Consider the following 166,049-nt stretch of genomic DNA (forward strand, 5'->3'; position numbering starts at 1 on the left):
ACCTGACCGCCTTTGCGCTTGACGTTGGTGCGATGACCCCGCTGCTGTGGGGCTTCGAGGAACGTGAAAAGCTCATGGAATTCTATGAGCGTGCGTGCGGTGCCCGTCTTCATGCCAACTATTTCCGTCCGGGCGGCGTTGCTGCCGATCTTCCGGCCGGGTTGCTGGCCGATATTGATGCCTGGTGCGATCAGTTCCCGAAATTCGTCAAGGATTTCGACCGTATCCTGACCGGCAACCGTATCTTCAAGCAGCGTACGGTTGATATCGGGATCGTTTCGCCCGAGGAGGCCCTTGACTGGGGCTTTACCGGGCCGAACATCCGCGCATCGGGGATGGCGTGGGATCTGCGGAAATCGCAGCCCTATGACTCGTACGAAGATTTCGATTTCGATATTCCCATCGGCAAAAACGGCGACTGCTATGATCGCTTCCTGGTGCGCTTCGAAGAAATGAACCAGTCGCTTCGGATCATGAAGCAGGCCATTAAAGAAATGCCTGATGGTGCTGTTATCGTTGAAAATAATAAAGTGGCGCCGCCGTCGCGTTCAGAAATGAAACGCTCGATGGAAGCCCTGATCCATCACTTCAAACTCTTTACCGAGGGGTTCCACGTTCCGGCTGGCGAATGCTATGCCGCGGTCGAGGCCCCGAAGGGCGAGTTTGGCGTGTATCTCATTTCGGATGGCTCGAACCGTCCGTATCGCTGCAAAATTCGCGCACCCGGGTTCCCGCACCTTCAGGGCATCGACTTCATGTCCAAAGGCCACATGCTGGCCGACGTCGTTGCCAATATCGGGTCGCTTGATATCGTGTTCGGTGAGATTGACCGATGAGCCATTTGAGAAGACCAGCTCCGAGAGAGCTTCAGCCTGTCAGCTTTGCGTTTTCCCCGGAAAACATGGAGCGGGCAAAAAAGATTATCGCCAAGTATCCGGAAGGCCGCCAGCAGAGCGCGGTCATGCCGCTGCTTGATCTGGCACAGCGTCAGACCGAGGGGAACTGGGTTCCGACTGTTGCAATGGATTACATTGCCGACATGCTCGAAATGCCGGCCATTCGCGTCTATGAGGTGGCGACCTTCTATACGATGTATAACCTTGCCCCGGTGGGTAAGAATTTCATCCAGGTCTGCACCACGACGCCGTGCTGGTTGCGCGGTTCGGCCGATGTTGTCGATACCTGCAAGAAAGAACTGGGCATCGGAATCGGTGAAACCACCGAAGACGGCCAGTTTACCCTGATCGAGGTTGAATGCCTCGGTGCGTGCGTTAACGCACCGATGATGCAGATTAACGACGATTATTACGAAGACCTGACTGCCGATAGCACCAAGTCGATCCTTGATGCCCTGAAAAAGGGTGAAAAGCCGAAAGCCGGTCCGCAGATCGGTCGTCGCGGCTGCGAGCCGATTGGTGGACCCAAGGTTCTGAAGGCATTCTGTGGCTGCGGCGCTGCCGATCAGTCTGCTGATGCAAGCGAAGGGGAGGCCTGAGATGTTGCAGGATAAGGATCGTATCTTTACCAACCTGTACGGTTTTCAGGACTTCGGTCTTAAGGCGGCACAGGCACGTGGCAACTGGGACGGCACCAAGGCCCTGATTGAAAAAGGGCGCGACTGGATCATCAACGAGATGAAGGCATCCGGTCTGCGTGGTCGCGGGGGCGCAGGCTTCCCGACCGGCCTGAAATGGTCGTTCATGCCCAAGGAATCTGATGGTCGCCCGAGCTATCTTGTGGTCAATGCCGACGAGGGCGAGCCTGGCACCTGCAAAGACCGCGAGATCATGCGCAATGATCCGCATACCCTGATTGAAGGCTGCCTTCTGGCAAGCTTCGCGATGAATGCCCATGCCGGATATATCTATATCCGTGGGGAATTCTATCACGAGGCATCGAACCTTCAGCGTGCAATCGATGAAGCCTATGAAGCGGGTCTGCTTGGCAAGAATGCATGCGGTTCCGGCTGGGATTACGACCTTTATCTGCATCTTGGTGCAGGGGCGTATATCTGTGGCGAGGAAACCGCGCTGATCGAAAGCCTTGAGGGCAAGAAAGGCCAGCCGCGTCTGAAGCCGCCATTCCCGGCCAATGCCGGTCTGTATGGCTGCCCGACGACGGTGAACAATGTCGAATCGATTGCCGTGGTGCCGGAAATCCTGCGCCGTGGCGGTTCATGGTTCACCAGCTTTGGCCGTGAAAACAACCACGGTACCAAGCTGTTTGCGATTTCCGGCCATGTCGAAAAGCCGTGCACGGTCGAAGAAGCCATGAGCATCCCGCTGCGTGAGCTGATCGAAAAGCATTGCGGCGGCGTTCGTGGCGGCTGGGACAATCTTTTGGCGGTCATTCCGGGCGGTTCGTCCGTTCCGCTGATGACCAAAGACATTTGCGACGATGTGCTGATGGATTTCGATGCCCTGCGTGAAGTGGGATCGGGCCTTGGTACGGCAGCGGTGATCGTGATGGATAAGTCCACCGACATCGTTTACGCCATCGCGCGTCTGTCGGAATTCTACCAGCATGAAAGCTGTGGCCAGTGCACGCCGTGCCGTGAAGGTACGGGCTGGATGGCGCGCATCATGGCGCGCATGGTCCGGGGACAGGCCACGCTTGATGAAATTGATCTGTTGTGGGATGTGACCAAACAGGTCGAAGGCCACACCATTTGTGCGCTTGGCGATGCAGCTGCATGGCCGATCCAGGGTCTGATCCGTCGCTTCCGTCCCGAAATGGAACGGCGGATCAAGGAATATCGCGCACGGATCGCGGCCTGAGAGGGGCCTGTTGAGAGGGATTGAGACATGCCGAAACTGACAGTTGACGGTATTGAAGTTGAAGTAGAAGCCGGGGCGACAGTCCTTCAGGCCTGTGAAGAGGCCGGGAAGGAGATTCCGCGTTTCTGCTATCACGAGCGCCTGTCAATCGCCGGCAACTGCCGTATGTGTCTGGTTGAAATGGAGCGCGCACCCAAGCCGGTCGCGTCCTGTGCCATGCCTGCGGCAGATGGAATGGTGATCAAGACGGATTCCGATCTGGTCAAGAAAGCCCGCAATGGCGTGATGGAATTCCTGCTGATCAACCATCCGCTGGATTGCCCGATCTGTGACCAGGGCGGTGAATGTGACCTTCAGGATCAGGCGATGGCCTATGGTTTTGACGCGTCGCGCTATGCCGAGAAAAAGCGTGCGGTGAAGGACAAGGAACTGGGTCCGATTGTCAAAACGATCATGACCCGTTGCATTCATTGCACCCGTTGCGTCCGTTTTTCCGAGGAAGTCGCCGGTGTCGGCACCATGGGTGCGGTTTACCGCGGCGAGGATACCGAGGTCGGGCCGTATATCGAAGCATCGATCAATTCCGAACTTTCGGGGAACCTGGTCGATCTTTGCCCGGTTGGTGCACTGACATCCAAACCCTATGCGTTTACCGCGCGTCCGTGGGAATTGAAAAAAACCGACAGCATCGACGTGATGGATGCGGTCGGATCGAACATCCGTATCGATTCCCGCAGTGCCGAAGTCATGCGCGTTCTGCCGCGTACCAATGACGATGTGAACGAAGAATGGATATCGGACAAAACCCGTTATGCGATTGACGGTCTGAAACGCCAGCGTCTGGATCGTCCGTATGTGCGTGTTGATGGCAAGCTCAAAGCCGCCAGCTGGGACGAGGCGTTTGCCGCGATCAAGGCAAAGGTTTCCGGGCTTGATGGCAAGAAGATTGCCGCAATCGCCGGTGATACGGTCGATTGTGAATCGATGACTGCGTTAAAGGATCTGATGGGGACCCTTGGGTCGCCGAACCTTGATTGCCGTCAGGACGGATCGAAAATTGGCGGTCCGCGTGCGTCCTATATCTTTAACACCACGATTTCGGGCATTGATGATGCCGATGCCTGCCTGATCGTTGGTGCCAATATCCGTGCCGAAGCGCCGATCATCAATTCGCGTCTGCGCAAGCGCTGGCGTGCTACGGCCGGTGATTTCAAGGTTGGCATCATCGGCGAAAGCTGGGACCCGACCTATAAGCACGACTATCTTGGCGCCGGTGCAGAAACGCTTTCGGCGGTGCTGGATGGCAAAAGCGATTTCGCCAAGGTGCTGAAAGCCGCCGAAAAGCCGATGATCATCGTTGGCATGGGCGCGCTTAACCGTGAGGACAGCGATGCGGTTCTGGCGACCGTCCGGGCGATTGCCGAAAAATACGGCATGGTTTCGGGCGACTGGAACGGTTTCAACGTTCTGCACACCGCCGCATCGCGCGTCGGTGGCCTTGACCTGGGCTTTGTTCCGGGCGAGGGCGGTCTTGCGACCAATGACATCCTTGATGCCGCGGCAAAAGGCGATGTCGAGGTTGTTTACCTTCTGGGTGCCGATGAAATCGACATGTCGAAACTTGAGAAGGCCTTTGTGGTCTATCAGGGGGCGATGGGCGATGCCGGTGCGCAGGCTGCCGACGTGATCCTGCCCGGTGCTGCCTATACCGAAAAGAACGGTACCTACGTCAATACCGAAGGCCGCGCCCAGCAGGGCTGGCGCGCTGTTTTCCCGGTTGGCGAGGCCAAGGAAGACTGGGCGATTGTCCGTGCGCTTTCGGGCGCACTTGGTCAGGCCCTGCCGTATGACAACATTGATGCCGTGCGTTCGCGCATGGTTGAACTCAGCGCGACTTTCGCCTCGCTGAATGCTGTCACCAAGGCAGAGTGGACCGATTTCGGCAAGGCAGGCGATATGAAGTCTGATGGCTTTACCTCGCCGGTTCGCAATTTCTATATGACCGACCCGATCAGCCGTGCATCGGTGACGATGGCCAAATGTACAGAGGCCTTTGTCAAGGATGCGGCTGCCGAGAAGGTTGCCTGAGTTTGGGGGGCGGCGATGACATCGTCGCCCGTCCCGCAAGGGGGTGTCCCAATTCAGGGACGAAACGCAAAAGATACGGTTTGACCGATGGAACTTCTTTGGGACGGATATATTGAACCGCTGGTCTGGATCGTCGCCAAGATTTTGGCGATTGTTGTCCCGCTGCTGGTTGCTGTCGCCTATCTGACCTATGCCGAGCGCAAGGTCATCGGTGCGATGCAGTTGCGCAAAGGCCCGAACGTTGTGGGGCCGTTTGGTCTTCTGCAACCGCTGGCCGATGGTCTGAAACTGTTTCTGAAAGAAACGATTGTTCCGACCAGTGCCAACAAGGGCGTGTTTATCATTGCCCCGATGCTGACCTTCATTCTGGCGATCATTGCCTGGGCGGTTATCCCGTTCGACGAGGGCATGGTTCTGGCCGATCTGAATGTCGGCATTCTGTACCTGTTCGCGATTTCATCGCTGGGTGTTTACGGTATCGTGATGGCCGGTTGGGCGTCGAACTCGAAATACGCCTTCCTTGGTGCGCTGCGTTCCGGCGCACAGATGGTGTCCTACGAGATTTCGATTGGCCTGATCATCATTTCGGTTCTGCTGACCACCGGGTCGCTTAACCTTAGCGATATCGTTCGCGGTCAGGTTGGCGGCATCTGGGAATGGAACTTCATCTATCACCTGCCGATGTTTGTGGTCTTCATCGTGTCGATCCTGGCCGAAACGAACCGTGCGCCGTTTGACCTTCCGGAAGCGGAAGCCGAACTGGTGTCGGGTTATAACGTCGATTATTCGGCAATGACCTTTGCGCTGTTCTTCCTGGGTGAATACGCGAACATGATCCTGATGAGCGGTCTTTGCGCCGTTCTGTTCCTGGGCGGCTGGACCGCGCCGCTGCCGGTGCTGGAATTCATCCCGGGTGCGATCTGGTTCATTCTGAAGATCTGCTTCGTTCTGTTCATTTTCCTCTGGGTGCGTGCGACATTCCCGCGTTACCGCTATGACCAGCTGATGCGTCTGGGTTGGAAAGTCTTCCTGCCGCTGTCATTTGCCTGGGTCATGCTGGTCGCCACGTTCCTGGTTGCTTTTGACAAGGTCCCGGCCTGATCGCCGCGCATCGGAGAGAGAGAGGTAAACGATGTCATTTATTGATCGGACGGCCCGGAGCTTCCTGCTGGTGGAACTCGTTTCCGGTATGGCGCTCACCCTGAAATACATGTTCAAGCCGAAGGTGACGCTGAACTATCCGTATGAAAAGGGTCCGCTGAGCCCGCGTTTCCGTGGCGAACATGCGCTGCGCCGTTATCCCAACGGGGAAGAGCGTTGCATTGCGTGCAAACTTTGCGAGGCGATCTGTCCCGCGCAGGCCATCACCATTGAGGTTGAGCCGCGCGATGACGGTTCGCGTCGTACGACGCGCTACGATATCGATATGACGAAATGCATCTATTGCGGTTTCTGCGAGGAAGCCTGTCCGGTGGATGCAATCGTTGAAGGTCCGAACTTCGAGTTCGCAACCGAAAACCGCGAGGAGCTTCTCTATGACAAGGATAAGCTTCTGGCAAATGGCGAGCGTTGGGAAGCCGAGCTTGCTGCACGATTGGAGGCAGACGCACCTTATCGGTAAGTGTCGCGTCTGATCGTATAAAGAGAGTTCATGGGCCGCTTTCTGCTGTTGGGGCAGGGCGGCTCGCCAAGGGGGTACCTTATGGTCGTACAGGCTTTGGCTTTTTACCTGTTTGCTACTGTCGCGGTTCTGTCCGCGACTGCGGTTGTGACCGTTCGCAACCCGGTGCATTCGGTACTGCTGCTGATTTTGACATTTTTTAACGCAGCCGGGCTTTTCGTCCTGCTGGGTGCTGAGTTTCTCGCCATGCTGCTCGTCGTCGTCTATGTCGGCGCGGTCGCGGTTCTGTTCCTGTTCGTCGTCATGATGCTCGACATCAACTTTGTCGAGATGCGCGAAGGTTTCCTCAACTATCTGCCGATCGGGGTTCTGATCGCGCTGGTGCTGTTTGTGGAACTGGCCTTTGTCGGCGCGGGCTGGGCTTTGTCAGATGACAAGATCGCCGTTCTGGCGCATCCGACGCCCGCCGGACTGACCAATGTCGAGGCGCTTGGCCAACTGATCTACACCGATTACGCATACATCTTCCAGGCTGCCGGTCTGGTGCTGCTTGTTGCGATGATTGGCGCAATTGTCCTGACGCTGCGTACCCGCGAGGGTGTCCGCCGTCAGAAAATCTCCGAGCAGGTCAAACGCGATCGCGCTGACACGCTTGAAGTCAAAAAAGTTCCGGTCGGTAGGGGGATCTGATGGAAATCGGTCTTGCACATTATTTGACCGTCGCGGCGATCCTTTTCACACTCGGGATCTTTGGCATCTTCATGAACCGCAAGAACGTCATCATCATCATGATGTCGATCGAGCTGATGCTGCTGGCAGTCAATATCAACCTTGTCGCGTTCTCGTCGTTCCTTGGCGACCTCGTCGGACAGGTCTTCACCATCTTCGTCCTGACCGTTGCCGCCGCCGAGGCAGCGATCGGTCTTGCGATCCTGGTGGTCTATTTCCGTAACCGCGGCACGATTGCGGTTGAAGACATCAACATGATGAAGGGGTAAGGCAGATATGTATCCTCTGATTGTATTCCTGCCCCTGATCGCTGCCACGATTGCCGGCATCATTACGCTGGCCGGTGCCATGTCGTCCGCGTCCGGTGCCGAGCATGACAGCAGCCATCATCATGGTGTTTCGACGTCTGATCGCATTTCCCAGCTGATTACGGTGGGTGGTGTCGTTACGGCCTTCATCATTTCGATTTTCGCCTTTGTCGATGTTGCGCTTGGCGGCAACCCGGTGACGGTTCAGCTGTTTACCTGGATTTCTTCGGGTAACTTCACAGCCGAATGGGCGCTTCGTTTTGATACGCTGACCTGTGTCATGCTGATTGTTGTGACCGGTGTGTCGTCGATGGTGCATATCTATTCCATCGGTTACATGTCGCACGATCCCGACAAGCCGCGTTTCATGGCGTATCTGTCGCTGTTTACCTTTGCCATGCTGATGCTGGTGACTGCCGACAACCTGATCCAGTTGTTCTTTGGCTGGGAAGGGGTGGGGCTTGCGTCCTATCTTCTTATCGGTTTCTGGTATTCCAAGCCGTCGGCATCGGCAGCTGCGATCAAGGCGTTTGTCGTTAACCGTGTCGGTGACTTTGGCTTTGCGCTGGGTATCTTTGCGGTTTATGTCCTGTTCGATAGCGTTCAGTTCGACGTGATCTTTGGCAATGCCGAGGAAGTTGCCGGAACGACGCTTTTGTTCCTTGGTCATGAATTCTCGGCCCTTGAGATCACCTGTTTCCTTCTGTTCATCGGTGCGATGGGCAAATCGGCACAGCTTGGCCTGCATACGTGGTTGCCTGATGCGATGGAAGGCCCGACACCGGTTTCAGCCCTTATTCACGCGGCAACCATGGTGACGGCGGGTGTGTTCATGGTCGCGCGTCTGTCGCCGATCTTTGAATATGCCGAAACCACGCTTGCGATCATTACCGTTGTCGGTGCATCGACTGCGTTCTTTGCAGCGACCATTGGTTGCGTTCAGAACGACATCAAGCGCGTGATCGCCTATTCGACCTGTTCGCAGCTTGGTTACATGTTCTTTGCGTGTGGCGTGTCGGCCTATTCGGCGGGCGTGTTCCACCTGATGACGCACGGTTTCTTCAAGGCGCTTTTGTTCCTTGGTGCCGGTTCGGTGATCCATGCGATGTCCGACGAGCAGGACATGCGCAAGATGGGCGGCATCTATAAGATGGTTCCGCTGACCTTTGCGGTGATGATGGTTGGCACGCTTGCGATTACCGGTTTCCCCGGTCTTGCGGGCTTCTATTCCAAGGACCTTGTCATCGAAAGCGCGTTTGCGGCTCATACCGCAGTCGGGACCTATGCCTTCTGGGCCGGTATCCTGGCGGCACTGATGACGTCGTTCTATAGCTGGCGTCTGATCTTCATGACCTTCTTTGGCACTCCGCGTGCGGACGAGCGGACCATGGCCCATGTCCATGAAAGCCCGGCCGTCATGACGCTGCCGCTTCTGTTCCTGACCATCGGTGCGATCTTTGCCGGCTGGTACGCCAAGGACTGGTTCGGTGGTGGTGACTATGAAGAGATGCTGGCATTCTGGAACGGCGCGATCTTCATGGCCGAAGGTCATCAGGCTCTTGAACATGCACACCATGTTCCGGGCTGGGTCAAACTGGCACCGTTTGTTGCCATGGTATCGGGCTTTGTCATCGCACTTGTGATGTACAAGCTGGTTCCGTCGCTGCCGCGTCAGTTGGCGAATACCTTCAATGGTCTGTATCGCTTCGCGCTGAACAAATGGTACTTCGACGAGCTTTACGACAAGATTTTCGTCAAGCCGGCCTTCTATCTTGGCTATGGCTTCTGGAAATCGGGCGATGGCGCGCTGATCGACGGTGTCGGTCCGGACGGTGTCGCCGCAGCATGCCGTAACATTGCACGTCGCGTCAGCGCCCTTCAGAGCGGTTTCGTCTATCACTATGCGTTTGCGATGCTGATCGGTATTGCCGCCTTGGTGTCTTACACAATTTGGAAGATGGGTTAACGGGCGATGAGCGATTATCCAATTCTTTCGATCGTCACCTTTTTACCGCTGATCGGCGCACTGTTCGTGCTGCTGATCCGCGGGGAAGAGGCGAATGTCGCCCGCAACTCCCGATGGGTTGCTTTGTGGACGTCGGGTTTCACCTTCCTCGCATCGTTGATGCTATGGGTGAATTTCGATAGCACCACGGCCGATTTCCAGTTCGTTGAAAAAGCCGACTGGATGCCGGGCCTGAACATTTCCTATCACATGGGCGTGGATGGCATTTCGATGCTGTTCGTGCTTCTGGCGACCTTCCTGACGCCGATCTGCATTCTGTCGGCATGGGAAGCAATCCAGAAACGTGTCAAGGAATACATGATCGCGTTCCTGATCCTGGAAACGATGATGGTCGGTATGTTCAGCGCGCTTGACGGTCTGCTGTTCTATCTGTTCTTCGAAGGCGTTCTGATCCCGATGTTCATCATCATCGGTGTCTGGGGCGGTCAGCGTCGTGTTTATGCAGCCTTCAAGCTGTTCCTTTACACGCTGCTGGGTTCCGTTCTGATGCTGGTGGCGCTGCTTGCGATGTATTTCGAAGCAGGCACCACCGACATCCCGACACTGATGGCGCACGGGTTCAGCTATAATATGCAGCTTTGGCTGTGGCTGGCGTTCTTTGCATCCTTTGCCGTCAAGGTGCCGATGTGGCCGGTTCACACATGGCTTCCGGATGCCCACGTTGAGGCACCGACGGCAGGTTCGGTGATCCTTGCCGGTGTGCTTCTGAAAATGGGGGGGTACGGGTTCCTGCGGTTCTCGTTGCCGATGATGCCGCTGGCGTCGGAAACCTTTGCCCCGCTGGTGTTTACGCTGTCGATTGTGGCGATCATCTATACGTCGCTGGTCGCATTGGCACAGCAGGACATGAAAAAGCTGATTGCCTATTCGTCGGTGGCCCATATGGGGATTGTGACGATTGGTGCCTTCACCTTTAACCAGCATGGTATCGAAGGTTCGATCTTCCAGATGCTGAGCCATGGTGTGGTATCGGGCGCGTTGTTCCTGTGTGTTGGTGTGGTTTATGACCGCATGCATACCCGCGAGATCGATGCGTATGGCGGTCTTGTGCACCGTATGCCGGGTTATGCCGTTATCTTCATGTTCTTTACGATGGCGTCTGTCGGTCTTCCGGGGACGGGCGGTTTCGTTGGCGAAATCCTGGCATTGCTGGGCGCGTTCGAAGCCAATACCTGGGTGGCATTCTTTGCCGCAACCGGTCTGATCCTTGGTGCGGCTTATGCGCTGTATCTCTATCGCCGCATCGTGTTCGGGGCCCTTACCAAGGAAAACCTTAAATCGATCCTTGATATGAGCCCGCGTGAATGGCTGATCTTTGCACCGCTTGTGATCATCGTTCTGTGGATGGGGGTCTATCCGGTCTCCTTCCTCGACATCATGCATGTTTCGGTTGAACACCTCGTCAACCAGGTCGAAACGGCGCAGGCTGCCGCAGCTCAGGCTGCGCAGCTGGCGGCGAATTGAGGGGAATGAACATGGGAGTTTCTATGCTCAACCTCGGGGCGGCATTGCCCGAAATCTTTATGGCCGTTTCGGCCCTGGCCCTTCTGATGCTTGGCGTGTTTGCCGGCAAGGACAAGGCTTTCCGCACCGTTTCATGGCTTGCGGTTGCAGCCCAGATCATCGCCCTTGTGCTGGTGGTTCTGGGTGACGGCGGGGTGGCGTTCTATGGCCAGTTCACGGCAGATGCCTTTGCCAAATTCACCAAGGTGATGATCCTGATCGGTTCGTCGATTGGTATCGTGATGGCGATGAATTACGCCGAACGCGAAAACATGTCGCGGTTCGAATTCCCGATCCTGATCCTGCTTGCCACGCTTGGCATGATGGCGATGGTATCGGCGACCGACATGCTGTCGCTGTATCTTGGTCTTGAGCTTCAGTCGCTGGCACTTTACGTGATTGCGGCGATCCGCCGCGACACCGTTCGCGCCACGGAATCGGGCCTGAAATACTTCGTTCTGGGGTCGATTGCATCGGGTATGCTGCTGTATGGCATGTCGATGGTCTATGGCTTTACCGGTTCGACCAACTTCGCCGTTCTGGGCGATGTGATCAGCAATGGCGGCCTTTCGGTCGGAACGCTGGTGGGGCTGGCCTTCATGTTTGCCGGTCTGTGCTTCAAGGTTTCTGCGGTTCCGTTCCATATGTGGACCCCGGACGTCTATGAAGGAGCACCGACCCCGGTGACGGCGTTCTTTGCGGTTGCGCCGAAGATTGCCGGTCTGGCGCTGTTTGTGCGTGTTGCGGTTGGCCCGTTTGCCGGTGTTGTCGAAGACTGGCAGCAGATCATCGTTCTGGTGTCGATCCTGTCGATGGCATGGGGTTCGTTCGCGGCGCTTCGTCAGGACAATATCAAACGTCTGATGGCCTATTCATCCATCGGTCACGTTGGTTTCGCACTGGTTGGCCTTGCGGCCGGTACGGCAGAGGGCGTGCAGGGTATTCTGGTTTATCTTGGGATTTACCTTGTGATGAACCTTGGAACCTTTGCCGTGATCCTGTCGATGCGTCGCAATGACCGCATGGTCGAGGAAATCACCGATCTTGCCGGTCTGGCCAAGACCAAGCCGCTGATGGCGGCGGTGACCGCGATCCTGATGTTCTCGATGGCCGGTATTCCGCCGCTTGCAGGGTTCTTTGGCAAGTTTTACGTGTTCAAGGCAGCGGTTGAAGCCGGTCTTGTGACGCTGGCGGTGATCGGTCTGGTGACCTCGGTCGTCAGTGCTTATTACTATCTGCGGATCATCAAGGTGATGTATTTCGACGAGCCGGTCGAAGCGTTCGACAAGAACGGCACCGAGATGAATGTGATCATGGCGGTTGCGACGGTCATTCTTCTGGCTTTCGTTTTCTTCCCGAACCCGTTGATGGATAGTGCCGGCGTTGCCGCGACGGCCTTGCTCGGGCAGTAAGGATGACCAAGCCGACGATCCGGCTTCCTGAAGGTTTTTATCTTCATGAACTGGAAGTGATCGACAGCACCAATGAAGAGGCGAAACGCCTTGCTGATAAGGGCGCCCCAAGTGGCGCCCTTATTTGGGCCCGCCAACAGACATCGGGCAGGGGACGGCGCGGGCGCGCATGGACATCCCCGGTTGGCAATCTTTATTCTTCCCTTTTGCTGCGTCCGGATTGCCCGCTTTTTGAAGCGGCAAAACTGACATTCCTGATTGCGGTTGCCCTGGCCGAGGCGATAGAGCTGATCACAGGCAATCGGGTCAGACCGGATTGCAAATGGCCCAATGACCTGATGGTCAATGGCCGCAAGATTTCGGGTATTCTTCTGGAAAGTGCATCGAACAACGGTTCGGAAACCGATTATCTGGTGATCGGGGTCGGGGTGAATGTTGCGTTTTATCCCGATGATGCCGAACGCCCGGCGACGTCGCTTTCAGCGCTTGGCGCGCCGGTTTCGGTGGGGGAACTGATTTCAGCCTATGTCGGGCGGGTGGCAGACTGGTTGCCCGTATGGGAAGCGCAGGGCTTTGCCCCGGTGCGTGACGCCTGGCTTCGGCGGGCATACGGGATTGGTGCGCCGGTGATTGCGCGCCTGACCGAAAGGACGCTTGAGGGCATGTTTGTCGGGCTTGATGACGACGGATCGCTTGTTTTAAGAGAAACGGGCGGGATGGAACATCGCATCGGTGCTGGCGAAGTGTTTTTTAAAGCATAAATAACACGGGACGATAACGGGGAGACGAAACATCATGCTGCTGGCGATTGATGCCGGGAATACCAACATCGTTTTCGCGGTGTTTGACGGCGATACGATCAAGGGGCAGTGGCGCTGTTCGACGACGGTTGAACGCACGGCTGATGAACTTGGCGTGTGGCTGCATCATCTGTTTACCCTGTCGGATGTGCCGAAAGATGCAATTACGGGCGCAATCATCGCAACCGTGGTTCCGGCGGCGGAATTCAGCCTTAAAACCCTGTGCCGACGTTATTTCAATGTCGAGCCGATGGTGGTGGGCGACCCGGCGGTTGATCTGGATATGAAGATCATCATGGACCGGCCAAGCGAGGTTGGTGCCGACCGGCTTGTCAATGCGGTTGCCGCGCACAAGCTTTTTGGCGGGCCGCTTGTGGTTCTGGATTTCGGGACGGCGACCACGTTTGACGTGATTGATGAAGAAGGCAATTATCTTGGCGGTGTGATTGCGCCAGGTGTTAACCTTTCAATCAAGGCGCTGCATATGGCAGCAGCCCAGTTGCCGATGGTCGCCATCGAGGCCCCGCGCAATGTGATCGGCAAGAACACGATCGAGGCGATGCAGTCCGGGGTTTACTGGGGCTATGTTGCGATGATCGAGGGGCTTCTGGCGCGCATTCGCATGCAGCAGGGCGTTGATAACATGAAAGTTGTCGCGACCGGTGGTCTGGCACCGTTATTTACCAAGGCGGTTGACGAGATCGAACATCTGCATGGCGATCTGACGATGCTGGGGCTTTTGATGATTTATCGTCGCAACAGCGCAAAATCGAATTAGACTGTTAAACGACATCGTGACGCGGGTGCGCCCCGTGATCGTATTTCTCACCGCTGAAAGACAAGGGTGATCATCCGTGGATTTGTATTTGCCGAAAGACGAATTGCTGTTTGTGCCGCTGGGGGGATCTGGCGAAATTGGCATGAACCTCAATTTGTACGGATATGACGATCAGTGGCTGATGGTCGATATGGGCGTTTCCTTTGGCGAGGAAGGTTTGCCCGGTGTCGATGTTGTCATGCCCGATCCGACCTTTATCGAGGAACGCAAAGACAAACTTCTTGGCCTTGTCCTGACCCATGCGCATGAGGATCACCTTGGCGCGGTGCCGTATCTTTGGCCGCGGCTGAAATGCCCGATCTATGCCACCCCGTTTGCCGCCGAATTCCTGAAGGCCAAACTGGCGGAAACCGATTTTGCCGATCAGGTGCCGATCCATGTGATCGAGCTTGGCGGGCGGTTCAAAAAGGGGCCGTTTGACATCGAATTCGTCACCATGACCCATTCGATCCTTGAACCCAATGCGCTTGCGATCCGCACCCCCAAGGGGCTTGTGGTGCATACCGGCGACTGGAAATTTGACCCCGAACCACAGATTGGCGAGGCATCCGACGTCAAGAAGCTTGAGGCGCTTGGCGATGAAGGGGTCATGGCGCTGATTTGTGATTCCACCAACGTCTTTTCCGAAGGCAAAGCCGGATCGGAAGGCGATGTAGCCAAGAACCTGTCAAAACTGTTTGCCGAAACGCCGCAGGGCCGCATTGCGGTTGCGTGCTTTGCGACCAACGTTGCGCGGTTGCAGTCGATTGTTGAAGCGGCACATGAAAACAACCGCTGTGTCGGGTTGGCCGGGCGGTCATTGAACCGTGTGACCGAAGCCGCACGGGCGGTTGGCTATCTGACATCCTATCCGAACCTTTTGACCGATGAAGACGCGATGGAGGTGCCCAAGGATCAGGTATTGCTGATCTGTACAGGGTCGCAGGGCGAACCGCGCGCGGCGATGTCGCGTATTGCCAAGGGCGATCATCCGACCGTGCAGCTTGATCCGGGTGATACGGTTGTATTTTCCGCACGCGAAATTCCGGGCAATGAAAAATCCATCGGTTATATCCAGAACCTTTTGATTAGGCGCGGTATCCGCGTGATTACCGCACGTGATGAGCCGATCCATGTTTCGGGCCATCCGGGGCGGCAGGATCTGGCGCGGATGTATCAGCTTACACGTCCGAAAATCCTTGTGCCGGTGCATGGCGAAACCCGCCATCTGTGCGAACAGGCAGCGCTTGGCGCGGAATGCCAGATTCCTGAGCAGGTTATCCCGCATGACGGGACGGTCATTCGCCTGTCGCCGGGCAGCGCGCATGTGATTGGCGTTGCCGAAAGCGGCGTGCTTTGCCTTGATGGCGGGCGGTTGCTGAAACGGGATTCCGAAACCATCCGCAACCGCAATCGCATCGTGTGGAACGGTGTGATGTTTGTGACCGTAGTGCTCAACCAGTTTGGCGAGATGGTCGGTGAGCCGATGATCACGGCACCGAGCCTGTTTGACGAGGTCGGCGATGATGTCCGCCTTGATCATTTTGCAGCCGAGATCGGCAACCGGGTTGATCAGTTGAATGATGACGAGGTGCTTGACGATGCGGCGGTGATCCTTGCGATCCGGCAATCCCTGCGTCGTCCGGTGCGTCAGCGGCTTGGCAAGCGGCCAATGATCGAGGTGCATCTTGTGCGGGTGAACGAGCAGGGCTAGGCAGTTTGGGAAGGCGGCATGCGACCAAATGGGCGGTTGTCTTTGTCGTGATGTGCATCCTAGATTGTCGGTGATCGGGCAGATCACATTGCAGGAGTAGAACATGATTGGACGGCTGAACCATGTGGCGATTGCGGTGCCGGACCTTGCGGAAGGTATCCGGCTTTATCGTGATGTGCTGGGTGCGAAGGTTTCAGAACCGCAGGACGAGCCAGATCACGGTGTGACTGTGGTCTTTGTCGAACTGCCCAACACCAAAATCGAATTGCTCTATCCGCTGGGTGAGGGATCGCCGATACAGGGGTTCCTTGATAAAAACACATCGGGCGGCATTCATCATGTCTGCTATGAGGTTGAGGATATTCTGGCGGCGCGTGATCAGCTTCTGAAAAACGGTGCGCGCGTGCTGGGCACGGGGGAGCCGAAGATCGGGGCGCATGGCAAGCCGGTTCTGTTCCTGCATCCCAAGGATTTTAACGGGACGCTTGTTGAGCTTGAACAGGTTTAAGTTTCTTTCCCGCCGTATCGGCCCTTCTTCCCGCAACCAAGAAAAGAGTGCAGCATGAACTGGTTTTCCGCGATCCTTGTTTACATCGTGATCTGGTGGCTGGTGCTGTTCATGGTGTTGCCGTTCGGCGTGAAGCGCGAAGAGAATGTTCAGCCCGGCCATGATAGTGGCGCGCCGCAAAAGCCGCATATGTGGAAGAAGGTTCTGGCAACCAGCCTGATCTCGGCGATTTTGTGGTTGGTGGCGTATTTCGTGATTACCAGTGGCATGATCGAAGTCCGCCCGCCGCAATGATCGGGCGACGGCATTCAGAAACAAACCCCGCACAATTTGTTGCGGGGTTTTTGTTTGGCCGGACTGCACAAAATGTCGGGGAAGGGGGGGGGCGGAAAAGGCATCAATCGGGAAAAGCCAAAAAAAAAGCAAGATCACAAGGATCTTGCTAAGATGCTATTTTTATAGCTGTTTTCCCGTAATCTTTTTTTGCTTCCTCCTAAGACCTGGGCACTTGGCACAGGTTTTATTTCGACGTCGCGCCTGCTTCTTGTATGCTTATTGGCAACAAAGCCTCCCGCAATTTTATGAGCGGCTGCGATACGTCTTCCGCAACGATCTTGCGCCGTTAGCGGAGGATCAAAAAGCCACATATTTCACTTTTGTGCAAGATGTTTTGACCAAAATTCACAGATGAATCGATGTTGCACCGCACATAAATAGGATGGACCGGCGATATGAAGAGTTTTGTAATGACCCGCCCTATGAAAATCGGGAATTATCCTGTGAATCTCATGGTTTCGATGCTTGTTGCTGGCGTGATCATGACCGGTGCGGGGGGCGTTTTGGCACAAAGCGACTCCCCCTTGCCGGGGCCGGCGGCAGGGGAAAATGCCGCGCCGGATGGGGAAGGTGCTGCGGGTGCTGAGAAGGCGAAGCCCACCATCACGGTCACGCGGTCGGCCTGTCAGCAACTGGTCAGCCATGTGCCCGATGACGATGTGGCCTATAAGCCTGGTGTGGATGTTTATGGGCGCAAGGTCGCCCCGGCCGATCTGGATGGCGGCAGCCCGATCCTGGATGCGCTGCCCAAGGAAATAGAATTTCCGGTGACGATTGATTTCTTTGAATATGCCGGTATTTCCGTGCCGGACTGGATCAGCGGCGAGTCCAATATCGGCAGGATCACCTACCGCAACGGGCGGGTGTATTTCAATGATATCCCGCTTGGCAACGAGGCGGGGCAGGATGAATTGGCCGCGGCGTGCCGGGCGGCAGGGTTCCGTTAAGGTTGTACCTGAAAAAGCCCGTGTGTCTTCGCAAACCTGCCACGATTGGCCGCTAGATCACCCGTTACCGATATAAAGCAAGTTCCGGCTTGCGTTTCGGGCTGTGCTGTCGCATTTTCCGGGCAAGGTCTTTTGTATACCTGATATTTTTCAGCTTTGATCATCACGAGGCATTGATGCGTCTTTCCCAGTTCTTTCTGCCGACCCTCAAGGAAACGCCGGCAGAAGCACAGATCGCTTCCCATCGACTGATGCTGCGTGCCGGTATGGTGCGCCAGCTTTCAGCAGGGATTTATTCCTGGCTGCCGCTTGGCTATCGCGTGCTTAAAAAGATTGAGCAGATCGTGCGCGAAGAGCAGGACGCGATTGGCTGCAACGAATTGCTGATGCCGACCATCCAGCCAGCCGAACTTTGGCAGGAAAGCGGACGGTACGAGGATTACGGCCTTGAGATGCTGCGCATTACCGACCGTCATGATCGTAACATGCTGTTCGGGCCGACCAACGAGGAAGCGATCACCGATATCTTCCGCAAGGATGTCCGGTCCTATAAGCAGCTTCCGCAGATGCTGTATCATATTCAGTGGAAATTCCGCGACGAGATCCGCCCGCGCTTTGGCGTGATGCGTGGTCGCGAATTCCTGATGAAGGATGCGTATTCGTTCGATGTCGATTACGAAAGTTCACGGCACGCCTATAACAAGATTTTCCTGGCTTATTGCCGGACCTTTACGCGCCTTGGCGTCAAGGCGATCCCGATGGTGGCCGATACCGGCCCGATTGGCGGCGACCTTAGCCATGAGTTCATCATTCTGGCCGAAACCGGCGAAAGCGAAGTGTTCTGCGACAAGAAGTGGCTGGACAAGGACCTGACGGGCAAGGGTGTTGATCTGAATGATCGTACCGGGCTTGAAAACTGGGTCCAGACGACGCTTGAAGATTATGCCGCGACCGAAGACAAGCATGATCCGGCCAATAGCCCGATTTCCGGTGACGACATGATTGCGACGCGCGGGATCGAAGTCGGCCATATCTTCCATTTCGGGACCAAATATTCCGAACCGATGGGTGCGACCGTGCTTGGCCCGGATGGCAAGGAAGTACCGGTACAGATGGGGTCCTACGGCATTGGCGTTTCGCGCCTTGTTGGTGCGCTGATCGAGGCATCGCACGACGAGAACGGCATCATCTGGCCGGAATCGGTTGCGCCCTACAAGGTTGGCCTGATCAACCTTCGGACCGGGGATGATGAATGCGATGCGGCCTGCGAAGATGTTTACGCCAAGCTGCATAATGCCGGGATCGAAGTGCTTTATGATGACCGCGACATCCGCGCGGGCGGCAAGTTTGCCGATATGGACCTGATCGGTCTGCCTTGGCAGATCGTGATTGGCCCGAAAGGCATCAAGGCCGGTGTGGTCGAGCTTAAAAACCGCAAATCGGGCGAGCGGACGGAAGTCACGCTTGAGGCGGCACTTAACCAGATCAGCGCCTGATTACGACTTTGCAAACGGGGCAGCCTTGGCTGCCCCGTCCTGATTTCCGGAATTCTTTCCGACACGCTTCCACGAGGATCTTTTGCGCATGTTCAGTCCGTTCGAACGTCTGGTGGCTTTCCGCTACCTGCGTCCCCGTCGGCAAGAGGGCTTTGTTTCCGTCATCGCCATCTTTTCGCTGCTTGGCATGATGCTGGGCGTTGCGACCCTGATTATCGTCATGTCGGTCATGAACGGGTTCCGGGCCGAATTACTTGGACGTATTCTGGGGCTGAACGGACATATATCGGTTTACGCGCAAAGTCCCGATGGCCTGCCCAATTATGATGCGATTGAAAAGAAGATCGCGGAAACCGGCAATGTGACCCTTGTGACCCCGGTGGTCGAGGGGCAGGTGCTGGCATCGAATAACGGCCGGTCAACCGGGGCCATCGTGCGCGGGGTCCGTGCCGAAGATATCGCCAAGCGCAAGACGATTGCCGATAACATCGTTTTCGGATCGCTTGATGATTTCAAGGGGGACGATAGCGTGATCATGGGCGCGCGTCTTGCCATGAAACTTGGCGTCGGGGTGGGGGATAATGTCAATCTGATCTCGCCCAAGGGCAATGTGACGGCGTTCGGGTCCGTGCCGCGCGTGCGGGCCTATAAGGTGGTCGGGCTGTTTGATATCGGCATGTATGAATATGACAGCGGCTTTATCTTCATGCCGCTTCAGGCCGCACAGATTTATTTCCGCCTGCCGGAAAAAATCAGCCATTTTGAAGTGATGCTTGAAGACCCGTCGCGTCTGTCGTCCAGCATGAATGATCTGCTATCGAACCTGTCGGGGGAACATCTGCGGCTGGTGAATTGGCAGCAGTCAAATTCCAGCTTCTTCAATGCGTTACAGGTTGAACGTAATGTGATGTTCCTGATCCTGACGCTGATTATTCTGGTGGCGGCATTCAATATCATTTCGGGCATGGTGATGCTGGTGAAGGACAAGGGGCGAGATATCGCGATCCTGCGCACGATGGGGGCGACCCGGTCATCGGTGATGCGCATCTTCTTCCTGGCCGGGGCATCCATCGGGGTTGTCGGTACGTTAAGCGGGCTGATCCTTGGCGTTCTGTTCTGCCTGAATATCGAAAATATCCGCCAGTTCATCCAGAGCCTGACGGGGACCGATCTGTTTAATGCGGAAATCTATTTCCTGTCGCAGCTTCCGGCTGACATGGACGTCAGCGAGGTGGTTCTGGTCTGTGTGATGTCCCTGACCCTGTCGTTCCTGGCGACGGTTTATCCGGCATGGCGTGCATCGCGCCTCGATCCGGTGGAGGCGCTGCGTTATGAGTGATATGATCAAGACAACCGCCAAGGAGCGGGCGCAGAAAGTCGTGTTGCGGCTTGAAAAGATTGATCGCGTCTTCAATCAGGGCCCCGATCAGCTTGAAATCCTGAAATCCGTTGATCTTGAAATCCATCAGGGCGAGATCGTCGCCCTTGTCGGGCCGTCGGGGGCGGGTAAATCGACCCTGCTTCAGATTGCCGGCCTGCTTGAAAAGCCTGATCGAGGCATGGTTTCGATTGGTGGGAAACGCAGCACGGACCTTTCCGATCTGGCGCGCACCGAAATGCGCCGCAAGCATATCGGGTTCGTGTATCAGTATCATCATCTGCTGCCGGAATTTTCAGCGATTGAAAACGTCGTGATCCCGCAGATGATCAATGGCCTGAAACGGCCGGATGCGACCGAACGCGGGCTTGAACTGCTGCGCTGTCTTGGACTTGAAAAACGGGCCGAACATCGCCCGGCGCGGCTTTCGGGCGGGGAACAGCAGCGGGTGGCAATTGCGCGTGCGCTTGCCAATGTACCCGATGTGCTGTTTGCCGACGAGCCGACCGGCAACCTTGACCCGCATACCGCCGAAACCGTGTTCGGGATGTTGATGACGCTGGTGCGTGAAACCGGTCTGGCGTCGCTGATTGCGACCCATAACCCGGAACTGGCGCGCCAGATGGACCGGGTTGTGACCCTGCGTGACGGGCATCTGGTCGAACTTGATCCCGATACCCTTTCGTAATCCGTCGAAATTCTTTAAGTTAGCAGAGCACCGCGCCCCGGAGTGATCCGGGGTGGCGGTTTTCCTGCCTTTGCCATTCTTGTTCCGGGGTTTTCTGAAATGGAAAACGGTTTCGTCCATCTTCGTGTTCACACCAACTATTCGCTTGCCGAAGGTGCCATCACGACGAAGGAACTGGCAAAGATGTGCGAGGCGGATGGCCAGCCCGCGGTTGCGATGACCGATAGCGATAATATGTTCGGCGCGCTTGATTTTTCCGGTGTGATGAGCGGGGCGGGCGTGCAGCCGATCCTTGGCGTACAGATCGGTGTTGAACGGTTTGGCGACCAGCCGGTTGTTGGCAGGATTTCGCGTGAACCCAACCCGGACAAGCTGGTTCTGATCGCAAAGAATGAGCGGGGGTATTTTAACCTTCTGAAAATCGTTTCGCGGGCACACATGACCAGCGAAGCAGGCAGCGAGCCCAAGGCGCTTTATGATCATATCGAACAATACAGTTCCGACATCATCTGCCTGACTGGCGGGCCGACCGGGCCGCTGGCACGGTTGATTGCCGAGGGGCAGCTTGAGGCGGCGAACGAATGCCTGAACAAGCTTTCAGGGATATTTGGCAACCGGCTTTATATCGAATTGCAGCGCCACGGCGAGCCGGTCGAGGAAAAAGTCGAGCCGGGTCTGATCAAGCTGGCCTATGATCACAATATCCCGCTGGTCGCGACCAATGACTGCTTTTTCCCCAAGGCGGAAATGTATGAAGCCCACGATGTGTTTATCTGCATCGGGCAGGGCGCGGTTGTGGGGCAGGAAGACCGTTGGCGCCTGACACCCGAGCACCGGTTCAAGACTGCCGCCGAGATGCGCGAGCTTTTTGCCGACATTCCCGAGGCCTGTGACAACACGTTGACGATTGCCAAGCGGTGTTCATGGCATGTCGAGAAAATTGATCCGATCCTGCCGCCGTTTGATTGTGGTGAAGGCCGTACCGAGGTCGACGAACTGCGTCATATGTCCGAGGAGGGTCTTAAGGGCCGCCTTGCGAAATATGTCTTTACCGAAGATATGACGGATGCGCAGAAGGAAGAAATCGCCAAACCCTATTGGGAGCGCCTTGAATACGAGCTTGGCATCATCAATCAGATGGGGTTTCCGGGTTACTTCCTGATCGTTGCGGACTTTATCCAGTGGGCCAAGGATCATGAAATCCCGGTTGGACCGGGCCGTGGTTCGGGTGCGGGGTCGCTTGTTGCCTATGCCCTGCTGATTACCGATCTTGATCCGCTGCATTTTTCGTTGCTGTTTGAACGCTTCCTGAACCCGGAACGCGTATCCATGCCTGACTTCGACGTCGATTTCTGTCAGGACCGGCGCGGCGAGGTGATTGAATATGTGCAGCAGAAATACGGCCATGACCGTGTGGCGCAGATCATCACATTCGGTAAATTGCAGGCCAAGGCTGCGGTGCGTGACGTTGGCCGTGTTCTGAGCATCCCGTATGGCTATGTCGACAAAATCTGCAAGATGATTCCGGGGGACCCGGCCAAACCGATCCCGCTTAAGGAAGCCATCGACATGGAGCCGGACCTGCGCCGGATTGCGCGCGAAGATCCGGATATTGACCGGTTGCTGTCCATCGCAATGCAGATCGAGGGACTTTATCGCAACTCGTCGACCCACGCCGCCGGGGTGGTGATCGGCGACCGTGACCTTGATGAGCTTGTGCCGCTTTATCGTGATCCGCGATCCGATATGCCGGTGACCCAGTTCAACATGAAATATGTTGAAAATGCCGGTCTGGTGAAGTTCGACTTCCTTGGTTTGAAAACCCTGACGGTGATTATCGAGGCCGTCAATCTGATGCGGCTTCGTAAAGATGTCCCGCAAGACTTTGATATCAGTGCCATTCCCCTTGATGACCGGGTGGCGTTCAAGCTGCTTTCGGCGGCCGAGACGGTCGGTGTGTTCCAGCTTGAATCGCAGGGCATGCAGGACGTTCTGCGCGGGCTGAAGCCCGATACGATCGAAGATATTATCGCTGTGGTGGCGCTGTATCGTCCGGGCCCGATGGATAATATCCCGCATTACATAGCGCGTAAGCATGGTCAGGAAGAACCTGATTACATGCACCCAATGTTGCAGCCGATCCTCGAAGAAACCTATGGCATCATGATCTATCAGGAACAGGTCATGCAGCTTGCCCAGACGATGTCGGGCTATTCGCTTGGCGGTGCGGACCTTCTGCGGCGCGCGATGGGTAAAAAGATCGCCGAGGAAATGGAAAAGCAGAGGTCGCTGTTTGTTGACGGGGCGGAAAAGAACGGGGTGCCGCGCGGGCAGGCGTCCGACATCTTTGATCAGGTCGCCAAGTTCGCATCCTATGGCTTTAACAAATCGCACGCGGCGGCCTATGCGCTGGTGGCGTATCAGACAGCGTATCTCAAGGCGAATTATCCGGTCGAATTCATGGCCGCGCTGATGACGCTTGATATGCACAACACCGAAAAACTTGCGATTTTCAAGCAGGAGGTCGAACGCCTTGGCATCGAAATCCTGCCGCCCTGCATCAATAATTCGCAAGTGGCGTTTTCGGTCGAAAATCATGATGGGGTGCGCAAAATCCGTTATGCACTGGCGGCCGTGCGCAACGTTGGTGATGCGGCAATGGAAAGCCTTGTGGCGGAGCGCGAGGCCAATGGCCCGTTCCGGGACCTGACCGATTTTGCATCGCGCATCGATAGCCGTGCGGTCAATAAACGGTTGCTTGAAAACCTTGTGCGGGCAGGCGCGCTTGATTGCCTGACGACAAACCGCAAGGTCATGTTCGAGCATGTCGACCGGGTGATGGCGGTTGCCCAGCGCGAAATGCAGGCGCGCAACAATGACCAGATTTCGATGTTTGGCGAGGATACCGGATTTGGCAAGGATGCCATACGGTTACCTGATGAACGCGACTGGGTGCCGATGGAAAAACTGACCGAGGAATTTTCGGCGATTGGTTTTTACCTGTCGGCGCATCCGCTTGATACCTTTGGCAAAAGTCTTCAGCGGATCGGTATTGCGCCGATCAAGGAGCTTCCGGCCCGTATGCGCGCCCAGAACAAGGGATCGATCAAGCTTGCCGGGACGCTGATCAATGCGCGTGAAATGATTTCGAAGAAAAACGGATCGAAATTCGCCTTCGTGATGTTTTCCGATCCGACGGGCAGTTTCGAGGTCGCCTTCTGGGCCGAGGCATGGGCGGCCTATAAGGAAATCATCAATGCCGGGCGGCCAGTATTGCTGGTGGTGGCGGCCGAAATGCGCGAAGGGCAGCTTCGCATTCAGGGGCAGAAGGTCGAAGACCTTGAGCATGCCGTTTCCGGGGCAGCCGAGGGCATTCGCATTCGCCTGAACCGGCCTGATCCGGTGGTGGAAATCCGAGAACTGCTTGAAAAAGCGGGGAAAGGGCGCGGTCTGGTCAGTCTTTCGACGGTCTGTGCCGATGGCCGTATTGCCGAGGTCGAGCTTGAAGATACCTATAAGGTCGGACCGTCGCTTATCGGGGCGGTCGGGGCCATTCCGGGTGTCGAACTGGCCGAGGAAATCTGATTGGCGCGGGCAGGCGGAAATTGTGATCGGGCTTCGGGTTCACTTTCCGGCGGTTTGAGCGTACTTTAAGGCTTGCATTCTTTGCAGGAGGGGGCTAAAAGCCGCCCCGAACATCGCACGCGGGAGCGTGGCGAATAATGCTTTATGCAGAAATTCGTCCATCCGGTGTTTCACGCAAGCTGGCGTGAAATTCCCTTCCGCGGAGGTATTAACCGGAAAAAGGTAGGAATTTATCATGGCTTTGCCAACCTTTACCATGCGTCAGCTGATGGAAGCTGGCGTCCACTTTGGTCACCACACCCGCCGTTGGAACCCGAAGATGAAGCAGTTCATCTTTGGCGCACGCAACGACATTCACATCCTGAACCTTCAGGAAACCGTTCCGATGCTGCATCGTGCGATGCAGGCGGTTCGTGACGTCACCGCTGGTGGTGGTCGCGTTCTGTTCGTCGGTACCAAGCGTCAGGCTTCGCCGGTCATCGCAGAAGCTGCAAAGCGTTGCGGTCAGTACTATGTGAACCATCGCTGGCTCGGCGGTATGCTGACCAACTGGAACACCGTTTCCAACTCGATCAAACGCCTGAAAGAACAGGAAGAAATCCTGTCTGCCGGTGCAGAAGGTCTGACCAAAAAAGAAATCCTGAACCTGACCCGTTCGCGCGACAAGCTTGAACGCGCGCTTGGCGGGATCAAGGATATGGGCGGTCTTCCCGACATCATCGTCGTGGTCGACACCAACAAGGAAGCGCTTGCTGTTCACGAAGCCAAGAACCTGAACATTCCGGTTGTTGCTATTCTGGATACCAACTCGGATCCGGCAAACGTTGCATACCCGATCCCGGGTAACGACGATGCGATCCGTGCGATCCAGCTGTATTGCGACCTGTTCGTTGGTGCCGTTCTGGACGGCATCCAGCAGGAAATGACTGCTTCTGGCGCGGACCTCGGTGAATCCGAAGAAGTTCCGGCTGAAGCCGCTGCTGTTGAAGAAGCCGCACAGGAAGCAGCTTCCGCATAATTTTCACTTTGTACCTGATGAAACGGCGGCTAGCATGCCGCCGTTTCTTTAGGTGTTCACTGATCGCGTAATAGGGGCTTTAAAAATGGCTATTACCGCTGCTCTGGTTAAAGAGCTTCGCGAAACCACCGGCGCTGGCATGATGGATTGCAAAAAGGCGCTGTCCGAAACCGAAGGTAATCTTGAAGCTGCTGTTGACTGGCTTCGTACCAAAGGTCTTGCTGCTGCTGCCAAGAAAGCAGGCCGTGTTGCTGCTGAAGGTCTGGTGGGTGTTGCTGTTAACGGTACTTCCGGTGCCGTTGTCGAACTCAACTCCGAAACCGACTTCGTTTCGCGTAACGAAGACTTCCAGAAATTCGTCGCAGAAATCGCAAACCAGGCCGTTTCGGCCAATGGTGATATCGATGCGCTGAAAGCAACCCCGTTCCCGGGTACGTCGCGCAACGTCGAAGAACAGGTTACCCACATGATCGCCACCATCGGCGAAAACATGAACCTGCGTCGTTCGGCTGGTATCTCGGTCGAGAAGGGCGCTGTTGCGTCCTACATCCATTCCGCGATTGCACCGAACCTCGGCAAAATCGGCGTTCTGGTTGCGCTTGAATCCGAAGCTGATGCGAGCGTTCTTGAAGGCCTTGGCAAACAGATCGCAATGCATATTGCAGCAACCAACCCGGCTTCGGCCACGGTTGACGATCTGGATCCGGAACTGGTCGAGCGCGAGAAATCCGTTCTGACCGAACAGGCCAAAGAATCGGGCCGCCCGATTGAAATCATCGAAAAGATGATCGAAGGTCGTATCCGTAAATATTACGAGCAGGTCGTTCTGGTTGAACAGACCTTCGTGATTGACGGCGAAAGCAAAGTCAAAGACGTGATTGCAAATGCTGCTAAAGACGCGGGCAAGCCGATCACCCTTAAGGGCTTTGTGCGCTTCGAACTCGGTGAAGGCATCGAGCGCGAAGAAAAAGACTTTGCTGCAGAAGTTGCTGAGCAGCTTAAGAAATAAACATCTGATCGAAATGGTGCGTCGCGTGCCATTTCGTGTATGATCCCAGACCGGCGAGGTCGGCAGCGCATAATCGCCCTGTTACTCGCCGGTCTTTTTATATCTGAATTTTGCTGAACCGGGTTTCGGGACAGTTTGAAATATCGGCAGTAAGAGGCAATCCAACATGGCAGAAAACGGCCAACTGAAATTTCGTCGTGTCCTTCTGAAACTTTCGGGTGAGGGGCTTCTGGGAAAACAGCAATACGGGATTGATCCCGAGACGGTTGACCGGATCGCAAGCGAAATCAAAGCCGTTCATGACATGGGTGCCGAGGTTTGCATGGTGATTGGCGGGGGGAACATCTTCCGCGGGGTCAAGGGTGCCTCCCAGGGCATGGAACGTGCCACGGCCGACTATATGGGCATGTTGGCCACCATCATGAACGCACTGGCCGTTCAGAACGCGCTTGAGCGGCACGGGGTCCAGACCCGTGTGCAGTCGGCCATTCCGATGTCATCGGTTTGTGAGCCCTATATCCGCCGTCGTGCGGTGCGCCACATGGAAAAGGGCCGGGTGGTGATTTTTGCGGCCGGGACCGGCAACCCGTTCTTTACCACCGATACGGCAGCAGCACTTCGCGCGGTCGAAATGGGCTGTGACGCGTTGCTTAAGGGGACGCAGGTTGACGGCGTTTACACCGCCGATCCGAAGATCGACCCGACCGCGGAACGCTATGATTCCCTGACCTATATGGACGTTCTCGCCAAAGATTTGCGTGTCATGGATGCATCGGCTATTTCATTGGCACGCGAAAATGATATTCCGGTTATTGTATTTTCTTTGCATAATCCCGGCGCCTTTGCCGATGTGGTTTGTGCAAAAGGTAAGTTTACGATTATTTCGAATGGAGACTAAAGGTGTCTGACGTTGCTGGCCTAAAAAAGGACCTTGCCCGCCGTATGGAAGGGGCTGTTGAAGTTTTGCACAAGGAATTTACCGGACTTCGGACCGGGCGTGCCAGTGCAAGCCTTCTAGAACCGGTCATGGTTGAAGCCTACGGCGTGCCGACCCCGCTTAACCAGGTTGCTTCTGTAAGTGTTCCGGAATCGCGGATGCTTTCGGTACAGGTCTGGGACAAGAGCATGGTTAAATCGGTCGAAAAAGCGATCCGTGACTCGGGCCTTGGCCTGAACCCGGCGGCCGACGGGACGCTTGTTCGGGTGCCGATCCCGGCATTGAACGAGGAACGTCGTGCGGAGCTGTCCAAGGTTGCCGGCAAATATGCCGAGCAGGCCAAGATTTCGGTTCGTAACGTCCGCCGTGACGGTATTGACCAGATCAAAAAATGGGAAAAAGACAGCGTGATCTCGAAAGATGACCTCCATAACGAGGAAAAAGAGATCCAGAAGCTGACCGACAAGGTTATCAGCGAGATCGACGAAGTGCTTGCCCATAAAGAACAGGAAATTATGCAAGTCTGATCATGACGGTGCTGGCATCTCAACCCAACCCTTCAGATCTGCGAGCTGTGCCGCGTCATGTTGCCATCATTATGGATGGCAACGGGCGCTGGGCAAAGTTGCGCGGAAAGCCCCGTACGATGGGTCATCGGGCGGGGGTAGAGGCCGTGCGTCGCACCGTCGAAGCCGCAGCCGAAATCGGTATCGAGTATCTGACACTTTACGGATTTTCGACCGAGAACTGGAAACGGCCGGAAAGTGAAGTCAGCGACCTGATGGGGTTGCTTCGCCTGTTCATCAAGCGTGAACTGGCGACCCTGCACAAAAACGGGGTCCGTATCCGTATCATCGGTGACCGGACCCGTTTTGACGATGATATTCGCGTGCTTCTGGCCAATGCCGAGGAACGCACGCAGGGCAATACCCGTTTGAACCTGACCATTGCGCTAAGCTATGGTGCGCGGGCCGAGATTGCCGATGCCATGCGCCAGATCGCGCAAAAAGTCGCCGCTGGAGAAATTCAGCCCGATGCCATCGATGAAAGCGTGGTTGAAGCGCATTTGATGACGTTCGGGATGCCCGATCCGGATCTGCTGATCCGGACCAGTGGCGAGCAGCGCATCAGCAATTTCCTGCTTTGGCAGTCGGCCTATACCGAGTTTGTGTTCGATGACGTCCTTTGGCCGGATTTCGGACGCGAACATCTTGAAAAAGCGATAGAAAACTTTGCCGGACGGGAGCGGCGTTTTGGTGCAGTCATCTGAAGCCCGACGCCAGGAAGATACAAATTCAGGATTGAAGCCACGGGTTGTTTCCGCGCTGGTGATGACACCGGTCGCGGTTGCGGCGGTATGGTTTGGGTCCCCGTATTTCGAGATTCTCGTTTTTCTGTTTTCGGTTGGCATGATGTGGGAATGGACGCGGATGTGCGTTCCGGGGCATGTCAATTCGGTTTCGGTTGTTGCTGCGGTATCCCTTGCCGTTTCGATGCTGTTTATGACGACCGGGGAATATCTTCTTATCATTCCGGCGGTGTTGGTCGGGGCGGCAACCGCGGCATTGCGGCCGGGCAAGGATCGGTTTCTCGCGGCATTTGGCATTATCTATATCTCGCTTGCGGCACTGGCGGCGCACTGGCTGCGCAGCATGCATGGGGATGGTCTGCTGTTGATCATGTGGCTGTTCTTTCTTGTGTGGGCGACCGATACGGGGGCCTATGCCTTTGGCAAGGCGATTGGCGGCCCGAAACTGGCGCCGCGTTTCAGCCCCAAGAAAACCTGGGCGGGGCTTATTGGCGGCATGTTGTGTGCGATGCTGATCGGCGGGCTGATCACCTATTTCAGCGGCAATGCCATTCAGGTTTCCATCGTGCTGGCAAGCGGGGTTCTGGCGATTGTGGCGCAGATCGGGGATCTTGGAGAATCAGCGCTTAAGCGCCATTTCAAGGTCAAGGACAGCAGCCACCTGATCCCGGGGCATGGTGGGGTGCTTGACCGTGCTGATGGGATGTTGTCGGTTTTTCCTGTCGCGTTTGTTATTGTGTATTTCATTGGATTGTCGTTGCGCTAGGGCAGGGCCCCTGGTTGCAGAAATCCGCTAAGCTGGTGTTTGATGACAATTAAGAAATCAGTCTGCGTGCTTGGCGTGACCGGATCGGTCGGCAGCAGCACCGTAGACATCCTGAAAGCACATTCAGACAAATATGCCGTGGATGCCGTTACGGCCCATCGAAATGTTCAAGGGTTGGCCAAGGCCGCCATTGAACTTGGTGCTGCGATGGCGGTTATCGCCGATGAAAGCCTTTATGAAGACTTGAAATCCGCCCTGTCTGGCACGGACATTCTGGTTGCGGCCGGTGATGAAGCATTGGTCGAGGCGGCATCGCGCCCGTCTGATATCGTCATTGCCGCGATCATTGGTGCAGCAGGCCTTAAGGCGACGCTGGCGGCCATTCGCCGTGGGGCGCGGGTTGGCCTTGCCAACAAGGAAACGCTGGTTTGTGCCGGTGATCTGATGATGGCGGAAGTCGCGAAATACAAGGCGACGCTGATCCCGGTTGATTCCGAACATAGTGCGATTTTCCAGGTGCTTGAACAGAAGTCGGTCGACAAGGTTGACCGTATTCTTCTGACGGCATCTGGCGGGCCATTCCGGGAATGGTCGCTTGACGATATGAAATCGGTGTCTCCAAAGCAGGCGCTGGCCCATCCCAACTGGGATATGGGGGCCAAGATTTCCATTGATTCGGCAACCATGATGAACAAGGGCCTTGAATTGATCGAGGCCTGTCGTCTGTTTCCGGTGCCTGAAGAACGCATCGAGGTTGTCGTGCATCCGCAATCTGTCGTGCATAGCATGGTGGAATATTCCGACGGATCGGTACTGGCGCAATTGGGATCGCCCGATATGCGGACCCCGATTGCCTATGCGCTTTCATGGCCGGAAAGAATACGTGTCGATGTAGCGCGTCTTGATTTTGCCACTATCGGACAGTTGAACTTTACCGCGCCGGATATGAAACGGTTCCCGGCTCTTCGTCTGGCGCGCGAAGCGCTGCGTGCGGGCGGGACGGTGCCGACGGTATTGAATGCAGCAAACGAGATTGCCGTGGGGGCGTTTCTGGGCGGAAAGCTTACCTTCCTGCAAATTGCCGAAACGGTCGAGCGCATGATGAACAGGATTGCGGCATCACCGTTACGAGATCTCGACCAGATGTTTGATCTTGATGATATGATCCGTCGTGAAACGCTGGGCCTGATCAAAACCGGTCTTTGAATACCAAAAATGCGGGGTTCGCCCCGAAAAAGGAACGTCTTTCATGGAAACCCTTCTTGCTTTTCTGTTTGTTCTTTCGGTCCTGGTGTTTGTTCATGAATATGGGCATTACTGGGTTGCGATCCGCAATGGTGTAAAGGTTGAAGCGTTTTCAATCGGATTCGGTCCGGAGCTTTTTGGCTGGTACGACAAAAAGGGCACGCGCTGGAAAGTCAGCCTTTTGCCGCTTGGCGGGTATGTCAAAATGTTTGGCGACATGAACCCGGCAAGTGCGGGGCAGCGGGACGACCTTAATGAAGAAGAACGCCAGCATGCGTTTCATCACAAAGGCCTGATGGCGCGTGCGGCCATCGTTTTTGCCGGTCCGTTGGCCAATTTCCTGTTTGCGATTGTGGTTTTCACCGTTCTGTTTGCCGCCGTTGGCCAGCAGCGCGCCCTGCCGGTGGTGGGCGAGGCGGTTGACGGCAGCCCGGCGGCGGTTGCCGGATTGCAGCCCCAGGACCGGATCAATGCGATCAATGGGCAGCCGATTGCTTGGTTCAGCGAGCTTTCGGACGTGATCCGGGGCAATGCCGGTGCGCCGGTTTCGCTTTCGGTGATGCGTGACGGGCAGGAAATCGACATTCAGGTGACGCCGGAAGCCGTAACGACCGGTGAAGGTGACGACGTTCAGACATTCGGTCGTCTGGGCGTGACCGCCGGTGCGTTTGAAACCCAGCGCGATGGAATTATCGATGCGACCGGCAAGGCGTTTTCATCGACCTGGAACCTGATTTCGCAGACATTGTCGGCATTGGGTGAAATGATATCGGGTGAACGTGACAGTTCCGAACTTGGCGGTCCGATCCGCATCGCCCAGATGTCGGGCGAGGTTGCCGAGGGGGGCATTGGACCGCTTCTGTTCTTTATGGCGTATCTTTCGATCAGCCTTGGGTTGATTAACCTGATGCCTGTTCCGGTTCTGGATGGTGGTCATCTGGTGTTTTATGCGATTGAGGCCATTCGCGGTAAGCCCTTGGGCGCAAAAGCACAAGAATATGGTTTCCGTCTTGGGGCAGGTTTGGTATTCAGCTTAATCATCTTTGCAACTTGGAACGACCTGACGCAGTTGGGCGTCTGGAATTTCTTCAAAGGCCTGGTAGGCTGATGATATACGGCATCAGGGGGTTGAATTTGCTGCGTAATGTAAAAGCGGCTGCGTTAGCAGCAGTCTTGCTTGGTGGAACCGCGCCAACCATAATTCCGATGGTGGCCTATGCGCAGGGATCAAGCGTTATTCGCGAGATCCGTGTTGACGGCAATAACCGTATCGAAAGCGAGACGGTTAACGCATACCTGTCGGTAAAAGAGGGCGATCCCTACGATCCGCAGAAAATCAACGAATCGCTGAAGTCGCTGTTTTCAACCGGCCTGTTTGCCGACGTGTCGATCGGATTTGATCAGGGCGTTCTGAAAATCAATGTGGTTGAAAACCCGATCATCAACCGGATCGCCTTTGAGGGCAACACGCGCCTGAAGGACGACGTGCTTGGTACGGAACTTCAGTTGCGCCCTCGTGTCGTTTACACCCGCACCAAGGTTCAGGCTGATGTGCAGCGTATTCTTGAGCTGTACCGTCGCTCCGGCCGGTTTGCCGCGACCGTTGAGCCCAAAGTCATTCAGCTTGAACAGAATCGTGTCGACCTTGTCTTTGAAATTGACGAAGGCGAGGCCACCGGGGTGCGCAAGGTCAACTTCGTTGGCAACAAGGCATTTGATGATGGTGAATTGTCCGAAGTTATCCGGACAACCGAAAGCGCCTGGTGGAAAATCCTGACTTCTGACGATAACTATGACCCGGATCGCGTCACGTTCGACCGCGAACTTCTGCGTCGTTACTATCTTTCGGCCGGTTATGCCGATTTCCAGGTTCTGTCGTCGGTGGCCGAACTGACGCCTGATCGGTCTGATTTCTTTATCACCTACACGGTCAGCGAAGGTCAGCGTTACAAGTTCGGTGATATCAATATCGTATCGCAGATCGACAAGATCGATCCGGCGACATTGACGCCCCTGATCGAGATTGAAAAAGGTGACTGGTACAATGCCGACCTTGTTGATGACGCGATTGATGCCCTGACCACCAGCATCGGTGACCAGGGTTATGCATTCATCGATATTCGCCCGAATATCCAGCGTGACCGCGAGACCGGTGTTATTAACATCACCTTCACCATTGCCGAAGGTCCGAAGGTTTATGTCGAACGCATCGACGTGGTTGGCAACGTCCGCACGCTTGACGAAGTTGTTCGTCGTGAATTCCGCCTTGTTGAAGGTGACGCGTTCAGCAGTTCGAAACTCAAACGTTCGCGCCAGCGTGTTGAAAACCTGAACTTCTTTAAATCGGTTGACGTCAAGACCCTGCCGGGCAGTTCGCCCGACCAGACGGTTCTTGAGGTTGATGTCGAAGAAAAGTCGACCGGCGAGTTTTCGATTGGTGCCGGGTACGGCACGGATGATGGTGCCTTCGGTCAAGCCGGTATCCGCGAACGCAACCTGCTTGGCAAAGGGCAGGACCTTCGTCTTGGCTTTACGATTGGGTCATCCAGCCAGCAGGTCGATCTGTCCTTTACCGAGCCGTACTTCCTTGATCGGGATGTCAGTGCGGGCTTTGATATCTATCGCCGCGAAGAAGACAATCAGGACGAAAGTTCATATGACGAAAAGCAGACCGGTATCGGTTTGCGGTCCGGTTTCCGTTATTCCGAAGCATTGTCGCAGTCGGTGCGTTACGGGTATGAGGTTAACGAGTATTCGGACATTGCCAGTGATGCGTCGCGTCTACTTCGCGAAGAGGACCCCGAGTTTTCCGAGTCAACGATTGGTCAGACGCTTACCTATGATCAGCGCGACAGCACGATTACGCCGAAAGAAGGCTATTTCGTTCAGGTTTCCAACGATTTTGCCGGGCTTGGCGGTTCGGAAACCTATCTTCGTACGCGCGTGAATGGCGGGTACTACTATCCGCTTGATCGCGAAAAGACGTGGGTGCTGTCAACCAAGGCGTCGACCGGTTACATCTTTGGTATTGGCGACGATACGCGTATTTCGCAGCGCTTCTTTACCGGTGGTGCAAACCTTCGCGGTTTTGAATCGGCCGGTGTCGGGCCGCGCGATGTTGCAACAAGCGATGCGGTTGGCGGCAAATTCTTCTATACCGGTACCGTACAGATGGACTTCCCGTTAGGGTTGCCGTCCGAATTTGCACTTACCGGTCGTGTATTCAGTGATTTCGGTGCTTCCGAGGGGGTTGATGGTGCACGGCCTGGTGAAATCTATGACGAAGGTTCACTCAGGGCGTCTGTTGGTTTTGGGGTAGGCTGGGAATCTCCGTTTGGCCCGATTGGTGTTGACCTTTCGCAGGCTGTTCTCAAAGAAGACTTCGACAAAGAGGAAGTGTTCCGACTGAGTTTCGGAACCAGATTCTGATGAAAATGATGAAATCTATCCAGACCGCCTTACTTGCGATTGTTCTGGCATTCGCATCAGTGACAATGGCTGCGGCGCAGGAAAATGCTGCCGGAAATACAGAGGCCGTTGTGATGATTGTCGATTTTGAAGGCATTATGCGTGAAGCATCTGCCATGCAGGATATGACAAAGCAGATCAAAACGCGTCAGGAAGCCTATCAGCAGGAAATCGAAAAGCGCCAGCAGGGCCTGCGGAAGGAAGAGCAGGAAATCGCCCAGCAGCGAACCCTTCTGTCTGCCGATGTCATTCAGCAGAAACAGAAAGAATTTCAGCAGAAAGTTGCCGATTTTCAGAAGTTTGCACAGGGGCGCAACCGTATTCTGGATCAGGCGCTTAATGAATCGCGCGTGAAATTCCAGAAAACGCTGATTGAAGTAATTGCCGATGTTGCCGAGCAGCGCAAGGCAACGCTGGTACTGCACAAAAGTCAGGTGATCCTGCATGCCAACGCCATGGATGCGTCCAAGGAAGTATTTGACCTTGTGAACAAGGCCATGCCGACCCTTACCGTCGAGTTCAAGGAAGCCTCCTGATGGCTGATTCCCGGTTTTTCAAACGCAAGGGACCGTTCAGCGTTCAGGAAATTGCCGAACTGACCGGAGCGGAACTGGTGAATGCACCTGATCCGTCACGCCGCTTTGATGATGTGTCACCGCTTCAGAATGCGGATGCATCGATCCTGAGCTTCTTTGACAATCGCAAATATCTTGATGCCTTTGTCAGCAGTTCTGCCGGCGGGTGTTTTGTCCGGCCAGAGTTCGTTGATCGTGCGCCTGCCGATATGGTGCTGTTCACGACCAGCGATCCGTACCGGGCATATGCCAAGGCGGCAACGGCATATTATCCGTTTGACGCCGCCAATGGTGTTGTTTCACCGCACGCGATTGTCGCCGATACCGCCATGATCGGCAAAGGTGTTCAGATCGATGCCGGGGCGGTGATTGGCGAGCATTGCGAGATTGGCGATGGTTGCGTCATTTCCAGCAATGCGGTGATCGGTGAAGGTGTCGTGATCGGGGCCGGAAGCAGGATCGGTGCCGGGGCGACAATCAGCCATTGCCTGATTGGCAATCTGTGCCTGATTTATCCGGGGGCTCGCATTGGTCAGGATGGTTTCGGATTTGCCATGGGCGCACAGGGGCACCTTAAAGTGCCACAGCTTGGCCGTGTCGTGATTGGCAATGATGTCGAAGTCGGGGCCAATTCGACAATCGACCGGGGGGCGGGGCCTGATACGGTGATTGGCAATGGTTGCCGTATCGACAACCTTGTTCAGATCGGCCATAACGTCGAACTTGGCATGGGATGTGTTATCGTTTCCCAGGTCGGGATTTCAGGATCGACCAAACTTGGCAATTTTGTTGTTGCCGCGGGTCAGGCCGGGATTACCGGACATCTTGAAATTGGTGATGGCGCGAAAATTGCCGCGCAATCCGGTGTCATGAAAAATATCGGCGCGGGCGAAACCGTTGGCGGCAGCCCCGCTGTGCCGGTAATGGAATATCATAAACAGACCGTGGCCTTATCGCGGCTGATACGGAAAAAGAAGTAAGGGCAATACCTATGACCGAATTGGTAAGTGTTGATATTCAGCGCATTCTGGAAATGATTCCGCATCGTTATCCGTTCCTGCTGATCGACAAGGTTGTTGATATTGCTGTCGACGATTCCGCCGTTGGCATCAAAAACGTGACGATGAATGAACCGCAATTTACCGGCCATTTCCCGGAACAGCCGATCATGCCTGGCGTTCTGATCATCGAAAGCATGGCGCAGACGGCGGCCATTCTTGTGGTTCAGACCCTTGGTGAGGATGCCGAAGGCAAGCTGGTTTATTTCATGAGCATTGATAATGCACGGTTCCGTAAGCCGGTTGTGCCGGGTGACGTCATGCATATTCATGTGAAGAAAAAACAGAGCCGTGGCCCGGTCTGGAAGTTTGAAAGTGAAGTCCGCGTTAACGATCAGGTCGTTGCAGAAGCCACCATCGCCGCGATGATCCGGGGCAACTGATAATGTCAAAAGTGCATCCAACCGCCATTGTCGAAGACGGCGCCCAGATTGGCCAGGATGTAGAAATCGGTCCGTACTGTGTTGTCGGACCGCAGGCGGTTCTGGGTGATCGCGTCAAGCTGCACAGCCATGTCGTGGTCGCCGGAATTACGTCAATCGGTGAAGACAGTACGATCTTTCCGTTTGCGTCAGTTGGTCATGCGCCGCAGGATTTGAAATTCAAGAACGAGCCATCGCGTCTGATCATTGGCAAACGCAACAAGATCCGCGAAGGGGCGACCCTTAATCCCGGCACAGAAGGCGGCGGGATGGAGACCACGATTGGCGATGACTGCCTGTTTATGGCAGGCGCGCATGTCGGGCATGACTGCCATATTGGCAATCATTGCATTCTGGTCAATAACGGGACCCTTGCTGGCCATGTCATGGTCGACGATTTTGCGATTGTCGGCGGTCTTTCGGCGGTGCATCAGTTTGTCCGCATTGGCAAACATGCGATGATCGGCGGCATGACCGGTGTTGAAAGCGATATCATTCCTTATGGTTCGGTGATTGGTAACCGTGCTTATCTTTCGGGGCTTAACCTTGTCGGGTTGAAGCGCCGCGGATTTGATCGCGAGACCATTCATGCGCTTCGCAAGGCGTATCGTCTTTTGTTTGCGCAGGAAGGTACGCTTGCCGAGCGGGTTGAGGAAGTCTCGAAAGATTTCGAGGATGTCGGGCCGGTCATGGAAATCATCACCTTCCTGAAAGCGGAAAGCATGCGTTCCGTATGTACGCCGAAATATGACAGCTCCGCAGGATAACCCCGCAGCAAAGCTTGGTATCATTGCCGGGGGTGGTGCGCTTCCCGCCCGTTTGGCGGCTGCGGCGACGGCTGCCGGGCGGGATGTTTTTATCGTGAAGCTTGATGCCCATGCCGATGATCCGGCATTGGATGCATATCCCCATACGTCGCTTCGCATCGGGGCGGCGGCGAAAATCCTTGATCGTCTGAAATCCGAAGAATGCCGTGATGTTGTCCTTGCGGGCAAGGTTGCGCGTCCATCATTTGCATCGATCCGGCCCGATTGGCGGGCGGCGAAATTGCTGATGAAAGTCGGGATGAAGTCGCTTGGCGATGATGGTTTGCTGCGTCTGGTTGCCGGTGAGCTTGAACGTGACGGTTTCCGTCTGGTCGGCGCACACGAGATTTTGAGCGACCTCGCGGTTGAGGAAGGTGTTCTGGGCAAGGTGAAGCCCGATGCACAGGCGATGGCCGATGCACAGCACGGTCTGAAGGTTGCCCGGGTTTTGGGTGCCGCCGATGTCGGACAGGGCTGTGTCGTGCAGCAGGGGCTTGTTCTGGCACTTGAAGCCATCGAAGGCACGGATGAAATGATCCGGCGGTCAGCCGGCTATCGCCGCGAAGGTGTTGGCGGTGTTCTGGTGAAGTCGGCAAAGCCGCAGCAGGACAGGCGTCTTGACCTTCCGGCGATTGGTGTTTCGACCGTGGAAAATGCGCATGATGCCGGATTGCGCGGCATTGCGTTGCTTGCGGGTGGCACGATGATCATTGATCGCAAGAAAACCGTCAAACGTGCCGATGAACTTGGATTGTTCATTGTCGGGATTTCGGTGCAGGAACCGGCACAGGATGAATAAACCAAAAATCCAGACCGCGAAAATCATGCTGGTGGCCGGCGAGGCATCCGGGGATCAGTTGGGTGGTCGGTTGATGTCGGCCATAAAGGCGCGTCATCCCGAAATCCGTTTCATCGGTGTTGGTGGCCCGCGCATGACGGGTGAGGGGCTTGAGAGCCTGTTTCCTATGGATGAGATGTCGGTTATGGGCCTTGCCGAGGTTCTGCCGCATATTCCGCATTTGTTAAAACGTATCCGCCAGACGGCGGAATATGCCCTTGAGCAGCAGCCTGATGTGGTCATCACCATTGATGCCCCGGATTTCAGTTTTCGCGTTGGCAAGAAGCTGAAAGGCAGGGGGATTCCGCTGGTGCATTATGTTGCGCCGTCGGTCTGGGCATGGCGGCCGGGGCGGGCAAAGAAGATTGCGGGTTTCCTCGATCATTTGTTGGCGTTGCTGCCGTTCGAGCCGCCCTATTTCGAGCGGGTCGGGCTTCCGACCAGCTTTATCGGGCATTCCGCGGTCGAGGAACGGCATGGCGGCGATGCGGATCGATTCCGTGAACAGCACGGTATCGCACCAGACTGCAAAATCCTGACGGTTCTGCCCGGCAGTCGCAATTCGGAAGTCACCCGTCTGTTGCCGGTTTTCCGTGACGTGTGCGAACGGTTGGCTGGGGATTTCCCCGATGCCCGAATTGTTGTGCCGACGGTGAGCAAGGTTGCACAGGTTGTCGGTGATGTGGTTGCCGACTGGCCGCTGCGCCCGATTGTCGTGACCGGGGATCAGGACAGGCGCGATGCGTTTGCCGCGTCCCATGCGGCCCTTGCGGCATCCGGGACCGTGTCGCTTGAACTGGCGATAACGGGGGTGCCGCATGTGATCGGCTATAAATTAAGCCCGATTACGGCATGGATTGCGCGGCGATTGTTGCGGATTGATACGGTGACCATCGTCAATCTGGTGCTTGGCAAAAAGCTTGTGCCGGAATTCCTGCAACAGGATTGCACGCCGAACCGTATCGTGCCGGTTCTGAAATCGCTTATGGCCGACGGCGAAGGTCGGGCGGCGCAACTGGACGGGTTCGACGCGGCCACAACCATGCTTGGCTTTGGCGACCGGCCGCCGAGCGAGAAGGCCGCGGACGTCATCCTTGAAATCATAGAGAAAAATTCATCTGCCAAGACTGGCATTAGCGGGCAATAACGCATAGTTTGGCGTCATTGACCAATCAATGACGGAGGCATTTCCAATGCGTTATTTGCACACCATGGTGCGTGTCGAGGATGTGGATGCATCCATGCGTTTCTACTGCGAACTGCTTGGCATGAAAGAAACCCGGCGCATTGAAAGCGAGAAGGGGCGTTTCACCCTGATTTATCTTGCGCCGCCTGCCGATGAAGCCAGTGCCAAGGCCAACAAGGCCCCGGAACTTGAACTGACTTATAACTGGGACCCGGAAAGCTATTCCGGCGGGCGCAATTTCGGCCATCTTGCCTATGAGGTCGACGATATTTATGCGCTTTGCCAGAAGCTGATGGATGCGGGTGTCACCATTAACCGTCCGCCGCGCGATGGCCATATGGCGTTTGTCCGTTCGCCGGACGGGATTTCGATTGAATTCCTGCAAAAGGGCGAAAGCCTTTCCCCGGCCGAGCCATGGGCCAGCATGGAAAACACCGGCTCCTGGTAACGCAGCACCCAATTGATCAAAACGCAAAAAGGCCCGGAATGATCCGGGCCTTTTCTGTATCAATCGTGGCGCAGATTAACGCTTGTTGACCGGAACGAACGGACGTTCGGAAACACCGGTGAACAACTGGCGCGGACGGCCGATTTTCTGCGACGGATCTTCGATCATTTCTTTCCACTGGGCGATCCAGCCGACGGTACGGGCAACTGCGAACAGCACGGTGAACATGCTTTCCGGAATGCCCATCGCCTTGAAGATGATGCCCGAATAGAAATCGACGTTCGGATAGAGTTTCTTCTCTATGAAGTACTCGTCTTCGCGTGCGATGCGTTCGAGTTCCTGTGCAACGTCAAGCAGCGGGTCCTGTACATTGAGTTCTTTAAGAACTTCGTGGCAGGTTTCCTGCATGACCTTGGCGCGCGGGTCGTAGTTTTTGTAAACCCGGTGACCAAAGCCCATCAGACGGAACGGATCGTTCTTGTCTTTTGCCTTGTTGACGAATTCCGGAATGTTTTTCACATCGCCGATTTCGTTCAGCATTTTAAGAACGGCTTCGTTCGCACCGCCATGTGCCGGACCCCAGAGGGAGGCAATACCGGCAGCGATACATGCAAAGGGATTTGCCCCAGAAGAACCGGCCAGACGGACGGTCGAGGTCGATGCGTTCTGTTCGTGGTCGGCATGAAGGATCAGGATACGATCCATTGCGCGCGCAAGGACCGGGTTGACTTCATAGTCTTCGCACGGGTTGCCGAACATCATTTGCAGGAAGTTTTCTGCATAGCCGAGTTTGTTGTTCGGATAACGGAACGGCTGACCGATCGAGTATTTATACGCCATCGCAGCGATGGTCGGCATTTTCGCGATCAGGCGATAGGCCGAGATCAGACGCTGGTTCGGATCGTTGATGTCGGTGCTGTCATGATAGAAAGCAGACATCGCGCCAACCACACCGCACATAATGGCCATCGGGTGGGCGTCGCGGCGGAAACCGTTATAGAAATTGCGCATCTGCTCATGCACCATGGTGTGCATGGTGATGTCATTTTCAAATTGCGCCTTGTCTTTTGCATTCGGCAGATCGCCGTAAATCAGCAAATAGCAAACTTCGAGGAAATCGGATTGTTCGGCAAGCTCATCAATGGCATAGCCGCGGTGACGCAGGATGCCAACGTCACCATCAATATAGGTCAGCTCGGACTGGCAGGAGCCGGTCGAGGTGAAGCCCGGGTCATAGGTGAAATATCCGGTTTCGGAGTAGAGTTTCCGAATGTCGATTACAGACGGACCAACGCTACCCTCGATCACCGGCAATTCGATCGACTTGCCAGTGGCATTGTCGGTCAGTGTCACGGTGTGGGAAGTCTTGGAATTCTGAGCCATGACTATTTTTCCTTCCCTGTTTGAACGAACACGGTTTTCAAGTTGTGTGCAGCATAGTGCTGCGGCGCACAAAGCGCAAATTCAGTGTTTAAGTTTTTTATTTTACGCTGTTATTGGGCATCGAATTTGCGGATGCGTTTCAGCGTTTGGGATTTGCCAAGCACGATCATTACTTCGAAGATGCCAGGCGATGAGTTGGAACCGGTGAGCACGGCCCGCAAGGGCTGCGCGACTTTGCCGAGCTTCTGATCGAGTTTTTCGGCAATGTTGCGAACGCTTGCGTCAACGTTCTCTTCGGTCCAGCTTTCAAGCGCGTCGAGTTCCTTTGCCAGTTCGGCAAACAGGCCTTCGGGGGCGCTATCAATCAGGGACTGAGCTTTCTCGTTAAACGACATGACGCCGTCCGTAACATAGAAGGCCGAAGAGTCGGCGAGCTCGATGAGTGTCTTGGCTCTTTCTTTAAGCCCTGACATGCCTTTGATCAAGATTTCTTTTTGCGCTGCGTCAATTGCATCGACGCCAATCTGTTTTGCGATCAGCGGTGCAATGTCGTTTGCAAGGCGGGTATCATCCGCTTGGCGCAGATAAACGCCATTGAGGTTGGTCAATTTGGCGAAGTCGAAACGCGCCGCACCCTTGCCAACATCTTTGATGTCAAACCATTCAATGGCCTGTTCCTGGGAAATGATTTCCTCGTCCCCGTGACCCCAGCCAAGACGCAGCAGGTAGTTGTTTACCGCTTCGGGCAGGAAACCCATTTCATCGCGATAGGCATCAACACCCAGCGCACCATGACGTTTGGACAGCTTGGCGCCGTCCGGGCCGTGGATCAGCGGAATATGGGCAAAGGTCGGGACATCCCATCCCATCGCGTCGTAAAGCGCCTTCTGGCGAAACGCATTGGTCAGATGGTCATCGCCACGGATCACGTGAGTAATGCCCATATCGTGGTCATCGACAACGACCGACAGCATATAGGTCGGGGTGCCATCGCCACGCAGAATAACGTAATCGTCAAGCTGTTCATTGGCAACGCGGACATCGCCCTGTACCTGATCGGAAATCACGGCATCGCCGTCCTGCGGTGCCTTCAGACGCACGACAGGCTTGACGCCAGCCGGGGCGTCGGATGCATCGCGGTCGCGCCAGGTGCCGTCATATTTCATCGGGCGGCCTTCGGCGCGGGCCTTTTCGCGCATTTCCTGAAGTTCTTGCTGCGAGCAATAGCAATAATAGGCTTTCCCGGCCTTGATCAGTTCATGGGCGACTTCGGCGTGGCGGTCGCGACGGGCGAACTGGAAGGTCGGTTCTTCGTCTGCGGTCAGGCCAAGCCAGCTTAGCCCATCGAAAATGGCTTCGACGGCTTCGGGGGTTGAACGTTCCCGGTCGGTGTCTTCGATGCGCAGCAGGAATTTGCCGCCGGTGTGTTTGGCATAAAGCCAGTTATAAAGGGCGGTGCGTGCGCCGCCGATATGCAGAAACCCGGTCGGAGACGGGGCAAAACGGGTAACAACCGTCATTCACTCTATCCGTTGGCTGGATGTTGTTGCTTGTCGTAATGACTTTTGGCGTGCACGCTATAACACATATGCGGCGGTGTTGCACCACAGCCGATGATAGATAGAAACTGTGCGTCGGGCAGGCTATTGTACATTCGTCGAATAAGTCGTGATGGAATTAATAAAAATCAATATGTTGCGAGAATATTTTCGCAAACAGGATTGTTGTTGGCCGCGCGCAGAAATTCCTGGATCCTGTGCACGGTTATATTCTTCGGGTTGGGATGTGCGGCGTATTTTTCTCTCCCTGCGCGCCTGACGGTACAGCAAAGCGGCCTTGCGGTGATTCTTTTGCTGTCCGGATTGTGGATTTCGCGACGCTGGGTTTTGCCATTCTTTGGCATTCTGCTGCTGGCGGGTTTTTGTGGCGGGTTGCTGATTGCATCCATCCATCTTGAAAGGGCGCCATCCGGGCTTCTGACCAAGACGCTTTACATGACAGAGATCGAGGGCGACATCACGCTTCTGGAACCACGGGGCGGGCGGATGCGCATGACCGTGGCACCAATGCGGATCGCGGGGCTTGAGGACCGGGCATTTGACTGGAAGGTGCGATTGAGCCTTCCAGGTGGCGATGAGCTTTCCGTCGGGGATCATATCGTGGCAACGGCACGGCTGTTTCCGTTGCGCGCGGCGTCCGTGCCGGGCGACCCGGATTTTTCACGCGGATTATATCTGGACGGGATCGGGGCGACCGGGTTTGTTTTCGGCCATAAATATAGTGTGACCAAGAAGGCCGAAACAGGAATGATGCAGCCGGTTTCGGACCGGATCGAAAGTCTGCGCCTGACGATCATGACGGCAATCGATCAGGTCCTTACCGGCGCAGAGGCCGGGATTGCCAAGGCATTGATTGTCGGCGAACGCGGCGATGTCAGTGCGGAAATTGCCGATGATCTTCGCAAATCGGGATTGGCGCATCTTCTGGCGATTTCCGGGCTGCATATGGGGCTTTTAAGCGGGACGGTTTTCTTTTTCCTGCGGTTTGGCATGGCGGCCATTCCCGCCCTTGCGCTGCGGTTTCCGATCAAGAAATGGGCGGCTATCGGGGCGATGTGCGCAGCCGTGATCTATCTTGGCCTGTCAGGGGCCAGTGTGCCGACGCAGCGTGCCTTTGTGACGTTGACGATTGTCTGGATTGCGTTGCTGCTGGATCGGCGGGCGATATCGTTGCGGTTGGTGGCGTTTGCGGCGCTGGTTGTTCTGATCCTGCGGCCCGATGCGGTATTGGGGCCAAGCTTTCAGCTTTCCTTTGCGGCGGTGTCGGTTCTGGTGGCGTTTTATGATGGTCCGGGCAGGCGATGGTTTGACAAGTCGGGGGATCGGTCATGGCTATTCCGGCTTTGGCTGTTTTTTGCCGGGCTGGTGATGACCGGGTTGCTGGTTACGGCGGTGACCGCGCCGATCATCGGGTTTCATTTCGGGCGGATTTCGATGATCGGGATCGTGTCCAACCTGATTGCCATTCCGGTGATGGCGTTCTGGGTGATGCCGCTGATTGTGGCGACGCTTGTTCTGATGCCGTTCGGAGCCGGGGGACTGGCATTGTGGTTGATGAAGCCGGGACTGACATTGTTGATTGAAACCGCAAGCCTTGCCGCCGATCAGGCCTGGGGGCTTTGGCATGTCGAGCAGTTTAGTGCCGTATTTGCCATCGGCATCATGATGGCGATGGCCTGGTGGCTGGTCTGGCGGGGGAACGCGATTGCCCGGTTGGCTGTCATTCCGCTATGCGTGGCGATTGCGGCGCAAATCCTGTATCGCCCGGCGGATATTCTGGTTTCGGGGGATCAGGAAAGCTGGGCAATTCGCGACAGGGTGCGCGACAAACTTGTCCTGCCCGAAGGCATTTCGGATTTTCAGCAGTCGGTCTGGATGGCGCGATTTGGTATCGCCGATCATGATGCCGGCAATGTCATCGAAAAATGCGACGCAACGGTTTGTTCCGTCAGGATCGCCGGACGGCAGGTGATCATTGCCAATGATCTTGCCAATCCGTTCTATGCATGCCGCCATGGCGATATGATCATCAGCCTGAAACGCGATATGCCGCGTGATATCTGTGCGCCGGATGTGACTGTCATCGATGATGACCTGTTGTGGTGGCAGGGGGGCGTCTCGGTTGCGTTGCGGCCCGATGCCGCCCCGGTGATCGAAACCGTGCGTGAAACGTCCGGCATCTGGCCGTGGATTATCATCGGGGGCAGGGTGGTCAAATAAAAAACGCCGCCGGGCAAGGCCGACGGCGTTTCTTTCGGTTTCTTTCGGTTTGTTCGGTTTATTCGGTATTCTATCAGTATTGGCGGAGCAAACCGATCAGACGTCCCTGAATGCGGACACGATCAGGCGACAGCGCGCGCGTTTCATAACGCGCATTGGCCGGTTCCAGCAGAACTTCGCCACGGCCACGTTTCAGGCGTTTCAGAGTGGCTTCGGCGTCGTCGACCAGTGCGACAACGATGGAGCCATCATTGGCCTGTTCGCAACGCTGGATCAGGACGGTGTCGCCATCGAGAATACCGGCATCGATCATCGAATCACCGGAAACTTCAAGCGCATAGTGATCGCCGGTTCCCAGAAGCGCTGCCGGGACCTGCACCATTGTGGTCTGATCGCGAAGGGCCTCGATCGGGGTACCCGCCGCAATCCGGCCAAACAGCGGCAGGGAAACGGATTCACCCGATTCCGAAAAGGCCGAAGGCACGGTTGCCGGTCGATGCGCAGCCTTTCGCGCGGAGGCGATAGAGGTAACATTGTTGGGCGTTTCCGCAGCGTCGTCATCATTATTATCCGGAAGACGCAGGACTTCGAGCGCGCGGGCCCGATGGGCGAGACGGCGAATAAAGCCGCGTTCCTCAAGCCCGGTGATCAGGCGATGAATGCCCGATTTGGATTTCAGGCTCAGGGCTTCTTTCATCTCGTCAAAAGAGGGCGAGATGCCATGATCGCGAAGGTAATTATCGATATAGACCAGCAATTCGTATTGCTTGCGCGTCAGCATGATTTTTTCCGAACCAGTAATAAGAACAAACCGAATACATAAATGTTCTACTTTGGTTCTGCTTGTTCGTCAAGCACCACAACCCGAAAAATCGCCGTTTAAGGGCATTCTTTCGGTCAAGAAACGAAATTTGGGTACTTTCAGGGATCAGTCGGCGGTGAAAGTACCCGACTTTCCGCCTTCCTTGTGGACAACGCGAATATCGGTAATCCGCATGGCTTTATCGACCGCCTTGCACATATCGAACACGGTAAGTGCGGTAACGGTAACGGCGGTCAGGGCTTCCATTTCCACCCCGGTTTTGCCGGTGGTTTTGCAGGTCGCGACAATATCTACCGCATCGGTGGCAGTTGCGAGTTCCAGCGTGACTTCGACCGAGGTCAGGGGCAGGGGGTGGCAAAGCGGGATCAGGTCGGCGGTTTTCTTGGCGCCCATAATCCCGGCAAGCTGGGCGATACCAAGAACGTCGCCCTTTTTATGGCCGCGTTCGGCAATCAGCCGGGCCGTTTCCGCCGACATCAGGACACGGCCCTTTGCGATGGCGACGCGCGCGGTATCGTTCTTGGCCGAAATATCGACCATGACGGCGTTACCAGCGGCGTCGATATGCGAAAGTTTGTCTGCCATGCCTGTGTCTTGTTCCGTTATCAGGCCGCGAGGCCAAGAATATTGCGGGTGGCGGCGGTGACGTCGTCCTGACGCATCAGGCTTTCGCCGATCAGGAAGCATTGCGCGCCGACCTTTGCCATGCGGGCGAGGTCATCGTGCGTGAACAGGCCGCTTTCGGCGACCAGCATCCGGCTGTCATCAACCATGCCAGCGAGTTCTTCGGTCGTGGTCAGGGAGACTTCGAGCGTTTTCAGATTGCGGTTATTGACCCCGAGAAGCTTTGATTTAAGTTTCAGGGCGCGTTCGAGTTCCGGTGCGTTGTGGACTTCTATCAGGACATCCATGCCAAGGCTGTGTGCGGCGTCTTCAAGCTCGGCCGCTTGGGCATCCTCGAGGGCGGCCATGATAAGAAGGATGCAATCGGCACCCAACGCCCGGGCTTCGGTCACCTGATAGGGATCAAGCATGAAATCCTTGCGCAGGACCGGCAGGTCAACCGCGGCACGTGCCGCGATCAGATAGCTGTCATCGCCCTGGAAATAGGGGATATCGGTCAGGACCGACAGGCAGCTTGCCCCACCGGCCTTATAGGCCTGTGCCAGAACGGGCGGATTGAAATCCGGTCGGATCAGGCCCTTGGACGGGGAGGCCTTTTTAATTTCGGCAATCAGGCCGTAACGACCGTCCGCAACCGATGTTTCAAGCGCCCTGATGAAGCCGCGCGGTGCGGATTGTGATCTGGCTGCGGTTTCGAGGTCGGCAAGTGACTTTCGCGCCTTGCAGGCGGCGATGTGGTCGCGTTTGTCGTTACAGATACGTTCGAGTACGTCGCTCACGCTGCGGTCCCCTGATTGGAAATGCGGACTAGTGCCTGCAGGGTTTCTGCGGCTTTGCCGGAATCGATTGCGGTGCGGGCCTTTGCGATGCCATCGGCAAGATCGGTTGCGATGTCGGTCACCACAAGGGCGGCTGCGGCATTCAGCAGAACGATATCGCGATAGGCGCTTTTTTTACCGGCAAGAAGATCGAGAATGGCCTGCGCGTTTGTCTGGGCGTCGCCGCCTTTAAGCGCATCAAGGGTGACGATTTCAAGGCCGTAATCTTCGGGGTTGATTTCAAAGGTCGTGACTGCGCCGTTTTTGACTTCGGCGACAAAGGTCGGGCCGGTTGTTGAAATTTCATCAAGGCCGCTATGACCATAGACAACCCACGCATGTTCCGAACCCAGGCGGTTCAGCACATGGGCAATCGGTTCGACCCATTCACGGGCAAAAACGCCCATGACCTGGCGTTTGGTTTTGGCCGGGTTGGCCAGCGGTCCCAGAAGGTTAAAGATCGTGCGCGTACCCATTTCAACGCGGGTCGGCATCACGTGACGCACCGCCGAGTGATGGCGCGTTGCCATCATGAAGCACAGATTGATTTCCTTTAGCGCCTTTTCGAGAAGCGCCATATCGGCATCAAGATTGACGCCAAGCGCCAGTAGGACATCAGCCGATCCAGATTTTGACGACGCCGCGCGGTTGCCGTGCTTGGCAACGATGGCGCCGCAGGCCGCCGCAACGATTGCCGCCCCGGTCGAGATATTGAAGGTGCCGCTGCCATCGCCACCGGTACCACAGGTATCAACCGCATTGGGCGGGGCGATAATGCCGGTCGCCTTGGAGCGCATGACACGCGCCGCCCCGGTGATTTCATCGACCGTTTCACCGCGCAGCCGCAGCGCCATCAGGAAAGCCCCCATCTGAGACGGCGTTGCCTGACCGGACATCAGAACGTCGAAGGCCTGCTCGGCCTGTTCTTCGTTCAGTTTTTCGCCATTTGCGACTTTGGCCAGGATCGGCTTCAGGTCATATTCAGTCGACATGCGGGTTTCCTCGGTTAGCGGTCCGGTGCGGTTTCATGCGCCGGGGAAGTCTATAAAATTCTTCAAAAGGGCATGGCCATGTTCGGATGCGATGCTTTCGGGATGGAACTGGACACCATGAATCTGATGCTGTTTGTGACGCAGCCCCATGATCAGACCATCCCCGTTTTCCGCCGTGATTTCAAGGCAATCGGGCAGGGTTGCGCGATCAACAACCAATGAATGGTAACGGGTCGCTTCAAACGGGCTGGGCAGGCCGTTAAACACGCTTTTGCCTTCGTGCACCATCGCATCGGTTTTGCCATGCATGCATTCGGGCGCGCGCACGACATTGCCGCCAAAGGCCTGACCGATGCCCTGATGACCAAGGCAGACGCCAAGCAGCTTGACCTTGCCCGCCGATGCCCTGATCAGATCAAGACAGATACCCGCGCGATCCGGATCGCAGGGACCGGGCGAGATCACGATGCCTTCGGGCTTTAAAGCCAGCGCATCAACAACCGAGATTTCATCATTGCGGCGGACGTCGACCTCGGGACCGAGTTCGCGCAGATAGTGCCACAGATTGAATGTGAAGCTGTCGTAATTATCGATGAGGAGATACATCGTGGCGCCGGGCTGTGAATATCAGATCGGGCAGAGAATAAACGGCATTGCCGCTACGTCAAGCGATTGCAAAAACCATTTTCCTGCCATTGTTTGCGGTCTTTGTTTGCGGCTTTAACAGGGTGCTAACCTGATCGGGTTTAAAAGCTTCCAAACACAAGCCGGGATAATTGGCGTATAATCACCATATGGGTAACACGACCCAGCAAACGAGACTGGAGACCAGAGCGTGGCACGCCGGGCACAACCCGCCAAAAAGAAAAAAGCGGCACCGCGAAAAACAGGCCGTAGCAAGGCTGCACCGAAAAGAAAATCGGGCGGCATTGGCCGTTTCATGCTGGGCGGTGCGATTGTTGCGGGGGCCATTTCGGCATTCATTGCAGCAGGCAGTATGCTTGAGCTGGATCGCGCATCGCGTGATCTTGGCGAACGGGCCGCAAATTCCGAACCGGAATATACGCCGACACCGGCCCAGGTACCGGAAAGCCGCAATTATGATTTCAGCGAAAGCAACGGCAATCGCGACCGGACCGGATATATGGTCGGTGAACGTGTGCCGGGTGAAAAAACTGCGCCCGAAACCAGACAACCGCAGAAGGCACCGGTCACAAAGTCGCCTGAACCTGCCGTGTCGCCCGATACCGGCGGGATCAGCGGGGGCGCGCATAGTGATGGTCCGCCGCCATGGCAGAAATTCGCAGCCCTTACCCCCGATACGGGAACCGCACCGGTTATCGCGATTGTGATTGATGATGCGGGCCTTGATCAGCCGCGCACGGCGCGCACTATAGGGCTGCCCGGGCCGGTGACGATTTCCTATCTGCCCTATGCGCGCGACCTTCAGCGTCAGGTGAATGATGCGCGCGGGCGTGGGCATGAAGTGATGCTTCATATGCCGATGGAGCCGTCGTCGGCATTGGTCGATCCAGGTCCGCATGCGTTGCGCACCGGATTTGACCGCGACAAGATATTGGGCGAGATGACCTGGATGCTGGACCGGTTTGATGGCTATGTCGGTGTGAATAATCACATGGGCAGCAAATTCACATCCGATCCGGAACGCATGCAGGTGGTGATGGAGGTGATGAAATCACGCGGGCTTCTGTTCCTTGATTCCAAAACCAGTGCCAAGTCGGTCGGATTTTCGATGGCACGCCAATATGATGTCCCGGCGCTTGAGCGCGACGTGTTCATTGATGACGCCGATGATGCCACCAAAATTGCCGAAATGCTGGCCCGGACTGAAAAAGTTGCCACCAATCAGGGATTTGCGATTGCGATTGGCCATCCGCGCGACCTTACGCTGGAAGCCCTGCAAAAATGGATTCCCGCCATTCAGGCCAAGGGATTTGTTCTGGTGCCGGTGACCGATATCCTGCGGCGAACAAGTCCGAGTGCGACAGGTTGATAAAGAACAAGGCCCGCAAATGAAGCGGGCCTTGTTCTTTCAATCCGAAATGCAGGAAATCAGGCAAACCGATGGGCTTCGCGGGCGGCGGCCATCAATGCGCCTGCCTTGTTCTGGCATTCCTTGTGTTCGAGTTCCGGTTTGCTGTCTACGACGATCCCGGCACCGGCCTGAATATGGATCTGTTCGTCCTTGATGACAGCGGTCCGAAGCGCGATGCAGGTATCCATGGAGCCATCGGCGGAGATATAGCCGATACAACCTGCATAAATGCCGCGCCGGACCGATTCCAGTTCATCGATGATTTCCATGGCGCGGACCTTTGGCGCGCCCGATACCGTTCCAGCAGGGAAACCGGCCTTGAGCGCGTCCATCGCATCATATTTGTCGTCGATCTGACCGACGACGTTCGAGACGATATGCATGACATGGGAATAGTATTCGATCTGTTCGCGGTCGGTGACGCGCACCGTACCGGGCTTGGACACACGGCCGACATCATTGCGCCCAAGGTCAAGCAGCATCAGATGTTCCGAACGTTCCTTGGGATCATCAAGCAGGTCCTGGGCCATGACCTTGTCGTCATCGGGTGTCTTGCCGCGCCGACGCGTTCCGGCAATCGGGCGAATGGTGACTTCGCCGTCGCGCAGGCGGACAAGGATTTCCGGGCTGGCGCCGACAACCTGAAACCCGCCGATATCAAGATAAAACATAAAAGGTGACGGATTGATCCGGCGAAGGGCGCGGTAAAAGGCGAAGGGCGGCAATTGATAGGGCAGCGTGTAGCGTTGCGAGAGCACGACCTGAAAGATATCGCCCGCGCGGATATATTCCTTGGCCTGATCGACCATTTTATGAAAACCGGCCTCGTCGACGCTGACCTTTGGGTCGGGCAGGGTGTCGGGGGCGGATTTGGACCGGCGATCAAGGAACAGGTTGCGCTGGAACTGCTGCACGACATCATTGAGGCGCGCACAGGCCAGATCATAGGCCGCATCGGCATCTATTCCGCTTTCGGGGCGGACCGGGGTTACGACGGTGACGGTATCGGCGATGGTATCGAAGCTTGCGGTGACCGTCGGGCGGATAAAGATGCCGTCAGGGACGCCGAGTTCATCCGGGTTGCTATCGGGCAGCTTTTCCATAAGGCGCACGGTGTCATAACCCATATAGCCGACAAGACCGGCGCTCATGGGTGGCAGATTGTCGGGCAGGGCGATGTGGCTTTCGGCGATCAGCTTTTTGAGGCTTTCAAGCGGTGCATCGGGTTCATCTTCGAACGCATCGGCATCGGCAAGGGCGCGACGGTTCAGTTCTGCCTTTTGGCCAAAGCAGCGCCATATCAGATCGGGGCGCAGGCCAAGGAATGAATAGCGTCCGCGCACGGCACCGCCTTCGACAGATTCAAGCAGATAGGTGTTGGGCATGCCTTCGGCGATCTTGAGAAATGCCGAGACAGGCGTATCAAGATCAGCGGTCAGCGAGGTCCAGAGAACCTGTGAAATGCCGTTATTGTAGTTCTGCTTGAAACTGTTGAAATCCGGTTTGATTTCCATGGTCTGTCCAATTTTGGTCGATTAGGGGTGGGCGGTCTGAGGCAGCGCGGAGTTTAACGAAAAAGGGCGGCCCGATGAAAGGCCGCCCCATTTCTGATCGGGATCAGTTGGCCGCGGTTTGCGGATAAAGACCGTTGATCACGCTGTTATTGACGCTGACCGAAATCTCGTCCTGCAGGTACTCAAGATATTCTGCAAGGATGTCTTCGTTCAGGCCCTGTTTGAGTTCGGTCACGACCGGGTCGTCAGCGCCTTCGGCAATGGTGCCAGCTTTGATCTGATCAAGTTTCAGAACCAGAACATTGTCGCCGGACTGAACGGCCTTTGCCTTGCCTTCTTCAAGGGTGAAGAGGGCTGCGGCAACCGCCGGGCTGACATTGCCTTCGAGGCCCTGACCGGTACGTTTGGTCAGGCCGCTTTGTTCGAGTTCGGCATTGTCGCTGTTAGCGAGCGTTGCGATATCGGCATTCTGGTCATTGATCGACGCGGCAAGCTGATCGGCTTTTTCAAGCATCAGACGGTTGCGTTCATCGGTTTTCCATGCGGTAACAACGTCATCACGCACGTCTTCAAACGGACGCAGTGCCGACGGGGTGACGTCATCAACGCGTGCGACATAACGAACACCGGTCGAGGTTTCTTCGAGGAAGCTTTCCTCGCCCTTGCCGAGTTCGAAAATCTTGGCATTGATCTCACCGCTGTCGGTGATTTCAGTACCCAGACCTTCGCCACGCACAACGTCGTTCAGTTTATAGGTTTTTGCGCCAACCGCGTTTGCTGCTTCTTCAAGCGGGGTCCCGGCACCAAGTTCATCATCAAGCTTGGCGGCAAGATCATAGATCGCGTCTTCGGCCTTGAACTGCCGGACACCGGCTTCGACATCGTCGCGAACCTGATCAAGGGTTTCGGTCTGTTCCGGCGTAATGCGGGTCACGCGAATGATATGCCAGCCAAGGGCTGTTTCGACCGGTTCGGAAAACGCGCCTTCTTCAAGGCCAAACGTCGCATCACGCAGATCGGGAAGGATGTTGTCGGCGGTGAATTCACCAAGTTTGACAATCGACGGATCCATACCGGCATCGTCGGTTGCGACCTGCATGAAATCGGCACCACCCTGAAGCGCCTTATAGGCCTCCTGGGCACTTTCCTTTTCATTGGGGGCAAACAGGATCTGTTCGACAACGCGTTTTTCCGGAGTCTGGAATTCCGGCAGGCGATGGTTATATGCCTCGAGAATTTCTTCTTCGGTGACATCCATATTTGCTGCCAGATCCTTCGCCGAAAGGGTGACCAGGGTCACATTGCGGCTTTCGGGGGCGGTGAATTGCGGTGCGTTGTCTTCGTGATATTTACGAAGGGTCGCGTCATCGGGCGTTTCGATCGTGTCGAATTCCGAAGCATTCAGGGCAAAGAAACTGCCGCTGCGCTGTTCGTTGCGGTAAGCGGCAATCTGTTGTGCCATGACGTCAGGGACGCTGACGGCACCGGCGAGGCTGCCAACAACCTGCTGGCCCATCATGTCGCCACGAACACCTTCGATGAATTCCGGTTCGGTATATCCGCTGGAATACAGCGCCTGAAGGAAACGTTCGCGGTCGAACTGGCCGGTGGTTTCATTCTGGAAGCCCGGAGAGGCGAAAATCGTCTCGCGCACTTTTTCGTTGCTGATGCCGATGCCCATTTCCTTGGCGTTTTCACGCAGGATTTTCTGGGAAACCAGATTTTGAACCGTATTGTTCAAAAGGCCCATCTGGATGGCTTGCTGACGGTCGAAATTCGGACCGAAAACGCTGCGCATGTTCTGGATGCTGCGCTGGAAGGCGCGATCCAGTTCGGCGGGGCTGATATTTTGGCTGCCGATTTCAGCAACCTGACGCGATGTTCCAAGATCGAGCATCGACGCATTCAGGCCCCATCCGACGAAGCTGATTGCAATCACGCCGAGGATGATCTTGGCAAAGATTGATTTCGAAAAAGAGCGAATGCCAGCAAGCATATGATAAGCCTAACAATTCGTGGTTGGTGCCGATGACAATGCAGATGACAATGTACCGGCAGCGTTTCTTTTATCTGCCGGAACATAACGAAAATCCCGGCGCAATTGCCGCGCATCTTAATGGCGAGAGGTAAGGGCGGCAACATCCGATTGCATTGACCGTGCCCGAAGTTCGGTTGACAGTGTTTTCCGGGGCTTGGCCGGGGCCTGAGCGCGTGCTAAAACCCGCATCGAACCGTGTTTGTAACAATACTTGTCGGATCGGTTCCCACATGGCCCAGCCATTGCCTGATCCAAAACCCGTCGCAGCAAGAGGTAGATATACATATGTCACAGCGCCGTCCCCTGATCGCCGGAAACTGGAAAATGAATTGCCTGCGCACCGACGGGCTTGCACTTGCGCGCGGACTGTCTGACCGCGCAAAGGCAAAAGGTGATCTGGCATGTGATATTCTGGTCTGTCCGCCGGCAACCCTGATTTCCGATGTTGCCGGTGTTACGGCCAAGAGTGCCGTCAAGGTTGGCGGTCAGGATTGCCATATTGCCGTTTCGGGCGCGCATACCGGGGATATTGCGGCCCCGATGCTGGCCGATATCGGCGCGACCCATGTTCTTGTCGGACATTCCGAACGTCGGGCCGACCACGGTGAAAGTTCGACCGTTATTCGCCAGAAAACAATGGCAGCCCATGATGCCGGTCTGATTGCGGTGGTCTGTGTTGGCGAGACCGAGCAGGAACGCGATCTTGGTGCGACGCTTGCGGTGGTCAATGGCCAGATTGCGGTTTCGGTTCCTGATGAGGCGACGGCGGAAAATACCGTCATTGCCTATGAGCCGGTCTGGGCGATTGGCACGGGGCGCACGGCAAGCGTTGATGAAGTTGCCGAAGTTCATGCTGCAATTCGTGCAGGGCTGACGGCACGATTTGATGATGGTGACAAATTCAGAATTCTGTATGGTGGTTCGGTAAAGCCGTCCAATGCGGCTGAATTGCTGTCTGTGCCCGATGTTGACGGTGCACTGGTTGGCGGGGCGAGCCTCAAGGTTGACGATTTTTGGAAAATTATTGAAAGTTGCGCCTAGCCAACTGTCATAAAACACGTTAAATACGCATCAAATTTTTGCCCGATCCGGCCATAATAATGTTCGGATCGGAAGTTTTAGGACAAGAGTTTCGAGACCATGCAAACTGTTATTCTGGTAATTCACCTTCTTCTTGCGCTTGGCATGATTGCCGTCATTCTCGTACAGCGCAGCGAGGGCGGTGGGCTTGGTATCGGCGGAAGCGGCGGCGGTGGCGGCGGCGGTAATTTCGGCGTCATGAGCTCGCGCAGCGCAGCAAACCTTCTGACACGTACGACCGCTATTCTTGCCGGGGCATTCATGATTACAAGCCTTGCCCTGGCATTGTTGTCCAACACTCATACCCAGCCGACATCCATACTGGATCAGGCTCCGGCCCCGGCAGCTGAACAACAGCCCGCCGAGGACACCGGACCGGCGGCTCCGACCCGCTAAAAAACAAACCGACGACCAGAGGCGGCAAAATTGCCGCCTCAATTTTTGATTGTTGTATTCCCCGGTTCGTGATGCACTGAGCGGCATCGAACTGCGGCGTTTTGCTTTGAGATGAGGCAAAGACATGACCCGTTATATCTTTATCACCGGTGGCGTTGTTTCTTCGCTGGGCAAGGGCCTGGCATCTGCTGCTTTGGGGGCCTCGCTTCAGGCACGTGGTTTCACTGTTCGCCTGCGCAAGCTTGATCCGTATATCAACGTTGATCCGGGCACCATGAGCCCGTATCAGCATGGCGAATGTTATGTGACCGAAGACGGGGCGGAGACCGACCTTGATCTTGGTCACTATGAACGTTTCACAGGTGTTTCGTCGCGTCGTTCCGACAACGTGACCACCGGTCGCATCTATTCCAACGTGATTGCGCGCGAACGTCGCGGCGATTATCTGGGCGGGACCGTTCAGGTGATCCCGCACATTACCGATGCGATCAAGGAATTCGTTCAGTCCGATGCGACCGAGGATTTTGTCCTTGTCGAGATCGGCGGTACGGTTGGCGATATCGAAAGTCTGCCGTTCCTTGAAGCGATCCGCCAGATGGGCAACGAGCTTGGCGATGGCCGCACGCTGTTCATGCATCTGACGCTGGTGCCTTATATTTCGTCGGCGGGCGAGCTTAAAACCAAACCGACCCAGCATTCCGTCAAGGAACTGCAAAGCGTTGGTATTCAGCCCGATATCCTGCTGTGCCGTTGTGACCGTGAAATTCCGGTCAATGAGCGCCGCAAGATCGCACGTTTCTGTAACGTGCGCGAAGCCGCTGTTATTCCGGCCTATGACGTCGACAATATCTATCAGGTGCCGATCAGCTATCACCAGTATGGTCTTGATAACGAAGTGCTTCATCACTTCGGCTTGCAGGCACAGGACCCGGATCTGGGGCCGTGGGAAGAAATCTGCAACATCATCCGTAATCCTGAAGGTGAGGTCACCATCGGGATCGTTGGCAAATACATTCAGCTGCCCGATGCCTATAAGTCGCTCACCGAAGCACTGACCCATGGCGGTATCGCCAACAAGGTCCGTGTCAAACTGGAATGGATTGCGTCTGACGCGCTTGAAAAAGAAGGCGATGTTAGCGAAATCCTGTCCAAACTGGACGCGATCATGGTGCCGGGCGGATTTGGCGAGCGTGGGACAGAGGGCAAGATTGCCGCTGCGCGCTATGCCCGTGAAAACAAGGTGCCGTATTTCGGTATCTGCTTTGGCATGCAGATGGCGGTTCTTGAAGCGGCCCGCAATCTTGCGGGGCTTAAGGATGCGTCTTCATCGGAATTCGGTCCGACGAAAACCCCGCTTGTGGGCCTGATGACCGAATGGGCCAAAGATGGTGGCTCGGTTGAGCGTCGTAGCGGCGAAGATGATCTTGGTGGCACCATGCGCCTTGGCAACTACGAGTGCAAACTGGTCGACGGTACGCGTGCGCGTGATATCTATGGCAGTGAGACCGTTCTTGAGCGCCATCGCCATCGTTACGAAGTTAACGTAAACTTCATGGCGCAGCTTGAGGAAAAAGGGCTTAAATTCTCGGGTCTGTCGCCGGACGGGCGTTTGCCGGAAATCGTCGAATACCCGGATCACCCGTGGTTCATCGGCGTTCAGTTCCACCCGGAACTGCGTTCGCGTCCGCTTGATCCGCATCCGCTGTTTGTGTCCTATATCAAGGCCGCCAAAGAGCGCAGCCGTCTGGTTTGATCAATCAGCCTGAATGAAAGACTTCGAAATGACGGAAATCAAAACTGTCAAAGTCGGCAATATCGAATTCGCCAATGACAGGCCCTTTGCGCTTCTGGCGGGGCCATGCGCGATCGAAAGCCGTCAGCACGCACTGGAAATGTCCGCAGCGCTTAAGGAATTGTCCGAGGGGCTCGGGATCGGGCTTGTTTACAAAAGCTCGTTTGACAAGGCAAACCGCACCAGCAGCACGTCGAGGCGTGGGGTTGGTCTGGTCGAAGGTCTCGACATTCTGGCCGAGGTCAAGGAAAAGACCGGCCTTCCGATTGTCACCGACGTTCATCTGCCCGATCAGTGTGCGGCGGTCGCGGAAGTTGCCGATATTCTGCAAATTCCGGCGTTCCTGTGCCGTCAGGCCGATCTTTTGCAGGCCGCGGGTAAAACCGGGCGCGCGGTGAATGTCAAAAAGGGCCAGTTCCTGGCACCCTGGGACATGGCGAATGTTGCGAACAACATAGCGTCAACCGGCAATGAAAACATCATGCTTTGTGATCGCGGGACCAGCTTTGGCTATAACACGCTGGTAACCGATTTCCGTGGACTTCCCACCATGGCCCGTCAGGGCTATCCCGTCGTATTTGATGCGACCCATTCTGTTCAGCAGCCGGGTGGGCAGGGGGCAACGTCGGGTGGACAGCGCGAATTTGCGCCGGTATTGGCACGTGCGGCTGTATCTGTCGGCATTGCCGCCCTGTTTATCGAAACCCACGATAACCCGGATGCGGCCATCAGCGATGGTCCGAACCAGATTCCCTTGAACAAGCTTCCGGAAGTTTTGTCGGTTCTGATGGAACTGGACAAAGTGGCAAAAGCCAATCCGGTTCGTCTGGACATGTTCAAGGATTGATATGCAAATGCCGCCATCAGACATGATGGCGGCATTTCTTTTATGCTGTAACCAAAGCACCCGATTGGGGTGCAGATAATCTCAGTGAGGAGAATGTTTCCGTCATGACCGCTATTATCGATATCCGCGGCCGCGAAATCCTCGATAGCCGTGGCAACCCGACTGTCGAAGTTGATGTAACTCTGGAAAGTGGCGCCTTTGGTCGTGCAGCCGTTCCGTCGGGTGCATCCACCGGTGCGCATGAAGCCGTCGAGCTGCGTGACAAGGAAGACCGTTATCTTGGCAAGGGCGTGACCAAAGCGGTTGCCGCCGTCAATGGCGAGATTTTCGAAGCCCTGGCCGGTATGGATGCCGAAGACCAGGTAGAGGTCGATGGCATCATGATCGATCTTGACGGGACGCCGAACAAGAGCCGTCTTGGTGCGAACGCCATTCTGGGTGTTTCGCTGGCGGTTGCCAAGGCTGCGGCTGAAGAAGCAGGCCTTCCGCTTTATCGTTATGTTGGTGGGGCTTTCGCCCGCACCCTGCCGGTGCCGATGATGAACATCATCAATGGCGGTGAACATGCCGACAACGCGATTGACGTTCAGGAATTCATGGTGATGCCGGTTTCGGCAGAAACCGGATCGGACGCAATCCGCATGGGTGCGGAAATCTTCCATAACCTGAAAAAGGCCCTGTCGGCAGATGGTCTGAGCACTTCTGTTGGTGACGAAGGTGGTTTTGCCCCGAATATCGGGTCGAGCGAAGAAGCCATCAGCTACATCATGAAGTCGATCGAAGCCGCCGGTTATCGCCCGGAAGAAGACGTTGTCCTTGCCCTTGATGCGGCATCGACCGAATTCTACAAAGGTGGTAAATACGTTCTGGCGGGCGAGAACAAGACCCTTGATGCAGACGGCATGGTCAAATACTGGGCCGATCTGGTCAGCAAGTATCCGATTTTCTCGATCGAAGACGGCATGTCTGAAGATGACTGGGACGGTTGGGCAGCATTGACGTCGGAAATCGGTAAAAAGGTTCAGCTGGTTGGGGATGATCTGTTCGTAACCAATCCGAAGCGCCTTGCCGATGGCATCAAGAAGGGCGTTGCCAACTCGATCCTCGTGAAGGTCAACCAGATCGGTTCGCTGACCGAAACGCTTGAGGCCGTCGAAATGGCCCATCGTGCGGGCTATACTGCGGTTATGTCACACCGTTCGGGCGAAACCGAAGATTCGACCATCGCCGATCTTGCGGTTGCCACCAATTGCGGGCAGATCAAAACCGGTTCGCTGTCACGTTCTGACCGTCTGGCGAAATACAACCAGCTGATCCGCATCGAAGAGATGCTGGGGGCCGGTGCCTATTATCCGGGGCGTTCGATCCTGAAATAAGGTTCGATTGCAGGACTGAACCTGAAAAACCGTCCCGTCATTCCGGGGCGGTTTTTTGTTGTTCAGGATCAGCTAATTGAGCGTAACTGCCCTGTATTAGCATTGCTGTTTTAAGCTTATTTTTACCCTGTTGTGATTAGCTGTGAGAGTATTTTTGCGAGAGTTCTGTCTGCTGCGAGATTTATACCTTTGCGTTCAAAGGGAAATAACGCACGCAGTTTTTCCGTTCCGGTTTCGGAATGGTGTTTTTTCTGTTGTTCGTCTCGTATCCGCAAAGGGCAGGGGTAAATGTCTTCAACGTCACCGGTTATTCGCCGACTAGGTCAGGCTATTGCACCGGTCATTGCATTTACCATTATGGTCTATTTTATTTTCCACAGTGTCGAAGGTAATCGTGGTTTGCTGGCTTATTGGTCGATGCAGGACCGCGTGGCCGATATCGCAAAAGTGCGCGATGAAATCATCGACAAGCGCAAGCATCTGGAGCAGCGCGTGATTGCGATGCGCCCGAAGCATCTTGATCCTGATCTGCTCGATGAACGTGCGCGCGCGATGCTGAATGCCGCGCACCCGGATGATCTGATTATCTTCCATCACAATGGCTACCCGGCCGACGAAACGGTTGCTGCCAGCCAGTAATCGGTCGCGGCAGATTTGTGCTTAGAATCCGGCTGGGTTTTTATGCGCGCGATCAACTTCCAAAATTGAAAATGCGCGCGTCCGGGGCTGTATTTCCCATGATTTTACAGCCCGGGCTGCTTGGCGGGAATTTGACATCCTCTCATACAGCGTTGTTTCAACTGTCTTTTGGTTGATTTGTGACCTGCAATAGTTTGTGATCAGGGCAACGCAACCTTTTGTTTCTTCTGGCAGTTGCGAAATAAACGTGTCGGATCTGTGATATTCTTTTCAGGAAAGCATAGCATTTGTGACCTGATGGAATGAACGGGAATGAAGCCGGTTCCTCAAGTCACTGGAAACGCTTGAATTATGTATATATGCAAAAAAACATGAATTAACCATTATTTGGTTTATTTGTGATTGTGCGTTGCAAAACAACAGTTTACGGGTGGTTAGATTGCTTGCTTCGACACGTAGTTTTGGGTAGTCATTTCGGTGGTCCAGTACCGAATTAAGCGCTCATACATGATGCTTAAGCGACAGCCATCCACCGGGAGGAAACATGGCGACCACAAAACGCAAACGCGCCACGACGCGCGCCGACAATCAGGCGAGCAGTGACGATCTCCTCAAATATTACCGTGAAATGCTGCTGATCCGTCGCTTTGAAGAAAAAGCCGGTCAGCTTTATGGCATGGGGCTTATTGGTGGCTTCTGCCATCTTTACATCGGGCAGGAAGCTGTCGTTGTCGGCATGCAGGCTGCCATTACCGGCGATGATGGTGTGATTACCAGTTACCGCGACCACGGCCACATGCTGGCCTGTGGTATGGACCCAGCAGGGGTCATGGCAGAGCTGACCGGCCGTGAAGGCGGTTATTCGCACGGCAAGGGCGGCTCGATGCACATGTTCTCCAAGGAAAAGAACTTCTATGGCGGGCATGGTATCGTCGGCGGGCAGGTTTCGCTCGGCACCGGTATTGCCTTCAATTACAAATATCGCGGTCAGGACCGTGTCTGCCTGACCTATCTTGGGGACGGTGCCGTCAACCAGGGGCAGGTATACGAATCCTTCAACATGGCAGCGCTCTGGAAGCTTCCGGTGATCTATTGCATCGAGAACAACCAGTATGCCATGGGAACGTCGGCACAGCGCCATTCGGCCAGCCCGGACCTTTACGAGCGTGGTTCTGCCTATGGTATACCGGGTGAACAGGTTGATGGCATGGACGTTCTGGCGGTCAAGGATGCCGGTGAACGTGCCGTTGCGCATTGCCGCGAAGGCAAAGGGCCCTATATTCTTGAGCTCAAGACCTATCGCTATCGCGGGCATTCCATGTCCGACCCGGCGAAATATCGTACCAAGGACGAGCTCGACAAAATGCGTAAAGAGCACGATCCGATCGATATGGTCAAAAAGCTGCTGATCGATGGTGATATCATCGACGAGGCTGGCCTCAAGGACATCGACAAGGATGTGAAAGCGGAAGTCGCCAAAGCGGCCGAGTTTGCGCAAAACAGCCCGGAACCGGATGTTTCCGAACTGTTCACAGATATTCTGATCGACGCGTGATCGCGACACCCGCGAACCGCTTTTGACCGATATTTCCCGGGAGAGAGGGAACAATGCCGATTGAAGTTTTGATGCCGGCGCTGTCGCCGACCATGACAGAAGGCACTCTTGCCAAATGGACCGTCAAGGAAGGCGACACTGTTGCCTCCGGTGACGTGATTGCAGAAATTGAAACCGACAAGGCCACGATGGAAGTCGAGGCCGTTGACGAAGGGACCATCGGCAAGATCGTGATTGCCGAAGGCACTGAAAACGTCGCGGTGAATGCTGTGATCGCCTATATCCTCGAAGAAGACGAGGATGCTTCTGCTCTTGATAATGTTTCGGCGTCTTCTGCACCGAAAGCCGACGCCGCACCGGCCGAAGCCAAGGAAGAAGAAAAGGCACCGGCCAGTTCGTCCAATGCAGCACCTGTTTCTGCAAGCGGTGCGATTGACCGCGCCGAACAGGACCCGCGTGCCATGAGCGTCATGAACGCGACCAAGGACGAGAAAACCTATACCTCGTTCAAGACCCAGACCGTTCGTGAAGCCCTGCGCGATGCCATGGCCGAAGAAATGCGGGCCGATGAGAACGTTTATGTCATGGGGGAAGAAGTCGCGCAGTATCAGGGGGCTTATAAAGTCACCCAGGGCTTGCTTGATGAATTCGGTGACAAGCGTGTTGTTGATACCCCGATTACCGAGCATGGCTTTACCGGCCTTGCAACCGGTTCGGCATTCATGGGCCTGAAACCGGTTCTTGAGTTCATGACCTTTAACTTCGCCATGCAGGCGATTGACCAGATCATCAACTCTGCTGCGAAAACCCTGTATATGTCCGGTGGCCAGCTTGGTTGCCCGATCGTGTTCCGTGGCCCGAACGGTGCTGCGTCGCGTGTGGGCGCACAGCATTCGCAGTGCTATGCATCCTGGTATGCACATTGCCCGGGGCTCAAGGTTGTCGCACCTTGGTCGGCGGCCGATGCGAAGGGTCTGCTCAAGGCTGCTATTCGTGATCCGAACCCGATTGTCTTCCTTGAAAACGAAATCCTTTACGGACAGAGCTTCGAAGTGCCGGACGACGAAGATTTCGTTCTTCCGATTGGTCAGGCAAAGATCGAACGCGAAGGGACGGACGTTACCATCGTTGCGTTTTCAATCATGGTCGGCAAGGCGCTGAAAGCGGCAGAACAGCTTGCTGAGCAGGGCATTTCCGCCGAAGTCATCAACCTTCGGACCATCCGTCCGCTTGATGTGAACACCATCGTTCGCTCGGTCATGAAAACCAACCGTCTCGTGACCTGCGAAGAAGGCTGGCACTTTGCCGGTATCGGTGCCGAGATCGCATCGGTCATCATGGAAAATGCGTTTGATTACCTTGATGCGCCGGTTGCGCGCGTTACCGGTGAAGATGTTCCGATGCCATATGCTGCCAACCTCGAAGTGCTTGCACTTCCGCAGGAGCAACACATCGTCGATGCGGCTAAGGCCGTTTGCTATCGCTAAGTAAAACGGACAGGGGCAGGGCGCGGCAAACCCGCGCCGCCCCGTTACCGGGAGATTGCGTTCATGCCTGTTAAGATATTGATGCCGGCCCTGTCGCCGACCATGACCGAAGGCACCTTGGCGAAATGGCTTGTCAAGGAAGGCGACACCGTTGAGTCAGGTGACGTCATTGCCGAAATCGAAACCGATAAAGCCACGATGGAAGTTGAAGCCGTCGACGAAGGCAAAATCGGTAAAATCCTTGTTTCCGAAGGCAGCGAAGGCGTTGCCGTGAACGAGGTTATCGCACTTCTTCTGGAAGAAGGCGAAGATGCCAGCGCCCTTGACGGGGCGGATACGTCTTCGGCGTCTGTTGGCGGCGGCGATGCCGAACCAGCAGCCGAGGCACCGAAACAGGAAGCGTCCAAGTCAGAAGCCGTCCCGGCAAAAGGCCTGGCACCTGCGGCACCTGTTTCCGGTGGGGATCGTATCAAGGCAAGCCCATTGGCGCGTCGTATTGCAGCCAATGAAGGCGTTGATCTTGGCAAGGTCGAAGGTTCGGGCCCGCGTGGTCGTGTTGTGAAACGCGATGTCGAGGCTGCACTGTCGTCCAAACCGGCCGATAAAGCTGCTTCTGCTGCTGCTTCTTCGGCTCCTGCTGGCGAGAAACCGGCGGCAGCCCCGCAGGCACCGGCGGCGTCTGGCTGGAACCCGGATCTGACCGGTTTGCCGGAATATGAAGAAATCCCGAACAGCTCGATGCGCAAGGTTATTGCCCGTCGTCTGACCCAGTCCAAACAGCAGGTTCCGCATTTCTACCTGACGGTCGATTGCGAACTCGACAATCTGCTTGCCACCCGCAAGCAGCTTAACGAGAAGGCCGGCGAGGGCGTGAAGGTATCGGTCAATGATTTCGTCATTCGTGCCGCATCCATCGCGCTTAAACGCGTACCGGCGGCCAATGCGGTCTGGACCGATGCGGCCATCCTGCAGTGCAAGCAGCAGGACATTTCGGTGGCTGTTGCCATCGAGGGCGGCCTGATCACCCCGGTTATCCGCAATGCGGGTGGCAAGGGGCTTGCCGAAATCTCGACCGAGATGAAGGCACTGGCTGGCAAGGCACGCGAAGGCAAGCTGAAACCGGAAGAATTCCAAGGCGGGACTTTCTCTGTCTCTAACCTTGGCATGTTTGGCATCAAGGAATTCTCTGCCATCATCAACCCGCCGCAGGGCTGCATTCTGGCCGTTGGTGCCGGTGAACAGCGCGCGGTTGTCAAGGACGGCGCCTTGGCTATTGCCACCGTCATGAGCTGCACGCTTTCGGTCGACCATCGTGTGGTCGATGGTGCGATCGGTGCTGAATTCATGGCTGAATTCAAAAAGCTGATCGAAGATCCGCTGAGCATGTTGCTCTGAGGTTCGGAAATTGCGCGGGGACTTTAAATAGTCCCCGCAAGCATTTGAATTTCAAGACCTGTGACCGGTGACGGGCAGGCGAAGGAGATCTTACGATGGCGGATAACAATTTCGACTTAATCGTTGTTGGCGCGGGCCCTGGTGGCTATGTCACGGCCATTCGTGCCGCACAGCTTGGCCTGAAAACCGCGGTTGTTGAACGCGAACATCTTGGCGGCATCTGCCTGAACTGGGGCTGTATTCCGACCAAGGCCCTGCTGCGTTCGGCAGAAGTCTATCGCAACATGCAGCATGCCAAGTCATTCGGCCTGTCATGTGAAAAGCCTTCCTTTGATCTGGATGCAGTCATTCAGCGTTCGCGCGGTGTTTCCAAGCAGCTTTCGGGCGGTGTTGGCCATCTTCTGAAGAAGAACAAGGTCACCGTGATCAACGGCGAAGCCAAATTCGACGGTCCGAAAAAGATCAAGGTCGAAGGCAAGGATGCCGGTACCTATACCGCAAAGAATTACATTATCGCGACCGGTGCACGGGCGCGCTCCCTGCCGGGGCTGGAAGCCGATGGCAAGGTGGTCTGGGATTATAAAAAGGCGATGACGCCTGACAAGATGCCCAAAAGCCTTGTGGTTGTCGGTTCAGGCGCGATTGGTATCGAATTTGCCAGCTTCTATCACACCATGGGTGCGGAAGTGACGGTGGTCGAAATCATGTCGCAGATCATGCCGGTCGAAGACAAGGAAGTGGCCGCCCTTGCGCAGAAGATGATGACCAAGGACGGGATGAAAATCCTGACGGAAGCCAAGGTCGCGAACCTTAAGCGCAACGCCGACAATGTTGTCGTCACGATTGAAACCAAGGACGGCAAGAAACAGGAATTGACTGTTGATCGCGTGATTTCCGCGGTTGGTGTGATCGGCAATACCGAAAATCTCGGTCTGGAAACCACCAAGGTCAAGGTTGATCGCAACGTCATTGATACGAACGAGTATTCGGCAACGGCAGAGCCGGGCATTTATGCCATTGGTGACGTCGCAGGCCCGCCGATGCTAGCGCACAAGGCTGAGCATGAAGGCGTCATCTGCGTTGAAAAGATTGCCGGTGTCAAAGGGGGGCACCCGCTTGATCCGCGCAAGATTCCGGGTTGCACCTATTGCCATCCGCAGGTGGCAAGTGTCGGTCTGACCGAAGCCAAAGCCAAGGAAGCCGGTTACGACGTCAAGGTCGGCAAATTCCCGTTCATCGGCAATGGCAAGGCGGTTGCACTGGGCGAGGCCGAAGGTCTGGTCAAAACGGTGTTTGATGCCAAGACCGGTGAATTGCTTGGTGCGCACATGGTTGGTGCCGAAGTGACCGAGCTGATCCAGGGCTTTGTCGTGGCCATGGGCCTCGAAACGACCGAAGAAGATCTGATGCATACGGTCTTCCCGCATCCGACCCTTTCGGAAATGATGCATGAGTCGGTCCTTGACGCCTATGGGCGTGCGATCCACTTCTAGAATACGGCGTTGTACCGGGCAAACATGCCCGGTATGACCGTTTTGGACGATTGTCGGTTTGACAAATGCGTGACGTGGCGGCACATTGCCGCCCGTCCAATCCTTCGGAGGTAACTCTATGTCGACGGCGCGCAACGAAGCACAGGCACTTCGTCACCCGGAAAAGCAGAAACGCCCGGATCGTCCGTCCGGACGCAAACCGGAATGGATTCGTGTCAAGGCGCCAACCTCGAAGGGGTATCAGGAAACGCGCGAACTTGCGCGCGGCCTGAATTTGCATACCGTCTGCGAAGAAGCGGCGTGCCCGAACATTGGTGAATGCTGGCAGAAGAAACACGCATCCTTCATGATCATGGGGGATACCTGCACGCGTGCCTGTTCGTTCTGTAACGTCAAGACCGGCATGCCCGGTGCGCTTGACCCGTTCGAGCCGGAAAACCTTGCGATGGCGGTTGCCGACATGGCGCTTAAACATGTCGTGATCACCTCGGTCGACCGTGATGATCTGGCCGATGGTGGGGCCGCACATTTTGCTCGCGTGATCGAGGCGATCCGCCATAAATCGCCGGAAACCACGATTGAAATTCTGACCCCCGATTTTCGCGATAAGCCAGGTGCCGTTGAAATCGTTGCCCGTGCACGTCCGGACGTTTTCAACCATAACCTTGAAACCGTTCCCAGACTCTATACCTCGATCCGGCCGGGCGCGCGCTATTACCAGTCGCTGCGCATTCTTGATCGCGTCAAACAGATTGATCCGACGATCTTTACCAAATCGGGCCTGATGGTCGGGTTTGGTGAAGAACGCCATGAACTGGCACAGGTCATGGACGATCTGCGGGTTGCGGATGTCGACTTCCTGACGATTGGCCAGTATTTGCAGCCGACGCTCAAGCACGAACCGGTTAACCGGTTCGTGACGCCGGACGAGTTCAAGGATTACGCCTCGATGGCGCGCGGCAAGGGCTTCCTGATGGTGTCGGCAACGCCGCTGACGCGTTCAAGCTATCATGCAGACCGTGATTTCGAGGAACTGCGCAAGGCACGCGAAAGAAAGCTTGCGGCTGCTGACGAAGCCAAAGCCAGAATGCAGGCAACAACAGCGGCGCAGTAAGTGCGCCGCATTTCAAACCGATAAACGCGACGACAAAGGAGATCAGGGTGCCGACGCATGCGGAGCGCAGGAAACTGCCCTATACGCCGGAACAGCTGTTTGACCTCGTCGCGGATATCGATTCCTATTCGGAATTTCTGCCATGGTGTGTGGCATCCCGTGTGCGCAAGCGTGATGGCGATGTTTTGCATGCCGATCTGGTGATCGGTTTCAAAATGTTTCGCGAAAAATACACATCAAAAGTCACGCTACAGCGCCCGGATCGGGTCGATGTCGAATATCTGCAGGGGCCGTTCAAGTACCTTAACAATCACTGGGTGTTTGAACCGGCGGAAGACGGTGGAACGTGGCTCGACTTCTTTGTCGATTTCGAATTCCGTTCTGCCCTGTTGCAGAAGATGATCGGGGTCGTTTTCAACGAGGCCGTCAAATTGATGGTTGGTGCATTTGAAACCCGCGCCCATCAGGTTTATGGCGAGCCGGACAAGGCCCTGTCAGATCGGTGAGTGCATGTTGCATTCACGCTGCAGGGGCGATGACGCGCCAACCTGATTAACCGGTTTTGCCGACCATTTCCGAAAGCATGTCATAGGCGTCGATGATGGTTGCCTTGCGTACCGCGTGGCGATCACCGTCATAGACCCGGCGACGGTGCAGGGTAGGCCGACCTTTTCCGGCGCACGCAAGATGGACAAGTCCAACCGGTTTTTCATCTGATCCGCCGCCCGGTCCGGCGATGCCGGTAACCGCGACAGCCAGTGTTGCCAGTGGTGCGCGGATCAGTGCGCCTTCGGCCATTGCGCGCGCGACCGGTTCTGAGACGGCACCATAGGTATCAAGCAATTCCTGCGGTACGCCGATCAGGCCGTGTTTTGCTTCGTTGGAATAAGTCACAAAGCCGCAATCGACAACGGACGAACTGCCATCAACGGCCGTCAGCCCGCCAGCTATAAGCCCGCCGGTACAGGATTCTGCGGTTGCGATCATTTCGCCTTTGGATTTGCATAGGGCAATCAGGTTTTCTGCGCGCGCAAGAATATCCGGTTCGATGTTCATGGGCGGTCAAACTCCTGCAAAGTAGCGGGCGGCGATCAATACAAACATGCCAAATATGCCCGCAAGGATGTCATCAAGCATGATGCCAAAACCGCCGCTGATCCGGCGGTCGATCCAGCGGATCGGCCAGGGTTTCAGAATATCGAAAAACCGGAACATGACAAATGCCGCCGCCAGCCAGCCGAGATCGACAAGCCCGTTGCCCAGCGGAACGACAAGTATGCAAAGCCATTGCCCTGCAACTTCGTCGATGACGATTTCACCGGGATCGTGAACCCCGATCATCTCACTGTATTTATGGGAAATCGGAATTCCGACAAGGAACACGATGACAATTCCGGCCAACAGAGCCGGGTATCCCAGCAAAACGGCGATTGCCCAGCCCACAGGAACAGCGGCCAGCGATCCCATCGTGCCAGGTGCCTTGGTGGTTCGTCCGCTGTAAAACCATGTTGCAGCACAGGTCAGCATGAATTGGGATAAACGCATGTTTTGAACGCTGTTGAATTCATCGGGAGATCATTGAGTAACATATTGAAGTGCAAAGCAGATGATTTTTTTACCCTTAAGGATGTGTTAACGTGCTTGCCTGTCTTCGCGCTAACAGGTAGCGTAAAGAAAATAGATATTCAGCCGGGGTCTGAAAAAAAACGGTTGTGCGTCGATTTCGTATCGAACGGGCAATGTTGGGTAAATAGGGGTTAGACACTGAGTATGTCGGCGTTCGAACGTGGCCGTCGCCTGATTGAAAAATGGTTTCCGGACCGGCACATCCTTGTGCGGTCCAATGATTCCGTTTCTCAAGTGCGGATTGGCAAATACGCTCAACTGACATTGGCATCGGTCGGGGTCCTTGCGATCACCTGGACGGTCGGGGTATCGGGTTATTCCTGGTATCTTGATCAACGGCTTGCCGCGCGTGAAGAACAGCTGTTTCGCAGCGAGCTTTCCTACAATCAGTTGATCGCACGTGTCACCGAAAGCCAGCGCCGTTTTGGTGAAATCACCTCACAGATGGAAGATACCCACCGTAATCTTCTGTCGATGGCTGAAAAGAATTTGATGCTGCAGGCCCGGGTTCAGGATTACACCTCGAAACTGGCGGTCAGTGAAAAGGAAAAAGTCCAGATTTCCGCCTTGCGGACATCCATGGATAATCAGATGAACGCGCTACAGACCCAGATTGACGGTATTACCAACCGCAATCTTGCCTTGCGCGACGAACTGGAAACTGTCGAAACCGTCATGTCGCGGGTTATGCGTGAACGTGATCAGGCAATGCAGCGTTCGAAAAAACTGCAATCGGAACTTGGTGAAGCACGTCAGCGGATTGCCGATCTGCATACCATCCAGAAGCAGGCGATGCAGCGCGTGGCGGAAACCGCCAACAGCACCATTCTGGAGCTGGAATCGGTGCTGGAAATGACCGGTCTTACGATGGACGAGGTTATTACGCCGCCCATGAAGCCGCAGGCGTCTGGAAGCGGCGAAGTTGCCGGTGGTGTGGGGGGGCCGTTTGTGGCGTTCGAGCCCGAGAACCCCGAGGACGAACAGTTTGTAAATGTGGCACTTGCCGTTGGTGATCGTATGGATCAGCTGGTAAGTTTGCATGAAAGAATAAAAAGAACCCCGTTGGGGGAGCCTGCGGATTCCTATTACCTGTCCAGTTCTTTCGGGAAGCGCAAGGATCCTATCAACGGCAAGTGGGCTTTTCATTCCGGCGTTGATCTTGCCGGGCCCATGAAAACACCAATCTATGCGACGGCCCCCGGAAAGGTGGTGTTCGCCGGATGGAGCGGAAAATACGGGAAGATGGTTGAAATTGACCATGGTAACGGCCTTCGAACCCGTTTCGGACATCTATACAAGGTCCTCGTCAAGAAGGGCGACGAAGTGAATTTAAAGGGCAAAATCGCATTGATGGGAAGTACCGGCCGTAGTACCGGCAGCCACGTGCACTATGAAGTTCTGGTTCACGACAAGCAGGTAGACCCCATCAAGTTTATTGAGGCGGGACATTATGTTTTCAAAAACGAGCAAGAGACAGCAGACAACGACTAATTCCCATAATTCGGCGACCGAAAAAAGAGGCGGTCTGTCGATTATCAATTCCGATCTTCGGGTTACCGGTGATCTGATCTCTGAGTCAGATGTTCAGGTGGACGGTTTTGTGAATGGCGACATTCGCACGCGTACCCTGACAATTGGTCAGAACGGCGAAGTCCGCGGCGAGATTGTCGCCGAAAAGGTTCGCATTTGTGGTTCTGTCACCGGTCAGGTTCGCGCCAGGGACGTTTCACTGGCGGAAACGGCCCGTATGCTGGGCGATATCCTTCATGAAAGCCTGTCGATCGAACCGGGTGCCCATATCGAAGGCCATTGCCGTCGCATTGAAGGTGCCGTCGAAGAGGGTGGCCTTACCGTCATTCAGGCCGGTCAGATCGTTGCCGCGAACGTGAAGAAAGAGCACAAACAATAAAAGGTTTGTGTTGGCAATCTTTCCCGCAGGCGAGCAAAGAATATAAAACCCGGAAAAGCTGCAAATCGCTTTTCCGGGTTTTCTTTATTCTGTCTGATCGGAATTGGCGTGCTTCGCGGGCCCGGTTTTCAGGCTTTTTCCGGCTGCGCGACCAGCGGCAGAAGCTCGTCCAGACCTTTTAAAACCACGTCTGCGCTATGAGACAGGCGTTCTGTTGGCTGCTGTGTCCGGTTGATCCAGGCCGTGCGGAACCCGAAATGCCCGGCACCGGCAATATCCCATCCGTTAGACGACTGGAATGATATTTCGGCGGGCGTCAATTCGAGCTGGTCAACCGCAAGCTGATAGACATCGGGGTGCGGTTTATACGTTTTGATATCATCCACACAGATGATCTGGTCAAACAGTGACAGAATCCCGGATGCCTTTGCGGCTGAAATCAGCATATGTTTGGCGCCGTTCGACAGGATCGCCAGCCTGTGCCCTTGGGATTTAAGTGTTTTCAGGGTTTCAACAACTTCGGGGAAAGTATCAAGCGACAGATAGGTTTCCATCAGTTTTGCGCGAAGGGCGGGGTCTTTTTTTCCGGTTGCTGCCATGGCGTAATCAAGAGCGTCACCGGTGACATTCCAGAAATCAGTGAAGTCGCCCATCAGACTGCGCAGCCATGTATATTCAAGCTGCTTTTGGCGCCAGATACTTGAAAGCCGGTCTGCTTCATCCCCGATGGTTTCCTTGAACCGGTCAACGGCCGATCCAACGTCGAACAGGGTACCATAGGCATCGAAAACGAATGCGCGGCAGGAAGTAAGTGCATTTTCTGACATTTGCTCTGGCCTCATCTGTCGGACTTGGTTTGATCGAATATGGTGTTCGCTTTGGCAAACCGCAAACGGTTCAACTGTCTCTAACGGATCGCTGTTGGTGGATCAAATCACTGGGAATTTGAGGGTGTTTCATCCTGCTGACCCATTGCGATTTCGTCGCGTGCGAAGCGTCGGCGATAGACATAGGTGCCTTCCATAACCCGCTGGACGTAATTGCGTGTCTCGCTATAGGGGATCATTTCGATCCAGTCGACCGGGTCAACATCGGCGTCTCGTGGATCACCATATTCTGCAATCCACTGTCTTACGCGGCTTGGACCGGCGTTATAGCTGGCGATGGTCAGTATTTCTTCACCATCCCAGCGATCCAGAAGTTTCGAAAGATATTCGCGCCCCAGCGAGATATTGAAGCCCGGATCGGCCGTCAGACGCGCGGTTTCGTATTCAAGATCAAGGTCCTTGGCCATGCGTTCGGCGGTTGCTGGCATCAACTGCATCAGGCCGCGTGCACCGGCCGACGAAACGGCTTCGGGGTTAAACAGGCTTTCCTGGCGCATGATTGCGTGGACCAGTGCGGGGTCGGGATTGTGACCAAGCGGTACCTGTTCATGAATGGGATAGGCGGCATCCAGATATCCGCTACCGGTCCGGATGCTGCGTTTGGCGGCAATGATTGCAAGGTCGGCACGGCCATATTCGCGCGCAAGATCGGTTGCCATGGCGAGATATTCCGGCTCGTCATGCGCATAAACAAGCGCCATGACAAACGGACGAATGATGTTGCCAAGGCCCATCTCGCCAAGTTTGCGGGTAACCTGTGTCAGTTCCTGCGATTCGAAATCGGCGCGTTGCTGTTCCGTCGGGACGGGTTGTTCAACAGAGTAGGTGGGCTTGGCACCCAGCGCGTCAATGGCAAGCTGGCCATAGAAGGTATGGGCGTGATCGGCTGCCAGCCTGTACCATTCGCGCGCCTTTTCCTTGTCCCCAATCGCATCGTTGGCCCGGCCGGCCCAATAGGCCCCGCGTGCACGGCTGATCGGGTATTGCACGACGTCATACTGGTTCTGGAAATGGGTCAGCGCGATGCGGGCATCGCCCAGGAATTCAAGGGCGATCCATCCGGCAAACCATTCTGCCTCGGCGATATCGCCTGCATCACTTTGGCCATGATTGGCAACCAGACGATAGGCATCGGTAATATGCCCCTTCTGAAGGGCGCGGCGCGCAAGAATCGCCTTTTCAATCCACCAGTATTGCGGCCGGATTGAAATATAGGCGAGATCATTGGCCTGCGAGAGCAGCAGGTCACGCGCTTCCTGATCGCGGTCCTTTATCCGGCGCCAGCGAACGCGTTCATAGATAAGGCCCGGATCGTTCTGGTATTTTTTGGGGACACGGTTGATTGCGCCGTCAACACCGGGGTCGAGCGACCGCAAGGCTGCGCGTGCCTTGGCCAGCAAAAGATAATCGTTGCTGACATATTTTTCAGTGCGGCTTGCCGGTCCAAGACGCCCCTCCCACAGAAGGCGGTCAAGGCGCTGTTGATGGGTTTCCTGATCGATATATTTGCCGTATCGATCCAGAAAACGCTTCTCCTGACCGGTGCCGAAGTTTTCATTCACCCAGCTGTTGCGTATGAGGGTGGTTGCGGCTTCAATTTCGCCGGTCACCAGAAGCGCCTTTATCTGGCGGGTGGCACCGTCTGCCGTAACCGGTGCGGACCGCTTGAACCATGCCAGAACGACATCGTCAGGAACGGCATCAGTCATGGCTTCTTCGGCGCGCTGACGCAGCAGTGACTGACTGGGCCATTTCGGATTGGCATCAATGAAATTTGTGATTTCTTCGAAACTGCGACCGGAATTCGGGCTGATCAGCCACATCCACTCGCTGGCTTTCTGAAGCAGCGGGTCGTCAAAGTTGGGAAGAAGTTTTTCGAATGTTTTTGTGCGGCCGTCTTCCAGCGCATCAAGAAAAACATTCAGCCGCGCACGGCTAACCGACGAAAACGCCGGTGATGGCGGCAGTTCGGTCAGGATATTTTTATCCTGACTTGCGGCCAATGCCTTATCGCCAATCGGCGTCAGCAAAGTGAACATACCAAGTGCCAATGCGCAGATCGAAACACCGCGGAAAGACGCATGCGCCATTTAAAATTCCCCTTTTGCCTTACGGCAGGTAATGCGCTCCAGACAACCTTATTATGGCAGTGAAACAGCCAATTGCCAATCGGTCGTAAGACGAAAGAGTAACCTTGATCAAACAAGGCGCGCTTTAATGTATACAGACGCTTGCCGGATGCCTTAACAGCCGCTATTTTCGCGTCGCTTTCAATCCACGATAAGATTTGGAGATATCGATGTTTAAGGGTTCGATTACCGCTTTGATTACACCGTTCACACAGGATGGTGCAATCGATGAGAAAGCGTTCCAGTCGTTTGTGGATTGGCAGCTTAAACAGGGCACGACCGGTGTTGTGCCGGTCGGAACCACGGGTGAATCGCCGACTTTGAGCCATGCGGAACACCACCGCGTTGTCGAACTGGCACTTGAAGTTGCCAAGGGCCGCGGCCCGGTTATTGCCGGAACGGGTTCAAATTCGACCGCCGAAGCGATTTCGCTGACCCGTCATGCCCAGAATGCCGGTGCGGATGCGGCACTTGTTGTAACACCGTATTACAATAAACCCGGTCAGCGTGGCCTGTATGCGCATTACAAGGCTATTCATGACGCGACCGATATTCCGATCGTGATCTACAACATTCCGGGCCGGTCGGTCGTGGACATGTCGGTTGATACGATGGCACAGCTTTCGAAACTGCCGCGTATCGTCGGTGTGAAGGACGCGACCAGCGATCTGGAACGTCCGGCATTGACGCGTTTGGCGGCAGGGGCGGATTTCTGCCAGTTGTCGGGCGAAGACGGCACCATTGTTCCGTTCCTGGCGCAGGGCGGGCATGGCTGCATTTCGGTCACGTCCAACATCGCGCCGAAGCTTTGCGCGGAATTGCACGCTGCATGGGCGGCCGGGAACATTGCCAAGGTTCAGGAGTTGAATTATCGACTTCTGCCGGTTCACAAGGCGATGTTCTGCGAAACCAGCCCGGGACCGGTCAAATATGCAGCCGAGCTTCTTGGCCTTTGCGGCAGCCACATGCGTCTGCCGATGGTCGAGATTACCGAAGAATCCAAGCAGCGCGTTGAATCCGCGCTGCGCACTGCCGGAATTTTGTCCTAAGGGATTAATTTCGGCCTACAAGTTGTTGTAATGGCACCGAAAAAAGAAGACAGCAATAATAAGGTCGTCGCGCAAAACAGGCGGGCCCGGTTTGATTTTTTCCTGACGGAAACTTTTGAAGCCGGGGTCGCCCTGCGCGGGACCGAGGTCAAGTCGCTTCGTGACGGCAAGGGGAACATTCAGGAATCCTATGCCGAAGAAAAGAACGGCGAGATCTGGCTGATTAATGCCTATATTCCGGAATATCAAAGCAAGATGCCGTTCGGCCATGAAGAACGCCGTCCGCGCAAGTTGCTTCTGCATAAACGTGAAATCACGAAAATGAGCGACGCCCTGAACAAAAAGGGGTTCACCCTTGTTCCGGTGAAGCTTTATTTCAATGACCGCGGCATCGCCAAGCTTGAACTGGCGATAGCGGAAGGCAAGAAAAAGGCTGATAAGCGCGAGGCGGTCAAGGAACGTGACTGGCAGCGTGACAAGGCCCGGATCATGCGGGATTTCGGATAATAGTCCTGCCTCGCAAGCATGTGTATTGCTTGCCAATGGCGATAGAATGCATAAATGGAGCAGACATGGTGAACATGACTGCGCCATTTTTCGTATGATGTGGTCAGGGAGGATGATGAATGGCTGATGGTTTCAGTGGCAAGATCAAGGAAAAGCTGATCGAAGCGAAACAGAAATGGGCAGAAAACGGCCGTCTTTTGACGGGGCAGGCCGATCATGCACATGAAAATCGCCTGCCACCCGGCCAGCGCGAGGTCAAGGACTGGCCGGTGCTTGATCTTGGCATTACGCCGCATGTCGGAACGGATGACTTTCGCCTGACGATTGATGGTGCGGTTGAAAACCCCGTCACGCTTGATTTCGGACAATTGCTTGATCTGCCGCCCTTTATGGCCAAAAACGATATTCATTGCGTGACCAGCTGGTCGCGCTACGACAATCACTGGCAGGGTGTGTCAGCCTTATCGCTTGCCGATCTGGTAAAGCCGACATCAGATGCCCGCCACGTGCTTTTCACCGCCCATGACGGCTATACGACCAATGTTCGGATTGATCAGTTTCTTGATGATGACGTGTTGCTGGCCCATCATTGGGAAGACGCACCATTGACCGAGGAACATGGCGGCCCGGTTCGGGTGATCATCCCCAAGCTGTATTTCTGGAAAAGTGCAAAATGGGTGAAGCAGATAACATTTTCCAAAACCGACAAACCCGGATTTTGGGAAGTACGTGGCTATCACAATAATGCCGATCCATGGACGGAAGAGCGATATGGCTAGGAAAACCAGAACTTTCGGAAACGGAATGCGGAATCTGTTGAATACCGGTTTGTGCGGCTTCATTTGCCTGATGATTGGAAATTCTGCCATGGCCAGCGATAAAGCGACCAACGCCTATGATTTTTCATTCCCGTCGATTGACGGGGGCGAAATCGACCTTGCGGATTATCGCGGCAAGGCGGTTCTGGTCGTCAATACGGCGTCGATGTGTGGTTACACCCCGCAATATACCGGGCTTCAGGCGCTATGGTCGGACTATCGGGCCGACGGACTGGTTGTTCTGGGGGTTCCTTCGGGCGATTTCGGCGGGCAGGAATACGCCGATGACAGCGAAATCAAGGATTTCTGTACCGTCAATTTTGATGTCGATTTCCCGATGACCACCAAACAGTCGGTTCGCGGAGAAGATGCGCATCCGTTCTTTAAATGGGCGGAGGCCGAACTTGGCAGCGATCAGGCCCCGAAATGGAATTTCCACAAATATCTGGTCGATCCGAACGGCAATCTGGTTGCCAGTTTTGCCACCCGGATCAAGCCGGAAGATGATGTGGTTGTGAGTGCAATCAAGGAAGCACTGTCAGGGTCTTGATGCCGGTCCCGATCAGCGCCGACCATCCATGACATCAAGGAAAACAAGACCGTACTGGTCGAGTTTCTTGACGCCAACCCCGTTGATTGATGCCATATCCTGCAATGTCCGTGGTTTGAAGCGGACCATTTCCCAAAGGGTTCTGTCACTGAAAATGACATAAGGCGGAACATTCTGGCTGGTGGCAAGCTCGCGGCGCAGGGTGCGTAGGCGCTCCCACAGATCACGATCTTCCTCGTTCTCGAACTCGGTATCGAAATCACGCAGCCGCTTGGTCATGGTGCGTTTGCTTTCGCCGGGGTCCTTGCGCATTTCAACGACTTTTTCGCCGCGCAGGACGGGGCGGGATTCTTCGGTCAGGTAAACGCCACCGTGCCCCTCGACATCGACCTGAAGATATCCCATGGCAAGCAACTGGCGGAAGACCGACCGCCATTGCGGCTGTGACACATCCTTGCCAATACCGTAAACCGAAAGGTCATCATGGCTGTTCTGACGGATTTTTTCGGTCTTGCGTCCCATCAGAACTTCGATGATGTGGGCCGGACCGAACCGCTGTCCGGTACGATAAACCGCCGAAAGTGCCTTACGCGATGCCTCGGTCGCATCCCAGGTATCGACCGGTTCAAGGCAGGTATCGCAATTGCCACAGGGTTTTGTGTCTTCTTCGCCGAAATAGGACAAAATCACCTGTCGGCGGCATCTGGTGGTTTCGGCAAGGCCAACCAGCGCATCGAGCTTGCGGCTTTCGATGCGTTTCTGACTGTCGGGCGCATCGGATGATGCCAGCATGGAACGAATGGAAACGATATCGGATAGATCGTAATTCATCCATGCATTGGCTGGCAGACCATCGCGGCCCGCACGGCCGGTTTCCTGATAATAGGCTTCCATGCTCTTGGGCAGGTTCAGATGGGCGACAAAACGGACATTCGGCTTGTCGATCCCCATGCCAAAGGCGACCGTGGCGCAAATGATCAGACCGTCTTCGCGCAGGAACCTGTCCTGATGAAGCTGTCTTGTTTCCTGTGTCAGACCTGCGTGATAAGGCAAGGCCGGGCGACCGTTATCGGTAAGCCATTGCGCGACATCCTCGGTCTTGCGACGCGACAGGCAATAGACAATCCCGGCATCTTCGGGATGCTCACGGTTCAGAAACGAAAGAAGGCGCTGCTTTGAATTGCCCTTTGTCTCGATCCGATAGGTAATGTTCGGGCGGTCAAAGCCGGTCAGGAAGCATTGCGCATTTGTCAGATGCAGGTTTTCGGCAATGTCCTTGCGGGTTGGCGTGTCCGCGGTTGCGGTCAAGGCAACCCGCGGTACATGCGGGAAACGCGTTGGCAGAAGGTCAAGCCGACGGTATTCCGGGCGGAAATCATGCCCCCATTGCGAAACACAGTGTGCTTCGTCAATGGCAAATAGCGATATGCTGATCCGGTCAAGCAGGTTCAGAAAACGATCCGTCGCAAACCGTTCCGGGGCGACATAAAGCAGATCGATATCGCCATCAATCGCGCGGGTTTCGATTTCGCGCGCCGCTTCGGGTGTAAGTGTCGAATTGATAAAGGCCGCCTTGACGCCAAGCTGGCTTAGCGCATCGACCTGATCCTTCATCAAGGCAATCAGGGGCGATACAACAATTGCCGTTCCCGAACGACAAAGGGCAGGGATCTGATAACATAAAGATTTGCCGCCACCGGTCGGCATCAGGACCAGTGCATCGTTTCCGGCAATCACATGATCGATGATTTCGGCCTGCTGACCGCGGAAGCTATCATAGCCGAAAACGTCCCGCAGGACGTCAATCGGCAGACGTTGCGCAGGTCGGTCGAGCAAGCCGGTTAGGGGTACTGTATCGGGCAATTTAACGGTCCAGATGTGCGCGGATATCGACAAAGACGTTTTCAAACATCTCTGGCGTCAGGCGATAGGTCTGGGTGTTGTAACGCGAACAGTGATAGCTATCAAACAGTGTAATCCCGTTTTCCATTTGATGGGATGCCCCATGACCGAATTTCAGGGATGAAAGTTTTAGGCCAAAGGTGCGCAGCATTGCCTGATGGGCCACCTGTCCAAGGCACAGAATGGCCGAAAGGTTTTTCATCGCGGCAAATTCACTGATCAGGAAGGGGCGGCAGGTATTGGCTTCGGGGCCTGTCGGCTTGTTTTCAGGCGGTACGCATTTGACGGCATTGGTGATCCGGCAATCAACCAGTTCAAGCCCGTCGTCGGGGCGCTTTGCATAGGTGCCCGTGGCGAAGCCGAATTTCTTGAGCGTGCCGTAAAGCAGATCACCGGCATAATCACCGGTGAAAGGACGGCCGGTTGCATTCGCCCCCTTTAACCCCGGGGCAAGACCGACGACAAGCAGACGTGCGTCAAGGGGGCCGAACGGGCGGACGGGGCCGTTATGAAAATCGGGAAACTTTGCCTGATTGGCACGGCGGAACTCAACAAGGCGCGGGCAAAGTAGGCAGTCCCTGTCGGGTTGCAGATAGGTGGTCATGACGTGTCCGACAGTTTGCCGGGCGCAATGCGTGCTGCGCCCGGTCGTTTGGTTGAAAAAGGTGATTAATCGAAATCAATTTCATTCAGATCAGGATGTTCCGGGTGATCATCAAAATCCGGATGATCGTCTTCGCGACGCTGCTGAATCTTGCGGGCGATTGTCCCTTCCAGTTCCGTCAGCTCGATAAAGTTGTCGGCCTGACGACGCAATTCATCGGCAACCATTGGCGGATTTGATTTCACGGTCGACACAACAGTGACACGAACGCCTTTGCGCTGAACAGCGTCAACAAGGCGGCGGAAATCGCCATCGCCGGAGAAAATGACAACATGATCAAGATGTTGTGCCATTTCCATCACGTCGATTGCCAGCTCGATATCCATGTTGCCTTTGATCTTGCGGCGACCTGCGGCATCGGTGAATTCCTTGGTCGGTTTGGTGACCATGGTATAGCCGTTATAGTCAAGCCAGTCGACGAGCGGACGGATGGGGGAATATTCCTGATCTTCGATCAGTGCGGTGTAATAAAAGGCCCGGATCAGTTGACCTTTTTGTGCAAAAAGATCAAGTAAGCGTTTGTAATCTATGTCGAAACCAAGGGCCCTGGCCGCGGCATAGAGGTTCGAGCCGTCAATGAACAGCCCGATGCGTTCCTGCGGGTAAAAAATCATCTGAAAATTCCTCAAACATAGCTTTTTAATAATGCCGTTTCCAAAATTCGGGAAACACCGACTTTTTTACCGTGCAACTGCACACAAAGAAAGGGCGAAAATATCGTGGACACAACGGGATCGCTTCCGTAGTTATGCGCCAGCATCCCCGCAAATGATGTGCAACAGCCAGTTTCGTGAGCAAGTCGACCATGAACAACGATACTGCCCGTAATGACAGGGTGATTCTGATCGCCTTTGGAGCCAATCTTCCTACGGAGGAATATGGGGCACCAGCCGATACATTGAAAGCAGCCCTTAGACGATTGACCGAGGATGGCGACATTTCTGTGGCAAACGTATCCCCGTTCTACGAGACGGCACCGGTTCCGGTTTCGGATCAGCCTTGGTATGTCAACGGCGTTGCGCGGCTTGAAACCGCTTTGGGTGCGCATGATCTCCTGGCACGTCTTCACCATGTCGAGGCGGAATTTGGCCGCGTTCGGCGCGAAAGAAACGAAGCACGGGTGATTGATCTTGATCTGATTGCCTACGGGGATGATCTGCTGATCGAGGAGGGCGGCATTCAGGTGCCCCATCCCCGCATGCACCAACGGGCGTTCGTTCTGCTGCCGCTGCGCGATATCGTGCCCGAATGGCATCATCCGCAACTTCATCGGTCGATTAACGATCTGATATCGGACCTTCCGACGGATCAGGAAATCCGAAAACAATCCTGATATGCAAAAAATCCGCTAAAAACCTGTTCATCCCGATGGCTTCGCTGTTGCAACAAAGCAAATGCGACGCTATAAAGTCCGGTCTGGACACCCCAAAAGTATTTCTGGAGACATTTATGGCGCGCGTTACCGTCGAAGATTGCGTTGAAAAGATTCCGAACCGCTTCGAGCTCGTGATGCTGGCAGCTCAGCGTGCACGCAACATCTCGGCCGGTGCCGAACTGACCATTGATCGTGACAACGACAAGAACCCGGTTGTCGCTTTGCGTGAAATCGCAGAACAGACCGTTGATTATGACGATCTGCGCAATGGCATGGTTTCCGGCCTGCAGCGGCATGTTGAAGTCGATGAACCCGAAGAATCCGAAGACGATTTTGGTCCGAAACTGATGGCAGAAGCAATTCAGGATGCCTCGGTCGGTGTGACCATTCCGTCTGCTGACGAAGACGAATAAGGCCAAAGAAATCTTGTTCTGAGGCAAAGTTCAAAAGAAAAGCCACGGTGATTATCTTCCGTGGCTTTTTTTTATCCAAATCGTACTATCTTATGAAAGGGCCGGATTTCGGCCTTTGGATGAATACGGAGAAGCCACTGAATGATGCGCCAATACGAACTTGTGGAACGGGTTAAGGCCTATGATCCGGATGCATGCGAAACATCGCTGAACCGGGCATATGTCTATGCGACCCAGAAACATGGTTCGCAAAAGCGTGCCAATGGCGACCCGTACTTTTCCCATCCGATCGAAGTTGCAGGTATCCTGACGAACTACAAGCTGGATTGCGACACGATCATCACGGCGCTGCTGCACGACACCATCGAAGACACCGACGCAACGCCGCAGGAAATTACCAAGCTGTTTGGCAGCAACATCATGAAGCTGGTCGATGGTGTGACCAAGCTGACGCAGATTGAACTGAAATCTGCCGATTCAAAGCAGGCGGAGAATTTCCGCAAGCTGTTGCTTGCGATGTCCGAGGACATCCGTGTTCTTCTGGTGAAGCTTGCGGACCGTTTGCATAACATGCGCACGCTGCATTACATCCCGAAGCCGGAAAAACGGGTGCGGATTGCGGCAGAAACGCTTGAGATTTATGCACCGCTTGCCGAACGCATCGGTATGCATGACATCAAGGAAGAACTTGAAGATCTTGCCTTTCAGCATATCAATCCCGAAGCACGTGATTCGATCCGCGCCCGGCTGGAATTCCTGCGCGAGAAGGACGACAATGTCGTCAACCGCATCGTTACCGAGCTAAAAGACGTCATCAGCCGCCAGGGGCTGTCGGTCGATATTTACGGACGTGAAAAACGGCCATATTCGATCTGGCAGAAGATGCAGCGCAAGAACATCACGTTTGGCGAGCTGTCAGACATCATGGCGTTCCGCGTTCTGGTCGATGACATGCCGCAATGCTATGAGGTTCTTGGCTATCTGCATGCCAATTACAAGGTCATTCCGGGCCGGTTCAAGGATTACATATCAACGCCCAAACCCAACGGTTACCGGTCGATACATACCACCGTCCTTGGCCCTGAAAATCATCGCATCGAAGTGCAAATCCGCACGCGACAGATGCACGAGGTCAACGAGAACGGTGTTGCCGCGCACTGGGCCTACAAGCAGGGCAGTGGGGATGAAAACAAGGAAGGTGTTCAGTATCGCTGGCTGCGCGATCTGCTTGATATCCTTGAACACGCATCCGAGCCCGAAGAGTTTCTGGAACATACCAAGCTGGCGATGTTCCAGGATCAGGTATTCTGTTTCAGCCCCAAGGGTGATGTGATTGCCCTGCCTGCTGGCGCGACGCCGGTCGATTTCGCATACATGATCCACACCCATATCGGCGACACCTGTGTCGGGGCGAAGGTCAACGGCGCGATGGTGCCGTTGCGCACGACGCTGAACAATGGCGATCAGATCGAAATTGTCACCTCGAAGGCGCAGACCCCGAATCCGACATGGGAGCGCTTCGTTGTTACAGGCAAGGCGCGCGCGCGTATTCGCCGCTTTATCCGGCAACAACAGGATGAACAATACAAGGACCTTGGGAAAGCCATCCTGCAGAAGGCATTCCGCCAGGAAGGGTATGACTATTCCGACAAGGCCATTGATGGCGTATTGAAAATCTTCAAAATGCCGAGTGTTGATACGCTTCTGGCATCTGTTGGTGCGGGACATCATACCGGTCGGGAAGTCGTGCATGCGGTGTTCCCTGGCTCAAAGGACGTCGAAACCGCCCGGAAAGTGATCCCGCATGAGCGTGCGCGAAACCGCAAGCATGATCACGCCATACCGCTTAAGGGGCTGATACCGGGAATGGCCGTGCATTATGCCGGTTGCTGCCATCCGCTGCCGGGGGACCGCATTGTCGGGATCGTCACGACAGGCAAGGGCGTTACCATTCACACGATTGATTGCGATACGCTTGAAACCTTTACCGAACAGCCGGAACGCTGGCTTGATGTCGGCTGGGATAATGACGGTGAACCAGAACATTTCATCGGCCGCCTTGGCCTTACGGTTGGCCATGAACAGGGGGCATTAAGTTCCATTACCAGTGTGATTGCCAAGAACCACGGCAACATCACCAACCTTCGCTTCACCAACCGCACGCAGGATTTCTTTGAAATGCTGATCGATATTGATGTGGTTGACGTCAAACATCTGACCAACATTATCGCGGCACTGCGCGCGACACCTGTGGTCAACACCGTCGAGCGTGCACGCGGATGAAACAGGATTTTGAAGGAGTTCGCCTTTTGGTCAAATCGGGCGCAAAACCCTTGCCATTCGGGCGGCTAACACTTACGCATATGCCACACCTGTTTTATGCCTGTCCCGTTTGGCCTATGAATTGATCCTGCATGTTCCGGCGCCGTATCAAACCGACATCTTTTCAACGCATAAGAAATGTGCTTTGGCCGCGCGGCGGCTGGCGTAGGTCTTCGCGATATTTCGCCCATCGGGTCGCGCGACTTCCGGGGACGCCCTATAGCATTGCTTCGGGCTTTGCCATTGGGGCGGCAATATCCTTTACCCCGTTTATCGGCTTCCATTTTGTCCTTTCGGCATTGTTCAGCATGCTGACGCGCAGCAATCTGGTGGCGTCATTGCTTGGCACCATTGTCGGCAATCCCTGGACATTCCCCTTCATATGGCTGTGGTTATATACGTGCGGGAACTGGATCCTTGGCGTTGATCGTGCCGCGGATACCGTGCATTTCAACATGGCGGTCCTTTGGGATTTTGTGGTCATGGGATTAAGCTATATCGGTGGTGGCCTGATTTTCGGTCACTGGGATACGGTCGATCAGGCCCGGCTTGGCCAGTTGTGGGACAGTATCGTCGATATTATCTGGCCGATGATGGTCGGGTGTGTTCCCACTTCACTTGTCGTCTGGATGCTGTTTTACTTCCCGGTACGTCGGGCAGTGGTCATCTATCGTCACAATCGCATTCTGCGCCGGATGAAAACATCCGAACGCCACGGTCTTGGACCGATGCTTGAAAGTGCCAAAAAGAAAATCGGTTCGGCAGCGGCCAGTGCCACCAAAAAGCAGGACGAAACGCAATGAGTGCGAAATTAAGACTGGGTGTGAATATCGATCACGTTGCCACGATCCGTAACGCACGGGGTGGGGCGCATCCCGATCCGGTCCGGGCTGCCAAACTGGCCGCAAAGGCCGGCGCTGACGGTATTACGGCCCATTTGCGCGAAGATCGTCGCCATATTTCCGATAATGATATCAAGCGGTTGCGTGCGGAAATTGATCTTCCGCTGAATTTTGAAATGGCGGCAACCGATGAAATGCTGGCCATTGCGATTGCGGCAAAACCCCATGCCGCCTGCATTGTTCCGGAGAAGCGTGAAGAACGCACGACGGAAGGCGGGCTGGATGCGGCGGGCGGTCACAATCACCTGAAAAGATATGTTGCCGAACTGGGGGCTGCCGGTATTCGGGTATCGCTGTTTATCGAAGCATCGAAGGCGCAGCTCGATGCGGCCAGACATCTTGGCGCGCCTGTTGTCGAAATCCATACGGGTGCCTATTGCGAAGCAACCGGTGCCGCACAGGCGCGCGAACTGGACCGCATTAGGGATGCCGTGCGTTATGGTGCAAGTATCGGCCTTGAAGTTCATGCCGGGCATGGGCTTGGCTTTGATACCGTTTCGCCAATTGCGGCGATGCCCGAGATTGCCGAACTCAATATCGGGCATTTTCTGATCGGCGAGGCCGTCTTCACCGGGCTTGAAAACAGTATCGCGGAAATGCGCCGGTTGATGGACGAGGCACGTCAGGAAAGTGGCGACCAATAATGATTATTGGCATTGGCACCGATCTGTGTGATATCCGGCGGATTGAAACCGCGCTGGAACGCCATGGCGAGCGTTTCATGAACCGTGTTTTCACCGACGTCGAGATCGCGCGTGCCAAACGTCGCCCGCACCGCACGGCGTCGTCACTGGCGATGTCCTTTGCGGCAAAGGAAGCCTGTTCCAAGGCGCTGGGTACGGGGTTTCGTCGTGGCGTGTATCACAGCACGATGGGTGTTGTGCACCAGCCGAGCGGCAAACCCGACATGGTCCTGATTGACGGGGCGCTGAAAAGACTTGAAGAATTGACGCCAGAGGGAAAAGTTGCATCAGTTTATGTAACGCTGACAGACGAATACCCGCTGGCGAATGCGGTCGTTGTAATTTCGGCCGATTGATTGGCAAAAAGTGATTGGTTTAAATACTGAATGGAAAAGCTAGTGCAAAAGAAGAAAACGGGTGGACTTCTGGACACCTTCAAAACCGTTTTCTGGGCCATTGTGATCGCGCTTCTGGTTCGGACATTCGCCTTCGAACCGTTTAATATTCCATCCGGTTCGATGATCCCGACCTTGCTGGTTGGTGACTATTTGTTTGTGTCGAAATTTTCCTATGGATATTCAAAGCACAGCCTGCCGTTCAGCGTGCCGCTGATTCCCGGTCGCATCATGTCGTCCGAACCGGAACGCGGCGATGTGGTGGTTTTCAAACTGCCTGCTGATCCGTCGCAGGATTATATCAAACGCGTGATCGGCCTGCCGGGCGATACGGTTCAGGTCACCAATGGCCGTTTGCTGATTAATGGCCAGACGGTAGAACGTGACCGGATCGAAGACTATATCCTGACCGATGGCAGCGGGCAGGCGATTGCCGTTCCGCAATATATCGAAACACTTCCGAATGGTAAGGTTCATCGTATCCTCGAGATCTTTGGCGATCAGGGGCCAAGCGATAACACCGAACCGTTTACCGTCCCCGAAGGGCATTTCTTCATGATGGGCGATAACCGCGACAATTCGGCCGATAGCCGGGCCTTCCCGTCGCGCTTCCGGTTTGTCCCGATCGAAAACCTCGTGGGACGTGCTGAATTCCTGTTCTATTCCAAAGACAGTTCACAGCCGATCTATGACTTGGGCAGCATCCGGTTTGACCGGCTGTTCCAGGGGGTCAACTGATGGCCGAAACGGTGCCATTGATTGCCGAGATTGATCACGAGTTTGCGCAACCCGATCTGCTTCGGGTTGCGTTGACGCATCGCAGTGCCGCAAAAGGCAAGGATGCGTTAAGCGGCGGCAATGAACGGCTGGAGTTTCTGGGCGACAGGGTTCTGGGGCTGGTTGTTGCCGAAATGCTTTATACGCGTTTCGGGCGCGAGCGCGAAGGTGCGATGGCCAAGCGTTTTGTCGCGCTGGTCCGTCGTGAAACGCTTGCCAGACTGGCACAGCAGATCGGCCTTGGCAGCCATATCCAGATGGCAAAAGGCGAACGTGCCGCCGGTGCGGATACCAATCCCGCCATTTTATCTGATTGCATGGAGGCGGTGATTGCCGCACTCTATCTTGACGGTGGTCTGGAACCGGCAAGAGAATTTATCGAACGGCTTTGGCTGCCGCTTCTCGATGAAGCGCCCAAGCCGCCGCAAGATGCAAAAACCCGATTGCAGGAACTTTTGCAGGGACGTGGCAAGCCATTGCCGAAATATGAAATGGTCGGTCGTCAGGGCCCCGCGCATGCACCTGTCTTTACCATTGAACTGAGCACCGGAGACGGTGAAAGTGTAAAGGCCGATGGCAAATCGAAACGCGAGGCAGAACAACTGGCTGCTCAATTGATGTTGGATACACTGAACCATGAATGAGGTTCCCACTCCGGTGAACGAAGACAGATTACCTTATCAGCAGCGTTGCGGCTTTGTCGCACTTGTCGGGGCGCCAAACGCCGGAAAATCGACATTGCTCAATCAGCTTGTTGGCACAAAAGTATCCATCGTTTCGCCCAAGGTGCAGACAACACGCACGCGCGTGCGCGGCATTGTCATGACCGATGACGCGCAGCTGGTGTTTATCGACACGCCGGGCATCTTTGCGCCGAAGCGCCGTCTGGACCGTGCAATGGTCAAAGCCGCCTGGAACGGTGCGGACGATGCCGATCTTGTTGTTCTGGTGATTGATGCCGGGGCAGGCATCACCGACGAGGTGCGCGCGATCATTGATCAGCTCAAATCCCAGAATCGCAAAGCCATTCTGGCGATGAACAAAGTCGACAAGGTGGCCGACAAGGAAAAGCTGCTGCGTCTGTCGCAGGAATTCTTTGCCGAGGAAGTTTTCACCGATGTCTTCATGATTTCGGCCAAAAAGGGTTCTGGTACGCAGGATCTGGTGAATTTCCTTGCGGCCAAGATGCCCGATGGTCCGTGGATGTTCCCCGAAGACGACGTTTCGGATATGCCGTTGCGGTTGCTGGCGGCAGAAATAACGCGCGAAAAACTTTACTATCAGCTGCAGCAGGAATTGCCTTATTCCGCAACGGTCGAAACCGAATTGTGGGAAGAACGCAAGGATGGTTCCGTCAAGCTGGAGCAGACGATTTTCGTCGAGCGAGAAGGCCAGAAAGCCATCATCCTTGGCAAGGGTGGTAAGCGTATCAAGGCCCTTGGCAGTGATGCCAGAAAGGAACTTGAAGCGATTTTCGAACGTCGGGTTCATCTGTTCCTGTTCGTCAAGGTGCGCGAAAACTGGGGCGATGATCCCAATCGCTTTGCGATGTGGGGACTTGATCCCAACGCTTGATACATGGCGCGTAAGTTTCGCGCACATTTGCCCTGCCTGCAGGTTTGGATATGGAAAACGGATCTTTATGGGGAATAGTGTTGATCGTCGTTGGCGCCGTTGCCGCGATGATCGTTGCACGTGTCGCCCGGCGACCGTTTCGTTACCGGCATGATGGTAAAAATATCGAGCGCGACAAATCATTCCTTTCGCGCCCGGTTAATCTGCTGGCTTTGTTGGCGGCTATTGCCACCTTCGTTCTTGGGTTGCTTTGGCGTTTGAATGGAAATGGACAGTCGTAATGACCAGGCACGAAAATGACCCGATTGATGATGCAATTGATCACGTTGCAAGCAGCAACACATTGAAACGTATTGTTTTTATTGTTGCGTTCATCTGTCTTGCATCCAGCCTTGTCGGGCTTTTCTTCCTTGTTACCCGTCTGATCGTGCCGCGCGGTTTTTTCTAGAGGTGCAGGATGGACTGGCGTGATGATGCGATCGTCCTTTCCACGCGCAAGCTCGGTGAGAACTCGGTCCGTTTGTCGGTGCTGACGCGCGACTATGGTCGATATGCAGGCATGGTGCGTGGTGCCACCAGCAAATCAATGCGCGGTACGCTGGAGCCGGGGAATGAAGTTCGTGTCGGATGGTCTGCCAGATTATCAGAACATCTGGGGCAGTTCCGTTGCGAACTGACGGGCGCGCATGTTGCCGATTTGCTGCTATCCCCCGGGCCCTTGATGGCGTTGAGTTCGGCCTGTGCGATGCTGGAAGTCACATTGCCCGAACGCGAAGCGCACACCACATTGTATCAGGGGACGGTTGCACTGCTTTCCGCCCTTAAGACGGAGCAATGGCTGGCGTCTTACATCCGATGGGAAGTCGGGTTGCTTGACGAGCTTGGCTATGGGCTCAGCCTTGATCGTTGTGCAGCAACAGATGTTGCCGATGACCTCTGCTTTGTATCCCCCAAAAGCGGCCGGGCCGTTTCCGAGGCCGCAGGAACGGCATATCGTGATCGCCTGTTGCCGTTACCGGCATTCCTTGCCGCAGGCAGGGCCGCACAAAGCAGCCGCGATCAGGGATTGAATGAACAGTTTCGCCAAGGGATCAAACTGACCGGATTTTTCATTCATCGCGATATTTTTGAAGCAAAGGGTGTGAAGCCCGTTGCCGCCCGCGACCGGCTGGTGAGCCATATCTGGCGCGCAGTAGACGCCGATGAAAAATAAATACCGTACTTTGATGCGGACTTGTGTTGACCATAACCGTACCCACCGTAGTATGTTGCCAAAATGGTGATTGAGCGCCGGACACCGGACTGAATTGCCGAATTGATTGCAACCTGCCAAACAACAAGAAAAATCGTTCATGAGCACCAAGACTTCCGATCCGGCCAATGCCGGCCAAATCAGGGAAACGCGCCTTGCCGACGCGTTGAGCGAACGTTATCTCGCTTATGCCATGTCGACGATCATGTCGCGTTCTCTTCCCGATGTGCGCGATGGTCTGAAACCCGTGCATCGGCGTCTGCTGTATGCCATGCGCCAGCTAAAACTTGATCCGGCGCAGGGGTTCAAGAAATGCGCCCGTGTTGTCGGTGACGTGATCGGTAAGTATCACCCGCATGGTGATCAGTCTGTCTATGACGCGCTTGTGCGTTTGGCACAGGATTTTGCCGTCCGTTATCCGTTGGTCGACGGGCAGGGGAACTTTGGCAACATTGACGGCGATAACGCAGCGGCAATGCGTTATACCGAGGCCCGCATGACAGCCGTTGCCGCGGCACTGATGAATGGCCTTGACGAAGATGCGGTTGATTTCCGCCCGACATATGACGGCGAGGATCACGAACCGATTGTCATGCCGGCAGCGTTTCCGAACCTGCTGGCCAATGGTGCGGCCGGTATTGCGGTTGGTATGGCAACCAACATTCCGCCGCACAATGCTGGCGAACTATGTGCCGGCCTGATCAAGCTGATCGATAATCCTGATACCTCGATTGCGGAACTCGTGCGCTGTGTGCCGGGTCCGGACTTCCCGACCGGTGGGGTTCTGGTTGAGCCGCGCGAAAACATTCTTGAGGCCTATGCCACCGGGCGCGGTTCATTCCGTCTGCGCGCCAGATGGGAAGTCGAGAAGCTCAGTCATGGACTGTTCCAGGTCGTTGTGACCGAAATTCCCTATCAGGTTCAGAAAGCCAAACTGGTCGAGCGTATTGCCGATCTGATGGTTCTGAAAAAGCTTCCGCTTCTGGCTGATGTGCGCGATGAGTCGACCGACCTGATCCGTCTGGTGTTTGAGCCGCGGACCCGTGCGGTCGAGCCGGAACATTTGATGGAGATGCTGTTCAAGAATACCGAACTGGAAATCCGGTTTGGTCTGAACATGAACGTTCTGGACGGGGACAATACGCCGCGCGTCATGAATCTGCGCGAAGTACTGCGTGCGTTCCTGGCCCATCGTCAGGACGTTCTGATCCGTCGTTCCAACCATCGACTGGCCAAGATCAATCATCGCCTTGAAGTGCTTGATGGTTATCTTGTTGCCTATCTGAACCTTGACGAGGTCATCCGGATCATTCGTTTCGAGGATGAGCCGAAGGTGTCGTTGATGTCGACTTTCGACCTGACGGAAGTTCAGGCGGATGCGATCCTCAACATGCGTCTGCGGTCCTTGCGCAAGCTCGAAGAAATGGAAATCAAGAACGAGCATGCGAAACTGACCGAAGAAAAAGAAGGTCTCGAAGCGCTTCTTGCCAGTGAAAGCTTGCGCTGGGAGAAAATCCGCGACGAAGTCGAGGAAATGCGCGAGAAATTCGGCAAGAAGACAGCCCTTGGCAAGCGCCGTACCGAAATCGGTGATGCACCGGAAGAAATCGAAGTTCCGCTGGAAGCCCTGATTGAACGTGAACCTATTATGGTGATCTGTTCGAAAATGGGTTGGATCAGGGCCCTTAAGGGGCATACGTCAGACATCAGCGACCTGAAATTCAAGGATGGTGACGAAGGGCGTTTTGCGCTGAAGGCGTTCACGACGGACAAGCTTCTGATCATGAGCACCGAAGGCCGCTGTTACACGATGTCGTGCGACAAGCTGCCGGGCGGACGTGGTCATGGTGAGCCGATCCGTTTGACGATTGATCTGCCCCAGGAACATGACATCGTTGCGATGGTCATCCATAAGCCGGGCCGGAACCTGCTTGTTGCAAGTTCTGCCGGTCGCGGTTTCCAGGTGGCCGAAGCCGATGTGGTGGCCCAGACCAAGAACGGCAAACAGATTTTGAACCTTGGCAAGGATGAAGAGGCAAAAATCTGCCTTCCGGTCGACAAGGATCATGTCGCTGTTCTGGGCGAAAACCGTAAACTTCTGATCTATCCGGTTTCCGAAGTCCCTGAAATGACCCGCGGGCGCGGTGTTATCCTGCAGAAATACCGTCAGGGTGGCATGGCTGATTTGGTCCTGTTCAATCTTGAAGAAGGACTGAGCTGGACCATGGGCGGCAGCGAGGGCCGTACACGTACCGTTACCGAGCTTGCAGAATGGATTGGCAAGCGTGCCGGTGCCGGGCGCATGCCGCCAACCGGGTTCCCGCGGTCAAACAGGTTCGAATAACGCATCCTTCGCAGGATGGATGAGATTCCAAAGGGATAAGGGCAGGGATGTTCTTATCCCTTTTCTCGTTTCCGGGCGAAATTTGTCAATCACGGGTGAAAACGCGGTTTGATTTTATTCAGGATGCTGAACAAGGCGGGAAACGGGCAAAATATATAGCGTTTTAAGGCGTAAATATGTAACTTCGCATCCTGATTGGCAGGGAGCCCGCAATTTCCCTGTGAGTTCCAAAAGGGCGTGGGAGTGAAAACGTGAATTTTCTAGGGAGTTTCGTCCGTTTCGTTGACGGTCTGAATGACTGGATCGGACGTGGCGTGGCCTGGCTGGTAATCCCGATGGTCGTGATCACATTCCTGGTCGCGACATTACGGTACGGTTTTTCCATTGGCTGGGTTTCGATGCAGGAAAGCTATATGTGGCTGCATGGTATCGTCTTTATGGTCGGTGCCGGTTACACGCTGCTACATGGCGGTCATGTGCGAGTGGACGTCTTCTATCGTCCGGCTTCGGCGCGCTACAAGGCATGGGTTGATCTTTTTGGTTCCCTGCTGCTGCTGCTGCCGGTGATCATTATGGTCTATATCTATAGTTACCCCTATGTGATGACCAGCTGGCTTCGTCTTGAAGGGTCACATGAAACCGGCGGCTTGCCGGGGCTGTTCCTTTATAAATCGGTTATTCTCGTTTTCTGCGTGTTGATTGCTTTGCAGGGGCTGTCACTCGCCGCGCGTAGCATTCTCGTGCTGACCGGGCATAAAGAATTTGAAATCAAAGAAGAAGAGCACGAGGGCGTCTGATGTCGGGGGAAATTCTTAGCCTTGTAATGTTCGCAGTAGCCTGCGGCGTTCTTCTTCTCGGTTTCCCGGTTGCGTTTTCCCTGGCAGGAACGGGGCTTGTCTTTGCGCTGATCGGTAATTCGATGGGCGTGTTTGACATGCCGCTTCTGGGGTCGTTGCCGTCACGCTATTTCGGTGTGATGACCAACGAGCTTTATGTCGCGATCCCGCTTTTCGTCTTTATGGGCGTCATGCTTGAACGTGCCCGGATTGCCGAAAAGCTGCTGACGACCATGGGGCTTCTGTTTGGCACCATGCGGGCGGGGCTTGGCATTTCGGTTGTGCTGGTCGGGATGCTGCTGGCGGCTTCGACCGGTATCGTTGGGGCAACCGTTGTAACCATGGGGCTTCTCAGCCTTCCGGCGATGCAAAAGGCCGGATACAGTCCGCGTCTTTCGACCGGGGTAATCTGTGCATCCGGCACATTGGGGCAGATCATACCGCCGTCGATCGTGCTGGTTTTGCTCGGTGATATCCTGCAAGGCGCTTACGCCGAAGCACAACGTTCGCTGGGCAATTGGGCCCCGGAGCCGGTTTCGGTTATCGACCTGTTTGCCGGTGCATTCATTCCCGGCATGCTTCTGGTCGGGCTTTATATCTGCTGGATCATCATTCAGGCCTTTATTGACCCCAAATCGGCACCGCCGCTGGTGACCGACAAACGGCCGGATGGCCTTTGGGGGGAAGTTCTGCGTGCGCTGATGCCTCCGGGGTTGCTCATCGTTGCCGTGCTGGGCTCGATCCTTACAGGTATCGCAACACCGACTGAGTCCGCGGCATTTGGCGGTGTTGGTGCGGTCATTCTGGCGGCGTTCTATAAACGCCTGTCATGGGACGTGTTGCGCCATGTGACACGCCAGACGGTTCAGATCAGTGCCATGGTCTTCGTGATCCTGCTGGGCGCATCGGTGTTCTCGCTGGTCTTCCGTGGCCTTGGCGGGGATCATCTGGTCGAAGAACTGCTGCATAACCTTCCTGGCGGTGTTTTCAGCGCCATGCTGGTCGTCATGCTGCTGATGTTTGTCATGGGCTTCTTCCTTGATTTCATTGAAATCGTGTTTGTGGTTGTGCCAATCGTTGGCCCGATCCTGCTCAAGATGGATATCGATCCGGTCTGGCTTGGCGTGATGATTGCCATCAACCTGCAGACCAGCTTCCTGACACCGCCGTTCGGCTTTGCGCTGTTCTATCTGCGCGGGGTGGCTCCGGCGGCAATAAAGACCTGGGACATTTATCGCGGGATTGTCCCGTTTGTCCTGATCCAGGTCCTGGGCTTGGGGCTTGTGGCGGCGTTCCCGGCACTGGCGACATGGCTTCCGGATTTGCTGTTCAAGTAACCGCAGGCCCGCCAAAACCTGTCATGCAAAAAGGGTCGGCATTTGCCGACCCTTTTCGGTTTCTATATCTGAAAACTTAGTATTTGAACGGCAGGATACGTGCCTGGGCAAAAGCCGATTCCGAGAATTTCGACCAGCCAATCGACTGGGTACGGAACGCGATCAGGCTTTCGAAAACTTCCTGCGACAGCGGATTTGAAGCAACAAGGTCACGCAGAACCGTGCCCGACAATGCGCCAAGATTGGTCAGAATGTCGTCCGAGAACGGGCGAACATCGACATTGTGCTTGTCGCGCAGGGTCTGGAGCGCCTGATTGTTCCGTGCGGTGAATTCCGACAGAACCATCTGGTTCACAGCACGGTTGGCCTGCTCGACGATTGCCTTGAGGTCGTCGGGAAGGGCATTCCAGGCATCAAGGTTGATGAAGTTGTCAAGAACGGTCGCCGGTTCATGCCAGCCCGGATAGTAATAAAACTTGGCTGATTTATAGAGACCAAACGCCAGGTCGTTATACGGGCCAACCCATTCGGTCGCGTCAATCGCACCGGACTGAAGGGCAGGCGGAATTTCGCCACCCGGAAGGTTCACAACGTTGCCACCCGCAGCTTTGACGACTTCGCCGCCAAGGCCCGGAATACGCATTTTCAGACCTTTATAGTCATCAATCGTATTCATTTCCTTGTTGAACCAGCCGCCCATCTGGGTGCCGGTGTTGCCGGACGGGAAGAATTTGCAGTTCAGTTCGGAATAGACTTTGTCAGCAAGTTCCTGACCGCCGCCCCACTGGAACCATGCGTTCTGTTCCTGGGCGTTCAGTCCGAATGGCATCGCTGCGATATACTGGGTGGCATCGACTTTACCCTTCCAGTAATAAGGCGCGCCATGGCCCATTTCGACGGTACCATTACCGACAGCATCAATGGCTTCAAAGGCGGGAACGATTTCGCCCGCGCCAAAAACGGTCACCTTCATGCGGCCGTCTGATGCCTTGTTTATATATTCAGCCAAAAGGTTCGCCCCGGTCCCCAAACCCGGGAAGTTTTTTGGCCAGGTCGTGACCATGCGCCACTCACGGACTTCCTGTGCGATTGCCGGTTTGGCAAAGGTAGACGCGACCGCCGCGGTCGCACCGGCTACCGCAGCGCCGGAAAGAAATTGGCGACGTTTCATAGATTACAGCCTCCCAAAGATGCAAGCTCATGATTTATTGCCTCAAAGCCGTCATGCGGCTTTGGAGCAAAGCTTATATGCGTCTGTAGAATGTGGCAACCGGGGATCGATGGGGGAGCTACTACTTTGGTCTAGTAGTTGCGGCGGGGTGTCGCGAGCCAAAGATCAACCGTCAATACCGTCACTGGCCGGAAGGCTAACCCAGTTTCCGCCCCGAAAACCTTCCAGAGGCTGAAAGCGCATCTTGTAGGACATCTTTCGGCACTCTCCGATCCAGTAACCAAGATAAACATGGGGTAAACCAAGGGTTTGGGACTCTTTTATCAGATCAAGAATGATAAAGGTTCCAAGTCCGCGGCGCTGTTCGGAGGGATCAAAGAAGCTGTATACGGCAGACAGGCCATCAGAGAGGTTATCGACCAGTGCAACCGCGATCAGGCTGCCATTCTGGCGCCGATATTCAAAAATGGAGGTGTCGACAGTGCTGTCTTCGATCATGGCCCGATAGTCGCGGGCATCCATCCGGGCCATATCGCCATTGCCGTGACGGGCGTCCTGATACTGACTGAAAAGCTGAAACTGTTCCTGTGTGGCGACGGATGGCGAGACGGCCCGGATCAGATCATTGTTTTTTGCCGCGATACGACGAAACGATCTGGTCGTGCGGAAATCTTCGGAACGTACCCGGACGGGAACACACGCGTCACATTCGCTGCAGGCAGGCAAATAGGCAATAGAATGGCTGCGGCGGAAACCGGCGCGAGACAGCAGATCATGAACGTTATTTGCTTCGGGACCGCGCAGTTCTGTCACCAGCTTACGCTCGAACCTGCCAGGCAGATAGGGGCATGGCATGGGAGCGGTCATGAAGTAATGCTGTGTCAGTCGCCTTTGATTGACTGTCATTTACCGTTTTGCCCCGGCTTCAGAGGTTCTTCTGATAATATGAGATTAGGTATGAATCATGACGGTTTAAAGGGCGAACCCGACGATTGTCTGAGCTCGCCATAAAATTCCCTAGCGGTTTGAAGGGACAGAGAAGCTGGGGCGCCGGTTTGAAGGCGCTGAATTGCCCGATTCTTGTCCTGATCCCTGTTCGGTGGATGGGGTGCCAGACTGCGCAGGGGCGGAGGTTTCGCCATCAACGGCCGGGCGTTCACCGGTTCCGCGCAGAAGCGTGATGCTGATGCGTCTGTTGCGTTCGTTTTCCGGCGTTTCGGGAAGCAGCGGGTCCGTATCGGCAAGGCCAGCAACTTTGGCGAAGCGGCCGGATGCAAGGCCCTGCGTTTCAAGTTCCCGGCGGGTTGCCAGGGCGCGGTCCGAGGACAGTTCCCAGTTGCTGTAACCAGTGACTGTCGAGAAGGGCACGGCATCGGTATGGCCTTCAATCGAAATATCCTGCGGCATACCCTGGATAGCTTCGACAACCTTTGACAGCAGAAGTTTGGTGTGGTCGGCCATGACGGCACTACCGCTTGGGAACATTGCGGTGCCGTCTTCATCCAAAATCTGAATGCGAAGACCTTCGTCGGTTTCTTCGATCCGGATATTCTTGGCAAGTTCCTGCAAATCAGGGGAACTTTCAAGCGCCTTGCGAAGTTCTTCTTCCGCTTCCTTGAATTCCTTGTCTTCCTGTTCGGCAAGACGTTGCTCGGCCATTTCTTCCGGTGTTTTCACCGGGGGAATATCAATGCTGACCGTCGGCGCGCCCGTTTCAGAGCGTAAGGCACCTTGTTCTGCAAGGCTTTGGCCACCCAGAATGCCGCCGGAACCGGACTCGCTTTGAGAAATCGTTTCCGGGGTGAAATAGTTCGACACGCCCTGTAGCTGTTCTTCAGTGGCACTGCTAAGCAGCCAAAGCAGCAGGAAGAACGCCATCATTGCTGTCACAAAGTCGGCATACGCAACCTTCCATGCACCACCATGGTGGCCGTGACCGCCTTTCTTGATTTTCTTTATAACGATATCAGGCATGCGTCGCGTTTTTCTCTAAACCGGAAATGGATTATTCAAAAATCAAGCGGTTGGTGCATTTTGCAAAGCTTCGTCAAGTTCCTTGAAGCTTGGCCGAAGATCATGTGGCAGGGTTTTTCGTGCAAATTCTACCGAAACCTGCGGCGCATAACCCTGCATGTGTCCGATAAGTGCCGCCTTTATACAGCTGTAGTATTTCGCGTCGGCATCAACGGTTTTCTTGATGATGGATGCCGTCGGCGCGACAAAACCATAAGCGCCAAGAATACCAAGGAATGTCCCGACCAGTGCTGCCGCAATCAGGCCGCCCAGAATTTCAGGCGGTTCCGTCACGGAGCTCATGGTGACAATAACCCCCAGAACGGCCGCGACAATACCCAGCGCGGGAAGACCGTCGCCAACTGTTTGAACCGCATCGGAAACCGCGTGTTCTTCCTCGTGATGGGTTTCCAGTTCCTGATCTATCACGGCTTCGAGTTCGTACGCATTGGTGGTGCCAAGGGTCAGCAACCGAAGATAATCACACATGAACTCAAGGGCGTGATGGTCTTTGGTGACGCCCGGAAAGTTTGCGAAAAGGCTTGAGCTTTCGGGGTTTTCCACATGGCTTTCGAGCGCCAGATCGCCCTTTGATTTGGCGAGACGAAAAACCGCATAAAGGCAGGTCAAAAGCTCAAGATAGGAAGCTTTCTTCTTGGGGCCTTTCATGGCACGCAGGGTATAGCTGAAGGACCGTTTGACAACGCTTAGCGGATTGGCAGTCAGAAAGGCACCAAACGCAGCCCCGAAAATAATCAGAACTTCAAGAGGTTGAACGAGAATGCTAAATGACCCGTGAGGCAAATACCCGCCAAGTACCGAGCCGAGTACTATGACGTAACCGATAATCAGAAACATTATGCAGTCCCCACTAACCCCAAAATACGCCGCAACCGTAAATTCCTCATTATGGACAGCCTTCCGGGAAGCCGGAGTGTTAGGGTCGCAGCGCTTGTATTTATATGATTCATATTAACTTTTAATCTTATTAATATAGCGTTTAAAACGCTGACGCGTGGGGTTTGACAGCACAAGTTTTTCCCGCCATTTTCCCTGATCCTGTACGCAGGGCATGTCCAATAGGTTTTATCAGCAAGAGCATTCTTCAATATGTCATTTTCATCGCGCGATTTTCGGGACTGTCTGGGACAATTTGCAACCGGTGTTGCTGTTGTTACGGCACGGTCGAATAATGGCGCAAAAGCAGGCATTACGATCAATTCGTTTGCGTCGGTGTCGCTCGATCCGGCTCTGGTCCTTTTTTCAGTAGACCAGCGCGCGGCCACACATTCATTGTTTGCAGGTGAGTGTGACCGTTTTTGCATCAATATCCTTAATCGGGATCAACGCGACCTGTCTGACCTGTTTTCATCACCGGTTCACGACCGTTGGGAAGACCTTGTTTTCGAAGATGATTGTCATGGTGTGCCAAAGCTGATCGGTAATCTTGCGACATTTTCCTGCAAACGACATGCAATTCACGATGGCGGAGATCACAGCATCATTGTGGGGCATGTACAGGATATCTCGCTGGGGAATACCGGTGATCCTCTGCTTTATTATGGTGGCCGTTATCGCTCCCTTGTCAAATGAGCAAAGGGCCAACGGCATTGTCGCTGGCCCTTGTAATTTCAGTCGAGCGATGTGTTGCCCAGAAGGCGGCTGCCAAATCCGGCACCGGTCAGTTTTGTAATCACCTGTTCTGCGTGCGAGGTGTCTCTGACTTCCAGCACCATGTCGACGTCGGTCTGCTTTGCCGGCACATCATAGAAGTGACGCTGGTGATACACTTCAATGATGTTGGCTTCGGCGTCGCCGATCAGCGCGCTGATGGTTGCAAGTGCGCCCGGAACATCGGGAATTTCGATACGCACACGCACAAGGCGGCCTTCGCGCGCCATACCGCGCATCAGAACCTGTGCGAGAAGACGGGTATCGATGTTGCCGCCACTGACAATCATGCAGACCTTCTTGCCTTTGAAACGGTCATGGTGATCAAGAAGGGCGGCAAGCGGTGCCGCACCAGCGCCTTCGACAACGGTTTTTTCGATCTCGATCAGCATCTGTATGGCGCGCTCGATCGAGCTTTCCTCGACCAGCAGCACATCATCAAGCTTTTCCTTGCAGATTTCGAGGGTCAGGCCACCCGGTTGCTTGACCGCAATGCCTTCGGCAATCGTCACACCACCGCCCGAAAGCGGCAGGCCCTTGATGCCTTCATACATCGAAGGATAAAGCTTGGTTTCGACACCAATCACCTCGATATCCGGGCGTCGGGCCTTGATGGCCGTAACAATACCGGCCGCAAGACCGCCGCCGCCAATGGGGACGATAATGGTGTCGATGTCCGCCCCATCATTAAGGATTTCAAGCCCGACAGTCCCCTGACCGGCAATGATATGCGGATCATCAAACGGATGCACAAAGGTCAGGCCGCGTTCTTCCTGAATTTTCGATGCGGCTTCAAGGCTTTCGGCGAAAACACTGCCTTCAAGGACAACTTCCGCCCCGTGTGAACGGGTGTGACGGACTTTGGTAAAGGGCGTGTTTTTCGGCATGACAATGGTTGCCGGAATGCCAAGTCGTTTGGCGTTATAGGCAACACCTTGCGCATGGTTTCCGGCCGATACGGCAATGACACCCTTCGCGCGTTCTTCAGGCGTCAGGCTGGCGAGTTTGATATAAGCGCCGCGTTCCTTGAAGGAGGCCGTATATTGCAGGTTTTCAAGTTTCAGGTGAACTTCGGCCTCGCAAATATTTGAAAGTGTTTGCGATTTTACCAATGGCGTTTTGCTGACGATGCCTTCAAGCAAGCCGGATGCGCGAACGATGTCGTGATAGGAAACGGTCATTTCCATACTCCTGCGGCCAGCCGCACCTTACGTGATGTGCTGGCATTTTATCATGTGTGGGCAAAATTCGGATGTTTAACCAAGCCTGTCATCCGCGGATGACAGGGATCACATTCGCAGGGCGGAAATCCCGATAATCATGGCCATCGCACCGGCACGAAGCGTCGGACGGGGATGCGATGCGAGGATGTCAAGGCAAGCAGACATAGCCATGTTCTTTCCGGGTTATGGGTCGGTAATCGTGATGCAGCTTTGCGGATTAGGCGCGCAAGGTCAAGTTTGCAAACAAAAAAGCCGGGTTGCAACATTTGCAACCCGGCCGGTTTGGGAACGCAGGCAGGGTTATTCCATATTCATGATGATGGTTTTCTTGTGCGTGAAATGTTCAAGCATGCTCTCAAGCGATGCCTCCTTGCCAAGACCCGAAAGCTTGACGCCGCCATATGACAGGTTTGGCTGCACGACAAGGTTCTGATTGACCTGAACAAAGCCCGCTTCAAGCCGTTTGGTGGCTGTCAGTGCGGTTTTAAGGTCCTTGGTCCAGACAGTTGCGGCAAGGCCAAAGTCGCTGTCATTGGCAAGCTCAATCGCCTCGTCAAAGGTTTTGAACCTGAACACACACGCAACAGGGCCAAAGATTTCTTCGCGGGCAATCCGCGCATCAGGCTTGACGTTGGTAAAGACGACCGGACGGACAAACATGCCGTCCGCAAGTGCCGGATCGGTTGGAAGGGCGCTGAGTTCATTTTTGGTCGCACCTTCTTCCTCGCCGATCTCGATATAACCGCACACCTTGTCGCGCTGTTTGCGATTGATGATCGTGCCGATATCGGTTTCCTCGTCCAGCGGATCACCCATTTTAAGGGTGTTGACCTTGGCCAGAAGGCGGTTAACAAACTCGTCATGCAGGCTTTCATGTACCAGAATGCGCGACGATGCCGTGCAGCTTTGGCCCTGACGGGTAAAGCGCATGCCGCCAATTGCCCCGGCAATGGCCTTGTCCAGATCGGCGTCACCCATCACGATCATCGGCGATTTGCCACCCAGTTCCAGCGTGACCGGGATCAGTTTTTCCGCCGCTGCGCGGTAAACCGTACGACCGGTTTCGACCGATCCGGTAAAGGATACCTTTTTGACATCCTTGTGCGCCACCAGCGGGCCGCCGCATCCCGGACCAAAACCGGAAAGGATGTTCAAAACACCCTTTGGCAAGACCTGCTGCATGATCTGGCAGACACGAAGGACGGTAAAGGGGGTGTCTTCGGCGGATTTAACGACAACGGTATTGCCCGCGACCAAGGCCGGGGCGACCTTGATCGCCATCAGAAGCAGCGGCACGTTCCACGGAATGATCGCACCGACAACGCCAACCGGTTCACGCGTTGTCAGGGTCATCATGTTCGGGTTGAACGGAATGGTTTCACCCTTCAGTTCCGAAGCAAGGCCGCCAAAGAAGGTGAACATGTCGGCCAGGACCGATGCCTCGACCCGGCTTTCCGTCCGCAACGCCTTGCCGGACTCAAGGGCCACCATCCGGCCGAGTTCCTCGACATGCTGGGTCAGGATACGCCCGCATTCCGCCACCAGCTTGCCGCGTTCGCGGGCAGGGCGGTTTGCCCAATCCTTTTGGGCCTTCTTTGCCACCGAAACCGCGAAATCGACGTCATCGGCGTCACCTTCGGCAGCCTGCGCAATAACCTTGCCGGTTGCCGGGTTCAGCACGTCAAAATTTCTGCCATTTCTGGCCGGTACAAGTTCCCCGTCGATCAGGTGACGGCCATCAAGTTCCTTGACCAGTTTGTGGGGATCAAGCACGGGTTCGATAGACATTTCAGGCTCCCTGTCATATAGCTGCGCGCCCGTTTTCCGGCTGCGTCGCAAAATAAACGGTTATTCGGTATTGGTTTACCAATTTATCGATCCGATACCGGAAAGGCAAGGTCCTTTCACCATGTTAGGCATGACAGTCAGGGACAGGGTTGATAGGGTTACTTAAACGCGGGCTGCATTTCGAATTGTGAATGCGCCACAGATACAATTCCGTAAGGACAAGGGGATACCCATGCCGCGCCATTTCGATACGACGTTTGATGTTGTTCGTGAACTTAAGCCTTCTTACCCGGTTTATTGCCTGCGCCCTGACATCCTGCGTGAATCGGCCAAACGGTTTGTCGACATGTTTCCCGGCAATGTCCTTTATGCGGTCAAATGCAATCCGCATCCGGAAATCATGCGCTACCTTCATGAAGGCGGTGTTCGTCATTTCGATACCGCATCGCCCGAGGAAATTGCCCTTGTCCGCCGCCAGTTTCCCGGCATGAACGTCTATTTCATGCATCCTGTCAAAAGCCGGGATGCCATTCGCAGCGCGCACCGTGTTTTCGGCGTAAAGCATTACGTGATCGATACCGAGGATGAACTTGAAAAAGTCCGCGCCGAAACCGACGGCGAGACCGATCTGGTCATTCATGTCCGCCTGGCAACCCCGCCGGCAGGCGCGGCCTATAACCTTTCGGCAAAGTTCGGTGCCCGTCCGATGACGGCATCGGAACTTTTGAAGAAAGTTGATGGCTATGGCTATACCGCCGGGCTTTGCTTCCATGTCGGGTCGCAATGCACAACGCCGAACGGGTATCGCATTGCTGTTGAACTGATCCGGCAGGTTGTCGATTTTTCAGGGGTCAAAGTCCGTTATATTGATGTTGGCGGCGGGTTCCCCGGCCAATATATGAACCAGCGCGCACCGGGACTTGAGGTCTTCATGGAGGAAATCAAGGACTGCATTCGCTGGCTTGGCCTGCCTGATACCACCTTTATGTGCGAGCCGGGCCGGGCACTGGTGTCGAGTGGCGTGTCGCTGATCACGCAGGTGCATCTGCGTAAAGAGGACCAGCTCTTCATCAATGACGGTGTCTATGGCAGCCTTTCCGAGGCGGTCACGGGGCAGTTGCGTTTCCCGGTACGACCGATGCGGATCGGCGGTGATTTCAACGACACCGATACCCTCGACTTCACGATCTATGGCCCGACCTGCGACAATATGGATGTGCTTCCGGCAACGGTAACCTTGCCCGCCGACATCCGCGAAGGGGACTGGATCGAGTTTGGTCATATCGGTGCCTACAGCAACGCGCTGGCCACCCATTTCAACGGTTTTTACCCGGAGCTTCTGGTGACGGTTGGCGAAACATTTCCGTTTATTGATGGCGAATTTCCGCAGGTCGGCTGATCACAACCGGCCATAACGGTAAAACAGTACTTGTTTGCGGATATCCTTGTGTGCACTATGCTGCCCGGTATGACACCGGGCAGCATGAATGCCCGGCACAAGATCTGAAACAGGGAAGATACGCCGTGACCAACAGCCTTTTCATGCGCATACGAAGCCGATTTCCATCCGACCTGTCCAAGGTCCTGATCGAAACGGCAGAGGGCACAACATACAGTTACGGTGATGCCGATGCGGCATCCGCACGTATTGCCGGGCTTTTGACAGCCCTTGGTGCCAAAAAAGGTGATCGCGTCGCTGTTCAGGTCGATAAATCCCCCGAAGCCCTGTTCCTTTATCTGGGCTGTATCCGCGCAGGTCTGGTCTATCTGCCGCTGAATACCGCGTATCAGGCAGGTGAACTTGCCTATTTCATGGGGAACGCGGCACCTATTGTTTTTGTCTGCCAGCCACACCGCGAAGATGAAGTAACGGCAATTGCCGACGCACAGCGCGTTGAAAAGGTTTTGACACTTGGCACGTCGGGCGAGGGAACGCTGATCCATCAGGCGGCGGATTTCCCCGCCGAATTTACCCCGGTTGCCTGTGCAGATGATGAACTTGCGGCCATTCTTTATACATCCGGCACGACGGGCAAGCCAAAGGGCGCCATGATGACCCAGACCAATTTGTGGTCAAATGCCGCGACCCTGGAAAAGCTTTGGGGCTTTGGCCCGGACGACGTTCTTTTACATGCGCTTCCGATTTTCCATACGCACGGGCTTTTCATTGCGTGTCATTGCGTGATGCTGTCGGGATCGAAAATGTTCTTCCTGCCGAAGTTTGATCGCGATCAGGTCATGACGCTGTTGCCGCGCAGTACCGTCATGATGGGCGTGCCGACATTTTATGTCCGCCTGCTGTCTGGTGATGATTTCAATGCCGATGTGACATCGGGCATGCGGCTGTTCATTTCAGGATCGGCACCCTTGCTGCCCGAAACATTTGTCGCCTTCAGGGAACGGACCGGCAAGGCGTTGCTGGAACGTTACGGCATGACTGAAATGGGGATGGCAACGTCCAACCCGCTCAATGGCGAGCGGATCGTCCATACGGTCGGCCCGGCCCTGCCAGATGTGGAAGTCCGGATCTGTGACGATAAAGGGAATGTGCTTGGAACCGACGAGATCGGCGTTCTGGAAGCACGCGGGCCGAACGTTTTCGCCGGATACTGGCAAATGCCGGAAAAGACGGCCGAGGAATTCCGCGAAGACGGGTTCTTCATTACCGGGGACATCGCCAAAATCGATGCCAAGGGGTATGTCCATATCGTTGGTCGCGCCAAGGATCTTGTGATTTCCGGCGGGTTTAACGTTTATCCCAAAGAAATCGAAACGGTCATCGACAAGATGGATGGTGTTGTCGAAAGTGCCGTGATCGGCGTTGCGCATCCGGATTTTGGAGAGGCCGTTGTGGCCGTGATCGTCCGCAGCAGCGATAAACTGTCCGAAGATGACGTGGTCAATGCGATCAAGGGGCAGCTTGCCAATTTCAAAGTGCCCAAGCGCGTTTTCTTCGTGTCCGAACTTCCGCGTAATGCGATGGGAAAAGTACAGAAGAATATCCTGCGAGAGGATTATAGCGCGGTATTTGCCAACTAGAACGGGGTGCTACAACGGGGCGAGGGACAGCTTGCCCCGTCAGCACATTATCCCGAAAACAAGAAAAGCCCCGGCAATCAATGCTGGGGCTTTTCTTTTGGACGGCTACGGTCTGGCTTAGCGACCGAAAGCAACGCGATGTGCGACATCGTCAATCATGTCACGGTTCAGGCCGATATCTGCCAGCTCACGTGCATCAAGTTTACGGAGCGCAGTCTGGGTCTGGTACTGAACACGAAGGGCGCGCAGGAAAGCAAAAATCTTGGTTACGATCATTTCATCACCTATTTCAAACCGGCCAATTTCATATTGGCGCTGTCATTCAGATAACCGGCATGTGCTCACCGAAGATATTCCATGAAGGAATAGTTAACTGGTTTGACGTGTCGGTCTGCTTGATATGTACCGAATGATCATCTGCATTTTTTCGCATCAGCCAGTCGATACATCGTTTTTATTTCGTGAGTGCAAACTACGCCCGGTTGATTGTGAAATCCAATGCGTTTTTTGCATGGCTGGAGGCTGGAAAGCGCAGAAAGTCATGTTTTTGCAACGAAAACGCTTAAATAACGTCATAATACAGATTTGCTTCGTTGTTTATTGCTATGTTTTCAGTGCATAGCTAATTAAATTACCAATCGCTTTCCAATTGAAAGCGGAACCGCTACAACAGCAATCGCGATTTTCATACGAACATATCCGGATTGATGCCTTCAGGCGAATTCACGGATGGCTTTCTATCGGACAGGAGACACGGACAGATGAGTATCAACCGCCCGAAGCTCAGCTTTGAGCAGGCAATCGCCGCTTATCTGCAATATGCCCCGCGTTTGCCGCAGGTTGATCCGGCATCTGTTCCTGCGAAAACACAGTATGTTGGAAACCTTCTGGAAATCGCGGACCAATTTGATCTGATCGTGTTTGATGCTTTCGGTGTGCTCAATAGCGGCGCGCAAGCCATTCCCGGCGCGGTCGAAACCGTGGCCGCCCTTCAGAAATCGGGAAAGAAACTTGCCGTTGTCACCAATGATGCATCGAGTTCGGCCGAGGCAATCCTCGCACGGCATCGTGGGCGCGGGTTCGATTTCAACACGACAAACCTGATCAGTAGCCAGCAATTCGTCGCCCCGATGATGGAAACCTACAGGGATCTGTCCCATTGGGGGGCAATGGCACCGGTTCACTGGCCATTTGATATCCTGCCGGGCAGGGTGGAACCGCTTGGCGCGGATCGCGCGCTTTATGATGCGGTTGACGGTTTTGTTCTTATTGATTCTGAAAACTGGTCCGATATCCAGCAGAATCATCTGGAAGAAAGCCTTGCAGCCAATCCGCGCCCCATTCTGGTCGGCAATCCCGATATCTGTGCGCCGATGGGGGCATTCCTATCCGTTGAGTCCGGATATTTCGCCCATAAGGCAGCGGATCGTTGCAACGTAATACCGGATTGCGTTGGCAAGCCCTATGGTCACGTGTTTGATGAAGTCCTGCGTCGTCACCCGGATATCAGCCGGGATCGGGTCCTGATGGTAGGCGATACAATCCATACCGATGTGCTTGGAGGACTGGCGGCAGGCATCAAGACACTTCTGGTGCATCAGGGGGGATTCCTCGATGGTCAGGACGATATCGAAAGCCTGTTTGAAAAGTCGGGTCTGCGTCCGCATTTTTGTGCGCGTGCGATTGGTCATGGCATTGACGTGTCAGGTGCCAAAAGCGAAGCCTGCTGTGCCTGATAACGGATAAAACGACCCGGTAAGAACAGCCCGCCAAACGGACCTCGGACCGCTGGCAAGGCGCTCCCGACCTGATCGTCATTCCCGCAACGGCGGGAATCCAGCCTCTTTCAACAGGGCATGGATTCCGGGTCGGCGCTGCGCCCGGAATGACGATTTTGATCAACCGACAAACCAATCCAGCCAAGCCAACACCGCTGCCCTTTGCATCGCCAAACGCCACCGACCGGAAGACCGGACAAACGCCCGTCGCTCTCGGTTGCACCAAAACGCACCTCACTCCACGGGCAACAGCGTTGTCGCACGGCAGGCACACCTCCCGCCATCGATGACCAGCCTTTCGGCATCTTCGAACGCTCCTTCGGCCCACTGGCAATCGATCCCGCTACCCCTCGGCATAGCCAAACGCTACCGACCGGGTAGGCTGGACAGAACTGGATTGCACCAGACCGACCACGCCCAGTCCCTGCTGCCCCGAACAAACGCCTCGGGCTTTCGATGGACACTACAAGCGCACCTCGCCCCAAGGACGAAGGCGTTGTCGCAGGGCAGGCACAAATCCCGCCATTGATGACCAGCCGATCCAATGCAGACGCAATTCGGGCCTGCTGATCCTCGGCATTGCCAGACTTCATCGACCGGTTGGGTAGCGGCGGGATGGGCTGACATCTGCCCGGCTCTCGCCGTCCCGAACAAACACCCTTGCCCCAAGGGCACATCTCTCCCGTCATGATAAACACAGTTTTCGTAAATTTCCCCCGGCCTCACGGCCCAAACGCACCACCGCCGTAATGACTTTTCCATGCGCCAGTGATGCCCATTTGGCGATACCGCCGTCGTCCTTTCAGACGATCAGATAGCTGCTTCATCATCATCCCATTCCCATTTTTGCCGCCTGAAACGCAAAAACCCGCAAAAGCGAATCACGCTTTGCGGGTTTTGTCTCCGGACCCATTTGTCCTGTTGACTTTATCTTTATGCCACAACGAAAAGAACAAATCAAGAACTTTTTCCAAAAGGCCGGAAAAAAGTTTCCTTGTTAAATGGCCTCGGCAACGTCAATTGCACTGTATGTCAGGATTCCTGACGCGCCGGCACGTTTGAAACAGGACAGCGTTTCAATGGCACAGCCAAGGTAATCAAGCCAGCCATTCTGGGCCGCAGCACGCAACATGGCGTATTCACCCGATACCTGATAGGCGAAAACAGGGACGCCAAATTCTTCACGCACCCGATACAGAACGTCGAGATATGGCAAGCCCGGTTTCACAATGACGGAGTCGGCACCTTCCTCAAGATCATAGGCAACTTCTCGCATCGCTTCGCTGCTATTGGCGGGGTCAAGCTGGTAGGTTTTCTTGTCCGCCTTGCCTAGGGCAGAAGCCGATCCGATTGCATCGCGGAACGGGCCATAGAAGGATGAGGCGTATTTTGCCGCATAGGCCATGATCTGGACCTTTTTAAGTCCTTCGGATTCAAGGATGTCACGGATGGCACCGATACGGCCATCCATCATGTCGGACGGGGCGACAACATCGCATCCGGCCTGCGCCTGGACCAGTGCCTGGCGCACAAGGGCCTCGGTCGTTTCGTCATTCAGGATTTCACCGTCAATCACGATCCCGTCCTGACCATCCGCATTGAACGGATCAAGGGCAACGTCGGTGATGACACCAAGATTGGGGCAGGCGTCTTTGATCGCCTTTGTCGCACGGCAAACCACATTGTCGGGATTATATGCTTCGCGCGCATCCTTGGTTTTGAGGCTGGCATCAATATACGGGAAAAGCGCAAGGGCAGGGATGCCAAGCTTTTCGGCATGTTTTGCCGTTTCAACAAGCACGTCAACGCTTTGGCGTTCGACACCGGGCATTGACGGGATCGGTGTCCGTTCATTTTTGCCGTCAATCACAAATACCGGCAGGATCAGATCATGTGCGGTCAATCGGGTTTCCGCCACCATGCGACGCGACCAGTCGCTCATGCGGGTCCGGCGAAGGCGGGTGCGTGGGAAAGTGCCATAGGTGACTGTTTTGGCCATGATCTGTTCTCTTGTCAGTGGGGCGGCATTCTGAATTCAGAAATGAGGTGCCCAATTTATGGGACAGAATTGGCGGCGGATCAACTGTTGCTGGTGCGATAAAGGCGTTTACGCATGGTCAGCAGATAGACCGGTATGATCAAAGCCAGAAAACTTGCTGTCAGGACAAAAGCCGTAACCAGTCCAAGCTGTTGACCAATCGCCCCAATAACCGGTGGCCCGGCCATCAAGGCGGTGTAACCGGTTGCCGCAATGGTTGAGACGACGGCACCGCCGCTTCTGCCACTTGCCTCCGCCGCCGCAGAAATCAGAAGCGGTAGGATGACGGCCAACCCAATTCCGGCGATGGCACACCCGATCCAGGCAACGAAGTAATGCGGTGCAAGCGCCAGAACAAACAGGCCAAAAGACGCACATGCTGAACTGGACAGCAGGATTTGCGGGCGGCCAAATTTCGTGACCAGCCAGTCGCCCGAAAGGCGCGTGATTGCCATGGCCGCCGAATAGCAGGCAAAACCCACGGCCGCCATTGTCGGGCCGGAATTGAGTTCGGTATTCATCAGAACCGTTGCCCAGTCGGTAATCACGCCCTCGCCAAACTGGCCGATGAAGGCGCAGGCCCCAAATGGCAGCAGGGTCAGGAACATCGCGCGCTGTTTGGCCGACGAGCCTTCATGCGTTTGGGCGGGATGGGGAACGGCGGCATCTGGCATCAACTGGCGTTGAAGGATCAGATGCAAAATCAGAAATAGGGTCAGCATGACGGGAAGGTGCCATTCAACCGGCAAGGGCAGGGCAAACCATGCCGCTGTCGTGCCCGCACCGGCAAAGCCCCCGAGGCTCCAGAAACCGTGCAGGCCGGACATGACGCTGCGTTTCTTCGCACGTTCAACATTCAGGCCATTGGCATTCATCGATATATCAAGGAACGCGCCAAAAAAGCCAAGTGCGAACATGGCAATCGCAATCGACATGAAGCTTGGCATGAAGACCGGAATGCCAACGGAAATGAAATAAGCCACCCCGGAATAGCGTGCGACACGTTCGCTGCCGAATTTATCCGATAGACGACCGGCAACCGGCATAACAGCAAGCACGCCAACCGCGGCCGCCAGCAATATGGCGCCAAGGTCATCGTGACCAAAACCAAGGCGTTCCTGCACCAGCGGAATATGCGGGACCCAGCTTGAAAAGGCGGCACCATGCAAAAAGAAAATGGTGCGGATCCGGTTGTGGGCAATCTGGTTGGAGATAGGCATGTGGGGCTCCGCCTCCGTCAGGCAAGGATCACATTGATCCCGCGTTCGGTGTAATTGTTCAGATAACCGCTCGACAGCTTCCGTCCGGTTACAAGATGTGAAATCGCATCAAGGTCACAGACCCTGAATGGCAAGCTGGTTTCGAGTTTGTCGGCAGTCGTGACGGCAATCGCTTCTGCAGACTGCGCCAGCATGGCCGCCTTGGTGGCGCGTTCTTCGGCTGTGCTGGTGGTCAAACCCAGTTCAGGATGAAGGGCGCAGGTGCCCAGCAGCACAAGATCGGCATTATAGTTGCGTATTTCATCAATGGCCGTCGGTCCGCAGATCGCCATATCACGTTTCAGAACCATCCCGCCAATCATGATGATGTTCGCATTCGGATGATTGGCCAGTTCCACGGCAATCAGGGGATTGACCGTGATCACGGTGCCGGAAAATGTCGGTTTCAGGTTCCTGGCGACTTCATAGATGGTTGTGCCACTGTCGAAAAAGATCACACCATGATCCGGAACAAGGTCATGGGCGACCTTGCGGGCGATTTCGGATCGTTCCGGCTTTAAATCCTGTGCGCGGTCATGGAATCCTTCGCGGGCAGTGCTTGGTAATGTGGCACCCCCATGAATACGCCGCAGGACCCCGGCATCCTCCATCTGACGCAGGTCGCGTCGAATGGTATCAAGGGACGCATGAAAAAGTGCAGACAGGTCATGAATATGAACTGTGCCCTGGCTGTGAAGCAGTTTTTCGATTTCACGCTGGCGCGAATTGACACTCGACATCTGATTGCCTGTTTTGCATGTTTTGCCGATAATGCGCGTTTACCTTTGATCGGAAAAATGGTCAATAAAAAACCGGCCCCGTAAAAACAGGGCCGGTTTCATATTCAACGATATGATGGATCAGGCTTTATCGAGTGCCTGTTTCAAATCGGCAAGGATATCATCGATATGTTCGATGCCGATCGACAGACGGACATAACCGTCCGTCACGCCAGATGAAATACGATCCTGTTCGGAAAGCTGGCTGTGCGTGGTTGTGGCCGGATGGATGGCGAGTGATCTTGTGTCACCGATATTGGCGACATGATAAAACAGGCCAAGGCTGTTGATGAATTTCTCGCCGGCTTCTTTGCCACCTGCAAGCTCAAACCCCATCAGCGATCCATATCCGCCCTTAAGGTAAGTATCGGCACGACGGCGGCTTTCGCCATCCTGTTTGCCCGGATAGATCACCTTGGAAACCTTGGGATGGGACGACAGGAAGTCGGCAACTTTGGCGCTGTTTTCGCAATGGCGTTCCATGCGCAGCGGCAGCGTTTCCATGCCCTGAATGGTCTGGAACGAGTTGAAAGGCGAGGCGGCCGCGCCAACGTCGCGCAGCAATGTGCAGCGCAGTTTGATCGCATAAGCAACCGGGCCGATGGGTTTGACGGCCTGCGTCCAGACCGCACCGTGATAGCTGGGATCCGGTTCGTTCAGTAACGGGAAGCGTTTGACATGCTTTTCCCAGTCAAACTTGCCGGAATCGACGACAATCCCGCCAACAGACGTACCGTGGCCAGCGATAAACTTGGTGGTCGAATACATGACAATCGTCGCGCCATGATCAATGGGGCGGCACAGCACCGGTGCGGCGGTGTTGTCCATAATCAGTGGGATGCCAAGCTCGTCACCAATATTGGCGACTTCCCTGATCGGAAAGACCTGAAGTTTAGGGTTTGGCAGGGTTTCGGCGTAATAGGCGCGCGTTTTGTCATCCGTCAGACGTCGGAAGTTTTCCGGGTCAGATGGATCGGCAAAGCGAACTTCGATACCCATCTGTTTGAATGTATTGGCAAAAAGGTTCCAAGTGCCGCCGTAAAGGTCTGTGGAACTTACAATATTGTCACCCGCTTGGGCGATATTGAGAACGGAAAAGGTTGATGCAGCCTGACCAGAGCCGACGGCAACGGCTGCTGCGCCACCCTCAAGTGCAGCAATTCGCTGTTCCAGCACATCGTTGGTCGGGTTCATCAGGCGGGTATAGATGTTACCTAGTTCTTTCAGCGCGAAAAGATCGGCCGCGTGTTGGGTATCGCGGAACTGGTAGCTCGTTGTCTGATAAAGCGGCACGGCAACCGATCCGGTTGCCGGGTCTGCGCGGTATCCGGCGTGTAGAACAATAGTTTCCGGTTTCGTGGAACCTGACATGTCGTTTCCCCTGATTTTTAAGTTGCATTGGTTTCACCGGAGTAATGCATATTCGCTGCGAGCCGACAAGAAATTGGAACAAAAATTCGCAAATTCGCCCCTGAAACTGTCGGAGGCGAAATTATTCACATAATTCGGTACTGTTATACCGAATGAATTGACAAAGATCCGAATTCACGTTTACGTAAAGGGAAAATACCAAAACATTCAGAGGCGGCGATCCAATGGAATTCAACCTGTCTGAAGACCAGCAGGCATTTGCACAGGCAGCCCGCGATTTCGCACAAAACGAAATGGCACCGCATGCGGGCGAGTGGGATGCAAAACACATTTTTCCCGAAGAAACTTTGCGCAAGGCGGCCGAACTTGGCTTTGCCGCCATATACACACGCGAAGATGTCGGGGGATCGGGCCTTGGTCGCTTGGATGCCGCGGTGATTTTCGAAGAACTGGCAAGCGCGTGCCCGTCAACGGCGGCATATATCTCGATCCACAATATGGCATGCTGGATGATTGACCGTTTCGGCAATGAAGACCAGCGGCAAAAATATCTTCCAAAACTCGTTAACATGGAACATTTCGCCAGCTATTGCCTGACGGAACCGGGAGCGGGATCAGATGCAGGTTCGTTGCGTACGCGTGCGGTGCGCGACGGTGCGCATTACATCCTTAATGGCGAAAAGGCTTTTATTTCCGGGGGATCGCGCAGTGATGTTTACATTGTCATGGCGAGAACCGGCGATGACAGCCCGAAGGGAATATCGACCTTTATCGTTCCAAAAGATGCCGAAGGCCTGTCATTTGGCAAGCTGGAAGAAAAGATGGGATGGAACAGTCAGCCGACATCAGCCGTCATTTTCAGCAATTGCAAAATTCCGGTGGAAAACCGGTTGGGAGAAGAGGGCGAAGGTTTCAAGTTTGCCATGATGGGTCTTGATGGCGGCAGACTTAATATCTCGGCATGCTCCATCGGTGGTGCGCGGGCCGCAATGGAGCATGCGCGCGACCATATCAAGGTTCGCAAGCAATTTGGCAAAACCCTTGATCAGTTTCAGGCATTGCAGTTCAAATATGCCGACATGGTGACAGAGCTCGAAGCGGCACGGCTGATGCTGCACAAAGCGGCCTGGAAACTGGATCACAAGACACCGGACGCCACACAGTTTTGTGCAATGGCGAAACGTTTCGGCACGGATATCGGGTTCAGGGTATGTAATGAAGCGCTACAGCTTCATGGTGGATATGGTTATATCCGCGAATATCCGGTCGAAAGGCTTCTGCGCGACCTTCGGGTTCACCAGATTCTAGAAGGTACCAACGAAATCATGCGCCTGATCATCTCTCGTGCCGCGCTAAAGGATTGATTTATGAGCAGTGAGAACGTGACCAGTTCACCGCATGACAATGAAGCATCCGTCGTTTTCTCGAAGGACGGGGCCATCGGTCATATCTTGTTAAACCGGCCCAAGGCATTGAATGCTCTTGATCTGCCGATGGTTGATGCGATTACAGCCAAACTTCGCGCGTGGGAGACGGACCCGACGGTTGCTGTCGTTCTAATTGAGGGCGCTGGCGAAAAGGCATTCTGTGCCGGGGGCGATATACGGGGGCTTTATGACGCGCGGCAGCGCGACGACGAAGAACTTCTTGATGCCTTTTATCGGCGGGAATATCGCCTTAACCATTACATTGCAAATTATCCCAAGCCGTATGTTGCCTTGATGGACGGCATTACAATGGGGGGAGGTGTCGGCGTTTCCGTGCACGGACGTTTCCGCGTAGTGACCGAGCGCACCCTGTTTGCTATGCCTGAGACTGGGATCGGGTTCTTTCCCGATGTTGGCGGCGGGTACTTCCTTTCGCGCTGTCCCGGCGAGGTCGGAATGTATCTTGGCCTGACGGGCGCGCGGATCAAAGCGGCAGATTGCATTTATGCGGGTTTGGCTACGCATCGAACGCAAAGTGAAAATATCGCGTCCTTGAAAGGTGAACTGGCAAAGATTTCGGAAGGCGGCGATGGCTTCGTGGCCGTTCAACGGATTCTGGATGAACATCATTCTGATGATGGTGTCGGCATTCTTGGATCGGTTCGGAGTGAAGTCGATGACTTGTTTGGCAGCGAGACGGTTAGCGACGTTTTTGCCCGACTTGATACATCTCCGTCAGACTTTGCCCGAGAAACGGCCAAGATATTGCGCACCAAATCACCAATAGCAGTTGCTGTTGCCTTTGATCAAATCCGTCAAGCGCGCGATATGACACTTGCGCAGGACCTGATGATGGAGTTCCGTCTGTCGCAACGGACCGTTCGCAAACCAGATTTGTTTGAAGGGGTTCGTGCCGTGATCGTCGACAAGGATCACAGTCCAAGATGGCAACATGCAGATATCGGGCAAGTCGATCCTCGCGAGGTCGCCGCATATTTTGACCTTTTACCCGAAGACAAAGAGCTAAAACTGCAGTTCTGAACAGTTCTGTAACATCAACAAATCAAAAGATAATCTCGTAATCGAGAGATCAGAGGAGACTCCAAATGGCGAAAATCGGTTTCATTGGTCTGGGTAACATGGGCGGGCCGATGGCGGCCAACCTGATTAAGGCTGGGCATGCACTCAAGGTCTTTGATTTGTCCAAAGCCGCGGTCAGCAAGGCGGTTGCAGAGGGTGCCACCAAGGCATCGACGGTTGCCGATGCGGCAAAGGATGTCGAGTTCGTTGTCACGGTTCTTCCTGCTGGAAAGCACGTGCTGTCGGTTTATGACGGACCAGACGGCGTGATTGCCAATGCCAGGGCGGGCACACTTTTGATTGATAGCTCCACCATCGAAGTTGATGCCGCACGCAAAGCTGCCGATCTGGCGAAGGCCAAAGGTCTTGGCTCTGTTGACGCGCCGATCTCTGGCGGGGTTGCGGGGGCTACTGCCGGAACACTGACCTTTATGGTTGGTGGCGATGATGGTGATTTTGATCGTGCGAAACCGGTTCTTGAGGGAATGGGTAGCAATATCATTCACGCAGGCACAAGCGGGGCCGGGCAGGCGGCAAAGATTTGCAACAATATGGTGCTTGGCGTCAGTATGATTGCCGTATCCGAGGCCTTCATGCTTGCAAAGCGTTTGGGGCTGGATGCGCAGAAGCTGTTTGATATTTCATCGAAGGCGTCCGGCCAGTGCTGGTCGCTTACAAGTTATTGTCCCGTGCCGGGACCGGTTCCGACGTCTCCGGCAAATCGTGACTATCAACCGGGATTTGCGGTGGACATGATGCTGAAAGACTTGAAACTGGCGCAACAGGCGGCGGCATCCGCCGGGGCAACAACGCCAATGGGGGCATTGGCTGAAAGCCTGTATGCGCTTTATTCAAATAGCGGAAATGGCGGGATGGATTTCTCGGCTATTGTCAAAATGCTGGATGGCGACAAGTAACGCTACGGCATTATGAGGTGTATCATTCAGGCCCGGCAAATACCGGGCCTGTTTTTTTATGAATACCGTGGCCTGCATTAATGTTAGATTTGTGCTGTCTAACGGGCAAAGTGCCGAACAGAATTTTCCGGATTGATGAATGACAACCAGAAGCAATGCGCCGCGCGAGGTTTATTTCGAATTGCGACAGATTGGCAGCTATCTGCGCTGCACGGCAATTGATGGCAAAACGGGAATCGAGGTGACCGTGGCAGGGCCGGTTTCAAGGAATCCGGAGCAACTAAAGCGCGTCGCGGTACAAAAACTTGAATACGTCCTTAATAAGGGATAAAATATACAATATAAGGGCCGGTGCATTCGGTGGCGTTGGTGTTTTATTCTAAGAATGAAATACGATTTGGTGTTTTTGACCAATTTATCAAAGCCGCTTGCAGCCTTCGACCTCATGTGTCTAAGGTTTGTGCTCTAATCGCGCTTTTGGATAAAGAACCACAATAAGAATGGTCGTGTCCAAAGGCTAGAACCGGGGAAAACCCGATAACAAAAAGACGGAGGCTTCGGAGGTTTGCTAGGGGGCAATGGGGAGACTTGGTCTCATCCAATCAATACAACTGTATCTTGTTTTGCACCTTCAGCCAGTCGGTCGAAGACCTCGTTTGTCTGTGCCAAATCTAAGGTTGTGCAATGGATTGGGCTTATTTTTTACAACAATTGATCAACGGTCTGACGCTGGGAGCCATCTACGGTTTGATCGCCATCGGCTACACGATGGTTTACGGCATCATCGGTATGATCAACTTTGCGCACGGCGAAATCTATATGCTGGGCGCGTTTCATTCCCTGATCACCTTCCTGATCTGTCAGGCAGCAGGGATTAGCGGTATCCTTCCGCTTACACTTCTTTTGATGCTGTTTGTGTCAATGGTGCTCACTTCGATCTACGGGTGGGGCGTTGAACGGATTGCATACAGGCCGCTGCGCGGGTCATTCCGGCTCGCAGCGCTGATTTCGGCCATCGGCATGTCGATCTTCCTGCAGAACTTTGTTCAGATTTCGCAGGGTGCGCGCGTGAAACCGATGCAGCCATTGATCGAGGGCGGCATCATCCTGATGGAAAGCCCGAATTTCAATGTTCAGCTCAGCTACATGCAGATCGTCATTATCCTTTTGACGTTTGTTCTGATGGCTGTGTTTTCGACACTGATTGCGAAAACGTCGCTTGGTCGTGCTCAGCGCGCCTGTGAGCAGGACCGTACCATGGCTGGCCTGCTTGGCGTTAACGTTGACCGCACCATCTCCACGACCTTTGTCATGGGGGCAGCTCTTGCCGCAGTCGCGGGGATGATGGTGACCCTGTATTACGGTGTGATCGACTTCTATATCGGCTTCCTTGCCGGTGTTAAGGCGTTCACCGCTGCCGTTCTGGGAGGCATCGGATCGCTTCCGGGTGCAATGCTTGGTGGTCTTCTGATTGGTCTGATCGAAGCATTCTGGTCGGGTTATCTCACGATCGAATACAAGGACGTCGCAACGTTCAGTATTCTGGTTCTCGTGCTGATTTTCCGTCCGTGGGGTCTGCTTGGTAAGCCGGAGGTCGAGAAAGTCTGATGTCCGCTCTTATCACTTCTTCACGGATTTCCGGTGCGGAAATTGTCAAGGAACTCGCGTTCTTTGCTGTTATTGCACTGTTGATGTCGGTCATGATCCTTGGTGTCGAGACGGTTGACCGTCCGACCGGGCTTGAACTGGCTGTTCGTTGGGATCTGGTGGTTACCGCCATCATCTCGACAATCATTGGCCGATTGGCATTGATCCTTCGCCGCGAACACATTTCGCGTGTGGGACAGGCTTTGCTGATTACCGCCGCCGCAGTGGCGGTATTCGAGATGTTCGTCCGCTTCCGCGACATGGATGATCGCTGGGCTTCGCCAGTCTTCCTTGATATGGCGTTTGGCAGTGCAACGAGCGTGATTGTGGCTGTTGCGTTCGTCACGATCGTTTTTGCAATTGCCTATTTCAGCATGAAAAAGCCAGGTGCCGAAGAGGAAGAAAGCGGCTCCAGGCTTTCGTCAAAAATCCAGATGGCATATCGGACCAACACCAAGAAGATCGGGGCATTGGGGATTGTATTCTTCATTATCTTCCCGTTTCTGTTTGGTGAAAACCGCTCCGCTATCGACCTCGCGACCCTGGTCATGATCTACATCATGCTGGGTTGGGGGCTGAATATCGTGGTCGGTCTGGCCGGTTTGCTTGATCTGGGTTACGTCGCATTTTATGCGGTCGGCGCCTATTCCTATGCACTGTTGTCCCAGCATTTCGATCTGAGCTTCTGGTTGTGCCTGCCGCTGGCCGGTATTTTTGCTGCAAGTTTCGGTATTGTGCTTGGTTTCCCGGTATTGCGACTGCGTGGCGATTATCTGGCGATTGTGACGCTTGGTTTCGGTGAAATCATCCGTGTTGTCCTGATCAACTGGTATGATCTGACCCGTGGACCAGACGGTATTTCGTCGATTGCCCGGCCCAGCTTCTTTGGCTTTGCCGAGTTTGATCGACGCTTGCCGGAAGGGGTGATGGGATTCAATGAATTGTTCGGTCTGGACTATTCGACGATGCATCGCCTGATCTTCCTGTATTACCTGATCCTTGTGCTGGCACTGGTAACCGCATTTGTTACCGTACGCCTTCGCAAACTGCCGATTGGTCGTGCATGGGAAGCGTTGCGTGAAGACGAAATCGCCTGCCGCTCGCTGGGGATCAACCCGACGAATACCAAACTTTCGGCATTTGCGATTGGTGCAATGTTCGGTGGTTTTGCTGGCGCGTTCTTTGCGACACGTCAGGGCTTCATCAGCCCGGAAAGCTTTACCTTCCTTGAATCTGCCGTGATCCTGGCCATCGTTGTTCTGGGTGGTATGGGCAGTCAGATCGGGGTGGTTCTTGCCGCGATTGTCATGATCGGTTTCCCGGAAATGTTCCGCGAACTGGCCGAATATCGCATGCTGATTTTCGGAGCTGGTATGGTTGCCATCATGTTGTGGCGTCCGCGCGGTCTTCTGTCTTTCCGTGACCCGACCATTCTGCTGAATATGAGCAAGAAAGAAAAAGTTGCCGGAGAAGTCAAATGACCGACAACGTACAGCTTGAAGTCGAACATCTAACCATGCGCTTTGGCGGTCTGGTCGCGATTGATAATCTTTCGTTCACCGCAAGAAAGCGTGAGATCACGGCAATTATCGGCCCGAACGGGGCAGGGAAGACCACGGTCTTCAACTGTCTTACCGGGTTCTATGTGCCGACCGAGGGACGTCTAACGCTTTATGCCAATGACGGACCGCGTTTGCTGGAGCGTATGGAAGGTTTCCGTATTCCACGCAACAACGGTGTGGCACGTACTTTCCAGAATATCCGCCTGTTCACGGGCATGACCGTTCTGGAAAACCTGGTTGTCGCCCAGCATAACCAGCTTATGGAGGCATCCGCCTTTTCGCTGGCAGGGCTTTTCAATCTTGGTCGCTATACCAGTGCCGAGAAAGAAGCGCTTGAAACCGCCAAGTTCTGGCTTAACAAGGTTGGCCTGTATGAACAGGCTGACTGGAATGCCGGGAACCTGCCTTATGGCTCCCAGCGTCGCCTCGAGATTGCGCGTGCAATGTGCGTCAATCCTTCCTTGCTGTGTCTTGACGAGCCGGCAGCAGGCCTTAACCCTCGTGAGTCCGCGGAGCTTAACGTTCTGTTACAGAGCATCCGCGATGATCAGGGAATCGGCCTTCTGTTGATCGAACACGATATGAGCGTCGTCATGAAGATTTCCGATCATGTGATCGTCCTTGATTACGGAAAGAAGATTGCTGATGGCAATCCGGAAGCCGTCAAGAATGATCCGGCTGTTATTCGTGCTTACCTCGGTGAGGATGAAGACGATGAACTGCCGCCGGAAGTCGCCGCCGACCTTCATCTAGATCCGAATGCGTAGCGAGGGAGCAGATCGATATGTCCATGCTGAAGATTGAAGGTGTTCACACCTTCTATGGCAATATCGAAGCCCTCAAGGGCATTGATATGGAAGTCAACGAGGGCGAGATTGTCACCTTGATCGGGGCCAATGGTGCCGGCAAGACGACCTTGCTGATGACATGCTGCGGATCACCGCAGGCGTCAAAGGGGCGCATTTTGTTTGAAGGTCAGGATATCAGTCGCATGCCAACGCATGAGATTTGTCGTCTTGGTATTCAGCAATCCCCTGAAGGGCGTCGGATTTTCCCGCGCATGTCTGTCTATGAAAACCTGCAGATGGGGGCAAGCACCCAGGATCCGAAATATTTCGAAGAGGATCTTGAGATGGTGTTTGATCTGTTCCCGCGTCTGAAAGAACGCATCAACCAGCGTGCGGGAACAATGTCCGGGGGCGAGCAGCAGATGCTGGCAATCGGTCGTGCCCTTATGGGGCGTCCCCGTTTGCTGTTGCTTGATGAGCCTTCTCTCGGGATTGCGCCACTTGTCGTCAAGCAGATTTTCGAGACGATCAAGAAGATCAACCGCGAGAAGAAGGTCACGGTCTTCCTGGTCGAGCAGAACGCGTTCCACGCACTCAAGCTTGCCCATCGCGGTTATGTGATGGTCAATGGCAATATTACTCTCTCGGGTACGGGGGCTGAACTTCTGGCAAATCCGGAAGTTCGTGCCGCCTATCTCGAGGGTGGCCACTAGGAGGACGGATATGGAAGCGATTACAGGTACCAGCATTGGTGTCACAATCGGAATTACCGTCATCCTGATGGGGTTCTGTGCATTTATGACAGGGCAGGCGATCGCCAATACATGGCGGCCGTTCTACCAGCTTTATCCGTATGCCTTGTTACTGGGGGCGACGGACCGTTTCATGACGTTTGCGCTGTTCGAGGGTGAGCTTCTTTCGCTTACAGGATATATTTTCGATACGGTTATCCTGTTTGTGATTATGGCGGCCGCCTTCCGCGTAACGCGGGTCAACAAGATGCTGTCGCAATATCCGTGGCTTTATGAACGTGTCGGACCCTTCGGATTTCGCGCACGTGACGGGGCGGACGTCTGATCTTTTCGGGGGTGATGGGCAACTGTCACCACCACATTGCTAAATTGTTGGCAATGCAATGTTTAGTACTATTGCACACCAATTCTGGGGTGTTAAAGTACAGGGAGCCAAAACCGGTAATCGAAAAAAAAGCGAGCCGGTTTAGGGTCCGAAAAAGATGGTTCTGTCATGGTGACGGAACCAACCTTTGGAACAGGGAGACTTCTCTTATGTCGAAAACCAAGCTCGGCCTTCTGGCAACTGCTTCCGCGCTTGTCCTCTCGATGGGTGCAGCAAAAGCAGACATCGTTATCGCGACCGTCGGTCCGATGACCGGCCCTTACGCCGCCTTTGGCGAACAGATGACCCAGGGCGCCCAGAAAGCGGTTGCAGACCTCAATGCTGCTGGTGGCGTTAACGGCGAAAAAGTCGTTCTCGAAATCGGTGATGATGCTTGCGATCCGAAACAGGCTGTTGCTGTTGCAAACCAGCTCGTTAGCAAGGGTGTTGCTCTTGTCGCTGGTCACTTCTGCTCGGGTTCCTCGATCCCGGCTTCGGAAGTTTACTTCGAAGAGGGCATCGTGCAGATTTCCCCGGCTTCGACCAACCCGCAGCTGACCGAACGTGACATGGACAACGTTTTCCGTGTTTGCGGTCGTGATGACCAGCAGGGCGAAGTTGCCGGCAAGTATCTTGCTGAAAACTATGGCGACAAGAAAATCGCCATTGTTCATGACAAACAGGCTTATTCCAAAGGTCTTGCAGACGAGACCAAGAAAAACCTGAACGCTGCTGGCGTTGAAGAAGTCATGTACGAAGCCATCACCCCGGGCGAGAAAGATTACTCGGCTCTGGTAACCAAACTGAAATCCGAAGGCGTTGACGTCCTTTATTATGGCGGTTATCACACCGAGCTGGGCCTGATCGTTCGTCAGATGCGCAGCCAGGGTCTTGAGACCGTTGCGATTTCTGGTGATGCGCTCAACTCACTCGAATACTGGTCGATCACGGGTGATGCCGGTGCAGGAACACTTTTCACCGCCGGTCCGGCGCTTGAAAAAGACCCGCGCAACGCTGAACTCGTAAAATACTTCGAAGGTCAGGGCTACAAGCCGGAAGGTTACACCCTTTACACCTATGGTGCGGTTCAGGCTTGGGCACAGGCAGTTGAAAAGGCCGGTACCACCGACTCTGAAGCTGTCATCGAAGCACTGCATAGCGGTGATACATTCGACACCGTTCTTGGTTCGATTGCGTTCGATGCCAAGGGTGACGTCGCAGCTCCGGGTTACGTCTTCTATGAATGGAAAGACGGCGGCTACGATTACGCAAACTAATCAGATATTCTGATCAGCAGAAAGCCCGGCAGAAATGCCGGGCTTTTTTGTTGCCGACCACATAAAAGAAAAGCGCCTTCAGAAATTGCTGAAAACGCTTTTTCTTTTAGGTCAAAGGGCAGGCGATTACTTCGCCTTGCGACCCAGGCCGATTTTCTTGGCAAACTGCGAACGCTGTTTTGCATAGTTCGGCGCGACCATCGGGTAATCTGACGGCAGGCCCCATTTCGCCCGGTATTCTTCCGGGGTCAAATTGTATGTTGTGCGAAGGTGGCGTTTGAGCATTTTGAGCTTCTTGCCGTCTTCAAGGCAGATGATGTAATCATCACCAATTGATTTGCGGATCGGAACAGCCGGTTTCAGCGGTTCTTCTTCTTCAATGGTTTCGTCTTCACGCAGAACGTCAAGCGAATTGAAAATTGTCGAAATCAATTCCGGAATCTGTGCAGATGCAATTGCATTGTTACTGACATAAGCAGAAACGATATCAACAGTCATCTGTAGCAGTTCGTCGCGGTCCAGAACGCTGTTTTCAGCATCGGTCATCTTAAAATATTTCCTTCGCTATTATGAATAGGCAATGCTTTTTGCATTATTTTACGAATATAGTCAAACAAGACTGTTATTCAATATATCGATTCTACTTAAATTTTCAAAACAAGGAAAACCCATGCGAGATGAGAAACAAATAAAATCTGCAAAGGCATGACTGCTAATGCGGTTTAGTTGATAAAGATTCCACACCTTTTGTTTCGTCAATTTTGTTCGACAGCGTATGGTGGGGTTTATATCAATGTATATGTGTCGTTGTTTTTCTTTAGTTGATGATTTTCTAACGCAATGGGGGTGAATGTCTTTTTTAAGTGTAGTCAAGTGTTGTTCTGTACGCTTAAAAGTTGCTGACTTAAAACTTTGGCAACATAGGCCGCTGTGCGTTGGCAGTTGCGAAGCTATGTGCTAAAAGGCGCTCCAAATTACTGTTTGGCGTATTTACCAAGGGCTCGCATATGACAGCCAAGACCATTGCCATCGCTGCCGATCACGGTGGTGTTGAACTTAAATCCCAAATCATCAAGTCGCTTGCCGGAAATGGCTGGGAGGTTCTCGACCTTGGAACCGACGGTTCTACGTCAGTTGATTACCCGGATTATGCGAAATCCGTTGCCAAATCGATTATCGATGGCAAGGCTGAACGCGGTATTCTTGTATGCGGTTCCGGGATCGGTATGAGCATCGCTGCCAACCGATATCCTCAAATTCGTGCTGCCTTAGTACATGATCGCCTGTCAGCCGAACTTTGCCGTCAGCACAACAACGCCAATGTTCTGTGCCTCGGCGCACGCCTTTTGGGTGATGCGACGGCGCTTGATTGCGTTAACGCGTTTATGATGACTGAATTCGAAGGCGGTCGTCACGAACGGCGTGTTGAAAAGCTTTCTTCACTTACCGACTGATTTTTCGCCACCTGGCAATAACCCGGTACGGGTTTCGAACTTTGCTGCGTTCGGCCCCGCCACATTGTATCGAGAGGCCCCATAATGTCATTCAAAGGCTTTTTCTCTACCAGCTTGTCAGAAGCAGATCCGGCACTGTTCAAATCGATTACCGATGAACTGGATCGCCAGCAGAACCAGATCGAAATGATTGCTTCGGAAAACATTGTTTCCAAGGCTGTGATCGAGGCACAGGGAACGGTTCTGACCAACAAATACGCCGAAGGCTATCCTTCGCGCCGGTATTATGGTGGCTGCGAGTTTGTCGACGTTGCAGAAGAACTTGCGATCAATCGTGCAAAAGAACTGTTTGGGTGTGAATTTGTCAACGTGCAGCCGCATTCTGGCGCGCAGGCAAATGGTGCGGTCATGCTTGCCCTTTGCAAGCCGGGGGATACCATCCTTGGCATGTCGCTTGACGCTGGCGGGCATCTTACCCACGGAGCACGCCCGGCACTTTCTGGCAAATGGTTCAATGCCATCCAGTATGGTGTGCGTGAAGACGATCTGACGCTTGATTACGATCAGGTCGAAGCTCTTGCTGTGGAACACAAGCCGACACTGATCATTGCAGGTGGTTCAGCCATTCCGCGCCAGATCGATTTCAAACGCTTCCGTGAAATCGCCGACAAGGTCGGTGCGTTGTTGATGGTTGATATGGCGCATTTCGCCGGTCTTGTCGCCGGTGGCGTTCATCCGAGCCCAATTCCCTACGCCGATGTCGTGACAACCACGACGCATAAAACCCTTCGCGGTCCGCGTGGCGGTATGATCCTGTCGAATAATGTTGAAATCGGCAAAAAGATCAATTCGGCAGTCTTCCCTGGCTTGCAGGGCGGCCCATTGATGCATGTTATCGCTGCCAAGGCGGTTGCCTTTGGCGAAGCATTGCGCCCCGAATTCAAGGAATATGCGCAGCAGGTTGTCGATAACGCGAAGGCATTGGCCGAAGTTCTGGTCAAGCGTGGTTTCGATATCGTGACCGGAGGCACCGATACGCATCTGATGCTGGTTGACCTGCGTCCGAAAGGCCTCAAAGGCAACAATGCAGAAGTTGCGCTTGAGCGTGCAGGAATCACTTGCAACAAAAACGGCATTCCGTTCGATACCGAGAAACCGACCATCACGTCCGGCGTTCGTTTGGGGACACCGGCAGGCACCACGCGCGGTTTTGGTGTCGAGGAATTCAGGCAGATCGGTGAACTGATTGGCGATGTGCTTGATGCTCTTGTTGATAATCCTGATGGCAATGCCCAGGTCGAAACGGCAGTTCGCACCAAGGTCGAAGACCTTTGCAAACGCTTCCCGATTTATGCCTGATTATATCGGGAGAGAGTAAAAACAATGCGTTGTCCGTTCTGCGGCCATACAGACACCCAGGTCAAGGACTCCCGTCCGACCGAGGAACATCACGCAATTCGCAGACGCCGGTTTTGTCCGGCCTGCGGGTCCCGATTCACGACATTTGAACGTGTTCAGCTGCGTGAATTGATGGTGGTGAAAAAGGACGGGCAACGCGAATTGTTTGATCGTGACAAACTGGCGCGATCAATCTTTCTTGCCTGCCGGAAGCGCCCGATTGAGGACGAACGTGTCGAAAAGGCGTTAAACGGCATTCAACGACGCCTTGAAAGCAGTGGTGAAAGCGACATTTCTACCGACACAATCGGAGAAATGGTCATGGGAGCTTTGATCGCTCTCGATCAGGTTGCTTATGTCCGTTATGCTTCGGTGTATAAAAATTTCCGAGAAGCCCGCGACTTTGAGCAGTTCGTGGAAAACATGCATGATGGGGAAGAAGAGGCGGACACAGAGTAATGACAGCCACCGCGTTTTCAGATGACGACCGGCATTTCATGCGGGTTGCGCTAAGCCTGTCAAAACGTGGTCTGGGAAATGTCTGGCCCAACCCGTCAGTTGGGTGTGTTCTGGTTTCTTCTGAAGGGGCAATCGTCGGTCGTGGTTTTACCAAGCCGGGCGGTCGCCCACATGCAGAGCGTGTCGCACTTGATGAGGCAGGCGATAAAGCACGCAACTCTACTGCCTATGTAACGCTCGAACCCTGTAGTCATTTTGGTAAATCGCCGCCTTGTGCGTTGGGACTGATCGAATCCGGTGTAAAGCGTGTCGTCAGCGCCCTCGAAGATCCTGATCGTCGTGTTTCAGGAAAAGGGTACAAAATGTTGCGTGATGCGGGCATCACGGTTGAAACAGGGCTTTATGGCGACGAAGCCCATCGCATCAATGCTGGGTTCCTATCGCGCATTGTTTCTGGTCGGCCGATCATTACATTAAAACTGGCATCCACCATCGATGCCCGATCCGCGACGCGCTCTGGTCAGAGCCAGTGGATAACGGGGGATATTGCGCGTGAGTGTGGTCACCTGTTGAGAGCCAATCACGATGCAATCCTTGTTGGTGCCAAGACTGTCATTGTTGATAACCCCACTCTCACATGCCGTATCCCCGGACGAGAAGCCCAATCACCTGTTCGTGTTGTCCTTGATCGCAATGGCGATGTACCTGTATCGGCGGAATTGGTCCGTGGTGCCCAAAAAGTCCCTACCTGGATCATTACATCCCAAGACAAACTTGACGAAGTTTTTGAAAAATTTGGAAAATCCGGGGTCAAAGTACTTACTGCCGGGTGCAAGAATGATCATTTCGACCTAAATGACGTGATGAAACGTTTGGGCGAGCAGGGTCTGACGCGTGTTTTGGTTGAAAGTGGCGGCAATCTGGCTGCCGACTTGGTGCATCGAGATTTGATTGATCGGGTGGTTCATTTCATTGCACCATCCCTGATCGGGGCAGAAGGCAAGGCGATGATCGCTGAGCTCGGGCTTGATCACCTTTCAGACATGCCACGTTTTCAGCGCAAATCTGTTCGTCCAGTTGGCAAAGATATTGCGATAACTTACGAAAAAATAACGGAATAGATAAATGTTCACTGGCATCATTACGGATATAGGATCTGTTCGGAAGATCGAAAAACGCGGCGACACCCGTTTCGAATTCTCGACCGCTTTTGATACCTCTAAAATCGCTCTTGGGGCGTCGATTGCCTGTAATGGTGCGTGCATGACCGTGATCGAAACTGGTTCGGACTGGTTTGCCATCGAGGCATCTGCCGAAAGTCTTGATAAGACGACTTTGGGCGATCTTGAGGTCGGATCGCGCATAAATCTGGAACAGGCCACACGGATCGGGGACGAGTTGGGCGGGCATATCGTATCCGGTCATGTGGACGGTGTTGCGACGCTGACAAAACGCATTCCCGAAGGTGATTCCCTTCGTTTGACATTCGAGGTTCCTGAAGCTTTTGCGAAATACATTGCGTCAAAAGGCTCGGTAACGCTTGAAGGTGTTTCATTGACTGTCAATGAGGTTGACGGAAACACTTTTGGTATCAATCTGATATCCCATACCCAGACTCACACGACGCTGGGATCGAAACAACCAGGTGACCGGATCAATTTCGAGATTGATATGCTGGCGCGTTATGTCGCGCGCATGCTGGGTAAGGATTGAACGACCATGCCGCATCGTTATCTGTCACCAATTGAAGATGTTATTGAAGAAGCCCGAAATGGCCGGATGTTTATTCTTGTCGATGACGAGGACCGGGAAAACGAGGGTGATCTGGTTATTCCGGCCCAAATGGCAACACCGGATGCCGTAAACTTTATGGCAACTCATGGCCGTGGGCTTATTTGTCTGACGCTGGAATCCGAACGTTGCGATCATCTTGGGCTGCCTTTGATGAGCGCGCGAAATGGTACGCGGCATGAAACGGCGTTTACAGTTTCGATCGAAGCGGCGACAGGTGTGACAACCGGTATTTCCGCCCCGGACAGGGCGCGAACAATTTCCGTCGCGATTGATACAAAATCAACTTCCGACGATATAGTGACCCCGGGGCATGTCTTTCCTTTGCGCGCGCGTCCAGGTGGTGTTCTTGTGCGGGCGGGGCATACCGAAGCATCGGTTGATATTTCGCGCCTTGCGGGCCTCAATCCATCTGGCGTTATTTGCGAGATCATGAGCGAAAGCGGCGAAATGGCGCGTTTGCCGGAGCTTGTCGAGTTCGCCAAAAAGCATAATCTCAAAATCGCCCAGATTGCCGATTTGATCCGCTATCGCCGGAAGCATGAAAGAGTTGTTCAGCGTAAGGCGACAACAAAAATCAATTCGGTGCATGGCGGCGAGTTTGAGCTCAATCTGTATGTCAACAATGTCACATATGCCGAACATATTGCTTTGGTGAAGGGCGACATTTCTGATGCAGAGCCGGTTCTGACGCGTGTCCACGCATTGAATGTGCTTGAAGATGTGCTTGGCGACCGGCAAGGAGCGCATGGCGGCGAGTTGCAGGCCGCAATGCGGCAGATTGGCGAGGAGGGGCGTGGCGTTATTGTTCTCATCCGTGAACCGCGCCCCAATACGCTTTCATCGTCTATTGCAAAGCTTATCGAGCTCAATGGCGGGGACGGAGATGCTCTGCGTCAGGAAATCGCAAAATCTGCTGACGACTCTGATTTGCGTGACTATGGTGTTGGCGCACAGATCCTGCTTGATCTTGGCGTTCGCGATATGATTTTGCTTTCAAATACCAAAAGACACATCGTAGGACTTGACGGGTTCGGTCTAAATCTGGTTGATCAGCGTCCGCTTGTTGTCTCGGAGGAATAAACATGAGTAACGGTCCGCACATTCTGATCGTTGATGCGCCTTATTACACCCATATCGTCGAAGATCTGGTCAAAGGGGCTGCGTCGACGCTCGAAGCTGGCGGTGCAACCTGGGACCGGATTTCTGTTTCAGGTGCCTTCGAGGTTCCGATAGCAATCCGCTACGCTGTTCAGTCCATGGCTGATCTTGCGACTGGTCCGCGCTATGATGGCTACTTGGCACTTGGCTGCGTTATTCGCGGTGAAACAACGCATTACGACCATATCTGTGAAGAAGCAAATCGCGCATTGATGCAGCTTTGCCTTGATTACCGTCTGGCGATCGGCAATGGCATCCTGACCGTTGAAAATGAAGCCCAGGCACTTGCACGCGCCAAGGCAGATCAGAAGAATAAAGGTGGCGAGGCCGCCCGTGCTGTTCTTCGTATGATTGAAGTTCAAAACCATTTTGGAATACATCACAAGTAATGACTGATAAACCCAAGGCATCAGCCGCCCAACGACGCAGTGCTGCGCGTTTTGCCGCCATTCAGGCGCTATACCAGGCAGAGCTTTCCCAGCTTTCGGCCGGTGACGTCGTGCGCGAATATTCGGATTTCCGTCTTGATGGCGAAGGTATTCGCGACCTTGATGAGCCCAATGACAATCTGATTGATCCGGATCGCGGATTTTTTGCCGACCTGGTTCAGGGGGTTACTGCGCGCACGGTCGATCTTGACGGGCTGATCGACTCAGCTCTGGAAAAGGGTTGGACAACCAAACGTCTTGAAACTGTTTTGCGCTGTATTCTGCGTGCAGGAACCTATGAGTTGATGATGCGCGAAGATGTACCGATGCGCGTTGTCATCACTGAATATGTGGACGCTGCCCATTCGTTCTTTGACGAAACCGAGCCGAAGCTTGTAAACGCTGTCCTTGACCGGATCGGCAAAACGCTTCGTGCGGGTGAAGCTGGTAAGAATTGATATGGTTGCGCGATCAGGAGAATTCGATCTGATCGCACGTCATTTTGCGCCCATCGCGCAAAAGTCAAAAGCCGCATTGTCCCTTCTGGACGATGCGGCTCTTTTGTCTCCACCTGATGGGCACGAAATTGTTGTTACGGTCGACGCACTTGTGGCCGATGTACATTTTCGCAGTCAGGATGATCCGGCCGACATCGCGCGCAAGGTTATGCGTGTCAATCTGTCTGACCTTGCAGCTATGGGGGCTTATCCTTTGGGGGTGCTGCTAACGGCTGGTTATAATCGCGACCTTTCCGAAGACTGGATCGCTTCCTTTGCGAACGGTTTGGGGCAGGATTGTGCTACCTATGATACCCCGCTTCTGGGGGGCGATACTGTTGGAACACCGGGTCCCACATTTTTCAGCCTGACGGCGTTCGGTGCCGTGCCAATTGGGCGCGCCATGCGGCGGGATGCGGCCAAACCGGGTGATTTGATTGCGGTTACCGGTACAATGGGCGATGGCGCACTCGGCTTAAAGGTCTTACAGGGCAACCTTATGGGGCTGGACGCCGCCGATAGTGCCTATCTTTCGTCGCGATACCTGTTACCGCAACCACGCCTGACGATTGGCAGAAAATGCGCTGATGCTTATGGCCGCTATGCTGCGATGGATATTTCGGACGGATTGGCCGGGGATTGTCGCAAGATTTGTTTGGCGTCTGGTGTCGGCATGGTTTTTGACAAGGATCTTATTCCATTATCAAAGGCAGCGATGAATGCGGTAAATACCGATCCCGCCCTATGGGCGTCTGTGCTGGGGGGCGGGGATGATTACGAACTTCTGATTTGCGCCGATCAAGCAGATATCAAAACGTTGGGTAACGATGTCACGGTCATTGGCAAGGTGACGGACCAGCCTGGACAGGTCGACCTCATCGGAGCCGACAAAAAAATAGTCGAACTCGCCGATGACGGGTTCGACCATTTCAAAGCCTGAAAACGAATTTGGAATTTATTTGGTTTCGCTGAAGCGACCAAGATTGCCAAACAGCTGCTGCAGAACTGTAATTTCCTTGCCTGCGGTTGGCGTGATCCGATCCGTCGGAATGACTGGTTTACCGTCTTCAAGGTCATATTCGCTTAGGATATCGACCCGGTTTGCCGCATCAAAACTGACGAGAATGACCTTTTGCTCAACGACATCCGGTGCCAGAAACGCAATTGTTTCGGTTCTGCGCGAAATATAAAGCCAGACATTTTCGTCAAAGGCGGCAACGCTTGATGGCGATCCCAAAAGATCGGTCACATCGCCCTTTGTGGATTGCCCGACGATGATTTGTTCGAGAACTTCGGGTTCAGGAGCATTACCGCGCGTTGCGATACGCGGGCTGCAGGCAGCAACAAATGCCACTGCCAATCCGGCCAGCATCATAAGGGAAAGGCGTGTTGTTCTTGTATGCATGGAACTCACCAAAGCGATCAGCCAGTTAAAGTCATTAAGGAATTGCCTTGAGTTTCAGCGCTGGGCGCATGATATTGCCGGGCAATGTTGGGGCGATGCCGCCCCGGGAAATTTACGGCATTCTGCGTGCCATGGCTGGAATGTCAACGAAGGAGTGTTACTGTTGTTCGGCTGGTTGAAGAAAAAAGACCGCAAACAAAGTGCTGCCTTTGCGCTTTACACCGGAATGGTGGGGCAGGCGCGCAAGCCAGAATTCTATACACGCCTTGGCGTCGCAGATACCATGGAAGGGCGATTTGACCTAATTCTGGTGCATGCCTTTGTTCTGTTTCGGCGTCTGAAAAAAGACAATGAAAGTCGTGAACTGGCGCAAGAAATCTTTGACGTGATGTTTTCCGATCTTGACCAGAATATGCGTGAGATGGGAATTGGTGATGTCGGAATCCTTAAGCGCATCCGGAAAATGTCGGAGTCCTATCACGGTCGCATTGTCGCCTACGAAGAGGGTGTTCAATCCGGTGCAATAGAACTTGCCGCCGCACTCAACCGCAATCTATATGCCGACAACGAGGCTAGTGATACGCAATTGATGGCCATGGTCGGTTATATCAATGATGCCCTTGCACACCTTGACCGTCAGAAAACCGAAGAATTACACAATGGCGTTATCCATTTTCCGGCTGTGCCGGAAGTCGCCGTTGCACCAACCGAATAGAAAGAGGCCCCAATGCCTGAACAGATTACACCCGAATTTTCCCGCATCGTTAATACGGACGAACAGGTCGGGAAAAAAAGCAAGATCGAGATCGAAGCAAATGAAAAGGAGCGCAAGGCGCTTGCTGAACGTTTCGAACTGATTGCTATTAATAGTTTAAAAGCAACCCTGACGATTACGACGGCAGGCAATGGCGAAGTCACCCTTCGTGGTCCCATGCATGCCGATATTGTTCAGCGTTGTGTTGCGACACTCGAGCCGGTCCCCGAAACCATCGAAGACGAGGTGGAGGTTCTGTTTTCTCCGCACGTATCCGAAGATGACCTTCCTTCGAATCCCGATGATCTGGATGATCTTTCCGAAGAAGAGCTTATGGCGCTTCTGGATCAGCCAGAGCCATTGGTAGATGGCAAAATTGATGTTGGTGAAGTCGTCGCACAGTTTCTTGCTGTAGCCATGAACCCTTATCCGCGCAAGGACGGCGCGAAAGTTGCGGAAGTGGTCAAATCGGAAGACGAAGAAGAACGTCCCAACCCGTTTGCAAAACTCGCAGGTCTTAAGGACAAGCTAGAGAAGAAAAACTAAATTACCATTCTGGTTGCGTTTTTCGTCACGTAAAATGTCAGAAAAATGCCGGTAACGACCGGCATTTTACGCTTTTAACCGAAAAGACGAAGAGCAAGCCGGATACTGGTCGCTTTTGATTGCCTATCGGCTTTACCTTGTATCTGGCTGAGAATTCCGGTAATTACGGGCTTTCCGGCATGCCGAAGACAAGTTTAGCCGATAGGCAAGCCTGCCGGTAAATTCCGGTTCAGATGTTTTAGAACAACCATAAGAGAATACATTGCCTGAACAGGTCTGCATATCACTTGACGCGATGGGAGGAGACCACGCGCCTGAGATGGTCGTGGCGGGTGCAGAAATTGCCCTGAAACGGTTGCCTCATCTTAAATTTTTGATGTTTGGGGATGAAGCGCGGCTTAAACCGCTGCTCGCCAAATATCCGGGGCTCGAAACCGTCAGTCAAATTCGTCATGCCTCTCAAGAAGTGACGATGGATGACAAACCGTCTGTTGCCTTGCGGCAGCGTCGGGATTCCAGCATGCGACTGGCCATCAATGCTGTTAAAGAGGGGGACGCACAAGGCGTCGTATCTGCCGGAAATACCGGTGCTCTGATGGCTATGGCCAAATTCGTCCTTAAAACCGTACGTGGTATCGACCGGCCTGCAATTGCGACCTATATGCCAACCCAGCGCGGCGAGACTGTCATGCTCGATCTTGGCGCCAACATTGAATGTGATGAGAACAACCTGGTGCAGTTCGCGCTTATGGGCGAGGTTTTCGCACGCATTCTGTTTGGTATTGAAAGGCCTTCTGTGGGCTTGCTCAATGTCGGGATTGAAGAACTAAAAGGCAATGAGTCGGTCAAGAAAGCCGCAGCGATACTTCGTGAAATCGACCTTCCGATCCGCTTCGAAGGATTTGTTGAAGGCGATGACCTTGCCAAGGGTACCGTGGACGTGATTGTGACCGACGGCTTTACCGGTAACGTTGCACTTAAAACCGCCGAAGGAACGGCGCGACTGCTGGTGCACTTTCTGCGTGAAACTTTCAAAAGTTCATTCTGGGCGAAGGTCGGCTATCTGTTGGCCCGTCGTTCATTGCAGCGTTTTCGGGAACGTATGGACCCGCGTCGTTACAATGGTGCGATGCTGCTGGGGCTGAACGGGATTGCCGTCAAAAGCCACGGTGGCACCGATGCGCTGGGGTTCTCGAATGCCATTGGCGTTTGTCACGACCTTATTGCGAACCGGCTGAACGAAACGATCAAGGGTGAACTTGCCGCCTTCGAAGAAGCGATTTCCAAAGCTCCGATCGATGAGGAAACCATCGCCCTCGCAGCTGGCCAGGTCGACTGATACTGTCCCAACTATTCCCACTAAAACTGGCGGTTCTTAAATCATGACTGTTCGTTCTCGCATTATTGGTTGCGGTTCTTATCTTCCTTCGAATGTTGTAACCAATGATGAACTGGCAAAGCGCGTCGATACATCTGATGAATGGATCGTTGCGCGGACGGGAATACGACAGCGTCATATCGCTGCCGAAGGGGAAACCACCAGTGATCTTGCGGTTGCTGCTGCAACACGTGCAATGGAACATGCCGGTGTAACTGCCGCGGACATTGACATGATTATCGTTGCGACCGCGACACCCGATAATACCTTTCCGGCAACGGCAACAAAGGTTCAGCATCGACTGGGCGTTGTCGGTTTTGCCTTCGACGTTCAGGCGGTTTGCTCGGGCTTCGTCTACGCCCTTACCACTGCGGACATGTATATCCGAAACGGTCAGGCAAAAACGGTTCTCGTGATCGGGGCAGAAACATTTTCGCGTATTCTGGATTGGGAAGACCGCCGGACATGCGTTTTGTTCGGGGACGGAGCAGGGGCGGTTGTCGTTCAGGCCGTTGAAGGCAAGGGCACCGTCGAGGATCAAGGTATTCTCGCAAGTCGATTGCATTCGGATGGTGGTAAATACGAACTGCTGTATGTCAATGGCGGTCCATCAACGACCCAGACTGTTGGTTTTCTTCAGATGGAAGGCAAGGAAGTTTTCCGCCATGCAGTGACCAACCTTGCAGGCGTTATTCGCGAAGTCCTTGCCGATACCGGGCTTGAAGCCGCGGATATTGATTGGCTCGTGCCACATCAGGCCAATCGTCGCATTCTTGACAGCACTGCCAGAAAGTTTGGCATTTCTGAAGACAAGGTGGTCATTACGGTTGATCGTCACGCGAACACGTCCGCGGCGTCGATTCCCCTGGCACTTGCCGAAGCCGTTCATGATGGCCGGATCAAGCGTGGTGATATTGTAATTCTGGAAGCGATGGGCGGCGGTTTCACTTGGGGCGCAACACTGGTTCGCTGGTAAGCTCTGGATTCTGTGGGATATCTGACAAAAACAAAGCATTTGCTTAAAAAACACAACATTCTGCCGCAAAGCGATGTATCCTGTTGATATTGACTGATTTCGCCACCAGATATAGCCTTGTGTATAAAGTCCCGTTTTAAGGAGGCGGCCTGTTATGTCGGAAGCTACGATTACCCGCGCTGATCTTGCCGAAGCCGTTTATCAGGAAGTCGGTTTGTCGCGTAACGAGTCCGCCCAGTTGCTGGAAACGGTTCTCGACGAAATTTCATCTGCCTTGATCAAGGATGAAGTCGTAAAGATTTCCTCGTTTGGCAGTTTTTCCGTTCGCCAGAAGGGACAGCGCATTGGTCGCAATCCCAAGACAGGTGAAGAAGTGCCAATCCTGCCGCGCAAAGTGCTTGTGTTCCGGCCGTCGCAGGTGTTGAAAGCACGCATTAACGCTTAAGAACTGAACTCATGAAAAATAACTTGGGGGCTGAGGCGGAAAACCGCCGCACAGCAAAGTCTGACTCTGCGTTTCGTACAATTAGCGAAGCAGCAAAAGAGCTGGGGCTGCAGCAGCATGTCCTGCGTTTTTGGGAATCCAAGTTTCCTCAGATCAAACCAATGAAACGTGCTGGCGGGCGACGTTATTATCGCCCGGAAGATCTGGTGTTGCTGGCTGATATTCGTTCACTGCTCCATGATCAGGGCTACACCATCAAGGGTGTGCAAAAGTTGCTTGATCAGAACAAGGGGCAGTTGCCTTCGGAAGTCGCGGTGGCGTCGCTGGCTGAAACCGTCGATGGTCCATCGGATGAAGCATCAGATATGGCTTATTCGACAAGCACAGCAGGAACACCAAATAAGACTGTTCTTGCAAACCTGTTAGGTGAATTGGAAGAGCTTCAAGGCATCCTCAGGTCGGCCCTGCAACAGTCGGAAAAAAATACGTAAAAACCATTTGCGTCTTTGGGCTTGCGCGGCTATTTATCGAGCCGCGTCAAATGACGCATTCTTTGCGGTCGGAGCGTGGCGCAGCCTGGTAGCGCACCTGCATGGGGTGCAGGGGGTCGGAGGTTCGAATCCTCTCGCTCCGACCAATTTATTCTCCATCAAAATCTGATATGCGATCATTGGTACTGGTGAGGCTACGGCATCAGTCGGGCAAGCATTTCCACGGTGTTATTTTCGTCAACACGGATCAAAATGATTTCGCCTGATCTCGGATAGATGCCGGTTAATGCGGTGATATTCACCTGATGGGTAATCAACAGGACCTTGCTTCCTTCAGGAAGTGCACCAAGTCGGTCAATGATTTGGTCTGTTTGAGTTTTCTTGGTACCGCTATCACGGAAAAACGAATTAAGTGCCGGTTCTTCTGTCACGGGGCCAAGGTCAAGCAAGCTGGCGGTTTCCAAACAGCGACACCACTGACTGCTGAGAATTACATCCAACTCAATGCCCGCTTCACGGACGCGTTCGCCGATGGCGCGCGCCTGATTGCGGCCGGTCTCGTCAAGATTTCGTTGGGTGCTACAATCGCCAATGGTGAAGTTTTCCGGATCGCCAGTACCCGGTGCAATGGCATGGCGCATTAGCGCGTGCACACCTGGCTGATGCCATATATCCCACGCGTGCTCGGTATCTGACGCTTTGGCGCTGTGTGCGACAAAGGAGCATGCGAGGGTGAGAACAGCAACCGTATTTCTGATAAATGAACACATGATTGGGCACAGTCATTGGCAAAAGGTAATTAACCTTGATACCCGTGGATATGCTGATTAGATCAGTGGAGCGGTTCGGGATCGCGACCGGATGTCCTTATGCGTTTTTATCAGCAACAGAGGTCGCAACCCTACGACCTTCATCGGTCAGTTTGCAAATCAGCCAGTCCGGTTTGATCGGGTTGTCAAACCATGGGGCAGCCCATCCATGATCAATGCAGCTTTTGACTGTTTTTTCACTGATTTGCTTGCCATTGGTGTCAAAGAGCGGCAACTTTCCACCCGGCTGGCTAAGGCCACGGCGCAACCAATCGAGTTGTGTTTGTGTCGGTTTCACCTGCTTTTTCCCCGTCATGGCATCCCTGAATTGATAGAATAGGTTTGTGTGTGGCGCGATGTGATGATGAAGCTATATATTGCAGGTAAGTGTGACGGATAATGAACCGAGGGGCAATCACCATGACATCGAAGTCCTTTGATCGTAGTGACATGGTCTTTCTTTATGTGACCGCGCCGGACATGGAAGTCGCCCGCTTGATTGCGGGCGGTGCCGTTCGAGAAAGATTGGCGGCCTGCGCGAATATCATACCCCAAATGACGGCAATCTATGAATGGGATGGCGATATCGAAGAAGAAAACGAGATAGTTATCATTCTGAAATCGACCAGCACAGCGGCAACGGCGCTTTCGGAATGGATCACAGATCATCACCCCTATGATGTTCCCTGTATTCTGGAAATTCCATTAGGCAGGGGAAATGGACCATATGTCGATTGGTTGCGCGGTCAGGTCGCAGGGGCAACAATCCCGAATTGATTGCATCAATGGCCTTTGGCCCCTAGGATGGCCGAAATTTTACATTTAACGAAGTGACCAATGAACCAGCTTACAAAACTTGCCCTTGAAATGGGGCCGCTGATCCTGTTTTTCGCAGTCAATGCGACAACCAATCTTATGACTGCAACAGCGGTTTTTGTAACGGCAACAGTGGTTGCGCTGGCAGTATCGTATGCTATTGCCCGAACCATTCCGGTGATGCCGTTGATTGGCGGCGCTTTCGTGATCGTGTTTGGCGGCTTAACGCTTTATCTCGACAATGATCTGTTCATTAAAATCAAGCCGACGATTGTCAATCTGCTGTTTGCAGCGATCCTGTTTGGCGGTTTGATTGCTGGAAAGCTGTTTTTGAAATTGGTTTTGGAAAGTGCATTTAAGGCGACGGACGAAGGATGGCGCATCCTGACCTGGCGCTGGAGCATTTTCTTCGTCGTTCTTGCCGTGATCAATGAAATTGTCTGGCGCAATTTTTCGACCGATACATGGGTTGCGTTCAAGGTATGGGGGATTATGCCGCTGACCATGGTGTTTGGCATGGCCCAGGTTCCAGTCCTGATGAAACATCAATTGCCAGAAAAAGAGAACGGTTCATCTCCGGCATAAGGTCTGAACGAAAATAAGAAAGGAGGGATTTTCATCCTGCCTTTCTTATTGAATGGAAGAACACGCTATTTGACGGGTAGGGCGACGCTGACCGCAGCCTGAGCCGCGATACCTTCCTCGCGTCCGGTGAAGCCCAGGCGCTCTGTCGTCGTCGCCTTCACATTGACGCGATCAACTTCAACACCAAGAATTTCAGCAACCTTTTCGCGCATGGCCGGTGTATGCGGTCCTATTTTGGGCCGCTCACAGATCAGGGTGATATCCGCATTGACGATGCGTCCGCCGCGTTCGCGGATCAGATTGACTGCGTGAAGAACAAACTGATCCGATGCTGCCCCCTTCCATTTCATGTCAGAAGGCGGGAAATGTTGGCCGATATCGCCGGCACCAATGGCACCCAACAATGCGTCTGTTAACGTATGCAGGCCGACATCCGCATCGGAATGGCCTTCAAGGCGTGCGGAATGGGGGACTTTGACACCGCAAAGGATACAATGGTCACCTGGGGCAAATCGATGAACGTCAAAACCGGTACCAGCCCGGAACTCTTCGTGGGTCATATCGCTGTCTTTCTCTGAGGCTGGAACAGGGGTAATCCAGTCACGGGCGCGCCCAATATCGTCGGGGCGCGTAATTTTGTCGTTTGAAACAGCCCCCTCTACGCAGACCACATCCAGGCCAAGTTGTTCCAGCAGGGCGGCATCATCAGTGAATTCGTGCCCCTCAAACTGTTGGTGAGCATCAAGGATCGTTTTGAAATGAAATCCCTGAGGTGTCTGGGCGCGATGAAGCTGTTCTCGTGGAATGGTTCGTCTAATTATCCCGGTGGATTCCGTCTGCTTGATGGTGTCGAGAACGGGAAGGGTGGGAATGGCACCCTGATATGTCGCCAGAGCTGAGATGACGCGGTCGATAACATCGTCTGAAATGCCCGGCCTTGCCGCATCATGAATAAGCACGTGGTCAGGGTTTTCATTTTCCAGTGAACGTAATCCGTTCAGGACAGATTGTTGTCTTGTCACTCCGCCGGGCACTGGGGCGTCCAAGGATAGGCCTTTAACCGAATTATCGTACAAATCCTGATGGTCAGGATTATAAATGACCCTAATCAGTTCGGACGGCACATGCTTAGCGAAGCTCTCAATGCAGTGACGCAGCAATGTCTTTGCGCCAAGCAGATGATATTGTTTTGGTATCGGATCACCAAATCTGCTACCGCTGCCTGCTGCAACGATGACAACTGCGATTTTTTTGGTCATAAACGTGATGCCGTGACTTGTCTGAATTGCGCCGCAGGCTATCTTTCTGCGATGACTTTGCCAAGTCGCCATTTGCCTGATGTTATGATGTAAACGCCTTTAGGCCGGATCCGAACATGATTGCTGCCGCCTTACATATCTTATGTTTGCTACCGCTAACCACGCAAATCATGCGGCGCGACCCGCAGCGCGACATATGGCTGTTTTTGTCCATATTTGTTGCCGCGGCTGGTACGGTGATCGTGCTTGGCCTGACGGGCGAGGAAGTGCAATCGCGCGGATTTACAGCGGCTTTGCATTGGTCGGAACTTTCCGTGATCCTGATCTTTGGCGGGCTTGTCATATGCAACGGGCCGAAACAAATCTGGCGTCTTGCCGGTTATATCGGTGGATATCTTTTGGCATTCGGTGGAGTTGCAGCTGTTTTTAACGTCTTTGAACCGGTTGCTGACCCGTCGGTTGCAGAACCGGTTCTTTATTCTGGCTGGCTTTGGGTTCATATCGGAACGTCACTTGTAACCTATGCGCTTGTGACACTGTCTGCAATTGCGGCCATGGGCTATGTTATTCAGGAAGATGCACTTAAAAATCGCCGTCCAAACCGCTGGACCCGTCGCCTGCCGCCGTTGCGCGACAGCGAACACATGCTTGTGAGTTTTCTGAAATGGTCGGCATGGGTCCTTGTGATCGGAATTATTACCGGTTTTGCATTGCGCCAGGTCGAGGGACAATCGCTGCTCTATCTTGATCACAAGATGCTTCTTACCCTGCTTGGTTTTGCCGTGATTTGCGGCCTGATATTCATTCATGAAAAATCCACTCTGCGCGGGCGTATGGCTGTTCGGTTTGTGCTGGGGGCATGGCTGCTGCTTACCCTGGCATTCCCGGGCGTTCGATTTGTTTCGGGATATCTGATCGGATGAATATTCCGGGCCTTGTTTAAAGGTGGTGGCCGTGTTGGTTGGCTTATATTCGCCAATTCGCTTAGAGTTGTTGCAACGCCGAGCCAGTTTCATTAATCTGCCCAAGTTTTAGGCAATCGGATTTCCTTCATGTCTTTGCAGATCGGTTCTGTAAATGTGCCAGAGAATGTCATCTTGGCACCAATGTCAGGTGTGACTGACCTTCCTTTTCGGCAACAGGTGCGCCAGTTTGGCGGGCATCTGGTTGTCTCGGAAATGATTGCGTCTGATGCCATGACACGTATCCAGCGCCATCAAAAAGAAGTGCGCAAAATGCACGGCGATTGTGCAGCCGAAAGCCCGCTTTCCATTCAGCTTGCCGGAACTGAACCCGATGAGATGGCGCTTGCCGCAAAGATGAACGAAGATCGCGGTGCTATGATCATTGACATCAATATGGGCTGTCCTGCCAAAAAGGTCACAAAGGGCTATGCCGGATCGGCCCTGATGCGTGATGAGAATCTTGCTGCCGATATCATTGAGGCAACTGTCAATGCCGTTTCCGTACCCGTGACGCTTAAGATGCGTTTGGGATGGGACGATGACAATCGTAATGCGCCGCGTCTGGCAAAAATCGCCGAGGATCTGGGAATTGCGATGTTGACCATCCATGGTCGGACACGCTGCCAGTTTTATAAAGGCGATGCGGACTGGGACGCAATTGCACTGGTCAAACAGGCTGTATCGATCCCGGTTATCGGCAATGGGGACGTCAATAGCGAGGAAGATGCGGCAGAGCTTCTGAAACGTTCCGGTGCTGATGGTGTAATGGTGGGGCGTGGCGCGCAGGGACGACCGTGGTTTCTGGCACAGGTATCACATTATTTGAAAACCGGTCAGAAACTGTCAGCGCCGTCGCTTGCTGTGCAACTGCAAACGATCCTTAGTCATTATGATGCGATGATTGATCATCACGGTCAGCAAGGTGTTCGTATCGCAAGAAAACATTTGGCGTGGTATTGCAACAGTTTGCGTAATGCGACTGAATTCCGTCGTATTGTGAATGAGTTAAGTGACCCATTTGAAGTCAAGTATCAGATCCAGGCATTCTACGAGCCATTGATCGAAAATGCAGATAAACAGGCCGCGGCCTGAGAAAAACAAGAATTAAATAGCGATATTATCGGGGAAAATTTGAATGAGACTTGGATTTGGCAAAGGAAACGGGGTAGACCCGACTGGCGTGCTTAATGCAATTGCCAGTGCGGTCGTCGTTTCTGATCGGGATGGCAAAATCCGCTTCGTCAATCAGGCGACGGAACAGCTGTTCAATACCAGCGCCGCCGTTTTGTGCCGCAGCAACCTCAAGGACTTCATTCCCGGTGATAGCCCGGTTTTCTCGTTGATCAGTCAGGCCATCGACGAAGCAACCTTGGTGGCGGATCATAATCTTCTGATCGAAAGCCCGAAGATTGGCAAACATACCGTCAATCTGACAGTGGGCTCGATGCCAGATGAACCTGATTGCGCTGTTCTGACGTTCGAGCCGCGCTCTATCGCTCAGAAGATTGATAATCAGTTGTTAAGCCGGAATTCGGCACGTTCGGTAAGTGCGATGGCAGCAATCCTTGCGCACGAGATTAAAAATCCGCTATCGGGTATCCGTGGTGCGGCACAGTTGCTTGAACAAACATCGAATGAAGACGACCGGGTACTAACGCGGTTGATATGTGATGAGGCCGACCGGATCGTTGACCTTGTTGACCGCATGGAAATCTTTTCCGACAAGCCGATGGAACGCGGTGCGGTTAACATTCATACCGTGCTTGAACATGTCCGCAGGCTTGCTGAAAACGGTTTTGGCAAACACCTTGCATTCGAAGAAATCTATGACCCGTCGTTGCCACCGGTATTTGGCAACCGCGATCAGCTGATTCAGGTATTTCTGAACCTTCTTAAAAATGCAGGCGAGGCTGTCGACCATGACAGCGGTCATATTGTGATTTCAACGCGTTACCAGCATGGTATCCGTCTGGCTGTGGCTGGCGGAGATGCACGTGTGCATTTGCCACTGGTTGTTTCGGTGCGCGACAATGGACCGGGCATTGCGCCCGATATGCGCGAAAGCCTGTTTGATCCGTTTGTGACCACCAAACCAACCGGTTCCGGACTGGGATTGGCGTTGGTGGCAAAAATTATCAATGACCATGGTGGTGTTATAGAAGTGAAAGACGCACCGGGGGGCGGTGCCGAATTTCAGATCATGCTGCCGATCTATAACCGCACGTTGGCCGAAGACGTCAGTGCGGATAATATAATGAAAAACAAGGAAGAAACCGTATGAGCCCGAGCCCGGCCAGAATTCTTGTTGCTGATGATGACCGTGCGATCCGTACTGTTCTGACGCAGGCTCTGTCGCGTCAGGGGCACGAGGTCCGCAGTACAGGTCACGGACGTACCTTGTGGGACTGGATTGCCGATGGGGACGGCGATCTGGTGATTACGGATGTTATGATGCCAGATGAAAACGGGCTTGATATGGTGCCGCGTATCCGCAAGCTTCGACCGGATTTACGCGTTATCGTCATGAGCGCGCAGAACACCCTGATGACAGCCGTAAAAGCAGCACAGCGCGGTGCATTTGAATATCTTCCAAAACCTTTTGATTTAAACGAGTTGATCAGCATTGTTGATCGTGCGCTTGAAACACCACAAGCCGCCGACAATGCCAAATCATCAGATGATGAAGGTGATGACCGTCTGCCATTGATCGGTCGTTCCGCGGCAATGCAGGAAATCTATCGTGCGCTGGCCCGGTTGATGAACACCGACCTGACAGTGATGGTGACTGGTGAAAGTGGTACCGGCAAGGAGCTGGTAGCGCGTGCACTTCATGAATATGGCGGTCGTCGTCATGGGCCGTTCGTTGCCATTAACATGGCAGCAATCCCGCGTGAACTGATCGAAAGCGAGTTGTTCGGTCATGAAAAGGGTGCTTTCACCGGTGCCAACGAACGCAAGGTTGGCCGCTTTGAGCAGGCCGAGGGCGGTACGCTGTTTCTCGATGAAATCGGTGATATGCCGCTTGAAGCCCAAACCCGTTTGCTTCGTGTCCTTCAGGAAGGCGAATATACCCGTGTTGGCGGGCGCACGCCAATCCGCGTTAATGTTCGTATTGTTGCGGCAACACATCGCGATCTGCGCAAACTGATCCGCGAAGGAACTTTCCGCGAGGATTTATTCTATCGCCTGAATGTCGTGCCGATCCGTTTGCCATCCCTTCGGGAGCGGCTTGAAGATATCCCGGAACTGGTCAATCACTTCCTGATGCAGGCAAGCGAAGAGGGACTTCCTCGCAAGACGCTTTCTTCCGATGCGATGGCGCGTTTGAAGGTGCATCGCTGGCCGGGCAACATCCGCGAACTGGAAAACATGGTTCGCCGTCTGACGGCTCTATATTCGCATGATGTGATTGGTGTCGATGTTATCGAAACCGAGTTTTCCGAAAATAACATCAGCGAGTCAGCCCCAGTCGGAGAGCCTCAGTCACTTGCGGAATCGATCGAACGTCATGTTCGCGAGTATTACGATGCCCATGACGAGGATTTGCCATCAAGTGGTCTCTATGATCGTATTCTGCGTGAAATGGAACGCCCGCTTTTGACCGTTACACTGGAAGCGACCAGGGGCAATCAGGTGAAGGCAGCCGAGGTTCTTGGGCTTAATCGCAATACCCTGCGCAAGAAAATTCGTGATCTCGGACTGGAAGTTGTTAGGGGCGCAAAATGACCGAAGCCGGACGACCCGTCACCAGTCGTCTGATGCAGTCGTGGTTTGTCAGGTTTCTGGGGCGACTTAGCCAATCGCGAAAGTTTGCGATAGGTTTGGTCTGTGCCGCGCTTGTATCTGTTCTTGCGACCTATCTCGCGATGACCGGTACCGCACCGCTACGGCCAGAACCTCGTCTGATCATCCTTTTGCTGAATATTGACCTTGTTCTTGTTCTTGCTCTTGCCACGCTGGTTGCCCGCAAGCTCGTCCAGATATGGGCAGAGCGACGTCGTGGTACGGCCGGCGCCAAACTGCATACAAGAATGGTTCTGCTGTTTTCACTGGTCGCGGTAACGCCAGCGATTATCGTTGCCGTATTTTCCGCGTTGTTCCTGCATTTCGGTATTCAGGGATGGTTCAGTGATCGCATCCGAACCGCCGTCGAAGAAAGTATGGTGATTGCCGAAGCATATCTGAAAGAACATCAGGAACTGATCCGGGCCGATGTTCTGGCAACGGCCAATGACCTTCAACGTCTTGGCGTCAACTTTGCGACTGATCGGGAGCGGATCAACAGAATTCTGACGGCGCAGGCAGATGCACGTGGTTTGCCCGAAGCCGTCATTATTGATGGAAGCGGAGCCGTTCTGGCGCAATCCGATTACAGTTTCTCATACGATCCGGTTTTGTCGCCAATCCCGCAGGAAGTATATGATCGCGCTCGAAATAATGATGTGGTTCTGATTTTGGGCAATAGCGATAATCGCATCCGCGCAATGACACATCTTGATAGCTTCATCGACGGGTATCTTCTTGTTGGCCGGTTCGTCGATCCCAATGTGCTGGAACGTATCGATAAGGCCCGCAAAGCGGTTACCGCATACGAAAACCTTGAAGGCGAACGATCAGGGATCGTGATCACCTTTGTCATGATCTTTGTTCTGATCGCGGTTGTTCTGCTTTTGGCGGCGGTTACGCTAGGGCTGATGGTCGCAACGCGATTGGTTGAACCGATTTCTCAGTTGATCATCGGTGCCGAAAAAGTCAGCGATGGCGATTTAACCTTCCGCGTTCCGCTTGCGGGGCAGGAGGACGAGCTTGAGGCATTAACCCGTGCCTTCAATCGCATGACGTCCCAGCTTGACACGCAGCGAACGGAACTGGTGGCGGCCAACCGCCTGAATGATGAACGTCGGCGCTTTACAGAAGCCATTTTGGGTGGTGTGACGGCAGGCGTTATCGGACTGGATGAAGAGTGTCACATCAATCTTCCAAACCGCAGTGCGTCGGACCTGATGGGAATTGATCTGGATGGGGCTATCGGGAAGTCGATCTGCGAGGTTATCCCGGAATTTTCCGTGTTGTTCGAAGATCTCAGCAAGGAAGGGGATCGCAGTAAATCACGGCAGATCGAAATACGGCGCGATGGTTTGAACCTTATGCTTTTAGCGCGCGTCACGATCGAGCGTGCGGAAGACCGGTCTATTTTCGGATATGTCGTAACTTTTGACGATGTCACTGAACTTCAAACCGCGCAACGGATGGCCGCATGGGCCGATGTTGCCCGCCGTATCGCCCACGAGATCAAGAACCCGCTAACTCCGATACAGCTCTCAGCAGAACGTCTTAAACGTCGATATCTGAAGGAAATTCAAAGCGATACCGAGGTATTTAAAACCTGTACCGACACGATTATTCGTCAGGTTGGAGATATTGGACGCATGGTTGACGAATTTTCAAGCTTTGCCCGAATGCCATCGCCAAAGATGAAATCGGAAAAGATTGTTGATCTGGTGAAAGGTGCCGTGTTCCTGCAAAAACAGGCTTACACCAAAATCATCTATGACTTCGACGCAAAGGCAGGACGTGAAATTGAGGTATCCTGTGATGCGCGTCAGGTTAACCAATGTCTTACCAACACCCTTAAAAACGCCGCAGAGGCGATCGAGGGGCGGGAAGGTGATGTTACCGAGCTTCCGCAAGGACGTATCGAAATTTCTGTAACACGTTCTGATGAAAATCAACGTATCTATGTGACAGTTTCGGATAATGGCAAAGGTCTGCCGGTTGAAAACCGTGAAAGGCTGACCGAACCCTACGTCACCACACGATCAAAAGGTACTGGTCTTGGTCTTGCAATCGTCAAGAAAATCATGGAAGACCATGGCGGAGAGCTTATACTTGCCGACGGTGTCGAGAGCGGTGCAACCGTTACGCTGGCGTTTCCGACCGCAGGCAAACACATAACTGCAGAAGATACTGCGGACAGCAATTCTTTGAACAACTGATCTGGTTGTTTCATCAGCAATAATTTAAATACGGGCATATTGGTCAAGACATGGCGCACGATATTCTGATCGTCGATGATGAAGAAGATATCCGGGCTCTGATTGCCGGAATTCTGGAAGACGAAGGACACAAGACCCGTCAGGCAGGCTCCAGCCAGGAAGCGCTTTCCGAGGTTGCTGCTCGCCGTCCGAGCCTTGTTATCCTCGATATCTGGATGGATGAAAGCGATCACGACGGTATCGAGACTCTGAAGCTGATCAAACGTGAGCATAGCGAAGTCCCAGTAGTCATGATTTCCGGCCACGGAAATATTGAAACCGCGCTTGAAGCTTCACGCAACGGGGCATATGATTTCATCGAAAAACCGTTCAATACGGATCGGCTTTTGCTGGTGGTTGAACGTGCCATTGATGATGCGCGCCTGCGCCGCGAAAACCGCGAACTAACCATGCGGGCAGGGGGCGATACCGAACTTGTCGGCAGTTCAAGTGCCATCAACGGATTGCGCCAGGCCATTGATCGGGTTGCCCGCACAGGAAGCCGTATCCTGATTTCAGGCCCTGCTGGTTCGGGAAAAGAGGTTGTCGCGCGCCTGATCCACAAAAATTCCGCCCGTTCAGATGCACCATTCGTTGTGCTGAACTGCGCAAATATTTCGCCGGAAACGATGGAGGAATCCCTGTTTGGTGCGGTTGCGGCTGCAAATCGGGAAGCCCGCACCGGGGTGCTCGAACTCGCACATGGCGGTACGCTTTTGCTTGATGAAGTGGCTGATATGCCACTGGAAACGCAAGGAAAAATCGTTCGTGTGCTGCAAGAACAAACCTTTGAACGTGTTGGTGGTTCTGTTCCGGTCAGTGTTGATGTTCGTGTCGTTGCGACGACTGCGCGCGACCTGGAAGAGCGTATTGCTGAACAGCGTTTCCGTCAGGATTTATACTACCGTCTGAATGTTGTACCCTTGCAGGTGCCGTCATTGCAGCAACGTCGCGATGATATCCCGGATCTTGCCGAATGGTTCCTTGTGCGTTACGCCGAAGCGACCGGCCTGCCAAAGCGTAAACTGTCGGGGGAAGCATTGGCTGCGTTGCATTCCTATGACTGGCCGGGAAACGTTCGTCAACTGCGAAATGTGATTGAACGATTGATGATCATGGCGCCGGATGACAGTACGGATATTATCAGCGGTAAAATGCTGCCAGCCGAGCTGTTTGAAGATGTTCCTGTATCTTTGAATTTTGATAAAACCAGTGAAATCATGGCATTGCCACTGCGTGAAGCCCGCGAGATGTTCGAAAAGGAATATCTTCAGACACAGGTAGAGCGCTTTGGCGGGAATATTTCCAAAACCGCAAGTTTTGTAGGAATGGAACGTTCGGCCTTGCATCGAAAACTCAAAAGTCTGGGCGTGAATGGAGAACGTGCTGAATAAGCCGCCTCATACGATCCGGAACTTTTGAACGGGAGACGAAACAATGAAGGTCATCATTTGCGGCGCCGGGCAGGTGGGCTTCCACATCGCCAAATACCTTGCTGCCGAAAACAATGATGTGACGGTTATCGACCAATCGGAAGAATTGGTTCGCAAGATTTCCGATACACTGGAAGTCAAGGGGATCATTGGCTTTGGATCACATCCTGATGTCTTGCAGCAGGCAGGTGCCGATGAAGCAGATATGCTGATCGCGGTGACCTTTGCCGACGAAGTCAACATGACGGCCTGTCAGGTTGCGCATTCGCTGTTTAATGTGCCGACGAAAATCGCCCGTATTCGCAGCCAGACCTATCTGCAGCCAGAATGGGCAAGCCTGTTTGGCCGTGAAAAGTTGCCGATCGACGTTGTGATTTCCCCTGAAATGGAAGTTGCCCGCGCCGTCGCACGGCGTTTGCGGGCACCCGGTGCATTCGACATGATCCCGTTTGCGGATGACAAGGTCAAAATCCTTGGTCTTCGCTGCAACGAAGATTGTCCGGTGATCAATACACCGCTTCGTCAATTGCATCAGCTTTTTCCGGATCTGAATATTTCGATCCTTGGCATGATCCGTAATGATAAACCGGTTTATCCCAAGGGCGATGATCAGATGCTGGCTGGTGATCTGGTCTATCTGGCGGTGTCCAGTGACCAGGTGGATCGTGCCATGTCGGCCTTTGGTCACGAAGACCCGGAAGCACGACGCATTGTTATTTTCGGGGGTGGGAACATTGCACTTTTCCTGGCCGAGGAAATCAATCAGAACTTCCCAGGTGTCACTACCCGCCTGATCGAGGCTGATCCGGAACGTGCCCGTTTCGTAGCTCAGAAACTGCCCAAGAAAAGCGTGGTTCTGCGCGGGGATGTGCTTGATCCCGAACTGCTTGAAGAGGCCAATGTCGGCAATGCCGAGGCGGTTGTCGCGCTGACTAACGATGATGAAACCAACATTCTGTCATCGCTTCTGGCGAAACGGTATGGCTGCCCGCGCGCGCTGACCCTGATTAACAAAAGCACCTATACATCTTTGGTTTCCGAGCTTGGGATTGACGTTGTCATCAGCCCGCGCATGACGACGGTGTCGACCATTCTGCACCATGTTCGCCGTGGGCGAATTCGTGCGGTGCACAGTCTTTCCGAAGGATTTGGCGAAGTTCTGGAAGCCGAAGCACTTGAGACAGCACCAATTGTCGGCAAGGCGATCAAGGATATCGCCATGCCGGCAGGCGTTGTGTTTGGTGCAATCCTGCGCGATGGCGAAGTCGTGATGCCACGCGCCAATACGGTAATCGAAGCCAATGACCGGATTGTGGTCTTTGCGGGCTCCGAGCAAATAAAAAAGGTCGAAAAGATGTTTGCCGTACGGCTGGAATATTTCTAAAAATTCAAAGGCTTGCAGCATTATTATTGTAAATCAGATTAACGTGCGTTCCGGATATATTCATGTCAGAAAAAATGCTATTGCCGCCCAAAGCCGTTATTTTCGACTGGGACAACACGCTGGTCGATAGCTGGGAAACCATTCAGGCGGCTCTTAATCTGACATTTGATGATTTTGGCAAGGATCGGTGGGACCTTGCCGAGACAAAAACACGGGTCGCGCGTTCATTGCGGGACAGTTTCCCAACCCTTTTTGGCGACGACCGCTGGGAAGAAGCCAAAGATCGTTTCTATGCCCATTTCAAGGCGATACACTTGGAAACCCTTACGCCACTCGCTGGCGCGCATAATCTTTTGGGTGCGCTTCGTGATACTGGTGCCTATATGGGGGTGGTCAGCAACAAGAACGGTGATTTTCTGCGCTCGGAAGTTGCCTATCTTGGTTGGGGGCATTATTTCGGTGGTGTGGTCGGGGCTACAGATGCAAAAAAAGACAAACCGGCGGCTGATCCGGTGCATATGGCGATGGGCGACTCTGCTGCGGCGCAATATGAGAATCTTTGGTTTGTGGGTGATAGCGTGGTCGATATTCAGTGCGCGCGCAATGTTGGTGCAACCGCGATACTGATCGGCGACGGAATTACCGGCCACGGGGACACCACGAATTCCGCGAATCTTGGACCAGATTGGCATTTCCCCGATTGCGAAGTGCTTGTAAGGCTTGTAAAAAGCTTTGCGAAAGTCTTATAGTTCAATCAGGTCATAAAAATGGGGCCGGAACCGTAATTGACAGAAAAGTCGTCGGTTCTGCATTTTCCTTGACCGCCCGAAACGATAAAAACGCTCATAAAAGAAGGCTAGGTCTAACCAATGGCGGAAAAATCACAAAATGTTCAGGACGTATTCCTGAATTATTGCCGTAAAAACAAAACGCCGGTTACCGTGTTTCTGGTCAACGGAGTCAAATTGCAGGGCATTATTACCTGGTTTGACAATTTCTCTGTTTTGCTGCGGCGCGATGCTCACACCCAGCTCGTTTACAAACACGCGATTTCGACGGTAATGCCGACGACACCGATTAAACTGTTTGATCCGAGCCAGCCTGCAACGGACGAAGAAAATAGCTGATGAATCTCTGACTGCGGGGGCTAACGGCGACGATGACAGCCCCCGGGTCCTCGTTTTCCATCCGGAACTGAAACGTGCGGATCAAGCTGGATCCTGGCGCGACGCATCGTCGCGACTGGAAGAAGCCGTCAGCCTGACCGGCGCACTGGATTTTGAAGTTGTGGGCGCAGAGGTTGTGCCCATAGCAAAGACACGTCCGGCCACCCTGTTTGGGACCGGTGTCGTTGAACGCCTTGGAAATCAGATCAAAGCCGAAGAAGCCGACATTGTCATGATCAATGGCCAGCTTTCCCCGATCCAGCAACGTAATCTGGAACGGGAATGGAAATGCAAGGTTATTGATCGGACCGGTCTTATTCTTGAAATCTTTGCTGATCGTGCGCGCACCCGTGAAGGGCGCCTGCAGGTTCAACTGGCGTTGCTGAGCTATCAAAAGTCCCGTCTGGTTCGCACATGGACGCACCTTGAACGCCAGCGTGGCGGTCGCGGGTTCCTTGCCGGTCCTGGGGAACGCCAGATCGAGATCGACCGTCGTTTGATTGGCGACAAGCTGGCCAAACTTCGCCGTGAGCTTGAGGAAGTCAAGCGGACACGCGAACTTCATCGCGAGGCACGTCGACGCGTTCCTTATCCGATTGTGGCACTTGTCGGCTATACCAACGCTGGCAAATCAACGCTGTTCAACCAGTTGACCGTTTCGGACGTCTTTGCAGAGGATATGCTGTTTGCAACCCTTGATCCGACCATGCGCGGTCTTGAACTGCCAAGTGGTCGTAAGGTGATCCTGTCCGATACTGTCGGATTTGTTTCAGACCTGCCGCACGATCTTGTAGCAGCGTTCAGGGCGACACTTGAAGAAGTTCTCGAAGCTGACTTGATCGTGCATGTGCGTGATGCCTCCTCGCACGAGGCGGAAGCCCAGAAGCTTGACGTGCTGGAAGTTCTAAAAGCGCTTGGTCTGCAAAAGGCAATTGACGGCGAAGAGCTGGTCGAGGCGCTGAACAAATGCGATCAGCTTGAAGGCGAAGATTTGACCGCTGTGCAGGAATATTCGGCACGTAATGCCAATACGATTGCAATATCAGCGATCAAAGGCACCAACTGTGATGCGTTGCTGGCTCTGATCGAGGATAGGCTGACCGAAGACATGCCTGTTTTCGAGCTGCTTGTCCCTTATTCGGATGGCAAGGCGTTGGCTCGGCTCTATGAACAGGGCGAAGTGCTAAAACGGATTGACGGTGAGGACGGCATTTCGGTGCAGGTCAGAATTGATGACAGTCGCGTCGGTCGTTTCGAAGATTGGTGCGCCAAATCCGGGTTTGATCTGCATTTGGTCTAGAATTGCCTGTTAGAACTCAGACTGGAAAGGAACAAAGTGTGCTTAGTGTCGATATGGATAAGGTGACTGAGATTATCCGCGAAGTATCGGCAGAAGAGATCGCACCGCGTTTTGGGCAGCTGGAAAAAGGCGACATCGATACCAAAACCCATGCAATGGATCTGGTAACGATTGCGGATACCGAGGCAGAACGTGTTCTAACAAAGAGGTTTTGCGATCTTTTGCCCGGCAGTGTCGCACTGGGTGAAGAGGCCGCGCATGCCGACCCGAAACTGCCGGAACGTGTGTTTGGTGAAGATGCCCCGATCTGGATCATCGATCCTGTAGACGGCACCAAAAACTTCGCCCACCACAAACAGCCGTTTCGCTGCATGGTTGCCCTTTATCACGGTGGCGAAACTATTGCTGCGTGGATCGTTGACCCTATTGAGGGTTCGGCAACTGCCGCGGAAAAAGGGGCGGGGACGTATCATAATGCCACCCCCGTCCGGGTTCGCTCAGACATTCAGGCAGCTAAAGATGCCAAGGGATTTCTGATCTCGTTCGCGCGTGATCGTATTCGCAAGCATTATGGTCATATCGATTTCTTTGACGAGATTGCCCACTATTCCTGTTGTGGGGCCGAATATCAGGAAATTGCCCGGGGACTTTTTGATTTCTGCGCCTATCGCAACCTGAAACCCTGGGATCATGCGCCCGGCACCTTGCTTGTGCGGGAGGCTGGTGGTGTTGCCAAATATATCACCGCTGACAGATCGAATGAATATCACGCCAATGGCAATGCGCCAGGTTTACTGTGTGCATCCTCACCTGAACTTTGGGCGGAAATGAACGAGTTATTGCTGCCTTTGTTCGAGTAGTTTTCGCTCTTTATCCTTCAACCGCTATTGCGCTCCGCCTGTTTGGCGGCGTTCCAAAGCGCATCCATTTCTTCCAGATCGGATTGCCCTGCACTTCGCCCGTCGCGTGCCAATTCGTTTTCGATGAAATGAAAACGTCGTGTGAATTTGTGGTTTGCGCGACGCAAGGCAACTTCGGGATCAACACCCAGCTTGCGCGACAGGTTGGCCATGACGAACAGCATGTCACCGAGTTCGTCCTCAATCCGATCCTGATCAGGGTTTTCAGTCAGTTCGGCCTGCAGCTCGCCGATTTCTTCATGCAGTTTATCAAAAACTTCATCCGTGGATGGCCAGTCAAACCCCACACGCGCAGCCCGTTTCGTCAGTTTCTCGGCACGCATCAGCGCGGGCAGGGCGCTTGCCACACCGTCAAGGGCGCTATGGCGTTGCTGCCCTTTTGTTTCAGCCTTTTGCGCACGTTCTTCGGCCTTGATCTTTTCCCATGTCTGATTGACACCATCCGTGGTTATGGCATCACCATCGCCAAAGACATGCGGATGACGATCAATCATTTTCGAAACAATGCTGTTTGCGACATCTTCAAAGGTGAAATGACCTTCTTCGGTGGCCATCTGCGAATGAAAAACGACCTGAAGCAACAGATCGCCAAGTTCCTCGCGCAGTTCGCTCATATCATTCTGGGCAATCGCATCGGCAACTTCATATGCCTCCTCGATTGTATAGGGGGCGATGGTCGCAAAATTCTGTTCCAGGTCCCAAGGGCAGCCGCCATCGGGATCACGTAATCTGGCCATGACATCCAGTAATGCATTGATTGCCTTGCTGTTATGGTTCGCCATGTCCGTAATGTCCTGCTTATTCGTTGTGACTTGTTCATTCTGTCGTAACGCGACATACCCTGCATGGCAAGCTCGCGGAAAAGCAAGGCAAAACAAAAACCGCCAGAAGATGACTGGCGGTTTTCGATTTGTAATTGCCGCTTGATTTAATCAGGCTGCGGCACGCTCTTCGGGTTTGGCAACGCTTTTATCGTCAGCTTTGCTATGCTTGCCTTCGACAAGCCCCCGATGCAACGCCTTAATTGCCTTGTTGAAGTCGCCTTCGGCAACCACGAACTGAAGATCAACACGGCGACTTGGATAGTGGCTGGCGACCAGTTCAATGCCGTCGGCGTCAAGAATGCCAACCGCACGGGCAAATAGGCCCGGCTGATCAATATTGGCACCGATCACAGAAACAATTGCAACCTTGCGGGTTTTCACACTCGCTTCGGGTTGTTTCTCTTCGATCTCATCCACACAGCGGCGGATTTGCTTAAGCGGTGCGGATACATAATGCGTGATCGTGTTTGCATTCAGGTTCTTGGTGACGGTTGGAACCTTGAAGCGTTTCAGGACACTCAGAATTGTTTCTTCACCACCGGCAACACCAACCATGTCCTGATTGAACACTTCGATCTCGAATGCTGTCGGTACGCCAGTCACGATTTCGACACGGCTGTCATCCGGGTCCCAATGATCGTCAATGACGGTCCCCGGATGTTCCGGCTCAAACGTATTGGCAATACGAAGTGGGATATCATTCTGACGCAGCCCCTTTGCTGCGCGCGGATGAATGGCTTCCATGCCCATATTTGACAACTGATCGGCGACATCATAGCTGGTGCGACCAATCGGACGCACGGCATCCTCACCGACGATGCGAGGATCAGCACTCGACAGGTGGAATTCCTTGTGAATGATCGCTTCGCGGGCCTGTGTCAGGCAGGCGATACGCGAAAACGTTACTTCGCTGTATCCGCGACCATAGATGCTCATCAAACCTTCGCTGCACTGGGCATAGCCAGTGGCAATCGGAAGCTGTTTGGCGATGTCGATATCGGAAAATACCTTTTCGATACGGCCATCAAGCGTTGATGCTTCCGGCTCACGCCAGCCAGAAAGGTCGGCAAAAACAGCATTAACACCCTTGGCACGGAGCAACAGCATGGTGTTGTGGGCACTATGCGATTCACCAATCGCGCTGAGCATTTCGCGAACAGTCAGCAAATGCTTTTCAAGTTTGAAATGCCCAAAGCTGCACAGGCGATGCAGGTCCATCAGACAACTGCGCGTGCCTTCGATACGCTCTTGAACGAATGCATTTGCCAGCTTGAGCTCCGGCGCATCGCCAAAGATTTCTTCGTTAATCGCACACATCTTTTCAGAAACCTTGGTCAGGGAATCGCCCCATGCCCAATCGGTTTCCGAACCCGCATAAAGCTGATAAACGCCGGCTTCACCGGTCTTTTTGTTTTCCAGCAGCATGTCAGTGAAACCGCCATAAGCCGAAACCACAAAAACGCGGTTATAAAGTTCTTCATCGCTACGATTGCCGACAAGGATGTTGTCCATTACGGCATTGACCTGCGACATCGATGTTCCGCCGATCTTGTGAACGCTATGCCCAGCGTCCGTTTTTGCGACAGTCTTTTTCTGGGCTGAAAGCATGTTGCCTCCTTTGGGGGCGTTTCCTTGAAAAGTCTATTCATTCAAAGCTTGGGGCGGTCCGTAATGGCCGCCCCAAAGCAAAAGCCCTAGCTGGCGAGTGCATCACCATCAAGCGGGTAAACCCCGTTTTCATCGTGGGTTTCGCGCCCGTTAAGCGGCGGGTTGAACGCACAGGCAACCACCATATCCTCAGTGCCACCACGCAGATAATGACGATCGTGCTTATTGAGTATGTAAACTGTGCCAGGCACGATCTTGTATTTCTTGCCGTCCGCGATGGTTTCGACTTCGCCATTACCAGAAATGCAATACACGGTCTCGAAATGGTTGGCGTAGCAAATTTCGGTCTCGGTGCCGGCATAGATCGTGGTGATGTGGAACGAGAAACCCATGCCATCATCAGCAAGCGACAGACGAGTGCTTTCCCAGTTATCGGCGACGATACGGCGACCGGATGCTTCACATTCTTTCAGTGTACGAACAATCATGTATAACTCTTTGATTTAATTAGAACCGTGGGGCAGGGCGACACCGTGATGTCGCCCAGATAAAATCATTCAGCAGCAGCCTTTGGTGCAACAATTTCCTTGTCCATTGCCTTGGCGGTCGCCATTTCCAGAATATCAAGGCCGTGGGCCAGATCTTCTTTGGAAATGATCAAGGGCACCAGGCATTTGACGACTTCGTCTTCCGGGCCACTGGTTTCGATAACCAGATTGTGCGCGAAACATTCCTTGGTAACCTTGGATGCGACCTCGCCACTTTCAAAGCAGATACCCTGCATCAAGCCGCGACCTTTGCGATAGATTTTCCCATCGCCATAGCGTTCGGCAATCTGTTCAAGGCGCTTGCCAAGGAAGTCGGCCTTGTCTCGGATATCGCTAGCGAACCTGTCATCCGACCAGAAATGATCAAGTGCAGCCGCCGCCGTCACAAATGCATGGTTATTGCCGCGGAACGTGCCATTGTGTTCACCCGGATGCCATACATCATATTCCGGTTTGATCAGAACAACCGCCAGCGGCAAACCATAAGCCGAAAGCGATTTAGAAAGCGTCACCATATCGGGCTTGATCCCGGCTGGCTCAAAGCTGAAGAAGGTGCCTGTTCGGCCACAACCCGCCTGAATATCATCAACGATCAGCAGGATATCGTGCTTACGGCAGACCTGTTCCAGCTTTCTCAGCCAGTCAAAATCAGCAGCGTTCAGCCCGCCTTCGCCCTGAACGGTTTCAACGATGATGGCAGCTGGCAGGGCGATACCACTTGAATTGTCGCCCAGAACACGGTCCAGATATTCAGTCGTGTCGGCACCGTCACCCATGTAACCATCGAAGGGGACCGCCACGGCATTATCAAGAGATACCCCGGCAGCACCACGATGATGCTCGTTACCAGTAATTGCCAGTGCACCAAGTGTTACACCGTGGAAACCATTGGTGAATGAAATCACGGTTTCGCGTCCTTTTACACGGCGCGCAAGCTTAAGGGCCGCCTCAACCGCGTTGGTACCGGTTGGGCCTGTAAACTGGATTTTATAATCCATGTTGCGTGGTTTCAGCACTTTGCTTTCCATTGCATTCAGGAAAGCAGCCTTGGCCTTGGTGTGCATATCCAAGCCATGAGTAATGCCGTTCGATTTGATATAATCGATCAGTTTTTCCTGCAACACAGGGTGATTATGCCCATAGTTAAGGCTACCTGCACCAGCAAGGAAGTCGAGATAACGTTTGCCAACGGTATCGGTCAGCCAAGCACCTTCCGCTTTTTCAAAGGTAACAGGAAAGGAGCGAGCATAGCTCTGGACTTCCGATTCAAGACGATCAAATACAGTCATAATTCCCTCTTTTGATTGGGAAAATAAAAAAATGGTCCTGTCATAGCAAACGTCCGGGCAAGCCGGTTTGTTCCAACTAAATGACAGCAGAAAGCAGGAAAATGATGATCTGGCGATCAGGCTGCTACGCGCGCAACGTCCTCACGCTCGAACGGGCCGATCTGCCAAAGTATTTCACTTGCGGATGCGCCATCGAAATGCGTTTCGCGTTCGAACAGGACCTTGCGTTTGACCTCGGTCTCCAGTTCGCGTGCCACGGAACGGAAAACACCCTGTGACGGTGCATTCGACGACGTGATGGTCGTCTGCAGTTCGGTTACGTCATGGCAAATCGGGCGATCAAGTATTTCAAGAATCATGGACTTCGCAAGCTTCAGGCCGCGCGCCTTTGGTGAAACGGCAACCTGCCAGATAAACAGACGTTCCGGATTTTCCGGAACAATGTAGCCGGAAACGAACCCTACGGGCTCGCCGTTAAGTTCTGCGATCACGCAGGTATCTGCGAAATGCGAACATTGCAAAAGGTTGCAATAAACAGAATTTTCGTCCAGCGGCTTGCATTCAGCAATCAATTCATTGACTGCTGCACCGTCTGTGGCCTTGGGTTTCCGGATCATCAAATTGGCTTTACGGCCGTTATTGCCGTTTGTGGTGGCAATTTTCATCGGTCTATCTGCTCTATTATTTCGATACACGATCTTTCATGTCGCGATAAATATATAGAATATCGATGCAAAAAGGTCAACATGCGCTCTGTGATGAAATCGTGACATCTCTCAATATATTGATATTATTTGATATTTTATTTTTTGTGGGCCCATTCGCTTTATGGGGAAATCAAAGAAATTTGCATAGATGATACAACGGATTTCGATTGAAATATATTTCGATCATCTATGTAAAGAGTCCGGAAAACGTTGCAGAGTATCAGTTTTATGGGGTATTAGTTGGTCAAATCAGAACAACAAATTCCGGAAATTGCTGCATGGACAAGTTGCACGAAGCGCTCATTTCAATTCGACGCATTTTACGTGCCAGCGACATTCACGCCAAAAAGCTTGGAAAAGTCACCGGCCTCAAGACATCGCAACTTATTGTCCTCCAGTCTCTTGAAGAATTCGGGGAAATGACCGTTGGGGAAATCGCCGGGAAGGTCAATCTTGCCCAGGCTTCCGCAACGGCGCTTGTCGATAGGCTTCAGGCGATGAACCTCGTGATGCGTGCGCGCGGAAATACAGACAAACGAAAGGTCTTTGTGCAATTGACCGAGCATGGTCGAAATGTTCTGGGTCGTGCACCAATGGCACTTCATGATCGGTTTTCTGATAAGTTCAAGGCGCTTGACGAGTGGGAGCAAAGCTTCCTCATCGCAGCCCTGCAGCGTGTCTCCGGTATGATGGACGCCAGCGACTATGACGTCGCACCACTGCTTGATCATGAGGTAATCGTAGAGAAGGGTGGTGAACCACCCAGATCCGCTCATTGATTGGTCTGCAGCCAAGAGGTTCGCGTACGAAAATACAGACGACAGGCGCAAAAAGAAAAGCTTGGAATGTGTCATGATGATAGTCGAGCAGAAATTTAACAACGCCGATCATGAAAAAGTATTATGTTTTATAACAACAGCTTGACTGAGCTTTCTCATTAAACAGATAACGTTTAATTTGTCATAATATATATTATAGAACTTTGTGATGTAGGAGAACGAACAACCTTTCCGACCTTCAATCCAGATCAATAACCAGCCCATCATACGCTGGCGCGACATGATCCGGCGTATCTGCCATTGCTTCATCGTAATCAAAAAGAATGCTCATATGCGTGAAGTAAGTTTGTTTGGGTTTGAATTCCTCAACCCACTGCAATGCCTTTTCAAGATGTGCGTGTGTCGCATGCGGTTTATGACGAAGGCAATCAACAACCCAGACATCTAGCCCGTAAAGATGTTCTCGAGATTCTTCCGGGAAATTGACCACGTCCGTTGAATAGGCAAATTTCCCAACTTTGAAGCCAAGTGTTTCACCGTAACCGTGATCCTGACGGAAAACGGTTATCGGAACCCCTGCCGCCTCAAACGGCCCGGATATCACATGCGGGATCAGCACAGGTTTGTAATAAAAGTCTGTGCCGTTGGCCAATGGTTCAAACACATAGGCAAAACGATGATCAATGTCAGAGATGGTTTCGGCAGACGCGTAAATATTGATCGGTCGATGCATCGCGACATTGATCCAGCGAAGCTCATCTATGCCATGGACATGATCTGCATGTGCATGTGTGAACAGCACCGCATCAACGTGATTGATGTCATGGCGCAATGCCTGCTCACGAAAATCCGGTGTCACATCGACCAGGATTTTTTTACCTCCCTGCTCGATCAGGATTGAACTTCTCAGACGACGGTTTTTCGGATTTTTCGGATTGCACTTTCCCCATCCCAAGCCAACGGATGGGACACCGTTTGATGATCCGCAGCCCAGAATGGTGATTTTTGTCACTGTTCGCCCGCCTCCGGGGACAGAAGATTCTTGCGATCAGCTTTCTTGAATAGTGTGAAGAAATTATCGCTGGTTATCCGAGCTATTTCTTGAACATCAACGCCCTTGATCTGAGCAAGTTTTGCCGCTGTATGTGCGACATAGCTTGGTTCGTTTGGTTTACCGCGCTTCGGGACTGGTGCCAGATATGGCGCATCGGTTTCCACAAGCAAACGGTCAAGCGGAACATCAGCGACCGCTGCCTGAATTTCTTTTGCGGAATTGAAGGTAATAATCCCGGAGCACGAGATATAAAAACCAATCTTCAAGGCACGTTGCGCCAGCGTCGCCGAACTTGAAAAGCAATGAATGACACCAGTAAACGGCCCCTTTTCATATTCCTCTTCAAGGATATCCATCGTGTCGTCGTCTGCGTCACGTGTGTGGACAATTAACGGCAGACCGGTTTCGCGACATGCGGCAATATGGGCGCGAAAGCTTTGGCGCTGTGCTTCGCGGGGGGCATGATCGTAATAATAATCAAGGCCGCTTTCGCCGATACCGATAATCTTCGGATCGGATGCCATTTCGATCAGGCGATCAGGTGATGAAAGCCCCTCCTCGCCCGCCTCGTGCGGATGGACACCGACCGTGCAGTAAATGTGGTCAGCTTTGGCAGCGACGGCGCGAACATTTTCGAAAGTCGAAAGCTTGACGCCGATACTGACCATCATACCGACACCAGCATTCCGGGCACGTTCAATTGTGCCCGGAAGGTCTTCGGAAAACTGGGGATAATCCAGATGGCAGTGGCTGTCGACAAGTGCGACATTCATGCCTTCTCTCCTTCGTCTTCGACATAGCGCGGGAATACGCCTTCCGGCTTTGGCAGTTTGGTGCCTGCGACCAGAGCGTGATCTGCGCCAAGCTGTTCAAATCCGCGCTGATCGAGCGGTAGAACAAGCTGATCAAGGATTTTGGCAGCAGATGCGGGCATCAGCGGCTGCACGAGAATACCGACATGACGAATGACTTCGGCAAGGACATACAGTACAGTTTCCATGCGCGCCGGGTCGGTCTTTTTCAAGCCCCAAGGAGCCATTTCATCGACGTAGCGGTTCGCGTCACCAACCAATTCCCAAATTGCTTCGATGCCTTTATGAAATGCCTGTGCATCAAATAACGGACGAACGGTATCAAGCATGCCATAGGCCTTACCAAGGATGGCCTGATCAGCCTCGGTAAAGTCGCCTGCGGTCGGGACAGAAGCGTTGCAATTCTTGTGGATCATCGAAAGGACGCGCTGGCACATATTGCCAAGATCGTTGGCCAGCTCGCTATTCATGCGGTTGACCATCGAACGATGCGAGAAGTCACCGTCGTTGCCAAAAGGAACTTCGCGCAGCAGGAAATAACGTGTCTGATCCAAACCATACCGATCTGTAAGGTCGTAGGGATCAATCACATTGCCCAGCGATTTAGAGATTTTCTGCCCCTCATTGGTCCACCAGCCATGCGCAAAGACCCGTTTCGGCGGCGTGATCCCGGCGGCCAAAAGGAATGCAGGCCAATAAACAGCATGGAACCTAAGTATATCCTTGCCAACCATATGCAGATCTGCAGGCCAGAACTTTGCAAGTTTCGCCGGATCCGCATCCGGATAACCGATCGCGGTCAGATAGTTGGTCAACGCGTCAAGCCAGACATACATGACATGATCTTCGTCGCCCGGTACCGGTACGCCCCATTTAAAGCTGGTCCGCGATACCGACAAATCATGCATGCCACCCTTTACAAAGCTGATCACCTCGTTACGGCGTGACTGTGGCGCAATGAAATCGGGATTGTCGTCATAGAATTTCAGCAAGCGATCGCCCCAGGCGGACAGCTTGAAGAAATAGCTGGGCTCGGAAACCCACTCGACGGGGGCACCGGTTGGTGCAACCTTTTCCCCATCCTTTTCAATCAGCTCCTTTTCGCCATAGAACGCCTCATCGCGAACGGAATACCAACCGTCATAAGAGCCAAGATAAATTTCGCCCTTTTCAAGCAATGTATTCCAGAGTGCCTGACAGGCTTTCTTGTGGCGTTCTTCGGTCGTGCGAATGAAATCGTCATTTGAATAATTCATATGAACGGCAAGATCGCGGAAATTCTGCGAGACCTGATCGGTAAAGGTTTGCGGATCGATCCCCTTGGCCGCAGCCGATTTGTCGACCTTCTGGCCATGTTCATCGGTGCCGGTCAGGAACATCACGTCATAACCGTCCAGGCGCTTGAAGCGGGCCAGAACGTCGCAGGCAAGCGTGGTATAGGCATGTCCTATATGCGGCTTGTCATTAACGTAATAGATCGGTGTTGTGATGTAATAGGGCTGTTTGTGCCCGGTCATGATCGCAAATCCTTCGCGCAAGTCGTGAAACAAAACGGCCCGAAATGGGCCGTTATGGTCATAATTCCGGTTGATCGGTGCTTTTTTCAGTTTCGCATGGTTTCTTCAAGCATGAAGAACGCATTGAGTAGAGCCTGTTTGCGATCAAGATGCAAACCACGCGTGGCACTCATCAGTTCGCTGATCTTTTCCCACACCTCAATCCATTGATCAAGCGGTTGCGCAGCGGCCATGCGCTGCATCGCGGGCAATTCCCCCACAATCACTTCGCGCGGCGCCTGCCCCGTTGCCGCAAAGCGTATCAGACGACCTAGCCACCAATGCAGGAGGTTCGTCACCGTGGCAAAGGCGGCATCACGATCCGCCTGGGAAAACCGTTCTGAAAATTTATGCTGTGCCAGCACGTCCGCATCCGGCAATGCCGCGAGCAAACGGACCATTTCGGTATAAAACTCAAGCCCGCCAACATCGTGCAGTTGCAATGCCCGGCCAATACTGCCTTCTGCCAGACCAGACAACGCATCCCGGTCATCAAGATCAAGGTCCGGGCAATAGCGCCCCAGAAGATCGATCACCTGATGGTCTTCAAGAACACCAAGATTAAGACGGCGACAGCGCGATCGGATCGTCGGCAAAAGCTTGCCAGGTTGATGCGCAACCAGGATCATCATTGCGTTCGCAGGCGGTTCTTCAAGAACCTTGAGAATCGCATTGGCCGCGTTCCGGTTCAATTCATCGGCAGCATCGACAATGACAATCCGCCAGCCGCCTTCGGCAGCGGTTTTTGACATGAAATTGCCAACCGTACGAACGCTATCAACGGTAATTTCCCCCTGCAGACGCTTTTTCTTTTCGTCATACTGGCGTTCAATAACCTTGAGATCGCCATGCCCACCCCCTGCAATGCGACGGAAAACAGGGTTTTCAGGATCAACATGTAGTCCTTCGGGAGCATCTCCAAACAACCCGCCGCCCTGTTCATTGCCACCAGAAAGAACGAAACGCGCCATACGATAGGCGAGTGTTGCCTTGCCGACCCCGCGGGGGCCGCATAACAACCATGCATGATGCATGCGTTTACTGTTCCAAGCATCCAGAATGGTCTTTTCAGCGTCGTCATGACCTACGAAATGGCCATTGCGGCGGGGCGTTGGGAAAGTACCATTTTCTTCCTGATCATCAACAGCCATTATCCGGTCCCCTGCGCGGATAATCTGGAAGAAACTGCCGAAATCATGCGTTCGGAAACGGTATCGATGTCACTGTAGGCGTCGATAATTTTACAGCGTTCCGGATTTTCACGGGCAATATCGATAAAGCCCTGTCTAAGCCGTTGATGGAAATCTGATCCCATACGCTCAAAGCGGTCTTCTGCCGCACTAACATTGGCAAATCTAGCCCCCGCCCGTTTCAGACCGACATCAACCGGTAGATCAAAAATAAGTGTCAGATCAGGTTTGAAATCGCCAATCGCGACGTGCCAAAGATTGCGGATATATTCTGCGCCAAGACCATGACCATATCCCTGATAGGCGACTGAGGAATCGGCAAAGCGATCACACAGCACAACCTTGCCTTCGCAAAGTGCAGGGCGAATGGTGCGTTCAACATGGTCGCGACGCGATGCAAACATCAGCAACGCCTCCGTCACGGCATCCCAACGTCCCGGGTCGCCGGTGAGCAAAAGATTTCTGATTTCCTCAGCTCCCGGTGAACCACCGGGTTCTCGGGTTACGACAACGGCGCGTCCGCGCTGACTGAACCAGCTCTCAAGCCGACGTATCTGGGTTGTTTTGCCACTGCCTTCACCACCTTCAAAGCTGATGAATAAACCGGGCACCACACTCACCCGTTTGCTCCCCAAAGCAGGTATTTGATTGCCGCACCGATGCGACCAATAAAGCCAAGGCGATCAACTTCGGTTGCCGCGTAAAGTGGGAATTCATGCGGCTCTCCGCCTGGAAGTTCGACTTTAAGCGTTGCAACCTGCTGTCCCGCAGCAATCGGAGCCGGAATTGGGCCTTCGTAAACGACCGAAACTTTCATGTCGTCACGATTGGTGCGCGGCAGAGTCAAAAGAATGTCCTGATCGGTGACCAGATCGACTTTTGCTTCAGAACCAAGCCAGACGTTGGCTGAGCTTACAACTTCGCCGGAATCAAACAGGTCGTAATTGTCAAATTCGCGGAAGCCCCAATCGAGCAATTTTTGGGACTCTGTCCGGCGTTCACGTACGGAACCCAGACCATTCACCACAAGAATAAGGCGTCGACCATCACGTTCTGCTGTCGCGGTCAGGCCATAGCCAGCCGTTTCAGTGTGACCGGTTTTCATGCCATCCACGCCGGCACTGGTGCCCAAAAGCGGATTCCTGTTTGGCTGGCGAATACCGTTATACGTGAATTCCTTTACGGCATAGAGCTTATAAAGCTCGGGAAAATTCCGGATGGTGTCGCGTGCAAGAATAGCGAGATCGTGCACCGTGACCAGATGGCTTTCATCTGGCCAGCCGGTTGCGTTTTTAAACACGGATTTTGTCATACCGATTTTGCGGGCTTCGGCGGTCATTTCCTCAGCAAAGGCTTCTTCGGTTCCAGCCAGTCCTTCGGCGACGACAATGGCGGCGTCATTTCCCGACTGAACAATAATGCCATGCAGCAAATCGTTGACCGAAACATCGGAGTTTACCTCGACGAACATTTTCGATCCGCCCTTGCGCCATGCTTTTTCGCTAACATGAAACGTGTCATCAAGCGATACGCTGCCACTTTTGATGCGATCAAACAGCATATGAACCGTCATCATTTTGGTCATTGATGCCGGTTCGGTAAGCGCGTCACCATTCTTGTCAAGCAAGACCGTACCGGTGTCGAAATCCATCAGATAGGCTTCGCGTGCAGTTGTCTCGAGGGCGTATGCACTGGTCAGGGATATCGCCATGGCCGAGCCGAATATCGCGGCCCCGGCCACTACCCGGTTCAGTTTTGTCTTGAACGGAATTGGCGGCATCAAACTCATAACGTCCTAACCTTATTCTTTAAATTCAAAAATCGTACCGCCGTTGCTGCGGCGGACAAAGATCGGTCTCTATGTCGCAAATCCGGCAAAATTGTGCAACCGCTTCGACTTTTCGACAAATTCCTAGCAACCTGAAACGCTGCTTTGCAAAGCGCCATCGGCGCATTCGACGACAACTTTTGCACCATTTTGCCCCGTGGCAATGACCCGCTCGAGCAAAATGTCAGCTTCCGGAACGGTATTTAACGGTCCAAGGCGAACGCGGTAAAAGGTGGTTCCCTTTACGTCAACCGGCTCTATTTTGCTTGGTGCCATGTCATACAGGCGGTTCCGAAGGTTAAGGGCATTGTCATAAACAGAAAACGCACCTGCCTGCACATAGATTGAAGACGGTGAAACAGGCTCAACCGTGACGACTTCGCCCTCATCAACCGTACCGTCAAGTGCGGTTTGCTCAACAGATTGTGTGGTTGCTCTCTTCTCAACTGGCGGCGTTAACCGGATGGTCGACTTTGTTGGTTCCCCGCTGTCCGTAATCGGCCCGTCATTATCAAGCTGAACCGTCTCCACCGTATCGCGGGGGGCTGCGGAAACAGTCTGCTGTTCTGCTACTGTCACAGCAGGCGCAGCCTTACCCTGCGCAATTGCAGCCATCTGCCGGCTTTCATCTTCGATCACTTCAACCATAACCTTGGCCGTTCCTTTTTGCTCGAACCCAAGAAGTTGGGCGGCGCGGCGCGACATATCAATGATACGGCTATGCGCAAACGGTCCGCGATCGTTGATGCGCACCTTAAGCGAGCGTCCATTTTCAAGATTGGTCACACGCACCACACTTGGCATTGGAAGTGTACGGTGGGCTGCAGATACCTCGTACTGGTCAAAGATTTCGCCATTCGCGGTCTTCTTGCCATGGAATTTCGGGCCATACCAGGATGCAATACCGGTTTCCTTGTACTCGTAATCGGCCGCCGGGTAATACCATTGCCCTGCTATCTCATAAGGATTGCCAATTTTGTAAGAGCCAACTTGCACTGGCGCCTGCTGTTGGGAGCCTCCAATACGTTTGACGCCATGGACAGCAAGTTGCGTTTCAGCACAACCGGCCAATAAAACGGTCATGGCAAGTGCACCAGCAGCCCAACGGCCTTTGTTCCAGCCCTGTACAAGCGCCTTGCGCGCGTTTCTCGGCATTCAGTTGTCCCCGTCCAGATATTGAACCTGTATTTGATAAATCCAGAATAACTAGCGACCCGCAATCGCATCAGCAAGTGTGCCAACTGCAATTGCAAAATAGGTAGATCGGTTCCAATGCATAATGGTGTGGAAATTGTTATAAACCATATAAGCAGGTCCGACACCGTCATTTACAATGACAATTGCGGCTTCCATATCGGCTGATGGCAGGCTGGAACCGTCGGGCATCCGCACACCAAGCTTCTGCCATTCGCTGATCGGTTTGCGAATTTCGCGCCCTGTCATTGATTTATCAAGATTTTCGGGAATGCTGACCTTGCGGCCCCAGCGTTCATCCGTTTTCCAGCCAACGGTAGACAGATAATTCGCAGCAGAGGCAAACACGTCTTCCTTGGCGCCCCAAAGATCAATCTTTCCATCGCCATTTCCATCGCGCGCATAATTCAGGAAGGTAGAGGGCATAAATTGCGCCTGCCCCATGGCACCGGCCCAGGACCCTTCCATCTTTTCTGCCGCGATATGTCCTGCATCAATGATTTTAAGCGCATTGATCAGTTCAGTGCGGAAATATTCTGCGCGCCGACCTTCAAAGGCCAGGGTTGCGAGCGAGTCAACAACCGAATATCCACCAGTATGACGTCCAAACCCGGTTTCAATTCCCCAGAACGCCGTCAGGTAATGCCCCGGAACACCGTATTTCTTGGCAGCAGCATCAATGACGGTACGGTTCTCGGCATATTTGCGGCGTCCCTCATCTATTCGAGACTGAGGGACCACACGCTGTAAATACTGTTCGAAGGTCAGTTTGAATTCCGGCTGGCTGCGATCATACTCGATAACTTTCGGGATCGGCTGTGTGTTTGCAAAGGCAACATCCAATGTAGATTGGGAAATGCCCTTTGACGCGGCATCCTTTTTGAAATCAGCCAGCCACACTTCAAAACCTTCGGTCGTAAAGGCCGGTAATTCATCGGTATTGGCTTGAGCAAGAACAGGTGAAGCCGTCACGAGCATGCCAATAATTGACGCTACAGTCCCGATGATCCGATAATTCATTTTGCTCGCCTCGTGCCGGTTCAATTTAAAATTCCCAATCACTTTGACAGGGGATCCAGTCATCTTTGTATCTGCACTCATTTTGTGCGCTTCATAATGCTGATACCGTCTTACACGTTAAGACTTGTTAAATGTCTCGAGTATGCCTGAACGTAAATTACCCCCCTAAGAAATTTAACAAAGCCGACACTGGCATATTGACAGGTGCATCCCGGCAATTTATTGAGAGCGCGCAGGGCGATAACCGCCACCACAATGCGGAGAGATGGCAGAGTGGTTGAATGCACCGGTCTTGAAAACCGGCGTGCCTTTACGGGTACCCAGGGTTCGAATCCCTGTCTCTCCGCCACCTCCCTTATTATTAGCCGAATTTTGAACAGCGCTAAGACAAGTGTTTGTCATCGCGTTTATTCGCACGCATGAGTCGGTTCAGTTCAATCACACGATTAAGCCAGATAAAATGAAACGCCTTTTACTAGGACCAATCGACATTTAATTGCAGGGATTCCCAAAGCAGCCCAATTTTGATTCACTGTCGCCGTTTTAACGGTCAGTGGAGAAGAGATGAAA

The 166,049-nt window shown here is 53.9% G+C and carries 160 protein-coding genes and 2 tRNA genes (1 of these 162 only partly in view); 117 read left to right on the forward strand and 45 right to left on the reverse strand.

The features are described from left to right. The 37 genes from ABIE64_RS13220 to ABIE64_RS13400 form a co-directional block, all read left to right on the forward strand. Positions 1–836 carry the 3' portion of an NADH-quinone oxidoreductase subunit D gene (locus ABIE64_RS13220; RefSeq protein ID WP_354377680.1) on the forward strand. Its footprint begins 343 nt before the window's first position, so the window shows 836 of its 1,179 coding nt (coding positions 344–1,179); the start codon falls outside the window, past its left edge; it ends in the stop codon at positions 834–836. Next, positions 833–1,495, forward strand: a complete 663-nt coding sequence (gene nuoE, locus ABIE64_RS13225) for an NADH-quinone oxidoreductase subunit NuoE (RefSeq protein WP_051682327.1) — start codon at positions 833–835, stop codon at positions 1,493–1,495. The genes ABIE64_RS13220 and nuoE overlap by 4 nt, the downstream gene beginning before the upstream one ends. 1 nt (position 1,496) lies before the next feature. Next, positions 1,497–2,777 (forward strand): NADH-quinone oxidoreductase subunit NuoF, encoded by a 1,281-nt coding sequence (gene nuoF / locus ABIE64_RS13230; protein WP_007089411.1) that lies wholly within the window; start codon positions 1,497–1,499, stop codon positions 2,775–2,777. Between the two features lie 27 nt (positions 2,778–2,804). Next, complete coding sequence (gene nuoG, locus ABIE64_RS13235) at positions 2,805–4,865, forward strand: NADH-quinone oxidoreductase subunit NuoG (protein WP_063091912.1); 2,061 nt, start codon at positions 2,805–2,807, stop codon at positions 4,863–4,865. An 87-nt stretch (positions 4,866–4,952) separates the two neighbouring features. Continuing rightward, on the forward strand, positions 4,953–5,966 hold the full coding sequence (gene nuoH, locus ABIE64_RS13240) for an NADH-quinone oxidoreductase subunit NuoH (protein ID WP_007089413.1): 1,014 nt from the start codon (positions 4,953–4,955) through the stop codon (positions 5,964–5,966). 31 nt (positions 5,967–5,997) lie between these two features. Continuing rightward, positions 5,998–6,486 carry an NADH-quinone oxidoreductase subunit NuoI gene (nuoI, locus tag ABIE64_RS13245; RefSeq protein WP_007089414.1) on the forward strand — a complete coding sequence of 163 codons (489 nt, stop codon included), beginning with the start codon at positions 5,998–6,000 and terminating at the stop codon, positions 6,484–6,486. 81 nt (positions 6,487–6,567) lie between these two features. Beyond that, the gene (locus ABIE64_RS13250) at positions 6,568–7,176 is read left to right on the forward strand and encodes an NADH-quinone oxidoreductase subunit J (protein WP_007089415.1); all 609 of its coding nucleotides are present in this window, start codon (positions 6,568–6,570) and stop codon (positions 7,174–7,176) included. Continuing rightward, the gene (nuoK, locus tag ABIE64_RS13255; RefSeq protein ID WP_007089416.1) at positions 7,176–7,484 is read left to right on the forward strand and encodes an NADH-quinone oxidoreductase subunit NuoK; all 309 of its coding nucleotides are present in this window, start codon (positions 7,176–7,178) and stop codon (positions 7,482–7,484) included. Before ABIE64_RS13250 ends, nuoK begins: the two co-directional genes overlap by 1 nt. A gap of 7 nt (positions 7,485–7,491) precedes the next feature. Beyond that, positions 7,492–9,489 carry an NADH-quinone oxidoreductase subunit L gene (gene nuoL, locus ABIE64_RS13260; RefSeq protein ID WP_354377681.1) on the forward strand — a complete coding sequence of 666 codons (1,998 nt, stop codon included), beginning with the start codon at positions 7,492–7,494 and terminating at the stop codon, positions 9,487–9,489. 6 nt (positions 9,490–9,495) lie between these two features. Beyond that, a complete protein-coding gene (locus ABIE64_RS13265) occupies positions 9,496–11,013 on the forward strand; it encodes an NADH-quinone oxidoreductase subunit M (RefSeq protein WP_007089418.1) in 1,518 nt (505 codons plus the stop codon). A gap of 11 nt (positions 11,014–11,024) precedes the next feature. Then, complete coding sequence (gene nuoN, locus ABIE64_RS13270; RefSeq protein WP_354377682.1) at positions 11,025–12,464, forward strand: NADH-quinone oxidoreductase subunit NuoN; 1,440 nt, start codon at positions 11,025–11,027, stop codon at positions 12,462–12,464. Positions 12,465–12,466: 2 nt separating this feature from the next. Next, a complete protein-coding gene (locus tag ABIE64_RS13275) occupies positions 12,467–13,225 on the forward strand; it encodes a biotin--[acetyl-CoA-carboxylase] ligase (protein ID WP_354377683.1) in 759 nt (252 codons plus the stop codon). A 34-nt stretch (positions 13,226–13,259) separates the two neighbouring features. Further along, on the forward strand, positions 13,260–14,042 hold the full coding sequence (locus tag ABIE64_RS13280; RefSeq protein WP_037991305.1) for a type III pantothenate kinase: 783 nt from the start codon (positions 13,260–13,262) through the stop codon (positions 14,040–14,042). A gap of 76 nt (positions 14,043–14,118) precedes the next feature. Beyond that, positions 14,119–15,795, forward strand: coding sequence for a ribonuclease J (locus tag ABIE64_RS13285; protein WP_175484476.1), 1,677 nt, complete (start codon positions 14,119–14,121; stop codon positions 15,793–15,795). Positions 15,796–15,898: 103 nt separating this feature from the next. Then, complete coding sequence (mce, locus tag ABIE64_RS13290; protein ID WP_071239931.1) at positions 15,899–16,303, forward strand: methylmalonyl-CoA epimerase; 405 nt, start codon at positions 15,899–15,901, stop codon at positions 16,301–16,303. A 54-nt stretch (positions 16,304–16,357) separates the two neighbouring features. After that, entirely contained in the window at positions 16,358–16,597 is a 240-nt protein-coding gene (locus ABIE64_RS13295) for a DUF1467 family protein (RefSeq protein ID WP_007089424.1), read from the forward strand. Positions 16,598–17,091: 494 nt separating this feature from the next. Beyond that, entirely contained in the window at positions 17,092–17,586 is a 495-nt protein-coding gene (locus ABIE64_RS13300; protein ID WP_354377741.1) for a hypothetical protein, read from the forward strand. Between the two features lie 176 nt (positions 17,587–17,762). Next, positions 17,763–19,082 carry a proline--tRNA ligase gene (proS, locus tag ABIE64_RS13305; RefSeq protein WP_354377684.1) on the forward strand — a complete coding sequence of 440 codons (1,320 nt, stop codon included), beginning with the start codon at positions 17,763–17,765 and terminating at the stop codon, positions 19,080–19,082. Between the two features lie 88 nt (positions 19,083–19,170). Next, positions 19,171–20,421: a lipoprotein-releasing ABC transporter permease subunit gene (locus tag ABIE64_RS13310; protein ID WP_354377685.1), complete on the forward strand. Its 1,251-nt coding sequence runs from the start codon at positions 19,171–19,173 to the stop codon at positions 20,419–20,421. After that, entirely contained in the window at positions 20,414–21,148 is a 735-nt protein-coding gene (locus tag ABIE64_RS13315) for an ABC transporter ATP-binding protein (protein WP_354377686.1), read from the forward strand. Before ABIE64_RS13310 ends, ABIE64_RS13315 begins: the two co-directional genes overlap by 8 nt. A 99-nt stretch (positions 21,149–21,247) precedes the next feature. Beyond that, positions 21,248–24,733 carry a DNA polymerase III subunit alpha gene (gene dnaE / locus ABIE64_RS13320; RefSeq protein WP_354377687.1) on the forward strand — a complete coding sequence of 1,162 codons (3,486 nt, stop codon included), beginning with the start codon at positions 21,248–21,250 and terminating at the stop codon, positions 24,731–24,733. Between the two features lie 235 nt (positions 24,734–24,968). Then, positions 24,969–25,751, forward strand: a complete 783-nt coding sequence (gene rpsB / locus ABIE64_RS13325) for a 30S ribosomal protein S2 (RefSeq protein ID WP_007089431.1) — start codon at positions 24,969–24,971, stop codon at positions 25,749–25,751. An 85-nt stretch (positions 25,752–25,836) separates the two neighbouring features. Beyond that, positions 25,837–26,760: a translation elongation factor Ts gene (gene tsf, locus ABIE64_RS13330; protein ID WP_007089432.1), complete on the forward strand. Its 924-nt coding sequence runs from the start codon at positions 25,837–25,839 to the stop codon at positions 26,758–26,760. 166 nt (positions 26,761–26,926) lie between these two features. Beyond that, on the forward strand, positions 26,927–27,658 hold the full coding sequence (gene pyrH, locus ABIE64_RS13335; RefSeq protein ID WP_037991293.1) for a UMP kinase: 732 nt from the start codon (positions 26,927–26,929) through the stop codon (positions 27,656–27,658). Positions 27,659–27,660: 2 nt separating this feature from the next. Beyond that, positions 27,661–28,224 (forward strand): ribosome recycling factor, encoded by a 564-nt coding sequence (frr, locus tag ABIE64_RS13340; protein ID WP_007089434.1) that lies wholly within the window; start codon positions 27,661–27,663, stop codon positions 28,222–28,224. Positions 28,225–28,226: 2 nt separating this feature from the next. After that, positions 28,227–28,967, forward strand: a complete 741-nt coding sequence (locus tag ABIE64_RS13345) for an isoprenyl transferase (RefSeq protein WP_071239934.1) — start codon at positions 28,227–28,229, stop codon at positions 28,965–28,967. Further along, the gene (locus ABIE64_RS13350) at positions 28,954–29,772 is read left to right on the forward strand and encodes a phosphatidate cytidylyltransferase (RefSeq protein WP_247643550.1); all 819 of its coding nucleotides are present in this window, start codon (positions 28,954–28,956) and stop codon (positions 29,770–29,772) included. Before ABIE64_RS13345 ends, ABIE64_RS13350 begins: the two co-directional genes overlap by 14 nt. 42 nt (positions 29,773–29,814) lie before the next feature. Next, complete coding sequence (locus ABIE64_RS13355) at positions 29,815–30,978, forward strand: 1-deoxy-D-xylulose-5-phosphate reductoisomerase (RefSeq protein ID WP_037991289.1); 1,164 nt, start codon at positions 29,815–29,817, stop codon at positions 30,976–30,978. Positions 30,979–31,021: 43 nt separating this feature from the next. Next, a complete protein-coding gene (rseP, locus tag ABIE64_RS13360; protein ID WP_071239936.1) occupies positions 31,022–32,125 on the forward strand; it encodes an RIP metalloprotease RseP in 1,104 nt (367 codons plus the stop codon). Between the two features lie 26 nt (positions 32,126–32,151). Further along, a complete protein-coding gene (gene bamA / locus ABIE64_RS13365; RefSeq protein WP_354377688.1) occupies positions 32,152–34,446 on the forward strand; it encodes an outer membrane protein assembly factor BamA in 2,295 nt (764 codons plus the stop codon). Beyond that, complete coding sequence (locus ABIE64_RS13370; protein ID WP_354377689.1) at positions 34,446–35,021, forward strand: OmpH/Skp family outer membrane protein; 576 nt, start codon at positions 34,446–34,448, stop codon at positions 35,019–35,021. Before bamA ends, ABIE64_RS13370 begins: the two co-directional genes overlap by 1 nt. Beyond that, positions 35,021–36,040 carry a UDP-3-O-(3-hydroxymyristoyl)glucosamine N-acyltransferase gene (gene lpxD, locus ABIE64_RS13375; protein ID WP_007089441.1) on the forward strand — a complete coding sequence of 340 codons (1,020 nt, stop codon included), beginning with the start codon at positions 35,021–35,023 and terminating at the stop codon, positions 36,038–36,040. The genes ABIE64_RS13370 and lpxD overlap by 1 nt, the downstream gene beginning before the upstream one ends. An 11-nt stretch (positions 36,041–36,051) precedes the next feature. Continuing rightward, positions 36,052–36,501 carry a 3-hydroxyacyl-ACP dehydratase FabZ gene (gene fabZ, locus ABIE64_RS13380; protein ID WP_007089442.1) on the forward strand — a complete coding sequence of 150 codons (450 nt, stop codon included), beginning with the start codon at positions 36,052–36,054 and terminating at the stop codon, positions 36,499–36,501. A 2-nt stretch (positions 36,502–36,503) separates the two neighbouring features. After that, on the forward strand, positions 36,504–37,307 hold the full coding sequence (lpxA, locus tag ABIE64_RS13385) for an acyl-ACP--UDP-N-acetylglucosamine O-acyltransferase (protein ID WP_007089443.1): 804 nt from the start codon (positions 36,504–36,506) through the stop codon (positions 37,305–37,307). Next, complete coding sequence (locus tag ABIE64_RS13390) at positions 37,288–38,145, forward strand: LpxI family protein (RefSeq protein ID WP_063091924.1); 858 nt, start codon at positions 37,288–37,290, stop codon at positions 38,143–38,145. The genes lpxA and ABIE64_RS13390 overlap by 20 nt, the downstream gene beginning before the upstream one ends. Beyond that, complete coding sequence (gene lpxB / locus ABIE64_RS13395) at positions 38,138–39,331, forward strand: lipid-A-disaccharide synthase (protein WP_354377690.1); 1,194 nt, start codon at positions 38,138–38,140, stop codon at positions 39,329–39,331. Before ABIE64_RS13390 ends, lpxB begins: the two co-directional genes overlap by 8 nt. 46 nt (positions 39,332–39,377) lie before the next feature. Beyond that, positions 39,378–39,818 carry a VOC family protein gene (locus ABIE64_RS13400; protein WP_354377691.1) on the forward strand — a complete coding sequence of 147 codons (441 nt, stop codon included), beginning with the start codon at positions 39,378–39,380 and terminating at the stop codon, positions 39,816–39,818. 75 nt (positions 39,819–39,893) lie between these two features. Here the strand turns inward: ABIE64_RS13400 and ABIE64_RS13405 are convergent, their stop codons facing one another. Further along, on the reverse strand, positions 39,894–41,201 hold the full coding sequence (locus tag ABIE64_RS13405) for a citrate synthase (RefSeq protein ID WP_007089447.1): 1,308 nt from the start codon (positions 41,199–41,201) through the stop codon (positions 39,894–39,896). A gap of 110 nt (positions 41,202–41,311) precedes the next feature. Beyond that, complete coding sequence (gene gltX / locus ABIE64_RS13410) at positions 41,312–42,721, reverse strand: glutamate--tRNA ligase (RefSeq protein WP_007089448.1); 1,410 nt, start codon at positions 42,719–42,721, stop codon at positions 41,312–41,314. 207 nt (positions 42,722–42,928) lie between these two features. Between gltX and ABIE64_RS13415 the strand changes: the two genes are divergently transcribed. Further along, positions 42,929–44,980, forward strand: coding sequence for a ComEC/Rec2 family competence protein (locus tag ABIE64_RS13415; protein WP_354377692.1), 2,052 nt, complete (start codon positions 42,929–42,931; stop codon positions 44,978–44,980). Between the two features lie 73 nt (positions 44,981–45,053). Here the strand turns inward: ABIE64_RS13415 and lexA are convergent, their stop codons facing one another. The 5 genes from lexA to ABIE64_RS13440 all read right to left on the reverse strand — a co-directional run bounded on the left by lexA (position 45,054) and on the right by ABIE64_RS13440 (position 48,843). Next, positions 45,054–45,761, reverse strand: a complete 708-nt coding sequence (gene lexA, locus ABIE64_RS13420) for a transcriptional repressor LexA (RefSeq protein ID WP_007089450.1) — start codon at positions 45,759–45,761, stop codon at positions 45,054–45,056. A gap of 147 nt (positions 45,762–45,908) precedes the next feature. After that, a complete protein-coding gene (gene moaC / locus ABIE64_RS13425; protein WP_503012851.1) occupies positions 45,909–46,409 on the reverse strand; it encodes a cyclic pyranopterin monophosphate synthase MoaC in 501 nt (166 codons plus the stop codon). After that, entirely contained in the window at positions 46,409–47,206 is a 798-nt protein-coding gene (gene trpC, locus ABIE64_RS13430) for an indole-3-glycerol phosphate synthase TrpC (protein ID WP_354377694.1), read from the reverse strand. The genes moaC and trpC overlap by 1 nt, the downstream gene beginning before the upstream one ends. Beyond that, entirely contained in the window at positions 47,203–48,237 is a 1,035-nt protein-coding gene (trpD, locus tag ABIE64_RS13435) for an anthranilate phosphoribosyltransferase (RefSeq protein WP_071239944.1), read from the reverse strand. Before trpD ends, trpC begins: the two co-directional genes overlap by 4 nt. Before the next feature lie 33 nt (positions 48,238–48,270). After that, positions 48,271–48,843, reverse strand: coding sequence for an anthranilate synthase component II (locus tag ABIE64_RS13440; RefSeq protein WP_354377695.1), 573 nt, complete (start codon positions 48,841–48,843; stop codon positions 48,271–48,273). A gap of 229 nt (positions 48,844–49,072) precedes the next feature. On the opposite strand from ABIE64_RS13440, the gene ABIE64_RS13445 reads away from it, so the two are divergent. Beyond that, on the forward strand, positions 49,073–50,251 hold the full coding sequence (locus tag ABIE64_RS13445; protein WP_354377696.1) for a divergent polysaccharide deacetylase family protein: 1,179 nt from the start codon (positions 49,073–49,075) through the stop codon (positions 50,249–50,251). 59 nt (positions 50,252–50,310) lie between these two features. Here the strand turns inward: ABIE64_RS13445 and trpE are convergent, their stop codons facing one another. Both trpE and ABIE64_RS13455 read right to left on the reverse strand, forming a co-directional pair. After that, complete coding sequence (trpE, locus tag ABIE64_RS13450; RefSeq protein ID WP_071239947.1) at positions 50,311–51,807, reverse strand: anthranilate synthase component I; 1,497 nt, start codon at positions 51,805–51,807, stop codon at positions 50,311–50,313. Between the two features lie 103 nt (positions 51,808–51,910). Further along, positions 51,911–53,803, reverse strand: coding sequence for a peptidyl-prolyl cis-trans isomerase (locus ABIE64_RS13455; RefSeq protein WP_354377697.1), 1,893 nt, complete (start codon positions 53,801–53,803; stop codon positions 51,911–51,913). A 327-nt stretch (positions 53,804–54,130) separates the two neighbouring features. Here ABIE64_RS13455 and tpiA point away from each other — a divergent pair, with 327 nt between their 5' ends. From tpiA to ABIE64_RS13515, 12 genes are all read left to right on the forward strand, one after another. Further along, positions 54,131–54,886 (forward strand): triose-phosphate isomerase, encoded by a 756-nt coding sequence (gene tpiA, locus ABIE64_RS13460; RefSeq protein WP_354377698.1) that lies wholly within the window; start codon positions 54,131–54,133, stop codon positions 54,884–54,886. Positions 54,887–54,985: 99 nt separating this feature from the next. After that, positions 54,986–55,321: a preprotein translocase subunit SecG gene (gene secG, locus ABIE64_RS13465; protein WP_007089463.1), complete on the forward strand. Its 336-nt coding sequence runs from the start codon at positions 54,986–54,988 to the stop codon at positions 55,319–55,321. Between the two features lie 124 nt (positions 55,322–55,445). Next, positions 55,446–57,074 carry a CTP synthase gene (gene pyrG, locus ABIE64_RS13470; RefSeq protein ID WP_007089464.1) on the forward strand — a complete coding sequence of 543 codons (1,629 nt, stop codon included), beginning with the start codon at positions 55,446–55,448 and terminating at the stop codon, positions 57,072–57,074. A gap of 28 nt (positions 57,075–57,102) precedes the next feature. Continuing rightward, on the forward strand, positions 57,103–57,960 hold the full coding sequence (kdsA, locus tag ABIE64_RS13475) for a 3-deoxy-8-phosphooctulonate synthase (RefSeq protein WP_354377699.1): 858 nt from the start codon (positions 57,103–57,105) through the stop codon (positions 57,958–57,960). 104 nt (positions 57,961–58,064) lie between these two features. Beyond that, complete coding sequence (gene eno / locus ABIE64_RS13480) at positions 58,065–59,336, forward strand: phosphopyruvate hydratase (protein ID WP_007089466.1); 1,272 nt, start codon at positions 58,065–58,067, stop codon at positions 59,334–59,336. Positions 59,337–59,624: 288 nt separating this feature from the next. Beyond that, a complete protein-coding gene (locus tag ABIE64_RS13485; protein ID WP_051682326.1) occupies positions 59,625–59,975 on the forward strand; it encodes an FtsB family cell division protein in 351 nt (116 codons plus the stop codon). A gap of 544 nt (positions 59,976–60,519) precedes the next feature. Beyond that, a complete protein-coding gene (gene pdhA / locus ABIE64_RS13490) occupies positions 60,520–61,530 on the forward strand; it encodes a pyruvate dehydrogenase (acetyl-transferring) E1 component subunit alpha (protein WP_037991264.1) in 1,011 nt (336 codons plus the stop codon). 53 nt (positions 61,531–61,583) lie between these two features. Further along, positions 61,584–63,017, forward strand: a complete 1,434-nt coding sequence (locus tag ABIE64_RS13495) for a pyruvate dehydrogenase complex E1 component subunit beta (RefSeq protein WP_354377700.1) — start codon at positions 61,584–61,586, stop codon at positions 63,015–63,017. A 63-nt stretch (positions 63,018–63,080) separates the two neighbouring features. Then, positions 63,081–64,412 (forward strand): pyruvate dehydrogenase complex dihydrolipoamide acetyltransferase, encoded by a 1,332-nt coding sequence (locus tag ABIE64_RS13500; protein WP_354377701.1) that lies wholly within the window; start codon positions 63,081–63,083, stop codon positions 64,410–64,412. A 95-nt stretch (positions 64,413–64,507) separates the two neighbouring features. After that, positions 64,508–65,905 carry a dihydrolipoyl dehydrogenase gene (gene lpdA, locus ABIE64_RS13505; protein ID WP_354377702.1) on the forward strand — a complete coding sequence of 466 codons (1,398 nt, stop codon included), beginning with the start codon at positions 64,508–64,510 and terminating at the stop codon, positions 65,903–65,905. Between the two features lie 118 nt (positions 65,906–66,023). Next, positions 66,024–67,019 (forward strand): lipoyl synthase, encoded by a 996-nt coding sequence (gene lipA, locus ABIE64_RS13510; RefSeq protein ID WP_007089472.1) that lies wholly within the window; start codon positions 66,024–66,026, stop codon positions 67,017–67,019. A gap of 47 nt (positions 67,020–67,066) precedes the next feature. Continuing rightward, positions 67,067–67,525 (forward strand): type II toxin-antitoxin system RatA family toxin, encoded by a 459-nt coding sequence (locus ABIE64_RS13515; protein WP_007089473.1) that lies wholly within the window; start codon positions 67,067–67,069, stop codon positions 67,523–67,525. Between the two features lie 46 nt (positions 67,526–67,571). Here the strand turns inward: ABIE64_RS13515 and ABIE64_RS13520 are convergent, their stop codons facing one another. Both ABIE64_RS13520 and ABIE64_RS13525 read right to left on the reverse strand, forming a co-directional pair. Then, positions 67,572–68,075, reverse strand: a complete 504-nt coding sequence (locus ABIE64_RS13520; RefSeq protein ID WP_037991249.1) for a CinA family protein — start codon at positions 68,073–68,075, stop codon at positions 67,572–67,574. A gap of 6 nt (positions 68,076–68,081) precedes the next feature. Then, positions 68,082–68,564 carry a phosphatidylglycerophosphatase A family protein gene (locus tag ABIE64_RS13525; RefSeq protein ID WP_354377703.1) on the reverse strand — a complete coding sequence of 161 codons (483 nt, stop codon included), beginning with the start codon at positions 68,562–68,564 and terminating at the stop codon, positions 68,082–68,084. Positions 68,565–68,789: 225 nt separating this feature from the next. Between ABIE64_RS13525 and ABIE64_RS13530 the strand changes: the two genes are divergently transcribed. Continuing rightward, positions 68,790–70,136: a peptidoglycan DD-metalloendopeptidase family protein gene (locus ABIE64_RS13530; protein ID WP_354377704.1), complete on the forward strand. Its 1,347-nt coding sequence runs from the start codon at positions 68,790–68,792 to the stop codon at positions 70,134–70,136. Continuing rightward, positions 70,096–70,554, forward strand: a complete 459-nt coding sequence (locus tag ABIE64_RS13535; protein WP_007089477.1) for a bactofilin family protein — start codon at positions 70,096–70,098, stop codon at positions 70,552–70,554. Before ABIE64_RS13530 ends, ABIE64_RS13535 begins: the two co-directional genes overlap by 41 nt. 128 nt (positions 70,555–70,682) lie before the next feature. Here ABIE64_RS13535 and ABIE64_RS13540 read toward each other — a convergent pair whose 3' ends face one another. After that, complete coding sequence (locus ABIE64_RS13540) at positions 70,683–71,381, reverse strand: haloacid dehalogenase type II (protein ID WP_037991247.1); 699 nt, start codon at positions 71,379–71,381, stop codon at positions 70,683–70,685. A gap of 107 nt (positions 71,382–71,488) precedes the next feature. Further along, positions 71,489–73,531: a lytic transglycosylase domain-containing protein gene (locus ABIE64_RS13545; RefSeq protein ID WP_341364075.1), complete on the reverse strand. Its 2,043-nt coding sequence runs from the start codon at positions 73,529–73,531 to the stop codon at positions 71,489–71,491. 209 nt (positions 73,532–73,740) lie between these two features. Here ABIE64_RS13545 and dapA point away from each other — a divergent pair, with 209 nt between their 5' ends. The 4 genes from dapA to ABIE64_RS13565 all read left to right on the forward strand — a co-directional run bounded on the left by dapA (position 73,741) and on the right by ABIE64_RS13565 (position 76,494). Further along, positions 73,741–74,619, forward strand: a complete 879-nt coding sequence (gene dapA / locus ABIE64_RS13550) for a 4-hydroxy-tetrahydrodipicolinate synthase (RefSeq protein ID WP_007089480.1) — start codon at positions 73,741–73,743, stop codon at positions 74,617–74,619. A gap of 30 nt (positions 74,620–74,649) precedes the next feature. Then, on the forward strand, positions 74,650–75,126 hold the full coding sequence (gene smpB, locus ABIE64_RS13555; RefSeq protein WP_007089481.1) for an SsrA-binding protein SmpB: 477 nt from the start codon (positions 74,650–74,652) through the stop codon (positions 75,124–75,126). A gap of 119 nt (positions 75,127–75,245) precedes the next feature. Continuing rightward, positions 75,246–75,905, forward strand: a complete 660-nt coding sequence (locus ABIE64_RS13560) for a sulfite oxidase-like oxidoreductase (RefSeq protein WP_354377705.1) — start codon at positions 75,246–75,248, stop codon at positions 75,903–75,905. An 88-nt stretch (positions 75,906–75,993) separates the two neighbouring features. Next, positions 75,994–76,494: a glutathione peroxidase gene (locus tag ABIE64_RS13565; RefSeq protein WP_139328143.1), complete on the forward strand. Its 501-nt coding sequence runs from the start codon at positions 75,994–75,996 to the stop codon at positions 76,492–76,494. A gap of 12 nt (positions 76,495–76,506) precedes the next feature. Here the strand turns inward: ABIE64_RS13565 and recQ are convergent, their stop codons facing one another. From recQ to ABIE64_RS13580, 3 genes are all read right to left on the reverse strand, one after another. Next, positions 76,507–78,357, reverse strand: a complete 1,851-nt coding sequence (gene recQ / locus ABIE64_RS13570) for a DNA helicase RecQ (RefSeq protein ID WP_354377706.1) — start codon at positions 78,355–78,357, stop codon at positions 76,507–76,509. A 1-nt stretch (position 78,358) separates the two neighbouring features. Then, complete coding sequence (locus ABIE64_RS13575) at positions 78,359–79,000, reverse strand: uracil-DNA glycosylase (protein WP_354377707.1); 642 nt, start codon at positions 78,998–79,000, stop codon at positions 78,359–78,361. 65 nt (positions 79,001–79,065) lie between these two features. Next, positions 79,066–79,674 carry a LabA-like NYN domain-containing protein gene (locus ABIE64_RS13580; protein ID WP_007089486.1) on the reverse strand — a complete coding sequence of 203 codons (609 nt, stop codon included), beginning with the start codon at positions 79,672–79,674 and terminating at the stop codon, positions 79,066–79,068. A 191-nt stretch (positions 79,675–79,865) separates the two neighbouring features. Here ABIE64_RS13580 and folK point away from each other — a divergent pair, with 191 nt between their 5' ends. From folK to ABIE64_RS13655, 15 genes are all read left to right on the forward strand, one after another. After that, positions 79,866–80,393: a 2-amino-4-hydroxy-6-hydroxymethyldihydropteridine diphosphokinase gene (gene folK / locus ABIE64_RS13585; protein WP_037991235.1), complete on the forward strand. Its 528-nt coding sequence runs from the start codon at positions 79,866–79,868 to the stop codon at positions 80,391–80,393. A gap of 116 nt (positions 80,394–80,509) precedes the next feature. Continuing rightward, positions 80,510–80,848, forward strand: a complete 339-nt coding sequence (rpoZ, locus tag ABIE64_RS13590) for a DNA-directed RNA polymerase subunit omega (RefSeq protein WP_007089488.1) — start codon at positions 80,510–80,512, stop codon at positions 80,846–80,848. Positions 80,849–80,989: 141 nt separating this feature from the next. Next, positions 80,990–83,131: a RelA/SpoT family protein gene (locus ABIE64_RS13595; protein WP_037991234.1), complete on the forward strand. Its 2,142-nt coding sequence runs from the start codon at positions 80,990–80,992 to the stop codon at positions 83,129–83,131. A gap of 179 nt (positions 83,132–83,310) precedes the next feature. Then, complete coding sequence (locus ABIE64_RS13600; protein ID WP_223305105.1) at positions 83,311–83,973, forward strand: DUF2062 domain-containing protein; 663 nt, start codon at positions 83,311–83,313, stop codon at positions 83,971–83,973. Further along, positions 83,970–84,716: a pyridoxine 5'-phosphate synthase gene (locus tag ABIE64_RS13605; protein ID WP_007089491.1), complete on the forward strand. Its 747-nt coding sequence runs from the start codon at positions 83,970–83,972 to the stop codon at positions 84,714–84,716. Before ABIE64_RS13600 ends, ABIE64_RS13605 begins: the two co-directional genes overlap by 4 nt. Further along, positions 84,716–85,111 (forward strand): holo-ACP synthase, encoded by a 396-nt coding sequence (gene acpS, locus ABIE64_RS13610; protein ID WP_007089492.1) that lies wholly within the window; start codon positions 84,716–84,718, stop codon positions 85,109–85,111. The genes ABIE64_RS13605 and acpS overlap by 1 nt, the downstream gene beginning before the upstream one ends. A gap of 42 nt (positions 85,112–85,153) precedes the next feature. Continuing rightward, positions 85,154–85,888 (forward strand): signal peptidase I, encoded by a 735-nt coding sequence (lepB, locus tag ABIE64_RS13615; RefSeq protein ID WP_007089493.1) that lies wholly within the window; start codon positions 85,154–85,156, stop codon positions 85,886–85,888. Beyond that, the gene (gene rnc / locus ABIE64_RS13620) at positions 85,888–86,571 is read left to right on the forward strand and encodes a ribonuclease III (RefSeq protein ID WP_354377708.1); all 684 of its coding nucleotides are present in this window, start codon (positions 85,888–85,890) and stop codon (positions 86,569–86,571) included. The genes lepB and rnc overlap by 1 nt, the downstream gene beginning before the upstream one ends. Further along, positions 86,564–87,502: a GTPase Era gene (gene era / locus ABIE64_RS13625; protein ID WP_007089495.1), complete on the forward strand. Its 939-nt coding sequence runs from the start codon at positions 86,564–86,566 to the stop codon at positions 87,500–87,502. Before rnc ends, era begins: the two co-directional genes overlap by 8 nt. Positions 87,503–87,579: 77 nt before the next feature. After that, positions 87,580–87,783 carry a hypothetical protein gene (locus tag ABIE64_RS13630; protein ID WP_354377742.1) on the forward strand — a complete coding sequence of 68 codons (204 nt, stop codon included), beginning with the start codon at positions 87,580–87,582 and terminating at the stop codon, positions 87,781–87,783. Next, complete coding sequence (locus ABIE64_RS13635; RefSeq protein WP_156962684.1) at positions 87,783–87,950, forward strand: hypothetical protein; 168 nt, start codon at positions 87,783–87,785, stop codon at positions 87,948–87,950. The genes ABIE64_RS13630 and ABIE64_RS13635 overlap by 1 nt, the downstream gene beginning before the upstream one ends. A 9-nt stretch (positions 87,951–87,959) precedes the next feature. After that, positions 87,960–88,715, forward strand: coding sequence for a DNA repair protein RecO (gene recO / locus ABIE64_RS13640; protein ID WP_007089497.1), 756 nt, complete (start codon positions 87,960–87,962; stop codon positions 88,713–88,715). A gap of 139 nt (positions 88,716–88,854) precedes the next feature. After that, a complete protein-coding gene (gene parC / locus ABIE64_RS13645; RefSeq protein WP_051682324.1) occupies positions 88,855–91,098 on the forward strand; it encodes a DNA topoisomerase IV subunit A in 2,244 nt (747 codons plus the stop codon). A gap of 251 nt (positions 91,099–91,349) precedes the next feature. Then, positions 91,350–91,895 (forward strand): TRAP transporter small permease subunit, encoded by a 546-nt coding sequence (locus ABIE64_RS13650; protein ID WP_037991226.1) that lies wholly within the window; start codon positions 91,350–91,352, stop codon positions 91,893–91,895. Then, positions 91,895–93,271, forward strand: coding sequence for a TRAP transporter large permease (locus ABIE64_RS13655; protein WP_063091946.1), 1,377 nt, complete (start codon positions 91,895–91,897; stop codon positions 93,269–93,271). Before ABIE64_RS13650 ends, ABIE64_RS13655 begins: the two co-directional genes overlap by 1 nt. A gap of 76 nt (positions 93,272–93,347) precedes the next feature. Here the strand turns inward: ABIE64_RS13655 and ABIE64_RS13660 are convergent, their stop codons facing one another. The 4 genes from ABIE64_RS13660 to motA form a co-directional block, all read right to left on the reverse strand. Further along, positions 93,348–94,442: a TRAP transporter substrate-binding protein gene (locus ABIE64_RS13660; protein ID WP_354377709.1), complete on the reverse strand. Its 1,095-nt coding sequence runs from the start codon at positions 94,440–94,442 to the stop codon at positions 93,348–93,350. Positions 94,443–94,607: 165 nt separating this feature from the next. Continuing rightward, positions 94,608–95,348 carry an arginyltransferase gene (locus tag ABIE64_RS13665; RefSeq protein ID WP_063091947.1) on the reverse strand — a complete coding sequence of 247 codons (741 nt, stop codon included), beginning with the start codon at positions 95,346–95,348 and terminating at the stop codon, positions 94,608–94,610. 111 nt (positions 95,349–95,459) lie between these two features. Beyond that, a complete protein-coding gene (locus tag ABIE64_RS13670) occupies positions 95,460–96,416 on the reverse strand; it encodes a flagellar motor protein MotB (RefSeq protein ID WP_063091948.1) in 957 nt (318 codons plus the stop codon). Positions 96,417–96,458: 42 nt separating this feature from the next. Further along, positions 96,459–97,313 carry a flagellar motor stator protein MotA gene (gene motA / locus ABIE64_RS13675; RefSeq protein ID WP_007089504.1) on the reverse strand — a complete coding sequence of 285 codons (855 nt, stop codon included), beginning with the start codon at positions 97,311–97,313 and terminating at the stop codon, positions 96,459–96,461. Between the two features lie 252 nt (positions 97,314–97,565). Here motA and ABIE64_RS13680 point away from each other — a divergent pair, with 252 nt between their 5' ends. Beyond that, on the forward strand, positions 97,566–98,048 hold the full coding sequence (locus tag ABIE64_RS13680; protein ID WP_354377710.1) for a flavin reductase family protein: 483 nt from the start codon (positions 97,566–97,568) through the stop codon (positions 98,046–98,048). A gap of 38 nt (positions 98,049–98,086) precedes the next feature. On the opposite strand, the gene ABIE64_RS13685 is transcribed toward ABIE64_RS13680, so the two are convergent. Both ABIE64_RS13685 and ABIE64_RS13690 read right to left on the reverse strand, forming a co-directional pair. Next, a complete protein-coding gene (locus tag ABIE64_RS13685) occupies positions 98,087–99,307 on the reverse strand; it encodes a threonine ammonia-lyase (RefSeq protein WP_210766354.1) in 1,221 nt (406 codons plus the stop codon). Between the two features lie 342 nt (positions 99,308–99,649). Next, on the reverse strand, positions 99,650–101,137 hold the full coding sequence (locus tag ABIE64_RS13690; protein ID WP_354377711.1) for an aldehyde dehydrogenase family protein: 1,488 nt from the start codon (positions 101,135–101,137) through the stop codon (positions 99,650–99,652). A 232-nt stretch (positions 101,138–101,369) separates the two neighbouring features. Between ABIE64_RS13690 and ABIE64_RS13695 the strand changes: the two genes are divergently transcribed. Together ABIE64_RS13695 and ABIE64_RS13700 are read left to right on the forward strand one after the other, a co-directional pair. Beyond that, a complete protein-coding gene (locus ABIE64_RS13695) occupies positions 101,370–102,536 on the forward strand; it encodes a type III PLP-dependent enzyme (protein ID WP_037991212.1) in 1,167 nt (388 codons plus the stop codon). A 125-nt stretch (positions 102,537–102,661) separates the two neighbouring features. Continuing rightward, the gene (locus ABIE64_RS13700; RefSeq protein ID WP_354377712.1) at positions 102,662–104,176 is read left to right on the forward strand and encodes a malonate--CoA ligase; all 1,515 of its coding nucleotides are present in this window, start codon (positions 102,662–102,664) and stop codon (positions 104,174–104,176) included. 117 nt (positions 104,177–104,293) lie between these two features. On the opposite strand, the gene ABIE64_RS13705 is transcribed toward ABIE64_RS13700, so the two are convergent. After that, entirely contained in the window at positions 104,294–104,452 is a 159-nt protein-coding gene (locus ABIE64_RS13705; RefSeq protein ID WP_082242478.1) for a DUF1127 domain-containing protein, read from the reverse strand. Between the two features lie 485 nt (positions 104,453–104,937). Between ABIE64_RS13705 and ABIE64_RS13710 the strand changes: the two genes are divergently transcribed. Then, a complete protein-coding gene (locus tag ABIE64_RS13710) occupies positions 104,938–105,912 on the forward strand; it encodes an HAD-IIA family hydrolase (RefSeq protein ID WP_062948737.1) in 975 nt (324 codons plus the stop codon). A 1,039-nt stretch (positions 105,913–106,951) separates the two neighbouring features. On the opposite strand, the gene hemB is transcribed toward ABIE64_RS13710, so the two are convergent. From hemB to ABIE64_RS13730, 4 genes are all read right to left on the reverse strand, one after another. Then, positions 106,952–107,953 (reverse strand): porphobilinogen synthase, encoded by a 1,002-nt coding sequence (gene hemB / locus ABIE64_RS13715; protein WP_354377713.1) that lies wholly within the window; start codon positions 107,951–107,953, stop codon positions 106,952–106,954. Positions 107,954–108,033: 80 nt separating this feature from the next. Beyond that, complete coding sequence (locus ABIE64_RS13720) at positions 108,034–109,212, reverse strand: MFS transporter (protein ID WP_354377714.1); 1,179 nt, start codon at positions 109,210–109,212, stop codon at positions 108,034–108,036. Positions 109,213–109,229: 17 nt separating this feature from the next. After that, positions 109,230–109,991 (reverse strand): DeoR/GlpR family DNA-binding transcription regulator, encoded by a 762-nt coding sequence (locus ABIE64_RS13725; RefSeq protein ID WP_354377715.1) that lies wholly within the window; start codon positions 109,989–109,991, stop codon positions 109,230–109,232. A gap of 120 nt (positions 109,992–110,111) precedes the next feature. Continuing rightward, positions 110,112–111,401 (reverse strand): O-acetylhomoserine aminocarboxypropyltransferase/cysteine synthase family protein, encoded by a 1,290-nt coding sequence (locus ABIE64_RS13730; protein ID WP_354377716.1) that lies wholly within the window; start codon positions 111,399–111,401, stop codon positions 110,112–110,114. Between the two features lie 224 nt (positions 111,402–111,625). Between ABIE64_RS13730 and ABIE64_RS13735 the strand changes: the two genes are divergently transcribed. The 10 genes from ABIE64_RS13735 (at position 111,626) to ABIE64_RS13780 (ending at position 121,215) form a co-directional block, all read left to right on the forward strand. Further along, entirely contained in the window at positions 111,626–112,765 is a 1,140-nt protein-coding gene (locus tag ABIE64_RS13735; RefSeq protein WP_354377717.1) for an isobutyryl-CoA dehydrogenase, read from the forward strand. A gap of 3 nt (positions 112,766–112,768) precedes the next feature. Continuing rightward, a complete protein-coding gene (locus ABIE64_RS13740; RefSeq protein ID WP_354377718.1) occupies positions 112,769–113,869 on the forward strand; it encodes an enoyl-CoA hydratase/isomerase family protein in 1,101 nt (366 codons plus the stop codon). Positions 113,870–113,934: 65 nt separating this feature from the next. After that, complete coding sequence (gene mmsB, locus ABIE64_RS13745) at positions 113,935–114,825, forward strand: 3-hydroxyisobutyrate dehydrogenase (protein WP_354377719.1); 891 nt, start codon at positions 113,935–113,937, stop codon at positions 114,823–114,825. 139 nt (positions 114,826–114,964) lie between these two features. Beyond that, positions 114,965–115,156 carry a DUF6898 family protein gene (locus ABIE64_RS13750; protein ID WP_007089520.1) on the forward strand — a complete coding sequence of 64 codons (192 nt, stop codon included), beginning with the start codon at positions 114,965–114,967 and terminating at the stop codon, positions 115,154–115,156. A gap of 353 nt (positions 115,157–115,509) precedes the next feature. After that, on the forward strand, positions 115,510–116,433 hold the full coding sequence (locus ABIE64_RS13755; protein WP_007089521.1) for an ABC transporter permease subunit: 924 nt from the start codon (positions 115,510–115,512) through the stop codon (positions 116,431–116,433). Beyond that, positions 116,433–117,953, forward strand: a complete 1,521-nt coding sequence (gene livM, locus ABIE64_RS13760) for a high-affinity branched-chain amino acid ABC transporter permease LivM (protein WP_114093402.1) — start codon at positions 116,433–116,435, stop codon at positions 117,951–117,953. The genes ABIE64_RS13755 and livM overlap by 1 nt, the downstream gene beginning before the upstream one ends. Continuing rightward, entirely contained in the window at positions 117,950–118,801 is an 852-nt protein-coding gene (locus tag ABIE64_RS13765; protein ID WP_007089523.1) for an ABC transporter ATP-binding protein, read from the forward strand. Before livM ends, ABIE64_RS13765 begins: the two co-directional genes overlap by 4 nt. 23 nt (positions 118,802–118,824) lie before the next feature. Beyond that, complete coding sequence (locus ABIE64_RS13770; RefSeq protein WP_007089524.1) at positions 118,825–119,535, forward strand: ABC transporter ATP-binding protein; 711 nt, start codon at positions 118,825–118,827, stop codon at positions 119,533–119,535. A gap of 10 nt (positions 119,536–119,545) precedes the next feature. Continuing rightward, on the forward strand, positions 119,546–119,899 hold the full coding sequence (locus ABIE64_RS13775) for a DUF6867 family protein (RefSeq protein WP_007089525.1): 354 nt from the start codon (positions 119,546–119,548) through the stop codon (positions 119,897–119,899). A 209-nt stretch (positions 119,900–120,108) separates the two neighbouring features. After that, positions 120,109–121,215 carry a branched-chain amino acid ABC transporter substrate-binding protein gene (locus ABIE64_RS13780; RefSeq protein ID WP_007089526.1) on the forward strand — a complete coding sequence of 369 codons (1,107 nt, stop codon included), beginning with the start codon at positions 120,109–120,111 and terminating at the stop codon, positions 121,213–121,215. A 126-nt stretch (positions 121,216–121,341) separates the two neighbouring features. Here ABIE64_RS13780 and ABIE64_RS13785 read toward each other — a convergent pair whose 3' ends face one another. Continuing rightward, positions 121,342–121,761 (reverse strand): Ros/MucR family transcriptional regulator, encoded by a 420-nt coding sequence (locus tag ABIE64_RS13785; RefSeq protein ID WP_007089527.1) that lies wholly within the window; start codon positions 121,759–121,761, stop codon positions 121,342–121,344. 461 nt (positions 121,762–122,222) lie between these two features. Here ABIE64_RS13785 and rpiB point away from each other — a divergent pair, with 461 nt between their 5' ends. From rpiB to thiL, 9 genes are all read left to right on the forward strand, one after another. Beyond that, positions 122,223–122,669, forward strand: a complete 447-nt coding sequence (gene rpiB, locus ABIE64_RS13790) for a ribose 5-phosphate isomerase B (RefSeq protein WP_354377720.1) — start codon at positions 122,223–122,225, stop codon at positions 122,667–122,669. Between the two features lie 84 nt (positions 122,670–122,753). After that, the gene (gene glyA, locus ABIE64_RS13795) at positions 122,754–124,028 is read left to right on the forward strand and encodes a serine hydroxymethyltransferase (protein WP_354377721.1); all 1,275 of its coding nucleotides are present in this window, start codon (positions 122,754–122,756) and stop codon (positions 124,026–124,028) included. 24 nt (positions 124,029–124,052) lie between these two features. Continuing rightward, the gene (gene nrdR / locus ABIE64_RS13800) at positions 124,053–124,526 is read left to right on the forward strand and encodes a transcriptional regulator NrdR (RefSeq protein ID WP_007089530.1); all 474 of its coding nucleotides are present in this window, start codon (positions 124,053–124,055) and stop codon (positions 124,524–124,526) included. Next, positions 124,526–125,647: a bifunctional diaminohydroxyphosphoribosylaminopyrimidine deaminase/5-amino-6-(5-phosphoribosylamino)uracil reductase RibD gene (ribD, locus tag ABIE64_RS13805; RefSeq protein ID WP_354377722.1), complete on the forward strand. Its 1,122-nt coding sequence runs from the start codon at positions 124,526–124,528 to the stop codon at positions 125,645–125,647. Before nrdR ends, ribD begins: the two co-directional genes overlap by 1 nt. Positions 125,648–125,651: 4 nt before the next feature. Beyond that, on the forward strand, positions 125,652–126,239 hold the full coding sequence (locus ABIE64_RS13810) for a riboflavin synthase (protein WP_354377723.1): 588 nt from the start codon (positions 125,652–125,654) through the stop codon (positions 126,237–126,239). Positions 126,240–126,245: 6 nt separating this feature from the next. After that, entirely contained in the window at positions 126,246–127,400 is a 1,155-nt protein-coding gene (gene ribB, locus ABIE64_RS13815; protein ID WP_354377724.1) for a 3,4-dihydroxy-2-butanone-4-phosphate synthase, read from the forward strand. A 2-nt stretch (positions 127,401–127,402) separates the two neighbouring features. Further along, a complete protein-coding gene (ribH, locus tag ABIE64_RS13820; RefSeq protein ID WP_007089534.1) occupies positions 127,403–127,867 on the forward strand; it encodes a 6,7-dimethyl-8-ribityllumazine synthase in 465 nt (154 codons plus the stop codon). Next, positions 127,867–128,364 carry a transcription antitermination factor NusB gene (nusB, locus tag ABIE64_RS13825; protein WP_007089535.1) on the forward strand — a complete coding sequence of 166 codons (498 nt, stop codon included), beginning with the start codon at positions 127,867–127,869 and terminating at the stop codon, positions 128,362–128,364. The genes ribH and nusB overlap by 1 nt, the downstream gene beginning before the upstream one ends. 1 nt (position 128,365) lies before the next feature. After that, positions 128,366–129,343 carry a thiamine-phosphate kinase gene (gene thiL, locus ABIE64_RS13830; protein WP_354377725.1) on the forward strand — a complete coding sequence of 326 codons (978 nt, stop codon included), beginning with the start codon at positions 128,366–128,368 and terminating at the stop codon, positions 129,341–129,343. Positions 129,344–129,358: 15 nt separating this feature from the next. On the opposite strand, the gene ABIE64_RS13835 is transcribed toward thiL, so the two are convergent. Next, on the reverse strand, positions 129,359–129,808 hold the full coding sequence (locus tag ABIE64_RS13835) for an outer membrane protein assembly factor BamE (protein WP_007089537.1): 450 nt from the start codon (positions 129,806–129,808) through the stop codon (positions 129,359–129,361). 163 nt (positions 129,809–129,971) lie between these two features. Here ABIE64_RS13835 and ABIE64_RS13840 point away from each other — a divergent pair, with 163 nt between their 5' ends. The 7 genes from ABIE64_RS13840 to ABIE64_RS13870 all read left to right on the forward strand — a co-directional run bounded on the left by ABIE64_RS13840 (position 129,972) and on the right by ABIE64_RS13870 (position 134,544). Then, the gene (locus tag ABIE64_RS13840) at positions 129,972–130,523 is read left to right on the forward strand and encodes a ubiquinol-cytochrome C chaperone family protein (RefSeq protein WP_037992659.1); all 552 of its coding nucleotides are present in this window, start codon (positions 129,972–129,974) and stop codon (positions 130,521–130,523) included. A gap of 12 nt (positions 130,524–130,535) precedes the next feature. Next, entirely contained in the window at positions 130,536–131,108 is a 573-nt protein-coding gene (locus ABIE64_RS13845) for a YceD family protein (RefSeq protein ID WP_354377726.1), read from the forward strand. A 262-nt stretch (positions 131,109–131,370) separates the two neighbouring features. Next, the gene (gene plsX, locus ABIE64_RS13850) at positions 131,371–132,447 is read left to right on the forward strand and encodes a phosphate acyltransferase PlsX (protein WP_037992611.1); all 1,077 of its coding nucleotides are present in this window, start codon (positions 131,371–131,373) and stop codon (positions 132,445–132,447) included. 43 nt (positions 132,448–132,490) lie between these two features. Next, the gene (locus ABIE64_RS13855) at positions 132,491–133,462 is read left to right on the forward strand and encodes a beta-ketoacyl-ACP synthase III (protein WP_354377727.1); all 972 of its coding nucleotides are present in this window, start codon (positions 132,491–132,493) and stop codon (positions 133,460–133,462) included. 154 nt (positions 133,463–133,616) lie between these two features. Then, complete coding sequence (locus ABIE64_RS13860) at positions 133,617–133,907, forward strand: integration host factor subunit alpha (RefSeq protein ID WP_007089542.1); 291 nt, start codon at positions 133,617–133,619, stop codon at positions 133,905–133,907. Between the two features lie 11 nt (positions 133,908–133,918). Beyond that, positions 133,919–134,398: a MerR family transcriptional regulator gene (locus ABIE64_RS13865; protein WP_354377728.1), complete on the forward strand. Its 480-nt coding sequence runs from the start codon at positions 133,919–133,921 to the stop codon at positions 134,396–134,398. A 69-nt stretch (positions 134,399–134,467) separates the two neighbouring features. After that, positions 134,468–134,544: transfer RNA gene (locus ABIE64_RS13870), tRNA-Pro, on the forward strand. Between the two features lie 48 nt (positions 134,545–134,592). On the opposite strand, the gene ABIE64_RS13875 is transcribed toward ABIE64_RS13870, so the two are convergent. Together ABIE64_RS13875 and ABIE64_RS13880 are read right to left on the reverse strand one after the other, a co-directional pair. Beyond that, complete coding sequence (locus ABIE64_RS13875) at positions 134,593–135,039, reverse strand: histidine phosphatase family protein (RefSeq protein WP_114093411.1); 447 nt, start codon at positions 135,037–135,039, stop codon at positions 134,593–134,595. Between the two features lie 226 nt (positions 135,040–135,265). Further along, entirely contained in the window at positions 135,266–135,523 is a 258-nt protein-coding gene (locus tag ABIE64_RS13880; protein ID WP_007089545.1) for a hypothetical protein, read from the reverse strand. Positions 135,524–135,627: 104 nt separating this feature from the next. Here ABIE64_RS13880 and cutA point away from each other — a divergent pair, with 104 nt between their 5' ends. Both cutA and ABIE64_RS13890 read left to right on the forward strand, forming a co-directional pair. Further along, a complete protein-coding gene (cutA, locus tag ABIE64_RS13885; RefSeq protein WP_114093412.1) occupies positions 135,628–135,984 on the forward strand; it encodes a divalent-cation tolerance protein CutA in 357 nt (118 codons plus the stop codon). Between the two features lie 60 nt (positions 135,985–136,044). Continuing rightward, positions 136,045–136,608, forward strand: coding sequence for a septation protein A (locus ABIE64_RS13890; protein ID WP_037992603.1), 564 nt, complete (start codon positions 136,045–136,047; stop codon positions 136,606–136,608). A 65-nt stretch (positions 136,609–136,673) separates the two neighbouring features. On the opposite strand, the gene ABIE64_RS13895 is transcribed toward ABIE64_RS13890, so the two are convergent. Next, on the reverse strand, positions 136,674–137,867 hold the full coding sequence (locus ABIE64_RS13895) for a bifunctional 2-C-methyl-D-erythritol 4-phosphate cytidylyltransferase/2-C-methyl-D-erythritol 2,4-cyclodiphosphate synthase (protein ID WP_071239987.1): 1,194 nt from the start codon (positions 137,865–137,867) through the stop codon (positions 136,674–136,676). Positions 137,868–137,983: 116 nt separating this feature from the next. Here ABIE64_RS13895 and ABIE64_RS13900 point away from each other — a divergent pair, with 116 nt between their 5' ends. From ABIE64_RS13900 to ABIE64_RS13950, 11 genes are all read left to right on the forward strand, one after another. Then, entirely contained in the window at positions 137,984–138,790 is an 807-nt protein-coding gene (locus ABIE64_RS13900) for a cytochrome C assembly family protein (protein ID WP_071239988.1), read from the forward strand. A gap of 129 nt (positions 138,791–138,919) precedes the next feature. After that, a complete protein-coding gene (gene dusB / locus ABIE64_RS13905) occupies positions 138,920–139,924 on the forward strand; it encodes a tRNA dihydrouridine synthase DusB (protein ID WP_071239989.1) in 1,005 nt (334 codons plus the stop codon). Positions 139,925–139,967: 43 nt separating this feature from the next. After that, positions 139,968–141,113 (forward strand): two-component system sensor histidine kinase NtrB, encoded by a 1,146-nt coding sequence (locus ABIE64_RS13910; protein ID WP_037992596.1) that lies wholly within the window; start codon positions 139,968–139,970, stop codon positions 141,111–141,113. After that, complete coding sequence (gene ntrC, locus ABIE64_RS13915; protein WP_007089552.1) at positions 141,110–142,558, forward strand: nitrogen regulation protein NR(I); 1,449 nt, start codon at positions 141,110–141,112, stop codon at positions 142,556–142,558. The genes ABIE64_RS13910 and ntrC overlap by 4 nt, the downstream gene beginning before the upstream one ends. Beyond that, on the forward strand, positions 142,555–144,828 hold the full coding sequence (locus ABIE64_RS13920) for a sensor histidine kinase NtrY-like (RefSeq protein WP_083379334.1): 2,274 nt from the start codon (positions 142,555–142,557) through the stop codon (positions 144,826–144,828). Before ntrC ends, ABIE64_RS13920 begins: the two co-directional genes overlap by 4 nt. 50 nt (positions 144,829–144,878) lie before the next feature. After that, positions 144,879–146,261 (forward strand): nitrogen assimilation response regulator NtrX, encoded by a 1,383-nt coding sequence (ntrX, locus tag ABIE64_RS13925; protein ID WP_007089554.1) that lies wholly within the window; start codon positions 144,879–144,881, stop codon positions 146,259–146,261. A gap of 43 nt (positions 146,262–146,304) precedes the next feature. Then, positions 146,305–147,684 carry a Trk system potassium transporter TrkA gene (trkA, locus tag ABIE64_RS13930; RefSeq protein WP_007089555.1) on the forward strand — a complete coding sequence of 460 codons (1,380 nt, stop codon included), beginning with the start codon at positions 146,305–146,307 and terminating at the stop codon, positions 147,682–147,684. A gap of 62 nt (positions 147,685–147,746) precedes the next feature. After that, positions 147,747–148,433: an HAD family hydrolase gene (locus ABIE64_RS13935; RefSeq protein WP_354377729.1), complete on the forward strand. Its 687-nt coding sequence runs from the start codon at positions 147,747–147,749 to the stop codon at positions 148,431–148,433. A 120-nt stretch (positions 148,434–148,553) separates the two neighbouring features. After that, complete coding sequence (hfq, locus tag ABIE64_RS13940; protein ID WP_007089557.1) at positions 148,554–148,811, forward strand: RNA chaperone Hfq; 258 nt, start codon at positions 148,554–148,556, stop codon at positions 148,809–148,811. Beyond that, positions 148,771–150,150 carry a GTPase HflX gene (gene hflX / locus ABIE64_RS13945; RefSeq protein WP_139192097.1) on the forward strand — a complete coding sequence of 460 codons (1,380 nt, stop codon included), beginning with the start codon at positions 148,771–148,773 and terminating at the stop codon, positions 150,148–150,150. The genes hfq and hflX overlap by 41 nt, the downstream gene beginning before the upstream one ends. Before the next feature lie 38 nt (positions 150,151–150,188). Continuing rightward, a complete protein-coding gene (locus tag ABIE64_RS13950) occupies positions 150,189–151,010 on the forward strand; it encodes an inositol monophosphatase family protein (protein ID WP_354377730.1) in 822 nt (273 codons plus the stop codon). A 17-nt stretch (positions 151,011–151,027) separates the two neighbouring features. Here ABIE64_RS13950 and mazG read toward each other — a convergent pair whose 3' ends face one another. The 5 genes from mazG to ectA all read right to left on the reverse strand — a co-directional run bounded on the left by mazG (position 151,028) and on the right by ectA (position 156,004). Beyond that, positions 151,028–151,852, reverse strand: coding sequence for a nucleoside triphosphate pyrophosphohydrolase (gene mazG / locus ABIE64_RS13955; RefSeq protein ID WP_114093417.1), 825 nt, complete (start codon positions 151,850–151,852; stop codon positions 151,028–151,030). A gap of 150 nt (positions 151,853–152,002) precedes the next feature. Next, positions 152,003–153,502 (reverse strand): aspartate kinase, encoded by a 1,500-nt coding sequence (locus ABIE64_RS13960; protein ID WP_007089561.1) that lies wholly within the window; start codon positions 153,500–153,502, stop codon positions 152,003–152,005. A gap of 86 nt (positions 153,503–153,588) precedes the next feature. Then, entirely contained in the window at positions 153,589–153,990 is a 402-nt protein-coding gene (locus ABIE64_RS13965; protein ID WP_007089562.1) for an ectoine synthase, read from the reverse strand. Positions 153,991–154,055: 65 nt separating this feature from the next. Continuing rightward, the gene (ectB, locus tag ABIE64_RS13970; RefSeq protein WP_354377731.1) at positions 154,056–155,339 is read right to left on the reverse strand and encodes a diaminobutyrate--2-oxoglutarate transaminase; all 1,284 of its coding nucleotides are present in this window, start codon (positions 155,337–155,339) and stop codon (positions 154,056–154,058) included. 116 nt (positions 155,340–155,455) lie between these two features. Beyond that, the gene (ectA, locus tag ABIE64_RS13975) at positions 155,456–156,004 is read right to left on the reverse strand and encodes a diaminobutyrate acetyltransferase (RefSeq protein ID WP_007089564.1); all 549 of its coding nucleotides are present in this window, start codon (positions 156,002–156,004) and stop codon (positions 155,456–155,458) included. A 209-nt stretch (positions 156,005–156,213) separates the two neighbouring features. On the opposite strand from ectA, the gene ABIE64_RS13980 reads away from it, so the two are divergent. Continuing rightward, complete coding sequence (locus ABIE64_RS13980) at positions 156,214–156,825, forward strand: MarR family winged helix-turn-helix transcriptional regulator (protein ID WP_354377732.1); 612 nt, start codon at positions 156,214–156,216, stop codon at positions 156,823–156,825. Between the two features lie 238 nt (positions 156,826–157,063). Here the strand turns inward: ABIE64_RS13980 and ABIE64_RS13985 are convergent, their stop codons facing one another. The 8 genes from ABIE64_RS13985 to ABIE64_RS14020 all read right to left on the reverse strand — a co-directional run bounded on the left by ABIE64_RS13985 (position 157,064) and on the right by ABIE64_RS14020 (position 165,479). Next, positions 157,064–157,837 carry an MBL fold metallo-hydrolase gene (locus ABIE64_RS13985; protein WP_354377733.1) on the reverse strand — a complete coding sequence of 258 codons (774 nt, stop codon included), beginning with the start codon at positions 157,835–157,837 and terminating at the stop codon, positions 157,064–157,066. Continuing rightward, on the reverse strand, positions 157,834–158,652 hold the full coding sequence (locus ABIE64_RS13990; protein WP_354377734.1) for a TatD family hydrolase: 819 nt from the start codon (positions 158,650–158,652) through the stop codon (positions 157,834–157,836). Before ABIE64_RS13990 ends, ABIE64_RS13985 begins: the two co-directional genes overlap by 4 nt. Beyond that, positions 158,649–160,208, reverse strand: coding sequence for a methionine--tRNA ligase (gene metG / locus ABIE64_RS13995; protein WP_354377735.1), 1,560 nt, complete (start codon positions 160,206–160,208; stop codon positions 158,649–158,651). The genes ABIE64_RS13990 and metG overlap by 4 nt, the downstream gene beginning before the upstream one ends. Positions 160,209–160,294: 86 nt before the next feature. Then, positions 160,295–161,398: a DNA polymerase III subunit delta' gene (locus tag ABIE64_RS14000; protein ID WP_354377736.1), complete on the reverse strand. Its 1,104-nt coding sequence runs from the start codon at positions 161,396–161,398 to the stop codon at positions 160,295–160,297. After that, positions 161,398–162,057: a dTMP kinase gene (gene tmk / locus ABIE64_RS14005; RefSeq protein ID WP_354377737.1), complete on the reverse strand. Its 660-nt coding sequence runs from the start codon at positions 162,055–162,057 to the stop codon at positions 161,398–161,400. The genes ABIE64_RS14000 and tmk overlap by 1 nt, the downstream gene beginning before the upstream one ends. Next, positions 162,054–163,226, reverse strand: a complete 1,173-nt coding sequence (locus ABIE64_RS14010; protein ID WP_007089571.1) for a D-alanyl-D-alanine carboxypeptidase family protein — start codon at positions 163,224–163,226, stop codon at positions 162,054–162,056. Before ABIE64_RS14010 ends, tmk begins: the two co-directional genes overlap by 4 nt. Before the next feature lie 123 nt (positions 163,227–163,349). Further along, entirely contained in the window at positions 163,350–164,420 is a 1,071-nt protein-coding gene (locus ABIE64_RS14015; protein ID WP_354377738.1) for a septal ring lytic transglycosylase RlpA family protein, read from the reverse strand. Positions 164,421–164,471: 51 nt separating this feature from the next. Next, positions 164,472–165,479: a lytic murein transglycosylase gene (locus tag ABIE64_RS14020; RefSeq protein ID WP_354377739.1), complete on the reverse strand. Its 1,008-nt coding sequence runs from the start codon at positions 165,477–165,479 to the stop codon at positions 164,472–164,474. Between the two features lie 259 nt (positions 165,480–165,738). Here ABIE64_RS14020 and ABIE64_RS14025 point away from each other — a divergent pair. Then, positions 165,739–165,828: transfer RNA gene (locus ABIE64_RS14025), tRNA-Ser, on the forward strand. Positions 165,829–166,049 lie beyond the last annotated feature (221 nt).

This window comes from Thalassospira sp. MBR-102, from assembly GCF_040549275.1.
GTDB classification, from domain to species: Bacteria; Pseudomonadota; Alphaproteobacteria; order Rhodospirillales; family Thalassospiraceae; genus Thalassospira; species Thalassospira xiamenensis.

Bases quoted from the DNA above. Each gene is read 5' to 3' on its own strand.
- nuoE (WP_051682327.1), top strand. From the start codon at position 833: ATGAGCCATTTGAGAAGACCAGCTCCGAGAGAGCTTCAGCCTGTCAGC.
- nuoF (WP_007089411.1), top strand. From the start codon at position 1,497: ATGTTGCAGGATAAGGATCGTATCTTTACCAACCTGTACGGTTTTCAG.
- nuoG (WP_063091912.1), top strand. From the start codon at position 2,805: ATGCCGAAACTGACAGTTGACGGTATTGAAGTTGAAGTAGAAGCCGGG.
- nuoH (WP_007089413.1), top strand. From the start codon at position 4,953: ATGGAACTTCTTTGGGACGGATATATTGAACCGCTGGTCTGGATCGTC.
- nuoI (WP_007089414.1), top strand. From the start codon at position 5,998: ATGTCATTTATTGATCGGACGGCCCGGAGCTTCCTGCTGGTGGAACTC.
- ABIE64_RS13250 (WP_007089415.1), top strand. From the start codon at position 6,568: ATGGTCGTACAGGCTTTGGCTTTTTACCTGTTTGCTACTGTCGCGGTT.
- nuoK (WP_007089416.1), top strand. From the start codon at position 7,176: ATGGAAATCGGTCTTGCACATTATTTGACCGTCGCGGCGATCCTTTTC.
- nuoL (WP_354377681.1), top strand. From the start codon at position 7,492: ATGTATCCTCTGATTGTATTCCTGCCCCTGATCGCTGCCACGATTGCC.
- ABIE64_RS13265 (WP_007089418.1), top strand. From the start codon at position 9,496: ATGAGCGATTATCCAATTCTTTCGATCGTCACCTTTTTACCGCTGATC.
- nuoN (WP_354377682.1), top strand. From the start codon at position 11,025: ATGGGAGTTTCTATGCTCAACCTCGGGGCGGCATTGCCCGAAATCTTT.
- ABIE64_RS13275 (WP_354377683.1), top strand. From the start codon at position 12,467: ATGACCAAGCCGACGATCCGGCTTCCTGAAGGTTTTTATCTTCATGAA.
- ABIE64_RS13280 (WP_037991305.1), top strand. From the start codon at position 13,260: ATGCTGCTGGCGATTGATGCCGGGAATACCAACATCGTTTTCGCGGTG.
- mce (WP_071239931.1), top strand. From the start codon at position 15,899: ATGATTGGACGGCTGAACCATGTGGCGATTGCGGTGCCGGACCTTGCG.
- ABIE64_RS13295 (WP_007089424.1), top strand. From the start codon at position 16,358: ATGAACTGGTTTTCCGCGATCCTTGTTTACATCGTGATCTGGTGGCTG.
- ABIE64_RS13300 (WP_354377741.1), top strand. From the start codon at position 17,092: ATGGTTTCGATGCTTGTTGCTGGCGTGATCATGACCGGTGCGGGGGGC.
- proS (WP_354377684.1), top strand. From the start codon at position 17,763: ATGCGTCTTTCCCAGTTCTTTCTGCCGACCCTCAAGGAAACGCCGGCA.
- ABIE64_RS13310 (WP_354377685.1), top strand. From the start codon at position 19,171: ATGTTCAGTCCGTTCGAACGTCTGGTGGCTTTCCGCTACCTGCGTCCC.
- ABIE64_RS13315 (WP_354377686.1), top strand. From the start codon at position 20,414: ATGAGTGATATGATCAAGACAACCGCCAAGGAGCGGGCGCAGAAAGTC.
- dnaE (WP_354377687.1), top strand. From the start codon at position 21,248: ATGGAAAACGGTTTCGTCCATCTTCGTGTTCACACCAACTATTCGCTT.
- rpsB (WP_007089431.1), top strand. From the start codon at position 24,969: ATGGCTTTGCCAACCTTTACCATGCGTCAGCTGATGGAAGCTGGCGTC.
- tsf (WP_007089432.1), top strand. From the start codon at position 25,837: ATGGCTATTACCGCTGCTCTGGTTAAAGAGCTTCGCGAAACCACCGGC.
- pyrH (WP_037991293.1), top strand. From the start codon at position 26,927: ATGGCAGAAAACGGCCAACTGAAATTTCGTCGTGTCCTTCTGAAACTT.
- ABIE64_RS13345 (WP_071239934.1), top strand. From the start codon at position 28,227: ATGACGGTGCTGGCATCTCAACCCAACCCTTCAGATCTGCGAGCTGTG.
- ABIE64_RS13355 (WP_037991289.1), top strand. From the start codon at position 29,815: ATGACAATTAAGAAATCAGTCTGCGTGCTTGGCGTGACCGGATCGGTC.
- rseP (WP_071239936.1), top strand. From the start codon at position 31,022: ATGGAAACCCTTCTTGCTTTTCTGTTTGTTCTTTCGGTCCTGGTGTTT.
- ABIE64_RS13370 (WP_354377689.1), top strand. From the start codon at position 34,446: ATGAAAATGATGAAATCTATCCAGACCGCCTTACTTGCGATTGTTCTG.
- lpxD (WP_007089441.1), top strand. From the start codon at position 35,021: ATGGCTGATTCCCGGTTTTTCAAACGCAAGGGACCGTTCAGCGTTCAG.
- fabZ (WP_007089442.1), top strand. From the start codon at position 36,052: ATGACCGAATTGGTAAGTGTTGATATTCAGCGCATTCTGGAAATGATT.
- lpxA (WP_007089443.1), top strand. From the start codon at position 36,504: ATGTCAAAAGTGCATCCAACCGCCATTGTCGAAGACGGCGCCCAGATT.
- ABIE64_RS13390 (WP_063091924.1), top strand. From the start codon at position 37,288: ATGACAGCTCCGCAGGATAACCCCGCAGCAAAGCTTGGTATCATTGCC.
- lpxB (WP_354377690.1), top strand. From the start codon at position 38,138: ATGAATAAACCAAAAATCCAGACCGCGAAAATCATGCTGGTGGCCGGC.
- ABIE64_RS13400 (WP_354377691.1), top strand. From the start codon at position 39,378: ATGCGTTATTTGCACACCATGGTGCGTGTCGAGGATGTGGATGCATCC.
- ABIE64_RS13405 (WP_007089447.1), bottom strand. From the start codon at position 41,201: ATGGCTCAGAATTCCAAGACTTCCCACACCGTGACACTGACCGACAAT.
- gltX (WP_007089448.1), bottom strand. From the start codon at position 42,721: ATGACGGTTGTTACCCGTTTTGCCCCGTCTCCGACCGGGTTTCTGCAT.
- lexA (WP_007089450.1), bottom strand. From the start codon at position 45,761: ATGCTGACGCGCAAGCAATACGAATTGCTGGTCTATATCGATAATTAC.
- trpD (WP_071239944.1), bottom strand. From the start codon at position 48,237: ATGTCGACTGAATATGACCTGAAGCCGATCCTGGCCAAAGTCGCAAAT.
- ABIE64_RS13440 (WP_354377695.1), bottom strand. From the start codon at position 48,843: ATGTATCTCCTCATCGATAATTACGACAGCTTCACATTCAATCTGTGG.
- trpE (WP_071239947.1), bottom strand. From the start codon at position 51,807: ATGGAAATCAAACCGGATTTCAACAGTTTCAAGCAGAACTACAATAAC.
- ABIE64_RS13455 (WP_354377697.1), bottom strand. From the start codon at position 53,803: ATGCTTGCTGGCATTCGCTCTTTTTCGAAATCAATCTTTGCCAAGATC.
- tpiA (WP_354377698.1), top strand. From the start codon at position 54,131: ATGTCACAGCGCCGTCCCCTGATCGCCGGAAACTGGAAAATGAATTGC.
- secG (WP_007089463.1), top strand. From the start codon at position 54,986: ATGCAAACTGTTATTCTGGTAATTCACCTTCTTCTTGCGCTTGGCATG.
- pyrG (WP_007089464.1), top strand. From the start codon at position 55,446: ATGACCCGTTATATCTTTATCACCGGTGGCGTTGTTTCTTCGCTGGGC.
- kdsA (WP_354377699.1), top strand. From the start codon at position 57,103: ATGACGGAAATCAAAACTGTCAAAGTCGGCAATATCGAATTCGCCAAT.
- eno (WP_007089466.1), top strand. From the start codon at position 58,065: ATGACCGCTATTATCGATATCCGCGGCCGCGAAATCCTCGATAGCCGT.
- ABIE64_RS13485 (WP_051682326.1), top strand. From the start codon at position 59,625: ATGTCTTCAACGTCACCGGTTATTCGCCGACTAGGTCAGGCTATTGCA.
- pdhA (WP_037991264.1), top strand. From the start codon at position 60,520: ATGGCGACCACAAAACGCAAACGCGCCACGACGCGCGCCGACAATCAG.
- ABIE64_RS13495 (WP_354377700.1), top strand. From the start codon at position 61,584: ATGCCGATTGAAGTTTTGATGCCGGCGCTGTCGCCGACCATGACAGAA.
- ABIE64_RS13500 (WP_354377701.1), top strand. From the start codon at position 63,081: ATGCCTGTTAAGATATTGATGCCGGCCCTGTCGCCGACCATGACCGAA.
- lpdA (WP_354377702.1), top strand. From the start codon at position 64,508: ATGGCGGATAACAATTTCGACTTAATCGTTGTTGGCGCGGGCCCTGGT.
- lipA (WP_007089472.1), top strand. From the start codon at position 66,024: ATGTCGACGGCGCGCAACGAAGCACAGGCACTTCGTCACCCGGAAAAG.
- ABIE64_RS13520 (WP_037991249.1), bottom strand. From the start codon at position 68,075: ATGAACATCGAACCGGATATTCTTGCGCGCGCAGAAAACCTGATTGCC.
- ABIE64_RS13525 (WP_354377703.1), bottom strand. From the start codon at position 68,564: ATGCGTTTATCCCAATTCATGCTGACCTGTGCTGCAACATGGTTTTAC.
- ABIE64_RS13530 (WP_354377704.1), top strand. From the start codon at position 68,790: ATGTCGGCGTTCGAACGTGGCCGTCGCCTGATTGAAAAATGGTTTCCG.
- ABIE64_RS13535 (WP_007089477.1), top strand. From the start codon at position 70,096: ATGTTTTCAAAAACGAGCAAGAGACAGCAGACAACGACTAATTCCCAT.
- ABIE64_RS13540 (WP_037991247.1), bottom strand. From the start codon at position 71,381: ATGTCAGAAAATGCACTTACTTCCTGCCGCGCATTCGTTTTCGATGCC.
- ABIE64_RS13545 (WP_341364075.1), bottom strand. From the start codon at position 73,531: ATGGCGCATGCGTCTTTCCGCGGTGTTTCGATCTGCGCATTGGCACTT.
- dapA (WP_007089480.1), top strand. From the start codon at position 73,741: ATGTTTAAGGGTTCGATTACCGCTTTGATTACACCGTTCACACAGGAT.
- smpB (WP_007089481.1), top strand. From the start codon at position 74,650: ATGGCACCGAAAAAAGAAGACAGCAATAATAAGGTCGTCGCGCAAAAC.
- ABIE64_RS13560 (WP_354377705.1), top strand. From the start codon at position 75,246: ATGGCTGATGGTTTCAGTGGCAAGATCAAGGAAAAGCTGATCGAAGCG.
- ABIE64_RS13565 (WP_139328143.1), top strand. From the start codon at position 75,994: ATGGCCAGCGATAAAGCGACCAACGCCTATGATTTTTCATTCCCGTCG.
- ABIE64_RS13575 (WP_354377707.1), bottom strand. From the start codon at position 79,000: ATGACCACCTATCTGCAACCCGACAGGGACTGCCTACTTTGCCCGCGC.
- ABIE64_RS13580 (WP_007089486.1), bottom strand. From the start codon at position 79,674: ATGATTTTTTACCCGCAGGAACGCATCGGGCTGTTCATTGACGGCTCG.
- folK (WP_037991235.1), top strand. From the start codon at position 79,866: ATGAACAACGATACTGCCCGTAATGACAGGGTGATTCTGATCGCCTTT.
- rpoZ (WP_007089488.1), top strand. From the start codon at position 80,510: ATGGCGCGCGTTACCGTCGAAGATTGCGTTGAAAAGATTCCGAACCGC.
- ABIE64_RS13595 (WP_037991234.1), top strand. From the start codon at position 80,990: ATGATGCGCCAATACGAACTTGTGGAACGGGTTAAGGCCTATGATCCG.
- ABIE64_RS13605 (WP_007089491.1), top strand. From the start codon at position 83,970: ATGAGTGCGAAATTAAGACTGGGTGTGAATATCGATCACGTTGCCACG.
- acpS (WP_007089492.1), top strand. From the start codon at position 84,716: ATGATTATTGGCATTGGCACCGATCTGTGTGATATCCGGCGGATTGAA.
- rnc (WP_354377708.1), top strand. From the start codon at position 85,888: ATGGCCGAAACGGTGCCATTGATTGCCGAGATTGATCACGAGTTTGCG.
- era (WP_007089495.1), top strand. From the start codon at position 86,564: ATGAATGAGGTTCCCACTCCGGTGAACGAAGACAGATTACCTTATCAG.
- ABIE64_RS13635 (WP_156962684.1), top strand. From the start codon at position 87,783: ATGACCAGGCACGAAAATGACCCGATTGATGATGCAATTGATCACGTT.
- recO (WP_007089497.1), top strand. From the start codon at position 87,960: ATGGACTGGCGTGATGATGCGATCGTCCTTTCCACGCGCAAGCTCGGT.
- parC (WP_051682324.1), top strand. From the start codon at position 88,855: ATGAGCACCAAGACTTCCGATCCGGCCAATGCCGGCCAAATCAGGGAA.
- ABIE64_RS13655 (WP_063091946.1), top strand. From the start codon at position 91,895: ATGTCGGGGGAAATTCTTAGCCTTGTAATGTTCGCAGTAGCCTGCGGC.
- ABIE64_RS13660 (WP_354377709.1), bottom strand. From the start codon at position 94,442: ATGAAACGTCGCCAATTTCTTTCCGGCGCTGCGGTAGCCGGTGCGACC.
- ABIE64_RS13665 (WP_063091947.1), bottom strand. From the start codon at position 95,348: ATGACAGTCAATCAAAGGCGACTGACACAGCATTACTTCATGACCGCT.
- ABIE64_RS13670 (WP_063091948.1), bottom strand. From the start codon at position 96,416: ATGCCTGATATCGTTATAAAGAAAATCAAGAAAGGCGGTCACGGCCAC.
- motA (WP_007089504.1), bottom strand. From the start codon at position 97,313: ATGTTTCTGATTATCGGTTACGTCATAGTACTCGGCTCGGTACTTGGC.
- ABIE64_RS13680 (WP_354377710.1), top strand. From the start codon at position 97,566: ATGTCATTTTCATCGCGCGATTTTCGGGACTGTCTGGGACAATTTGCA.
- ABIE64_RS13685 (WP_210766354.1), bottom strand. From the start codon at position 99,307: ATGACCGTTTCCTATCACGACATCGTTCGCGCATCCGGCTTGCTTGAA.
- ABIE64_RS13690 (WP_354377711.1), bottom strand. From the start codon at position 101,137: ATGTCTATCGAACCCGTGCTTGATCCCCACAAACTGGTCAAGGAACTT.
- ABIE64_RS13695 (WP_037991212.1), top strand. From the start codon at position 101,370: ATGCCGCGCCATTTCGATACGACGTTTGATGTTGTTCGTGAACTTAAG.
- ABIE64_RS13705 (WP_082242478.1), bottom strand. From the start codon at position 104,452: ATGATCGTAACCAAGATTTTTGCTTTCCTGCGCGCCCTTCGTGTTCAG.
- ABIE64_RS13710 (WP_062948737.1), top strand. From the start codon at position 104,938: ATGAGTATCAACCGCCCGAAGCTCAGCTTTGAGCAGGCAATCGCCGCT.
- hemB (WP_354377713.1), bottom strand. From the start codon at position 107,953: ATGGCCAAAACAGTCACCTATGGCACTTTCCCACGCACCCGCCTTCGC.
- ABIE64_RS13720 (WP_354377714.1), bottom strand. From the start codon at position 109,212: ATGCCTATCTCCAACCAGATTGCCCACAACCGGATCCGCACCATTTTC.
- ABIE64_RS13725 (WP_354377715.1), bottom strand. From the start codon at position 109,991: ATGTCGAGTGTCAATTCGCGCCAGCGTGAAATCGAAAAACTGCTTCAC.
- ABIE64_RS13730 (WP_354377716.1), bottom strand. From the start codon at position 111,401: ATGTCAGGTTCCACGAAACCGGAAACTATTGTTCTACACGCCGGATAC.
- ABIE64_RS13735 (WP_354377717.1), top strand. From the start codon at position 111,626: ATGGAATTCAACCTGTCTGAAGACCAGCAGGCATTTGCACAGGCAGCC.
- ABIE64_RS13740 (WP_354377718.1), top strand. From the start codon at position 112,769: ATGAGCAGTGAGAACGTGACCAGTTCACCGCATGACAATGAAGCATCC.
- mmsB (WP_354377719.1), top strand. From the start codon at position 113,935: ATGGCGAAAATCGGTTTCATTGGTCTGGGTAACATGGGCGGGCCGATG.
- ABIE64_RS13750 (WP_007089520.1), top strand. From the start codon at position 114,965: ATGACAACCAGAAGCAATGCGCCGCGCGAGGTTTATTTCGAATTGCGA.
- ABIE64_RS13755 (WP_007089521.1), top strand. From the start codon at position 115,510: ATGGATTGGGCTTATTTTTTACAACAATTGATCAACGGTCTGACGCTG.
- livM (WP_114093402.1), top strand. From the start codon at position 116,433: ATGTCCGCTCTTATCACTTCTTCACGGATTTCCGGTGCGGAAATTGTC.
- ABIE64_RS13765 (WP_007089523.1), top strand. From the start codon at position 117,950: ATGACCGACAACGTACAGCTTGAAGTCGAACATCTAACCATGCGCTTT.
- ABIE64_RS13770 (WP_007089524.1), top strand. From the start codon at position 118,825: ATGCTGAAGATTGAAGGTGTTCACACCTTCTATGGCAATATCGAAGCC.
- ABIE64_RS13775 (WP_007089525.1), top strand. From the start codon at position 119,546: ATGGAAGCGATTACAGGTACCAGCATTGGTGTCACAATCGGAATTACC.
- ABIE64_RS13780 (WP_007089526.1), top strand. From the start codon at position 120,109: ATGTCGAAAACCAAGCTCGGCCTTCTGGCAACTGCTTCCGCGCTTGTC.
- ABIE64_RS13785 (WP_007089527.1), bottom strand. From the start codon at position 121,761: ATGACCGATGCTGAAAACAGCGTTCTGGACCGCGACGAACTGCTACAG.
- rpiB (WP_354377720.1), top strand. From the start codon at position 122,223: ATGACAGCCAAGACCATTGCCATCGCTGCCGATCACGGTGGTGTTGAA.
- glyA (WP_354377721.1), top strand. From the start codon at position 122,754: ATGTCATTCAAAGGCTTTTTCTCTACCAGCTTGTCAGAAGCAGATCCG.
- nrdR (WP_007089530.1), top strand. From the start codon at position 124,053: ATGCGTTGTCCGTTCTGCGGCCATACAGACACCCAGGTCAAGGACTCC.
- ribD (WP_354377722.1), top strand. From the start codon at position 124,526: ATGACAGCCACCGCGTTTTCAGATGACGACCGGCATTTCATGCGGGTT.
- ABIE64_RS13810 (WP_354377723.1), top strand. From the start codon at position 125,652: ATGTTCACTGGCATCATTACGGATATAGGATCTGTTCGGAAGATCGAA.
- ribB (WP_354377724.1), top strand. From the start codon at position 126,246: ATGCCGCATCGTTATCTGTCACCAATTGAAGATGTTATTGAAGAAGCC.
- ribH (WP_007089534.1), top strand. From the start codon at position 127,403: ATGAGTAACGGTCCGCACATTCTGATCGTTGATGCGCCTTATTACACC.
- nusB (WP_007089535.1), top strand. From the start codon at position 127,867: ATGACTGATAAACCCAAGGCATCAGCCGCCCAACGACGCAGTGCTGCG.
- thiL (WP_354377725.1), top strand. From the start codon at position 128,366: ATGGTTGCGCGATCAGGAGAATTCGATCTGATCGCACGTCATTTTGCG.
- ABIE64_RS13835 (WP_007089537.1), bottom strand. From the start codon at position 129,808: ATGCATACAAGAACAACACGCCTTTCCCTTATGATGCTGGCCGGATTG.
- ABIE64_RS13845 (WP_354377726.1), top strand. From the start codon at position 130,536: ATGCCTGAACAGATTACACCCGAATTTTCCCGCATCGTTAATACGGAC.
- ABIE64_RS13855 (WP_354377727.1), top strand. From the start codon at position 132,491: ATGACTGTTCGTTCTCGCATTATTGGTTGCGGTTCTTATCTTCCTTCG.
- ABIE64_RS13860 (WP_007089542.1), top strand. From the start codon at position 133,617: ATGTCGGAAGCTACGATTACCCGCGCTGATCTTGCCGAAGCCGTTTAT.
- ABIE64_RS13865 (WP_354377728.1), top strand. From the start codon at position 133,919: ATGAAAAATAACTTGGGGGCTGAGGCGGAAAACCGCCGCACAGCAAAG.
- ABIE64_RS13875 (WP_114093411.1), bottom strand. From the start codon at position 135,039: ATGCGCCATGCCATTGCACCGGGTACTGGCGATCCGGAAAACTTCACC.
- ABIE64_RS13880 (WP_007089545.1), bottom strand. From the start codon at position 135,523: ATGACGGGGAAAAAGCAGGTGAAACCGACACAAACACAACTCGATTGG.
- cutA (WP_114093412.1), top strand. From the start codon at position 135,628: ATGACATCGAAGTCCTTTGATCGTAGTGACATGGTCTTTCTTTATGTG.
- ABIE64_RS13890 (WP_037992603.1), top strand. From the start codon at position 136,045: ATGAACCAGCTTACAAAACTTGCCCTTGAAATGGGGCCGCTGATCCTG.
- ABIE64_RS13895 (WP_071239987.1), bottom strand. From the start codon at position 137,867: ATGACCAAAAAAATCGCAGTTGTCATCGTTGCAGCAGGCAGCGGTAGC.
- ABIE64_RS13900 (WP_071239988.1), top strand. From the start codon at position 137,984: ATGATTGCTGCCGCCTTACATATCTTATGTTTGCTACCGCTAACCACG.
- dusB (WP_071239989.1), top strand. From the start codon at position 138,920: ATGTCTTTGCAGATCGGTTCTGTAAATGTGCCAGAGAATGTCATCTTG.
- ABIE64_RS13910 (WP_037992596.1), top strand. From the start codon at position 139,968: ATGAGACTTGGATTTGGCAAAGGAAACGGGGTAGACCCGACTGGCGTG.
- ntrC (WP_007089552.1), top strand. From the start codon at position 141,110: ATGAGCCCGAGCCCGGCCAGAATTCTTGTTGCTGATGATGACCGTGCG.
- ABIE64_RS13920 (WP_083379334.1), top strand. From the start codon at position 142,555: ATGACCGAAGCCGGACGACCCGTCACCAGTCGTCTGATGCAGTCGTGG.
- ntrX (WP_007089554.1), top strand. From the start codon at position 144,879: ATGGCGCACGATATTCTGATCGTCGATGATGAAGAAGATATCCGGGCT.
- trkA (WP_007089555.1), top strand. From the start codon at position 146,305: ATGAAGGTCATCATTTGCGGCGCCGGGCAGGTGGGCTTCCACATCGCC.
- ABIE64_RS13935 (WP_354377729.1), top strand. From the start codon at position 147,747: ATGTCAGAAAAAATGCTATTGCCGCCCAAAGCCGTTATTTTCGACTGG.
- hfq (WP_007089557.1), top strand. From the start codon at position 148,554: ATGGCGGAAAAATCACAAAATGTTCAGGACGTATTCCTGAATTATTGC.
- mazG (WP_114093417.1), bottom strand. From the start codon at position 151,852: ATGGCGAACCATAACAGCAAGGCAATCAATGCATTACTGGATGTCATG.
- ABIE64_RS13960 (WP_007089561.1), bottom strand. From the start codon at position 153,502: ATGCTTTCAGCCCAGAAAAAGACTGTCGCAAAAACGGACGCTGGGCAT.
- ABIE64_RS13965 (WP_007089562.1), bottom strand. From the start codon at position 153,990: ATGATTGTTCGTACACTGAAAGAATGTGAAGCATCCGGTCGCCGTATC.
- ectB (WP_354377731.1), bottom strand. From the start codon at position 155,339: ATGACTGTATTTGATCGTCTTGAATCGGAAGTCCAGAGCTATGCTCGC.
- ectA (WP_007089564.1), bottom strand. From the start codon at position 156,004: ATGAAAATTGCCACCACAAACGGCAATAACGGCCGTAAAGCCAATTTG.
- ABIE64_RS13990 (WP_354377734.1), bottom strand. From the start codon at position 158,652: ATGAATGTCGCACTTGTCGACAGCCACTGCCATCTGGATTATCCCCAG.
- metG (WP_354377735.1), bottom strand. From the start codon at position 160,208: ATGACCGGGCACAAACAGCCCTATTACATCACAACACCGATCTATTAC.
- ABIE64_RS14000 (WP_354377736.1), bottom strand. From the start codon at position 161,398: ATGGCTGTTGATGATCAGGAAGAAAATGGTACTTTCCCAACGCCCCGC.
- ABIE64_RS14010 (WP_007089571.1), bottom strand. From the start codon at position 163,226: ATGAGTTTGATGCCGCCAATTCCGTTCAAGACAAAACTGAACCGGGTA.
- ABIE64_RS14015 (WP_354377738.1), bottom strand. From the start codon at position 164,420: ATGCCGAGAAACGCGCGCAAGGCGCTTGTACAGGGCTGGAACAAAGGC.
- ABIE64_RS14020 (WP_354377739.1), bottom strand. From the start codon at position 165,479: ATGAATTATCGGATCATCGGGACTGTAGCGTCAATTATTGGCATGCTC.